The 230,686-nt window shown below is 45.4% G+C and carries 186 protein-coding genes, 3 tRNA genes, 2 other RNA genes and 1 other annotated feature (1 of these 192 cut by a window edge); of the genes, 120 read left to right on the plus strand and 71 right to left on the minus strand.

What is annotated here, in order from left to right; all coding sequences use genetic code 11:
• Window positions 1-173: 173 nt before the first annotated feature.
• The 4 genes from ACE1OE_RS06230 (at window position 174) to ACE1OE_RS06245 (ending at window position 3,866) form a co-directional block, all read left to right on the plus strand.
• Window positions 174-250, plus strand: a tRNA-Arg gene (locus ACE1OE_RS06230).
• Between the two features lie 399 nt (window positions 251-649).
• Window positions 650-907 (plus strand): oxaloacetate decarboxylase subunit gamma, encoded by a 258-nt coding sequence (locus ACE1OE_RS06235; RefSeq protein WP_102468227.1) that lies wholly within the window; start codon window positions 650-652, stop codon window positions 905-907.
• Window positions 908-932: 25 nt separating this feature from the next.
• Window positions 933-2,726: a sodium-extruding oxaloacetate decarboxylase subunit alpha gene (gene oadA / locus ACE1OE_RS06240; RefSeq protein ID WP_449210496.1), complete on the plus strand. Its 1,794-nt coding sequence runs from the start codon at window positions 933-935 to the stop codon at window positions 2,724-2,726.
• Between the two features lie 9 nt (window positions 2,727-2,735).
• A complete protein-coding gene (locus tag ACE1OE_RS06245) occupies window positions 2,736-3,866 on the plus strand; it encodes a sodium ion-translocating decarboxylase subunit beta (RefSeq protein ID WP_102468229.1) in 1,131 nt (376 codons plus the stop codon).
• A gap of 60 nt (window positions 3,867-3,926) precedes the next feature.
• On the opposite strand, the gene ACE1OE_RS06250 is transcribed toward ACE1OE_RS06245, so the two are convergent.
• On the minus strand, window positions 3,927-5,075 hold the full coding sequence (locus ACE1OE_RS06250) for an OmpP1/FadL family transporter (protein WP_449210497.1): 1,149 nt from the start codon (window positions 5,073-5,075) through the stop codon (window positions 3,927-3,929).
• Window positions 5,076-5,197: 122 nt separating this feature from the next.
• Here ACE1OE_RS06250 and ACE1OE_RS06255 point away from each other — a divergent pair, with 122 nt between their 5' ends.
• The 5 genes from ACE1OE_RS06255 to luxS all read left to right on the plus strand — a co-directional run bounded on the left by ACE1OE_RS06255 (window position 5,198) and on the right by luxS (window position 11,797).
• Window positions 5,198-6,148 (plus strand): NADP-dependent oxidoreductase, encoded by a 951-nt coding sequence (locus tag ACE1OE_RS06255; protein WP_449210498.1) that lies wholly within the window; start codon window positions 5,198-5,200, stop codon window positions 6,146-6,148.
• Window positions 6,142-6,597, plus strand: a complete 456-nt coding sequence (locus tag ACE1OE_RS06260) for a YqaA family protein (protein WP_449210499.1) — start codon at window positions 6,142-6,144, stop codon at window positions 6,595-6,597. Before ACE1OE_RS06255 ends, ACE1OE_RS06260 begins: the two co-directional genes overlap by 7 nt.
• 9 nt (window positions 6,598-6,606) lie before the next feature.
• Complete coding sequence (locus ACE1OE_RS06265) at window positions 6,607-9,456, plus strand: M16 family metallopeptidase (protein WP_449210500.1); 2,850 nt, start codon at window positions 6,607-6,609, stop codon at window positions 9,454-9,456.
• 88 nt (window positions 9,457-9,544) lie between these two features.
• Window positions 9,545-11,128 carry a glutamate--cysteine ligase gene (gene gshA / locus ACE1OE_RS06270; RefSeq protein WP_449210501.1) on the plus strand — a complete coding sequence of 528 codons (1,584 nt, stop codon included), beginning with the start codon at window positions 9,545-9,547 and terminating at the stop codon, window positions 11,126-11,128.
• Window positions 11,129-11,278: 150 nt separating this feature from the next.
• Window positions 11,279-11,797, plus strand: a complete 519-nt coding sequence (gene luxS, locus ACE1OE_RS06275) for an S-ribosylhomocysteine lyase (RefSeq protein ID WP_372059154.1) — start codon at window positions 11,279-11,281, stop codon at window positions 11,795-11,797.
• Between the two features lie 173 nt (window positions 11,798-11,970).
• Here luxS and ruvX read toward each other — a convergent pair whose 3' ends face one another.
• From ruvX to metK, 8 genes are all read right to left on the minus strand, one after another.
• Entirely contained in the window at window positions 11,971-12,396 is a 426-nt protein-coding gene (gene ruvX, locus ACE1OE_RS06280) for a Holliday junction resolvase RuvX (RefSeq protein ID WP_102468236.1), read from the minus strand.
• Window positions 12,397-12,398: 2 nt separating this feature from the next.
• Window positions 12,399-12,968 carry a YqgE/AlgH family protein gene (locus ACE1OE_RS06285; RefSeq protein WP_372059155.1) on the minus strand — a complete coding sequence of 190 codons (570 nt, stop codon included), beginning with the start codon at window positions 12,966-12,968 and terminating at the stop codon, window positions 12,399-12,401.
• Window positions 12,969-13,016: 48 nt separating this feature from the next.
• Window positions 13,017-13,964: a glutathione synthase gene (gene gshB / locus ACE1OE_RS06290; RefSeq protein ID WP_102468238.1), complete on the minus strand. Its 948-nt coding sequence runs from the start codon at window positions 13,962-13,964 to the stop codon at window positions 13,017-13,019.
• A gap of 13 nt (window positions 13,965-13,977) precedes the next feature.
• Window positions 13,978-14,709, minus strand: a complete 732-nt coding sequence (rsmE, locus tag ACE1OE_RS06295; protein WP_372059156.1) for a 16S rRNA (uracil(1498)-N(3))-methyltransferase — start codon at window positions 14,707-14,709, stop codon at window positions 13,978-13,980.
• A 98-nt stretch (window positions 14,710-14,807) separates the two neighbouring features.
• Window positions 14,808-15,518, minus strand: a complete 711-nt coding sequence (locus ACE1OE_RS06300) for an endonuclease (protein WP_372059157.1) — start codon at window positions 15,516-15,518, stop codon at window positions 14,808-14,810.
• Between the two features lie 130 nt (window positions 15,519-15,648).
• Window positions 15,649-16,155, minus strand: coding sequence for a SprT family zinc-dependent metalloprotease (locus ACE1OE_RS06305; RefSeq protein WP_372059158.1), 507 nt, complete (start codon window positions 16,153-16,155; stop codon window positions 15,649-15,651).
• Between the two features lie 67 nt (window positions 16,156-16,222).
• Window positions 16,223-17,017 (minus strand): DUF2189 domain-containing protein, encoded by a 795-nt coding sequence (locus ACE1OE_RS06310; RefSeq protein ID WP_449210502.1) that lies wholly within the window; start codon window positions 17,015-17,017, stop codon window positions 16,223-16,225.
• Between the two features lie 365 nt (window positions 17,018-17,382).
• On the minus strand, window positions 17,383-18,537 hold the full coding sequence (gene metK / locus ACE1OE_RS06315) for a methionine adenosyltransferase (RefSeq protein ID WP_449210503.1): 1,155 nt from the start codon (window positions 18,535-18,537) through the stop codon (window positions 17,383-17,385).
• A 327-nt stretch (window positions 18,538-18,864) separates the two neighbouring features.
• On the opposite strand from metK, the gene tkt reads away from it, so the two are divergent.
• The 5 genes from tkt to mscS all read left to right on the plus strand — a co-directional run bounded on the left by tkt (window position 18,865) and on the right by mscS (window position 25,714).
• Window positions 18,865-20,859: a transketolase gene (tkt, locus tag ACE1OE_RS06320; RefSeq protein ID WP_198593144.1), complete on the plus strand. Its 1,995-nt coding sequence runs from the start codon at window positions 18,865-18,867 to the stop codon at window positions 20,857-20,859.
• A gap of 168 nt (window positions 20,860-21,027) precedes the next feature.
• Complete coding sequence (gene epd, locus ACE1OE_RS06325) at window positions 21,028-22,053, plus strand: erythrose-4-phosphate dehydrogenase (RefSeq protein WP_449210504.1); 1,026 nt, start codon at window positions 21,028-21,030, stop codon at window positions 22,051-22,053.
• Window positions 22,054-22,209: 156 nt separating this feature from the next.
• Window positions 22,210-23,373 carry a phosphoglycerate kinase gene (locus ACE1OE_RS06330; RefSeq protein ID WP_449210505.1) on the plus strand — a complete coding sequence of 388 codons (1,164 nt, stop codon included), beginning with the start codon at window positions 22,210-22,212 and terminating at the stop codon, window positions 23,371-23,373.
• 135 nt (window positions 23,374-23,508) lie between these two features.
• Entirely contained in the window at window positions 23,509-24,585 is a 1,077-nt protein-coding gene (fbaA, locus tag ACE1OE_RS06335) for a class II fructose-bisphosphate aldolase (RefSeq protein WP_102468246.1), read from the plus strand.
• Window positions 24,586-24,850: 265 nt separating this feature from the next.
• Window positions 24,851-25,714 carry a small-conductance mechanosensitive channel MscS gene (gene mscS, locus ACE1OE_RS06340; RefSeq protein ID WP_102468468.1) on the plus strand — a complete coding sequence of 288 codons (864 nt, stop codon included), beginning with the start codon at window positions 24,851-24,853 and terminating at the stop codon, window positions 25,712-25,714.
• A 36-nt stretch (window positions 25,715-25,750) separates the two neighbouring features.
• On the opposite strand, the gene ACE1OE_RS06345 is transcribed toward mscS, so the two are convergent.
• A complete protein-coding gene (locus ACE1OE_RS06345; protein WP_449210506.1) occupies window positions 25,751-26,248 on the minus strand; it encodes a YbaK/EbsC family protein in 498 nt (165 codons plus the stop codon).
• A gap of 4 nt (window positions 26,249-26,252) precedes the next feature.
• Window positions 26,253-26,873: a LysE/ArgO family amino acid transporter gene (locus ACE1OE_RS06350; protein WP_449210507.1), complete on the minus strand. Its 621-nt coding sequence runs from the start codon at window positions 26,871-26,873 to the stop codon at window positions 26,253-26,255.
• Window positions 26,874-26,982: 109 nt separating this feature from the next.
• On the opposite strand from ACE1OE_RS06350, the gene ACE1OE_RS06355 reads away from it, so the two are divergent.
• The gene (locus ACE1OE_RS06355) at window positions 26,983-27,879 is read left to right on the plus strand and encodes a LysR family transcriptional regulator ArgP (protein ID WP_449210508.1); all 897 of its coding nucleotides are present in this window, start codon (window positions 26,983-26,985) and stop codon (window positions 27,877-27,879) included.
• 230 nt (window positions 27,880-28,109) lie between these two features.
• A complete protein-coding gene (locus ACE1OE_RS06360) occupies window positions 28,110-28,805 on the plus strand; it encodes an oxidative stress defense protein (protein ID WP_449210509.1) in 696 nt (231 codons plus the stop codon).
• Between the two features lie 56 nt (window positions 28,806-28,861).
• Here the strand turns inward: ACE1OE_RS06360 and serA are convergent, their stop codons facing one another.
• From serA to ACE1OE_RS06385, 5 genes are all read right to left on the minus strand, one after another.
• On the minus strand, window positions 28,862-30,091 hold the full coding sequence (gene serA / locus ACE1OE_RS06365) for a phosphoglycerate dehydrogenase (RefSeq protein ID WP_372059166.1): 1,230 nt from the start codon (window positions 30,089-30,091) through the stop codon (window positions 28,862-28,864).
• 240 nt (window positions 30,092-30,331) lie between these two features.
• Window positions 30,332-30,988, minus strand: a complete 657-nt coding sequence (gene rpiA / locus ACE1OE_RS06370) for a ribose-5-phosphate isomerase RpiA (protein ID WP_102468252.1) — start codon at window positions 30,986-30,988, stop codon at window positions 30,332-30,334.
• A 239-nt stretch (window positions 30,989-31,227) separates the two neighbouring features.
• Window positions 31,228-31,815, minus strand: a complete 588-nt coding sequence (locus ACE1OE_RS06375) for a 5-formyltetrahydrofolate cyclo-ligase (RefSeq protein ID WP_102468469.1) — start codon at window positions 31,813-31,815, stop codon at window positions 31,228-31,230.
• Between the two features lie 3 nt (window positions 31,816-31,818).
• A non-coding RNA gene (gene ssrS, locus ACE1OE_RS06380) (6S RNA) lies at window positions 31,819-32,002 on the minus strand.
• 5 nt (window positions 32,003-32,007) lie between these two features.
• Window positions 32,008-32,313 carry a cell division protein ZapA gene (locus ACE1OE_RS06385; protein WP_102468253.1) on the minus strand — a complete coding sequence of 102 codons (306 nt, stop codon included), beginning with the start codon at window positions 32,311-32,313 and terminating at the stop codon, window positions 32,008-32,010.
• Window positions 32,314-32,601: 288 nt separating this feature from the next.
• Here ACE1OE_RS06385 and ACE1OE_RS06390 point away from each other — a divergent pair, with 288 nt between their 5' ends.
• From ACE1OE_RS06390 to ACE1OE_RS06400, 3 genes are all read left to right on the plus strand, one after another.
• Window positions 32,602-33,183 (plus strand): YecA/YgfB family protein, encoded by a 582-nt coding sequence (locus ACE1OE_RS06390; RefSeq protein WP_372059167.1) that lies wholly within the window; start codon window positions 32,602-32,604, stop codon window positions 33,181-33,183.
• A gap of 69 nt (window positions 33,184-33,252) precedes the next feature.
• Window positions 33,253-34,407, plus strand: a complete 1,155-nt coding sequence (ubiH, locus tag ACE1OE_RS06395) for a 2-octaprenyl-6-methoxyphenyl hydroxylase (protein WP_449210685.1) — start codon at window positions 33,253-33,255, stop codon at window positions 34,405-34,407.
• Window positions 34,408-34,413: 6 nt separating this feature from the next.
• The gene (locus ACE1OE_RS06400) at window positions 34,414-35,640 is read left to right on the plus strand and encodes an FAD-dependent 2-octaprenylphenol hydroxylase (protein ID WP_102468256.1); all 1,227 of its coding nucleotides are present in this window, start codon (window positions 34,414-34,416) and stop codon (window positions 35,638-35,640) included.
• A gap of 204 nt (window positions 35,641-35,844) precedes the next feature.
• Here the strand turns inward: ACE1OE_RS06400 and ACE1OE_RS06405 are convergent, their stop codons facing one another.
• The 3 genes from ACE1OE_RS06405 to ygfZ form a co-directional block, all read right to left on the minus strand.
• A complete protein-coding gene (locus ACE1OE_RS06405; protein ID WP_102468257.1) occupies window positions 35,845-36,051 on the minus strand; it encodes a DUF1107 domain-containing protein in 207 nt (68 codons plus the stop codon).
• A gap of 703 nt (window positions 36,052-36,754) precedes the next feature.
• A complete protein-coding gene (locus ACE1OE_RS06410) occupies window positions 36,755-37,219 on the minus strand; it encodes an aminoacyl-tRNA deacylase (RefSeq protein ID WP_449210510.1) in 465 nt (154 codons plus the stop codon).
• A 2-nt stretch (window positions 37,220-37,221) separates the two neighbouring features.
• Window positions 37,222-38,193 carry a tRNA-modifying protein YgfZ gene (gene ygfZ, locus ACE1OE_RS06415; protein ID WP_449210511.1) on the minus strand — a complete coding sequence of 324 codons (972 nt, stop codon included), beginning with the start codon at window positions 38,191-38,193 and terminating at the stop codon, window positions 37,222-37,224.
• Between the two features lie 179 nt (window positions 38,194-38,372).
• On the opposite strand from ygfZ, the gene ACE1OE_RS06420 reads away from it, so the two are divergent.
• Window positions 38,373-38,633, plus strand: coding sequence for an FAD assembly factor SdhE (locus tag ACE1OE_RS06420; protein ID WP_102468260.1), 261 nt, complete (start codon window positions 38,373-38,375; stop codon window positions 38,631-38,633).
• Window positions 38,634-39,164: 531 nt separating this feature from the next.
• Here ACE1OE_RS06420 and nadB read toward each other — a convergent pair.
• A complete protein-coding gene (gene nadB, locus ACE1OE_RS06425) occupies window positions 39,165-40,772 on the minus strand; it encodes an L-aspartate oxidase (RefSeq protein WP_449210512.1) in 1,608 nt (535 codons plus the stop codon).
• A 372-nt stretch (window positions 40,773-41,144) separates the two neighbouring features.
• Here nadB and rpoE point away from each other — a divergent pair, with 372 nt between their 5' ends.
• The 11 genes from rpoE to acpS all read left to right on the plus strand — a co-directional run bounded on the left by rpoE (window position 41,145) and on the right by acpS (window position 50,449).
• On the plus strand, window positions 41,145-41,723 hold the full coding sequence (rpoE, locus tag ACE1OE_RS06430) for an RNA polymerase sigma factor RpoE (protein WP_102468262.1): 579 nt from the start codon (window positions 41,145-41,147) through the stop codon (window positions 41,721-41,723).
• 27 nt (window positions 41,724-41,750) lie between these two features.
• Window positions 41,751-42,380: an RseA family anti-sigma factor gene (locus tag ACE1OE_RS06435; protein ID WP_102468263.1), complete on the plus strand. Its 630-nt coding sequence runs from the start codon at window positions 41,751-41,753 to the stop codon at window positions 42,378-42,380.
• The gene (rseB, locus tag ACE1OE_RS06440) at window positions 42,377-43,369 is read left to right on the plus strand and encodes a sigma-E factor regulatory protein RseB (RefSeq protein WP_102468264.1); all 993 of its coding nucleotides are present in this window, start codon (window positions 42,377-42,379) and stop codon (window positions 43,367-43,369) included. The genes ACE1OE_RS06435 and rseB overlap by 4 nt, the downstream gene beginning before the upstream one ends.
• Window positions 43,366-43,836 (plus strand): SoxR reducing system RseC family protein, encoded by a 471-nt coding sequence (locus tag ACE1OE_RS06445; protein WP_449210513.1) that lies wholly within the window; start codon window positions 43,366-43,368, stop codon window positions 43,834-43,836. Before rseB ends, ACE1OE_RS06445 begins: the two co-directional genes overlap by 4 nt.
• 112 nt (window positions 43,837-43,948) lie before the next feature.
• Complete coding sequence (gene lepA / locus ACE1OE_RS06450; RefSeq protein WP_449210514.1) at window positions 43,949-45,742, plus strand: translation elongation factor 4; 1,794 nt, start codon at window positions 43,949-43,951, stop codon at window positions 45,740-45,742.
• A 95-nt stretch (window positions 45,743-45,837) separates the two neighbouring features.
• Window positions 45,838-46,734, plus strand: a complete 897-nt coding sequence (lepB, locus tag ACE1OE_RS06455; RefSeq protein ID WP_102468267.1) for a signal peptidase I — start codon at window positions 45,838-45,840, stop codon at window positions 46,732-46,734.
• Window positions 46,735-46,744: 10 nt separating this feature from the next.
• Complete coding sequence (rnc, locus tag ACE1OE_RS06460) at window positions 46,745-47,422, plus strand: ribonuclease III (protein WP_102468268.1); 678 nt, start codon at window positions 46,745-46,747, stop codon at window positions 47,420-47,422.
• On the plus strand, window positions 47,415-48,389 hold the full coding sequence (gene era, locus ACE1OE_RS06465; protein WP_102468269.1) for a GTPase Era: 975 nt from the start codon (window positions 47,415-47,417) through the stop codon (window positions 48,387-48,389). Before rnc ends, era begins: the two co-directional genes overlap by 8 nt.
• Before the next feature lie 38 nt (window positions 48,390-48,427).
• The gene (gene recO, locus ACE1OE_RS06470) at window positions 48,428-49,132 is read left to right on the plus strand and encodes a DNA repair protein RecO (RefSeq protein WP_372059173.1); all 705 of its coding nucleotides are present in this window, start codon (window positions 48,428-48,430) and stop codon (window positions 49,130-49,132) included.
• A 17-nt stretch (window positions 49,133-49,149) separates the two neighbouring features.
• Window positions 49,150-49,884, plus strand: a complete 735-nt coding sequence (gene pdxJ / locus ACE1OE_RS06475; RefSeq protein ID WP_102468271.1) for a pyridoxine 5'-phosphate synthase — start codon at window positions 49,150-49,152, stop codon at window positions 49,882-49,884.
• 184 nt (window positions 49,885-50,068) lie between these two features.
• Window positions 50,069-50,449, plus strand: a complete 381-nt coding sequence (acpS, locus tag ACE1OE_RS06480; RefSeq protein ID WP_102468272.1) for a holo-ACP synthase — start codon at window positions 50,069-50,071, stop codon at window positions 50,447-50,449.
• 201 nt (window positions 50,450-50,650) lie between these two features.
• Here acpS and barA read toward each other — a convergent pair whose 3' ends face one another.
• Window positions 50,651-53,467: a two-component sensor histidine kinase BarA gene (gene barA / locus ACE1OE_RS06485; protein ID WP_372059174.1), complete on the minus strand. Its 2,817-nt coding sequence runs from the start codon at window positions 53,465-53,467 to the stop codon at window positions 50,651-50,653.
• 203 nt (window positions 53,468-53,670) lie between these two features.
• Between barA and rlmD the strand changes: the two genes are divergently transcribed.
• From rlmD to ACE1OE_RS06515, 6 genes are all read left to right on the plus strand, one after another.
• The gene (gene rlmD, locus ACE1OE_RS06490; protein ID WP_449210515.1) at window positions 53,671-54,996 is read left to right on the plus strand and encodes a 23S rRNA (uracil(1939)-C(5))-methyltransferase RlmD; all 1,326 of its coding nucleotides are present in this window, start codon (window positions 53,671-53,673) and stop codon (window positions 54,994-54,996) included.
• 74 nt (window positions 54,997-55,070) lie between these two features.
• Window positions 55,071-57,293: a GTP diphosphokinase gene (relA, locus tag ACE1OE_RS06495; protein ID WP_449210516.1), complete on the plus strand. Its 2,223-nt coding sequence runs from the start codon at window positions 55,071-55,073 to the stop codon at window positions 57,291-57,293.
• Window positions 57,294-57,439: 146 nt separating this feature from the next.
• Complete coding sequence (gene mazG, locus ACE1OE_RS06500) at window positions 57,440-58,246, plus strand: nucleoside triphosphate pyrophosphohydrolase (RefSeq protein WP_449210517.1); 807 nt, start codon at window positions 57,440-57,442, stop codon at window positions 58,244-58,246.
• 161 nt (window positions 58,247-58,407) lie between these two features.
• Complete coding sequence (locus tag ACE1OE_RS06505; protein WP_102468277.1) at window positions 58,408-60,048, plus strand: CTP synthase; 1,641 nt, start codon at window positions 58,408-58,410, stop codon at window positions 60,046-60,048.
• Window positions 60,049-60,131: 83 nt separating this feature from the next.
• Window positions 60,132-61,433, plus strand: a complete 1,302-nt coding sequence (gene eno, locus ACE1OE_RS06510; protein WP_102468278.1) for a phosphopyruvate hydratase — start codon at window positions 60,132-60,134, stop codon at window positions 61,431-61,433.
• 200 nt (window positions 61,434-61,633) lie between these two features.
• Window positions 61,634-62,809, plus strand: coding sequence for an Ldh family oxidoreductase (locus tag ACE1OE_RS06515; RefSeq protein WP_372059178.1), 1,176 nt, complete (start codon window positions 61,634-61,636; stop codon window positions 62,807-62,809).
• 173 nt (window positions 62,810-62,982) lie between these two features.
• On the opposite strand, the gene ACE1OE_RS06520 is transcribed toward ACE1OE_RS06515, so the two are convergent.
• Window positions 62,983-64,011, minus strand: coding sequence for an AraC family transcriptional regulator (locus ACE1OE_RS06520; protein ID WP_102468280.1), 1,029 nt, complete (start codon window positions 64,009-64,011; stop codon window positions 62,983-62,985).
• A gap of 127 nt (window positions 64,012-64,138) precedes the next feature.
• Between ACE1OE_RS06520 and ACE1OE_RS06525 the strand changes: the two genes are divergently transcribed.
• A complete protein-coding gene (locus tag ACE1OE_RS06525) occupies window positions 64,139-65,278 on the plus strand; it encodes an arginase family protein (RefSeq protein ID WP_372059179.1) in 1,140 nt (379 codons plus the stop codon).
• Window positions 65,279-65,774: 496 nt separating this feature from the next.
• On the opposite strand, the gene ACE1OE_RS06530 is transcribed toward ACE1OE_RS06525, so the two are convergent.
• The 3 genes from ACE1OE_RS06530 to ACE1OE_RS06540 form a co-directional block, all read right to left on the minus strand.
• The gene (locus ACE1OE_RS06530; protein ID WP_372059181.1) at window positions 65,775-66,458 is read right to left on the minus strand and encodes a GntR family transcriptional regulator; all 684 of its coding nucleotides are present in this window, start codon (window positions 66,456-66,458) and stop codon (window positions 65,775-65,777) included.
• 155 nt (window positions 66,459-66,613) lie between these two features.
• Window positions 66,614-68,026: a pyruvate kinase PykF gene (gene pykF, locus ACE1OE_RS06535; protein ID WP_102468283.1), complete on the minus strand. Its 1,413-nt coding sequence runs from the start codon at window positions 68,024-68,026 to the stop codon at window positions 66,614-66,616.
• Window positions 68,027-68,491: 465 nt separating this feature from the next.
• On the minus strand, window positions 68,492-69,268 hold the full coding sequence (locus ACE1OE_RS06540; protein WP_449210518.1) for a metalloregulator ArsR/SmtB family transcription factor: 777 nt from the start codon (window positions 69,266-69,268) through the stop codon (window positions 68,492-68,494).
• A gap of 158 nt (window positions 69,269-69,426) precedes the next feature.
• On the opposite strand from ACE1OE_RS06540, the gene ACE1OE_RS06545 reads away from it, so the two are divergent.
• The 4 genes from ACE1OE_RS06545 to arsJ are packed head-to-tail and all read left to right on the plus strand — an operon-like array spanning window position 69,427 to window position 72,566.
• Window positions 69,427-69,774, plus strand: a complete 348-nt coding sequence (locus ACE1OE_RS06545) for a metalloregulator ArsR/SmtB family transcription factor (protein ID WP_102468285.1) — start codon at window positions 69,427-69,429, stop codon at window positions 69,772-69,774.
• Window positions 69,775-69,785: 11 nt separating this feature from the next.
• Window positions 69,786-70,793 carry an ArsJ-associated glyceraldehyde-3-phosphate dehydrogenase gene (locus ACE1OE_RS06550; protein WP_449210519.1) on the plus strand — a complete coding sequence of 336 codons (1,008 nt, stop codon included), beginning with the start codon at window positions 69,786-69,788 and terminating at the stop codon, window positions 70,791-70,793.
• Window positions 70,790-71,287, plus strand: coding sequence for a phosphatase domain-containing putative toxin (locus ACE1OE_RS06555; protein ID WP_449210520.1), 498 nt, complete (start codon window positions 70,790-70,792; stop codon window positions 71,285-71,287). Before ACE1OE_RS06550 ends, ACE1OE_RS06555 begins: the two co-directional genes overlap by 4 nt.
• Before the next feature lie 52 nt (window positions 71,288-71,339).
• On the plus strand, window positions 71,340-72,566 hold the full coding sequence (gene arsJ / locus ACE1OE_RS06560) for an organoarsenical effux MFS transporter ArsJ (RefSeq protein ID WP_102468287.1): 1,227 nt from the start codon (window positions 71,340-71,342) through the stop codon (window positions 72,564-72,566).
• A 94-nt stretch (window positions 72,567-72,660) separates the two neighbouring features.
• Here arsJ and ACE1OE_RS06565 read toward each other — a convergent pair whose 3' ends face one another.
• The 3 genes from ACE1OE_RS06565 to ACE1OE_RS06575 all read right to left on the minus strand — a co-directional run bounded on the left by ACE1OE_RS06565 (window position 72,661) and on the right by ACE1OE_RS06575 (window position 77,895).
• Entirely contained in the window at window positions 72,661-73,506 is an 846-nt protein-coding gene (locus tag ACE1OE_RS06565) for a GGDEF domain-containing protein (protein WP_372059187.1), read from the minus strand.
• Between the two features lie 255 nt (window positions 73,507-73,761).
• On the minus strand, window positions 73,762-75,534 hold the full coding sequence (locus tag ACE1OE_RS06570; protein ID WP_449210521.1) for a lysophospholipid acyltransferase family protein: 1,773 nt from the start codon (window positions 75,532-75,534) through the stop codon (window positions 73,762-73,764).
• 231 nt (window positions 75,535-75,765) lie between these two features.
• Window positions 75,766-77,895, minus strand: coding sequence for a TonB-dependent siderophore receptor (locus tag ACE1OE_RS06575; RefSeq protein WP_449210522.1), 2,130 nt, complete (start codon window positions 77,893-77,895; stop codon window positions 75,766-75,768).
• Window positions 77,896-78,124: 229 nt separating this feature from the next.
• Between ACE1OE_RS06575 and ACE1OE_RS06580 the strand changes: the two genes are divergently transcribed.
• From ACE1OE_RS06580 to rpoS, 9 genes are all read left to right on the plus strand, one after another.
• Complete coding sequence (locus tag ACE1OE_RS06580) at window positions 78,125-78,775, plus strand: PilZ domain-containing protein (protein WP_372059190.1); 651 nt, start codon at window positions 78,125-78,127, stop codon at window positions 78,773-78,775.
• A gap of 118 nt (window positions 78,776-78,893) precedes the next feature.
• On the plus strand, window positions 78,894-79,175 hold the full coding sequence (gene ftsB, locus ACE1OE_RS06585) for a cell division protein FtsB (RefSeq protein ID WP_102468292.1): 282 nt from the start codon (window positions 78,894-78,896) through the stop codon (window positions 79,173-79,175).
• Window positions 79,172-79,882: a 2-C-methyl-D-erythritol 4-phosphate cytidylyltransferase gene (ispD, locus tag ACE1OE_RS06590; protein ID WP_449210523.1), complete on the plus strand. Its 711-nt coding sequence runs from the start codon at window positions 79,172-79,174 to the stop codon at window positions 79,880-79,882. The genes ftsB and ispD overlap by 4 nt, the downstream gene beginning before the upstream one ends.
• A complete protein-coding gene (ispF, locus tag ACE1OE_RS06595; RefSeq protein WP_102468294.1) occupies window positions 79,879-80,358 on the plus strand; it encodes a 2-C-methyl-D-erythritol 2,4-cyclodiphosphate synthase in 480 nt (159 codons plus the stop codon). The genes ispD and ispF overlap by 4 nt, the downstream gene beginning before the upstream one ends.
• A gap of 12 nt (window positions 80,359-80,370) precedes the next feature.
• Window positions 80,371-81,402 (plus strand): tRNA pseudouridine(13) synthase TruD, encoded by a 1,032-nt coding sequence (gene truD, locus ACE1OE_RS06600; protein ID WP_449210524.1) that lies wholly within the window; start codon window positions 80,371-80,373, stop codon window positions 81,400-81,402.
• A gap of 5 nt (window positions 81,403-81,407) precedes the next feature.
• Entirely contained in the window at window positions 81,408-82,178 is a 771-nt protein-coding gene (surE, locus tag ACE1OE_RS06605) for a 5'/3'-nucleotidase SurE (RefSeq protein WP_372059194.1), read from the plus strand.
• Between the two features lie 3 nt (window positions 82,179-82,181).
• The gene (locus ACE1OE_RS06610) at window positions 82,182-82,805 is read left to right on the plus strand and encodes a protein-L-isoaspartate(D-aspartate) O-methyltransferase (protein ID WP_102468297.1); all 624 of its coding nucleotides are present in this window, start codon (window positions 82,182-82,184) and stop codon (window positions 82,803-82,805) included.
• Window positions 82,806-83,744, plus strand: coding sequence for a peptidoglycan DD-metalloendopeptidase family protein (locus ACE1OE_RS06615; RefSeq protein ID WP_102468298.1), 939 nt, complete (start codon window positions 82,806-82,808; stop codon window positions 83,742-83,744).
• Window positions 83,745-83,921: 177 nt separating this feature from the next.
• The gene (gene rpoS, locus ACE1OE_RS06620; RefSeq protein WP_102468299.1) at window positions 83,922-84,899 is read left to right on the plus strand and encodes an RNA polymerase sigma factor RpoS; all 978 of its coding nucleotides are present in this window, start codon (window positions 83,922-83,924) and stop codon (window positions 84,897-84,899) included.
• Window positions 84,900-84,981: 82 nt separating this feature from the next.
• On the opposite strand, the gene ACE1OE_RS06625 is transcribed toward rpoS, so the two are convergent.
• The 3 genes from ACE1OE_RS06625 to ACE1OE_RS06635 all read right to left on the minus strand — a co-directional run bounded on the left by ACE1OE_RS06625 (window position 84,982) and on the right by ACE1OE_RS06635 (window position 87,875).
• A complete protein-coding gene (locus ACE1OE_RS06625; protein ID WP_102468300.1) occupies window positions 84,982-85,593 on the minus strand; it encodes a TIGR04211 family SH3 domain-containing protein in 612 nt (203 codons plus the stop codon).
• Between the two features lie 219 nt (window positions 85,594-85,812).
• A complete protein-coding gene (locus ACE1OE_RS06630; RefSeq protein ID WP_449210525.1) occupies window positions 85,813-87,075 on the minus strand; it encodes an inorganic phosphate transporter in 1,263 nt (420 codons plus the stop codon).
• A 119-nt stretch (window positions 87,076-87,194) separates the two neighbouring features.
• Complete coding sequence (locus ACE1OE_RS06635; protein WP_102468302.1) at window positions 87,195-87,875, minus strand: TIGR00153 family protein; 681 nt, start codon at window positions 87,873-87,875, stop codon at window positions 87,195-87,197.
• Between the two features lie 205 nt (window positions 87,876-88,080).
• Here ACE1OE_RS06635 and ACE1OE_RS06640 point away from each other — a divergent pair, with 205 nt between their 5' ends.
• Window positions 88,081-89,598 carry a CYTH and CHAD domain-containing protein gene (locus ACE1OE_RS06640; protein WP_449210526.1) on the plus strand — a complete coding sequence of 506 codons (1,518 nt, stop codon included), beginning with the start codon at window positions 88,081-88,083 and terminating at the stop codon, window positions 89,596-89,598.
• Between the two features lie 31 nt (window positions 89,599-89,629).
• On the opposite strand, the gene ACE1OE_RS06645 is transcribed toward ACE1OE_RS06640, so the two are convergent.
• The gene (locus ACE1OE_RS06645; RefSeq protein ID WP_449210527.1) at window positions 89,630-90,391 is read right to left on the minus strand and encodes a potassium channel family protein; all 762 of its coding nucleotides are present in this window, start codon (window positions 90,389-90,391) and stop codon (window positions 89,630-89,632) included.
• A 133-nt stretch (window positions 90,392-90,524) separates the two neighbouring features.
• On the opposite strand from ACE1OE_RS06645, the gene ACE1OE_RS06650 reads away from it, so the two are divergent.
• Window positions 90,525-91,781: a methyl-accepting chemotaxis protein gene (locus ACE1OE_RS06650; RefSeq protein ID WP_372059198.1), complete on the plus strand. Its 1,257-nt coding sequence runs from the start codon at window positions 90,525-90,527 to the stop codon at window positions 91,779-91,781.
• A gap of 111 nt (window positions 91,782-91,892) precedes the next feature.
• Here ACE1OE_RS06650 and panC read toward each other — a convergent pair whose 3' ends face one another.
• The 7 genes from panC to sfsA form a co-directional block, all read right to left on the minus strand.
• Window positions 91,893-92,780 (minus strand): pantoate--beta-alanine ligase, encoded by an 888-nt coding sequence (panC, locus tag ACE1OE_RS06655; protein WP_449210528.1) that lies wholly within the window; start codon window positions 92,778-92,780, stop codon window positions 91,893-91,895.
• An 8-nt stretch (window positions 92,781-92,788) separates the two neighbouring features.
• Window positions 92,789-93,583, minus strand: coding sequence for a 3-methyl-2-oxobutanoate hydroxymethyltransferase (gene panB / locus ACE1OE_RS06660; RefSeq protein ID WP_372059200.1), 795 nt, complete (start codon window positions 93,581-93,583; stop codon window positions 92,789-92,791).
• Window positions 93,584-93,607: 24 nt separating this feature from the next.
• Window positions 93,608-94,093, minus strand: a complete 486-nt coding sequence (gene folK / locus ACE1OE_RS06665) for a 2-amino-4-hydroxy-6-hydroxymethyldihydropteridine diphosphokinase (RefSeq protein ID WP_372059201.1) — start codon at window positions 94,091-94,093, stop codon at window positions 93,608-93,610.
• On the minus strand, window positions 94,090-95,448 hold the full coding sequence (gene pcnB, locus ACE1OE_RS06670; RefSeq protein ID WP_102468309.1) for a polynucleotide adenylyltransferase PcnB: 1,359 nt from the start codon (window positions 95,446-95,448) through the stop codon (window positions 94,090-94,092). The genes folK and pcnB overlap by 4 nt, the downstream gene beginning before the upstream one ends.
• 87 nt (window positions 95,449-95,535) lie before the next feature.
• A complete protein-coding gene (gene gluQRS, locus ACE1OE_RS06675) occupies window positions 95,536-96,423 on the minus strand; it encodes a tRNA glutamyl-Q(34) synthetase GluQRS (protein WP_449210529.1) in 888 nt (295 codons plus the stop codon).
• Between the two features lie 188 nt (window positions 96,424-96,611).
• Complete coding sequence (gene dksA, locus ACE1OE_RS06680; protein WP_102468311.1) at window positions 96,612-97,058, minus strand: RNA polymerase-binding protein DksA; 447 nt, start codon at window positions 97,056-97,058, stop codon at window positions 96,612-96,614.
• 132 nt (window positions 97,059-97,190) lie between these two features.
• Window positions 97,191-97,901, minus strand: a complete 711-nt coding sequence (gene sfsA, locus ACE1OE_RS06685; protein WP_449210530.1) for a DNA/RNA nuclease SfsA — start codon at window positions 97,899-97,901, stop codon at window positions 97,191-97,193.
• A 56-nt stretch (window positions 97,902-97,957) separates the two neighbouring features.
• On the opposite strand from sfsA, the gene hrpB reads away from it, so the two are divergent.
• From hrpB to acnB, 4 genes are all read left to right on the plus strand, one after another.
• On the plus strand, window positions 97,958-100,423 hold the full coding sequence (gene hrpB / locus ACE1OE_RS06690; protein WP_449210531.1) for an ATP-dependent helicase HrpB: 2,466 nt from the start codon (window positions 97,958-97,960) through the stop codon (window positions 100,421-100,423).
• A complete protein-coding gene (mrcB, locus tag ACE1OE_RS06695) occupies window positions 100,420-102,807 on the plus strand; it encodes a penicillin-binding protein 1B (protein WP_449210532.1) in 2,388 nt (795 codons plus the stop codon). Before hrpB ends, mrcB begins: the two co-directional genes overlap by 4 nt.
• Window positions 102,808-102,978: 171 nt before the next feature.
• Window positions 102,979-105,375: a patatin-like phospholipase family protein gene (locus ACE1OE_RS06700; RefSeq protein WP_449210533.1), complete on the plus strand. Its 2,397-nt coding sequence runs from the start codon at window positions 102,979-102,981 to the stop codon at window positions 105,373-105,375.
• A gap of 304 nt (window positions 105,376-105,679) precedes the next feature.
• Window positions 105,680-108,277 carry a bifunctional aconitate hydratase 2/2-methylisocitrate dehydratase gene (gene acnB, locus ACE1OE_RS06705; RefSeq protein WP_449210534.1) on the plus strand — a complete coding sequence of 866 codons (2,598 nt, stop codon included), beginning with the start codon at window positions 105,680-105,682 and terminating at the stop codon, window positions 108,275-108,277.
• Between the two features lie 255 nt (window positions 108,278-108,532).
• Here the strand turns inward: acnB and ACE1OE_RS06710 are convergent, their stop codons facing one another.
• From ACE1OE_RS06710 to hemL, 4 genes are all read right to left on the minus strand, one after another.
• Window positions 108,533-111,919, minus strand: a complete 3,387-nt coding sequence (locus ACE1OE_RS06710) for a response regulator (protein WP_449210535.1) — start codon at window positions 111,917-111,919, stop codon at window positions 108,533-108,535.
• Window positions 111,920-112,228: 309 nt separating this feature from the next.
• Complete coding sequence (gene rsmC / locus ACE1OE_RS06715; RefSeq protein WP_449210536.1) at window positions 112,229-113,251, minus strand: 16S rRNA (guanine(1207)-N(2))-methyltransferase RsmC; 1,023 nt, start codon at window positions 113,249-113,251, stop codon at window positions 112,229-112,231.
• 70 nt (window positions 113,252-113,321) lie between these two features.
• The gene (locus ACE1OE_RS06720) at window positions 113,322-114,395 is read right to left on the minus strand and encodes an AI-2E family transporter (RefSeq protein ID WP_449210686.1); all 1,074 of its coding nucleotides are present in this window, start codon (window positions 114,393-114,395) and stop codon (window positions 113,322-113,324) included.
• 429 nt (window positions 114,396-114,824) lie between these two features.
• The gene (hemL, locus tag ACE1OE_RS06725) at window positions 114,825-116,117 is read right to left on the minus strand and encodes a glutamate-1-semialdehyde 2,1-aminomutase (RefSeq protein ID WP_102468318.1); all 1,293 of its coding nucleotides are present in this window, start codon (window positions 116,115-116,117) and stop codon (window positions 114,825-114,827) included.
• A 298-nt stretch (window positions 116,118-116,415) separates the two neighbouring features.
• Here hemL and erpA point away from each other — a divergent pair, with 298 nt between their 5' ends.
• From erpA to ACE1OE_RS06755, 6 genes are all read left to right on the plus strand, one after another.
• Window positions 116,416-116,757: an iron-sulfur cluster insertion protein ErpA gene (gene erpA / locus ACE1OE_RS06730; RefSeq protein WP_102468319.1), complete on the plus strand. Its 342-nt coding sequence runs from the start codon at window positions 116,416-116,418 to the stop codon at window positions 116,755-116,757.
• A 247-nt stretch (window positions 116,758-117,004) separates the two neighbouring features.
• Entirely contained in the window at window positions 117,005-118,117 is a 1,113-nt protein-coding gene (locus ACE1OE_RS06735) for an efflux RND transporter periplasmic adaptor subunit (RefSeq protein ID WP_449210537.1), read from the plus strand.
• A gap of 11 nt (window positions 118,118-118,128) precedes the next feature.
• Window positions 118,129-121,311, plus strand: a complete 3,183-nt coding sequence (locus ACE1OE_RS06740) for an efflux RND transporter permease subunit (protein WP_449210538.1) — start codon at window positions 118,129-118,131, stop codon at window positions 121,309-121,311.
• 427 nt (window positions 121,312-121,738) lie between these two features.
• On the plus strand, window positions 121,739-123,475 hold the full coding sequence (locus tag ACE1OE_RS06745; protein ID WP_102468322.1) for an acetolactate synthase 3 large subunit: 1,737 nt from the start codon (window positions 121,739-121,741) through the stop codon (window positions 123,473-123,475).
• Between the two features lies 1 nt (window position 123,476).
• Window positions 123,477-123,971, plus strand: a complete 495-nt coding sequence (ilvN, locus tag ACE1OE_RS06750; RefSeq protein WP_102468323.1) for an acetolactate synthase small subunit — start codon at window positions 123,477-123,479, stop codon at window positions 123,969-123,971.
• A 281-nt stretch (window positions 123,972-124,252) separates the two neighbouring features.
• Complete coding sequence (locus tag ACE1OE_RS06755) at window positions 124,253-125,686, plus strand: hypothetical protein (RefSeq protein ID WP_449210539.1); 1,434 nt, start codon at window positions 124,253-124,255, stop codon at window positions 125,684-125,686.
• 189 nt (window positions 125,687-125,875) lie between these two features.
• On the opposite strand, the gene ACE1OE_RS06760 is transcribed toward ACE1OE_RS06755, so the two are convergent.
• From ACE1OE_RS06760 to ACE1OE_RS06775, 4 genes are read right to left on the minus strand one after another with little or no spacing between them, the layout of a single operon-like run.
• Complete coding sequence (locus ACE1OE_RS06760) at window positions 125,876-126,580, minus strand: BON domain-containing protein (RefSeq protein WP_198593142.1); 705 nt, start codon at window positions 126,578-126,580, stop codon at window positions 125,876-125,878.
• Window positions 126,570-127,160 (minus strand): phosphoheptose isomerase, encoded by a 591-nt coding sequence (locus ACE1OE_RS06765; protein WP_102468326.1) that lies wholly within the window; start codon window positions 127,158-127,160, stop codon window positions 126,570-126,572. Before ACE1OE_RS06765 ends, ACE1OE_RS06760 begins: the two co-directional genes overlap by 11 nt.
• A 2-nt stretch (window positions 127,161-127,162) precedes the next feature.
• Window positions 127,163-127,573 carry a YraN family protein gene (locus ACE1OE_RS06770; protein ID WP_449210540.1) on the minus strand — a complete coding sequence of 137 codons (411 nt, stop codon included), beginning with the start codon at window positions 127,571-127,573 and terminating at the stop codon, window positions 127,163-127,165.
• Window positions 127,539-129,443, minus strand: coding sequence for a penicillin-binding protein activator (locus ACE1OE_RS06775; RefSeq protein WP_449210541.1), 1,905 nt, complete (start codon window positions 129,441-129,443; stop codon window positions 127,539-127,541). The genes ACE1OE_RS06770 and ACE1OE_RS06775 overlap by 35 nt, the downstream gene beginning before the upstream one ends.
• A 62-nt stretch (window positions 129,444-129,505) precedes the next feature.
• Between ACE1OE_RS06775 and rsmI the strand changes: the two genes are divergently transcribed.
• The 22 genes from rsmI to ACE1OE_RS06885 all read left to right on the plus strand — a co-directional run bounded on the left by rsmI (window position 129,506) and on the right by ACE1OE_RS06885 (window position 158,417).
• On the plus strand, window positions 129,506-130,369 hold the full coding sequence (gene rsmI / locus ACE1OE_RS06780; RefSeq protein ID WP_102468328.1) for a 16S rRNA (cytidine(1402)-2'-O)-methyltransferase: 864 nt from the start codon (window positions 129,506-129,508) through the stop codon (window positions 130,367-130,369).
• A gap of 30 nt (window positions 130,370-130,399) precedes the next feature.
• Window positions 130,400-130,806: RNase P RNA component class A (gene rnpB, locus ACE1OE_RS06785), an RNA gene on the plus strand.
• 152 nt (window positions 130,807-130,958) lie between these two features.
• Window positions 130,959-131,909, plus strand: a complete 951-nt coding sequence (gene rsmH, locus ACE1OE_RS06790; protein WP_449210542.1) for a 16S rRNA (cytosine(1402)-N(4))-methyltransferase RsmH — start codon at window positions 130,959-130,961, stop codon at window positions 131,907-131,909.
• Between the two features lie 12 nt (window positions 131,910-131,921).
• On the plus strand, window positions 131,922-132,242 hold the full coding sequence (ftsL, locus tag ACE1OE_RS06795; protein ID WP_102468330.1) for a cell division protein FtsL: 321 nt from the start codon (window positions 131,922-131,924) through the stop codon (window positions 132,240-132,242).
• On the plus strand, window positions 132,239-133,972 hold the full coding sequence (locus tag ACE1OE_RS06800) for a penicillin-binding transpeptidase domain-containing protein (protein WP_449210543.1): 1,734 nt from the start codon (window positions 132,239-132,241) through the stop codon (window positions 133,970-133,972). Before ftsL ends, ACE1OE_RS06800 begins: the two co-directional genes overlap by 4 nt.
• A gap of 13 nt (window positions 133,973-133,985) precedes the next feature.
• Window positions 133,986-135,485: a UDP-N-acetylmuramoyl-L-alanyl-D-glutamate--2,6-diaminopimelate ligase gene (gene murE, locus ACE1OE_RS06805; protein ID WP_449210544.1), complete on the plus strand. Its 1,500-nt coding sequence runs from the start codon at window positions 133,986-133,988 to the stop codon at window positions 135,483-135,485.
• A 12-nt stretch (window positions 135,486-135,497) separates the two neighbouring features.
• Window positions 135,498-136,907 carry a UDP-N-acetylmuramoyl-tripeptide--D-alanyl-D-alanine ligase gene (locus ACE1OE_RS06810; protein ID WP_449210545.1) on the plus strand — a complete coding sequence of 470 codons (1,410 nt, stop codon included), beginning with the start codon at window positions 135,498-135,500 and terminating at the stop codon, window positions 136,905-136,907.
• Complete coding sequence (gene mraY / locus ACE1OE_RS06815) at window positions 136,904-137,986, plus strand: phospho-N-acetylmuramoyl-pentapeptide-transferase (RefSeq protein WP_102468334.1); 1,083 nt, start codon at window positions 136,904-136,906, stop codon at window positions 137,984-137,986. The genes ACE1OE_RS06810 and mraY overlap by 4 nt, the downstream gene beginning before the upstream one ends.
• A gap of 21 nt (window positions 137,987-138,007) precedes the next feature.
• Window positions 138,008-139,342, plus strand: a complete 1,335-nt coding sequence (gene murD, locus ACE1OE_RS06820; protein WP_449210546.1) for a UDP-N-acetylmuramoyl-L-alanine--D-glutamate ligase — start codon at window positions 138,008-138,010, stop codon at window positions 139,340-139,342.
• Between the two features lie 15 nt (window positions 139,343-139,357).
• Window positions 139,358-140,578 carry a cell division protein FtsW gene (ftsW, locus tag ACE1OE_RS06825; protein ID WP_102468336.1) on the plus strand — a complete coding sequence of 407 codons (1,221 nt, stop codon included), beginning with the start codon at window positions 139,358-139,360 and terminating at the stop codon, window positions 140,576-140,578.
• A complete protein-coding gene (gene murG, locus ACE1OE_RS06830; protein WP_449210547.1) occupies window positions 140,565-141,632 on the plus strand; it encodes an undecaprenyldiphospho-muramoylpentapeptide beta-N-acetylglucosaminyltransferase in 1,068 nt (355 codons plus the stop codon). Before ftsW ends, murG begins: the two co-directional genes overlap by 14 nt.
• A 13-nt stretch (window positions 141,633-141,645) precedes the next feature.
• Window positions 141,646-143,112: a UDP-N-acetylmuramate--L-alanine ligase gene (gene murC / locus ACE1OE_RS06835; protein ID WP_372059223.1), complete on the plus strand. Its 1,467-nt coding sequence runs from the start codon at window positions 141,646-141,648 to the stop codon at window positions 143,110-143,112.
• 228 nt (window positions 143,113-143,340) lie between these two features.
• Window positions 143,341-144,144 (plus strand): cell division protein FtsQ/DivIB, encoded by an 804-nt coding sequence (locus ACE1OE_RS06840; RefSeq protein WP_372078125.1) that lies wholly within the window; start codon window positions 143,341-143,343, stop codon window positions 144,142-144,144.
• Between the two features lie 136 nt (window positions 144,145-144,280).
• Entirely contained in the window at window positions 144,281-145,543 is a 1,263-nt protein-coding gene (gene ftsA / locus ACE1OE_RS06845) for a cell division protein FtsA (RefSeq protein ID WP_372059225.1), read from the plus strand.
• 29 nt (window positions 145,544-145,572) lie between these two features.
• On the plus strand, window positions 145,573-146,799 hold the full coding sequence (gene ftsZ / locus ACE1OE_RS06850) for a cell division protein FtsZ (protein WP_372059226.1): 1,227 nt from the start codon (window positions 145,573-145,575) through the stop codon (window positions 146,797-146,799).
• Window positions 146,800-146,898: 99 nt separating this feature from the next.
• Entirely contained in the window at window positions 146,899-147,816 is a 918-nt protein-coding gene (lpxC, locus tag ACE1OE_RS06855; protein ID WP_102468341.1) for a UDP-3-O-acyl-N-acetylglucosamine deacetylase, read from the plus strand.
• 551 nt (window positions 147,817-148,367) lie between these two features.
• Window positions 148,368-151,100 carry a preprotein translocase subunit SecA gene (secA, locus tag ACE1OE_RS06860; protein ID WP_449210548.1) on the plus strand — a complete coding sequence of 911 codons (2,733 nt, stop codon included), beginning with the start codon at window positions 148,368-148,370 and terminating at the stop codon, window positions 151,098-151,100.
• A 55-nt stretch (window positions 151,101-151,155) separates the two neighbouring features.
• The gene (mutT, locus tag ACE1OE_RS06865; protein ID WP_449210549.1) at window positions 151,156-151,554 is read left to right on the plus strand and encodes an 8-oxo-dGTP diphosphatase MutT; all 399 of its coding nucleotides are present in this window, start codon (window positions 151,156-151,158) and stop codon (window positions 151,552-151,554) included.
• 73 nt (window positions 151,555-151,627) lie between these two features.
• Window positions 151,628-152,437: a 4-hydroxy-tetrahydrodipicolinate reductase gene (gene dapB / locus ACE1OE_RS06870; protein WP_102468344.1), complete on the plus strand. Its 810-nt coding sequence runs from the start codon at window positions 151,628-151,630 to the stop codon at window positions 152,435-152,437.
• A gap of 546 nt (window positions 152,438-152,983) precedes the next feature.
• Entirely contained in the window at window positions 152,984-154,123 is a 1,140-nt protein-coding gene (carA, locus tag ACE1OE_RS06875; protein WP_372059229.1) for a glutamine-hydrolyzing carbamoyl-phosphate synthase small subunit, read from the plus strand.
• Window positions 154,124-154,139: 16 nt separating this feature from the next.
• A complete protein-coding gene (carB, locus tag ACE1OE_RS06880; RefSeq protein ID WP_449210550.1) occupies window positions 154,140-157,370 on the plus strand; it encodes a carbamoyl-phosphate synthase large subunit in 3,231 nt (1,076 codons plus the stop codon).
• Between the two features lie 267 nt (window positions 157,371-157,637).
• On the plus strand, window positions 157,638-158,417 hold the full coding sequence (locus ACE1OE_RS06885; protein WP_449210551.1) for a TSUP family transporter: 780 nt from the start codon (window positions 157,638-157,640) through the stop codon (window positions 158,415-158,417).
• Here the strand turns inward: ACE1OE_RS06885 and ACE1OE_RS06890 are convergent.
• The 11 genes from ACE1OE_RS06890 to gltB (ACE1OE_RS06940) form a co-directional block, all read right to left on the minus strand.
• Window positions 158,347-159,213 carry a LysR family transcriptional regulator gene (locus ACE1OE_RS06890; protein WP_449210552.1) on the minus strand — a complete coding sequence of 289 codons (867 nt, stop codon included), beginning with the start codon at window positions 159,211-159,213 and terminating at the stop codon, window positions 158,347-158,349. The genes ACE1OE_RS06885 and ACE1OE_RS06890 overlap by 71 nt on opposite strands.
• A gap of 221 nt (window positions 159,214-159,434) precedes the next feature.
• A complete protein-coding gene (locus tag ACE1OE_RS06895) occupies window positions 159,435-160,904 on the minus strand; it encodes an ATP-binding cassette domain-containing protein (protein WP_449210553.1) in 1,470 nt (489 codons plus the stop codon).
• A gap of 145 nt (window positions 160,905-161,049) precedes the next feature.
• Window positions 161,050-161,667: a TRIC cation channel family protein gene (locus ACE1OE_RS06900; protein WP_102468350.1), complete on the minus strand. Its 618-nt coding sequence runs from the start codon at window positions 161,665-161,667 to the stop codon at window positions 161,050-161,052.
• Between the two features lie 145 nt (window positions 161,668-161,812).
• Complete coding sequence (gene btuF, locus ACE1OE_RS06905) at window positions 161,813-162,637, minus strand: vitamin B12 ABC transporter substrate-binding protein BtuF (RefSeq protein ID WP_449210554.1); 825 nt, start codon at window positions 162,635-162,637, stop codon at window positions 161,813-161,815.
• Window positions 162,638-162,640: 3 nt separating this feature from the next.
• Window positions 162,641-163,594 carry a cobalamin biosynthesis family protein gene (locus ACE1OE_RS06910; protein ID WP_449210555.1) on the minus strand — a complete coding sequence of 318 codons (954 nt, stop codon included), beginning with the start codon at window positions 163,592-163,594 and terminating at the stop codon, window positions 162,641-162,643.
• Between the two features lie 163 nt (window positions 163,595-163,757).
• The gene (gene mtnN / locus ACE1OE_RS06915; protein WP_372059234.1) at window positions 163,758-164,453 is read right to left on the minus strand and encodes a 5'-methylthioadenosine/S-adenosylhomocysteine nucleosidase; all 696 of its coding nucleotides are present in this window, start codon (window positions 164,451-164,453) and stop codon (window positions 163,758-163,760) included.
• Between the two features lie 71 nt (window positions 164,454-164,524).
• Window positions 164,525-164,971, minus strand: coding sequence for a DUF1499 domain-containing protein (locus ACE1OE_RS06920; protein WP_449210556.1), 447 nt, complete (start codon window positions 164,969-164,971; stop codon window positions 164,525-164,527).
• 51 nt (window positions 164,972-165,022) lie between these two features.
• Entirely contained in the window at window positions 165,023-166,435 is a 1,413-nt protein-coding gene (locus tag ACE1OE_RS06925; RefSeq protein ID WP_449210557.1) for an FAD-dependent oxidoreductase, read from the minus strand.
• 18 nt (window positions 166,436-166,453) lie between these two features.
• Window positions 166,454-170,917 (minus strand): glutamate synthase large subunit, encoded by a 4,464-nt coding sequence (gene gltB / locus ACE1OE_RS06930; RefSeq protein WP_449210558.1) that lies wholly within the window; start codon window positions 170,915-170,917, stop codon window positions 166,454-166,456.
• A 454-nt stretch (window positions 170,918-171,371) separates the two neighbouring features.
• Window positions 171,372-172,841, minus strand: coding sequence for a glutamate synthase subunit beta (locus ACE1OE_RS06935; RefSeq protein WP_372059238.1), 1,470 nt, complete (start codon window positions 172,839-172,841; stop codon window positions 171,372-171,374).
• The gene (gene gltB, locus ACE1OE_RS06940; protein ID WP_449210559.1) at window positions 172,841-177,388 is read right to left on the minus strand and encodes a glutamate synthase large subunit; all 4,548 of its coding nucleotides are present in this window, start codon (window positions 177,386-177,388) and stop codon (window positions 172,841-172,843) included. The genes ACE1OE_RS06935 and gltB (ACE1OE_RS06940) overlap by 1 nt, the downstream gene beginning before the upstream one ends.
• Window positions 177,389-177,915: 527 nt before the next feature.
• Here gltB (ACE1OE_RS06940) and ACE1OE_RS06945 point away from each other — a divergent pair.
• The 3 genes from ACE1OE_RS06945 to ACE1OE_RS06955 all read left to right on the plus strand — a co-directional run bounded on the left by ACE1OE_RS06945 (window position 177,916) and on the right by ACE1OE_RS06955 (window position 181,747).
• Window positions 177,916-178,854 (plus strand): TIGR01212 family radical SAM protein, encoded by a 939-nt coding sequence (locus ACE1OE_RS06945; RefSeq protein ID WP_102468359.1) that lies wholly within the window; start codon window positions 177,916-177,918, stop codon window positions 178,852-178,854.
• A gap of 68 nt (window positions 178,855-178,922) precedes the next feature.
• Entirely contained in the window at window positions 178,923-181,274 is a 2,352-nt protein-coding gene (gene arcB / locus ACE1OE_RS06950) for an aerobic respiration two-component sensor histidine kinase ArcB (protein WP_449210560.1), read from the plus strand.
• Window positions 181,275-181,276: 2 nt separating this feature from the next.
• A complete protein-coding gene (locus ACE1OE_RS06955; RefSeq protein ID WP_102468361.1) occupies window positions 181,277-181,747 on the plus strand; it encodes a hypothetical protein in 471 nt (156 codons plus the stop codon).
• Between the two features lie 94 nt (window positions 181,748-181,841).
• Here ACE1OE_RS06955 and arcA read toward each other — a convergent pair whose 3' ends face one another.
• Complete coding sequence (arcA, locus tag ACE1OE_RS06960) at window positions 181,842-182,558, minus strand: two-component system response regulator ArcA (RefSeq protein ID WP_102468362.1); 717 nt, start codon at window positions 182,556-182,558, stop codon at window positions 181,842-181,844.
• Between the two features lie 802 nt (window positions 182,559-183,360).
• On the opposite strand from arcA, the gene ACE1OE_RS06965 reads away from it, so the two are divergent.
• The gene (locus tag ACE1OE_RS06965; protein WP_102468363.1) at window positions 183,361-183,843 is read left to right on the plus strand and encodes a putative 4-hydroxy-4-methyl-2-oxoglutarate aldolase; all 483 of its coding nucleotides are present in this window, start codon (window positions 183,361-183,363) and stop codon (window positions 183,841-183,843) included.
• Here ACE1OE_RS06965 and ACE1OE_RS06970 read toward each other — a convergent pair.
• Entirely contained in the window at window positions 183,840-184,310 is a 471-nt protein-coding gene (locus ACE1OE_RS06970; RefSeq protein ID WP_102468364.1) for a ribonuclease regulator, read from the minus strand. The genes ACE1OE_RS06965 and ACE1OE_RS06970 overlap by 4 nt on opposite strands.
• Before the next feature lie 275 nt (window positions 184,311-184,585).
• Window positions 184,586-184,704 (plus strand) — a sequence feature (Thr leader region).
• Window positions 184,705-184,733: 29 nt separating this feature from the next.
• Between ACE1OE_RS06970 and thrA the strand changes: the two genes are divergently transcribed.
• From thrA to ACE1OE_RS06990, 4 genes are all read left to right on the plus strand, one after another.
• The gene (gene thrA / locus ACE1OE_RS06975; RefSeq protein ID WP_102468365.1) at window positions 184,734-187,193 is read left to right on the plus strand and encodes a bifunctional aspartate kinase/homoserine dehydrogenase I; all 2,460 of its coding nucleotides are present in this window, start codon (window positions 184,734-184,736) and stop codon (window positions 187,191-187,193) included.
• A gap of 1 nt (window position 187,194) precedes the next feature.
• The gene (gene thrB / locus ACE1OE_RS06980; RefSeq protein ID WP_102468366.1) at window positions 187,195-188,157 is read left to right on the plus strand and encodes a homoserine kinase; all 963 of its coding nucleotides are present in this window, start codon (window positions 187,195-187,197) and stop codon (window positions 188,155-188,157) included.
• Window positions 188,154-189,437, plus strand: coding sequence for a threonine synthase (gene thrC, locus ACE1OE_RS06985; RefSeq protein WP_102468367.1), 1,284 nt, complete (start codon window positions 188,154-188,156; stop codon window positions 189,435-189,437). The genes thrB and thrC overlap by 4 nt, the downstream gene beginning before the upstream one ends.
• Before the next feature lie 538 nt (window positions 189,438-189,975).
• Window positions 189,976-190,821 carry a magnesium transporter gene (locus tag ACE1OE_RS06990; protein WP_102468368.1) on the plus strand — a complete coding sequence of 282 codons (846 nt, stop codon included), beginning with the start codon at window positions 189,976-189,978 and terminating at the stop codon, window positions 190,819-190,821.
• A 31-nt stretch (window positions 190,822-190,852) separates the two neighbouring features.
• Here the strand turns inward: ACE1OE_RS06990 and dacB are convergent, their stop codons facing one another.
• Entirely contained in the window at window positions 190,853-192,292 is a 1,440-nt protein-coding gene (gene dacB, locus ACE1OE_RS06995; protein ID WP_449210561.1) for a serine-type D-Ala-D-Ala carboxypeptidase, read from the minus strand.
• A gap of 429 nt (window positions 192,293-192,721) precedes the next feature.
• On the opposite strand from dacB, the gene greA reads away from it, so the two are divergent.
• Complete coding sequence (greA, locus tag ACE1OE_RS07000; RefSeq protein ID WP_449210562.1) at window positions 192,722-193,195, plus strand: transcription elongation factor GreA; 474 nt, start codon at window positions 192,722-192,724, stop codon at window positions 193,193-193,195.
• A 148-nt stretch (window positions 193,196-193,343) separates the two neighbouring features.
• Here greA and yhbY read toward each other — a convergent pair whose 3' ends face one another.
• Window positions 193,344-193,640, minus strand: a complete 297-nt coding sequence (gene yhbY, locus ACE1OE_RS07005; protein ID WP_102468476.1) for a ribosome assembly RNA-binding protein YhbY — start codon at window positions 193,638-193,640, stop codon at window positions 193,344-193,346.
• A gap of 112 nt (window positions 193,641-193,752) precedes the next feature.
• Here yhbY and rlmE point away from each other — a divergent pair, with 112 nt between their 5' ends.
• The 4 genes from rlmE (at window position 193,753) to glmM (ending at window position 198,787) form a co-directional block, all read left to right on the plus strand.
• Window positions 193,753-194,382 (plus strand): 23S rRNA (uridine(2552)-2'-O)-methyltransferase RlmE, encoded by a 630-nt coding sequence (rlmE, locus tag ACE1OE_RS07010; RefSeq protein ID WP_102468370.1) that lies wholly within the window; start codon window positions 193,753-193,755, stop codon window positions 194,380-194,382.
• Between the two features lie 105 nt (window positions 194,383-194,487).
• A complete protein-coding gene (ftsH, locus tag ACE1OE_RS07015) occupies window positions 194,488-196,467 on the plus strand; it encodes an ATP-dependent zinc metalloprotease FtsH (protein WP_449210563.1) in 1,980 nt (659 codons plus the stop codon).
• 130 nt (window positions 196,468-196,597) lie between these two features.
• A complete protein-coding gene (gene folP / locus ACE1OE_RS07020; RefSeq protein WP_449210687.1) occupies window positions 196,598-197,428 on the plus strand; it encodes a dihydropteroate synthase in 831 nt (276 codons plus the stop codon).
• A gap of 21 nt (window positions 197,429-197,449) precedes the next feature.
• The gene (gene glmM, locus ACE1OE_RS07025) at window positions 197,450-198,787 is read left to right on the plus strand and encodes a phosphoglucosamine mutase (RefSeq protein ID WP_102468373.1); all 1,338 of its coding nucleotides are present in this window, start codon (window positions 197,450-197,452) and stop codon (window positions 198,785-198,787) included.
• Here the strand turns inward: glmM and ACE1OE_RS07030 are convergent.
• The gene (locus ACE1OE_RS07030) at window positions 198,784-198,969 is read right to left on the minus strand and encodes a hypothetical protein (protein WP_102468374.1); all 186 of its coding nucleotides are present in this window, start codon (window positions 198,967-198,969) and stop codon (window positions 198,784-198,786) included. The two genes, glmM and ACE1OE_RS07030, sit on opposite strands and share 4 nt — an antisense overlap.
• Before the next feature lie 106 nt (window positions 198,970-199,075).
• On the opposite strand from ACE1OE_RS07030, the gene secG reads away from it, so the two are divergent.
• From secG to ACE1OE_RS07095, 13 genes are all read left to right on the plus strand, one after another.
• The gene (gene secG / locus ACE1OE_RS07035; RefSeq protein ID WP_102468375.1) at window positions 199,076-199,414 is read left to right on the plus strand and encodes a preprotein translocase subunit SecG; all 339 of its coding nucleotides are present in this window, start codon (window positions 199,076-199,078) and stop codon (window positions 199,412-199,414) included.
• Between the two features lie 12 nt (window positions 199,415-199,426).
• Window positions 199,427-199,511: transfer RNA gene (locus ACE1OE_RS07040), tRNA-Leu, on the plus strand.
• 55 nt (window positions 199,512-199,566) lie between these two features.
• Window positions 199,567-199,643, plus strand: a tRNA-Met gene (locus ACE1OE_RS07045).
• Between the two features lie 243 nt (window positions 199,644-199,886).
• Complete coding sequence (rimP, locus tag ACE1OE_RS07050) at window positions 199,887-200,342, plus strand: ribosome maturation factor RimP (RefSeq protein WP_102468376.1); 456 nt, start codon at window positions 199,887-199,889, stop codon at window positions 200,340-200,342.
• Window positions 200,343-200,374: 32 nt separating this feature from the next.
• Entirely contained in the window at window positions 200,375-201,862 is a 1,488-nt protein-coding gene (gene nusA, locus ACE1OE_RS07055; protein ID WP_102468377.1) for a transcription termination factor NusA, read from the plus strand.
• A gap of 22 nt (window positions 201,863-201,884) precedes the next feature.
• A complete protein-coding gene (gene infB, locus ACE1OE_RS07060; protein WP_449210564.1) occupies window positions 201,885-204,602 on the plus strand; it encodes a translation initiation factor IF-2 in 2,718 nt (905 codons plus the stop codon).
• A 99-nt stretch (window positions 204,603-204,701) separates the two neighbouring features.
• Complete coding sequence (gene rbfA / locus ACE1OE_RS07065; protein WP_449210565.1) at window positions 204,702-205,136, plus strand: 30S ribosome-binding factor RbfA; 435 nt, start codon at window positions 204,702-204,704, stop codon at window positions 205,134-205,136.
• On the plus strand, window positions 205,136-206,083 hold the full coding sequence (truB, locus tag ACE1OE_RS07070; RefSeq protein ID WP_372059250.1) for a tRNA pseudouridine(55) synthase TruB: 948 nt from the start codon (window positions 205,136-205,138) through the stop codon (window positions 206,081-206,083). Before rbfA ends, truB begins: the two co-directional genes overlap by 1 nt.
• Before the next feature lie 228 nt (window positions 206,084-206,311).
• Window positions 206,312-206,581 carry a 30S ribosomal protein S15 gene (rpsO, locus tag ACE1OE_RS07075; RefSeq protein ID WP_102468381.1) on the plus strand — a complete coding sequence of 90 codons (270 nt, stop codon included), beginning with the start codon at window positions 206,312-206,314 and terminating at the stop codon, window positions 206,579-206,581.
• A 308-nt stretch (window positions 206,582-206,889) separates the two neighbouring features.
• Window positions 206,890-209,010, plus strand: coding sequence for a polyribonucleotide nucleotidyltransferase (gene pnp, locus ACE1OE_RS07080; protein ID WP_102468382.1), 2,121 nt, complete (start codon window positions 206,890-206,892; stop codon window positions 209,008-209,010).
• 155 nt (window positions 209,011-209,165) lie between these two features.
• On the plus strand, window positions 209,166-210,104 hold the full coding sequence (gene nlpI, locus ACE1OE_RS07085; RefSeq protein WP_449210566.1) for a lipoprotein NlpI: 939 nt from the start codon (window positions 209,166-209,168) through the stop codon (window positions 210,102-210,104).
• 111 nt (window positions 210,105-210,215) lie between these two features.
• On the plus strand, window positions 210,216-210,626 hold the full coding sequence (locus ACE1OE_RS07090; protein WP_102468384.1) for a MarR family winged helix-turn-helix transcriptional regulator: 411 nt from the start codon (window positions 210,216-210,218) through the stop codon (window positions 210,624-210,626).
• 45 nt (window positions 210,627-210,671) lie between these two features.
• Complete coding sequence (locus ACE1OE_RS07095) at window positions 210,672-212,012, plus strand: MATE family efflux transporter (RefSeq protein ID WP_102468385.1); 1,341 nt, start codon at window positions 210,672-210,674, stop codon at window positions 212,010-212,012.
• Window positions 212,013-212,083: 71 nt separating this feature from the next.
• On the opposite strand, the gene ACE1OE_RS07100 is transcribed toward ACE1OE_RS07095, so the two are convergent.
• The 3 genes from ACE1OE_RS07100 to ACE1OE_RS07110 all read right to left on the minus strand — a co-directional run bounded on the left by ACE1OE_RS07100 (window position 212,084) and on the right by ACE1OE_RS07110 (window position 216,342).
• On the minus strand, window positions 212,084-212,956 hold the full coding sequence (locus ACE1OE_RS07100) for a U32 family peptidase (RefSeq protein ID WP_449210567.1): 873 nt from the start codon (window positions 212,954-212,956) through the stop codon (window positions 212,084-212,086).
• Between the two features lie 14 nt (window positions 212,957-212,970).
• The gene (ubiU, locus tag ACE1OE_RS07105; protein WP_102468387.1) at window positions 212,971-213,984 is read right to left on the minus strand and encodes a ubiquinone anaerobic biosynthesis protein UbiU; all 1,014 of its coding nucleotides are present in this window, start codon (window positions 213,982-213,984) and stop codon (window positions 212,971-212,973) included.
• 318 nt (window positions 213,985-214,302) lie between these two features.
• On the minus strand, window positions 214,303-216,342 hold the full coding sequence (locus ACE1OE_RS07110) for an EAL domain-containing protein (RefSeq protein ID WP_449210568.1): 2,040 nt from the start codon (window positions 216,340-216,342) through the stop codon (window positions 214,303-214,305).
• 179 nt (window positions 216,343-216,521) lie between these two features.
• Between ACE1OE_RS07110 and ubiT the strand changes: the two genes are divergently transcribed.
• The 7 genes from ubiT (at window position 216,522) to ACE1OE_RS07145 (ending at window position 221,083) form a co-directional block, all read left to right on the plus strand.
• The gene (ubiT, locus tag ACE1OE_RS07115) at window positions 216,522-217,049 is read left to right on the plus strand and encodes a ubiquinone anaerobic biosynthesis accessory factor UbiT (RefSeq protein ID WP_449210569.1); all 528 of its coding nucleotides are present in this window, start codon (window positions 216,522-216,524) and stop codon (window positions 217,047-217,049) included.
• Window positions 217,033-217,548, plus strand: a complete 516-nt coding sequence (locus ACE1OE_RS07120) for a GNAT family N-acetyltransferase (protein WP_102468390.1) — start codon at window positions 217,033-217,035, stop codon at window positions 217,546-217,548. The genes ubiT and ACE1OE_RS07120 overlap by 17 nt, the downstream gene beginning before the upstream one ends.
• Window positions 217,549-217,765: 217 nt before the next feature.
• A complete protein-coding gene (locus ACE1OE_RS07125) occupies window positions 217,766-218,200 on the plus strand; it encodes a DNA polymerase III subunit psi (protein ID WP_449210570.1) in 435 nt (144 codons plus the stop codon).
• A complete protein-coding gene (gene rimI, locus ACE1OE_RS07130) occupies window positions 218,193-218,651 on the plus strand; it encodes a ribosomal protein S18-alanine N-acetyltransferase (RefSeq protein WP_449210571.1) in 459 nt (152 codons plus the stop codon). The genes ACE1OE_RS07125 and rimI overlap by 8 nt, the downstream gene beginning before the upstream one ends.
• Before the next feature lie 207 nt (window positions 218,652-218,858).
• Window positions 218,859-219,656 (plus strand): hypothetical protein, encoded by a 798-nt coding sequence (locus tag ACE1OE_RS07135; protein ID WP_449210572.1) that lies wholly within the window; start codon window positions 218,859-218,861, stop codon window positions 219,654-219,656.
• A 254-nt stretch (window positions 219,657-219,910) separates the two neighbouring features.
• Window positions 219,911-220,678 carry an SDR family NAD(P)-dependent oxidoreductase gene (locus ACE1OE_RS07140; protein ID WP_102468394.1) on the plus strand — a complete coding sequence of 256 codons (768 nt, stop codon included), beginning with the start codon at window positions 219,911-219,913 and terminating at the stop codon, window positions 220,676-220,678.
• A 15-nt stretch (window positions 220,679-220,693) separates the two neighbouring features.
• Window positions 220,694-221,083 carry a hypothetical protein gene (locus tag ACE1OE_RS07145; protein ID WP_102468395.1) on the plus strand — a complete coding sequence of 130 codons (390 nt, stop codon included), beginning with the start codon at window positions 220,694-220,696 and terminating at the stop codon, window positions 221,081-221,083.
• Between the two features lie 72 nt (window positions 221,084-221,155).
• On the opposite strand, the gene ACE1OE_RS07150 is transcribed toward ACE1OE_RS07145, so the two are convergent.
• Entirely contained in the window at window positions 221,156-222,769 is a 1,614-nt protein-coding gene (locus tag ACE1OE_RS07150; RefSeq protein ID WP_449210573.1) for a transmembrane adenylate cyclase, read from the minus strand.
• A gap of 459 nt (window positions 222,770-223,228) precedes the next feature.
• Between ACE1OE_RS07150 and ACE1OE_RS07155 the strand changes: the two genes are divergently transcribed.
• Both ACE1OE_RS07155 and prfC read left to right on the plus strand, forming a co-directional pair.
• The gene (locus ACE1OE_RS07155; RefSeq protein WP_449210574.1) at window positions 223,229-224,353 is read left to right on the plus strand and encodes a BamA/TamA family outer membrane protein; all 1,125 of its coding nucleotides are present in this window, start codon (window positions 223,229-223,231) and stop codon (window positions 224,351-224,353) included.
• A 234-nt stretch (window positions 224,354-224,587) separates the two neighbouring features.
• Window positions 224,588-226,174: a peptide chain release factor 3 gene (gene prfC / locus ACE1OE_RS07160; RefSeq protein WP_102468398.1), complete on the plus strand. Its 1,587-nt coding sequence runs from the start codon at window positions 224,588-224,590 to the stop codon at window positions 226,172-226,174.
• 162 nt (window positions 226,175-226,336) lie between these two features.
• On the opposite strand, the gene ACE1OE_RS07165 is transcribed toward prfC, so the two are convergent.
• The 4 genes from ACE1OE_RS07165 to ACE1OE_RS07180 form a co-directional block, all read right to left on the minus strand.
• On the minus strand, window positions 226,337-227,302 hold the full coding sequence (locus ACE1OE_RS07165; RefSeq protein WP_449210575.1) for an ABC transporter permease: 966 nt from the start codon (window positions 227,300-227,302) through the stop codon (window positions 226,337-226,339).
• 2 nt (window positions 227,303-227,304) lie between these two features.
• On the minus strand, window positions 227,305-228,429 hold the full coding sequence (locus tag ACE1OE_RS07170) for an ABC transporter permease (protein ID WP_102468400.1): 1,125 nt from the start codon (window positions 228,427-228,429) through the stop codon (window positions 227,305-227,307).
• A complete protein-coding gene (locus ACE1OE_RS07175) occupies window positions 228,426-230,003 on the minus strand; it encodes an ABC transporter ATP-binding protein (RefSeq protein WP_449210576.1) in 1,578 nt (525 codons plus the stop codon). The genes ACE1OE_RS07170 and ACE1OE_RS07175 overlap by 4 nt, the downstream gene beginning before the upstream one ends.
• Before the next feature lie 295 nt (window positions 230,004-230,298).
• Window positions 230,299-230,686, minus strand: partial view of a BMP family lipoprotein gene (locus ACE1OE_RS07180; RefSeq protein ID WP_241903234.1) — the final stretch only. It continues 608 nt past the right edge of the window; 388 of the gene's 996 nt are visible here — the last part of the coding sequence; its start codon lies off the right edge, out of view; the stop codon is at window positions 230,299-230,301.

A 230,686-nucleotide genomic window follows, 5' to 3' on the forward strand; every position in this document is an offset into this window, starting at 1 on the left:
GAGTACCTGGCTACGAACCAGGCGGTCGGAGGTTCGAATCCTCCAGGGCGCACCACTAATTAGAACGATGGGTTATAAACTGATTTGAGTTTTTAGCGGGTTGTTCGATAAAAGGGCATTGTCCTGATGTGTAGTGATACACACGAAAGTAAGACATACAAAAGCAACATTGTGCGCCCTTAGCTCAGCTGGATAGAGTACCTGGCTACGAACCAGGCGGTCGGAGGTTCGAATCCTCCAGGGCGCACCACTTTTCTTAAGCCCTGCTTTATAGTAGGGCTTTTTATTAACAAAAATTTAGCATTTAAATAACCTTTTAATTACAAATCTTTGTTTTTTAAAGATAATTTTTGGTAATTTTAAGCGTATCTCAGTTTTTAATCCTCACTTTGTTATGTTGTTAACTCAGTATGAAGTTCTGTGTAACTTGCATTACACGATAATTTGTCGGCTTCATCATGGTTTTTCGTTTGAATGACGTTTTAATGACAACTCTACATTAAACAAAATTGACAAACTTTCACCAATCGAGATAATCCTAGTCCTCTTGCAATGGAATCAATGCAAGAACGTATGCATATCTAACCTTAGGCGATGATGCCTATACTCGGTTGAATGACTTGTCAGGATGACAAAGAAAGGACGCAAAATGACTAATATTGGAAGCCTGCTAGGAGATGCGGCTACCCTGATGCTAACGGGCATGTCCGTTGTATTCGTATTTCTCACAATTCTTGTTTATCTCGTTCGGTTAATGTCGAAATTGGTACCAGAAGAAGTACCAGAGCCGATCGCTGCCCCAAAACAATTGAAACCACAACCATCCCCATCGAATGCTGTTAGCCCAAGTGTTGTTGCTGCTATTTCTGCAGCTGTACATCAGTACCGCACTTCGGCCGCGAAATAGATTGAGTTAAGATTAAAAGGAGTTAATGAGCATGTCTAAACCACTAGCTATCACGGATGTGGTACTTCGTGACGCCCATCAATCGCTATTTGCTACTCGTATGCGAATTGAAGATATGTTACCAATTGCTGCGGAGCTGGATAAAATCGGTTACTGGTCATTGGAAACGTGGGGAGGTGCGACGTTTGATTCTTGTATTCGATTCTTAGGAGAAGACCCTTGGGAACGGTTACGTGAGTTAAAGAGAGCGATGCCTAATACGCCAATGCAGATGCTTCTGCGCGGACAAAACCTACTGGGTTATCGTCATTACGCTGATGATGTGGTTGAGAAGTTTGTTGAACGTGCTCACGCCAATGGCATGGATGTCTTCCGTATCTTCGATGCGATGAATGATGTACGTAACTTTGAAAAGGCTGTGAAAGCCACCGTTGATGTTGGCGCACATGCACAAGGCACACTGTCATATACGACGAGCCCAGTGCACAACACCGACACATGGGTTGATCTCGCGAAACGTCTTGAAGATTTAGGTTGTCACTCTCTTTGCATCAAAGATATGGCAGGCTTATTAAAGCCTTATGAAGCCGAAGACCTTATTACTAGAATTAAAGCATCGTGTGATGTCCCATTGGCGTTGCATTGCCATGCCACAACAGGCCTTTCCGCCGCGACAGCGGTTAAAGCTGTCGAAGCCGGGGTTGATATCTTAGATACTGCCATTTCTTCTATGAGCCAGACATACGGACATACACCAACAGAAACGGTTGTCGCGATGTTGCAAGGCACAGAGCGTGATACCAACCTTAAATTGGAACAGATTGAACCTGTTGCAGCGTACTTTAGAGAGGTTCGTAAGAAGTATGCGAAATGGGAGGGGCAAATGAAAGGGGTTGATTCCCGAATTTTGATTGCTCAAGTTCCTGGTGGCATGTTAACGAATATGGAAGGGCAACTTAAAGAGCAAGGTGCAGCGGATCGCCTTGATGAAGTGCTTGAAGAGATCCCACGTGTACGTGAAGATCTTGGTCATATACCATTGGTCACACCAACATCGCAAATAGTGGGTACTCAAGCGGTCATTAACGTCCTGACAGGTGAGCGTTACAAGAGCATTACGAAAGAGACGGCTGGCGTTCTAAAAGGTGAATACGGTACGGCACCAGCTCCCGTAAATGCAGAACTTCAAGCGAAGGTGCTTGCTGGTGCTGAGCCTATTACTTGTCGTCCGGCAGATTTACTTGATGCAGAGATGCATACACTGACCGATGATCTACTGGCTAAAGCGAAATCAGAAGGTATTTCTTTGGCTGAAGATACGGTTGATGATGTACTGACTTATGCCTTGTTCCCTCAGGTAGGTCTTAAGTTTCTGAAGAATCGCCGCAACCCTGATGCGTTTGAACCTGCACCAACTCTTGAGTCAGCTCAACCAGCATCTCCAGTGATCGCATCGACGCCAAGTGCCACAGGCATTGAAGCTTATAGTGTGAAAGTCGATGGTCAAGTCTATGACGTTGAAGTGGGCCCAAAAGGAGAATTAACGTCCGTTACGCCTTCAAGTACCCAAGCCGCGACTCAAGCCGCACCAGTTGCCCCTACCAATATTGAAGCGGTAGGTGCCCCCTTAGCTGGAAATATTTTTAAAGTAAACGTGGCATCAGGTACTCAAGTTCAAGAAGGCGACGTACTGCTTATTTTAGAAGCCATGAAAATGGAAACAGAAGTGCGCGCGGCGCAAAGTGGTGTTGTGCACGATATACATGTCAAAGAGGGCGATGCGGTTACCGTTGGCGCTCCTCTCGTTAGTTTGGCATAAGGGAGTACCATGGACGGATTGATGACCTTATGGTCAGAAACAGGGATCGCTAACTTTGAGTTTGGTCAGATCTGTATGATGTTAGTGGGTGGTTTGTTACTTTTCTTAGCGATAAAGAAAGGTTTTGAACCACTGCTGTTGCTACCGATTGGTTTTGGTGCCGTACTGGCGAATATTCCCAATGCAGGGTTCACCGACCCCGGTGGCCTGCTGTATTACGTGTACTACATCGGGATTGAAACAGGGGTCTTCCCTCTTTTAATCTTTATGGGTGTAGGGGCCATGACCGATTTTGGTGCGCTGATCGCCAACCCTAAAACGTTGTGGTTAGGCGCCGCAGCGCAGTTTGGTATCTTTGCTACGTTGTTCGGTGCAATTTTGCTTAACTACATACCAGGTATGGAGTTCTCGATGCCAGATGCGGCATCGATTGCCATTATCGGTGGTGCTGATGGACCAACAGCTATCTTCTTAGCCAGCCGTTTGTCGCCAGACTTATTGGGTGCGATTGCGGTTGCTGCCTATAGCTATATGGCGCTGGTTCCAATCATTCAACCACCGATTATGAAAGCACTGACTAGCCCAGAAGAACGTAAGATCAAAATGGCTCAATTGCGTCATGTCAGCAAGGGAGAGAAAATTCTATTTCCACTTGCCGTATTGTTGATGACTATTTTGTTTTTGCCTTCAGCAACACCGCTTGTTGGCATGTTCTGTCTTGGTAACTTGATGCGTGAAGCTGGCGTTGTCGACCGTTTATCAAAAACGGCGCAAAATGAACTTATTAATATCGTGACTATTTTCTTGGGGCTCGGTGTGGGATCAAAGCTGCAAGCTGATCAATTCCTGAACTTCGAAACGCTGGGTATCTTGGCGTTAGGTGCGGTCGCATTCAGTATTGGTACTGCGGGGGGCGTGCTTATGGCTAAGCTTCTTAATAAGTACTCAAAAGAAGATATTAACCCGTTGATTGGCGCGGCAGGCGTTTCTGCTGTTCCGATGGCAGCACGAGTTGTGAATAAAGTTGGCCTTGAAGCCAACCCACAAAACTTCTTACTGATGCATGCTATGGGACCAAACGTTGCCGGTGTCCTTGGCTCTGCAGTTGCCGCTGGCATACTGTTAGCACTGGTCGGCTAACGTAAAAAGGGGGATACCAATGTATCCCCCCTTTTTATTTGGTTTGTTATCTAGTCAACATCAATTAAATTTGTAACTGATCCCGACGCTTACCCCAACACCGCTATTGCTGACATTCACCAGGGTTTGTTTTCCATCGCTAAATTGCTTTTCTGCATAGTCTTCTTTAAAGCCTGCTACATCGAAAGTGAGGTTTTGTGTAAATCGATAGGCAAGCCCTATGCGGTAACGTATATCATTTCCGCCGTAGCTATCGATGGCTTCATCGGCACTGACACCACCTCGTAAGGTCAATTTATTCCAATCGTAGCTCATAGAAGTGCCGACTCGTTTACTATGACGATGGCCTTGTAATAACCCGACAGGATCACTGTAATTATTATAGTGGATACCCTGACCATTCCATCGACTTAAGCTAAAGGTATTGTGCCATTGTAGCTGCTCGGTGATTTGAATCGTGCCATAAATACTGGTGATGGAGGGCAGTTGAAACTGAATCTCATCATCTCCAAATTGACTGTCGAATCGATGTGCAATGGCTAGAGTGAACTCTTGGTTTACCGCCCATGTTGCGCTTAACGCACCGCTCCAACCACTGGTGTTGCCTGAGGTTTCAGTTGTGCCGTTACATTGAAATAGGCCGCAACTTTTTTGCTCAAGTAAATAGTCACCGTACAAGTATTCGGCGGTGAGGGCGATACTCACATCGTTATATTGATACGCCAAACTTGGTGCTAAAGAAACAACGATAGGCCTGACCCGAGTCTCCTTTAAATCCGAAATAGGAAGAGGCGCTAAATCAGGCAGTGATATGTCGGCAGCGGTGCGGCTGTATGCGGCTAAGCCGAAATACCAGTTATCATTGATAGGGGTGACCATAAATCCTGCGGGTATAGGGGATGCCTGAGATTTTTGGCTTTCTGTGCCAAAGATGTTGTAGTCAGTCGTGACTTGATAGTAGGTCACGTTAGCGGTCACGGTAGTATTTTTTAATTGCGTCATGCTGGAGGGCGCAGTCGCTAAGATACTTGCATCAACGGCTTTTGCGCCATTTGCACTTGCAAGCGAACTATTGGAGGTAGAAGACTCCCAGAAGTTTAAACCCGTTGCAAAGGATAAGGGGCTGACAAGAGCTAAAGTCAGAGGTGAAAATCGAGAGTAAAGTGGCATGCGCATGATAATGAGTAATCGAGACGATGACAGTAACATGCCTATCTGATGAAATATCAATATTTCGTCAGAATCGTAAATATTTAAGGTTGATTTTTACTCTAGTAGTCTTGGTTTTAAATGGCTAAGATGATGAATACTGCACTAAAAAGGGTACTGTCATGTCATGCAAACAAATTGTTATCCCAGAGTTTGGTCAACCTGAGGTTTTGGATATTCGTGAAGTAGCGATCCCTGAACCTGCTGCTGGAGAGGTACTTGTGAAAGTTGCTTATTCAGGTATTAATCCTATCGATGTAAAAACTCGTGCGGGCCTTGGTTGGGCGGCAAACGAAAACAAAGATAATTTGCCATGGGTACCAGGGTATGACATATCGGGTCGTATTGTCGCGTGCGGCGATAACACCTCTCGCTTCTCTATTGATGATGAAGTCGTTGGTTTTATTGGTTTTCCTATTCTTGGTGGGGGCTATAGTCAATATGTGTGTGTACAGGAATCAGAGCTTAGTACAGTCCCTAACTCCGTAACACTGGAAGCCGCTGCAGCGCTGCCTCTGGCAGGACAAACGGCCGCTCAAGCGATTAACAAAGCGAACATTCAGGCAGGAGAACGTGTTCTGATTTTAGCTGGCGCGGGGGGCGTCGGGCACATTGCGGTCCAAATAGCGGTGGCCGCTAAAGCTGACGTGTATACCACCTGTAGTGAGCGAAACTTAGATTACTTGGCTACATTAGGGGCACATGCTATCAACTATGAATTTGCTCCCGCGTCTGAGCGTATTTCTGATGTTGATGTCCTGATTGATCTTGTTGGGGGCGACGTCGCACTTGATGCTTTGAAGTGTCTCAAAGACCACGCACGCGTCATTACGATTCCTACCTTGTCTGTACAGAGGGTGTGTGAAAAAGCAACCTTATTGGGTTTTTCTGCAAGTGGCATGCTTGTATCGCCGGATACAAAACAAATGGAAACGCTGTTGTACATGGTGAGTGTGGGTTTGTTGAAAACTGAAATACAACATATATACCCATTGCATGATGTAGTGGACGCTCACAAGCAAGTTGAAACAAGTCGAACTCGCGGTAAAGTGTTGCTGGATATGCAATGCTAGAGTCGTTTTCTCAATATCTTGCGCAATCTTGGTTTGCCGACTCTGCGCTGGCCGTTTTATTTATCTCTGGATTTTTAAGTGCCACGTTACTTCCCGGTGGCTCTGAAGCTGGGTTAGTCGCGACACTGAGTCTGGGGCAATACAGTACATTGATGGTCATTTTGGTCGCAACGGTTGGGAACACGTTGGGTGGCCTGACAAACTATTGGATAGGACTTTGGCTGCCAAATCGAACTCAAAATGAAAAGCATGGTCATAAAGCCATAGCTTGGTTACAAAAATATGGCTACTGGACACTTTTGTTGAGTTGGCTCCCAGTCATAGGCGATCCGTTATGTTTGGCCGCTGGGTGGCTGAGAATGAAGTTTCTTCCTTGTGTTGTGCTTATCGCAATTGGTAAAGCGCTTCGTTATGCTGCATTAGCAGCGATTTTCTTCGGTGTATTTTAAGGAATGACTATGAGAAAAATCTGGCTCGGCATGGTGTCGTTAGTCTTTATTTACGGTTGCAGTAGCGACATGACAACATCAACCGATTTACCTAACGGCGTGCGTCTTGTTGAAGAGGCCAAAGCAGATTCCAGTAAAACCATGATCCCATACTCTAAGTATCAATTAGACAATGGTTTAACCGTGATCCTTGCACCAGACAATTCAGATCCGCTGGTTCATGTCGATGTGACTTATCACGTAGGTTCCGCACGTGAAGAGGTCGGAAAATCAGGATTTGCGCATTTCTTTGAGCATATGATGTTCCAGGGCTCAGAGCATGTTGGTGATCAGCAGCATTTTAAGATCATTACTGAAGCTGGCGGATCATTAAATGGTACGACGACACGAGATCGTACTAACTACTTTGAAACAGTACCGGCGAATCAATTAGAAAAAATATTGTGGCTTGAAGCCGATCGAATGGGCTTTTTGTTGGGTGCGGTATCGCAGCATAAATTTGAAATCCAAAGAGACACCGTTAAAAATGAGCGCGCTCAGAACTATGACAATCGACCATACGGCTTAGTTTGGGAAAAAATGGGTGAAGCGATGTACCCTGAAGGGCACCCATACTCGTGGCAGCCAATTGGATATGTTGAAGACTTAGACCGTGTTGATGTGAATGATTTGAAAGCATTCTTTCTACGCTGGTATGGCCCTAACAATGCGGTATTGACCATTGGTGGTGATATCGACAAACAACAGACACTGGAATGGGTGAATAAATACTATGGCTCGATCCCTCGAGGTCCAGAGGTCGATAACGCGCCAAAACAACCCGCTATTGTCCCTAAAGATCGCTACGTCACACTTGAGGATCGGATTCGTCAGCCAATGGTGGTGATAGGATGGCCGACAAACAGTTATCGTGGTGCGGATAATCAAGCAACGCTTGAAGCAATGGCCGACGCCATTGGCGGTGGAGCAAATGGTTTGCTCTATCAAAAACTGATCAAAACCCAGAAAGCACTCGATGCCGGAGCATTTACTGAATGTAATGAGTTGTCGTGTAATTTTTATATTTATGCCATGGGAACCTCTACCGATAAAGATGGCCTCAAAGCCTTGTATCAAGAGCTCTTAAATACTTTAGACGAGTTTGATAAAGAAGGGATTAGTCAGGCTCGCTTGGATCAGATTACGGGGTTATCAGAATCAGGTTCCGTATTTGCATTACAGAGTGTCAAAGGAAAGGTCACTCAACTTGCTTCTAATGAGACCTTTTTTAATACACCAGACAGGCTTGAACAACAGCTTGCGCAAATTCGAGCCGTCACACCGCAAGGCGTTCAAGCCGCTTACAATGAGTTTGTTAAAGACAAAGCGAAAGTGACGTTAAGCGTAGTGCCGAAAGGTCAATCTGATATGGCGGTACAAAAGGCGAACTTTGAAACTCCGAAGCGAACCCTGCCTGCATATACGAAGGTCACGGAGGATCAGTTGACCTTCCGACGACCTGTCGATAATTTTGATCGTAGTGAGATGCCTAAGGTCGCACAAGCGGTTAAAGCGACCATGCCTGAGCTCTATGAAGTGCATTTCGATAACGGTAGTGAGTTATTAGGGACGACCAGCTCCGAAACTCCGACGGTGGAGATACATTTCCAGCTTCCTGCCGGTGACCGTTATGTCGCGAAAGGCAAAGAAGGTCTCGCAGAAATGACCGCTTCCATGATGGAAGAGGGGACAACGTCATTGAGTGTCGAAGCACTGCAAGCGAAGCTTGATCAGTTGGGCAGCCAGATTAGTATCAGTGCGGGCTCTTACTCGACAAGAGTGACGGTCTCTTCTCTTGAAAAAAATCTGCCTCAAACGCTAGCGTTGGTGGAAGACGTGCTCTTTAACCCAGCAATGAAGCAAACTGACTTTGATAGGCTCAAAGCTCAGATGTTAGAGGGGTTGGTTTATCAACACCAAAAGCCAAGCTGGATGGCATCACAGGCCACTCGTGATGTCTTGTTTGGTAAGACAGTCTTTGGCCGCTCATCAGATGGCTCGGAAGCCTCAATTTCTTCGATCAGCTTAGATGATGTGAAAGCATTCTACCGAGAGCACTACACACCGCAAAGTGCTCAGATCGTTGTGGTTGGTGATATCAGCCGTAAGCAAATAGAACGTGAGCTCGATTTTTGGAAAACATGGCAAGGCAATGCCGCGCCACTGTTTACACCAGAAGCGGTCACACCGTTGAAAGGACAACATATTTATCTAGTTGATAAGCCCGCCGCGCCGCAAAGTATTGTTCGTCTTGTGCGTCAAGGGATGCCATTTGATGCCACGGGTGAGCTATATCGAAGCCGTTTAGCGAATTTTAATTTAGCGGGCAACTTTAATAGCCGAATCAATCAAAACCTTCGTGAGGACAAAGGTTATACCTATGGTGCGAGTGGTTATTTCGCCAGTAACCGAGAAGTGGGTGCGATTGTATTTAACGCACAGGTTCGCGCGGACTCAACGATTCCATCGATTGAAGAGTTGTTGAAGGAATTGAAAAACTACAGCGAGAATGGCATGACCCAAGAGGAGTTGAGCTTTATGCGCTTGGCCGTGGGCCAGCAAGATGCGTTGACCTACGAAACACCCAGTCAAAAAGCTAGCTTACTTTCAAGTATATTGACCTATAGTTTAGACAGAGATTATCTGAAGCAGCGCAACGACATTGTTGAGACAGTCCAGAAGTCTGAGCTAGATGCCTTAGCGGCGAAATGGTTCGATCCAACTCAATATCAGATAATTGTCGTCGGAGATGCGAAGATGTTAAAACCACAATTAGAGAAACTGAATATTCCAATTGAAATGCTTGAAATCTCTCAATAGAGTGACCATATAGGGGGGATAGGAGTGGCACTGATGACGTTTCACCTAGCCCTCAATGAGAATAACAAACATATAAGCGAATCGCATTTTGACTAATTTTGCTACGCGACTGGAGCAGGTTGCTAAAGACCGGACTGTCTTTAAACAGTTTGGTCGTGGTGTAGAGAGAGAGACGTTACGATATACAGAAGATGGCCGTTTGGCTATGACGCCTCACCCAATGCAACTTGGCTCTGCTCTGACAAATGAATATATCACTACGGATTTTTCTGAGTCTTTGCTCGAGTTTATTACGCCGGTATCTCACGATGTAGATACATTGGTAAATCAACTGTCGGATATTCATCATTTTACCCAAGCGAAACTAGACAACGAAAAGCTATGGCCGCTTTCGATGCCTTGTTATGTTGGCAATGAAGATGACATCGCACTCGCGCAGTATGGTAGCTCGAATTCAGGAAAGATGAAGACGCTGTATCGCCAAGGTCTTAAGCATCGCTATGGCAGCTTAATGCAGGTTATTTCCGGTGTGCATTTTAATTTCTCTTTCCCTGAGACATTTTGGGATGCGCTCCACGGTGAACAAGAAGAAGCGGATCGTCAGGCCTCTAAGTCGGAAGGGTATTTTGGATTGATCCGAAATTACTATCGCTTTGGTTGGTTGATTCCATACTTCTTTGGTGCCTCACCAGCGCTATGCAGTTCGTTTGTTCAAGGAAAAGAGTCGGCATTACCCTTTGAAAAGGTAGGTGGGACGCTTTATTTACCAGAGGCTACGTCGTTACGGTTAAGTGATCTCGGTTATACAAATAATGCACAAAGCTCGCTTAAAATTGGCTTTAACAGCCTAGGGCAATATCTTGAGGGATTGAATCAAGCGATTCATACCCCATCGGATGATTTTGCTAAAATCGGCGTGAAAGTGGATGGTGAATATCGTCAATTAAACGACTACGTTCTTCAGATTGAAAATGAGCTATATGCGCCAATTCGTCCTAAACGTGTCGCTAAAAATGGTGAAAAACCGTCAGAAGCACTTTCTAGAGCGGGTGTTGAGTACATAGAAGTTCGCTCACTAGATGTGAACCCGTTCAGCCCAGTAGGAATTACCAAAGAACAAATACGTTTCCTCGACTTGTTTATTACCTGGTGTGCATTGAAAGACTCTGAGCCAATGGATGATTGCGAGCTCGAATGCTGGCGTCAAAACTGGAATAAAGTCATTCTTGAAGGTCGTAAAGAAGGGCTAGAGCTCAAAATTGGCTGTGATGGTGAGAAGCTGAGCAGCCAGCTTTGGGTGAAACGTGTCTTTAAGGACCTGCGTAGCATTGCAGTATTAATGGACGAAGCTCATGGCAGTGATGACTATGTAGCAGTCTGCGATTTACTTGAGCAATGGAACGAAGACCCAGAGAAAACCATCTCAGGACAGTTACTGTCTATGACAAAAGAGTTGGGCGGCCTAGGCAAGGTTGGCTGTGAGTTAGGGAAAAAATATCGTGATGCTAATACCGCAGAGCAGTACCGGGTTTATAGCGAAGCCATGATGGAAGATGAGGTGACACGCTCGTTTGCAGCGCAGAAAGCCATCGAAGCAGCGGATAAGCAAGGATTTGATGAATTTCTAGCGGATTATTTTTCCCACTTACAGTCGAGTAGTGAGTCTAAGTAGCAAGGTAAATTTAACATAGCCGCGATTTAGGCACGGCAAACAAGGTCTGTATTCCTACAATACAGACCTTGCGTCGTTTGTAGTGTCCTTTTACAATCACATTACATTGTCTGGCTTCATTTTGTTTGAGGCCTTAACGGAGAAATTACGATGCCTTTATTGGATAGCTTTACCGTCGATCACACAAAAATGCATGCGCCAGCAGTACGCGTTGCGAAAACGATGCAAACCCCAAAGGGTGACACGATTACCGTATTTGATCTGCGTTTCACTATTCCGAACAAAGATATCTTGTCAGAAACAGGAATTCACACACTTGAGCATTTGTATGCTGGATTCATGCGTGCTCACCTAAACGGTGCACAAGTTGAGATTATTGATATCTCTCCAATGGGGTGTCGTACGGGTTTTTATATGAGCTTGATTGGTACACCATCGGAGTCTGATGTGGCGAAAGCATGGCTAGATTCAATGCAAGATGTATTGAAAGTTGAAAGCCAAAATAAGATCCCTGAATTGAATGAATACCAATGTGGAACCGCTGCGATGCATTCTCTTGAAGAAGCTAAGTCGATTGCTGCGACGATCATTGAAGCAGGGATTCAGGTCAATAAAAATGACGAATTGGCATTACCTGATTCAATGTTGCAAGAACTCAAAGTTGACTAGTCTCAGTGTTGACTTGGAGTTAATGTTGATTCTGAGTTAGTGTGAAACTGCAAACTATTGATTAAGTTTGAGTTTTAAAAAGGATGGCTTTGCCATCCTTTTTAGTTTTTTTGTTTGTTAAACAAAGAGGGGTCACAAACAACACTGGTTAACGTGTTTACGACACGAGCCGGCTATCCCCACTGTGCCTCAAACCAACTTTCTAAGATAACGACGGCAGACTGGCAGTCGACATTCCCTTTTGATAGCGCTTTATACCCTCCCATACTGAAGAGATCGGCTCGAGCTTCGGTTGTGGAAAGTCGCTCATCTTGAAGCTCTACCGGTAAACCAAATCGACCGTGAAGTCGATTCGCAAACTTCTTTGCTTTTGGGGTGATGGTGTCGAGATCCTTGCCGTGCAGATCCGTCGGTAAACCGACAACAATCAGGTTGGGTTGCCATTCTTTGATTGTTTTTTCAATATCGTCCCAGTTTGGAATGCCTTCTTTGGCTTTAAACGCCTTCAGTGGGTTTGCTGTCCCTGTGACTTCTTGCCCAATGGCACTGCCAATGCTTTTTGTTCCAAAATCAAAGGCGAGTATGGTTCTTGCTGTCATGATTATGCGTGTCCAACTTGAGTGGAGAGTTGAGCTATATCAATACCAAGCATCTGAACAGCACTGTGCCAACGATCCTTGACGGGCGTGTCGAAGATAACACTCGTGTCAGCCTCGATCGTCAACCAAGAATTGTCTGCTAATTCCGTCTCTAATTGACCGGCATCCCACCCCGCGTAACCGAGCGCAACTAAATAGTCCTCTGGCTGAGCATCGGTGCCTAACACGGCGAGGATATCCTTGGACGTCGTGACGGAAAGTTTCTCGGTGATCTGAATGCTGGATTGATATTTGTCTTTTGGTTTATGCAGAATAAAGCCACGGTCTTCAGAGACAGGGCCACCGTTGATAACGGGCTCTTCTAAACTTTTACTGTGCTGAATTTGAGAGGCGATCGGTAGATCGTTTTGCACCTGTAAAAGCATGTTTGCTACCGTGACATCAATAGGGGTATTGATGATGATACCCATAGCACCGTCATTATTGTGTTCGCACACGTAAACAACTGTACGTTGAAAGTAGGGATCTTTCATACCTGGCATTGCCACGAGGAAGTGGTTTGCTAAGTTCATTTTCGCCTCCTAACACTGATGGTTTGATCTGAGAGGATTAGCTCTCGATTATTTACCTAATCGGCGTTCAATTGCATCCATGAGTTTACCCGTGATAGAAACATCAAATGCGGCTTCGATCTCACGGATACAAGTAGGGCTCGTCACATTGATTTCTGTGAGTTTGTCACCAATGACATCAAGGCCTACAAAGATTAACCCTTTTTCCTTTAAAGTAGGAGCGACAGCAAGCGCAATCTGCTTATCTGTCTCACTTAATGGACGAGCTTCACCTGTGCCACCTGCAGCAAGGTTACCACGCGTTTCTCCCTTAGCTGGGATGCGTGCTAAGCAGTACGGCATTGGCTCTCCATCAACCACAAGGATGCGTTTGTCTCCATTACTGATATCAGGAACAAACGTCTGCGCCATTGCGTAGTTTTGTCCGTGGTTGGTCAGGGTTTCAATGATGACAGAAACATTCGGGTCATCTTGTTTTACGCGGAAAATAGAGGCTCCGCCCATTCCATCGAGTGGTTTTAAGATCACATCACCATGCGTATCGCGAAACGCTTTAATTTTTTCGGCTTTACGGGTCACGATCGTCGTTGGCGTCAGCTCAGGGAACCAGGCGGTAAACAGCTTTTCATTACAATCACGTAAGCTTTGAGGCTTGTTGACAATAAGTGTGCCTTTTTCTTCCGCTCTTTCTAGGATGTAAGTCGCGTAGATAAACTCGGTATCAAAAGGGGGATCTTTACGCATTAACACCGCATCAAGCTCAGATAATTCGATCGTTTGTTCTGAGTCGAATTCATACCAACCATTAGGGTCTTCTATTAACGTCACCACTTTAGTGTCGGCAACGGCAACGCCTTGGTCAAGATGCAGATCTTGCATTTCCATATAGTGGATTTCATATCCGCGACGCTGTGCTTCGAGCATCATGGCAAAGCTAGAGTCTTTTTTGATGTTAATAGACGAGATTGGGTCCATTACAATGCCGAGTTTAATCATGTTCGTTCTCCAGTTAGCCTAAATCGCCGAAGCGTACTTGAAGAGCGGTGATCGCTGTTAATGCAGCGGTTTCCGTTCTGAGTACGCGAGGACCAAGCAGGGTTTCTTCAAATTGGTATTGTTCAGTCATTTCGATCTCTTGTGGTGAGAGTCCGCCTTCTGGGCCAATTAATAGTCTTACTTTTTTGATTGGCTCTGGAAGGGTATTAATCGAATACTTAGCACGAGGATGTAGATTGAGCTTCAGTGCATCTGAGGGCTCTGCACACCATTGTTCTAAGGGCATAATAGGTCGTATGGTGGGGATGGTATTCCGACCACACTGCTCACAGGCACTGATCGCGATCTTTTGCCATTGCTGCATTTTCTTTTCAAAACGTTTGGGGTCAAGTTTGACACCACAACGTTCAGAAATAAGAGGGGTGATAGTATTTACACCTAATTCAACCGATTTTTGAATGGTAAATTCCATCTTGTCACCACGAGAGATCACTTGACCAAGATGTAAATCGAGAGGGGATTCGATACTGTTCGCTATTTTTTTTGTGAGCATGACAGTGACGGATTTTTTTGTTACCTCATGAATTGTCGCAGGAAACTCATGGTCACTGCCGTCAAAGAGCAATACATCTTGGCCTTCTTTCATGCGTAATACGCGTCCGATATGATTTGAGGCTTCCTCGCTAAGAGCAAGTGTGCCCAAGCTTTCAATGGACTCTGGGTGATAAATACGAGGTATGCGCATAATGACTTCCGACGGACAAAAAGGTGTAGAGATATAACATGGATGCAAGCCCTAGAAATTACAAGGGCTTGCTAACGAAAATTATGCCTGAGCGAGTGTTATGATCCGTTCTGACAAGCCTCTGCGACGTAAGGGTTACGGTTGCCCTGGCGGGCTGCAATTCTCTTGTCGCGTTCACACTCCCAAGCATCCGCCGGATACGTTCGATTCCAAGCATTCATTAACTGGGTTTGCTGCTTTGATAGTGTAAAGCCATACTCTTGGCTCATATACAAATACGTGCGAGCGATCGACCCTCTTGCTCTGTCAGGAGGCATGACTTTGCGTTGCTTAAAGTTTACCTGCATTTCACACCGCCCATAGCTGACACCATCAATGCCATTCCACTGACTGAAATTGTAGTTTGAACGGTCGCCATTTACCTCTCCAATCGTCGGGGTCAAGTTATGAAGGTCGGCTTCCATTAGGCGAAATGTTTTGTCATTTTTAGTGCAGTTCTTTCGTCCCCCCTCTTGCCAGCATTGACGCTGGTGGCCAAATTGCCAAGCGGGTACAACGTGTTCCCATTCAATGCGACTCGCCCGCTTTTGCTGCTTTCGGACTTGGTAACCACAAGAGGCGAGATCGGGTGTCCCTTTTTTACCTTGCCATTGAATGTCACAGCCACAATAGAAGCTGACAGGATGATCGGCATAGATTTTTACCGCCTGCCTTTTTGCCGAACTAAAACTGCTCGGTGGTGCTGAAAAAGCCTGCTGAGGAATAAAAATTAACCCGATTAAGGAGAGTAAAATGAGATGAATTTTCATTAAATAGTCTGAGATAAGTACGAGATAACCTAGTGTAGATCGCGTTATTAATGATGACTACTAACTTAATGATTATTAACCGAGGAAGCGGGTAGATTCGCTTGAGTTGAATTTTTATGATGCACAGGGTTTAGCCTTGCTGGCCAGAATAGCGCAGTGCTTCGTGACATTTAGTACATCGATAACTCGCTTGCTGCCGTTGTACTTTATTATGTCTTCGAATCGTTAAAGGGTAGGTACTGCACTGGCAGTGATACTCAAAAACTTTGCCCTGAACAGAAGAGATATCCATTTGGTGGGTTGTCTTTGGAATGACTTTAAACACGTTATGCATGATAGCTTGCCAGTGTTTACCGTGAGGGGGAACACGACCATATAGCTTAAATGCCAGCAGGTGAGCGACTTCATGAGGAATGACTTCCTCAATGAATGCATCTTGATTCTCACTAAAGAGGATGGGATTCAATCGAATCTCCCAGGGTTGCAAATAGGCTTTTCCTGCCGTTTTTCCTTTGAGTTTAAAACTGAGTGATGGGATAGGGAATGTCTGTTGAAAATACTGCTCAGCAACCGATATGCAATGAGCCAGTCGTTTTGATGCTAAGTATTGTAAATCTGTAGATAACGACGGATGCACACCGAAAACCCAATAACGCCCAAAGAGGGCGTTATTGTATTGTAGTCCATGAGTAAATCAAGCAAGGCTAAGGATGGTGGCGCTTCTTTATCACCTCGTGGTACGCATGCCAGGTTCCATAACCAAGGATAGGCATGGTTATCATCATCCCTAAGCCAAAGGTAGCAAACCCGATAAGGATTCCACCACAGATTATAAATGCCCATACCACCATGGCTGGGATATTAGATTTGACGGCATTGAAACTGGTAAACACCGCTGTCATTACATCGACTCTACGCTCCATCATTAAAGGAATCGAGAAGGCTGACAAGCTGAATATAACACTGGCTATCACCAAACCAATCACAGAACCTGTGATAAGAAATGGTGCAAATTCAGTTAACGGAGCGCCTTGAACGGAAGGGTATAGGGCGTGCAGTAGCGCGGCTATTCGCATCCAAAATATCATGGCGACGGCAAGCAATACGGCAAAAGCCCATTGTGAGGTTGAGTTACGGCCAATGGCTTTCATTGAATGAAACAGGCTGGCTTTGTGACCTTTTTCTCTTTCCCAAGCCGCGTCATAAAGCCCAAGCGCAAGGAAAGGGCCAATGAGCATATAGACGACTAGGCTTGGCATGATAACAAGATGGGTACCTTGCCATTGTACAAGCTGAACTATCGCCACGGCGGCGGCGGTAAAACATAGCCCGTAAAATGCGCTAATAACGGGCATTTTTACTAAGTCATGAAGCCCAAGTGCCAGCCAATGAAAAGGCGCAGAAATACTCACTTGGTTACAAGGTATGGTTTTAGCGTAATCTTGATCTTTGACTTCGTCTTTCTTTTGGAAGTCTTCAGTCTGAGCGGTTCGAGGCATATGTCCTCCCTGATTTGACAATCTGGCCTTCGTCTCTGATGTCGGGAAATGAACGATTGTTGTGAGCTTTATCGCTCACGATTTGGCGCAACGTGTTCCCATAATGGAGTCGGGATGCGTGATGATGAGTTCGCGTTATTCTCATTCTGCATCGGTCCTCTTATGGTTAACTATTGACCGAGACGGAAGAAAACACAATTTTTTGCTGGATAGAAAAGACGTGTTACAAGTGTTAAGTTAACAAATTTGCAACAAAGCGGTTGAAATAGTTGAAGTTAATATATTTTACGCTGAAGTAAAAAAGCCCTTATCAAATGATAAGGGCTTTTTAGTCTTTGAGCTTAGTTATAGCGTGGAATTAATCGCTATTTGATGCCAGCGAAATCACGCAGCATTGCTGCTTTGTCAGTCGCTTCCCAAGGGAATTCTTCACGACCGAAGTGACCATAAGCTGCGGTTTGCTTGTAGATAGGTTGAAGCAGGTTCAGCATCTCTTGAAGACCATATGGACGTAGATCGAAGTTCTGACGAACTGCTTCAATGATGATGTCGTGAGCGACTTTCTCAGTACCAAACGTTTCCACCATGATTGACGTAGGATCAGCAACACCAATGGCGTAAGACAGTTGAATCTCACAACGATCTGCCATGCCAGCAGCAACAATGTTTTTCGCTACGTAACGTGCTGCGTATGCGGCACTGCGGTCAACTTTCGATGGATCTTTACCAGAGAATGCACCACCACCGTGACGAGCTGCGCCGCCGTACGTATCAACGATGATCTTACGACCCGTAAGACCACAGTCACCCATAGGGCCGCCGATAACAAAACGACCGGTTGGGTTGATGAAGAAGTTGGTGTCTTTGTTAATCCACTCTGCTGGAAGAACTGGCTTGATGATCTCTTCCATTACCGCTTCACGAAGATCAGGTGTTGTGACTGAATCGCAGTGCTGTGTTGAAAGTACAACCGCATCGATACCAACAATCTTACCTTGGTCGTATTGGAAGGTAACTTGAGATTTCGCATCTGGACGAAGGAAGTCAAGCTTACCGCTCTTACGAACTTCAGCTTGCTTTTTAACAAGTAAGTGAGAGTAAGTAATAGGAGCCGGCATTAGGATTGGCGTTTCGTTAGTTGCGTAACCAAACATGATGCCTTGGTCACCAGCGCCTTGTTCTTTTGGATCAGCTTTATCAACACCTTGGTTGATGTCTGGAGATTGTTTACCAATCGTGTTCAGTACGGCACAAGAATCCGCATCAAAGCCCATATCTGAGTGAACGTAGCCGATTTCGCGAACGGTTTCACGAGTAATCTCTTCGATGTCTACCCACGCTGAGGTCGTGACTTCACCACCAACCATTACCATGCCAGTCTTTACGTAAGTTTCACAAGCAACACGCGCTTTCGGGTCTTGCTCTAAAATTGCGTCAAGTACAGCATCAGAAATTTGGTCAGCAATTTTATCAGGATGTCCTTCTGATACGGATTCAGAAGTGAACAGGTGCTTAGCCATGAGAGCTCCAATTACAGTTAATAAAGCCAGCGATATTGTGCTGGCCTATAAAAAATTCAATGATATTTTGTAGGTGTATCTACATCTAGACGTCTATTTTAATCATCGATGTGTGAGAATCAAGCGATTTTTACTTTTAAGTTATAGCCAAACGTTTGCGTATTTTAAGGCAGATAGGGGTGTAACGTGCAAAAAAACACAGCAAAAGTACTCAAAATATCGGTAAAAAGTTTGCAGAGGTTAGGGGGCTTTGCGACAATGCTTGCCGCTGATTATTGTTCAGCAAGGAATCAACTTGAAATTCGCTTAATGCACTCAGGAGCAGACATGTCGTCTCGTAAAGAATTAGCTAATGCAATCCGCGCGCTTAGCATGGATGGTGTTCAACAAGCCAACTCTGGTCACCCAGGTGCCCCTATGGGTATGGCTGATATCGCCGAAGTACTTTGGCGCTCTCACCTAAATCACAATCCTCAAAACCCGGAATGGGCTGATCGCGACCGTTTTATTTTGTCAAACGGCCACGGCTCAATGCTGATTTATTCTCTGCTTCATCTAAGTGGTTATGAATTATCTATTGACGATCTTAAAAACTTCCGTCAATTGCACTCTAAAACACCAGGTCACCCAGAATACGGCTACGCTCCAGGCATTGAAACGACAACAGGCCCTTTAGGTCAAGGCATCACGAATGCAGTCGGCATGGCAATGGCAGAGAAATCACTGGCTGCGCAATTTAATAAAGAAGGTCATGACATCGTTGATCACTTTACTTACGCGTTCATGGGCGATGGCTGTCTGATGGAAGGCATCTCTCACGAAGCCTGCTCTTTGGCTGGTACTCTTGGTCTTGGTAAGCTGGTTGCTTTCTGGGATGACAACGGTATTTCTATCGATGGTGAGGTGGAAGGTTGGTTCTCTGACGACACGCCTAAGCGTTTTGAAGCCTACGGCTGGCATGTTATCCCTGCCGTTGATGGTCATGACTCTGATGCGATTAACGCGGCAATCATCGCGGCAAAAGCGGATCCTCGCCCAACACTTATTTGTACTAAAACTGTTATTGGTTTTGGTTCACCAAACAAAGCCGGCACGCACGACTGCCACGGTGCACCACTAGGCGCTGATGAAATCGCAGCAACTAAAGCAGCGCTGGGTTGGGAGCACGGTCCTTTTGAAATTCCAGCTGATATCTCGGCACAATGGAATGCAAAAGAAGCGGGCGCAGCAAAAGAAGCGGCGTGGAATGCTAAGTTTGACGCTTACGCAGCTGCTTACCCAGAACTTGCGGCTGAGTTTACTCGTCGTACAAATGGCGAACTGCCAGCTGAGTGGGAAGAAAAAGCATCGGCAATCATTGCTGATCTTCAAGCTAACCCTGCAAACATCGCATCACGTAAAGCGTCACAAAATGCGCTAGAAGCATTTGGTCAAATGCTACCAGAATTTATGGGTGGCTCTGCTGACCTTGCACCTTCTAACCTGACAATGTGGTCTGGTTCTAAGTCGCTAACAGCTGAAGACTTCTCTGGTAACTACATTCATTACGGTGTTCGTGAGTTTGGTATGACTGCGATCATGAACGGTATCGCTTTGCACGGTGGTTTCGTACCATACGGTGCAACATTCCTAATGTTCATGGAATACGCTCGTAACGCGATGCGTATGGCAGCTCTGATGAAAGTTCAGAACATCCAGGTTTACACGCACGACTCTATCGGTCTAGGCGAAGACGGCCCAACTCACCAACCGGTTGAGCAAATTGCTTCGCTACGCCTAACACCAAACATGAGCACATGGCGTCCATGTGACCAAGTGGAATCGGCAGTGGCTTGGAAACTGGCTATTGAACGTAAAGATGGTCCAACATCGCTTATCTTCTCTCGTCAGAACCTAGCACAGCAGGAGCGTAACGCAGAGCAAGTAGCAAACATCGCCAAGGGTGGTTACATCCTGAAAGATTGTGCAGGTAAGCCTGAATTAATTATCATCGCTACTGGCTCTGAAGTTGAACTAGCAGTTGAAGCTGCTGCGCAACTGACTGCTGAAGGCAAAGCGGTACGTGTGGTTTCTATGCCAGCAACGGATGCGTTTGATAAGCAAGATGCGCAGTACCGTGAATCAGTATTGCCATCTGACGTGACCGCTCGTATTGCTGTTGAAGCCGGTATTGCTGACTTCTGGTACAAATATGTTGGCTTTGGTGGCAAGATCATCGGTATGACGACATTTGGTGAGTCTGCACCAGCAGGTGAGCTATTCAAGATGTTTGGCTTTACAACAGAAAACGTTGTGAACACAGCAAAAGAATTACTCGCTTAAGCGATAGGCTGAGTTATTTCATTTTGTTGTAGTAACCGAGCCCTAGTGGCTCGGTTTTTTTATGCTTGGATATTATTCTTGTGTATGTGTGATTAAGTCGGGATGCGAAACTGATGTTGATCAGTTAATATGCTTGCCTTAATTATGTGAACAAAAAGGTGTTGTACGATGCTAAAGGTAGCGATTAATGGCTTTGGGCGTATAGGACGAAATGTACTTCGAGCGATTTATGAAAGCGGCAAAAACGATAAAATTAAAGTCGTCGCAGTCAATGAATTGGCGCAACCTGAAGCAATGGCGCACCTGCTTCAATATGATACGAGTCATGGTCGTTTTGGTAAAAAGATCACTCATGACCAAGAACACCTTTATGTGAACCACCAAGATGGTCAGTTTGATAGTATTCGTATCTTGCATTTAGCGGAAATCAACCTACTTCCTTGGCGAAATCTAGAGGTTGATATTGTACTTGATTGTACGGGTGTGTTCGGGAGTCGTGCAGACGGCCTAGAGCATATCGCGGCAGGTGCGAACAAGGTTTTGTTTTCACATCCTGGCGCGAATGACATAGATAATACGATTATCTATGGTGTCAATCATGATTCTCTTAAACAAGAGCACACGATTGTTTCCAGTGGTTCGTGCACTACGAACTGTATTGTCCCTATAATACAAGTACTTGATGATGCGTTTGGCATTGATTCAGGCACGATTACCACGATCCACTCTTCGATGAATGATCAACCTGTCATCGATGCCTATCATACTGATTTACGCCGAACTAGAGCAGCCAGCCAGTCGATCATTCCTGTTGATACAAAGCTTCATAAGGGTATTGAGAGAATATTTCCGAAATTTTCTAACAAATTTGAAGCGATTTCTGTCCGAGTACCAACAGTTAATGTTACCGCTATGGATCTAAGTGTAACTATAAATACGAATGTGAAAGTTAATGACGTAAATCAAGTCATTATTAACGCTTCTCGGTGTACATTAGACGGCATTGTTGACTATACTGAAGCTCCGCTAGTCTCAATCGACTTTAATCATGACCCACACAGTGCCATTGTTGATGGAACGCAAACGCGAGTCAGTGATGGGCGTCTGGTCAAAATGTTGGTCTGGTGTGATAACGAATGGGGCTTCGCCAATCGGATGCTTGATACGGCATTAGCCATGAAAGCGTCGCAATAGTTTAAGATGCTACTTGAGCTTGGGTAAAATATTAATTTTGAGGGTTGAAATTAATATTGATTAGCTCAATATAAGTAAGCAGTTGATGAATTCATAAACTTGGCAAGATGCCGAGTTTTCAAAAACATTATTTATTTTTAGTTGAGAGGACTAAACATGTCTGTAATCAAGATGACTGACCTGGATCTAGCAGGTAAACGCGTATTTATCCGTGCTGATCTGAACGTTCCTGTAAAAGACGGTAAAGTAACTTCAGATGCTCGTATTCTTGCATCGCTACCTACCATCAAGCTTTGCCTAGAAGCAGGTGCTAAAGTTATGGTGACTTCTCACCTAGGTCGTCCTACTGAAGGCGAGTACGCAGAAGAGTTCTCTCTACTACCTGTTGTAAACTACCTAAACGACGCACTTGACTGTGACGTTAAGCTAGCAAAAGACTACGTGAATGGCCTAGAGCTAAACGCAGGTGAGTTGGTGGTTCTTGAAAACGTTCGCTTTAATAAGGGCGAGAAGAAAAACGAAGAAGCACTTTCTAAGCAGTATGCAGCACTTTGTGACATCTTCGTTATGGATGCATTTGGTACGGCTCACCGTGCTCAAGCGTCAACTCACGGTGTAGGTACTTACGCGCCAATCGCTTGTGCTGGTCCTCTTCTTGCTGCTGAGCTTGAAGCACTAGGCAAAGCAATGGACAACCCTGCTCGTCCACTTGTTGCGATCGTTGGTGGTTCTAAAGTATCGACTAAGCTAACCGTTCTTGAGTCGCTTGCTAAGATTGCTGACCAATTGGTTGTGGGTGGCGGTATCGCTAACACATTCATCGCGGCTGAAGGTCACAACGTAGGTAAGTCTCTATATGAAGCTGACCTTGTTGAGACAGCGAAGAAACTTATGAAAGAATGTGCGATTCCAGTGGCGACTGACGTTGCATGTGCAAAAGCATTTGATGAAAATGCAGAAGCAGAAATCAAGCACGTTTCTGAAGTTCAAGACGACGATATGATCTTCGACCTTGGCCCAGATTCTACTGCGGCACTAGCTGAAATCATTGGCAACGCAAAAACGATTCTTTGGAATGGTCCTGTTGGCGTATTTGAGTTCAAAAACTTTGAAGCAGGTACGGCTGGTATCTCTAAAGCGATTGCTGAATCAGAAGGTTTCTCAGTTGCAGGTGGCGGTGACACGCTAGCGGCAATCGACAAGTTTGGCATTAAAGCTGACGTGTCTTATATTTCAACTGGCGGTGGTGCTTTCCTTGAGTTTGTTGAAGGCAAAGTGTTACCAGCAGTAGCGATGCTTGAAGAGCGCGCAAAAGCATAATTATTTTTAATAAAGCGGGCTTATGGCTCGCTTTTATCTATGCTGCATCGGGTATTTATTTTTGTTACAATGCGCCCGTTGTGAGCAAACGATTGCCATTTTTTATTTAAAACGACACAAAATAGGACTTACTCCATGTCTAAGATCTTCGACTTCGTAAAACCAGGTGTTATCTCTGGCGATGACGTACAGAAAGTTTTTGAAGTAGCAAAAGAAAACAAATTTGCTCTTCCTGCGGTAAACGTAGTAAACACTGATTCTATCAATGGTGTTCTAGAAGCGGCAGCTAAAGTTAAAGCGCCAGTTGTTGTTCAGTTCTCTAACGGCGGTGCGGGTTTCTTTGCTGGTAAAGGCGTGAAACTTGAAGGTCAAGGTGCACAAATCCTTGGTGCTGTAGCGGGTGCAAAATACGTACACGCGGTTGCGGCTACTTACGGCGTTCCTGTGATTCTTCACACTGACCACGCAGCGAAGAAATTGCTACCTTGGATCGACGGACTACTAGACGCTGGTGAAGAGTTCTTCGCAGAAACTGGTAAGCCTCTTTTCTCTTCTCACATGATTGACCTTTCTGAAGAGTCTCTAGAAGAGAACATCGAAATTTCTGGTAAGTACCTAGCTCGCATGGCGAAAATGGGTATGACTCTTGAAATCGAACTAGGTTGTACTGGTGGTGAAGAAGACGGCGTAGATAACTCTGATATGGATGCATCTGAGCTTTACACTTCTCCAGAAGACGTAGCATATGCATACGAGAAACTAACGGCTATCAGCCCACGTTTCACTATCGCAGCTTCTTTCGGTAACGTACATGGTGTTTACCAAGCGGGTAACGTTGTACTAACTCCAACAATCCTACGTGATTCTCAAGCATACTGTGCAGAGAAGTTTGGCATTGCTCCTAATGCACTTAACTTCGTATTCCACGGTGGTTCAGGTTCTTCTGAAGCTGAAATCCAAGAGTCTATCGGCTACGGTGTTATCAAAATGAACATCGATACTGATACTCAGTGGGCAACATGGGACGGTATCCGTACTTACGAAGCTGCAAACCACGATTTCCTACAAGGCCAAATCGGTAACCCAACTGGCGAAGCTGCGCCAAACAAGAAGTACTACGACCCACGCGTATGGCTACGTGCTGGTCAAGCTTCTATGGTTACTCGTCTTGAGAAAGCATTCTCAGACCTTAACGCTATCGACGTACTATAAGTCTAAAATCCTATAAGATTTGACTGATAGACAGCTGAAAAAGCCACTCATTTGAGTGGCTTTTTTTGTATATGATGAAAATAAAGTTAAAGCGTTGAAAAAAACTGGCACAAAGTCACGTGATTGCGTAACCTTTTGTTAAGTAATGTATCTTGAATATAAATATATTCAATGTTGTATGACCAAGGAATGGTTTGGCTAACAAAGCAGTGGTCGCTTGTCAGTCGAGCATAAGATTGAACAATTATTTGATGAGGTGAATAATATGGCTGATGAATCAATGGATTTGCAGACCCCGCTAGTGGATGGTCTTTCTAAAGCAGAGCAGTGGTTAACGAACAACTCAGATCTACTCGTACAATATGGTGTTAACATCATTTCTGCGCTTTTGATTTTGTTTATTGGTAACCTATTTGTAAAAGCGATTGCAAACAGCGTATCCAAGGTCCTGCAGAAGAAAAAGATGGACCGGGCTGTCGTTGAGTTCATGCATGGCATTGTTCGCTACACATTATTTGTTATTGTTCTGATTGCGGCGCTAAGTCGAGTTGGAGTGCAAACTGCATCCGTTGTTGCGGTGATTGGTGCGGCAGGTTTAGCGATTGGTTTAGCGCTGCAAGGCTCGCTGTCTAACTTCGCAGCTGGTGTGTTGATTGTTGCGTTCCGTCCATTCAAATCTGGTGATTATGTTGAGATTGGTGGTGTTGCGGGTTCTGTCGATGCAATCCAGATTTTTCAAACGATTTTGACAACACCAGACAACAAAATGGTTGTCGTTCCTAATGCCTCAGTGATTGGTTCACCCATCACCAACTATTCTCGTCACGCGACACGTCGTATTGACCACGTGATTGGTGTTTCGTATGGCGCAGACCTTAAAAAAACACAAGAGGTCATTCGCAAAACGCTTGAGTCTGATGAGCGCATACTTAAAGAGCCAGGCATTACGGTCGGTGTGGTTGCATTGGCTGATTCGTCAGTAAACTTTGTTGTTCGCCCTTGGGTTCGTACTGAACAATACTGGGATGTGTACTTTGATTCGCTACAAGCTATTAAAGAAGCATTGGACGCTGAGGGTATTGAGATTCCATTCCCTCAGATGGATGTACACCTGAATAAAGCTGACTAACACGCTTTGTGGGCGTGATTAGAATAAGGTGAAGCATTACGCTTCACCTTTTTTTATGAGTAGAATTTCGTTTGGCAATTGGCTTAGCAGTAACCTCAGGTTCTCGCCGGATAATCCGAATGTCCATTCTGGTAGCCCAGGGGTGTACAAGATTTCTATTGCACTGAACAGTGCACTATCAACGATAATAGTAATATCTTCAGGGAGACCGATGGGGCAAACAGCGCCGGGCACACACCCTATTTGTTGTGTCATTTCATCGCTACTGCAAATCGACGTTCTTTTACCAAGCACTTCTTTTAATGCTACTTTATCTAACCGGCTGTCTTTATCGGTGAGGTACAGCGCATAACCCCCACCTTTCTTTTTTAAGAAGAGGCTTTTACTGTGGGTGCCTGTCCACCCTAATTGCTTCGCGATCCGTTCATCGGTAGCAAAATCTAAGATAGGTTCATGTTGCCACTGTTGGTAAGGGATCGCTAACGTGCTCAGCATCGTGGTGTTGGTAAGGTAAATCTCTTGAGTCTTATTCATCTTGTTACTTCATGAGCCCATTGGTGAGTAGAATTGCGATGAAAAACATCATCGCCGCTACCGCTAAGTCGATGCTTTTTTTAACCGCAGGCTTAGACAGCGTCGGACCGAGTTTTGCCGCGCCGATCGATAACGAGTAAAACCATACAAATGAAGCCATCACCGTACCTAAGGCAAACCCGATTCGATCTTGACCTTCAAATTGTCCCCCAATGGAGCCAAGAATAACAACAGTATCAAGGTATAAATGTGGGTTGAGTACGGTAACAGCGAGTGCTCCGAGTACGACGGTACGTTTACCTTTTGATATTACTTCATTCTTCGATTCGTTATCTGGACGAGCTTTTAGAGCGCTTTTTAAAGAAAGTAGGCCATAGCCAGTAAGAAACAAGATGCCGCCTATCGTTACAGAGGTAAGTAACCACTCACTTTGTGAAAGGATCGCCCCTCCACCAAATATGCCAAGAGAAATAAATATGGCGTCTAAAAAGCTACAGACCGTTGCTGTCGTGAGATGATGATTACGCTTAATCCCTTGATTCAATACAAAGGCGTTTTGAGCGCCGATTGGGATAATCATTGTCGCACCTAAACCAAAACCTTGAAGAAGCACCCAAAAATTCACTTTATTTCCTACTTAACTCAATTAAAGAGAGCGAGAGAATAGTGTTTTTACTATCATTAGTTAAATTAATAATATTAATGCAATATTAGAATTGCTAATTAGGTGTGTAATGCGTGGTCTTGATTACAAATGGATAGAAGCGTTGGATGCGATTGTCGAACAACGAAGCTTTGAGAGGGCGGCTGAGCACCTGTACATATCCCAGTCCGCCGTCTCTCAACGAGTAAAACAACTCGAAAAGTGGTTAGCACAACCAGTACTAGTGAGAGAGCAACCACCACGACCGACAGCGGTAGGAAAGAAACTACTTGGTCTGTATCGGCGAGTTCGTTTACTAGAACAAGAGTTGGTGCCGGAGCTCACCGACGATGTGGGAGGTAAGCCTTTGTCTGTCTCTCTTGCAACCAACGCCGATAGTTTGGCGACGTGGTTATTGCCGAGTTTATTTCCATTGATCGAGTCGAAACGTATTGAGCTGGATCTTATTGTTGATGATGAAGGGCGGACGATTGAAAAGCTAAAAAACGGCGAGGTCGTTGGAGCGATCAGCTTAGAGTCTCAATCTATTCCAGGGTGCGTGGCGGATTACTTAGGTAGAGTGGATTATCTTTGCGTTGCAAGCCCGAGTTTTATTAAGCGTTACTTTAGCCACGGTGTGAATCGAGAAGCCTTAATCAAGGCACCAGCAGTGGCATTCGATCAGCACGATAAGATGCATCAGCATTTTGTTAATCAACATTTTAGCATTATGCCTGGCAGTATATTAAAGCACACGGTACGCAGCTCTGAAGCCTTTGTGAAGCTAGCCGTGGCTGGGGTGGCATATTGTCTGATTCCTAAGTTGCAGATCCAAGATGAATTGGAGAGTGGAGCCTTGATAGAGCTCACACCAAATGTCGAGTTATCACATCGTATTTATTGGCACCATTGGCAGCTAGAAAGTGGTGTGCTTGGCGAGCTCTCTCAGGCAATTACGAATTATGCCCACGAGTACCTGCCTCAATGAGGCCGTTCGTCGGTGCTATTTAGAAATACTGCATGGTTTAAAAGTACAGCGCTATTAAGAAAAAGAGTGTGATAGGGACGGTTGATTGATCAATAAAGGTAAGATCACAAGGCGAGCGCAAGTAGTGAGAAACGTCATAATACTGTCAGGTTCCTTTTTCCACGGAACCTATAGGCATTCCATGTGCCTAATATTGAATAATAAACCCTTGGTTAAATGAGGAACATATAATGAAATCAACGTTGACGGTTTGCGCCTTGGCAGCCAGCTTAGTTACATTGCCGAGTTTTGCGAGTCAAATGGCATTCCCCCACATTATGACAACAGGGTATGGCCAAGTGGAGGCAACGCCTGATATGGCGGAGTTTTCGGTAAAAGTTGTCCAGTCGCAATTAAATGCTGATCAGGCCAAGGAAGATGTGGATTCGGTAGTGGATACTTTTTTGGCGAAGTTGGCAGATGCTGGTGTGAGTAAAGATGATATTAAGAGTTCAAACTTGTATCTGACACCTCAATATCAATACCCGGATAAAAGCCAGCCAGAGCTCGTTGGTTATCGAGCGTCTAGGACAGTGACCGTTCAGGTTATGGAGATTGAAAAACTGAACGATTGTCTGGATACGGCATTAGCGTCGGGAATTAACCAAGTTGATAATATTCGCTTAAAAGTGAAAGATGAAAGCCAATATCAGGAAAAAGCTCGGCTCGCTGCGATTCAAGATGCACAGCAAAAAGCACAGTCATTAGCAAAAGGCTTTGCTCAGCAGTTAGGGCAAGTATGGCAGATTACTTATAAGCAACCGCAGAATCAGCCTGTCGTGATGCGAAGCATGATGATGGACAGTAAATCAGAATCAAATAGTTATCAGGACTCAGTGATCACGATTCGTGACCGGGTTGATGTGGTTTATAAAATGTCTAAATAAAAAAATGCCCTTGCTTAACAAGGGCATTTTTATTCAGCATCAAGGTGTTGTTGACGTTAGTGAAGAATTCGAGCGCGCAATGTGCCTTCAATCTGCTTCAACTGGGCTAGCGCTTCTTCTGAGCGAGCCGTTTCTACATCAATCACCACATAACCAATATCTGCAGCCGTTTGCAGGTACTGACCAGCAATATTAATACCTTCTTGAGCGAAGATGGTATTAATTTGCGTCAGGATGCCAGGTCGGTTTTGGTGGATGTGCAATAAGCGTGAACACTCGCGATGTTCCGGAAGTGACACTTCTGGGAAGTTTACACTAGACAGTGTTGAACCATTGTCTGAGTACTTAGCCAGTTTGCCAGCCACTTCAACGCCGATGTTCTCTTGCGCTTCTTGTGTTGAACCTCCAACGTGAGGAGTCAGAATCACATTATCGAACTTCATCAACGGTGATTCAAACGGGTCTGCATTCGTTTTTGGTTCTTCCGGGAAGACATCGATAGCGGCACCAGAAAGATGGCCAGCTTCGAGTGTTGCACAGAGCGCTGGAATATCCACAACTGTGCCGCGGGCAGCATTAATGAAAATAGCCCCTGGCTTCATGCGAGCAAACTCAGCTTCACCCATGATGTTTTTAGTTTCTGGTGTTTCTGGTACGTGTAATGAAATGACATCACACTTATTCAGAAGGTCCGTCATGTTGTGGACTTGAGTGGCATTTCCAAGGGAGAGCTTATTCTCGATATCGTAAAAATAAACACGCATACCAAGGTTTTCAGCAATAATACCTAGCTGAGTACCGATATGACCATAACCAATAATACCCAAGCGTTTACCACGGGCTTCATTTGAGCTATCAGCACTTTTTTTCCAAATGCCACGATGAGCAAGCGCATTTTTCTCTGGAATACCACGAAGTAGCAGAAGGGTTTGACCCAGCACCAATTCCGCAACGCTTCGAGTATTCGAAAATGGCGCGTTAAATACCGGCACACCGCGTTCAGCGGCAGCTTTTAGATCAACTTGGTTCGTACCAATACAAAAACAACCGATAGCAACCAGCTTCTCGGCGGCGTTAATGACTTCAGCTGACAGGTTGGTGCGAGAGCGAATACCAATAAAGTGTGCATCTTTTACGGCTTCTAATAGCTCATCTTCTGGAAGTGAACCTTTGTGATAGGTGATATTGGTATATCCAGCGGCTTGTAAAACTTCAACAGAAGAAGGGTGCAGGCCTTCAAGCAGGAGGATTTTTATTTTGTCTTTATTCAGTGAAACTCTGGCCATTTAACTCGTCCTTAAAATGGAAATGGGGCAATCGCGCGCACAGTTGACAGCGAGAACTTCAAGGAGGGAGCTTCTTACTGCTTAGGCAAACGTTTTCCTTGTGCGTCTTCTAACCAATAAAGTAACAAATAATTTTCTATTTGGGTAAGAAAATTACGGAATAAGGAATAATTTTCTTATAGATAAGGAGAAAAAACGGCACTGGATGTGCCGTTTGTAATCAAATGACGTAAAATCGAATTAGTCTTCGATTTTTGCACCTTCCGGTGTCCCGGTAATGACGACATCCGCGCCGCGGTGGGCGAAGAGCCCAACGGTAACCACACCAGCAAGGGCGTTTATCTTGTCTTCCATGTCTTTAGGATCGGTGATTTTCATCCCGTAGACATCAAGAATCATATTTCCGTTATCAGTAATTACACCCTCACGGTACGCTGGGTCACCGCCTAGTTTTACTAATTCACGAGCGACGTACGAACGAGCCATCGGAATCACTTCCACTGGAAGTGGGAATTCACCGAGTACATCTACCGCTTTGGTACCGTCGACAATACAAATGAATTTTTTAGAGATGGCAGCCACAATTTTTTCGCGAGTTAAGGCTGCGCCACCACCTTTGATCATGTCTCTTGCTGGATTGATTTCATCCGCACCATCTACATATACATCAAGCATCGAGACGTCATTGCACTCAAAAATCTCAATACCTAGTGCTTCTAGCTTCTCAGTTGAAGCAATAGAGCTAGACACAGCGCCTTTGATATCATCTTTGATCGAGCCCAAAGCATCGATAAAGTGATTCACGGTAGAACCTGTACCCACGCCGACAATACTGCCTTCTTCTACGTATTTAAGAGCGGCCCAGCCAGCTGCTTTTTTCATCTCGTCTTGAGTCATGCTTGAAATTCCAGTTAGAAAGTTAGGGTGAAAATGCGGGCAAATTATATATCAAAATGAGAGTGATTTGCGCTTAAAATCGAGCAAACTCAAAAAAAAGCAACGTTTAGCAATCGGTTGCTCTGTTGGTCTGAGATGTGATGTTTTCCGATACTTACAAGCAATACCGTCGATGGGAAGGTGAAACCTTGATGACGAGAAGCCAATAGGCTATCAATAGTAGGATTAACCGGTTGCGCTTACCAACGCCAGATCCGCTCTGGTGTCATGATGGTCCGTAACGGAATATCCCAAGATTCACTAGGAACCGCCGCAACTTTTTGGCAATTATGTGCCAAACCAATGGCTTGAGGCCCACGTCGATTATCTTGCCATGGCGCTAGTGTGCGATCGTAATAACCGCCGCCCATCCCTAATCGGTTTCCCTGCTCATCAAACGCAACCAAAGGGGTAAAAATGATATCGAGTTGTCGTACAGGGCAAATGCTACGTTGGTCGAGCTGAGGCTCTAGGATATTGTATTGGTTATGGATAAGCGGTGTCGTTGGGGTGTAACGAAGAAAAAGTAGTTGGCCTTTCGAAAATGGGTGAATGACAGGTAGGTAGACTTCGATGCCTTGTTGCCAAAGCCATTCAATAAGGGGTTGAGTACTTAGCTCACCATCAGCCGATAGGTATAGGGCGATACGTTTAGCATCAGTTAACTCGTTGAGGGATTGGTATTGCTGCAAAAGTTGCTGAGCAAACCTGACTTGTTTGCTGTGCGGAATAGCCCGACGAAGGCGTCGGATGTCCGTGCGTATATGTTGTCGAGTACTGACAGACATAAGGAATACCCCAAAGTGCCGTTGAAGATTGTGGCCCTTGAACCTGCTGGTTCAAGGCGGATCAGCAAAGTTAACCGTAGGCTTCTCGGTACGAGCCGAGCTTGCTCAATAGTCATCAAATACTAACCCTTAAGGATTGCTTATCGGCTCAGGGACTTAAATCCTCTGACAAACACCCCAGGGTAAATGAGTTTACTGTCCTTGTTTTACATTACTAATGGCATCATCAAGTGATGCCGCGAGCTGTTCCATTCGCTCGGTAAGATGAGAGGTATTTTGTTGCACCTCGTCACTTTTTGTATTCAGCTCGTAGGACATGTTAAGTGCTGCGATGGTGAGCAACTTTAGCTCATTCGTCACTTTAGTCCGTTGAGTCATTTCTTGCAATCGGATATCAAGGTCTTTTGCCGCTTGGATCAAGGTTTCTTCTTGACCTGCTGGGCAATTTACCCGCGTCAATTTGCCTAGTATTTCCACTTCGACTGCTTGATTTTCCATAATGACAAGAACTCTTTTGGTTATCACCAACAAAGGTAATCTGAGGAGGAAACTATAGGTAAACGCTCATTAAGATTCAAGCTTTTCTGATGACTCAATGCTAAATGCGTGTTTAATCACACAGGAAATCGACAATTCGAACAAAAGCTACCCAGAAACGAGGTGAATGCCATTTTCGCTCGCGGTGGGAAGTGATAGCATTACCCATCAAATTAAGATAGCTCCTACGTCAATCACGACGTCGATACGTTGTAAAGGAGCATCACCAAAGAATAGATGAGAGCCACTATGACCGATACCACATTGCCAAATTACATTACTGTCGCGACTGAATTGCAGCAGGCTGGACTCTCGGTTAGCCCTGCAGAGTTGCATGGATTATTGGTCGGGATGTTGAGCGGTGGGTTAGGCCTAAATGATGATAGTTGGCAGCCATTGATATTTGATTACACCAATGATGGGATGGGTTGGCCGGTTTCTGCTATTGCTCGTGCTAAAACCATATTAACGCACGCAATAGATGAGCTGACGGAAGAGAATAGCTTTGAATTGTCGCTTTTTATTCCAGATGAGGACGTTGATGCCACTTTGATTGAAAAGGCGGATGGACTGAGTGAGTGGGTGAATCATTTCATTTCTGGCCTTGGTTTAGTGAGTACTCAACTCAATAAAGCATCAGAACAAAGTAAAGAAGCACTGGGTGACCTAGAAGAGATTGCCAAGTTGGGTGTTGATGAAGACGATGATCTTGAAGAGCAGGCACAATTGTTCGAACAGGTGATCGAACATGTGAAAGCCTGTGTATTAATTCTACATGCTGAATTTGGTGTAAAGCCGACGAAACAAGCGGATGCTCCAACGATCCATTAATCTTTCGCTATTATTTGAAGAGATCACCTCGTGTCGAGACTGTATGATATTGTGATTGCTGGCGGCGCAATGGCAGGGGCAACCCTAGCGATGGCGTTAGACCATTGTAGCCACCATTCGTTGAACATCGCTATTGTAGAGCCATATCAAGCGGAACATAAAGCCCACCCTGGTTTTGATGCCCGCTCCATTGCGCTCTCTTATGGCACCGTTGCCATTCTTAAGCATTACCACCTTTGGCCTCTTATAAAGGATCATGCCACACCGATTACCCATATTCATGTCTCTGACCAAGGTCATGCTGGTATGACCGATTTCTATGCCGAAAAAGAAGGCCTAGAAGCGATGGGCTATGTGGTTGAACTGGCGGAAATTGGTCGTCGCTTCAATCAACATTTGACACAACGTCATCAGATTGATGTTTTTTGTCCGTATTCAGTCGAAGCTATCCAGCGAGAGCAAGACATTGCCAAGGTGATACTATCTTCAGCCGATGGAAAGCAAACGGTGCTGCAATCCAAGCTTGTGATCGCTGCAGATGGGGCGGAGTCAGTAAGTTGCCGCTCGGTTAGGCTGGAACAACAGAGCGTTGATTTTAATCAGACTGCCATCATTGCTAATGTTGTGACGAGCGAGTTGCATCAAGGGCGTGCCTTTGAGCGTTTTACCGCCAAGGGACCACTTGCCTTGTTGCCAATGACCCAAAGCCGCAGCTCATTGGTGTGGTGCATGCCGCCTGAAGACGCTCAGCAGGTGTTGACGCTGTCTCAGTCTGAGTTCTTGAAAAAACTACAACATGCCTTTGGGTGGCGTTTAGGGCAATTTACAAAAGTGGGCAGCATTGCGCACTATCCGTTGTCTTTGCGCTACCGAGAATCGATTGCCTCTCATCGATTCGCTGCTGTAGGTAATGCCGCGCAGACGCTTCATCCTATTGCGGGACAAGGGTTTAATTTAGGTATTCGCGACATTGCGACTTTGGTTGATTCATTGCTCGAGAACACCAAAGATGTGGGGGATTACGCTAATCTTATTAGATACCAAAGACAGCGAGAGCAAGATAGAAAGATGACGATAGGGATGACATCAAATCTTGTCCAAGTTTTTTCAAATGATTTATTAGCGTTTCGGCTGGGACGTAATATTGGGTTAGGTATCTTAGATACGTTTCCTCTTATCAAGTCACCGCTTTTCAATCGAGCGCTTGGCGTCGTGAATAGGTAGCACAAAATTATGCAAAGTTATGATTTAGCCATTGTGGGTGGTGGCATGGTCGGATTGGCGCTGGCGCGCTCCCTCAAGGATACTGACCTTCGAGTTGCGATTATTGAAGGAACTGCGCCCTCAACGTCGTTGCCAGATGAGCCGGATATTCGTGTTTCAGCACTCAGTCGTGCCAGTGAAACCATATTAAAGAATTTAGGGGCATGGGATGCGATTACAAAGCATCGCTGTGCCGCTTATCATGCGATGGAAGTGTGGGAACAAGATAGTTTTGCTCGAATCGAGTTCTCTGCGCGTCAATTCTCACAACCTAACCTGGGGCATATTGTTGAAAATACATTAATTCAACAAGCGCTGCTTGCTCAAGTTGAAAAACAAAGCAATGTGACGTTCTTCATGCCTAACCGCTGCCAATCAATGGCAGTAGGGGAGAGTGAGGTTTGGATGACCCTAGACAATGGTATGGCATTAACCAGTAAACTTGTGGTTGGCGCCGATGGAGCAAACTCTTGGGTAAGAGATCAACAAGGCATTCCATTGACTCACTGGGATTATGGACACAGCGCTTTGGTTGCGAACATAAAGGTCGATGTCAGTCATGACGGGGTTGCAAGACAAGTATTCACCCCTCAAGGACCGTTGGCCTTTCTCCCTCTCGATAATAAAAACCTTTGTTCGATCGTTTGGTCAACCGACCCAACTCGAGCGGAGAAGCTGGCTAAAATGTCTGCGCTTGAATTTAACAAAGCAGTGACTGCTGAGTTTGATGGACGATTAGGGTTGTGTGAACTTACGTCTGAGCGCCGCGTTTTTCCTTTGAAAATGCGCTATGCCAGAGATTTTGTCACTGACAGGGTCGCCTTGATTGGCGATGCGGCTCATACCATCCACCCGTTAGCTGGGCAGGGGGTTAATCTTGGCCTTTTGGATGCAGCAAGCTTGTCACAAGAGTTAATTAAATTGTGGAAAGCCGGCAAGGATATTGGACGTAAGCGTCATTTAAGAGAGTTTGAACGTTGGCGAAAAACGGAAGCGGCCAAAATGATAGCGGCTATGCAAGGGTTTAAAGACCTATTTGATGGCGACAATCCAGCGAAAAAAATGGTGCGCAGTTTGGGGATGCGCTTAGTTGGCCAGTTACCCGGTGCGAAACAAGAAATTATGAGTCGTGCTCTGGGGATGAAAGGTCGATTGCCTGAATTGGCGAAGTCACGAGCCAAACAAAGCGGATAATTACCGAAAGGACAGGGTGATGAGGTTCCATTTCGGGCGCACAATCCTAGAATCAAGGTAGCAAACGATTGAAACTAAAAAAGGGCATGAGTGCCCTTTTTCTTTATGTCTATGCTGTGCGATATTGTGATGATGCACTTTAGATTGATAATGTGTTTTTGCCGAAATATCTCGCGATATAATTGGATAACTTGAGCTTGTTGGTTAAGCGTAGGCACACCTTAATTTCTTAATTTCTTGATTCACTTCTTTTACTGCTGTGAAATGACGTTTTTCAGCTTGAGCAGGTATGATGAGCTTGCCATTATCAAACTCGAATCCTCCCAATCCATGGATATAAATTCGTCCTTTAAATAGTCGACTTATATGTTTAGCAATCATACTTGGTGTATAGCGCTTAAACAGTCTCATTTACTTTTCCTTATCGTTTACCGAGCACGAAGGATTATAGATAAAACCCTTCTTATATTGTGTGATTGACCAGTGTTTACGAGGATTTGACCTCATTAATTCACGGTTTTGTGCTGCGTTTATCAATTTCATTGCTCGAGATAAACGATCCCGTGATATGCCGCTCAAAAACGGTTTTAGATCGCAGGTGGCTTCAAAAACGAGCCTGATTTAAACGTCTCTCCATGACAAGGTTATGAATCTAAATGCACTCAATTTGGAATTTTATATCCTTTATTTGTGCAGTAAATGCGACCCTTCTTATCTATAGACCAGAAGTCCGATGAAAAGTTTTCACTCGGACACACAGTTTTACATTCTTATGTGATTAATGATGAGAACAGTAAAGATATTCACGTTAGGGATTGGGATAAAGAGAGAGTTGAAGAGTAAAAAAAAAGCCCGCGCAGCGGGCCAAATGTCACAGATGCATTACACAAAAGGGAGTTACTGCCTAAGCAGAGCGTCACTCTAGTGTGACATCAACGTAGCGGAGTTGCTCATTGATGCCTGAGCCTACTTTAAACGAAAAAGTGATAAATGACTATTTATGCTTTTATTCTGACTAAAATTTCAGTTGCGAAAGGCTGTAAATTTGAGCTAACTCGCACTACTAGATTTCGATGTGACAGGGATTTGCATATAAAAGTTATGAAGATCGCTTTTATCGGATGATGTTTCCCCAGGCTGGACGGCAGCATTGTTCTAGATCTTGCAATAACAACATAAGCCCAGCCCTTTTGTCGCCACTGCTGATGGTGACCATTGAGTTTGTTTGTAAACTTGTATCGAAGATAATAGGCATCGTTTCACGCAGTAAGAGTGGAGTAACGGTACCAATCACTGAGCCGGTGACCATTTCAGTTTCATCACGAGAAGCACAGGTCATGCGACGAGTCGAGAGTATGCTTCGTACTTTTTTAGGGTCGATGGATTCATTGCCAGGGCAGCATGCTAAAGCATACTGCCCCCCCATATCGCGTAACACAATGCTTTTGACCATGATCTCAGGGTTGATACCTCGCAACACCGCCGCTTCTTGAACTGAAGCGGTGGCTTGGTTTTGCATGAGTATCCGATAAGGGATCTTACGCTGCTGAAGGTAGCGAGTGACAGGAGTGGAGAGCATGGTTACTCAGCATCAAGTGAATAAGGGAGTGTCACTGGTACCAAGCGATCGTTCGGTGATGACACTAAACGAAATTGCGTCTCGGCATCTAGGTTATTGGGTAGAATTGCAGAGACGATCAGCGTACCGTCAGCAAATTGATAGTGGGCTAAAACGTCGCCCGCTTTTCTCCAATTCTCTCCCACAGAGCGCTCAAGTTCTATCGTATCAGCGTTAGAAACCGTGCTACCCATTGAACCAGATAGCGTGCTCAACATGCGCTTGTTAATACCGCGATACTTGGCTCGAGCTACGGTTTCTTGGCCTGTGTAACACCCCTTAGTAAAGCTGATACCCTCTAAAGCATGTAAATTAAAAGCCTGTGGTATGTGTTGATTTTGCAGTTCAGGGCTTAATGTTGGTAAGCCTTGTTCAATATCACGCCTTGTCCAAAGCGATTCATCTGCCCATGTTAACGTGTCGCCGCTGAGTTTCTGCTGCAGCCAATCTTTTGAGGCGAGTACCATCCAACGGTCATTGCTGACTTTAATCGCCGTTTGGCCTCCCGAGGTGCGAACGTCTCCTTGACTAGGAAAGAGCGAAGTAATGAAAGTATCGCTTTGGTTGCCTAATACGCCAATAAGTTGTTTGTCGCTGGTGGAAATATCCACCTTTGAAAAAACCGCGTATTTACTGAGTTCAGTGCGTTCTTTTTCTAGGACAGAGCGTGGCTGAATCATCGAGTAGCCACCTTGAGTGTGGCACAAGCGGAAGATGCTCCAGACCTTGCCTTTTGCATCGCAGTGCGCACCCAGTGTTGAGCGATCTTGCTCCAGAGTGACGACATCACAGGTCACTTGACCTTGCAGGTAAGCTTTTTTGTCATCACCAGACATGTCGATGGCACCCCAAGATGGGAGTAACGTCAGAACCAAATCAGGAAGTTCTGCAGAAGGAATATCGTCGAACGACTGAGTGTTAGGTTGCCAGTCCATAATTAGGGGTCTCGTTTGATTGCGTTATGAATATGGTAATGCGCGGAGCGAGATTTGTCAGCTGAATGTTGTTGCACGAATTGTTGTGATAGAAGTACAGATTGTGTGATGTAACCAGTGGTGACAGCGAAAGTTGCTTGTTACACTCAGCTCAAACTTAGTGGTAAATGGAGAAGGCGATGTACTCTAAGGAACAAAAAGCACGGATAAAATGGGCATGTCGTAGAGGTATGTTGGAGCTTGATGTAGTGGTGATGCCGTTCTTTGAAGAGTGCTTTGACCAACTTACTGGGCAAGAGCAAAATGATTTTGTGTCCTTACTGGAGTGTCAGGATCCCGATTTATTTACATGGATCATGGGGCATGGACGTAGTGAAAATCTGGGGCATGCATCGATGGTTGATAAAATTGTTGCCCATAATCTGAGTAAGGTCCGATAACCCAGTAGGCGATTCAAGAGATTAAGACCGTAAAATCTTATGATTTAGGTAAGTGCCGTTTTCAACACACTTACCTACATGCTTGTTTCTCTTTCACCGCTTTTGCGATGAATGTCTTTTGCTTTATTTTACTTATTGTCACCGTTGTCTTTACGCCTATCCCCTTAGTGCTGAGTATCTTTTTGCTTAGCTATTTAACCCGTTCTAACGATTTAGTCAGCGCTAATTATTTCAGACCCAATTGTTTATACCCTCCGATTCAGGGGACGCTGATGATGAAAAGCGGTCAGTGGTATTACAATGACTCCCCCTTTATTCAGCCTGTATTTACGTTGTACTTGAGCGAGTGGTGTATTGGGATTAGAGATCAAAACGGTGCCCGTTTTATTTTATGGCGATCGAGTTGTGATGAGTCGGCCTACCGCCATTTTGTCGTGACAATAAAAAAGCAGTCACGTGAATGACTGCTTTTTGAAGTGTGGCCCTTACTCAATCTTCATCTTACCCATATAGCTCTGCGCAGGCAGGCCATTATTTTTCGGGAGTAAGAATTGTCGGCGTGCTTGTTTCTAGCATTTCAGGGTAGTCCAGCGTGTAGTGAAGCCCGCGACTTTCTTTGCGTTGCATGGCACACCGCACCATAAGTTCAGCAACCTGCAGTAGGTTACGCAACTCAAGAAGGTTATTTGACACCCTGAAGTTACTGTAATAATCATGGGTTTCTTGTTGCAGCAATTGAATTCGTCGTAGTGCTCTTTCTAGGCGTTTATCCGTTCGAACAATGCCCATGTAATCCCACATAAAGAGTCGTAGCTCATGCCAGTTATGTTGAATAATAACTTCTTCGTCAGAGTTGCTTACCTGGCTTTCGTCCCATGCTGGGAGTTCACCTGGCAGGGTCACGTCATCGAGCTTGGCGAGGATGTCATTTGCCGCTGACCATGCGTAAACCACGCATTCTAACAATGAATTAGAAGCCATTCTGTTTGCGCCATGTAAACCAGTGTAACTTACCTCACCGATGGCATAAAGTTGGTCAATATCAGTACGACCTGCTTGATTGACCATCACGCCGCCACAAGTGTAATGAGCCGCAGGTACGATTGGAATCGGCTCCTTGGTCATATCAATGCCTAGATCTTGCAAGCGCATATGAATGGTTGGGAAGTGCTTGGTGATGAATGCTTCAGGCTTGTGGCTGATGTCTAGATACATGCAATCAGCGCCAAGTCGTTTCATTTCAAAGTCTATCGCACGCGCGACCACATCGCGCGGTGCTAACTCGCCACGTTCGTCAAAATCGGGCATGAAACGAGAGCCATCAGGTCGCTTCAAGTATGCCCCTTCACCGCGAAGGGCTTCAGTCAATAAGAAATTACGAGCTTCTGGGTGGAATAAACACGTTGGGTGAAACTGATTAAACTCTAAATTGGCCACTCGGCAGCCAGCGCGCCACGCCATCGCGATACCGTCGCCAGAGGATACGTCTGGATTAGAGGTGTATTGGTACACTTTTGATGCACCACCGGTAGCCAGTATGACAAACTTGGCTCGAACCGTTTCCACATGTTCTCTGTTGCGGTTCCAAATATAGGCACCAACGACGTTGTTTGCCTTGTCATCAGCCGTTTCGTCCACGATCAGATCAAGGGCGTTATAGCGCTCAAGGATCTCAATGTTTGGGTGGCTATTGACGTTATCTTGCAAGGTGGTCTGCATCGCCATACCAGTCGCATCCGCAGCATGCAGGATACGACGATGGCTATGACCGCCTTCACGTGTTAAGTGATAACGAGGCTGTTCGCCTTTATCCGTTTCGACCTGATCAAAAGGTACGCCTCCATCGATAAGCCATTGGACGCATTCTTTAGCGTTCTCCGCAATAAACTGAACGGTCTCTTCCTCACATAGACCTGCGCCCGCAATATTGGTGTCATTAACGTGTGATTCAATGCTGTCTGATTCATCAAAAACAGCAGCAATGCCACCTTGAGCGTAATAGGTTGCCCCTTCACTTCGAGGACCTTTGCTTAACACGATGACCTTAGCGCGTTCTGCGACTCTCAATGCGAGTGATAGACCAGCAGCGCCACTTCCTATGACTAAAACATCACAAAGATGCTCTCGGTTTGTGTTCATAATTCAATTAAAATCCTAACCTACAGTAGAGCAACGAGGCCCTACCTAGATAAAAAGTGCGCGATAAAGAGCTGATTAATACAGCTGGCGAAGGGCACTTTCAACAAGGACTACAGAGGCGATAACACGTTGAAAAATCGATTGTGTTAATGGGCTAAGTAATCCATTCTTGTAAATTGACAACATTGTAGTCGACGCCAAAATACATTGTGAATGATTCATCGCAAAAAAACGCAGAAAGTTTTGAACTTTCTGTTTTGCCTAGAGTCACAATAGTGCTCATGTTAGCGGTGGTGTCAAGACTACAATATGCATTATTAATACTCATATCTGAGAAGGTAAGGGTAAGAACGAATAGGAGTGAACGCTCGAATGAACGAGCAGCCAACCGATCAGGTGCTGATTGAGCGCGTTCAAAGTGGAGATAAACAAGCATTTAATCTGTTAGTTTTGCGCTATCAAAACAAGGTTTGCAATCTCATATCACGATACGTGAGCAACTCTGGTGATGTCGCAGATATCGCCCAAGAAGCATTTATTAAGGCGTATAGAGCGATCCCAACGTTTCGAGGTGAAAGTGCCTTTTATACGTGGTTGTATCGCATCGCAGTCAATACGGCTAAAAACCATATCGTCGCCCAGAGCAGAAGGCCGCCTGCGACGGATGTGGATGCAGAAGATGCAGAATTTTATGAATCTGATAACGCATTGAAAGAAATTTCGAACCCTGAGAACTTAACGTTGTCGAATGAATTGAAGCAAACGGTGTTTGCTGCAATTGAAGCGTTACCAGAAGACCTTAAGACGGCGATGACTCTACGAGAACTCGATGGGTTAAGTTATGAGGACATCGCTGAAGTAATGGATTGCCCAGTAGGAACGGTACGTTCGCGTATCTTCCGTGCTCGTGAAGCGGTAGAGAAGAAGATTAAGCCTCTTCTTCAACGCTAAAACCAGTAACAACTTATGGTGAATATAATGGCTGACAAACAAAAGCTTTCAGCATTCATGGATGGAGACTTGGTCGATGAGGCGTTTATTGAAGCGCTAGAAAATGATCAGGAAAACAAAGAGGCATGGCAAAATTACCATTTAATTGGTGATGTCATGCGTGGCGATGAGCCAAAAAGTTTGGATTGGAATATCGCTGAAAGTGTCGCTCTAGCATTGGAGACTGAACCCGTTCATAGTGGCGTTCCGTCATCATTAGAAGATAACATTGGCGTGGCAACACCGATTGAGTCTCAACCGACTCCTCGTCAAGCCAAACGTCAGCTTCCAGCTTGGTTAAGCCAGCTGGGTCAAGTGGCTATCGCAGCGAGTGTATCGCTGGTCGTCATCTTGGGTGTGCAGCAATACTCTGGACAAGACGGTACGCAGCCGGAAGCCGAACAGCTACCTGTACTGCAAACTATTCCGTTTGCTGGTAGCGCAGAGCCAGTAAGCTTGACGCGTGATTCTGTGGCAAAAACAAGCCATGAACCCGCGAATGTTCAAGAGCAACGACGCCGTGTTAATGCACTATTGCAAGATTATGAGCTGCAGCTGAGATTGAACAGCGATCATCAAAGCACAGTGAATGTTGACCCAGAATCGGTAATTGAATGAAGAAATTTCTGACCAGTTCTTTACTGCTGTTCAGTTTGTTTGGTGCTAAAGCCTTTGCAGAAGAAACTTCTGCGGAGGCTTTGTTGCATCAAATGAGCGATGCAAGCCAGCAGTCGAATTATGAACTGTCTTATATCCTGATTAAAAAGAATAGCATCGAACCCCTCCTTTATCGCCACGCGAGCAGTGACTCACAACAACTTGCACACTTGGTGTACTTGAGTGGGCCAGTAAGGGAAGTCATTCGGCGAGGCAGTGAGATCAGCTATATTGAACCAGGCGTGGATCCTTTTACGATCGAGTCAGGGAAAATGGTGGCACCGTTAATGCCATTGCTTGATGGAGACATTACTCATCTTAGTGAGTTTTATGACTATGTTAGAGTAGGCCGAGCTCGAGAAGCGGGCGCTGCGACGCAAGTTTTTAGGATCGTACCTAAAGATGGCCTTCGTTACTCGTATGTCTTGTGGATTGATGAAACGAGCAAGCTACCATTACGTGCTGATTTGTTAGATCGCGATGGCGAGATACTCGAGCAATATCGAGTCATCTCATACTCGGTTAACGACAAAGTAGCCGAGATGTTGAGCGCGTTGGATAAAGTACAGCTACCCGCTGTCCTATCGTTGCCAAAAGGCAATATTGAAGAGACATACTGGCAAGTTGGTTGGGTCCCAAATGGCTTCGAGCCAAAGGATTTGAATCGCTATCGTATGTTTTCTACTGACAATATAGTCGAAAGCCAGATGTTCACGGATGGCTTGTTTAGCTTCTCGGTGTATGTCTCCGAGCGTGACAATAACTCCTTGAAAGGTGAGTTAATTCGCCAAGGCCGACGCACTGTTCACAGCGTAGTCAGTGGCGATAGACAAATTTCTGTGGTGGGTGATATTCCGCCAGCGACGGCACAAAGAATTGCACAATCTGTCACGCTTGATAGCGTTAAAAAAGCCACGATGACTGATCCAGAGACCAATACAACACCATGATGACGGCATTGGCGACAGTGACCTCGGTAGAAAAACAAGGTCAGCAGCTTCATGTTCAGTTGAGTTGTGAGCAAAAAACCAGCTGCGGTTCATGCGCATCCAAAAAGAGTTGCGGTACGGGTATCGTGAGCAACGCAATAGGCAGTAAAGCGCTTATCTGGAGCTTAAATACCAATGAATCAGTTCATTCTGGTGATGTCGTTGAAATTGGGTTTCCGGAAAAGAGTTTACTGCAATCAGCAGCGCTGGTTTACTTATTGCCGCTGTTTTTCTTGTTTATTGGTGCAGGGTTAGGACAACTTTGGCTTGCACCTTTACTGGAAGCCGGCGAAGGCGTCGTGATTCTTTCCGCCGCGCTATTCTCATTTTTAGGTTTTCTCATTGCTAGAAAGTCAGTTCGCCCACTAGAGCAAGCATCGAGCCAAGAGGTCGTATTGATTCGAGTACTTGGGCAGTCGATTGTCTAAATAAGGTGCGAACCGTACGGAAATTGGGTAGAATCTGCCAACTAAATTGAAACGCTGTGACCAAACAGGCGTTTTATACTTCCCATTTTAAGAGTTAAGCCACATCAAATCTATGAAGCACATTCGTAACTTTTCGATAATCGCCCACATTGACCACGGTAAGTCCACGCTGTCTGACCGTCTGATTCAAGTTTGTGGCGGCTTAAGCGACCGTGAAATGGCGGCTCAGGTTCTTGATTCAATGGACCTAGAGCGCGAGCGCGGTATTACCATCAAAGCTCAGAGTGTTACTCTTGACTACACGGCTAACGATGGGGAAACCTATCAGCTGAACTTCATCGATACCCCTGGACACGTAGACTTCTCCTATGAAGTATCACGCTCTCTTGCGGCATGTGAAGGTGCATTGCTTGTTGTCGATGCAGGTCAAGGCGTTGAAGCTCAAACATTGGCAAACTGTTATACGGCCATCGAAATGGATCTTGAGGTAGTACCTATTCTCAATAAGATCGATTTGCCTGCGGCAGAACCGGAACGCGTAGCGGAAGAAATCGAAGAGATCGTTGGTATCGATGCGATGGAAGCGGTTCGCTGTTCAGCGAAAACAGGGCTTGGTGTTGATGCCGTTCTAGAAGAAATCGTGGCTTCAATCCCTGCGCCAGAAGGCGATCCTGAAGCGCCACTGCAGGCGTTGATCATTGACTCATGGTTTGATAATTACCTTGGCGTGGTTTCTTTAGTCCGTATTAAAAACGGTAAGCTTAAGAAAAACGACAAGATTAAAGTGATGAGTACCGATCAAATTTGGGGTGTTGACCGCCTGGGTATTTTCACACCAAAACAGATTGATACAACTGAGCTCAATACTGGCGAAGTAGGCTGGGTTGTGTGTGGTATTAAAGACATCCTTGGCGCTCCGGTTGGTGATACGCTGACCTCGGCTAAAGGTGGTTGTGATACCGCGCTTCCAGGCTTTAAAAAAGTGAAACCTCAGGTTTATGCGGGTTTATTCCCTGTATCATCGGATGATTATGAAAACTTCCGTGATGCGCTGGGTAAATTGAGCCTTAATGATGCGTCATTGTTCTATGAGCCAGAAAGTTCGGCTGCGCTAGGCTTTGGTTTCCGTTGTGGTTTCTTGGGTATGCTCCACATGGAGATCATCCAAGAGCGTTTAGAACGGGAATATGATCTAGACCTGATCACGACAGCACCAACCGTAGTCTACGAAGTAGAAAAAACGGACCGCAGTGTTCTTTATGTCGATAGCCCAGCTAAATTGCCAGCAACCAATGATATTGAAGAGATTCGTGAGCCAATCGCGCGTTGTAATATCCTCGTGCCTGCCGATTATCTTGGTAACGTTATTACATTATGTGTTGAGAAGCGTGGTATGCAGGTCGACATGGTTTACCATGGTAACCAAGTCGCTGTGACCTATGACATCCCAATGGCAGAAGTGGTACTCGACTTCTTTGACCGCCTGAAATCAACGTCTCGTGGTTACGCATCTTTAGATTACAATTTCCAGCGTTTTCAAGCATCGAGCATGGTTCGTGTTGATGTCTTAATCAATGGTGATACTGTTGACGCATTGGCGATCATCACTCATAAAGATCAATCGCAAAGCCGTGGTCGTTTGTTGGTTGAAAAGATGAAGGAATTCATTCCTCGTCAGATGTTCGATATTGCGATTCAAGCCGCAATTGGTAACCACATTATTGCACGTTCAACAGTGAAACAATTACGTAAAAACGTTATTGCCAAATGTTATGGTGGCGATATCAGCCGTAAGAAAAAACTGTTGAAGAAACAGAAAGAAGGTAAGAAACGTATGAAGCAGATCGGTAACGTTGAACTGCCTCAAGAAGCGTTCCTTGCGATACTTCATGTAGGCAAAGATTAAGTTCATTGCGAGTGTCAAAAAACAAGTGAAAGTGGAAGCTCTGTAGAGGGCTTTCACTTTCGTTATTTTTAAAGAGACGAAATTAAGGGAATTGAATGGCTAATACGTTCTCATTAATCCTGGTCATTATTACGTTAGTGACAGGTGTAGTTTGGGTTTTGGATAAACTTGTACTGAGAAAGAAACGACAGCAAAAATTGGCAGATATCCAATCACAAGCGACTCATATTGATGAAGAGGTTGCAAAAAAAGCAACCGCACCATCATGGTTGGTTGAGAATAGTGTCTCTATTTTTCCAGTTATCGCGTTCGTATTAGTATTACGTTCTTTTATTTATGAACCGTTTCAAATTCCATCTGGTTCGATGATGCCGACGCTATTGGTTGGTGATTTTATCTTGGTGGAAAAGTATGCATACGGGCTAAAAGATCCCGTGTGGCGCACTCAATTAGTTGAGGTAGGCAAACCTGAACGCGGTGATTCAATCGTATTCAAGTACCCACCACAGCCTAATATTGACTATATTAAACGCGTCGTTGGTTTACCTGGCGACATGGTGCGTTATAGCGCCAGTAAAGACATTTGTATTCAAACCAAAGGCACGTCAGAGTGCAAGCCAGTTAAACTATCCCATGTGGTAGATAGCCCGTTTGTGCAAAATGGCGTTCCATTGATTCAAATGGATGAGAAACTGGGTGATGTTGAACACCAAGTATTAGTCAATCCATTACGTCGCGACCGTGTTGATCAATATCAACCCCGTAATGGCATAAATGAATGGGTCGTACCGGAAGGGCACTACTTTGTGATGGGCGATAACCGTGACAATAGTGCAGACAGCCGTTATTGGGGCTTTGTCCCAGAAGCTAACTTAGTTGGTAAAGCGGTTGCTATATGGATTAGTTTTGAATTTGAACGTAGTGCAGACAGCTTTTTGCCTGCATGGATCCCAACGGGTGTGAGATTCAATCGCATCGGTGGAATTAACTGAACGAGAGAGCATGAATTCTCCTATTGAACGATTAGAAAAAAAGCTCGACTATCAATTTAATGATAGCGAGCGTCTGGAATTGGCACTGACACACCGCAGTGCCAATGGAACTCATAATGAACGACTCGAGTTTTTGGGCGATTCAATTTTAAGTTTTGTCGTTGCAGACGATCTTTACCATCGCTTCCCTAAAATTAATGAAGGGGACATGAGCCGCATGCGTGCCACCTTAGTAAGAGGTCATACTCTTGCCGAGCTTGGACGTGAATTCGGTTTAGGAGATTACTTAAAATTAGGTCCAGGCGAGCTAAAGAGTGGCGGTTTTAGACGCGATTCAATCCTTGCTGATGCCGTTGAGGCGATTATCGGCGCTATTTATCTGGACAGTGATGTCGAGAAAGTACGTGAGGTTGTTCTTGGTTGGTATAAAAGTCGCCTTGATGCTATCGAGCCCGGTATTTCTCAGAAAGACCCAAAAACGCGTCTACAAGAGTTTTTACAAGGGCGCAGAAAACCTCTGCCCGTCTATACTGTGACTAATATTAAAGGTGAAGCCCATAACCAAGAGTTTACGGTTTCATGTGAAGTGATGGGCTTGGATAAGCCTGTTGTTGGTCTGGGCACTAGCCGCCGCAAGGCAGAACAAGCGGCTGCCGAGATGGCATTAGAGAAAGTGACCAATGTCTGATAAAGAATTTGATATCGATGCGTACTTCTCCTCTCCAGCAGAAGAAGCGACGACACCCGAGAACCAACATTGTGGATTTATTGCCATTGTTGGCCGACCAAACGTAGGTAAATCAACATTACTGAACCATATTCTGGGTCAGAAAATTTCGATTACCTCTCGTAAGCCTCAGACCACTCGTCACCGCATTATGGGTGTAGAGACGGAAGGGGATTACCAAGCTATCTACGTTGATACTCCAGGGCTTCATATTGAAGAGAAGCGTGCAATTAACCGCTTGATGAACCGCGCGGCGAACAGTTCTCTGAGTGATGTGAACCTAGTTTTGTTCTTGGTTGACGGTACGCAGTGGACTGCTGACGATGAAATGGTACTGAATAAGCTGAAGAAGTCAGACTTCCCAGTTGTGCTATGCATCAATAAGGTCGACAACGTTAAAGATCGCAATGATGTGATGATGCACATGCAAGCCCTGTCTGAAAAGATGGAGTTTGTTGATGTCGTGCCTATTTCGGCCAAGCAAGGTAAGAACACCGATGTGATTCGTAAACACGTTCGCGCTTACCTACCTAAAGCGGTGCACCACTTCCCTGAAGAGTATGTAACCGATCGCTCTCAGCGCTTTATGGCGTCTGAAATCGTACGTGAAAAGTTAATGCGTTTCACTGGTGAAGAGCTTCCATACTCTGTGACCGTTGAAGTAGAACGATTTGACTACAACCCAGAAACGGATGGTTTCCATATCAATGCTTTGATTCTTGTTGAGCGTACTGGTCAGAAGAAAATGGTGATTGGTAAGGGTGGCGATAAGATCAAAACGATCGGTCGTGAAGCTCGCCTTGATATGGAAGAGTTGTTTGGCCGTAAAGTGTACTTAGAAACTTGGGTCAAAGTGAAGTCCGGTTGGGCTGATGATGAGCGTGCATTGCGTTCACTCGGTTACATCGACGATTTAGAAAATAAATAAACGCGCCACTTTCGGCCGCTTTGACAAGATGTGATGGTATGGAAGGGTTACAACGCTGTTTCGTTTTACATCGCAGACCATACAGTGAATCAAGTCTGATTCTTGATGTCTTCAGTGAAGAATATGGTCGCGTGTCATTGCTGTCGAAAGGTGCTCGTAGCAAGCGCTCCAATCTCAAAGGAGCGCTTCAGCCATTTACCCCACTACTGCTTAAATGGTCTGGCTCAGGATCACTTAAAACCCTACGACAAGCTGAACCAATCAGCTTAGGCCTGCCGCTGACGGGAATTAGCCTCTACTCTGCGATGTACGTTAACGAGTTAATTGCTCGAGTGCTGGCCAATGAAATCCCTATTCCTGCTTTATTTCATGATTATCTTCAAGCTTTAACAGAGCTGGCTCAATATGAAAACCCAGAGCCTGCATTGCGACGTTTTGAGCTCGCATTGCTATCAGCAATGGGCTACGGTGTTGATTTTTTACACTGCGCAGGAACCGGCGAAGCTATTGATCCAACAATGACTTACCGTTACCGAGAGCAAAAAGGATTCATCGCAAGTGTCCGTAGAGATAATCTAACATTTATGGGCGAAGAGTTGATTGCGATAAGCGAACGACGTTTTGGGAATAAATCCCAATTACAAGCGGCAAAACGCTTTACACGTATAGCACTAAAGCCGTATCTTGGCTCAAAACCATTAAAAAGCAGAGAGTTGTTTCGTATTAAGGTGAAACACTCCTGAGCATGGAGTATTAACACATGAGTTCTATCCTTCTAGGCATCAACATCGATCACATCGCGACCCTTCGCAATGCCCGTGGCACCAAATATCCAGACCCAGTACACGCCGCTGAAATTGCCGAACGTGCCGGCGCCGATGGTATTACTGTTCATTTGCGAGAAGACCGTCGTCACATACTTGACCGTGATGTCCGTATTCTTAGTGAGACCTTGCAAACACGTATGAACCTTGAAATGGCCGTCACCGATGAAATGGTAGATATTGCCCTAAAAACCAAACCTGAGTTTGTTTGTCTTGTCCCTGAAAAGCGTGAAGAGCTAACAACAGAAGGCGGCTTGGATGTAAAAGGTCAGTTGGATAAAATTAAAGCAGCAACGGAAAAACTCACCGCAGCTGGCATTAAAGTCTCGCTGTTCATTGATGCCGATCGTGAACAAATTGATGCTTCAAAAGCCGCTGGTGCGCCGTTTATTGAACTTCATACCGGTCATTATGCCGATGCAGAAACCGAAGAAGATCAATTAGATGAGTTAAAGAAAATAGCGGCGGGTGCGAGTTATGCGGCTGACTTAGGTATTACCGTCAACGCTGGACATGGCTTGACGTACCACAATGTCGCCCCTATTGCGGCCCTGCCTGAGATCTACGAGCTGAACATTGGACACTCAATCATTGGTCGTGCTGTTTTTGACGGTCTTCATAAAGCTGTCGCTGATATGAAAGCCATCATGGAAGCGGCTCGACGCGGATAAGCGTCACTATGAATAAGGCTGTGTCGCTAACGGTATGTCAGTGTCATGGCCGTTTAGTATTTAGCTGTATAGTGTCTACAGCCGTATAGTATCTACATCTGTATAGTATCTAGCGGTCTAGTATGACTGCGGTTAGCGGATACAACGGTGACTGGGAATAGTACGAAAAGGGTCGAGATTAATCATGGCAATTTTGGGTCTTGGGACAGATATCGCAGAGATTGAACGAATAGAAAAAGCGCTCAATCGCTCAGGTGATGCCTTTGCAAAGCGCATTCTGACGACAAGTGAATGGGAGACTTTTCATTCGCTTAAACAGAAGGGACGCTTTCTTGCCAAACGTTTTGCGGCCAAAGAAGCTGCATCAAAAGCACTTGGAACGGGTATTGCCCATGGCGTCAGCTTTCAAGATTTTACGATCGCCAATGATGAACACGGTAAACCGACGCTGACCTTGACAAAAAAAGCGGCAGAGATTGCGGCCTCGTTAGGGGCCACTTCGGTTCACCTTACTATTTCAGATGAACGGCACTATGCCGTAGCCACTGTGATTATTGAGCGCTAACCCTTTAGGTTGTTATGAAGCTTTATTGACTTTAGTGGACCTTGCAATATTGCTTATAGAATGACAAAACGATAGCGAGCAAGGCACAACGATATCGCGAAAAAAAGACCGAGGCGTATTGAATATACACCTCGGTCTTTTTTTATTTTTGCCTTCTTCAACAAGAAAGGCAGCGATCACCTTTGTTCAGCAACATTGCGATTAAGTACGATTAAGATACAACTCAGAGGCCTTAATGACTTTTTCCGTCTCATCTTGTAATTCAAACAGCTCAGGCTCAACCGACGCTAAGCTCTCGCCAGAGCGCAACGCTTTTTCAATTGTCGCACAGATTGATTTCAGTCTAGGGACACCGCTATAAGAACAACTGCCATGCAGTTTATGGATTAAATGAATGGTTTCTTCTCTGTCTGAGAATCCTTCATCAAGAATGTTTTCAGCGAGGACTTGGACTTCAGGGATGAAATCAATCAGCATCTGAAGCATATCAACGGCTAAGTCTTCTTTGTTAGCGGCTTGCTTTAGCGCCTCTGGCCAATCGATAACCGCTTTGGAGGATAAGGCTGCTTGCATTGAAGGCGAGCGTTTTGCGGAGAGATCAGCCAAAGAATTATCGGTTGGTTCTGGGCTGACAAAGTCGAGAGTGGCGTCATGCTCTATCGTATGGGGAGGAATCCATTTATTGAGTATTTGCTGTAGCGCCATCTCGTCTATCGGTTTAGTGAGATAATCATCCATACCTTCAGATATGAGCCTATCTCGTTCTCCTGACATGGCATGAGCGGTGACAGCAACGACCGGAGTGCCACTGTTTAGACTGGTCTCTTTTATCAGCTTACACGCTGTTACCCCATCCATATGAGGCATTTGTATATCCATTAAGACGATATCAAAGTGTTGAGATTGAGCTTTCTCTACCGATAGCTGACCGTTAGAACAGGCGACGACGGTCTCTACGCGCTCAGACAATAAAGCGGTGATCAGCTTTAAGTTGGCAGGGTTGTCATCGACAGCCATGACATTAAGTGCCCGTTTTTCTGTTGATTCGTAAGGGGCCATTAATACCTGATTGGCGGGTTGCTTATCGACGAGCGCTTGCATCAGACGTTTACGGGCAAGTGGCTTAGTTAAACATTGAACCTCATGGGTTTGCATCAGATAGTCAGAGAGCGCAAGCTGCGTGCTCGCAGTACCGATGATGATGTTAGATGTCGAGGTTTGACAATGTGAAATCCAGCTTTCAATCGTCGTCAGCGGGATCTCTTCATTGGTCGGTAAACATAAAATAATGTAGTCAAAGGCTTCCAAACGCTCAGGTAATGTAGAGCGGTAGGTGACCATCACGCCATGGTTAGTTAAGGTTTGTTGCAATACTGACGCGGCTTGCATATTGGGTTCCACCAACAACAGTTGTTTATTGTGGAGGACCATTGGATCGACCGGGTCGAGCATTGGTATTTCAGTGGAATGCAATCGGATCGTAAACCAGAACGTTGAACCTTGATGGAGGCGGCTGGTAAGGCTGATCTCGCCCCCCATTTGACCCACAAGCTTCTGGGTAATGACGAGCCCCAATCCCGTACCGCCATAGCGTCTAGAGATGCTCGCATCTGCCTGACTAAAGGCTTGGAACAATTGGGCTTGTTGTCTTTCTGAGATGCCGATACCGGTATCCCTAACCATGAATTGCAATTCAACACGGTCTTCTTTTTGAGATTTTAGCTCTACGCTGATGTCGATATTTCCGCGCTCCGTGAACTTAATTGAGTTACCAACTAAGTTCGTGAGGATTTGCTGGATGCGCATCGGGTCACCCACGAGGCCATTGGGCACTTTAGCATCGACTTTAAGCGTCAGCTCTAAGCCTTTCTCGTGTGCGCTGGTGGCTTGGAGTGCGACGACTTCTTCTAAGCTATCTTGGAATTCAAACGGAATGTTTTCTAGGGCTAACTTACCCGCTTCAAGTTTAGAGAAATCCAGTATGTCGTTAATGATGTTTAATAGGTTATTAGCCGATTTCTCAATGGTTTGTAGGTAATCCGTCTGGCTGTTTGATAATTGAGTTTTGAGCATTTGCCTAGTGAAACCGATGACGCCATTGAGTGGAGTTCTTAACTCATGGGACATATTGGCTAGGAACTCAGACTTCACTCGTGCCGCTTCTTGGGCGCGTTTTTTCGCGATGTCGAGTTCAACGTTTTGAATTTCCAATTGCTCTAACGTTTCACGTAAATCAGAGGTGGCTTGGTCAATGCTGTGTTGCATTTCTACATGGTATTCCGATAACGAAACCGCCATCGCATTGATACCATTTTTTAGTGAGTCGAGTTCGCCATGCATCTTGCCTTCAATCCGGACATCGAGGTGTCCACGGCGAATACGGTCGACCATGTTCTTCATGTGTGAGATGGGTCGAGTGACGTCGTGCATCAATCGATAAGCAAAAATCCCCGATAATACCAGCCCAAGCAGCAAGACTAAGATGGCAGAAAATACCTCTTGATATTGCTGCAGTCGTAGCGAAGACAGATCGAGTTCTATGGCGATATAACCCAAGGTCTGACTGGTTGATGTCAGTTCTCTAGAATCTGAGAGTAACTGGCTTTCCGAGAGAATCGGCGCGCGTAAAATGAGTGTATTCTCATGAAATTCAGAGGAGCTTAAATAGGGGATTGGCTTGTCTTTGGGGAACATCAATGAATTAAAATTAGGGTGAAAGTTGGATGTCACAAACAGTTCGTGCTTCGCATCAAAGACGGCAATACTGCGCACAAATTTAGAGTTTTTCCTATGGGCATAACTGATGAGTCGACGAACAGACTCTCGGTTTTGCCCGATAACACCCTGTTCACTGGCAATGGCTAAAGGCTCAATAATACTCGCCCCAGCATTGAGTACTTGAGACTCAAGATCGTGGTAGCGGTTATATGAGAAAAAAGCACTCAAAAGCAGCCCAATAATGAGCGTTGGTGCTAGGGTTAGCGTAATAACGCGAGCGCGAAGGCCGTATCTTGTCATTTTAATTCGAAGTCATAATTTGCCGGGAGTGATTACATCTACTGAGTGGATATGGGACAATAGCCAGTAATGCATCCCTTAGGATGTCGTAAGCTTAATCAAAGCGGCGCTGTTCGACAATCATTCAACCTAAGAATAGTGAAACTCTAACAATTTTTTGTAGTGCAGGGCATTTCTGCACGGGTAAACACTGGAAAATAGCCATGGCACGTATTTTTAAACCGACAAAGCAAACCTCCTTCTCGAAAAAGCACCAAGAAATGGTGGTTGCACGTTTAGATCATCATGGCGCAGGTATCGCTTACCAAAATAAGAAACCTGTATTTATCGATGGGGCGCTTCCTGATGAAACGGTTTTGGTTCAATTGACTGAAACCAAAAGTAAGTTCTCGAAAGCAAAGCTGATTAAAGTTATCACGCCAAGTGAGAAGCGTATTGAGCCATTGTGTCGCCACTATCATGAATGTGGTGGGTGCTCTCAGCAGCACCTTGAGCTGGCTGAACAGCGCCATCACAAAGAGCAAGCGCTGTCGCAACTGATGTCTAAATTGGCAGGCCAACAAGTATCATTGTCCGATTCGCTTGTTGGTGCGGGGGGGGAGTATCGTCGACGAGCACGCTTAAGCCTTTATGTCGATAAGGCAACGCGCAAACTGCAAATGGGTTTTCGTCGTAAACAAAGTAAGTTGCTGGTGGATATTGAAAACTGCCCCGTGCTGGACGATAAGCTCAATGCACTGCTTCCTGAATTTAGACAGCTGTTAACAACATTTCAGCACCCACATACACTTGGGCACCTCGAGTTAGTGAGCGCAGATAACACCGCGGTTGTAGTCTTACGACACATGAAACCGTTGGCTGAGCAAGACCAAAGTCGCTTGGTCACGTTAGCGCAAGAACATGCGTTAACCTTGTATCTGATGCCAGAAAGTGGGGTGTTGCAGCATATTTGTGGCGATGTGGCTCAGTATTGTGAAACAGGGGTAACCTTGCCGTTTTTGCCGGTGCACTTTATTCAAGTGAACCAAGAAGTGAATGCCAAAATGGTGCATCAAGCTTTGGACTGGTTAGCGCCTAGCGCACACGAGCGTGTGTTGGACTTATTTTGTGGTCTTGGCAACTTTACACTGCCATTGGCCCAAAAAGCGAAGCATGTGGTTGGGGTCGAAGGTATCCAAGATATGGTGGATTGGGCGACCAATAACGCGCAATTAAATGCCTTAAATAACGTCGATTTTTATCAAGCGAATCTAGAAGAAAGTCTTTCTGGCACAGAATGGGCGGCTCAAAAATTCGACGCAATTTTATTAGACCCAGCACGAGCTGGGGCGGCTGGCGTGATAGATCAAGTTTCTGAACTTGGAGCGACGCGAGTTCTTTATGTTTCTTGCAATCCTGCTACCCTTGCCAGAGATAGTCAGAGCCTTATTGCACAAGGTTATACGCTGACCAAGCTTGGTATGATGGACATGTTTCCACAAACCAGCCATTTAGAGTCAATGGCGTTGTTTGAGAAAGAACAAAGATAGAATGCTCTCTTAACAGAGATCATGGGCTAACCGGGATAGGTTAGTGGATTAATAATACTAGGAAGAACAAAGTAATGGTTGCGGTAAGAAGCGCGCATTTGAACCCTGATGAACAGTTTACGTTAGACAGTTGGATTGCTTCATTGAAGCAAGACAAGCGTGTCTCCACGCGACTGAAAGAGGTTTATACCCAGTGCGAAACACTCGTAGAGGGCAATGAACAAGGGTCCTTGTTGTTGTGGCGTGGTAGAGAGATGATTGAAATTCTCATTACTCTCTCTATGGATAAAGCCACACTCGTTACAGCTTTGCTGTACCCAATAGTCTCCAATAACCTATTTGATCGAGAGCTGCTAGAAGAAACCTACGGTAAAGAAATCATTAAAATGATTGATGGCGTAGAGGAAATGGCGGCGATTGGTCAATTAAATGTCACGTTGGAAGGATCTGAGGCATCCGGGCAGGTAGATAACGTCCGGCGAATGCTGTTAGCGATGGTCGATGATTTTCGATGTGTTGTGATCAAGCTCGCTGAGCGGATCTGTAACCTGCGTGAAGTTAAAGATGAATCTGATGAGGTCAGGATCGCTGCCGCAAAAGAGTGTGCCAATATATACGCGCCCTTGGCTAACCGACTCGGTATCGGTCAGCTTAAATGGGAGATCGAAGATTATGCGTTTCGATATCAGCACTCCGTTACTTACAAAAAAATTGCCAAACAACTCGCAGAACGTCGCATTGTTCGTGAGCAATACATCAAAGACTTTGTCGATGACTTAACCGATGAGATGCAGCGTTCTCAGATACGTGCAGAGGTGAGTGGTCGACCGAAGCACATCTACAGCATTTGGCGAAAAATGCAAAAGAAGAGCTTGGACTTTGATGAGCTTTTTGATGTACGGGCCGTTCGAATTATCGCAGAACGTTTGCAAGATTGTTATGCGGCACTTGGTGTGGTTCACACCAAGTACAAGCACCTTCCTAGTGAGTTTGATGACTACGTTGCCAATCCTAAGCCTAACGGTTACCAATCCATCCATACCGTTGTACTTGGGCCCGAAGGCAAAACCATTGAGATTCAGATTCGAACCAAGGAGATGCACGAGGATTCCGAGCTAGGCGTTGCGGCACACTGGAAATACAAAGAAGGCAGCACAACGGCTCGAAGTGGGTACGATGAAAAAATCACCTGGCTGCGTAAGCTTCTTGACTGGCAGGAAGAGATGTCAGATTCAGGAGAAATGCTTGACGAGGTTCGAAGCCAAGTCTTTGATGATCGTGTTTATGCGTTTACCCCACGTGGTGATGTGGTTGATTTACCAATGGGCGCGACACCACTTGATTTTGCTTATCATATCCACTCGATGGTTGGGCATAGGTGTATCGGCGCGAAAGTCGCAGGCAGAATCGTGCCGTTTACCCATAAGTTGTCAATGGGTGATCAGGTTGAAATCATTACACAGAAAGAACCGAATCCGTCACGAGATTGGCTCAATCCATCACTCGGTTTTGTGCACTCAGGTCGCGCGCGCGCCAAAATTAATGCTTGGTTCCGCAAAGAGAGTCGCGAGAAAAACCTAGAGGCGGGTCGCGATATCTTAGAAGTCGAACTGGCGAAAGTGGGGGCAACATTAAAAGACGCAGAGCAGTACGCATTGCGACGTTTTAATGTCAACACGCCTGATGAGCTTTATGCGGGCGTAGGCAGTGGTGATTTGCGGATTAATCAGGTGATTAATCATATTAATGCCCAGGTTAATAAGCCCACCGCTGAAGAAGAAGACCAAAAAGCGCTCGCCAAGCTGAAAGAATCAGAGAACAAAGCCAACCAGCAGAGTCGTCCTCATAAGGATGCAGTGGTGGTGGAGGGGGTTGATAACCTCATGACGCATTTGGCTCGATGCTGCCAGCCTATACCGGGCGACATCATTAAAGGCTATATTACGCAAGGCCGAGGTATCTCAGTACATCGAGGCGACTGTGAACAGCTCGAAGAACTGCGCCATCACGCACCAGAACGTATTATTGATACCGTTTGGGGCAGTGGATTCGTAGGGTCATACATTGTAACGATTCGCGTGGAAGCACTAGAGCGCAGTGGGTTACTAAAAGATGTGTCGACACTGCTAACCAATGAGAAAGTAAAAGTGATCAGTATGAAAAGTCGTAATGATTACAAGCTTCAACTGAGCATCATGGATTTTGACCTTGAGCTGAATAATATTGAAATACTCTCTCGTGTCACCATGCGAATTGAACAAATCAAAGACGTCATGAAAGTGAAGCGCTTAGGGTAGTGTGGATAAAAGCCAACAAGGTCAATACCATACTGCTGGCCTTGCTACGATAATTTCTGAAGGGTTGGGGTTCCAACCCTTTTTTTAAGCTTAACATTGAGTAAGCATTGAACGATTTACACCACGCACTGTTTAGGAGTCGAAAAGTGACACAACCAATTGATCAACTACTGGCTATCATGGCTTTGCTTCGTGACGATGAAAAAGGTTGTCCGTGGGATAAAAAACAGACGTTTGAAACTATCGTACCCCATACGATCGAAGAAACCTTTGAGGTTGTCGATGCGATTCACAATCAAGATTGGTCGAATTTTAAAGAAGAATTGGGTGATTTACTTTTTCAGGTAATCTTTTACAGCCAGATGGCGAAAGAGCAAAACTTGTTCGATTTCAATGAGGTGGTTGAGGGATTGAATGAGAAGCTGACTCGTCGCCACCCACACGTATTTAGTGACGTCGAATTTGCTGATGAAGCGGCTATTAATGCCAATTGGGACGCGGAAAAACAGAAGGAAAAAGCAGAAGTAGGCAAAATTGAGCAAAGTATTCTAGACTCAATACCACAGTCACTTCCTGCCCTATCTAAAGCGAATAAAATACAGAAAAAAGTGGCGAAATACGGCTTTGATTGGGGAGCGCTTGCGCCAGTCGTTGATAAGGTGCAAGAAGAAATTGAAGAAGTGGTTCATGAGGCTATCCAACTTGAGGTAGACAAAGACAAGCTTGAGGAAGAAGTCGGTGATTTATTGTTTTCGGTCGTCAATCTTTCTCGACATCTCAAGTCAGACCCCGAGGTGGCACTAAGAAAAGCGAATAATAAATTTACAAGACGTTTTAAAGGGGTTGAAAGCCGGGTTTCTGAGCATGGTAAATTGCTTACAGACTATACGCTGCAAGAGCTTGATAACTTTTGGAATGATGTAAAAAAACAAGAAAAAAACGCCGAACTGTGAAGGCTTTCTCATTCGAGTAAGTTTCTACAATTGATTTGAAGCAAAAAATAAAAATTTTGAATGTGATAAGTTTCACGTTGTGGCGATAAAGGGCTTCTGGTATATTTTCATCCCGTCCAGAAGTAATCCATTTCCCTCATTCAACCAATTTCAGGTTAAACATGACGACAAATTACATTTTTGTTACTGGCGGGGTTGTATCCTCTCTCGGTAAAGGTATTGCAGCAGCATCTCTTGCGGCTATTTTAGAAGCTCGTGGTCTTAAAGTGACCATGATGAAGCTTGACCCTTACATCAATGTTGATCCAGGGACAATGAGCCCTACTCAGCATGGCGAAGTGTTTGTCACGGAAGATGGCGCTGAAACAGACCTTGACCTTGGTCACTATGAGCGTTTTATTCGCACCAAAATGACCAAGCGTAACAACTTTACAGCAGGTCGTGTTTACTCTGATGTTCTTGCTAAAGAGCGTCGTGGTGATTACCTTGGAGCAACGATTCAGGTTATTCCGCATATCACTAACGCGATCAAAGACCGTGTAATTGCTGGTTCTGAAGGCCATGAAATAGCCTTGGTTGAAGTAGGCGGCACCGTTGGTGATATCGAATCCTTGCCATTTATGGAAGCGATTCGTCAGCTAGCGGCAGAAGTTGGTCGTGAGCGTGCGATGTTCATGCACCTGACCTTGGTGCCGTACCTTGCCGCAGCCGGTGAAGTTAAGACTAAGCCAACTCAACACTCGGTGAAAGAGCTGCTGTCTATCGGTATTCAACCTGATATCCTTGTTTGTCGTAGCGATCGTATGATCCCTGCAAACGAGCGTAAAAAGATTGCTCTATTCTGTAACGTGCCAGAAAAGGCCGTTATCTCAATGAAAGATGTGGATTCGATTTACAAGATTCCACAGCTCATCAAGGCCCAGGGCCTAGATGATTTAGTTTGTGCTCGTTTTGGTATTGAAGCACCAGAAGCGAACCTGACTGAATGGGAACAGGTGATCTACGAAGAAGCTAACCCAACGGCAGAAGTCGTGATTGGTATGGTTGGTAAGTACATTGAATTACCAGACGCTTATAAATCAGTGAACGAGGCATTAAAACATGCTGGCCTGAAAAATCGTCTGAGCGTTAAAATTAAGTACGTTGATTCTCAAGATGTCGAGTCAAAAGGCGAAGAAGTCTTGGCTGGCCTTGATGCCATTCTCGTACCTGGTGGCTTCGGCGATCGTGGTGTGGAAGGCAAGATTCGTGCAGCACAATTTGCACGTGAGAACAAAGTACCATACTTGGGTATCTGTTTGGGTATGCAAGTCGCACTGATTGAATACGCGCGTAATGTCGCGGGTATGGAAGGTGCACATTCAACAGAATTTAACAAAGATACGCAGTATCCTGTGGTAGGTTTAATCACGGAATGGGTCGATGGCGAAGGTAAAGTTGAAGAACGTACTGAAACCTCTGACCTAGGCGGCACGATGCGTCTTGGTTCTCAGCTTTGTCACCTTGCTAAAGGAACGAAAGCGTATGAACTGTATGGTAATGAGAAAATCCATGAGCGTCATCGTCACCGTTATGAAGTGAACAACACACTTCGTCCACAGATTGAAAAAGCGGGACTTAAAGTCTCTGGTCTGTCAGCAGACAAGAAACTGGTTGAAGTGATTGAGAACCCAGCTCACCCATGGTTTGTAGCTGCGCAGTTCCACCCAGAATTCACATCAACACCACGCGATGGTCACCCACTGTTTAGCGGCTTTGTAAAAGCTGCAGGTGAGTACCAACGCGGAACGGAAGACAAATAGTAAAAGGATACGGGTGGCTGCGAAGGTTATGCGGCTGCCTTTAATTTGATAGTAAAATTTTTATTTATTGAGAGGAAACATCAATGTCTAAGATCGTTAAAGTTCTAGCTCGTGAAATCATCGACTCACGTGGTAACCCAACTGTAGAAGCTGAAGTTCACCTAGAAGGCGGTTTCGTTGGTATGGCAGCAGCTCCGTCTGGTGCTTCTACTGGTTCTCGCGAAGCTCTTGAGCTACGTGACGGTGACAAATCACGTTTCCTAGGTAAAGGTGTTCTTAAAGCAATTGCAGCTGTTAACGGCCCAATCGCTGAAGCACTAGTTGGCCAAGATGCAAAAGCACAAGCTGACGTTGACCAAGTAATGATCGACCTAGATGGTACTGAAAACAAATCTAAGTTCGGTGCTAACGCTATCCTTGCAGTATCTCTAGCAAACGCTAAAGCTGCAGCAGCTGCTAAAGGCATGCCTTTGTTCGAGCACATCGCTGAGCTAAACGGTACTGCTGGTCAGTTCTCTATGCCTCTACCAATGATGAACATCATCAACGGTGGCGAGCACGCTGATAACAACGTTGATATCCAAGAGTTCATGATCCAACCTGTTGGCGCAAAAACTCTTAAAGAAGCACTACGTATCGGTGCTGAAGTATTCCACAACCTAGCTAAAGTACTTAAAGCTAAAGGCCTAAGCACTGCAGTTGGTGATGAAGGTGGTTTCGCTCCTAACCTTGAGTCTAACGCTGCTGCTCTAGCTGCTATCCAAGAAGCTGTTGAAGCTGCTGGTTACGTACTAGGTAAAGACGTTACTCTTGCTATGGACTGTGCGGCTTCTGAGTTCTTCGACAAAGAAACTGGCAAGTACAACATGAAAGGCGAAGGCAAAATCTTCACTTCTGAAGAGTTTAACTTCTACCTACAAGACCTTGCTAACCAATACCCAATCGTATCTATCGAAGACGGTCTTGACGAATCAGATTGGGCTGGTTTCAAGCACCAAACTGAACTTCTAGGTGACAAGCTTCAACTAGTTGGTGACGATCTATTCGTTACAAACACTAAGATTCTAGCTCGTGGTATCGAAGAAGGCATCACTAACTCTATCCTAATCAAGTTCAACCAAATCGGTTCACTTACAGAGACTCTAGCTGCAATCAAGATGGCTAAAGACGCTGGCTTCACAGCAGTTATCTCTCACCGTTCTGGCGAAACTGAAGATGCAACTATCGCTGATCTAGCGGTAGGTACAGCTGCAGGTCAAATCAAAACTGGTTCTATGAGCCGTTCTGACCGTGTTGCTAAGTACAACCAACTTCTTCGCATCGAAGAAGCTCTAGGTGAGCGTGCACCTTTCAACGGTCTAAAAGAAGTTAAAGGTCAAGCTTAATTGTTTGATTGCTAACAAGCTTTAATAGAGCCGCTCCTTTAGGGAGCGGCTTTTTTTTGTCTATAATTTATCTATAAGGTGATTTAAACGGGTAACAATACGAGTAACAGCATCCAGTATGTTACTTCTTAGGGACGAAAAATCCGCTAAAGTAGCGGCAGTCTTAATAGAACATATCCCTACTGATAGAGGACTTTACCATGGCTAATGTACCAAGCCCGACTACCACTTTTGACAACGAGTACTTCTCGTTCATCGTTTCTGAATCATGGAAACATATTGGTTCAACTCAGGAGCACGCTGATATTCTGGCGCACAACCTGCTTGTTGGTGGCCTACAAGGTAAGCTGCACCAAGGTCTCGGTGTTATTGAAGCGGTAACCATTCCATATGAAGCGGGTATTTTAGATCCGTCAACAACGCCAGTTATCGAGTCTGAAGGCGATACGTGGGCGGTTTATGATGGTAAGAAGTCCTCTGGTCACTATGCGTGTACACTAATGGCACAAACCGCTATTGAGAAAGCACGTAAGCACGGTATCTCTATTGTATTTGGTTATGATCACTGTGACGGCGGCAACTTCTCAAACTACACACAGATGGCGATGAAAGAAGGCATGTTCGCTATGTCTTCAAACAACTCGGTTCCTCTAAACGCGCCGTTTGGTGGTATGGATCCAACCATGTCTTGCCCTCCGTTCGATGCGGCTTGTGTCGGTGGTGATGAGCTGCCTCTAGTGACGTCTATCATGATCGGTGAAGGTTACGACTCTCACATCTGTGATGCTATCGTCAACGACCGTGATCTACACGTTGCAGCGCTTGTTGACCAAGATACAGGTGAACTGACTGCTGATGCTCGTAAATGGGGCTCTCTAATTGAAGGTTACGGCCGTGTTGCTGACTGTAAAGCACCTTGGACGTTCCTAACGCCTCGTCTTTACTCTATCAATATCTGGAACGAAGTCATGACCGCGATCATCAACCCGAAAGGCACGATCGCACCTGAGCTTCCTGCAATCCCAAGTGATTTCTTCACAATGGAAAATGCACCGTGTCCAGTAGGCGGTTCTTACATCCTAGTGATTGACCCAAGCCACTTTGGTCCTATCGAAGAAGTGAAGCGTAAGAGTGATGCGTTTGTGAAAGCACAAAAAGCAAACCGCCCACGTAAAGGCTTCAACGAAGTTTACATCCCAGATGAGTGGGGTCTAAAAGCAATGGCTGAGTCTACTGATACTCACCAAGTTATGGATTCACACTGGGTTGGTTTTAAGTCATTCCTAGAGCGTTCAGGTACAGATATTGCAACATTGAACGCGAAATGGGCAGAAAAAGTTGGCGCTGAACGCGCGGCTGAAACTATCCGTAATTAATTGGATTTGGTTCGCTACTGTCACTAATTGAAAATCATACGCACGTGATTTTAACCCAGTCCTCGGACTGGGTTTTTTTATGCCTGCTCCAATTAAATACTACTTAACGTAAAGCTAATACTATTTAACCCAAAGCTGATACTTATCTCCTAACACTAAACTTAAACCGTACGCTAGCGAGGCGACTCAATACGGTATTGATGCGGACTTACACCGTAATAACGTTGAAATGCTCTAAAGAAGGGGGGGGCAGAATGATAGCTGAGGAGGTCGGCAATCTCAGTGGTATTCAAACGAGTATTGAGCAGATAGTCTCTTGCAACCTGCATTCGAGTGTCGAGAACGAGGTGCTTATAAGTCGTGCCTTCTTCTAGAAGTTTGCGTCTGAGCGTTCGGCTGGTGGTGTTCATTTCGCTCGCCATGGATTCCATCGTAGGTAAGCCATACTTCAACTGAGTCAGTAACTTAACCCTAATCTGGTAGCTAATAGGGTGTACAGTTGAGTCATCAATGAGGGTTTGGCTTTGTAGCGTTGCGACGTGTGCAATTAACGCCGGATTCATCGAAATGGCCGAGCTTATCCACTCGACGGGAAAACGAAGCTGGTTTTTTGGTGCATTAAAATTCAGATTGTCAGTGAAAATGTTGCGGTATAACGATGCGTAATGAGGGGCGGGGTAGGCAAAATCAACCTGGATGTGTTTACGATTAAAGTCTTGTTCTAAAAAACGCTCGATGCCGAGGTAGTAATGGCAGATCGCGTCTTCAATCGTGTAATGCTGAGTGGATTTTCCATAAGAGCGGTCCTCAGCCGTTATGTAGGCGTACTCGCTGTCATAGCCAATATGTATGTCGACATAGTCTTTTGTAATATAAGAGAATTGTAAACCTGTATCGAGTAGCTGCTTCAGGTTTTGACAGCTGACCATCGCATAGCCCCATGCCCCCATATCTTGCAGTTTCAAACGCTTTGCAATACGCAACCCCAAGCCATCAATGTGCAGCTGGTCTACCGTGAGTGCCATTAGCGTATGAATCTGGGTAGCCTGTATGGTTTGATATTGTCCTTGTGTAATGCGGATAATCCCCGCTTTACGTAAAAAACCAGCAAGGTCAACCGGCGCTGCCGATTCCTGACGGACAATGCTCTCCCAGTAACCCAAGATCGCGTTAAAGAAATGCTGTTGATTTAATGAGGTCATGCGACTTGTCCGAAAATGTAAGCTTCATGTCCTGAAGTGTAATAAGCATTTATGAGAGTAGCAATTATAATTTTCGCATAGCTTGAGGTGAGGTTATTCACCTAATTAATCAATAGAGGGCTCGTCCATGTTTAAGCCGAAACGTGTAGAAATTTCTCAAGAAAACCTAGACCTTTACAAAGATATCTATTGGAATAAATCTGACGCTGATTTTTACATCAACGACGATATTGCTCCTATGCAGCAGCGCATGGCCGCGCAGGGTGTTGAGGCGTTCAGCTTGCTCGGTAAAGAGCACGTCGGTGCGTTTGGTGCTCCGTATGTGAACAACTTCGAAAATGCAGACATAGTGATGTACGGCTTAACAATGGATAAATGCTCACCGAATGCTGGTGGTCATAAATTTGGTCCAGGTGCGATTCGTGATGCGTCTAAAACGGGCATGGGTCTTATCCACCAAGATGGCACAATGCCGTTTGAGCTGTGTAATATCATTGATCACGGTAACTGGGATGGCTTAGGTCATTTTAACCTTGATGAAGAGATGCGTAGTGCGCAAAAAGTGGTTGATGACATGGTGATTAACCATGGCTGTACGCCATTTTTCTTCGGTGGTGATCATACGGTTGCTTACCCTGGTCCTGCCGCACTAGCAAAAGTTCATGGCCCAATCTCGCTTCTTCATATCGATGGTCACTTTGATCTGTTGACTCGTGCGGATTTTGATTATGAATCGTATTCAGGCAACTGGTATTGCCGTTTAGCGTCTGAAGGTGCTATTGATCCACAAACAAGCGTCAGCATGGGAATGCGTGGCCGCTGGTGTGCTTCCCAACAAGGTAAAGCAAAAGCGATCGGTGGTAACTTCTTCTTAGCGGATGAGATTTATGACCTAGGCATTGATTATATTGTAGAGCAAATCTTAGAAAAACAAGGTGATGGTCGTCCAGTCTACCTAACGTTCGATTTAGATGGTCTTGATCTTCTTGATCACAGTGCAAACTCAAGCCCTGATCCATTTGGTGTGTCAGCGCGCATGTACTACGATATCTTCCGTAAGTTACGAGCTACAAAGCGTATTAACCTTGTCGGTGCTGATATCGCTGAATTTGCGCCGCAGAAAAACAGTGATGAAAAAGATGCATTGTTGACGGCTGCATTTGGTTGGGAAATGTTAGTTTGGCTTGCCGAATGTCGTTATATTCGTGAAGGTAAGAAAAATCCAACAGAGTGGCCGATGAACTTTGGCCGTAATATCGAGTTTTAATCACGGCGCTATATGGGCGAGCCCCTATTAAAATGTGTCAGTGATGAATAGGTAAGCCAGTTGCATTTGCGACTGGCTTTCTTGTATCTGAGAATCAGTAAACAAACGAGAACTATAAACGGCACCATTTATTTTAATGGTGGAAAATTCGTGCTACTGCATTAGACTTTAGTCTAATGCAGGTTAAAACTTGACCTGTAACAGAATGTAAGTAAACTATCGTTTCTTTGAGATTTGTCACACTTTAAAATTTGTAGTTGCCCGCTGATATTGATAGGAAGTTAATCGTTTCACAAGGATTTTTTTAGATTAATCATATGCTTGGGCTCGGAGATAGAATATGAGTACCCACTTTCTTGTTAGGTTAACGATAGGCACGCTGGTGATCCTAGGAATTCAACTCAGCGCATTATACTTTTTGCCTATGGTTTTACTGCTAAATACGCACCATAAAGAATTCTTTGGGTGGTAAAAAATCGGGGCGAGCCCCGATTTTTTATGCCATCTCTATGGCATCAACTTGAGGCTCTATCTCTTTAATCATCGCGGTGATGAAGTCGGATAATTGAAGCTTTGCGGCGTCTAGGTCTTTGTCGAGTGTCAGCTTCATTATTTTTTCATGCTCATCCAATCGAAAAGTTTCATCAAACCCTCTCGGTGAATAATTTAAGGATATTTGACGATATCGTTTTATCTGACGAATTATATCGTGTAAAAATTCCTGCATATTTTTTGAAAAACAACCACTAAACAGTGCAAGATAAAAGGCTTCTTGGCGTGCTTCCCATTCTTGCCAATCAAAGCTTTCTGCTTGAAATTTAAAGCGAGACAGCTTGTGAAACTCGGTGAGAATACTGAGTTCCCAATTTTCACTCCCTTCCTTAATCGACTTTTCCAGTAACACTGAGGCGACAACATTTAGGCTTTCGTGTAGGTCATAAAGTTCAGCCTTGGAGATAGGGGCAACCCAACAGCCTTTTTGAGGTTCTAACTTAACGTATTTAATCCACGAAAGTTGTATTAATGCTTCTCTGATAGGAGACGCACCGACGTTATATTTTTGTTTGAGTTCTGATACCACCAACTTTTGGTTTGGCTTCAATTCTCCCGAGAGAATATCCTGACAAATGTCTTTTGCGACTTTGTCCGTCAACGTTGGGCTCGACACAACACACCTCATTACCTAGTGAAAGACTCGTTTAAAACAATAGGCGGTATGCCATATTGTAAATCGGCATGGATAGTACAGTGAGTTGAAATGTTGGGCAAGAAAAATTATAAAAAAAAGAGGGCCTAGGCCCTCTTTTTATAGATGTTGCTTATGTAACGTCGTAATTATAGTACGTGTACAGAAGCTGTGTTAGTCGTGCCTGAAGCAACAAGTGCACCAGAAACCATAACAACGATGTCGCCTTTCTTACCAAAACCAGAGTTTAGAGCGTACTCTTTACCGTTTTTGTAGAATGCGTCAGTGCTATCAATTGAATCAACAAGAACAGGACGAACGCCTTTTGTTAATACAAGTTGAGCCGCTGTTTTTGGATTCGTAGTAAGTGCTACGATGCTTGCTGTAGGAAAATACTTACGTACAGAACGTGCAGATTTACCGCCGTCTGTTGCAACGATGATCAGTGGAGCAGCCAGTTTCTCAGCTGTGTCTACTGCACCTTTACATACTGCTTCAGTGATACGTAGGCGTGGGCTATCTAGACGAGAACCTAGTTCTGCTTTCAGTGCACCGTCAGTACGGTTAGCGATTTGAGCCATGATAGTCACAGCTTCAACTGGGTATTTACCCTTCGCAGTTTCACCAGAAAGCATAACTGCATCTGTACCATCCATGATTGCGTTCGCAACGTCACCCGCTTCTGCGCGAGTTGGACGTGGGTTTTGAATCATAGAATCAAGCATTTGAGTTGCAGTGATAACAACTTTACGTGCACGGTTACATTTCTCGATCATCATTTTCTGAGCGAAGATTACTTCTTCAGCTGGGATTTCAACACCTAGATCGCCACGAGCAACCATGATGCCGTCAGAAGCTTCAAGAATTGCATCGAAGTTATCAACACCTTCTTGGTTCTCAATTTTTGAGATGATGTGGATGTTTTCGCCGCCGTTTGCGTTTAGCAATTCACGGATTTCTTTTACGTCTTCTTCTTTACGTATGAAAGAAGCAGCAACGAAATCAACGCCTTGCTCACAACCAAATTTAAGGTCAGCTTTGTCTTTTTCAGACAGTGCAGGTAGCTTCACAGAAACGCCAGGAAGGTTAACACCTTTGTTTTCGCCTAGTGCGCCGTTGTTTAGTACTTTACATTTTACTTCAGTCTCAGAAGTAGAAATAACTTCCATTTCGATAAGACCGTCATCAACTAGGATAGTGTTACCCGCAGTTAGGTCTTTAGCAAAACCAAGGTAAGTCACTGCAACGATGTCTTTATTACCAACAACTGCAGCATCAGTAGTGAAAGTGAATTCTTGACCAGCGACTAGATCAACGTCATTGCCGCCTTCTAGTTTGATAGTACGGATTTCAGGACCCTTAGTATCAAGCAAGATAGCAAGTTGCTTGCCTACGTTCGCCATCACTTCACGGAAGTTAACGATACGCGCTGAGTGCTCTTCAAAGTTACCGTGAGAGAAGTTTAAACGCATTACGTTCATACCAGCGTTCACTAGTTCAGTCAGTTTCTCTACAGACTCAGTTTTAGGGCCAATCGTACATACGATTTTGGTCTTTTTCATGGAAGATACTCTCCGGTAAGTAATATTTACAATTTCAAAGTTAGTGTAGTCCATCAAGAAGGCTAGCGATGCCCACAATAATTCACGTGAGCTATCAAATATTTATCCAGCTTTTCGTCTTCTTGATGTGAAAGCCTTTCAATACATTTAGTCATTTTATGACCAGTTGAGGCGCTTTCTAGCCTGGAATTCTGTGATGCAAACCACTATATCATGGTGATATTGCACAAAAATAAACAATTATTTCGTAATTTATTTTCTTTTCGGGGCGGATTCTACCACCTAATTGATCAAAATTCACGATACATAACTTGTTTTAGAGCAAGGTTTCGACGCTTAATATTTAATTTTTAGATCAAAATAAATAAATTGGATGAATCTTCAATATCTTGTAACTTTTTTTCAGAATTAATTGTTGGGTTACAACATTCTTCTTTTGGCTAGTTGAAACGAAATGGCTAAAATTTAACCGTTTGTCACTCTAGGTTTTGTGTGTTCATGGCGATGCGGTCTAGTTGTGACTCGGTTCAGTAACTGATTGGCTGCGATCAATTGAGGCGCCATGCTGGAGACTGAGGCGTTAAAAATCGCGATAGCCCAATCTGGAAGTGAGGGTGAAATGGAATAGAACGCCCATTGACCTTTACGTCTGTCAACGACAATGCCACATTGCCTAAGAACGGCCAGAGCCCTGGATATTTTGGGTTGCGATTCTTGCAATGCTTCACATATCTCACCCACGCTCAACTCTACTTCCGTAAATATCATTAATGCAATCATGAGTCGTGTTTGATCGGATAAACACTTATGCAATACGAGCGGATTAAAGTCGTGACCCATTGTCTCGCGATGAACCAAGACAAACCATTCAATCCTTTGTTGCAGGTCTACTAAAGATGCCCCAAACAATGGCTCTTGGTATGAAGTTGGCGTTGGTAAGTCCCAAAAAATGCTTTCATTGGTATTTGGAAAAATGCCGCACTCGGCGTGAGCGGAAGAACAGAGTGTAATGACGTAATCAAAGCGTTGGTCGTTGAATTCGGTCATTGACTTTGAATGCAGCGTCCCTGTTTGATAACCAGCTTTCTCGAGTGTTTCAAGTGTTCGGTTGTCCACTGCGTTTGGGTGACTGCCCGCGCTGAACGCTTGATAGTACTCGGAATAGCTTTGATTAACGATAGCTTCTGCTAACTGTGACCGTGCTGAATTTCCACGGCAAACAAATAGGATGGTTTTCTTCATATTATCCTCAGCGTAAGAGGCTAGAGTCGGTAAGACAGTCGGTGATTGGCATAACAATGCGGGCATATTATGAAAGTTTTATTAATGGATGAAAAGATCCTTGACTATTTTAATATGAAAATTAATATATACGCATATCCATATATAAGTGATTAGGTATGCTTCCACATGAATTCTTTAAGTTAATGTCTGATGAAACTCGGATCCGCACCTTGTTATGGATCTCTGCCAAAGGTGAGGTGTGCGTCAATGACTTAGTGGACGTTTTACAAGAGAGCCAACCGAAGGTGTCGAGACACTTGGCCATGCTGCGGCAGGTCGGTGTTGTGACGGACTGCCGTGTCGGGCAGCGCGTTTTCTACCGATTGTCGAGCGGGCTTCCTAGTTGGTTATACAAAACAATTCAAGGGCTGGAGCAGTCAAACTGTCTGCAAAGTGCTTATCAACTAAACTTTAATGAAGTGGTGTTATCTTCGGGTAACGAGTCAAACTTCACATTGAAATAAGAGAACACTCTATGGCTATCAAAGTAGGTATTAATGGTTTTGGTCGAATTGGTCGCTTAGCACTGCGTGCGGCGTTTGATTGGCAAGAACTTGAGTTTGTAAAAATTAATGACGTGGCAGGCGATGCGAAAACACTCGGTCACCTTTTAGAGTTTGATTCTATTCAAGGACGCTGGCACCACGAAGTTAACGTCGAAGGCTCGACGCTTATTATTGATGGACAGCACGTTGCGACAACACAAGAGCGTGACATTAATGCGGTAGATTGGTCTGACTGTGATGTTGTCATTGAAGCGACGGGCGTGCATCGTAAGACCTCGTTCTTGAATCAATACCTAGAGCAAGGTGTTAAGCGAGTTGTGGTTTCGGCACCAGTCAAAGAAGATGGTGTGGCAAATATCGTGGTTGGTGTTAATGATCATATTTTTGATCCTGCATTACACCGCATTGTGACGGCAGCATCGTGCACCACAAACTGCATTGCGCCCGTCGTTAAAGTTATTCACGAGAAGTTAGGTATCGAACAATCGGCCTTTACTACCATTCATGACCTGACCAATACCCAAACCATTTTGGATGCGCCACACAAAGACCTTCGTCGAGCGCGAGCATGTGGTATGAGTTTGATTCCAACGACGACGGGCAGTGCCACTGCTATTGTTGAAATTTTCCCTGAGCTAAAAGATAAGATTAATGGACATGCCGTTCGAGTGCCATTGGCTAACGCCTCACTGACGGACATTATCTTTGATGTGAAACGAGATACAACCGCAGAAGAAGTCAACGCTTTACTTAAAGAAGCATCGGAAGGTGAATTGAAAGGTATTCTTGGCTTTGAAGAGCGTCCTCTTGTGTCAATTGACTACAAAGGTGATCAACGTTCAACCATCGTTGATGCACTGTCAACGATGGTCGTAGGCACTCGTATGGTAAAGATTTACGCATGGTATGACAATGAAATGGGCTATGCCACGCGCACGGCTGAATTGGCACGTACAGTTGGTCTAGCGGGGGAATGATAATGCATCCAACATGGGAACTTAACGTAGATAACGCGGCATTGGTATTAATGCCGTGTCCTGGCACAAAAGAAGCCTCGTTAGAAGAGTCGTTAGCACAACTAAAAGAGCAAGGCGTCACTATCATTGTAACGGCTTTAGATAATGAAGAAATGGCGGATAAAGGTGTATCGGAGCTTGGCAAACAAGCACGTGCGCTTGGTATGAAGTGGTTTCAAACGCCGATTGAAGATGACCGAGCACCTGGCATTGAGTTTACGGCTCAGTGGAATGCTATTTTGCCTGAGCTTCGTCAAGCAATAGAAGTGGGTGAGAACATTGCGATGCATTGTATGGGCGGATCGGGTCGTACCGGTCTTCTTGCTGCAAATTTATTGCTCGATCTCGATTGGGATTTAGAAACCATTCGTCGTGAAGTGCAAGCATTGCGACCGGGGGCATTTACTAAGCCTATCCAAATTGAATACGTCGAGCAGCTCGCTGCGAAGTTCTAGTAGATAAAGAGGCACTCATCGAGTGCCTCAACTTTTTGAGTGAACAGAAAATATGCTGTCTAACCTAAGTAAAAGTGTACGCCAATACATGCTGGTGACGTTCAATTATTGGAACTTTACCATTACAGATGGTGCACTTCGCATGCTGGTTGTGTTGTATTTCCACGATTTGGGTTACAGCGCGCTTGCCATCGCATCATTGTTTCTTTTTTATGAATTCTTCGGTGTGGTGACGAATCTTGTTGGTGGCTGGCTCGGGGCGAGGCTCGGGCTTAACCGAACCATGAACATTGGTTTAGGGATGCAGATTGTTGCTTTGGTTATGCTAGCTGTGCCAAGTGCGTGGCTGACGATACCATGGGTGATGGCCGCCCAAGCCATGTCTGGTATCGCGAAGGATCTCAATAAAATGAGTGCCAAAAGCGCGATTAAAACCTTAGTGCCAGATGAGCAACAAGGGGCATTGTATAAATGGGTAGCGATATTAACCGGATCTAAAAATGCGCTAAAAGGAGCAGGATTTTTTATTGGTGGTGTTCTGCTTTCATTATTGGGCTTCCAGTACGCGGTGTTGGCGATGGCAGCGGTGCTGACGCTGGTATTTATTGGCAGCGTCCTGAGTCTAGAAGGCGATATGGGGAAAGCGAAATCGAAGCCTAAGTTCAAGCAGATGTTTTCTAAATCCGAAAGTATTAATATTCTTTCTGCCGCTCGAATGTTCTTGTTTGGTGCGCGCGATGTTTGGTTTGTTGTTGCCTTACCTATTTATCTAGGGTCTGTATTTGGTTGGAACCATAGTTGGGTGGGGGGCTTTCTTGCGCTTTGGGTCATTGCTTACGGCTTTGTACAAGGCATCGCACCTAAAATTACTGGTAAGGCTCAAGGTGAAGTACCGGATGGAGCGGCGGCGTTTTGGTGGGCGATGGCATTAGCTGGTGTTACTGGCGTCGTGGCTTTAGGCGTGCAGATGGCATGGCATCCACAGCTTGTCATTGTTGTAGGATTATTGATTTTTGGTGCGGTGTTTGCTGTCAATTCATCCTTACACAGTTATTTGATTGTTAGCTATGCCAAGGGAGACGGTGTCTCTATGGACGTAGGCTTCTACTACATGGCTAATGCCATGGGCAGATTGATTGGCACGATTCTGTCGGGGTGGATTTATCAAGTGGCTGGCTTAGCCGCGTGTTTGTGGGTCTCGTTTGCTTTTTTAGTCATCACGACCGTTATCTCGATTCGGTTACCTAGCGTTAAAAAACCGGTGCAGAGCGAATACTAATCCACCGATTCATTAGGCACTTTTTTACTCGATGCGTAACAGTCGGTGGAAGGTGCCTGCCTGTTCTCTTGTCATATGTCGTCAAACTCAACAATCACAATGCTAGGTTTCGTTTTGCTTTGCGTTTGCGTTTGTTCTGATACATGTTCCTATCAGCCTGTTTGAGTGTTGTGCGTAGGTTTTGGTGATAAGCTGAAATTCCCACACTATAGGACAGGGTCTTGTATTGGCTAAATCGCTGGCTAAACAACAACTCAAGCTTGGACAGCGAACACTGTAATTGTGCAGTGTCAGTTGAGCTTGTGAGGATAATAAATTCGTCCCCGCCATAACGTACAATCGTGTCGGATTTATCAAAGACCCGGCGTAAGCTGCGGGCAAATTTTGAGAGAACTCGGTCGCCTTCACTGTGTCCCATTTCATCATTTACTTGCTTGAAATTATCTAGGTCAACGGCAATGCACAAGCCTTCTTGCCATTGAATTGAGCTTAAATAAGCAAGGTTATGCAGCCTAGTCAATGGATCTGTGTAGGCTTGTTTTTCGAAAAATTTAGCCTCTTGATGCAATTCGGTCACATCAAAACTCGTGGTGTAAATATACAGCTCTTGATCAATGATGATTTTGAATTTGAGTACGTTGTAATAGAACGTACAGCTTGGCGTTTGGAATTGAATGATTTTGGCGGTACATTCGCCATGCTCAAGAAATGCTAAGCTGGCATCATGACATTGCTGAAGCATTTGTGCGACATTCTCAGGGACCTGCAGTGACAATTCATAAGCATCCATCCCTAATGGGTTAATCGCCGAATATTGGCTTAGCCAGTCGGTAAATGTGTCGTTGAGATAAATATATTTATGGTCAGCGTCGCGTATAGAAAGAAAGCCTGGGAAGTGTTGGAACAGCCCGTAAGCTTGATGGTACGTTAATTCTGTCACAGCAAATATCCCACTCAGATAAACCGAATTTTCTTATTATTGAAAAACGGGTTGGTATTGTTATCGTTTTGTAGGCGTTTCTAACATGACGGATTGATAAGAACTGTGATGCCTATCGTTTAAACTTGTACGATTTGATGAGAATACACGTAATCTCACCTTTGAGACATGCTATACACTAAATGTAAGTATGGTTTTGAATAGTGTATAGCATTGTTTTTAAAGAAATCTTGTTTTTGTTGTTACTGGCGAGGCCTAGCGAGCTTTGTTAGTGACGGCATGCATGGTTAGGTAGTGTTGTGCTTTATCTTTACCCATATAGCGAGCGAGAGATTTATCTGGCACAGCTCTTAGGTCAACCACGATGAGTCCATCCAACGCATTATTGAAATCAGGGTCGATATTAAAGCTCACCAGTTTTCCATTGAGGGCTAAGTACTGCTTGAGTAGAACCGGCACCCCTTTCCCGTTATCGAGTTTTGATATGACTCGTGATAATAGCTGCACGTCAGCTAACGCGCTGAGGAGTTGGGTGTTCCAATGAGAGTGACTCGTGTGCGTAGGTGGGTTGGAGGCCGTCACAAAACTTGCCCCAATTTCATCATAGTGGTGCATCGTCATGGTCTCAGCCAACAGCTGGCGAGCGCTATCGCTGTAGTCGTTGCTAATACTCACTGGGCCAAATAGGTGTGTGTAACTTGGATTACGATAGACGAATTCTGAAATGCCCTTCCACAGTAGCAACAATGCACTCATGCTTTTTTGATACTCTTGTGAGATAACCGAACGTCCCATTTCAATCGCATTTCCCATTGTTGCTAAAAACGGTTTGTCGTATTGAAATAGTGTTCGAGAATATAGGCTTGAAATATCTGACTGCGCAAGGAGTTGATCGACCATTCCTAAACGGTAAGCTCCCACTAGCTTCTTTCTCTCACGATCCCAAACAAAAAGGTGGTGATAACTCTTATCAAAATGGTCAATGTCGAGTGACATGCCGGTGCCTTCCCCTACTTGTCTAAAGTTTATCTCCCTGACTCGACCTATCTCGTGTAGAAGGGAGGGGATATGCTCAGCGGTAGTGCAGAATACGTCAAATTCACCACTTGATAGTAGGTAATGTTCTGCGGGAAGTTGCTCGATGTCGCTCAGTAAATCCTTAAGATCCAATGCGGGCGCTATCGGTACCTCAATGCTTGGGTTCAGTGCTGTCGGTGGCTTATTGACATGTTCACGGCCAAGTAAGTAGGTATTGAGGCGCAGGTAATTGACCAGCTGACGGCTCTTGAGGTTTTTTACTTCTTTGTATTTAATGGTGTCGCCAATCGCAATGTTAATGGGTTTGTTTTTTTTATTAAGCAGTTCTCGACCAAGCATCACCGTGCGTAACATGGGGTGCACTTTGCCCGCAAAGTAAAAGTGTTTGGAATTGAGTCCACCAATATGGATAGGGACGGCTGTGGCTTTGTTCTTTTTTATTAAAGTGCTGACCGAGCGGCTCCACTCTTTGTCTTCAAGGCGCAGGTTTTTTCTATCAACAAGCTGGGATACTTCGCCAGCAGGGAAGACCAACAAGATGCCGCATTGCTCCAAATGTTGGCTAGCTTGCCTTAAGGCTCGGGTGTTGGATTGATGAGCGCTGTCGCCGTCAAAGACATCGACGCCAATAAACAATGACGCTAATTCGGGCACCAGTTTTAAAAATTCATTGGCGAGGATTTTAACGTCTTTACGGACGCTTAATAATAACTCAGCCAAAATTACGCCCTCTACACAGCCAAGAGGATGGTTTGCGACGATCACGGTTGCTCCAGTTTTCGGAATCATAGCGCTATGCCCAGTGACAATGTTGTACTCAATCCCGAGTGTTTCCAAAGCGTAACGTAAAAAACATTCGGTACTGCAATTTACAGGTCGTTGTGCATAAAGCTGATCCAAGACTGAAAGTCCAGTTGCCCATTCAGCAACATTTTCTGCAATTCCGAACGGTGTTTTTCGCGGCAGGCGAAAAGGGCTGGTGGTGTTCATAGCAACCTCTGAGTCAATTCCATTTAGATGTCTTTGAAAGGTTATGATGCTGATGTGTCAAACTGGCGTAGGAACGATGGAGGATGGGTGACGTATTGATGTCAGAAGAGTGACAGTGGAGATGGATGGGTACACATTTGCTTGGAATGAAGGTTGTCAGCGTGCGTTATTTTGGAATGAAAAAAAGAAGAAAGAGTGCAGATGCACTCTTTCTTTAACTAGGGTGTAGAATTAAAACGTTGCGTTTACTGATAGTTTAAAGCGACGTTCATCACCGTAATGGACATCGTTAATTACGCCAGTTGAAGAGTATTCACCACCACCGCCAGTGCCGGCAATGTATTCTTTGTCGAATAGATTCTCAATGTTAAATCGGAAGTCCCATACCACGTAATCACTCTTAATCTTGTGGGATGCACCGGCATCGAAACGTGCATAACCGTCTAGTTTTAACGTATTCGCATTATCAGCCCAGCGCTCTCCTTGGTAGAACAAGCCAAGGTTTAATGCTGTTGCCTCTGTCATCGCGTAGCGAGTCCATGCGGAACCACTCCATTCAGGTACGTTTGCAGGACGCTTATCTTGATACTGGTCGTGCTTATCAAAATTCGCGTCCAAATACATACCGGATGCCATGACGAACCATTTATCTGAGATTTGACCTTGCGCGCCCGCTTCAGCACCTTGGTGATGTTGAATACCGTTTTGTGTCGTGATGCCATTCTCTGTGATACTGATGTTTTTTTTCTCAATATCAAAAACAGCACCCGTTAGCAGTAAGCGGTTATCCATCAACTCCCATTTAGTCCCTAGTTCATATTGACGACTGTTTTCCGGTGTTCGTTCGGTAATTGAGTTATCGTCATTGACGACATTTGAGACGGGATTAAAGCTCTCAGAATAGTTAGCATAGATACTACCATTGTAGCTAGGGTGGAAGATTAGCCCAGCTTTTGGTGAAAATGACTGGCTATCATTTGCCCCGCTCACTGTTGCGCCCGATGGATTTTGACCATCCGCATAATACCAGTCATATCGACCACCGATGAGTGCTTGCCATTGGTCGTTAAGCGTAATTAAATCTTGGGCATAAATACCGTAGAAATTATTTTTGCTCTCATACGTTGAGGTGGCATTATTGTAATCCAGCCCAGGGTTGTCCGGATTTTCTCCTGGCTGAACGACAATACTACTGCCTCTTACGCGTTGCTGTGAATAATCATAGAACTGACCGTTGGTGCCGAGTAAGAGTTTGTGATCGACGCTCAGAGCGGTAAAGTTACCATGTAAATCAGCGTGGAATGCTTGGGTCTTCCAGTTATCGTAGCGATCAAATGGGCTCATGGTATAGCTTCCATCTGACAGGGTGTCGTCACTCGGGTTGGGTATTGAATCGTAGCGGTGACGTTTCATATCTTGAGCGTTGTAGCTTAGTTTGGCTTCCCACTGACTACTTAAATAAAGCGTTAGGTCTACACCATAGTTTTCAACATCATTATTGATGAATGACCAGTGCGCGTCACGAATCGTGTCTTTATCACCAATCCTGTTGCCGTTAAGATCAAGCCAAGAGCCTGAATCGATAGGTGCGTTATCCTGAGTCTTCTCGTAATTTAATGACAATAAGCCCCAGTCGGACAAATCAGCCTCTATAATGCCGTAACCAAGAAAGCGATCACGTTCACGGTTGTCACCGGTGGCATATTTTCTACTTTCCACACTATCTTGCTTTACTAGAACCGTACGGCCACGCAGTGTGCCGGACTCATTGAGCTTGCCAGATGCGTCGATATGGTAGCGAGTACTACCTAGGTCATCGAAATCAGCGCCAACATTCACTCGTGGCGTGGCGGTTGGCTTTTTGGACACCATATTAACCATGCCACCTGGCGCTGAGTTTCCGTACAAAAGACTGGATGGCCCTTTGATTATTTCGATGCGGTCAAGCGTTTCAATGGGGAGCATATAATGGGTAAATAAAGAATGACCGTTTCTCATATAGCCGTTCGTGGATGACAGCTCAAACCCTCTTATTGAAAAGGTTTCTCTATTCCATTTTTTTGATCCAGCCGTCACACTTGCGTCGTTTTGAAGCGCTTCACCTAAGGTGGTTGCAAGTTGTTCGTCTAGGACAATTTCAGGGATGACACTGACCGATTGAGGAGTCTCTAACATCGTGGTATCTGTTCGCATCGCGCCTGTCGAACTGTCTACCTTATAGTCATCAAAACTCTGAGCATGGACGACCATAGTTTCATCTGTATTTGACTCTGATGATGGTAATTTTTCTGATGCATAAAGAGGGGAGGTGCTGAGTGCGAGTACCACTGCACTACAAAGCGTAGTTGGAGCAAATTTCATTTTAGGCTTTCCTTGCTTACTATAAGCTAAAGCAAATTTTTATTGTTAGTTATGGATGGTGATATGCCATTTATTTAACTGGCGGACTGAATAATAATGATATTTATTATCATTTTCAATCATTAATTTTTACATTCCTTTATATTTGTTGCTTGTGAGCTAAGTGATTGCAAATACTAATTAACTACGATGTAATTCCCCGATTGCTTTTGTCAATGGAGGACAGTTAATGGGGCAGGTTATAACGACATCTCAAGATTACTACCGATACCTGAAGACAGGGATGAAACTGAGCTTGTCCATTGATGGTTGTAGCGAGGTTAAAGGATTATCCGTCGCTTTGATCGGATACAAAATCGACCAGTTTTTAGTCGTTGATATGTTAGGTGTTGACGACGAACTAATTGAAAGCCTACATGGACAAGCACTTGTGGTGAGAGGGTTAACCGACAGTAGCTATGGTCATGTTATTGCTTTTAAATGCAAGTGGTTGGCGCTATCGGAGGTGCTTTGTAAGCAGTTGTACCTATCGATACCAGATAAAATCATTGCCAAGCCAATTAGAGAGCACTCTCGTTACAAGTTAGAACTTGTGTGCAATGTCTCCTTTGGTAAATCGAGTATTGATGGAGCGATCGTTGACTTTTCTGTTTCGGGGTGCGGTGTGTATACCGAACAACCCCATGATTACTGTAAGGGCTTAAAGGTGAAAATTGAGTCCGAGCTAAATCGCTTTTTACCCAGCACAATTATGTTTGAAGTCGTGAGCGTAAAGAAACACGCACGGGGTTCGTTGATTGGTATTCAGTTTGATCAACAGGTATTGATGTCGAATGCGCTGAAGAATGCGCTGGCTGAAATGTCACTACAAGCGACCTAGTTGTGTCAGTATTTGCTCTTTTTAGCCGTGAGGTGAACACAAGCTTCGTCTTCGCTTATTTCAAAGTGTAAACTGTGGTATATAAAGGGTTAATTTTTTCGGTGGAATGTTCCAGTTTATGCGTATCTTTACTCTCGTATTACTCGTAGCTTTTTCATGGCTGCAATTTACATTGTGGTTTGGAAAAAATGGGGTTGTTGATTTCAACCAAGTTGAGAGTGATATAAAGGTTCAGCAACAAGTGAACAGTAATTTGCAAGTTCGCAATGATGAGATGTTTGCTGAAATAGACGATCTTCGTCAGGGACTTGATGCTATCGAAGAGCGAGCAAGACATGAACTGGGATTGATTCAAGATGGTGAAACCTTCTATCGAATCATAGGTGAGGAAAACCAGTGAGCGAAACGTATCCCCCAATCGTCGCTATTGTCCCTGCTGCCGGTGTCGGTAGTCGGATGTTAGCGGACAAGCCCAAGCAATACCTGCCAATATTTGGAAAAACAATTTTAGAACACACCATTACTAAACTATTGGCGCACCCTAGCATTAATAAGGTGGTTGTCGCGCTTGGTGAACATGACCCGTATTACCCTGAGCTTGAGATAGCGAGTCACCCTTCAGTTATCCGTGTTTCGGGTGGCAAAGAAAGAGCTGACTCAGTACTGTCTGCGGTGAATTACACAAGGGAACAAACGCCGAATGCTTGGTGCTTAGTCCATGATGCTGCCAGACCTTGCGTCTCCTTAGGTGATATTACTAAACTTATCGAACAGGTGATGCCAGACACCGTCGGCGGCATTCTAGCATCACCGGTTAAAGATACGATGAAAAGAGCCAGCAACAATAACTGCATCGACCACACCGTCGATCGCTCTGGATTATGGCATGCACTCACTCCTCAGCTGTTTGAGGTGAATCGCCTACATGCCGCGCTGACCGATGGTCTAGTCAGTGGTGCGACGCTAACCGACGAGGCGTCGGCTATTGAACGCCTAGGACAATCACCAGTACTGGTAGAAGGGCGCGGTGATAACATCAAGGTAACGCACCCGGAAGACTTGGCGCTGGCAGAGTTTTACTTATTGAAAGAGGAACAACACAAATGAGAATTGGTCACGGCTTTGACGTACATAAATTTGGTGGTGATGGACCGGTTATCATTGGTGGTGTTTCTGTCCCTTATGAGCAAGGATTGCTGGCGCATTCTGATGGTGACGTTGCCCTGCATGCGCTTTGCGATGCATTATTAGGAGCTATTGCTGCCGGTGATATCGGCCGTCACTTTCCTGACACGGATGATGAGTGGAAAGGGGCAGATAGTCGTGCATTGTTGCGCGATGTGTACGCAAAAGTTCGTGCAAAGGGCTATGAATTGGTCAACGCAGACGTAACCATTATGGCCCAAGCACCCAAAATGGCACCGCACATCGAACAGATGTGTCAAGTGATTGCAGAAGACCTTGATACCGATATTGAGAACGTAAACGTCAAAGCAACCACCACGGAACGACTAGGCTTTACAGGACGTAAAGAAGGCATTGCCACAGAAGCTGTGGTTCTAATCACTAAAACCTTGTCCTAATAGGCACCAGTAATGACAATAAATATAGACGGTTTGGCGTTTCAACACGGTAAACCAACCAGCCATGCGAAATTCAAAGCTTGCAACGAAGATTTTGTAGTGAAAGAAGTGCTGGGCTACGCGCTTGCCGGAGAAGGCGAGCACTTAATGCTACGTATTCGAAAAAATGGTGAAAATACCAGTTTTGTTGCCAACGAGCTGGCTCGGGTGTGCGGCGTTAAATCGAAGGATATCGGTTGGGCGGGCCTTAAGGATCGCCATGCAGTGACGGAGCAATGGCTGAGCATTCACCTGCCGAAGAAAAACGTGCCGGACTTTACTGAGTTTCTGTCTACTTATCCAAGTATTGAAATTGTCGATACAACTTGGCATAACAAAAAACTGCGTCCTGGCGATCTTGCAGGCAATGACTTTGAAATTAGATTGACCGATGTTTCTGATATAGAAGCCACGCAAGCCAGAGTCGCAGCGATTATTAATAATGGTGTGCCTAACTATTTTGGCCCGCAGCGCTTTGGACATGAGGGTAATAATGTGGCGGAAGCTCGACGCTGGGGTCGAGAAAACGTACGCACCCGCAACCAAAGCAAACGAAGCATGTATTTGTCTGCTGCTCGCTCTTGGATTTTTAACCATATCGTGTCTGACCGCATTGAACAGCAGTGCTATGATCAGGTGTTGGTTGGCGATGTCGTGAGGGTTGATGGACAACCCGTGTTGGTGACTGACGTTAACCACGATGATGCCATTGTGATGCGCTCAGCTATTACGGCGGCATTAGCAGGCGATAATGCTCTTCCTACGCAAGGTGATGCGTTGGCATTAGAGCAGCGTCATCTCGATAATGAAGCCGATTTGATGTTGCTCATTCGTGGCAATAGGATGCGACATGATCGTCGTAACATCACCTTGATGCCTGAACATTTAAAAATGGACGTAGAAGAAAACGCATTGCGACTGAGTTTCTTCTTAGATTCGGGCAGTTTTGCGACCTCAATCTTACGAGAAATTGCAGTACTAGAAGAAGTAGAAAGACAATTCTAATTAATATGACGAAGACAATAGTAACCAAACCCAAAATACTGATAAGCAATGATGATGGTGTCCATGCTGAAGGCATTCGCACGCTCGCCCGCGTCTTGCAAGACATGGCTGATATTGTCATTGTTGCGCCAGACCGAAATCGCTCTGGTGCATCGAATTCGTTGACCTTGGAGCAACCGTTGCGGGTGAACGAGATAGAGCCTAATGTTTTTTCGGTACAAGGGACACCTACCGATTGTGTTCACTTTGCGCTTAATGAGCTAATGCGTGATGAGATGCCAGATCTTGTACTATCAGGGATCAATCATGGTGCCAACCTTGGTGATGATGTGCTGTATTCGGGTACAGTTGCAGCCGCGATGGAAGGGCACTTTCTTGGTGTTCAGGCGATAGCTTTCAGCTTGGTTGGGCGTAATAACTTTGAGGCTGCCGCTTTAATCGCTAAGCAGTTTGTAGAGCGTCATTTCAACCAGGCCGTTCCGACCAATCGATTATTGAACATTAACATCCCAGATCGCGAGTTGGCTGAACTTGTCGATATCCGAGTGACTCGCCTTGGGGCTCGGCATCATGCTGAAAACATGATTAAGCAAAAGGATCCAAGAGGGCATGATATATATTGGCTTGGACCTCCGGGTAAAGAGCAAGATGCCGGCGATGGAACAGACTTTCATGCTGTAGAACATGGCGCGATATCCGTGACGCCTTTACAGGTTGATCTGACTGCCCACGAAGCCTTGGGTGCAATGAAAAAGTGGATAGTAGGGAGACATTAATCAATGAATCCGCAAGCAGCGAGATTAGTTGAATTCTTAAAGGGACATGGTATTTGTGATGAGAACGTGCTGCTGGCTATTCTTCAGATACCAAGAGAGCAATTTGTTTCCCAAGCAATGATTCATCAAGCGTACGACAATAATGCACTGCCCATTGGTAGCGGACAAACCATTTCTCAGCCTTATATTGTGGCTAAGATGACCGAATTACTGAACCTAACACGAGCAACAAAAGTGCTAGAGATTGGTACGGGCTCGGGCTATCAAACGGCGGTCTTAGCGCAGCTGGTGGAGCACGTGTGTTCGGTTGAGAGAATTAAAGCGTTGCAATGGGAAGCCAAGAGACGACTCAAGCGACTCGATATTTATAACGTATCAACTAAACATGGTGATGGATGGCAAGGGTGGCAAGCCAAGGGCCCGTTTGACGCCATTATTGTGACTGCAGCGGCAGCGTCAGTCCCGGATGCACTCCTTTTACAGCTTACCGAAGGGGGACGACTCGTGATCCCAGTCGGAGAGAATGAACAACAGTTATTAAAAATTACCCGTAAAGGTGATAGTTTTATAACAGAAGTAGTTGAATTAGTAAGGTTTGTTCCTTTGATTGCAGGTGAACTCGCGTAAATGCAAAGTGTTTTGAGACGAGGTATTTGGATTTTATCCTTATCTGGTGTGCTAATTGGGTGCACCGGACACTCGCGTGCACCTGTCTCAGATCTGGGAGGAAAGTACGAAAGTGTCTCTAGAGGGAGTTATAGAGGCAGTTTTTACGAGGTGCAAAAAGGCGACACGCTATATTTCATTTCTTACGTCACCAACAAAGATGTTAAGGAATTGATTCGATTAAATAACTTAAAATCTCCCTATACGATTCACCCTGGTGACCGCCTCAATTTATGGCGCAGTGTATACGCACCACCGTCTTACGCCGGTTCAGGTTCTGGCGAGGCCGCTGCTGCAACAACAGTAGCGGCAGCGTCTGCATCCCCTAAGCCTGAGCCTGCGAAAGCAACAACGAAAAAGCCTGCGAGTTCAACGAATAACAGTGCGCAAAAAACAGCCAACAAGAAGGTTGAACAATCTAAGCCAAAAGAGTATGGTGAATCTAAAGGTAAACAAAATGTTAATAACACAAAACCCAATACGGCAAAACAAACCACAGTAGCGAGTCAACCTAAAAAACCGCCAGCGGCTAAAGTATCAAGCTGGGTTTGGCCAACCAAGGGTCGAGTGATAAAGAACTTCTCTGTAGGGGACCAAGGAAATAAAGGTATCGACATTGCGGGTCAGAGAGGACAAGCAATTGTTGCCACTGCAGGAGGAACCGTGGTGTATTCGGGTAACGCACTTAGAGGATACGGTAATCTCGTTATCGTCAAACATAATGATAACTACCTCAGTGCTTACGCTCATAACGATCGGTTGTTGGTATCAGAAGGACAAAGTGTTAAGTCTGGGCAAAAAATCGCTACCATGGGTAGCTCAGGTTCTAACAGTGTAAGGCTGCATTTTGAAATTCGTTATCAAGGTAAATCCGTGAATCCAAAGCGCTATTTGCCTTAGCGGTAGAGTAATGGTTTTGGGAGCATGGCTTTTGAAGTCAAAGTTTTTAGGAAAAAGTGTTTTCGTACAACGTTATTCTCGTACAAAAAGCTATTTGCACATTAATTGATTTGATCAGGATAGGTTAGCGACATAGTTGAGTAGTCATGTTTTGCTAGCTCGCCAGGGGGAGGCACTATGGGAATCAGCAATGCAGTAACTAAAAATGAAAAATTCAACACTGAGAATGAAATGGCAGTGGTTGGAAATACACGGACTAAAAAAACGAAAGTTGAAAAGGAAGATAAAGAACAATTTGACGCCTCTTCCAAAAGTCTCGATGCAACACAGTTGTATTTAGGCGAGATCGGCTTCTCTCCACTCCTAACCGCAGAAGAAGAAGTGCTCTACGCACGACGCGCACTCAAAGGTGACGAGGCAGCACGTAAACGTATGATTGAGAGTAACCTTCGATTGGTGGTTAAAATTTCTCGTCGTTACAGTAATCGTGGCTTGGCACTACTTGACCTTATTGAAGAAGGTAACCTTGGCTTAATTCGAGCGGTTGAAAAGTTTGATCCTGAGCGCGGATTTAGATTCTCAACCTATGCCACGTGGTGGATTCGTCAAACGATTGAACGAGCCTTGATGAATCAAACTCGCACCATTCGTTTACCTATCCATGTCGTCAAAGAACTGAACATTTACTTGCGTACTGCTCGAGAGTTGTCTCAAAAGCTCGATCATGAGCCTACCGCTGAAGAGATCGCTCATCAGTTAGATAAGCCCGTCAGTGACGTATCCAAGATGCTGCGCCTTAATGAACGCATTAGTTCCGTTGATACACCAATCGGTGGCGATGGTGAAAAAGCGTTACTGGATATTATCCCTGACTCAATGCACTCTGATCCTGAGTTTTCGACTCAAGACGACGATATAAAAGCGTCTTTGATTCACTGGCTTGATGAACTAAACCCTAAACAAAAAGAAGTACTGGCAAGACGTTTTGGGCTGCTTGGCTATGAGCCATCGACCTTAGAAGAAGTGGGAAGAGAGATCAGTCTTACTCGAGAACGTGTTCGTCAAATTCAGGTAGAAGGGCTACGTCGATTGAGAGACATCTTAATCAAGCAAGGTCTTAACATGGAATCATTGTTTAATTTTAACGATGACTAGTCCTCTGACTAGAGAAAACTAGGACAGCTCATAGAGCTGAAATAAAAAAACCGCCGTAAGGCGGTTTTTTTATTTGAAGAGGTTACTTCCAGCCATTAGGGCTTTTACGACGACGTGGCATGATATGTGGAAGGATTAAGCCCAATAGTAGACCAATACCTGCAACGCCACCACCATACATAAAGTATTTAAGCAGCAGGTCTTCTTTTTGTGTGTCTAGCTTTGCTCTCAATTCACGAATCTCAGTTTGAGAAACATTCAGCTGATTACTGATATCTGAGTGGTTTTGCTCAAGCTCGGCAATTTGTGTGTTTCTAGCAGCAAGTGAGCTTGCTAGCCCTTCTTGCTCGCTATCGGCTGTTTCACGAGCACTGGCGAGTTGGCTTTTAACCTGAGCGAGCTCTTTCTCAAGACGCGGTAGGCGTACCGCCATGCTTTCTTGATTGGTGACAAACTTCGTTTCTACCCAGCCTTTACGGCCACGTGCATCTAGGACTTGAGAAAAGCCGGAAGCACGGTTGGTCGACAACAGTTGAACCTTGTCACCTGCATTGATACTGCCCACGATACGATATTCATTACTCGGTCCTGAGTGAATATAAGTAAATAATTTGTCGGCAATATAACGTTCTTGAGCCAAAGCGGCTGGTACTACAAACATTGATACTAAGATCATGCAGATCAGTTTTTTCACGATAAGTCCCTTAAGTCTTTCAATGGGGATTAATGATAGTGTGCGACGACTATAGTCTTACGCTGACACACTCAAATTGTAAACTTTTAAGAATGGGCAAATAGTATGAATTTTCTGTACATGGTGCAACTAAGAAGGGAGGCTAAGCCTCCCTTTATTTGCATTTGAGTCAATTATGACGTGAGGTTCACATCTCCCTGACTTAATGATTTACAAGGCTTAGCCTGCAAATGACGCTTGGATACCGTAGAAGAATACAACAGCTAGTAATGCACCCGCTGGAAGTGTCACAATCCACGATGCCACGATGTTACGGACAACACCAAGGTTAAGTGCGCCGATACCACGTGCGAAACCTACCCCTAATACCGCACCAACAAGCGTTTGCGTGGTTGAGATAGGTAGACCTGTACCAGAAGCTAATACAACAGTACATGCCGTTGCAAGCTGTGCTGCGAAGCCTCGGCTTGGTGTCAGCTCGGTAATACCGGTACCAACGGTAGCCATAACCTTGTGACCCATCGTCGCAAGACCAACAACAATACCGAACCCGCCTAGAGGAAGAATCCACCATGCGATAGTGCTTTTCGTTGTGATTTCACCCATGTGCTCAACAGTGGAAACGACCGCTGAAAGAGGACCAATAGCGTTAGCAACATCATTAGAGCCGTGAGCAAATGCCATCGCACATGCTGTGATTACCATTAACACACTGAAGATGCCTTCAACACCACTGAAACCGTGGTCTTCTTCGCGCCCAGCGAATTTACGTTGAATGTAAAGATAACCAGAGACCATGACTAATGTTGAGACGGCTGCCGCCCAAAACCATGCTTCACCATTTGAAAGGTGCAAGCCAACGTGTTTAAGACCCTTCTTAATCGTAACGAGCGCGATAACCATCGTCGTAATGAACATGTACACAGGAACAAAACGTTTGGCATTGAATAATGGCTTTTCAGTATCGAATATCAGTCGCTGCGCACTGACGAAGATGACATAGGCAAAGAAACCCGAGATGACGGGGGTCACCACCCAGCTGCCTACAATACCTTTTACTGATGCCCAATCTACGGCTTCTGTTCCTACAGAGACACAAGCAAAACCAATGATGGCACCAATAATGGAGTGGGTAGTGGATACCGGCCAACCCATGTATGACGCTAGCAATAGCCACGTACCAGCAGCAAGAAGTGCTGACATCATACCGTAAACCAGAACATCAGGTTGGTGGGCAAAAAGTGATGTGTCGATAACCCCTTTACGGATCGTATCGGTTACTTCACCGCCAGCGAGATACGCACCGGCAAATTCGAAGATCATCGCAATGATGATAGCTTGCTTAACTGTTAAAGCTTTAGAGCCAACAGAAGTACCCATTGCATTGGCAACATCATTTGCACCAATACCGATAGCCATTAGGAAACCGAATAATGCCGCAACAATAATTAGGATAGTGCCGTGGTTCGCAAGAATATCCATTGTAATACCTAGTTTTGTTTCATAACAAGCGGAGCAGTTTTAAGGCACGCGCAATACTTAAGCATTGCATTTAGCGCCTAATATCAATTTAGCTCTTTGTTACTTAGTTAACGTATGATTTAAGATCGAGAAAGCATAAGTTCAAGACGAGCACCTACGCGCTGAGCTTGATCTGCAATGCCACCGATCCATTCAAGAATCTTATAAAGGAACATGATATCAATTGGGTTGTTCTCATGTTCAATCGCCATCAGTTGCTGACGAAGCTGAATCTGCATCGCATCAGTATCATCTTCAATGATATCGAGTTGATGAATCATTTCGGCTACAAGCGTCACTTCACGGCCTTTAAAGCCTGTTTCAAGCAGTTCGTCGAGCTCAGTAATTACTTTTTGAGCTTGATTGGCGGCATCGAGACAGCGTTTTACATAAGCAATAAAGTTGTCTTGCATTGGTGTTGGGATGACAAGTTGTCGACCGTAAACACGACCTGCAATGTCTTTAGAAAGGTTCGCGAGTTTGTCTTGCTGTGTAAGCAGTTCTAGCATATCGCTACGATCTACTGGCAAAAACAATCCGCGAGGAAGCTTTAAGCGAATCTCACGCTTCAATACGTCCGCTTCCTTCTCTAGATGAGAAATCTGCGCACGGATCTCGGCTGCTTTCTCCCAATCGCCTTGAAAACTAGTCTCAAAGAAATTGACAAGATGTGAGCAACACTCTGTTACGCACACAACGTGGCGCTGCAAAGGTTTAATAGGGGACTTTGCAAATAACCCCATAATTGTATTCACTGGCATGGTTGTTTAACCTAAAAAATATAACCTGAAATAAACATACACCATATCATGGTGAAATGTTGAGCGATGGCTATAAAGGCGCGCATGGTAACCCATTAAAACTCTGATTTAAACTGTTTTAGATCATGATTTCGGTGATATTTGTCACTTGCCGATTTTGGGAATTGACCATATCCTGTTGAGAGTGTCCTCTAAAGGTATAACTATGGAAACCGAGATAGAACTGAAGTTTTTTGTTTCTCCTGATTTTTCAGAAACTTTGCGAAATAAAATCTCAGAAACAAAAGTACTTCAGCACAGTTGTCGCGAGTTAGGAAACATTTACTTCGACACGCCTGATAACTGGTTGCGCCAACATGATATCGGCTTACGAATTCGCCGTTTTGATGACGTCTTTGTACAGACGGTGAAAACGGCAGGTCGAGTGGTAGCGGGGCTGCATCAACGTCCAGAATTTAATGCGGAGCACACCTCAAATCAACCAGAACTCACATTGCACCCTCTTGATATCTACCCGCAAGGTAAGAGTGTCGATATGCTGCAATCTGAGCTCACTGCCATTTTCTCTACGGACTTTACTCGTGAGCAATGGCTTATTGGTATGCCAGATGGCAGTCAGGTCGAGGTGGCGTTTGATCAAGGCTCGGTGTCTTCTGGCGAACATAGTTATCCTATTTGCGAGGTTGAGCTAGAGTTGAAATCGGGTCAAACCGATGCATTGTTCACGTTAGCGCGCGAATTTTGCGAGTCGGGTGGCATTCGACTTGGAAACCTAAGTAAAGCCGCGCGTGGTTACCGCTTAGCACAAGGCTATGAGGGCGATGCCGTTAAGCCATTGGCCCTTGTGGATACCGTAGAGTCTGATAGCGTTGAAAGTTGCTTTATTAACTCATTAGAGCACGCCTTAGAGCATTGGCATTATCATGAGCAAATCTATACCGAGCAAGAGTCGATAGAAGCCCTGCATGAAATCAGCCACTCGATTAGTTTTATTCGCCAGATTCTAACGGTTTATGGCGGTATCGTTCCTCGTCGAGCAAGTGCTATTGTCCGTCAAGAGCTGAAATGGCTTGAAGAAGAACTGACATGGTTAAAACATCATGAGCATCTAGAAGATTTACTCGACGATAAAGGCCATGTGCTTAGAAAACTCGATGCACGTAAGTTCTTGGTCTCTGAGCTGAAAGCACAGCAGCAAGAACTACCTGACAGAGAAGAAATCTTAACACTCATCCACTCTGCTCGTTATGCTGGACTCTTGCTTGATTTAAGCCGCTGGATTCTGTCGCGTGGTTGGCAGCCATTTTTGGATGACAAAGCACGAAATAAAATGCAACAACCGATTAAGGAATTTGCCACTAATCAGCTGTCACGAACTTGGGCTGAGCTAATAGAGGCATTCCCTGTTGAAAAAGTGCTGACGCGTCAAGATTACCTTGAACAACAATATCGCTTAATGAGAAATCTGTATTCAGGTCTTGGGTTTGCCATTTTGTTTGATGTAGAAGAGCGAAATAGCTTCAGGCTACCTTGGGCTGATTTGCTACAAGGAATAGATGATTTGCTGATGCTCGAGTTGCTAGAGAGTCAAATAGAAAGACTCGAAGGTGACGAGAAAGAACAGCTTAAACGCTGGCTTAGGCGTCAAGAAAGTTCAATCTTGCATGCCATGGAGCAAACAAGGCAAATTAGTATGGAAGTAGAACCGTACTGGCAGTCATAATGATTTGAAAAGAGAGGCTTAAGCCTCTCTTTTACTTTGAATGCTTATCTAAACCTTCTTCAATTTTTGCAATTCGATGTAGTATTAACTCTTGCTGGTTCAATAGTTTTTGCAGCTGTATTTCGGCATGTTTAGAGCGACGTTCGTCTAAGGAACTTGGAGACGATAGCAAAGACGTGATGAGACCGGAAGTCATACCAAACAACCCCACGCCACAAATAATAATGCCCGCAGCGAGAACCTTGCCTAATGCAGTCACAGGATAGTGATCACCATACCCCACAGTTGATACCGTTACGAACGCCCACCAAACAGCATCGCCGATATGATTAATGTTGGCGTGTGGATCAGAGCTTTCGGCCCAGAGCATCAGTGTCGCCCCTGCGCTGATGAGGAGTGTCAGGATTAATAAAATGGAGACTAAAGTCGTTTCATGTCGGTTGCGCGCTAATTGCTTAAGTATCGTCTCACCTGAACGAATCACCAAGATCACTCTAAATATATGAAATACCCGCGCAAACCGAAGTGGTTCAATCAGTGGAATACTGGCAATAAAGTCGATCCAATGCGTTTTCATAAATTGCACTCGATCTGTGGAGCGGATCAGATCTACGCTAAGTTGCAGCATAAACAAACTACAGATTATAAAGTCTAGGCCGATAAGGATAGAGCGAGTAGCTGAGCTGATGGGGGCAAAAAGCAAGAGTGATATCACAATTAACGCCATGAATGATAAAAAAAGTGATAATAGACTCAATGGCTTAGTTTCAGTTTTGTTATCATTTGCTTTCATACGAGGCTCGAATTAAATAGTCTTATCTCTTGTGCTTCGTTCCAGATGAAAGCAAAACATAAGATTAAGTTAAGTTGGCGGTAATGCTTAGAGGTAACCCTCTAACTATATAATAAATAATGGAGAACGGATAATGACAACACTGGCATTTAAGCCTTGGGAACGACTCATCACCGATGTTCGACTTGTTCCGAAGATGTTGATGTTAATGATCTTTAGCACAATACTTTTGGTCGGAAAACAGCTTTGGGATGCGAGTACTTTTTATGACTCTCTTCTTGCCGCAACCCAAAATGCCAACGTTGCTCAGCAGCATTACGAAGCTTATCTCGTTCAAGTGGTATGGCAAACCGCTATTATGATTGTTTTGTTTGTCGCGATTCTTCTGTTTGCTGCGAAAACGATGCTGAAACAAACGAGTTATCTTAATCAAGCTATCAAGTGTATGGCGGATAAAGATCTTACCGTTCCTATCGTGATGGATTGTAAGGATGAATACGGTGATGTTGCTCGTGAACTGGAACGCACTCGCGTCCAGCTTCAAGATGTCATCAAAACGCAAGTAACGACCTCTCAGGAGCTGTCATCACTAACGGAAGTCATGACGTTGAGCATGTCGGAAACAAAAGAGTCATCACAAGAAGAGTTTCAAGAAATTGATCAGCTTGCGACGGCGATGAGTGAGATGACTTCAACCGTGCAGACGGTTGCAGATCATGCGCAAAATGCCTCTCAGTTAACCGAGCAAGCATCGGGTCAAGCGGAAACCGGTCAGCGATTTGTGCAAGGCACCGTGACAAAGATGAGTGAGCTGTCACAGGATATCTCAGCGTCTGCCGCTGCTGTGAATCAAGTAGAAGAGCGTGTCGAGTCCATAGGCAGTGTGGTTGGTACTATCCAAGGCATTTCAGAGCAAACTAACCTTCTTGCGCTTAACGCGGCTATAGAGGCTGCACGAGCAGGTGAGGCAGGGCGAGGGTTTGCTGTGGTTGCTGATGAAGTCCGTAACCTTGCACAACGTACTCAACAAGCAACTGTTGAGATACAAGAGATGATTTCTCACCTCCAATCGAGCGCAAACTCAGCGGTTGAATTGATGGAAAAAAGTGTTGTAGAGGCCGCCGATGGCGTTGAGCTTGTGACCAATGCGGGCAGCGAGTTGGATGGTATTGTCAGCCAAGTGAATCAAATTAACGACATGAACTTTCAAATTGCAACGGCTGCAGGACAACAAAGCAGCGTAGCCGAAGAGATGAACCAGAATCTAACCAATGTCAGAGAGTTAGTTGAAGCCTCTGTTGTGGTGGTTACTGAGCTCTTAGAAACGTCAGAAATGATGGAAAGTAATGCATCAGAACTGGATTCGAAAATTAGATTGTTCAAGGTATAAACGTTGCACCACTGCTAAAAAGTAAGTACTTAGCTTTTACTTTGTCTGGTGCTTATAAACTAAAAAAACGCTCACAGTGGTGAGCGTTTTTTTATAGGCATGAGCGACAACTTAAGACGCGGGTTGTGTTTCAGCTTCTTGAGATGGCAATGCGAGGTCTAGAACGTGATTATCAATCAAGCGTGCTTGACCTAGGTAAGCTGACATCAAAATGACCGCTTGAGTTGATTCTTCATTAATGGCCTGTAAGGTCACTGCATCGCGAATAAACAGTTCATCAGGTTGAAGATCGGCGGCACGCAATTGGTCGTTAGCATCCTCAATGATAGAGGCGTAATCATGCCTTCCACCACGTATAACACTGCTTATCCAGCGCATCGTCTTCGCTAACACAGGGGCGCGCTGACGTTCATCCATCGTCAAATGGCCGTTACGAGAACTCATGGCTAATCCATCCAGTTCACGAACCGTTGGGACGCCAATAATCTCGATGTCCATCGCTAGATCGCTCACCATCTGACGAATCAGAGCCAATTGCTGATAATCTTTTTCACCGAAGCATGCAACGTTGGGCTGAACGATGTTAAACAACTTAGCGACGATCGTTGATACACCGCGGAAGTGACCCGGACGAGATGCGCCTTCCAACATGCTTGAAATACCCGGTACATCCACGAAGGTTTGCTTATCTAAACCTTGTGGGTACATGATTTCTGGTGTTGGCGTAAAGACTAAATCAACCCCTTCAGCGGTCAATTTACTCAAATCATCCTCAAGAGTTCGAGGATAATTATTGAGATCATCGGCACGCTCAAACTGCATAGGATTAACGAAAATACTGGCTACCACGATATCGGCGTGTTCACGAGCCTTACGGACGAGAGTCAGATGACCTTCATGAAGGTTCCCCATCGTTGGAACAAACGCAATACGGCGCTGTTCACGTTTAAATAGATGGATTTGTTCTCTTAACTCTGCGATATCAGCAAAAGTCTGCATGATTCCCCCTAGGCAATCGTATGAGCTTCATCAGGGAAAGCGCCGCTTTCCACATCAGCAATGTACTTAGCAACAGCTTGGCGAATATCACCGGTTTCCGCTAAGAAGTCTTTAGAGAACTTAGGCATATAATTCGCGGAAATACCGAACATATCGTGCATCACTAGAATTTGACCATCGGTACTATTACCTGCACCGATACCTATAACAGGCACTTCTAAGGCTTCAGTAATGCGTGCCGCAAGAGCCTTGGGGACACATTCCAATAAAACAATTTGTGCGCCGGCGTCTTGGAGTGCTATTGCGTCGCGCACCATTTGGTCCGCTTTTTGAGTGTCACGGCCCTGGACTTTATAACCACCAAAGATATTCACACTCTGAGGTGTCAGGCCTAGATGCGCACAAACCGGAACGGCACGCTCGGTGAGGGTGCGGACGGTGTCAACTAACCAATCGCCCCCTTCAAGCTTAACCATGTTAGCGCCAGCGCGCATAAGGTGTGCTGCATTTTCACACGCTTGTTCTGGTGTGGCATAACTCATGAAGGGCATATCAGCCATCAATAGACTGTTTGGGCTGCCAGCACGAACACTGCGAGTGTGGTAAGCGATGTCTTCAACGGTGACTGGTAATGTGTCGGTTTGGCCTTGAAGCACCATTCCTAAAGAGTCGCCAACCAATAAGACCGGCATATTTTGGCTTTCTAATAATCCAGAAAAACTGGCATCGTACGCTGTCGATGAAGCAAATTTACGACCTTCTTGTTTCCACTTAATCAGGTCATTAATGGTGATTTTTTTCATTTTTTATCCTTATTTGGGCGTTGACTATTGTTGCCAAACGCTCAGCCCATTACGGTCTACTATGGTGAGTAACCTTGCGAGCTCAGTCCCATCAGGGAGTTGTAAATTAGGTTCGATTTCTGCGAGCGGATAGAGAACAAATTCTCTTTCTTTCATTCCGTAATGCGGGACGATTAAACGCTCGGAATCAATAACCTCATTGCCATAAAGAAGCAGATCAAGGTCAAGCGTTCTTGGCCCCCATCGTTCATCTTTACGGACACGCCCTTGCTCTAACTCTATGCGTTGGGTGCAATCAAGTAGTTCAAGAGGCGTTAATTGGGTGTGTATTTTTGCCACCGCATTAATGTAATCCGGTTGATTGGCAGGCCCCATAGGGGTGCTACTATAAAGTGACGAGCAGCTGATCAATTGACTGTTAGGAAGCGCTTTAAGCGCTTCGATAGCATCATTGGCTTGCGTGACCGGATCGGACAGGTTACTGCCGATCGCAATATAACAAGTGATCATTGACTGCTCGAGCTCTTTTTATTTTTTGGTGTACGGCGACGGCGGTTGCCAGACTTCGCTGACGAGCCACCAAGATCATTCACCATGGCTTGACGCATGTTGCGTCCAGCTGATTGGAAAGTCTGCCACCATTTGGCTAACTCGGCGACTTCACCGCCCTCGATTTCGCCACGCATTTCTAAAAAGTCATAACCGGCACGGAACTTATTAAGCTCAGTTAAACGGTAAGCCCGCTTGCCAGTGCGACGAGGTAGACGAAGTTGCAGTTGCCATATCTCTCGGACGGTAGCGGTATGACGCCTTGGAATGGCGGTGGCTTTTACTTGTTCGTCGAGGATGATGTTGCTGGCTTCCATGACGGCATCATAATCGGAAAGATTTTGATTCGCCATAAGCTGAACAGCGTGCTCCATCATTGGGTACCAAAGCATGGCGGCAAACATGAAGGCTGGGTTTACTCGTTTACCTTCTTCGATGCGTTGATCGGTTGCATCTAATACTAGGTCGAGCATCTGTTCAGTTTTTGAGCCGTAGTCTTCAGTTAAATGTGGTGCAATGATCGGAAACAGTTGTTGGAATAGATTGTATTCTCGCATCAAGTGATACGTTTCCAGTCCGCAACCGGCTTGCAGCAGCTTGAGTGATTCTTCATACAATCTGGCTGAAGGAATATCTCTTAGCAGCGGGGCAAGATCTTCGATTGGCGCAGCGGTGTCTTCTTCAATGTCAAAGTCGAGTTTAGCGGCAAAGCGTGCAGCGCGTAACATGCGAACGGGATCTTCACGGTAGCGGACTTCTGGCTCACCAATAAGACGAATGAGTCGGTCTTCTAGGTCTTCTATGCCACCAGCGTAATCGTGAATTGAGTAATCGCCAATGTTGTAATACATCGCATTGATAGAAAAGTCGCGACGCTCTGCATCTTCATCAACGCTACCGTAGACGTTGTCGCGAAGTAGCATGCCGTCTTTACTTTGTTGAGAAACGTTTTTCTCTTCTTCTTGGTGGTGACCACGGAATGTTGCAACTTCGATGATATCTCTGCCAAACATAATGTGGGCGAGTCTGAAGCGACGGCCGATTAAACGGCAGTTCCTAAATAAGGTTTTGATTTGTTCTGGCGTCGCATTAGTGGCGATATCAAAGTCTTTTGGTTGTTCGCCTAACAAGATATCACGTACACCACCCCCCACAAGGTAGGCTTCATAGCCAGCGTTGTGCAGTCGATAAAGAACTTTCAGTGCATTGTCACTGATTTTTTTACGCGAGATACTGTGTTCTTCGCGAGAATAGACATGCAGTGCAATGTCACCGTAAACCTCGTGAACATTTTTGGAATTTTCTGTTTTATTCATAATCTTAACGCAGTTTAGGTGAGAGAAAATGACGGTAAATTCGTCACGTTTCGGTCTTGTCTCTTGAATTTTGCCGCTTATGATAGCCTAGAGTGCATCATTTGAGAATGGCGGTTTGATCTTGAGCGCGTCGGGCAGCTGTCCAAGGTGCCAATTTTTGACCCCCCAATTTAGGAGTTCTTGTGGCGTAGCGCTTGTCATATGGTCATCGAGGACAAAACCCAGAAACCGCATGGCCTGGATTAATGTCGGGGTTGGATTGGCCAAATTTATGCCCGCAGCATGGTTTTGTTTGGATAGTTTATTGCCGCACTCATCAATAGCAAGGGGTAAGTGTAGATAGTCGATGCTGCTTGCCCCTAGTGTTTTATACAAGCTAATCTGTCGGCCGGTTGGCTCAATCAAGTCTGCGCCTCTGACCACCTCAGTGACACCTTGGTAGATATCATCCAAGACGACGGCCAAATTATAAGCAAACAGTCCATCACGACGTTTAATGATAAAATCTTCATGTATCAAGCCTGTTGGAATGGTGAGCGCACCATAACGTTGGTCGTCAAATGATGCCACTGGGTGTTGAAGCGTAAGTCTTACGGCTTGGTTTTCTGAAGGTAACAGGTTTTTGTGACGACACGTGCCTTGGTAAAAACCACCGCTGTCTTTTATTTGTCTTCGAGTACACTCGCAAAGGTAGGCGTCACCGGACAACAACCAATCGTTGATTTGTTGTTGGTAAGCCTCAAGTCGCGAGCTTTGGTATAGCACATCGTCATCCCAGTGCAGATGGTAAGCATCGAGTGTTTTTAGGATAAGCGCTGCTGCACCGTCCACTTCACGTGGAGGATCAATATCTTCAATTCGAACGAGCCATTTTCCAGATTTAGCTTTTGCTTGAAAATAACTACCAAGAGCGGCTACAAGAGAACCAAAGTGCAGGGGCCCCGATGGAGAGGGAGCAAATCGACCTATATACATAGCGTTGACTCATTTCGTGTTGACTAATAGTGGGGATGATAAAGCTATTGGCTCTCGACAAAAAGAGAGTGTATTGGAAGCAAAGAGTTTGCTTAATAGCAATAAAGAGCGAGTGATATGAGCACCGACTGAATAGTGGGGTGCGAGCGATCAAAAAAGGGAGCGACTGCTCCCCTTTTATCGCTATGTTAGCCTTGCATTTGTCGTTCTTTGATCTCAGCAAGTGTCTTACAGTCGATACATAAATCGGCAGTAGGACGGGCTTCTAAGCGACGAATACCGATTTCAACACCACAGGATTCACAGAAGCCAAAGTCATCTTCTTCAATCTTGTTCAGTGTTTTTTCGATCTTCTTGATCAAGCGGCGTTCACGGTCGCGGTTACGCAACTCTAAACTGAACTCTTCCTCTTGAGAGGCACGGTCAACCGGATCAGGGAAATTGGCTGCTTCGTCTTGCATATGGTGCACAGTACGATCAACTTCTTCCCTAAGTTGGTTGCGCCAAGCGCCTAATATTTTACTAAAATGATCCATTTGAGCGGGTGACATGTACTCTTCACCGGCTTTTTCCTGATAAGGATCAACCCCTGCAATGGCTAGGATGCCTAGCGCTTTTTTCTTTGATTCTGGCATACAGCATCTCCTACTTAAACCTAGTCAACTGAGTAAACAGCTAATTTTAAGGCGGGTATCTATAGCAAAAAGAAATGCCTGTGGCAAACGATGTTTGTTAAAGTTCTTATCATTGTGAACGTGTCATCACTTTTAAACGTAATTGACTCGCGATAAGAGCGTGATTTCATTGTTTGAAAATGACGCCTTATAACAAAGTACTTCAACCCCAGCTTTCCTTGCTTGCTCAAGTAATTGTGAATATTTCGCATCTATATGGAGTGCGGCAGAGACTTTTTCAATACCTGAATGCAAAATAGCGAATAATAATACGGCTCTGCTTCCAGATTGTACCATTTCGGTCAATTCTCTTAGGTGCTTTTGACCCCTAGTGGTTTGGGCATCAGGAAAGAACCCTTGCCCAGAGCTTTGCTCGTCAAGCAGTGTGACACTCTTTACTTCAATGTAGCAATCGACTTGCTCACTGTCTTGCAACAAAATGTCGATTCTGCTGTTTTCTTGCCCATATTTCACTTCGGTTCGCAATGTTTCGTAACCTTTTAACTCTTCAATGACATCATTTTTGATGGCCTCGACCGCCAAGGTGTTCGCTCTTGCCGTATTTACGCAGATCATATGGCCCATGCTAGTTTGTGTCAGCTCCCAGCTATTTGGGTATTTTCTCTTGAGGTTATCTGACGTCGAGTACCACACCTTAGAACCGGGAACTGCACAGCCAGTCATTGCGCCTGTATTCGCACAATGGATAGTGATCTCATTGCCTTCTGAATTAACGATGTCGGCGAGGAAGCGTTTATAGCGTTTTATGAGCTTTCCCGACTCTAATGGAGGATCAAAGTGCATTTCGTGGCCATTTTTTATTAGAATGAGGCCTCATATTACAGCACAAGGCTTTTCCGTTGTCACAGCTACCGATTGAAGATGTGTTACCCGAACTATTTGAAGCGATTCAATGCTCGAATCAAGTGATTTTGAAGGCTGCAACAGGTGCCGGTAAGTCGACGCACTTTCCGTTGCAGTTGTTAAAGCAGCAATCTATCACTGGTAAAGTGATTATGTTGGAACCACGACGCATCGCGGCGAGAAATATAGCCATGTACTTAGCTCAACAAATGGGGGAGGCTGTCGGAGAGTCGGTGGGGTATCGAGTGAGAGGGGAAAGCAAGGTGAGCCCTCACACTCGGTTAGAAATTGTCACGGAAGGCGTGCTCACTCGGATGTTACAAGATGACCCTGAACTCAGTGGTATCGGTGCCATTATTTTTGATGAATTTCATGAAAGAAACCTGCATGCCGATACCGCCCTTGCGTTTACTTTAGACGTTCAAGAGGCGTTACGTGACGACTTAACATTGATTGTGATGTCGGCGACACTAGATGCAAATGACTTGCAGCGTGTTTTACCACATGCCCGATATATTGAGTCCCAGGGGCGCTCTTATCCAGTTGATGTCACCTATCATCCGCTTGGAGCGAACGATAATTTACCGCAAGTTATGAGTCGAATAATACTGTCTGCGATGTCACAGCATAGTGGCTCGCTGTTGGCATTCCTTCCAGGCGTGGGGGCGATCAAACGCACCGAAGAACTTTTGACACAATCGCGAAACGGCTATGACATTTGTCCACTTTATGGTCAGTTAGACTTTAAGGCGCAGCAACATGCGATTCAACCTGCGACGAATGGCAATAGAAAAGTCGTATTGGCCACTAATATCGCGGAAACCTCATTGACGATCGAAGGCATCCGAATCGTGGTTGATTCTGGTTTGGAGAATCAGGCCTCTTTTGACCTTAAAACTGGCGTGTCAAAATTGGAGCAAGGTCGTATCGCACAATCTTCGGCCATTCAAAGAACTGGGCGTGCAGGACGAATCGAACCTGGTGTCTGTATTCGGATCTACAGCGAAAGCCAGTTCAATCAGCAACCAGCGCAGAGTGTGCCAGAAATATTGCGGAGCGATTTGAGTCAGCTGATGCTGGAACTCCTTAAATGGGGATGCCATGACGCCGATGCGTTGCACTGGCTTGATTCGCCGAAACCCGCGCATATTGAACAAGCCAAAATGCTGTTGAAAAACCTACGGCTAGTTGATGAACAGTCGCAACTGATACCATTAGGGCAACAGGCCTATCTGTTGGGAGTAGAGCCTCGCCTTGCGAGTATGTTGTTGCAAGCCCAGCAGTTGGGGCGCGAAGCACTGACAACGGCCATTGCGTTGTGCTGCTTATTTGAAGAACCTGAGCGAGGGCATATCGACCTTCGTTATGCATTACACCGTTGGCAAACAGGAAAGCACTCTCGGGCTTCTGCTTTAACCCTGAGAGCTAAGTCGATAGCTCAGCGCCTAAAGTATCGATTTACCTTGAATGAGAGCAATGAATCACTATTTGGGGTGATTGCAGCGCTTGGCTATCCCGATAGAGTTGCCGTGAAGCGAGCGGACAATGCTGGGCAGTTTTTATTAGCGAACGGCCACGGTGCGCAGATTGATGATAGCGATAAGTTGGCTGCAGAGGATTACCTCGTGGTATTGGATGTCTTGAATACTGGCCGGGGAAGCAGTCAGATCTTTAAAGCGGTGAGTGTCGATAAGCCGATTATTGAACGTTTTGCGCCACAGTTGATTGAAGAAAAACATGTGGTTGAATGGGATGATAAGCGAGGGCGGTTAGTGGCCAGTGAGGTTCAACGAATTGGTGCGATAGTGTTGACACAAAAATCTGTGCCTATCCCCAGTGACGCTGATATCAGTGGTGCGTTGTTGCATCATGTTCGCCGCAAAGGTTTATCCGTGTTGAACTGGAATAAGCAGGTGACGGAATATGTGACTCGCGTAGAATGCGCTCGTGACTGGCTTGATGTACCAACATGGCCTGCAATGTCACAAGAGATATTATTGCAGAACCTTGAAGCATGGTTGTTACCGTTTATGCCTGGCATCACAACGATGAAAGGACTCAAAGCGCTTAACTTACTGCCGGTGTTGGAGGCCTATCTCGGTTGGAATGCGCTTCAAGTCTTAAATCATGAGTTGCCTACTCACCTGACGGTTCCGAGCGGTGCTCAGAAAAAAATACGTTATCAAGTTGGTCAGGCTCCTATGTTGTCGGTCAAGCTTCAAGAAATGTTTGGTGAAAGTACTTCACCAATGATCGCAAATGGTCGCCAAGCAATCGTACTTGAGCTGCTTTCGCCTGCACAACGGCCATTGCAGATCACTCAAGACCTTGCCGCCTTTTGGCAAGGCTCATACAAAGATGTCCAAAAAGAAATGAAAGGACGTTATCCCAAACACCCATGGCCTGATGACCCAATTAATCATCAAGCTACGCACAAAACTAAAAGACAGTTGAATTCATGATGGAAGTTAAAAAGTTGGCGGCGACAGGAAAGAAACCGACAACAAGAAAAACCACTAAACCGGCCGCCAAACCAAAGGCGAAGACTGCCCCGAAGAAGCGTCGACCGACGAAAAAGAAAGGCGGTGCGTCGCTAGGAAAACGTTTGTTTTCTATTGGCTGGAAACTGGCGCTAGTTGGCAGTGTCGCGGTTGCTGCGGTAGGGTTTTATCTCGATCAAGTCGTGAAAGAGCGTTTTGAAGGGCAGCTATTTGATTTGCCTACCGTGGTTTATGCTCGAGTTCTCAATTTATCCTCAGGCGACACCATCACGATTCAGCAGTTGCGTAATGAACTGGATGTGCTGGGGTATCGGAAGGTTAATCAGCCGCGCCATCCCGGAGAGTATTCGTCATCTTCAACAAAACTGGAGCTAATTCGACGTCCGTTTGAGTTTGCTGATGGACCCGAGCCTGATCGCCATGTGATGCTGTATTTTGAGGGTAATCAACTGGTTCGGATTCAATCTCTAGAGAAGAAAGGCAATCTAGGCTTTTTGCGGATAGAACCGAAAATGCTGGGTATGCTCGAAAAAAATGCCGATGAGCAGCGACTTTTTCTACGACGCGATCAGTTTCCTGAAATCATGATCGATGCCTTGTTGGCGACAGAAGACCGCGATTTTTATCAACATGATGGTATCTCTCCAACAGCCATTGCCCGTGCCTTTTTCGCCAATATTCGTGCCGGACGCACCGTTCAGGGCGGGAGTACACTCACGCAGCAATTGGCTAAAAATTTATTTTTGACCAGTGAGCGAACCTTGTGGCGGAAACTCAGAGAAGTCTACATCGCACTGATCTTAGATTATCGATACAGCAAGGATCAGATCTTAGAGGCCTATCTCAATGAGGTTTATCTAGGGCAGAGCCGAGGGGAAGCGATACATGGTTTCGGTCTAGCCGCTCGATTGTATTTTGGTCAACCACTACAAGAGCTACGTATCGATCAATTAGCGTTGCTGGTGGGCATGGTCAAAGGCCCTTCTTATTACAACCCTATTCGTCACCCTGAGCGTGCCAAGCAACGACGTGATCTTGTATTGAGGTTGATGATGGATCAAAACCTGCTGACAGGGCGGGAATTTGAAATGGCCGCAAATCGCGAGCTGGATTTGCAAAAAAATCCACAGATTGCCAGCCGTCAGCCGGCCTACTTTCAGCAGCTCAAGCGTGAAATGAGCCAGAAACTGGGCAGTGGAATTAAAGGGGATGCAGGGGTTCGTATATACACCTCTCTTGATCCGGTATCGCAAGATAAGCTTGAAAAAGCCATTGCCACACGGTTGCCTCAACTCGAGAAAACATCAGGCAAGGGTTTAGAGGCCGCAGCGATTGCTGTGGATCGAAATACGGGTGAAATACGCGCTATGGTGGGAGGCAAGCGAACAGGATACAGCGGATTTAACCGTGCCTTAAATGCCAGTCGTCCTATCGGTTCTTTGGTTAAGCCTGCTGTCTATTTAACGGCGCTAGAACGTCCAGAAACCTTTGACCTAGCAACCACATTGGACGATGCTCCGCTCACCTTAAAAGGGAGCAAAGGCAACCTTTGGCAACCAAGAAACTACGACAGAAAGTTCCGTGGTGATGTGCCTTTGTACGAAGCATTAGCGAAGTCATTGAACGTTCCTACCGTTCGTTTAGGTATGTCATTGGGCATCAAAAATGTTTCCGATACCTTGGTTCGTTTAGGGGTAGACGCGAGTGAGATTAGGCCCGTGCCTTCTATGTTTCTTGGGGCACTATCTCTAACACCTTATCAGGTCGCACAGATGTACCAAACGCTGTCAAACTCAGGTCGTCAGGCGAACTTATCCGCTTTACGCTCAGTGGTCACTGTTGATGGTGAGGTGTTGTATCGCTCACTGCCGAAAGCGACACAAAAAGTGCCTCAACAGGCTGCTTGGTTGACGACGTATGCGATGAAAAAAGGGGTCGAAGAAGGCACTGGACGATACCTAAATAGCAAGTTTTCATCGTCAGCATTAGCGGGCAAAACAGGGACCAGTAACGATACTCGTGATAGCTGGTTTGTAGGAGTAGATGGGCGAGAAGTGACAACAATTTGGGTTGGGCGAGATGACAATAAATCGACCAAATTAACCGGTTCAAGTGGTGCACTTCGTGTCTATTCAGACTACTTATCAGCCCGAGTGCCTGAAAAGTTGATTCTGCCGTGGCCAAAAAATATCAGTATGATTGGTTTCAATAAGACGACAGGTGGCGCTCTGCAGCTAGATTGTGGTAGTGATTTCCAGCTACCAATGTGGGATGAGTCAGGAAAACTCAAGGCATCATGTGACAATCAACCTAAACAGTGGATAAAGAACCTTTTTGATTGGTAATGTTGACTAGGTTTAATTAACAACAAGGTAGAGGTCAAGTTGCTTTTGGAGTGGCAAGTCATCATTCGATTAGCAGCTTGGCTATAGCTATGATGCAAAATGCTGATATATTAGAGTAATCAAAATAAGAGCGCTTTAAGGATGAATGTGAAACGCCTAACGAGATGGTTAATGGCAGCGGTTATAGCGTCGAGCAGTAGCGCGTTGTACGCACAAAATAACGATGCCCAAGCGAATACAAAATCGCAAGATACAGCAAAAAAAGCAGCGTTGAGTCATCGCTCAATCGATATCAATTCTACCCATAACAATGCAGCGAAAAATGACGTAGTAAAGAGTACCCAAGCCCAACGAACGCGACCTAAAATTGGTCTTGTACTTGCAGGTGGCGGCGCGAAAGGTGCGGCACATATTGGTGTGTTGAAAGCGCTCGAAGAAATGAATATCCCCGTTGATATTGTGACTGGGACGAGCATGGGGGCTTACGTTGGTGGGTTATATGCCACAGGTATGAGCGCTGACGAAATCGAAAGCTTTATCCATACTGTTGATTGGTACAATGGTTACGTTGATCGAGTTAACCGTAGCCAGCGTCGAATTCGGGATAAGGAAGCGGAGGACCGCTATCAAATTCGTACCGATATAGGATTGCACTTTGGGTCTGTCGAAGCACCTAAAGGGGTCGTTCAAGGTCAGAATATGTTGCGTATTTTACGCAAAACTACGGGCAACCTGCCTGAGTTTGACTCTTTTGATGAATTGGCTATCCCCTATCGCTCTGTTGCCACCGATATTCTTAAACTAGAACCCGTTATTATCGATAAAGGCTATCTAGTTGATGCCATGATGGCAAGTATGTCAGTACCCGGTGCACTGCCTCCGTATGAGCTTGGTGATTATTTGCTGGTGGATGGCGGTGTGACGAATAATATGCCCGTTGACCTTGCAAAAGAGATGGGGGCGGACATTATTATTGCGGTGGATATCAGCAGTGATTACAAAACCCGCGAGGATTTCAGTAGTTTCTTCAGTGTCGGTGAACAGCTTTCAAACTATTTGGTTCGCCGTAGTACAGAAGAACAAATGCAGTCGCTGCAAGAAGGCGATGTTTACATGCATCCTGATGTCGGGCAAATCGGTACCACGGATTTTTCGAGTATGCCGCAGGCGTATCAAGCGGGTTATGATGCCGCTTATCAGGCTGTTGAGCAGCTCAAGTCTTTATCGGTGACTTCCGCACAGTTCCAAACCTATATAGACGAGAAACAAGATGTTCGTCGTGAACTTCGCTATGGTGATGAAACGGTCGTAGACAAGGTTGTTATCAATAACAACACGCATTACAGCGATAAACTATTAAAGAACAACCTTGACCTCAAATCGGGAGAAATGCTGCAAACGGATGATATTGAGCAAAAAATTGAGAATCTTTATGCACTAGACCGCTTTGAGCTTATTACCTACGAATATCAAGATACCGATGAAGAAACCGATCTTGTTGTGGATGTTAAAGAAAAATCATGGGGTCCAAACTATATGGATTTCCGTTTTTATCTTGAAGAAGACTTCAGTGCCAACAGCTTTTATTCCATTGGGGTGACCACTAACTTTACCGACTTGAATGATCGAGGGGCTGAGCTGCGCGTCAATGCTGACTTTGGTACCGATAAGCGTGTGGAGGCGGAGTTATATTCTCCGTTTATTACCAATCAAGACTTTTTCTTATTGGCGGGTATCTACTACGCCAATGAAAAGCGTAATGTCCTTTGTACCCCTAACAGCACGGGAACGGGCTGTGTTGACCCTGCTTTAGAGGGAGGGGCCGACTACGTGCCAGTGACCTATCAAGAATGGGAAGGTGAATTAGCGATAGGGTATGCCCCGACGTTGTGGCAAGAGTTTAGAATTGGCGGGCGATTTACGACTGGCGAATCTTATGTGTCACCAGCACCTTCTGCGGGAAGATTTGATTTCGATCGTAAAGGCATGTTTGTCAGCTATAAGCTAGACAGTTTAGATGACTATAGTCTGCCGACCAAAGGGTGGTACATCAATCTAGAGTACCTATTATCTCATGATAATGGTAATCAAAATATCAATGAAGATCCGCTTGATTTCTCAGATACCTCGTATGAAATTAACGCTGAAACGAAATATGCCCATACATTTGGCCGCAATACTTTTGTTGGGTCATTAGATTATGCGGTGATAGAAACTGAAAACGCCACTTTGCCTGTGAACCCCAGAGAGTTAGGTGGTTTCTTAAATTTCTCTGGTATTCCGCGAAACAGCTTAATTGGAGACAATAAGATATACGGTAGTATGGTATATCGCTATCGATGGTTCGATAATGACTTTGGTATGTTTAAATCCCCAGTCTACCTAGGAGCATCTGCCGAATATGGTGGTGTTTGGAACGGGGATATCAATGTTTCGGATGCGCCGTTGTTCATGGCGGGCTCAATTTTTGCGGGTATAGATTCTCCACTAGGGCCGATCATGCTCTCGTATGGACGAGTTGAAACGGGGTTGAGTTCGTTTTATTTAATCATCGGTGCTGCATATTAATGCAATGTATTTATTCATAAGTTAATTGACTGATGAATATGATTGGTGAATGAAATAGACAGATTTTTCGACCTAACTTCGAGTGAAAAACATCGATTTTCGCTCGAAGTTGCTATGTTGGTCAAAATGATAAGATTTTAATTTATCGTTAAATTTGCTATTCTTCGCCCCACAGTTTGGCCTCTCTAATGCTGATCATTAAAGGAATTGATGACGAAAAATGGCGAGGGAGAGTCAAGTTTCCAAGGATGTCCACTCCTAATTCTAATTATTAAGGAGGGACCGCAATGAGAGGAAAAAAGTCGTGCTTGAAGCCTACCGTAAACACGTCGCAGAGCGTGCTGCCGAAGGAGTTGTTCCTAGACCCCTAAACGCTGAACAAGTTGCTGGACTTGTTGAGTTATTAAAGAATCCCCCTCAAGGTGAAGAAGCTACCATCCTTGACCTTCTTGAGAATCGAATTCCACCTGGCGTTGATGAAGCGGCTTATGTCAAAGCTGGTTTCTTAACGGCCATCACGAAAGGTGACGTCGAATCACCACTTGTTAGTCCAGAAAAAGCAGCGCAGCTGCTGGGTACGATGCAAGGTGGTTACAACATCGAATCACTAGTATCGCTACTCGATGACGAGGCGTTAGCGCCTATCGCTGTCAAGGCACTTTCTCATACATTGCTCATGTTTGATGCATTTTACGATGTAGAAGAAAAAGCAAAAGCGGGCAACGCGTATGCCAAACAAGTCATGACGTCTTGGGCTGAAGCTGAATGGTTTGTATCTAAACCTAAACTGCAAGAAAAGATCACACTAACGGTCTTTAAAGTGACTGGTGAAACCAATACCGATGACTTGTCACCTGCGCCTGACGCATGGTCTCGTCCGGACATTCCTGTTCACGCACTAGCGATGCTAAAAAATACTCGTGAAGGCATTGAACCGGTTCAACAAGGCTCTATTGGTCCAATTAAACAAATTGAAGCGCTACAGCAAAAAGGCCATCAATTGGTTTACGTTGGCGACGTTGTCGGTACCGGTTCTTCACGTAAATCAGCAACAAACTCAGTACTTTGGTTCATGGGTGATGATATCCCTAATGTTCCGAATAAACGTGCTGGTGGTTACGTTCTCGGCGGTAAAATAGCGCCAATCTTCTTCAATACTATGGAAGATGCAGGTGCGCTACCGATTGAAGTGGACGTGACTAAACTGAACATGGGTGATGTGATCGATATTTACCCATTTGAAGGCAAGGTTTGTGACCACGAAAGCGGTGAAACGCTAGCGGAATTCTCGTTGAAGACCGATGTACTGATTGATGAAGTACAAGCGGGTGGCCGAATTCCTCTAATCATTGGTCGTGGCTTAACGGACCGTGCTCGTGAAGCTCTAGGTATGGCGCCTTCTGAAGTCTTCCGTCGCCCTGTTGAAGTTGCAGATACCGGTACTGGATTTACACTCGCGCAAAAAATGGTGGGTAAAGCCTGTGGCGTAGAAGGTATTCGTCCAGGCACTTACTGTGAGCCTAAGATGACAACGGTTGGGTCACAAGATACCACGGGACCAATGACGCGTGATGAGCTAAAAGATCTCGCTTGTCTTGGTTTTTCGGCTGACTTAGTGATGCAGTCTTTCTGTCACACTTCGGCTTACCCGAAACCGGTTGATGTGAATACACACCATACTTTGCCTGATTTCATTATGAATCGCGCAGGTGTGTCATTGCGTCCAGGTGATGGTGTTATTCACTCTTGGTTAAACCGTATGTTACTGCCTGATACTGTGGGTACTGGTGGTGATTCCCATACGCGTTTCCCTCTTGGTATTTCTTTCCCTGCGGGTTCTGGCCTTGTAGCGTTTGCTGCAGCAACGGGCGTGATGCCGCTGGATATGCCAGAGTCTATCTTGGTTCGCTTTAAAGGCGATATGCAGCCAGGTATCACACTGCGTGATCTTGTCCATGCTATCCCTTACTACGGCATTCAACAGGGTCTGTTGACCGTAGAGAAAGCCGGTAAGATCAATGAATTCTCAGGTCGAATTCTAGAAATCGAAGGTGTTGAACATCTATCGGTTGAGCAGGCGTTTGAGCTATCTGATGCCTCAGCAGAGCGAAGCGCTGCGGGTTGTACTGTGAAACTTTCTCAAGAGTCGATCGAGGAATACCTAAGCTCAAACATCACCATGTTGAAGTGGATGATCTCTGAAGGGTATGGCGATCGCCGGACTATCGAGCGTCGTATTGTTGCGATGAAAGAGTGGCTAGCGAAGCCTGACCTGATGCAAGCTGATAGCGATGCGGAATATGCTTATGTTATCGAGATTGATCTAGCGGATATCCATCAACCAATTCTATGTGCACCGAATGACCCAGATGATGCTCGTCTGCTTTCTGAGGTAAACGGGACTAAGATTGATGAAGTGTTTATTGGTTCATGTATGACGAACATTGGTCATTTCCGTGCCGCTGGTAAGCTTCTAGATAAGTACAATGGTCAATTGGATACTCGTTTGTGGGTCGCACCGCCAACGAAGATGGACAAAGATCAACTTACTGAAGAAGGTTACTACGGTATCTTTGGTCGTGCCGGTGTTCGTATCGAAACACCGGGTTGTTCATTGTGTATGGGTAACCAAGCACGAGTGGCTGATGAGTCGACGGTGATGTCAACATCCACGCGAAACTTCCCGAACCGTTTAGGAACCGGTGCAAATGTATATCTCGCGTCTGCTGAACTGTCTGCAGTTGGGGCTATTCTAGGTCGTATTCCGACCAAAGAAGAGTACCTAGAGTACATGAAGCAAATTGATGCGACGGCAGCGGATACTTATCGTTACCTGAACTTCCATCTTATGGGTCAATATACCGAGAAAGCCGACACGGTTATCTTCCAAGAGCCTGCATAAGGCCATTATAGTTGGGGGACAACGTTCTCCCAATTATGGATTGGGTAGCTTGGAGGGTGATTGTCCTTCCGAGCAAATACTAGAGCAAAAAGCCAGTCATCTCTGACTGGCTTTTTTACATTCTATTGCTGGAGTATCAAGAACGGTTTCGTGCCCAAGCTTAGATAAAAAAGCCGCCTAATTTTTACTTATTGGCCTGAAAGAAGGCATGATTGACGGTACGCTTAATGATGGCGTAAGACATCAATCAACGAGCTAGCTTGTGAGCAGCTTTTGCAGTCGATCCCTACACGCAATGATGTGGTCACGCTCCAAGCCCTGTTTGTGACAATGCTCTAAGATGTATTCGATGGAGCTCAGTACCGTGCGCCAACGTGGCGTCTTAGGCAGTGTCTCAACGCGTAAGTATTTATCTAATGTGCGGGTTTGAAGGGTGCTTCTATCAAGGTATACGCGCCATAACCCACTTTGTTCAGCAAAGACAAACTTAGATTGGCCTGTGACGTCCTCCCAATAAATTAACGAGTGCGTCATGGCATCAACGAGGACCTCTCGCATCAACTCTGGTCGGGATTGTTGTTCGTCACTGGCTTTATCAGCGAGGCGAGTAAACTCACCTCCGAGCTCTTTCAGCTCCTGCAGTTTGGCCTTGTCGCCTTCAATGGCATAACTGGAAAGGGCATCAATGGCTGTTTCTAGGTTTTTGACCCGTGATACGTTCATATTCTTCCCTTGCTCAAAAATATAAATACTTCTTAAGCCAGTGCCTTCTGGCAGAGTCAGAATATCAGCGTTAATGTGTTGCCTCACATCTTCGACAAAGATATCAATATCACCACAATAATGTTCTTGAGTGAGTTGGATAAACTTAGGGGCAATGAGGTCATCTAAGCTGGAGCGTTTAAGCTGCTCGACACTTCGTTTAAATAACAAGGCGGCACTTTGGTTAGCAAATTGAACCTTGCGGCTGTCATTAACACATAAAATGGCTTCTGGTGCGGTATCAAGTTGTTCAATCAAGCGCCCTTGCGTCTCAAGCAAGCTTGCCTCTACGAGTGCTCGTTGCTTGAGTTCATATTTGAGGCTTTGGTTTTCTGCACGTCGCAATTCGGCTTTGCTGGCTTGTAAGTGCGCCGCGATACGGGCGGCAAGCTCTTGCTTACTGAAGGGTTTCGATAGGTAGTCATTTGCGCCGACCTCAAAGCCTCTCACTCTGTCTTCTGGTTGGTTTAGAGCCGTCAACATAATAATTGGCAGGGCGGCATGATCAAAGTCTTCTCGAATGGTTTCGCACACCTCAAAGCCACTCATACCCGGCATCATAATATCGAGAAGAAGTAAGTCTGGTTTGTCTCGTTCTACCTGGGTAATCGCCTCAAGACCATCCTTGGCGAGCGCAACTTGGTAGCCCTCTAAACGCAAGAAGCTTTCTAATATGCGAAGGTTGACGGGTTCATCGTCAGCAATGAGGACTCTTGGACCATTTGGGTTATCCGGGAGGGTCTCCTCCTCGTCCAGTGCCAGTTCACTTTGCTCTGCGACTTGAAAGTGGTTCGCTTGAGGCTCATGAGTGAGCGCCTCAATCTCATTTTGGGTAGCAAGAGGAAGTGTAAAGCTAAACGTTGTCCCTACGTGTGGTTGGCTACTGACGTAGAGCGATCCCCCCATGAGTTCGATTAGCTGTCGGCTGATCGACAATCCTAACCCAGCCCCTTGGCGGTAGTGACCCGAATCGTGACCTGCTTGAACTAACGGCTCAAATATATGTTCAAGTTGTTGAGCCGGAATGCCGTGACCCGTATCGACTACCTGCACACGAATATGGTCATCCATTGCAGTGGCAGAGAGAACAATCTTCCCTTCATTGGTGTATTTGATGGCATTACCGACCAAATTATAAAGGACTTGCTCTAAACGTTGTGGATCGGCAGAGACATAAGGGATCGGTTCTAATACCTGGTTGATGATGCGAATTTTTTTATCGCCTAACAGGTGCTGTGACAAATTAAGAACCAATTGCGTTGCGCCAGTTAGGCTCACCGCCGAGCGTTCAATCGCGAGGCTGCCATAACGCATTTTGTGATAGTCGAGTAAGTCATCGACTAGGCTGGCCAAGCGTTGCCCGCTATTGATGATGATATTGAGCTGGTATCGATGATTGGCACCAATGGGGCCATTAGCACCGGATATCATTGCCTCGGCAATGCCAATCATACCGTGTAGTGGCGTTCTTAATTCATGTGATGTAGTAGCAAGAAACTCATCTTTTAGCTTGTTAGCCAGTTGCAGTTCTTCGTTTTGTTTTTTGATGACAATGAGATGTTGCTCGAGTTCTTGGTTCTGACTTTTTATGAGCTCAATTTTATCTTTTATTGAGCGTCGCATACGCTCAAAACTTAACGCCAGTCGACCTATTTCATCTTTTCGGTCTGCGCTGATGATCGATGGTTCAAGGTCACCACCTGACGCGCGCTCTGCAGCCCAAGTGAGCTTAAGAAGCGGAGAGGTAATAAAGTTAGATAAGTAGTGAGAGGCCACTACGACAAGAATTATTGCGCTCAGCATGGCGATAACAAACAGTTTTTCAAGCTGACGTATACTGGAAAAGGCAACTGATTCTGGCGTTTCAGCCACCAAGGCCCACGTTGTATCGGCAAACTGGACTGGCGCAAACGCTGCGAGGTATTGCTCTTCTATGCTATTGCTGTAGCTGAGAACTTGTGTCGCGCCAGAGAGAGCTTTTTGGATGACCTGTGCGCTTTGTTCTATATTATTTTCTGGCAATCCCATCATTTTGGCTTTGCCATCGTTACCCACCAACATTAAGCGAATATCAGGAGTGCTGCCGCTATTAATGAGTTTGGTGATGCCTTTAATCGGTAGTCGAAAGAGTGCGTAGCTGTGTAAGTACCCCTGCTGAACAATGGGGGCACCAAGCCAAGCAAATTGCTGATCACCCTCAGCGGCAAAGTCAGAGATAATAACGGGTGTGTACGCTTCGTTATCTTTGCGTCTCTTGGTGACTTCTTGGTCCAAATGAGTAAACGTCGACCCTAATATTGAAGTGGAAAAACGGCCAGTATTGAGATTGGTGCCATAATAGCCATGCTTGTAAACCGAGTAGGTAACATTGCCGTTGAGGTCCACTAAGACAATGTCATCAAAGTCAGAGCGTTTAAGGTGTTCGACAAACGCACGGTGATAACGTTTGTGTAGTAGTCGGTAACGTTCACTGCCAATATAGCTGCTGGAGTTCGGCATGATTGCCGTTTTTACTTGGTCACCAGAGCCCGGAATATAGCGCTCTTGCGCATGCTGCTGGGCTTGTTCAATGTCATCTCCTAAGCGTTGGAACGCATTCACAATACCGTAGAATCGACCACCGCTGGCATAGGCAAGCTCAGAACGAACAAACCCCATGACTTCTGATTTTTGCGCGTCAAAGTAATCCAATACCTGTTGTTTTTTTGTGTCGCGCACGGAAACAAGGTGCGTGGTGCTTTGATCCCGAAGATCTTGGCTGTGCGCATTGAGAAAAAACAGGGCAATGATGGTCAATGGGATGAGGCTGAGCACCAAAAAGGCCATCATCAATGTACTTTGTAGTCGTTTGAATTTTTGTTTTCTATGCAGCTTGAACATAAGCGATTCTTAGGCTTTAAGAGAGTGTTAGATGAGATACCAGTGTGTATCTCATTTTAAGGTTGTCTTAACCTAACCAATCTAAATACTTTTTTTACTTTGGCAAGTAAGTTCAAACTAAAGCGTGTTGGGTCGCTCAAAATTTTATGAGAAGAGATGTGAGGATATTGAATATCAATACCAAAAAATTAAAAGTCTCGCATAAACAGGGCGTTATAATTTGTCGTGTGATTTTCAGTATTGAGAGGCGTATTAGGCAATAAACGCAATATGACGTGTATTGCCTAATGTTTCAGCTATTGTGATTACTTATTTTGTTGCGTGGTATATCGTGAACTGACGATTTTTTTCTAGCGTTTCACAGTGGCCAAATTGGCGTTCAATAATGGGTGGATACTTTAAGAAGCTGTTCGCTACAATGACCATCTGCCCAGAACGCTGTAAATGCTTAGGTGCATCTGATAGCAACTGCTCGGTCGCCGAGTAGCTGGTGTCTAAGCCTGCATGGAACGGAGGATTACTGATAATAAACTGAAAATCTTGTGGAAGATCTGAATAAACATCAGAGGCTAACACGTTCCCTTCGAGGCCGTTTGCTAATAAGGTTTGCTTGCTTGATTCAATCGCAAAGGCATTAATGTCACACATATGTAGCGTGATTGACGGGTAACGCAATGCCATAAACGCACCTAATACTCCCGCGCCACAACCGAAGTCGAGTACCTTGCCATGCAGTGAAGGCAGGTTTTTAAGAAGTAGTTGGCTGCCAATATCAAACTCACCATGACTAAAGACGCCGGGTAGGCTCTTTACGACTAAGCGCTGCCCATCGAGTTCCACAGGGTAAGACTTGAACCACGATTGAAGATCAAATGAAGTGGGTGCCGAATGGCACTGCCCCCAATAGAAAGAGCAGCGGCGTGCTGAGTCATATTTTTTTATGACGCCATAATCAGCAAACAGTTTTTCAACACTCTTTACTCCAGAGCGATTCTCACCAACCACCACGATCTCAGTGTTTTCCCCCAACGCAGCCAGCGACATTTCAAGCAGCATTTGAGCCTCAGCTTTGGCTTTTGGCCAGTACATTAGGATCATATCGGCGTCGATTGTCTTTGGTAATTCAGCGCCAAAGTGACACGTCAGATTCGGCGATGGATTAAGTTGGCGATAGGTGCAGTAGTTGCTAGTGAAAACGGTGACCTTGTCGCAATGCTGACGTAAATCAATAGGGAATTGATCTTCAATTTCACCAATGACCAGAACACGCTTTCCAGCGAAGTATTCAAGCTGTCTTTCTGCAATCTGGCTGGGAGCGATATAATGCGACATGTTTGGCGTCTCTTAGGAGCATAAAAAAGGACGGGGATTCTCTCATAAACCCCATCCGTAAAAAAGCATTCTAACTGTTATCTTGGCTATCTAAGAAGTCTTTAAACTCTTCTTCATACATATTGAAAAGTACGATGGTGATAGCAAAAATGATGGGGCCGTAAATCAGACCAATCAATCCAAAAAGATGAATACCGCCTAATAGGGAGAAAAATATCATTAGCGTATTCATGCCTGCACTGCCTTGCATCAGTAATGGCCTAAGGATGTTATCAATAGATCCGACAACGGCAATGCTCCAAATTGCTAGGAATAGCCCCCACTGGGTCTCACCGGTAAGCAGCAAGTATGCGGTTGCTGGAATCCAAATTAGTGCGGTTCCGACAACAGGGATAAAGGAAGCAAACCCCATCATGGTACCCCAGAATAAACCAGGGAAACCCGCCAGCCACATGCCAAACCCGCCGGCAAAACCTTGGGCAATAGCCGTCAAAAACGAACCCATTACCGCCGATTTTGAGACCTGTTCAATCTCACTGAGTAACCGGTCTTCTTGGGTGCGAGAAAACGGTAGGATATGACGAATGGCGGCAATGATTTTGTCGTTGTCACGAAGCAAAAAGAACAAGACAAATAGCATTAAAAAGAAATTCATCAAAAAGCTCGTCGCGTCACCCAGTATTTTGGCACTGATGGCAACAAGATTAGAGCCCAGTGAGGTGGCAAACTCAGCCGCTTTCTTGGCGATGTCTTGTGGATCGATCTTATCAAACGGTAGGTAGTCATTGATCAAGGCAAGCCCTTTAATGACCCAAGGATGACTAAATACCTCTTGAATGCCACCACCCGTTACCCATTGGTACAGGTTTTGTGAGAAAACCGACCCTTGTTGCACGATGGCGCTAAATACCAACATTAATGGAATGACAATAATAAAAGTCAGGATGGTACAAGACAGCAGGGCGACAATGTTACTGTGATTGGGTAGTTTACGATCTAGCCAGTCGTGGATTGGGAACATCAGTAACGATAAAATAAACGCCATTACGATTGAATTGATATAGGGTTCAACAAGCAAATAACAGGCAAAACCCGTAAAAAGCAATGCAATAATTAGGACCCAGTGGCTTGCAGTAACATTCATTTTCGTTTTCACGATCGATCCTTTTCGAGTGAATCTGCACTAAGACCACGTACGCTTCTAGCGAGAGGCACGATGGAATAGAGTAGGGTGTTGAGTTAGGTTGAGCGTAACATCTTATTTTGAGCGTAGTATCTAGTTTATAGTCGGTTGGTAAAGTTTGCTATTAGAGATGTAGCAACCGATTGAATCTTATAATGGACGTAATATATTGAGTGATCAATTTTAATTGCTATTCATGGTTTTGATGACAGGAGAGGGTATGGGGTGTTGCAATAACAAAGGTGATTGTCAATCTACGGTCAAAGCGAGGCGATCAATCCCTTGGTTTTCGCTAATGATTGCAGCGATTATCGTACTGGTTGCTTTTTACTGGCAGGCATAAAAAAGGGCTGAAAGTCAGCCCTTTTGGAATACTTAGTGTTAGAGGATTTATGCTTCGTTAGCTAACATCGCAAAACAGCGATCAGCGGCTTCAAGCGTAGCCTCAATTTCTTTAGATCCATGAGCGAGTGACAGGAAGCTCGCTTCGAATGCTGACGGTGCTAGGTACACACCATGATCGAGCATCATGTGGAAAAAACGCTTAAAGCGTTCGACATCACACTTGGTGACGTCTTCGTAACACGTTACGCTTTCTTGATCGGTAAAGAAAAAGCCAAACATGCCACCCACTTGATTGACCACCAGTGGAATACCACGCTCGTCAGCCAATGCTTTAAATCCATCAGCAAGTTGTTTGGTTTTATTGGCTAGGCGTTGTTCGTTACCTTCTTCAGAAAGTACGGTTAGGCAAGCGTAGCCTGCTGCCATCGCAATAGGGTTACCTGAGAGTGTACCTGCTTGATAAACAGGGCCAGTCGGCGCAACGTATTGCATGACTTCTTTGCGACCGCCAAATGCGCCAACAGGCATACCACCACCGATAACTTTACCCAATGTTGTTAGGTCCGGTTTGATGTTGTAATACGCTTGAGCGCCACCTTGAGCAACACGGAATCCCGTCATGACTTCATCAAAGATAAGCAGGGCGCCTTCTTCGTCACAAATCTGACGAAGGCCTTCATGAAACCCTTCGACTGGAGGGATACAGTTCATGTTGCCAGCGACAGGCTCAACAATGATACAGGCAATCTCACCTTTGTTTGCAGCAAACAAAGCTTTAACCGACTCAAGGTCATTAAACGTAGCGGTAAGCGTATACTTAGCAAAATCAGCAGGCACGCCTGGAGAACTAGGTTGACCAAGAGTTAATGCACCTGAGCCTGCTTTTACCAGAAGACTATCGGCGTGGCCATGATAACAGCCTTCAAATTTCATGATTTTGTCGCGACCAGTGTAGCCTCGAGCTAGGCGAATCGCGCTCATTGTTGCTTCAGTACCTGAGCTCACCATGCGAAGTTGTTCCATGGATGGAACGAGCTTTCGTACCAACTCCGCCATGTTGATTTCCATCTCAGTCGGAGCACCAAAGCTTAGGCCTCGCTGCGCGGCGTCGATGACTGCCTTACGAATGGCGGCATGGTTGTGGCCAAGGATCATTGGTCCCCAAGAGCCGACGTAGTCGATGTATGCTCTACCATCAGCATCAAAAATCAAAGGACCATCGGCACGTTCCACAAATATTGGTGAACCACCAACACCGTTGAAGGCACGAACGGGCGAGTTAACACCTCCAGGGATAGTCTCTTGCGCTTTTTGATACAGCTCTGCTGATTTGGTCATGGAGAATTCCTCTTTGCTTATTCGGACCAAGTGAGCAGCATTGTACATACCCACACAGAATCTAGTAGTGTTTTGAGCACATTTTCGTAAATTGCATCGAGTAATCTAAGTAATATGAATTTGGATCTGTCTAATACTTGAACGAAGCACTCAGGTATTAGATAATCCCTCCAATACAATTAATATTATTTGTTTACTCATCATTTTGGTGAGTCGTTTTTTATCTTCGTAGGGGATGCGAGACCACTGAGTATCGGTGGTGCGCTTGAATTGCGAATGAGTAGCAAGAGAGGTTCCTATGAGTGATGCAGCTATTCCTTTAAATTTTTCTGATGCCGCGGCAACGCGAGTCAACACACTGATTTCAGAAGAAGAAAACCCAGAATTGAAACTACGCGTCTACATTACGGGTGGTGGCTGTAGTGGTTTTCAGTATGGCTTTACCTTTGATGAAAGTGTTAATGATGGCGATACGACGATTGAAAAGTGTGGTGTGACATTGGTGGTTGACCCGATGAGCCTACAATATCTTATCGGTGGCACCGTCGATTACACGGAAGGATTAGAAGGGGCTCGGTTCTTTATCGACAACCCGAATGCGACCACGACATGTGGTTGTGGCGCTTCTTTCAGCGTGTAAATAAAATAAAAAAGAGGCGAATGCGAAGTTCGCCTCTTTTTTTTGTCACGAATTCGCAACAAAATAAGACAAAACAAGGTAGTGTTAACGCTCTACTTCTTGTCTCGATGAGCGCATCGCGTGCATCGGCACATTGAGCTGTAGGATATTGCTCAATGTTGAATACTCTTTTGGAGTGTTTACCGCTTAGTTGACTGAAGGCATAAAAGCCCAGTTGGCAGAGGCGCACTATTATAAGGATATATCTATGCCATCGACTCAATCTGGCAACTACTTTTCAAGACGTCCTTGGCTCATCTCTATATTGCTTGTTTTAATCCTTTCCGTTTGGTTGGGTCTAGGCGCAATAAAGGCAGAGGAGGGACCATCCACTGCTACTCCCGAAGCAGCACCACTTGCTCGTGTGGTTTTCCAATCCTTTATCGCTGAAAATATTGAAAAGAAGATTGACTTATATGGCCGAACCGCCGCGGATCGAACGGCTAACCTTGGCGCTGAAATTGCCGGTAAGATTATTGGTCTAAGTGTTAAGAAAGGCGATAGCGTTAAGGTTGGCCAACCCATAGCCCAAATTGACAAAGGTGACCTTCCGATTCAGCTTGAACGCGCTCAAGCCATGCTTAACGTTCGTCAGCAAGAATTTAATGCTTCTAAGTCTTTGAAGAGTAGAGGCTTACAAGGTGAGGTCGCGTACTCAACCGCCGCCGCTAACCTGACTGAAGCAAAGGCAATGGTGGGGGCCGCAAAGCTGGCCTTAAGGAACACGCTGGTTAAGGCGCCGTTTACCGGTATTGTTGACAGCATTGATATCGAACTCGGCGATTTTGTCTCAGTCGGCGATCCCGTCGCGATGATGATTGATTTAAGTGTGCTCGTGATTGAGGCTGATGTGAGCGAGCGTCATATTCAAAGTTTGTCGGTTGATCAAACCTCGACCATTCGTTTTATCGATGGGCAAAAAGTAACGGGTACGCTGCGCTATATCTCAAGGGTCTCCTCACTTTCTACTAATACCTTTCCTATCGAGATAGAGGTCCCTAACCCTAATCAACGTATTCCTGCCGGTGTGAGTGCAGAAGTTGAACTGGCGCTAGAAGATAATTTGGCGATAAAAATTACTCCAGCTATGTTGGCGTTAGACGAGAGCGGCAATCTTGGTGTTAAGACTCTCCAGCAAGAGAAAGTCGTTTTTGTGCCTATACAGCTGGTCAAGGCTGAGCAGGATGGGGTCTGGTTAACAGGGTTAGGTGAAAGCGTCGATATTATCGTGCTAGGACAAGGCTTTGTTCGTGACGGAGACTTTGTTGAGGCGATCAGCGTTGACCAAGCAAATAGAATTGCTCAACAAGCTGATAATTAGGGGGAAGACGCATGAATGCTTTGATTGATGCGGCACTGTCTCGTTCTCGAACGATGATCAGTTTGCTTGTTCTGATCCTAATTGCGGGCGTGGTGACATACAATACGATTCCCAAGGAATCGAGCCCTGATATTACTATCCCTATCATTTATGTCTCTGTTGGGCATCAGGGTATCTCCCCAGGTGACAGTGAGCGCCTATTGGTTCGTCCGCTAGAAAAAGAGCTGCGCTCCATTGAGGGTGTGAAGGAAATGACGGCAACGGCCTCTGAGGGACATGCCTCCGTTACGCTTGAATTTAATGTGGGTGTCGACCTTACCCAGGCGATGGCTGACGTTCGTGATGCGGTAGACTTAGCTAAACCGAAGCTGCCTGATGACAGTGACGAGCCAACGGTCAATGAAGTGACGTTTGCCTCTCAGCAACCCGTATTATCTGTCGTGCTCTATGGATCGGTACCTGAGCGCACTATTGTGCAAATCGCCCGCCAGCTGCGTGATAAGCTTGAAAGTTACCGACAGGTATTAGAGGTGGATATCGCAGGTGATCGTGATGATATCGTTGAGATTGTCGTCGACCCACTATTGATGGAAAGCTATGGGTTGGATCAAGGTGATATCTATAACCTGATTGCGTTGAATAACCGTGTAGTCGCGGCCGGATTCGTTGATACTGGCTATGGTCGATTCTCGGTTAAAGTTCCGTCCGTGTTCGAAACGCTCAAAGATGTTCTCGAGCTGCCTGTAAAAGTTGATGGCAAGCAGGTGATTACTTTTGGTGACGTCGCAACGGTGCGTCGAGCATTTAGAGATCCAGATAGCTTTGCGCGACTCGATGGGGAATCGGCCGTTGTTTTGGATATCAAAAAGCGCGCGGGTGAGAATATCATTGAGACGGTCGCCTTGGTCAAAGAAGTGATGCATCAGGCGTCTCTGTTACCCGAGTGGCCAAATAATCTTCAGGTCAGATACACCAAAGATGAATCAAAAGATGTGAAGATCATGCTTAATGATCTGCAAAACAATGTGCTATCAGCGATTATTTTAGTCGTCATTGTTATCATCGCGATCCTTGGTATGCGTACCGCGATGTTAGTGGGCGTATCCATTCCTGGCTCATTTCTTACCGGTTTACTTGTGCTGTCTGTCTTCGGTTTGACGGTCAACATTATTGTCTTATTTTCACTGATTATGGCTGTTGGAATGCTGGTGGATGGCGCTATTGTTGTGACGGAATTCGCCGACCGACGAATGCAAGAAGGCACGCCAAGAAAAGAAGCCTATGCGGATGCAGCCAAGCGCATGGCTTGGCCTATTACCGCTTCCACGGCGACAACGTTGGCAGCATTTGCACCTTTATTATTCTGGCCGGATACCACGGGCGAGTTTATGAAATTCCTCCCGTTAACCTTGATCGCGACCTTGACCGCATCATTAGTAATGGCGTTGTTATTTGTTCCGGTTCTTGGAGGCCTGTTTGGTAAGCCTCAATATGTTTCCAGCGCGCAGCAAGCCAAGATGGTGGCGTTACATGACGGAGAATTTGATAAAGCAACCGGCATTACCAAGCTCTATTATCAGACCCTTGCGGTGGCCATTGAGCATCCACTTAAAATATTGATGTTGGCGATTTTTATCGCGATAGGGGTTGGTGTCACGTACAACAAAGCGGGCTTAGGGGCTGAATTTTTCCCTGAGGTTGACCCCCCTTATTTTAATGTCAAGGTGCGCTCTCACGGTGACTTGTCGATCAATGAAAAAGATCAAGTCATGAGTGTGGTGGAAAAAGTCATGCTCAATCATGATGAGTTTGAGAGTGTTTACACAAAAACGGGTGGTGAGAGCGAGATTGGCAACATCCAGATCACCCCTGTTGATTGGCAAGACAGGCGTCGTGTTAACGTTATTATTGAAGAGCTCAAGCAAACAACCGACCAATTTGCTGGCGTGGAAATTGAGTATAAATTTCCAGACGCAGGGCCGCCTGTCGAGCATGATTTAGTGGTTGAGCTTTCGGCGCGTTTCCCTGAGCGATTGGATGAAGCCGCGAAAATAGTTAGGCGCTGGGCAGACAGTAGCCATAAGTTAACCAACATCAGCGACTCGTCTAGCAAACCAGGCATCGATTGGCAGATTGATATCCGTCGAGACGATGCTGCTCGATTTGGTGCCGATGCGAGTCTTGTTGGAAACACCGTACAATTTGTTACCAACGGCCTGAAAATTGGCGATTACTTACCGGATGATTCGACGGAAGAAGTGGACATTTTGGTGCGTTTTCCTAATGACAAACGGGACATTGGTCGTTTTGATGAACTACGTGTCAAAACCCCTGTCGGTTTAGTGCCTATTACTAACTTTGCCGAGATTACACCACAACCTAAACAAGATACGATCGAGCGGCTTGATGGTATTCGAATCATTAATGTTAAAGCAGATATGGCTGAGGGCTTTAACCTGGCGATTGAGCTACCGGCATTTCAGCAATCACTTGATGCGCTTGAGCTTCCTGCGGGCATTGATGTTAGGATTCGTGGCCAAAATGAAGAGCAGAAGAACTCGTCTGAATTTCTGCAAAGTGCTTTCTTGGTCGCATTGGCGGTCATGGCGCTTATCTTGATCACGCAATTTAACAGTTTCTACCAGGCGTTGCTGATTTTGAGTGCGGTGATTTTTTCTACGGTTGGTGTTTTCGCTGGCTTGCTGATTTTCCAACGCCCGTTCGGGATCATTATGTCAGGTATCGGTGTGATCGCGTTAGCAGGGATCGTGGTTAACAACAATATCGTACTTATCGACACTTACAATCAATTGCTCAAGCGAGGCTTGGATAAACGAGAAGCAATTTTGAGAACAGGGGTACAACGTTTAAGGCCGGTATTATTAACCACAGTGACAACGATCTTGGGGTTGATGCCAATGGTGCTAGAAATGAACATTGATCTCATTAACCAAAAGATAGAGTTTGGGGCCCCAAGCACACAATGGTGGTCTCAACTTGCAACGGCGATTGCTGGAGGCTTGGCGTTTGCGACGGTGTTAACCTTGGTGCTTACGCCTTGTTTATTAATGCTTGGCAAAAATGTACACAGTACAACCACCTCAGAGCCCAAGCGCTGGAAGTTTTGGCGTAAGAAGCCCCAAAATACGCCAACAGCCGTGACTCCACCAACGATAGATCCAACCTCTGAGTAAGCGGCGTTAAATGATGATGTCATAAACTAGGCCCCGTAAGGGGTCTTTTTTATACTATTGATGATGAATGTTGCTGATTACAGATGTTATAACAATGGTTTTGTCTGCTAATTCGCACTAGGCGATAGTATTTTATACTTAATTTTGCGGGTGTTTGAGATTATATGTTGGATTTAATCTCATCGTAGTGACAAATTATTGCATTTGCGAGGGAATGAAGAATAGTGTTTTTTTTGAGACCTAAACATTGTTAGACCTTGTGATAAGAAAGCGTTACAGTTGTTGCGTAAACGGTGTGCTTGTTATGACTGGCACAACGACATAGCCGAAAAATGAGTGATTTCGATTAGGCTACGAATAAGCCCTAACTATGTAAAACCAGCTCTTCAAGCCATCTGTTTGTCGAGATAACTGGTAAGGAGCAAATATGGAAAACCCTACCCCAGACATGTTATCTGGCGCTGAGATGATCGTTCAATCTTTGATTGATGAAGGCGTACAGCAAATCTTTGGCTACCCTGGTGGCTCAGTCCTCGATATTTATGATGCACTCCATCAAAAACAAGAAGATATCCAACACGTTTTAGTTCGACATGAGCAAGCAGCCACTCACATGGCGGATGGATATGCTCGTGCGACAGGTAAACCGGGTGTGGTACTTGTTTGTTCAGGCCCAGGCGCTACCAATACGATTACCGGTATTGCAACGGCGTACATGGACTCCATTCCAATGATCGTGTTGTCCGGTAACGTTCCGAATAACCTGATTGGTAACGATGCATTCCAAGAGTGTGACATGGTTGGTGTCTCTCGCCCGGTAGTGAAACATAGTTTCCTATTAAAACGCGCGGAAGATATTGCAGATACCATTAAAAAAGCCTTCTACATTGCCTCGACTGGACGCCCTGGTCCGGTTGTTGTTGATATCCCCAAAGATGTCATGAACCCGCAAATAAAATTTCCTTACGAGTATCCTGAGTCGGTCGCATTACGCTCATACAACCCAACGACATCAGGACACAAAGGACAGATTAAAAAAGCACTGAAAACCATTCTAGAAGCGAAGAAACCGGTACTGTATATCGGTGGTGGCGCTGTGATGGCGGAAGCAGATCAGCAGATAGCTAAGCTTTCTGAGACATTAAATCTCCCAGTCGTTAGTACCTTGATGGGGTTAGGCGCATTCCCAGGCACTCATAAGAATGCCTTAGGTATGCTGGGTATGCACGGTACGTACGAAGCCAATATGGCGATGCATGAAGCGGATTTGATTTTTGGCGTTGGGGTTCGCTTTGATGACAGAACCACAAATAATCTCGACAAATACTGCCCAAATGCAAAAGTTGTGCACATTGATATTGATCCATCGTCGATCTCAAAAAATGTGCGAGCGGATGTGCCGATTGTCGGCTCTGCTGATGTGATTTTAGATGCCATGCTGAAACTTCTCGTTGAGCAGGGTGGCAGCAATGATGAACAAGCGCTTGATGCATGGTGGACAGAAATTGAAAGTTGGCGTGAACGTCAGTGCCTAAGCTATGAAAAGTCCGCGGACCGTATCAAGCCGCAACAAGCCATTGAGGTACTTCATAAACTGACAGAAGGGAACGCATACGTCGCGTCTGATGTCGGTCAGCATCAAATGTTTGCTGCACTGTATTACCCATTTAATAAGCCACGTCGTTGGATCAACTCTGGTGGTCTTGGAACTATGGGCTTTGGTTTCCCTGCAGCGATGGGGGTAAAGTTTGCGTATCCGGATGAAGAAGTGGTTTGCGTAACCGGTGATGGTAGTATCCAGATGAATATTCAGGAACTGTCCACGGCAATGCAATATGGCATTCCAGTAAAAATCATCAATCTAAACAACCGATTCTTAGGTATGGTTAAGCAATGGCAAGATATCATTTATCAAGGCCGTCACTCTAATTCTTACATGAGTTCAGTTCCTGACTTTGCCGCTATCGCAGAGGCGTACGGTCACGTTGGCATTCGTATTTCTCATCCTGATGAGCTAGAAGAAGGGCTAAAGAAAGCCTTATCAATGAAAGATCGTTTGGTTTTTGTTGATATCAATGTTGATGAAACTGAGCATGTTTACCCGATGCAAATCAAAGGGGAAGGCATGGATAAGATGTGGTTGAGCAAGACGGAGAGAACATAATATGAAGCACATTATTTCACTACTTATGGAAAACCAACCTGGGTCGTTATCACGTGTGGTTGGCTTATTTTCTCAACGTGGCTATAACATTGAATCATTGAACGTGTCACCCACTGACGATGAAACGTTATCTCGTTTGAACATCACAACCGCCTCTAGTGAAATGCAGTTGGAGCAGATTCAAAAACAACTGCATAAACTCATCGATGTCTTAAAGGTGCAAGAGGTTACGGCGGTTGAGCACATTGAACGTGAATTGATGATGGTGAAAGTAAAGGCAAGTGGTTTTGCTCGAGCAGAAGTCAAACGCACGGCGGATATCTTTCGAGGTCAGATTGTCGACGTCACCGCATCCCAATACACCGTTCAACTGGCTGGTACCAGCGAAAAGCTCGATGCATTTATTACGGCATTGTCTGAAGTGACAGAGGTTGTTGAAGTCGCTCGTAGTGGTATTGTCGGTATTGCTCGTGGTGAGCGTGCACTTAAAGCATAGATTGAAAACGCCTGCCTAAGCAAGCTATCAGATGTGAACTAAAAGCCAGCACTTTTATTTGAGGTGCTGGCTTTTTAATGCAGTAATTTTATTGTCCCCTTTGATTGGTAGCTCCCCTCTAAATCAACATTTTATTTTGCCAGCATCGTTCTTTTTTCTTACCCGTAATTTTTATCACATAATACGAACCATTTAACATAAGTTGTGATTTATGCAGTGTATATTTGTATTACAAATAAGGCATTCAGGATAGGAACGAGAAGAATAACAAGGAGATAACGATGCATCACATTTTTAAAACCATGCTTACATGCACAGCTCTGTTGGCATTACCTGCTAGTTACGCCGCGGATGTTAAAGCAAAGCCTGTACGTGATATTAGTAAGATTGAGGTACATGAAAAGGTATTAGAGGAAGCTATCGCATCTAGGACGCTCACCTGGTTAACGGGAAGCGCGGCCAACAATGATTACATGTCAGTGGGTCGAATGGCGAATTATTTTGGTTTTGTCGGTTTTCGTGTCGCTAGCGGTCATAGTTTGTCACGCAGTGCAGTAGCTAAGCAAACGCTCGCCGTACTTACTGCTTCGCAACAACAATTATTGGTGAGATTACTCGAAGAACAAACGCTTCCTTTTGAACGAGCCCAGCAAGCGAGGTTTTCAATAAATCGAGCTCTTGAAGAACTTCTGGTGGGGGAATCAGTATCAGAAGCGAATTTTTTAGCGCTAGGGCGTGAATATGGAGCGAGTGAGGCGGCGCTCGGACGAGTGATAGGACAACGTTTTGGCGAGATAGCACAAACCTTAACGGCGGCACAACGAGATGAACTTTCTGATATCCGAGCTGCTCATATATCTGGTCGGGGGGCGGATATTCCGTCAAAAGGCAGCAAAATTAAGTTGGGAAAAGAAGAAAAAAAGGAACTCGTTAATTTGGCTGCGCGTTTTTTGACATGGACAACGGGCACTCAAGAATTTAATGACTTTGAGGTAGTCGGTAAACCCAGTCAGCATTTTGGTTTTGTTAGCCTTAGGATGGCGTCGAATCATGGCGTCAAGCGTGGTAGCGTAGCTCAAGAAGTCCTTGCGATGCTTACGCCACAGCAGCGTTCGATAATACAAGTTGCCGCACGACAGAATGTGGACGATTTTAAGCATTTTCTTGATGCTAGAAGTGCGCTTATGCGAGTCCTTGAAATGGTTTTACTTGGTCAAACTATCGATGAGGCCTTAGTACAAAAGTATGGTCATGAGGTAGGGGGTGTTGAAGCAAGAATGACGTGGATCCAAGCCAATGCAATGCTGGCTGTTCGAAATCAGTTTTCTGATCAGCAAGCCTCAGAGTTATTGACTATCAGGAATAAGTATACCGTCGCGATACAAGACAATGCGGAATATGCCCCTTTAGAGCGAGGCCGCCAGCTATATTCCCAGTGCGTACTTTGTCATGACGTCTCATCTAAACAATCAATTGGGCCAGATCTTACCGACATTGTGGGGAGAAGGGTGGCCAGCGATACTCAGTTTCCCCGCTACTCGATTGCACTGAAGTCTTTTGCTAAGCGAGAGCCGGTATGGAGTGTCGAAATACTTGATGCGTTTATAGCATCGCCGAAAGATCTTGTCGCTGGTACTTACATGGGGTTTAGTGGTCTTGAGAACAAAAAAGAGCGCAGTGCCCTTATTCAATATTTAGCTCAGCGTAGCCAGTAAAGGCAAGTTCTACGGTTGTTGAACGTTGAGATCGATTGCTAGTGAAATTGCAAACGAAGGAATAGAAAGCATTCGGGGTGAGGAGGTATAGAGTTTGCTGGGTTAATCACTGTACGATAAGGTCGCGCCATAACGTACAGTGGTTAGAGCTTATGGGTAATCGCTTATATGAGGTCCAGCCGACTCATACTACCCTTCAATTTCAACAAACGGTGCTGGTTCTTCAATGATGGGTCTCATTGGTTCTTCCTCAGGTACTTGAGGTGCAGGTGCCGCTTCAGGTTTGACTTCTGTATTGAGTTTTTCTTCGGTCTCGGCAAACTGGAATGCGCGGATAACTTGTTTTACTCCGGAGACATTTCGCGCGATGTCGGTTGCTACATCGGCGTGTTCCTTAGAGACATAGCCCAGTAAGAAGACTTCTTTGTTTTCAGTGATAACTTTAATTTTTACACCGTTAAGACGCTCATCAGTGAGGAGTGCCGATTTAACCTTTGTCGTCAGCCAGCTATCATTACTCATCTCAGTAAATCCGAGTGGCGAATTGATGCGTATTTGGTTGTACACGCGTTTTACGCCATCCAGCGCTGACACTCTTGCGTCGAGTTGGCTTTTTAGCTCTTCGGTTTTGGCTTGTCCCATTAAGACAACAGTACCTCGTTGAGAGCTTGCAACGACTCTAACTTGACCGACGAATGGCGCTTTGTTGGTCATGCCTGCGACCTCAGATTCAAGGGCGCTGTCGTTCCATATTTCTTTGGTTGAGCGAGTGTCGGTAACCAGGTTAACGGTGGTTGCGGCACCAGCCACAAACAATCCCGCACAACCAGACAAAAAGACGCTCATTACCAGTAAGGTGATGGTTTTATATATTTTCATTGCGTTACTCTTCATGCGCAGGGAAAAGGACCTGATCGATGAGATCACATAAGCAGTGTAATGTCACCATATGGACCTCATGGATTCGAGATGTGCGGTGAGACGGGATACGAATCTCCACATCATTTTCGCCCAGTAAACCGGCCATTTCACCACCGTCTTTACCGGTGAAAGCGATGATGGTCATATCTCGAGTCACTGCGGCTTCCATCGCTTTAAGAACATTTTTACTGTTACCGCTAGTCGAAATCGCTAATAAGATATCGTCAGTCTGGCCAAAGGCTCGAACTTGTTTCGCGTAAATGTCTTCAAAGTTATAGTCGTTTGCAACGGCTGTCATTGTTGTGCTGTCTGTTGTCAGCGCCATTGCTGGCAGGCTTGGTCGCTCAGTTTCAAAGCGATTGAGTAAACTGGAAACAAACTGTTGAGCATTAGCAGCTGAGCCGCCATTTCCGCAACAAAGAATTTTATGACCGTTGAGAAGTGTTGCCACCATAGCTTGAGCTGCATGGGTAATGGCGTCTGGCAGCGCTTCAGCTGCTGCAATTTGAATCTGAATGCTCTCAGTAAAGCTTTCTTTAATGCTATCGCGCATGGTTATCCTTGAGTAATCGCGTTTTTTATCCATTCGATATCATCGCCATTATTATGAATAGCGACGACATCAAACCGAAATTCAGTATCGTAAGGAGATAAGCCGTTGCTCATAAGCCAAACCATCGCTGCTTTTTGCAGCTTTTTGGCTTTAGATGGGGTCACCATCTCTTGAGCACTGCCATATTGACGACTTTGACGATATTTTACCTCAACAAAGACAAGGCATGTAGCTTCTTTCATGATGAGATCGAGTTCACCGCATTTTACGGTGTAGTTTTTCGTTAACGTATTTAGGCCTTGCTGGCCTAAATACGTTTGAGCTAGGTCTTCGTAGTGCTGACCAATTTTACGTTTGTCCACGGGTGTTGCAGGTGGTTTATTCGCTGGCGCTTTCTGCCACGGTAGTCGCATTTGTCGATTCCAGTTCGTTGCCTTCTTCCGTGTTGTCATCAGCGCTAATCGTCTGTGATTTTGCTTGACCGTGCACACCCCATGCAATCTGTCGTTGCACCACACAATTTGAGTCAATTGTGAGTGTACCGGTTTGCCCATCAACGGAATAACCTTCTACCGCTTTAAGTTGAGGAAGTTCTTTAGTGAGAGCGTAGGCATCCATACCAAGGGCTTGCAAACGTTTCTCTGCGTTTGAGCTCTTAGGCCAAAACTTTGTGATTTGTGCTTCAAGCTGTTCATCTTCTTCGATTAGCATTGGAATATCACTGTAAACCACACCAGTAAGGTCTTCATATTGACGCTTGCTAGAGTTGCTGTGCGAGTCTGCAAACAACTTAGGTTGGCTGGCATCAGGGTTGATAGCGACCTCAATGAATGGCTTAATCAGTGTTAAGTCAGCCCCGTTAGCGACAATGTACACGGAATCAATATCTCGACGGCTTCTCGGCTGATTCTCTAGTTTCATGCCCGTGAGGGCCTCCATTTGAGCGATGCGTTGCTGGCTTTCTTGCAATCCAAACACGTTGTTAATGGTCTTTTGCAGTTGTGCGCGACTGCTGTACTGAGCCACCGCAATGTTGTTCGGGCTTAGTTTTGCCCACTCTTCTTCAAAGGCCTTGACGACGCGATTACCTAATGAGCTTTTCGGGGCAAGGATTAATGGGTAAGCATAATTTTCTTGTGATAAGTGTTTGGCAGCCTGTGTGACTTCTTGTTCAGGCGAAAGCGTTAGATAGCACATGGCTTGCGTTGGTTCGATAGTGGTTGGAATGTTCAACGCTAGAGCTGGAATTGGCTTTTCTGCTGACAGCTGTGCTTGTTGTAGCTTTTCAACATTTTCCTTGATCAATGGACCCACAATAAAGTCGACATTATTGGCGATAAGTCGTGCTTTAATATCACTGGCGGTGGTTTCGTGGGTGTCGATCACGGTGAAGATAGCTTCAGGATCGCGCTGCGTGTCATCCATTGTTGCCATCATGAAACCATCACGAACCAATTGAGCTTGTTTGGCGTATTTTCCAGTCAATGGGAGGAGCAATGCTGTGCTGTGCGGCGTGGATATCTCAAGGTTAAGTATATCGTAGATGCTCTGTGGGGTATAAACCGCGGCTGGGTGATTATTATTTTCCGCTAACCAGTTTTTTAACGTGTTTTGCAATTGAGGCAGGCTCGTGCTGAGTGCTTTCATGTAGCTTGCAAGCTGAACCCATCCATCAAGGATCTCTTCTTCTGGCTTAATCTCTAACTGCGAGAGTTGCTCCCCAGAGTATTGGTTGAGGTTATGCCAAATTTTTGCATTGATTGCTTCTTGCTGCTCGCGTGGTGCAAAGCTGGCCATCGCCACATACTCGCGGCTGGATTCAAAATAGTTACCCATCTGCTCTAAGCTTTGGCCTCGTAGCTGATGATAGTGCATCCATTGTTGCTGCAGTAGTGGCCACTCAGCAGGCAGATTGAGCTGCAAATAAGCATCTTGTGCGTTGCCCTGTGCGAGGTTTAACTCAGCACGAGCTAACTGCCACTCAGCTTGTTGAATCGTCGTTAGGTTTTGCTTGGCTAAGCGATTAGAAAGGCGCTGCGCTTGATCGTAGTTACCTTCTTGAATAGAGGCTTTGAAGGCAAGAATGAGCCATTCATTAGCAAACCCACCCTGATCGCTGTCGGCACGCATCAAATACACTTCAGAAGATGAGGTGGGTGCCATCGTAATATCAACGCTGCTTGGCGCGCTTGGTTGAGTTGAACAAGCGGCAATGGACAGGGCCAATGCAATGGGCGTTAGCAGACGCGTTACACTATTTCTTTTACGGTTCATCATTGCCATGAGCTCTTTAATCACTATTCGTGTAAAATCATTATATTAATCGTTGAAGTGATGGTAAACAAATGACAAGCAACAAAACCATTCATATTGAGCAACCAACGCTCTTTATTGTGCCAACTCCCATTGGGAACCTTGGTGATATCACGCATAGGGCACTAGAGGTGTTGCATAGTGTGGATATTATTGCCGCTGAAGATACCAGACATACTGGCAAACTTCTTTCTCACTTCAATATACAAACTAGAACATTTGCGCTTCATGATCACAATGAGCAACAAAAAGCACAAGTTTTAGTTGAAAAATTGTTATCTGGCGAGTCCATTGCCTTGGTATCGGATGCTGGGACTCCACTCATTAGCGATCCAGGGTATCATCTTGTATCACAATGTCGTCAAGCTGGCGTTAATGTTGTGCCATTACCTGGTGCATGTGCGGTGATCACGGCGTTAAGCGCCTCAGGTCTTCCTTCTGACCGATTCAGCTTCGAAGGCTTTTTGCCTGCCAAGAGCAAAGGACGCAAAGATAAATTTCTAGAGATTGCTAAAGCTGAGCGTACCTGTATTTTCTATGAATCACCACACCGTATTACGGAATCTATGGCTGATATGTTGGAAGTGTTAGGCCCAGACCGCGAAGTTGTGTTGGCACGAGAGTTAACCAAAACGTTTGAAACAATCCAAGGCTTACCTTTGGGAGAGCTCATTGAATGGATAGCAGAAGACGCTAACCGTAAGCGCGGCGAGATGGTGTTGTTGATTCACGGGCACCGCGAGGCGGCGATCGAAGGTTTACCGGATGAAGCCACGAGAACACTCGGTATTTTAGTTAAAGAGCTGCCATTAAAGAAAGCGGCAGGCATGACGGCTGAAATTTATAACCTTAAAAAGAACGCTCTTTACAAATGGGGGCTAGAAAACCTTGAGTAATTGCGCGCGCTCCTATACAATCCGCGGCCTGAAGTTGACCAGATAGTCGCTGCTTCATTGACGTCCCCTTGAGCTTGTCTTGGGGGAGACTGATGGAGGGGAGGAAAGTCCGGGCTCCACAGAGCAGGGTGCCAGGTAACGCCTGGGGGGCGTGAGCCCACGACAAGTGCAGCAGAGAGAAGACCGCCGATGGCTCTATTTCTTCGGAAAGAGCACAGGTAAGGCTGAAAGGGTGCGGTAAGAGCGCACCGGACGACTGGTAACAGTTCGTTGCAAGGTAAACTCCACCCGGAGCAAGACCAAATAGGCTTTCACATTGCGCGGCTCGCGTAAGGGAGCGGGTAGGTTGCTTGAGCCAGTGAGCGATTGCTGGCCTAGACGAATGGCTATCACCGCTTAGGCGGATACAAAACCCGGCTTATAGGTCAACTTCACCTTTTAAGAAAAACCCATTACAAATTGATTTTGTGATGGGTTTTTTGCTTTTTTATCACCTATCTTTACGTTAGGCTGAACTTAACCAGATGACGTTACTTCGTGAAATCAGTACACTTGTCATCTTTGACCTACGCAACTCTTGAGATCACCAATGAGCGAATCTTTTCAACACGTTTCAGTTTTACTGCATGAATCCATCGATGGCTTAGCGATTAAGCCCGACGGTATCTATATTGATGGCACATTTGGTCGTGGTGGTCACAGTCGTCAAATTCTTTCGCAATTGGACGAAAACGGTCGCCTGTATAGCATAGACCGTGATCCTCAAGCCATTGAAGAAGCAAAGAAAATTCAAGACCCTAACTTTACTATTATCCATGGTCCATTTTCAGGTATCGCGGAATACGCGCAGCGTTATGATCTCGTCGGCAAGGTCGATGGGGTGTTACTTGATCTTGGCGTATCGTCACCGCAGCTTGATGACGCGGAGCGTGGCTTTAGTTTTATGAACGATGGCCCGTTAGACATGCGTATGGATCCAACATCTGGAATGCCAGTGTCGCAATGGCTAGCGCACGCAGATTTGGACGATATCACTTGGGTGATCCGTGAATTTGGTGAAGATAAACACGCGCGCCGTATTGCTAAAGCCATTGTTGCGCACCGTGAAGATGAAGAAAAAGAGCCGTTAACACGTACTGGTCAACTTGCAAAATTGATCTCAGATGCGGCTCCAAAAAGCTTTAAAGAAAAGAAACACCCTGCGACGCGTAGCTTTCAAGCCTTCCGTATCTATATCAATAGTGAGCTTGATGAGATTGAAACGGCATTGAAGGGCGCGGCCAGTATTCTTGCTCCTGAAGGGCGCTTATCCGTGATTAGTTTTCACTCGCTCGAAGACCGTATGGTGAAGCACTTTATTCGTAAGGAAAGCCGTGGACCTCAGGTTCCACATGGTATCCCTATGACGGAGGCGCAAATTAAAGCCCTAGGTAGCCCGAATCTTAAAGCGGTTGGAAAAGCGAGAAAGCCAACCGAGCAAGAAGTGGAAGTGAATACACGCTCAAGAAGTTCAGTACTTCGTATCGCAGAAAAACTATAGCGGACGAGCCGGATGTCTAACGAAACTAAGCATAATCTCGCCAAAGTGATACTGTTTGACCTCTTAACCGTCGGTCGAGTGCCACTTATTATTCTTATGCTTATTTTTGCCACGGCAATGGGGGTGGTATTCGCCACCCACCATACTCGACAAGCGGTGAATGAAAAAGACATGGCATTGCAAGAGCGTGATCGACTTGATAATGAATGGCGAAATTTGTTGTTGGAAGAGAATGCGCTCTCAGAACATAGTCGTGTTCAGGCTATGGCGAAGCAAGAGCTTGATATGCATCGTCCTGATGCGAGCAAGGAAGTAGTGGTTTCTCTCAAATGACAAGCAAAAAAGCGACGAACCCTCCCAAGAAAAAAACACCACCGCAATCTCCACCACCAACGATCATTCCTTGGCGCTTTCGCACGGTACTAGGAGCTATCATTGTCATTTTCTTTGCGCTGCTTGCTCGTATTGGTTATATCCAGGTGATTGAGCCAGATAACCTGATCAAACAAGGGGACTTGCGTACGGTTCGAGTGAAGGCGTTGCCATCGGCTCGCGGAATTATTTCCGACCGAAATGGTGAACCATTAGCGGTCAGTGTCCCAGTACAAGCTGTCTGGGCCGATCCCGCTACGATATTTAAGAATGGCGGCTTTGAGGAAATTGATCGTTGGCATGCCCTTGCCGATGTTCTTGGCCTTGACCGCAAAGGCTTAATCACCAAGATTAACAAGAATAAATCGCGCCGCTTTATATACCTGCAGCGCCAAGTAAGCCCGGCGATGGCTAAATACATTAAGGAGCTCAAGCTATCCGGAATCGGGTTAAAGGCGGAATCTCGTCGTTATTATCCCGCCGGAGAAGTGAGCTCTCATCTTGTTGGTGTCACGGGTATCGATGGTCACGGCTTAGAAGGGGTTGAGCGTAGTTATGATAAATGGCTCACTGGCGAAGCCGGTAAGCGAATTATTCGCAAAGATCGCTATGGTCGTGTTGTCGAAAATATTTCTCTTGAAGAACGAGAAGAAGGCAAGCCACTTGAATTAACTATTGATCAGCGCTTACAAGCCATTGCCTATCGGGCGGTTAAACAGGCTGTTGCAGATTATCGCGCCACCTCTGGTAGTGCGGTGATGATTGATGTAGAGAGTGGCGCGGTATTGGCAATGGTCAACGCGCCGTCATACAACCCCAATAATCGAAGCTCTCGCCAATCATTTACGATGCGAAATCGAGTGATCACCGATTCACTGGAGCCTGGTTCAACCGTGAAACCGTTTGTGGTGCTTGCGGCATTAGAGGCGGGCACTGCCAACGATAAAACCGTGATCGATACGGGTAATGGCATCATGCAAATTGGAGGTAGCCGGGTACGTGACACCTCCAAGGTTGGCAAGGCTGACCTGGCAAAAATCTTACAAAAATCGAGTAATATCGGTGTTGCTAAGTTGGCACTTGATATGCCACTGGAAGCCTTATTAGGCATGTACAGCTCTATCGGGTTTGGGCAGGTATCTGGCCTTAACCTTGTAGGAGAAGCGTCGGGTATTTTCCCTAACCGTCGTCGCTGGTCAAAGTTTGAAATTGCGACACTCGCGTTTGGCTATGGTATCTCCATTACGCCGTTACAGTTGGCGCACGCTTATGCCACGTTAGGCAATGCGGGTCTGTATCAACCAGTACACATCATAGAAAATAATCAGCAAGACCTCTCGAAACAAGTCATGGACCATGACAATGCCCAGCAAGTCCTACATTACCTTGAGGGGGTGACTCAACCCGGTGGTACGGCGACACGAGCGGCGGTACCAGGTTATCGAGTCGCGGCTAAAACGGGTACCTCGCGTAAAGCCAGTGCCGGAGGCTACAGCGATGAGTATGTGGCATTAACGGCCGGTATTGCACCCGTGAGTCGCCCTAAGGTTGCTTTGGTTGTGGTGATTAATGAACCGCAAGGTGATCAATATTATGGCGGTTCGGTGGCAGGACCTGTGTTCTCAGAAATTATGAAAGGGGCGTTACAGATTCTTAATGTGGCGCCTGACGAAAATCAGTTTCAAAAATAAGTGAGTGATTCTTATGTTGACGCCTTTGACATTAACCGCGTTACTTGAGCCTTGGCTTAATGTCGATAACGACGTAGTTCCCAATGATGCACTCAAAAACATCATGGTTTCAAACCTTGAGCTGGATAGTCGAGCGATAGAAGCGGGGGACACGTTTGTCGCCATTATTGGTCATGAGGTCGATGGTCGTCGATTTATTGACAATGCACTGGCCGCTGGTGCGACGAGTGTGATTGCGCAAACCACCGATGAAAGCCAGCATGGTCAAGTAGATACGTCGGGGGCTTCTCCCGTTATCTATCTCTACGATCTTGGTCGCTTTCTTTCGGAGCTTGCTGCGCGTTTATACCGTTACCAACAATCGGTGATAGGTATTACTGGCACGAATGGAAAAACCACAATCGCGCAATTAATCGCGCAATGGCTTGAATTACTTGGTCACCCTGCTGCCGTCATGGGCACGACAGGTAATGGTTTTTTGCAGCAGCTAGAAGTGGCAAAAAATACCACGGGTAACGCCATTGAAGTCCAGAAAACATTATCAAAACTTGATGCTCAAGGGGCGGCCTACACGGCAATGGAGGTATCTTCTCATGGCTTGGTTCAAGGGCGCATTGCTGCTGTACCCTTTACGCTAGGTATCTTTACCAACCTAAGTCGTGACCACTTGGATTACCATGGCACGATGGGCGAGTACGAAGCCGCGAAGAAATTGTTATTTACCGCTCATCAATGCAAACATGCGGTGTTTAATATCGATGACGATGTCGGCATGCGTTGGCTAGAAGCGCGTCCAGATGCGATAGCGGTGTCGGTTAATGGCCTTCAAAAAGGCGAGCAATCACTGTGGGCGAGTAATGTTCAGTACAGTGAAAGTGGCATTACCGTGAGTTTTGAGGGCTGTTTTGGTTCCGGCGAGCTTCAAGCGCCACTCATTGGTCAGTTTAATGCCTGCAATGTGATGTTGGCGTTTGCCGCTTTATTACGCCTGGGCTTTGATAAAATGCAGCTGATTGAATGTGCTAAAAATCTTCAGCCTGTGTTAGGACGCATGGAGCTATTCCAAGTCGCTAACAAGCCTAAAATAGTTGTCGATTACGCCCATACGCCTGATGCTTTGGAAAAAGCATTGCAAGCGTTGCGCGTTCATTGCGAGGGTAAGCTTTGGGTCATTGTTGGTTGTGGTGGCGATCGCGACAAAGGCAAGCGTCCAATGATGGCATCGATAGCTGAGCAGTTGGCTGATTATGTTGTTCTCAGTGATGATAATCCACGTGGCGAAATGCCATCGGCGATCGTGGATGACATGTTAGCAGGGATGAATAACCCAGCAGCGGCTATGATTGAGCACAGTCGTTTTGAGGCAGCTAAAATAGCCTTAGCCCAAGCGGGTACGTCGGATATCATTTTACTCGCCGGCAAGGGCCATGAAGACTATCAAATCATCGGTCAAAAATCGGTCCACTATTCCGATCGTGAGTCGGCTGCTACCCTACTAGAAATCGAATTGTGATAGGAGTCGAATATGATTACGCTGACGTTATCTGACATTACCCATGCGGTAGGTGGCACCTTGATGGTCGGTGAGCATACCAAGTGTGCAGGCCCTGAAATGTTGATCGAGGCCGTGACAACCGATACCCGAGCGATTGAGCAAGGTGCATTATTTATCGCCTTGGTCGGTGAGCAATTCGATGCACATGATTTTGTCGCTCACGCTAAGGATAGCGGCGCTGTCGCTGTTATTGTCGAGAGAAAACTTGATGTTGATGTGACACAGATTGTGGTTGGCGACTCATTAAAGGCGCTCGGTCACCTTGGTGAATACGTTCATCAGCAAGCGAAATCTAAAAATAGACAGTCTAAAACCGCTAAAACGATTGGCATTACAGGCAGCTGCGGGAAGACAACGGTTAAAGAAATGGTGGCAAGTATCCTTAACCAACAAGGGCAAGTTCTCTATACGGCTGGGAACTTTAATAATGATATTGGTGTTCCGCTGACGTTATTAAGAAGCACGGAAAATGATGACTTCTCTGTCATTGAGATGGGCGCAAATCATGTGGGTGAAATTGCCTACACGACACAGTTGACTCATCCTGATATTGCCATTGTAAATAATGTGGCTGAGGCCCATCTAGAAGGGTTTGGTTCTCTACAAGGCGTAAAGCAAGCTAAGGGTGAGATATACCAAGGCTTAGAGCCATCTGGAACCGCCTTGGTGAACCTCGACAGCCAGGGTGGCGAGTTATGGAATGATGTCTTAAGCGATAAAAAAGTGGTGACTTTTGCCCAGCAAAACCCTGACGCAGACTACTTCGCTTCTGACATAGTAATGTCATCGCAAGGGAGTTCGTCCTTTACACTGCACACGCCTATTGGGCAAGTTGCGATAGAGCTTGGTTTGATCGGTCTTCATAATGTCAGTAACGCCATTGCCTCTGCAGCGTTAGCGGTGCAATGCGATAGCTCGTTATTACAGATTCAGCTAGGGTTGAAAACCTTGAATAAGGTCAAAGGACGTGTCGAGGTAGAAAAACTCACCGAGACCATTACCTTGATTGATGACAGTTACAATGCCAGCGTACCGGCCATGAAAGCCGCGGTAGACCTACTCTCGCAGTTCAATGGAGAGCGCTGGTTGATTTTGGGCAACATGGCAGAATTGGGGCATGAAAGCCTTGCACTTCACAAAGAAGTCGGACAACATGCTGCACCTTTCGCATTCGACCATGTTTTAACCTATGGTGAAGATGCGAAAGTAATCAGTGACCTTTGCAGTGGTATGCATTTCCAAAGTCACGACGTTATGCTCGATTACATTGAGCAACATCTACTATTATTAAATCAGACCTCTCACACCTTGTTGGTGAAAGGGGCGAACAGTGCTGGTATGTTCAAGATCGCGACGGCACTGAAGGAGAATTTTTCATGATCATTTGGCTTGCTGAGCTACTCCAGCCATACTTTTCTTTCTTTCGTCTTTTCGAATACCTGTCATTTAGAGCGATTGTCAGTGTGTTAACCGCGCTTGGGCTGTCTTTATGGATGGGGCCTAAAATGATTGCCAAATTGCAAATGCTGCAAATTGGCCAAGTGGTGCGAAACGAAGGTCCAGAATCTCACTTTAGTAAGCGTGGCACACCAACAATGGGTGGTGTGATGATCTTATTTACGATTACGTTTACGGTCTTGCTTTGGTCAGATTTGACCAATCCTTACGTATGGGCTGTCTTGGTGGTATTGCTGGGTTTTGGCGCCGTTGGTTTTGTCGATGATTATCGTAAAGTCGTACGTAAGAACACGGACGGCTTGATAGCTCGTTGGAAGTATTTTTGGCAGTCTGTGATTGCGTTGGTGGTTGCATTTGCACTGTACGCACATGGCCAAGATACGGCGGCTACGCAGCTTGTTGTACCATTTTTCAAAGATATTATGCCTCAAATGGGGCTGTTCTATATCGTCTTTACTTATTTCGTTATTGTTGGAACCAGTAATGCCGTCAACCTGACCGATGGTCTTGATGGCTTAGCTATTATGCCAACGGTATTGGTGGCAGCAGGTTTTGCTGTGATTGCCTGGGCAACGGGTAACGTGAATTTTGCCAATTACCTGCATATCCCCCATATCCCATATACGTCTGAGCTAGTGGTGGTTTGTACTGCCATCGTTGGGGCTGGCCTTGGTTTCCTTTGGTTTAATACTTACCCTGCCCAAGTGTTCATGGGCGATGTGGGTTCGCTGGCCTTGGGTGGTGCACTCGGCGTTATTGCGGTATTGGTCCGTCAAGAGTTTGTGTTAGTGATCATGGGAGGAGTATTTGTTATGGAGACCCTGTCGGTGATATTGCAGGTAGGTTCATACAAATTGCGTGGTCAACGTATCTTCCGCATGGCACCAATACACCATCACTATGAATTGAAAGGCTGGCCAGAGCCTCGCGTTATCGTGCGATTTTGGATCATCTCGATTGTTTTGGTGCTCATTGGCTTGGCGACACTGAAAGTACGTTAATTCGTGGTAGGAACAGTAAGCATGGAACGTTGGCAAGACATTCGTAACGTGGTGGTCGTTGGGCTCGGTATTACCGGGCTCTCTGTCGTTAATCACTTACAACAAATCCCGCACTCACTTCGAATACGTGTTATGGATTCTCGGGCGCAGCCACCAGGCGCCGACACACTGCCTCAAGGCATTGACTTGCATTGTGGCAGCTTTGAGCAGCAATGGCTCAATGAAGCAGATTTGATTGTGTGTAATCCTGGTATTGCGCTGGCAACCCCTGAGATAGCGACAGCCATGGCGCTGGATATCCCCGTTGTTGGTGATATTGAACTATTTGCTTGGGCGAACACTAAGCCAGTCATCGCTATTACTGGATCTAACGGTAAAAGCACCGTCACAGACCTGACGGGTGAGCTAGCAAAGGCCGCAGGCTTGAAGGTTGGTGTCGGGGGCAATATTGGTGTCCCAGCTTTAGATTTATTGCAACTGGATGCGGATCTTTATGTCCTTGAACTTTCGAGCTTCCAGCTAGAAACAACCTCGAGTCTAAAAACGATAGCATCTGCCTTCTTGAATCTTTCTGAAGACCACATGGATCGCTATCAAGGGATGGATGATTATGCGCTCGCCAAACAGCGTATATTCTTGCATGCTGAGAATGCGTTAGTGAATAGGTTAGAACCTGAAACCTACCCTGATCCTAAACGTTATACTGGGCACCTGCACACCTTTGGTTTTGATAACCAAGCGTTTGGTATGCAGCAGCAAAATGGTACGACTTGGTTAATGGATAACGGTGAGCCGATTGTTGACGCCAGTATGTTGAACATTGTTGGAAAACACAATTGGTCTAATGCCTTAGTCGCATGTGCTTTGTTAAAACTCGCAGGGGTGGATTATCGTCGCTCAAGTGAGGCGCTGATCCAATATTCAGGACTTAGCCATCGTTGTCAGGTTGTCGCCAAAGAAAATGGTGTGACATGGGTGAATGACTCTAAGGCGACGAATGTGGCGAGCACATTGGCGGCATTATCTGGCTTAGTCTTAGAAGGGCACCTTTACTTGTTGCTTGGTGGTGAAGGGAAAGGCGCAGACTTTAGCGCACTTTCTGATCCTCTTTCACAACTCAATGTATCGCTTTGTTGCTTTGGGCGTGACGGTGAATTGTTTACGTCGTTACATTCGAGTGCTCAGCGATTCGATACATTGGACGAGGTTTTGGCCCATATTACACCCACGCTCAAGCAGGGCGATATGGTGATGCTTTCGCCGGCTTGCGCGAGCTTCGATCAGTTTGCAAATTTCATGGCTCGTGGTGACCATTTTTCAGCATTGGCTAAACAATATTCGCGACAAGTGAGTTAACACGGACGTGCCGATATGTTTCATCAAGTAAAACAACGTACATCAGATTGGCTTGGTACAGCAGCGCCGAAGACGCTCTACGACAGACAGCTTGTCTGGTTAGCGTTAGGCTTGATGATGACTGGCCTAGTCATGGTGACGTCTGCCTCTTTCCCAATTAGCTCTCGCCTTACCGATCAACCGTTTCACTTTATGTTCAGGCATGCCATTTTTTTATGTTTGGCGATTGCGGTTTCATCGGTCGTATTACAAGTACCGGTAAAGAAATGGTTCCAATATAGCTCTTACCTTCTCGCTATCTCTATCGTGCTACTGGTGGTTGTATTGGTGGTGGGTAAGTCAGTGAATGGCGCTTCCCGCTGGATCCCATTAGGGCTATTTAACCTTCAGCCGGCTGAGGTCGCCAAGCTTGCTCTGTTTATATTCATGTCCGGCTACTTAGTTAGAAAACAAGATGAAGTTAGGCGGTCTTTTTTTGGTGGGTTTATCAAACCTATCATGGTATTTACCACACTTGCGGTATTGCTACTTGGCCAACCGGACTTAGGCTCAGTGGTCGTAATGCTCGTGACGCTGTTTGGCATGTTGTTCATTGCTGGTGCAAAGCTATCTCAATTTATTGCGCTATTTGTCGCAGGTGTGAGTGCTGTTATCGGACTGATTTTGGTTGAGCCATACCGAGTTCGACGAGTGACCTCATTCTTAGACCCTTGGGAAGATCCGTTTGGAAGCGGTTATCAGCTGACTCAGTCATTAATGGCGTTCGGACGCGGTAACTGGATGGGGCAAGGATTGGGTAATTCCATTCAAAAGTTGGAATATTTACCGGAAGCACATACCGATTTTGTGTTTGCTGTTTTAGCAGAAGAGCTGGGCTACATAGGTGTGGTCCTAGTGTTAATGTTGGTGTTTGGCTTAGTGATTAAAGCGCTCTTTATTGGTAAAAGAGCATTTGAAAAACAACAACTCTTTGGTGGTTACCTTTCTTTTGCTATCGGTATATGGTTTGCTTTTCAAACGCTGGTTAATGTAGGCGCAGCGGCGGGCATGGTGCCGACTAAAGGACTGACATTGCCCCTAATCAGTTACGGCGGGTCAAGTCTTATTATTATGTCAGTTGCGGTCTCGATTTTGCTAAGGGTTGACTATGAGTGTCGCTTGTTACCTGAGACCTCAACCCCAGAAAAACCTGAATTAAAGCCACAAGAAAAAGACGTTAAAAATGAAGAAAAATAAACGATTGATGGTGATGGCTGGTGGTACCGGTGGTCATGTATTTCCTGGTCTTGCTGTGGCAAAAAGGCTACAAGAACAAGGTTGGGATATTCGCTGGTTGGGTACTGCAGACCGAATGGAAGCTGATCTGGTTCCAAAGCATGGTATCGAGATCGACTTTATCAAGGTGAAAGGTTTGCGTGGGCAAGGACTGGTCAAGTTGCTGAAAGCACCGTTCCAGATTTGTAGTGCGATCTTGCAAGCAAGATCGCATCTCAAGCATTGGCAACCTGATGCCGTGCTTGGTATGGGAGGGTATGTCAGTGGTCCAGGTGGTATTGCGGCTTGGAGTTTGGGCATCCCTGTCGTGCTGCATGAGCAAAATGGTGTGGCGGGCTTAACGAATAATTGGTTATCTAAGATTGCCAAAAAAGTGTTCCAGGCGTTTCCTGGTGCGTTTCCAAATGCGGAAGTTGTCGGCAACCCAGTTCGTCAAGACTTGCTTAATATCGAGCGACCAGAATCTCGCCTGAGAAATCGTGAAGGAGACATCCGCATTCTCGTGATGGGTGGCAGTCAAGGTGCTCAGATCCTCAATAAAACGCTACCGCCGGTGCTTAAAAAACTGGGAGCAGGCTATGAGGTTCGTCACCAAGCAGGTAAAGGCAACCAGGCATTAGTTAGCCAGGACTACCAAGCGTGCGGTGTAGCAAAGGCCAGTGTCAGTGATTTTATTGATGATGTGTCGGCGGCGTACCAGTGGGCAGATTTAGTCGTTTGCCGCTCTGGTGCCTTGACGGTATCGGAACTAGCGGCAGTAGGCGTTGGGGCCATTTTCGTTCCTTTCATGCATAAAGACCGACAACAAGCACTAAATGGTGATCACTTAGTCCATAGCGGTGCCGCATATATGATTGAGCAGCCGGATTTAACCGTGGACGCTCTAGCATCGCAAATCTCAAATTTAGACCGAGCGCAACTAGTCACTTTAGCGATTAATGCTCGAAAAGCCGCTAAACTTGATGCAGATACACGCGTTGCCAACGAAATTATTGAATTAACAAAATTAGATTAATGAGACGTTTTTAATGACACAGCAGCACAAACAAGATTTAGCACAGATTCGCGCTTTAGTACCGGAGATGAGACGCGTGAAGACGATTCATTTCGTGGGTATTGGCGGTGCCGGTATGAGCGGTATTGCCGAGGTTTTACTCAACGAAGGGTATCAGATCACAGGCTCAGACCTAGGCAGTAATGCGGTGACGGAACGTCTGCAAGATAAAGGGGCGACGATTTATCGTGGTCACCAAGCCAGCAATATTGATCAAGCCAGTGTCGTGGTGGTCTCTACGGCGATTAGCGCTGAAAACCCTGAGCTATTGGCAGCAAAAGAGCTGCGTATTCCCGTGGTACAACGTGCAGAAATGTTAGCGGAGCTAATGCGATTTCGTCATGGGATTGCGGTTGCTGGGACACATGGTAAAACGACCACGACAGCGCTAGTGACTCAGATTTATTCAGAAGCGGGTATGGATCCAACGTTTGTGAATGGTGGGTTAGTGAAGAGTGCGGGTACGAATGCACGTCTGGGATCAAGTCGTATCTTGATTGCAGAGGCGGATGAAAGCGATGCATCGTTCCTGCATCTTCAGCCAATGGTTAGTATTGTTACCAATATTGAAGCCGACCACATGGATACCTATGGCGGTGACTTTGATACGCTGAAACAAACGTTTATTGATTTCCTACACAACTTACCTTTTTACGGTCAAGCCGTCGTATGTGTCGATGATCCTGTCGTTCGAGAACTCATTCCACGAATCAGCCGTCAGGTTATTACGTATGGATTTTCCGAAGATGCAGATGTTCGTATTGAGAATTATCGACAGCAAGGTCAACAGGGCAAATTTACGGTTGTCAGAAAAGACCGAGAAAACCTCGATATTACATTAAATATCCCGGGTGAACATAATGCGCTCAATGCGTCAGCGGCTATTGCTGTTGCCACTGAAGATAACATTTCAGATGAAGCCATTGTGAAAGCAATGTTAGGGACGGAAGGAACTGGACGCAGGTTTGAACACCTTGGTGAATTTGATACCGGTAATGGTGACGTCATGCTGGTGGACGATTATGGTCATCATCCTACGGAAGTCGATGTCACTATCAAAGCGGCGCGTAATGGGTGGAGTGATAAACGACTGGTCATGATATTCCAACCGCATCGCTATAGCCGAACCCGCGACTTGTATGAAGACTTTGCGAATGTGCTAGAGCAGGTGGATGTTTTAGTCATGCTTGATGTCTATTCAGCGGGTGAGACACCTATTGTTGGTGCTGACGGGCGAGCGTTATGCCGAACAATACGAACTCGCGGCAAGTTAGATCCTGTTTTTGTGCCAGAAATGAACAACTTACCATCAGTTTTATCCAATCTTTTGCAAGACGGAGACTTAGTCCTGACGCAAGGCGCTGGTGACATAGGTAAAGTAGCCAAGCAATTACAAACGATGGAATTGAATATTAAAACGATGCAAAACAATGCTCGTTAGTTATTGTGTATTTTATTAAATAAAAGTACGCTGTACGGCTTGGTTTTAACTTATTGAGTTACCCAAGCCTATTTTTTAGCGAATTTCATACTCAAATCTTCAGTTTTATGCTCTTGAGTATTTGATAGTTTTATATTCGTTAGTATAATCCTAAGGTTATAGACAGTAGGTTAGACTCTGACTCCACAATGTTAGAAAGCGAAGAGCAGTTAATTAGGGACTGATGAGTTGACAAGAACTTCGGCAAGCAGCGCTATAAACGATAAATCGTCCACCCTGTTGAATCAACATGGATTAGGATTAGTGTTTTTATTTATCGTGATCACTGCTATTGGTTCTGGACTTTATGCCACGATTAGCTGGATGTGGGATGATCAGCGCCTACCTTTGTCTAAGATTGTATTGCAGGGAGACCTGACGCACGTGTCGGCGAAAGATGTGCAAGATGCATTTGCCCACCTTGACCATATCGGTACATTTATGTCGCAAGATATCAATGTATTACAATCGAGTGTGGAGAATATTGAATGGGTATCTCAAGCGTCGGTAAGAAAGCAATGGCCTGATACGGTAAAAGTCTTCTTAACGGAATATCAAGCCAGTGCTATTTGGAATGGTATCGAGATGTTGGACGCGTCGGGGGTTGTTTTCAATGGCGACGTCTCTCGTATAGAAGAAGAAAAAGTGAAGCTCTATGGACCGACAGGGACAGAATTAAAAGTCCTTAACGCCTACAGAGAAAGTAATAAAAAACTGGCGACATTAGGCCTGACTATTTCATCTTTGGTATTAAATGAGCGCCGTGCTTGGCAGGTCATTTTAAGCAATGGTATCAGGGTTGAACTAGGTAAAGATGCGCTAAACGATCGTCTGCAGCGTTTTATTTTTCTTTATCAACGTCTGGGCGACAAGGTATCTGAGGTCAGCTATATTGATTTACGATACGATACTGGTGCCGCTGTTGGTTGGTTTCCCGTCGATGAATCAACAGAAAATGGCGGTAAAGAAGCAAAACAGAATGTCGCAAGTTAGCGACTGGCGTTATGTATCAGCAATTCAGAGTGCTGATACATAAATTCAGTCTTGCAATTAAGCCGCTATTACCTTTAATTATAATTAAAGCGAGTGGTTTAAATGGTAAATGAAACTTTAGAATAAGAGAGTACAGATGACTAAGACCATGGATGACAATTTGATTGTCGGTCTTGATATAGGCACTGCTACCGTGTCGGCTTTGGTGGGAGAAATTCTACCAGATGGTCAGGTTAACATTATTGGTGCCGGCTCCAGCCCATCTCGTGGGATGGACAAAGGCGGTGTTAATGATCTTGAATCTGTCGTTAAGTCAGTACAACGTGCCATAGATCAAGCTGAGCTTATGGCTGAATGTAAGATCACAAACGTCTTTATCTCTTTATCTGGTCGTCATATTGCTAGCCGTATCGAAAAAGGTATGGGAACCATTTCTGAAGAAGAAGTGTCACAAGATGATATGGATCGGGCGATACATACCGCTAAATCTATAAAAATTGGTGATGAACAACGTATTCTGCATGTAATTCCGCAAGAATTTACCATAGACTATCAAGAAGGGATAAAAAACCCTCTTGGTTTATCTGGTGTTCGTATGGAAGTCAGCGTTCATTTGATTTCTTGCCATAACGATATGGCTAGAAATATCATCAAAGCGGTAGAGCGTTGTGGGTTAAAAGTCGAACAGCTCGTATTCTCAGGTCTAGCATCAAGTAATGCTGTGATTACGGAAGACGAACGAGAGTTAGGCGTTTGTGTCGTGGATATTGGTGCTGGAACAATGGATGTTTCCATTTGGACTGGTGGCGCTCTACGACATACCGAGGTTTTTTCATATGCTGGAAATGCAGTGACCAGTGATATTGCATTTGCGTTTGGAACACCGTTGAGTGATGCTGAAGAAATCAAGGTAAAACACGGTTGTGCATTGAGTGAATTGGTCAGTAAAGACGATACAGTGAATGTGCCTAGTGTGGGAGGCCGACCTTCTCGCAGTTTGCAGCGTCAAACGCTGGCAGAAGTGATTGAACCACGCTATACAGAGTTAATGGGGCTAGTCAATCAAACCATTGATAATGTACAAATTAAATTGAGGGAGAGTGGTGTTAAACATCACCTCGCTGCAGGTGTTGTCTTAACAGGCGGTGCCGCGCAAATTGAAGGGGTTGTTGAATGCGCCGAGCGCGTTTTTCGCAACCAAGTTCGTGTTGGCAAACCTCTCGAGGTTAGTGGTCTCACGGACTATGTTAAGGAGCCGTATCATTCGACGGCCGTAGGATTACTTCATTACGCAAGAGATAGTCAGATTAATGACGACAATGATTATAACGAACCAAAACGTCAATCGGTGTCGACACTATTCGGTAAATTGCGGAATTGGATACAAAAAGAGTTTTAACCTGAGTTGCAGGGAAACGGAGATAACAAATGTTTGAACCGATGATGGAAATGTCTGACGAAGCGGTAATCAAGGTAGTTGGAGTTGGCGGTGGCGGTGGTAACGCTGTTGAACACATGGTGCGCGAATCGATCGAAGGGGTCGATTTCATCAGTGTAAATACAGATGCACAAGCACTCCGCAAAACGAGTATTAACCACGTCATTCAAATTGGTGGTGATATCACAAAAGGCTTGGGAGCAGGTGCAAACCCTCAAGTTGGACGTGATGCAGCTCTAGAAGACAAAGAAAGAATTAAAGAAAGCATTACAGGCGCCGATATGGTGTTTATTGCAGCAGGAATGGGTGGTGGTACCGGTACAGGTGCTGCTCCAGTGATTGCAGAAGTGGCGAAAGAACTTGGTATCCTAACGGTTGCCGTTGTGACTAAGCCATTTAGCTTTGAAGGTAAAAAACGTTTAGCATTCGCAGAACAAGGCATTGAAGAGCTTTCTAAGCACGTCGATTCTTTGATTACGATTCCAAACGAAAAACTTCTTAAAGTATTGGGTCGCGGTGTCACGCTACTCGAAGCATTCGCTAGTGCGAATGACGTCCTTAAGAATGCGGTTCAAGGTATTGCAGAACTGATTACTCGCCCAGGTATGATCAACGTCGATTTCGCCGATGTTCGTACTGTGATGTCCGAAATGGGACATGCAATGATGGGTAGTGGCGTAGCGAAAGGTGAAGACCGAGCTGAAGAAGCGGCAGAGATGGCAATCTCTAGCCCACTTTTAGAAGACATCGATCTTGCTGGTGCTCGTGGTGTTCTTGTGAATATCACTGCTGGTCTAGATATGCGCCTAGATGAGTTTGAAACGGTTGGTAATACGGTTAAAGCGTTTGCTTCTGATAATGCAACGGTTGTTATTGGTACCTCTCTTGACCCAGATATGAGTGATGAGATCCGAGTAACGGTTGTTGCTACTGGTATCGGCAATGAGCGTAAACCAGATATCACTTTGGTTGCCGGTGGTAAAGCGCCAGTAACTACAGCTCAACCACAAGCTGCGGTTCAAGCTCAAGCGGCAAAAGTGGAAGAGAAAGTGGCACCAAATGTGCATGTTAATGCTCATGAGAAGCCAGAGGTTAAACCGCAGACAACACCAACGGTGAACACGTCTACGGGATCAGCAAATAATGCTGTACCTAAGCCTGAGAAAGAAAATGGCTACTTAGATATCCCAGCATTTTTACGTCGTCAAGCGGACTAGCTAATCCGCTCGAATTTGACATAGCTCAAAATTCTGGTAGGATTCGCGGTTGCTTACATAATCAACTGTGATATGTAACGTAGATAAAGAGGTTTGCAGATGATCAAACAACGTACGCTGAAAGAAATAGTGACTACAGTGGGGGTGGGACTCCACTCTGGCCGTAAAGTAACACTAACTCTACGCCCAGCTGCGGCTAACACTGGCATAATTTATCGTCGTACAGACATAAATCCGCCGGTCGATTTCCCTGCAGACCCATTATCAGTGCGTGATACAGTGCTATGTACCGCTCTGGTTAACGATGAAGGTATTCGTATCTCTACCGTGGAGCACCTCAGTGCTGCTCTAGCGGGTATGGGTGTTGATAATATCATCGTAGAAGTTGACGCACCTGAAATCCCAATTATGGATGGCAGTGCGAGTCCGTTTGTTTACCTACTTCAGCAAGCGGGTATTGAAGTGCAAAACGCTCCGAAGCGTTTTATACGTATCAAGAAACCTGTGCGCTTTGAAGATGACGACAAATGGGCAGAGCTTCGTCCTTATAACGGTTTCCGTATGGACTTTGAGATCGAGTTTAACCACCCGGCAATAGACTCTGATGAGCAACGCCTGAAGTTCGATTTTTCTTCTCAAGGCTTTGTGAAAGAAATCTCGCGAGCTCGTACTTTTGGTTTTATGCGTGATATTGAATATCTTCAATCTCAGAACCTATGTTTAGGTGGAAGCTTTAATTGTGCGATCGTTCTTGATGAATACCGAATTCTTAATGAAGAAGGTCTTCGTTTTGAAAACGAATTTGTGACACATAAAGTTCTAGACGCCATCGGTGATTTGTATATGGCAGGACATGCTATTGTTGGTGAGTTCTCAGCATACAAATCAGGCCACGGTCTCAATAACCAACTTCTGAGAGCAGTTTTAGCCGATCAGGAAGCGTGGGAATGGGCGACGTTTGAAGAAGAAGCTGGCTCTCCAGTTGCTTTTGCTGACCCAGCGATGGTTCTTGCGTAGAACCAATAGAGAATTAAATAAAAAGTCAGGCTTATGCCTGACTTTTTTGCGTTTGGGTCCATGAGAAGTGTCCGACAGCAATGACCTTAAGCCTTATTGTTTTCGCAAATATTGACACTGAGGCGGCGGCATATTGCCAGGTCCATGTGATCCCTTTGCCGTGCCGCGCGATAAGATATTCAAACAGTATAGTGATCAGTTACTCATGCATTAAGACTCATGGTGCATGATAAGATTGCGTTTTTAACAACATTTCATCTATATCGTCTTGGCGTTATTTCAGCGACAATTTACTTTTTTAAACACGTTATATGCAAAAACTTCCAAATACATCAAAAAAATTGGTTAAGTTTGCCTAGTTACTTGGTTGTTAGGTCAAAAATTCCTTACACTATGTCCATTAATTGGTAAGTCTGCCTTGAAATTTAGAAGTTTGAACGCAATATCAGCTTATATAGATTTTATCTCTCTTGGGTCAATAGACCTCAGTCGAGACGGAAGGCAATTTTAATAGGTCGGAATGATCTAATAGTAGAGAGAAAAAATACACAATGATTACTAAGCTACTGACTAAGGTCATTGGTAGTCGCAACGACAGAACTTTGCGTCGACTAAGAAAAATTGTTAAAGAAATTAATAGCTACGAGCCTCAATTTGAGTCACTCAATGATGATGACCTAAAAGCTAAGACTATTGAGTTTCGTGAGAGACTGGATAAAGGCGAATCTCTCGATAACATTTTGCCAGAAGCTTTTGCGACCGTTCGTGAGGCATCTAAACGCGTATTCGGTATGCGCCACTTTGACGTTCAATTGATCGGTGGCATGGTGTTGAATTCAGGCCAGATCGCAGAAATGCGAACGGGTGAAGGTAAAACACTGACGGCAACACTTCCTGCTTATCTCAATGCCTTGCCTGGTAAAGGCGTACACATCGTTACGGTCAACGATTATCTTGCGAAACGTGATGCCGAAACAAACCGAGCTTTGTTTGAATTTTTGGGTATGACCGTTGGTGTTAACGTCCCAAACATGCACCCGCAAGAGAAAAAAGAAGCATATCAAGCTGATATCCTTTACGGGACCAATAATGAATTTGGTTTCGATTATTTACGTGACAACATGGCTTTCCGCGTTGAAGACCGTGTACAGCGCGCTCGATTCTTTGCTGTTGTCGATGAAGTGGATTCCATCCTTATCGATGAGGCTCGTACACCTTTGATTATCTCTGGCCCTGCTGAAGATAGCTCAGAGCTTTACACCAAAATTAATACGCTAATCCCACACCTTCAAGTTCAAGATCAAGAAGACTCTGAAGAGTATCGTGGTGACGGGCACTATACGGTCGATGAAAAATCGAAACAGGTACACCTGACCGAAACTGGCCAGGAGTTCGTTGAAGAACTACTGATCAAAAATGAAATGATGGTAGAAGGCGATACGTTGTATTCTCCAACTAACATCAGTTTACTTCACCATGTGAACGCGGCTTTACGCGCACATGTGTTGTTTGAAGTGAACGTAGACTACATTGTGACGGAAGAAGGTGAGGTCGTTATTGTCGACGAGCACACTGGACGTACAATGCCTGGCCGTCGCTGGTCAGAAGGTCTTCATCAAGCTGTAGAGGCAAAAGAAGGCGTTAAAATTCAAAATGAAAACCAAACGCTAGCCTCGATCACGTTCCAGAACTTTTTCCGTTTGTATGAAAAATTGTCTGGTATGACAGGTACGGCCGATACTGAAGCATTTGAGTTTCAATCTATCTACGGCTTAGAAACCGTTGTTATTCCAACCAATAAGCCAATGGTTCGTAATGACATGCCAGATGTCGTCTATCGTACAGAAACTGAAAAGTTCAATGCGATCATTGAGGATATAAAAGAGCGTGCGGCCAATGGCCAGCCTATTCTTGTTGGTACAGTTTCGATTGAGAAATCCGAGTTATTATCTAACGCATTGAAAGAGGCGAAAGTAAAACATAACGTCCTTAATGCTAAGTTCCATGAAAGAGAAGCTGAAATTGTCGCTGAAGCGGGTACGCCTGGTGCGGTTACGATTGCAACAAACATGGCAGGCCGTGGTACGGATATCGTGCTTGGTGGTAGCTGGCAGGTACAGGCAGAAGCGTTAAGTAATCCAACGCAAGAGCAAATTGATGCAATAAAAGCCGAGTGGCGAGTGGTGCATGATAAAGTTCTCGAGTCAGGTGGTCTGCATATCATCGGTACTGAGCGTCATGAATCTCGCCGTATCGATAACCAGCTGCGTGGTCGTTCGGGTCGTCAAGGGGATGCGGGTTCTTCGCGTTTTTATCTTTCTATGGAAGATCAGTTACTCCGTATCTTTACGTCAGACCGTATGGCTGGTTTGATTCAAAGTGGCATGGACGAAGGTGAAGCGATTGAGAGTAAGATGTTGTCTCGCTCAATTGAAAAAGCCCAGCGTAAAGTAGAAGGCCGTAACTTCGATATTCGTAAGCAGCTACTTGAATTTGATGACGTTGCGAATGACCAACGTAAAGTGGTTTACGAACTTCGTGATGAGTTGATGACAGCTGAAGACATTCGCGAAATGCTTGAGCATAATCGCCAAGATGTCTTTACCGCGGTTATCGATGAATATATTGCACCTCAGTCTTTAGAAGATATGTGGGATGTTGAAGGTCTTCAAGAGCGCCTGAAAAATGACTTTGATTTAGATCTACCAATTAAAACTTGGTTAGAAGAAGACGATAAGCTTTACGAAGAAGCACTTCGAGAGAAGATTCTGGAGACAGCGGTATCGGTTTACAACCAGAAAGAAGAAACGGTTGGTGCTTCAGTACTGCGTAACTTCGAAAAATCTGTCATGTTGCAAACGCTTGATACGCTTTGGAAAGAGCATTTGGCTGCAATGGATCACCTACGTCAAGGTATCCATTTACGTGGTTATGCTCAGAAAAACCCGAAACAAGAGTATAAGCGCGAGTCATTTGAGTTGTTCGAAGAGCTGCTTGAATCTCTAAAACTCGATGTCGTGACTATCTTGTCTAAAGTACGAGTTCAGCAGCAAGAAGAAGTTGAGCAAATGGAAGCGCAGCGTCAAGCTCAGGCGGAAGAGGTCGCTCGTCGTGCTCAACCGCAACATGCGACGGCTGAAAACCAACTCGCTGATCCTAATGAAGAGAGCAGTGATGATGGTCAGCAACCTGTTGTTCGTGATGAACGAAAGGTAGGCCGCAACGAGCCTTGTCCTTGTGGTTCTGGCAAGAAATATAAACAATGCCATGGTCAGATTAACTAAATCATGATGTATTAAAAAGAGCCGCTTTAGCGGCTCTTTTTGCAAAGGAAGCTTAATGAAACGACTACACATTGTTGCGGGTATTATTTTTAATACTGATAAGTCTGAGGTCTATATTACTAAACGGCCAGATAAAGCTCATCAGGGTGGGTTTTGGGAATTTCCGGGTGGTAAAGTTGAATCGAGTGAAAGTGCAGAAGCCGCAATAAAGCGTGAATTGTTCGAAGAGATTGATATCCAAGTTACCGAGATTGCGCTGTTTGAACACTTGTTGCATGACTATGCTGACAAGTCACTTGCGTTTGATTTCTTTGAGATCAACGCTTTTAATCGTGAGCCATTTGGGAAGGAAGGGCAGCAGGGGCGATGGGTTGAGATAGCAACACTTAACGATTACGCTTTTCCCGACGCGAATATCCCGATACTCAATAAAGTGATCGAAAAATACTCGTAACGAACTCAAGCCCCTAGCGAGCGGAAATGCTTTACGTTACATTGGTAGCAAATAATCAACGGAGAATAACGCAATGGTAAGAATTGCGATTGCAGGAGCAGCGGGCCGAATGGGCCGTAACTTAGTAAAAGCAACGTTTCATAATGAATATGCCACAGTCGGTGCTGGCTCAGAAAGGCCTGAGTCGTCCCTTGTGGGTGTTGATGTTGGTGAATTATGTGGTGAAGGGCGATTTAACGTTGCCTTGGTTGATGATTTAGCAAAGTCGATCGATAGCTTTGATGTCATTATCGATTTTACTGCACCAAAAAGTACCCTTGCAAACCTCGCACTATGCCAACAGCATGGTAAGAAGATGATTATCGGTACGACAGGCTTTTCTGAAGAAGAGAAAGCCCAGATCGATGAAGCTTCAAAATTGGTTCCTTTAGTGATGGCCCCTAACTACAGTGTGGGTGTGAACCTTGTCTTTAAGTTGCTTGAGAAAGCGGCGAAGGTGATGGGAGACTATTGTGATGTTGAAATTGTTGAGGCACATCACCGTCATAAAGTCGATGCACCATCAGGCACTGCGATAGGTATGGGTGAAGCGATTGCTGGCGCTATGGGGAACGAGTTAAACGATGTAGCCGTCTATGCCCGCGAAGGTATTACAGGTGAGCGTACCCGTGACGAGATTGGCTTTGCCACTATTCGAGCTGGCGATATTATTGGTGAACATACCGCTATGTTTGCTGATATTGGTGAGCGTGTTGAGATTACACACAAGGCCACGGATCGAATGACGTTTGCAAATGGGGCCGTGAAGGCGGCCGTTTGGCTTGGTGACAAACCTGCCGGTTTCTATACCATGACGGAAGTTCTCGGCTTAGACCAAATTTAACGAGAAAGCACTCATTGTGAGTGCTTTTTTTTTGTTTTTATTTTGATTGCCGTCTAAGAGTGAAACTACATAGTTATGCTTCTTTGGTTCGACGGTGTTATTGAAAACTATTATTATCACAATGTGATGAGAATGAGCAATAAATCAACACTTCTGCAGTTTTAGGTGGTTATAATGGGGTCTTGGGTTAAGTAATTGGCATTAATGCTCGTTTTTATACGTTTACTGTGCATGCTTAACGTTTGCGTTTCAATATGTGAAATATTGATATCTTTCCTGTGTGAATGTGAGACTCAAAACAATTGATTCTGGATAACTGGTTGAATTTCGTTCTTAAAATGTGTTTTTTTGAGGGTTTAAGGCGTAAACGAGTTCAGATGCAATAAAACTTAGTTTTATTTTTATCTTATTGTTGACACTCATCACAGTGATAATTAGAATACCGCCAATTTGTCTGTACACCCTAATGGTCCTTTTAGCCATTGAAGAGGGAGTCAGCATTGAAATTTAATTTATAATTTTTGCATCTTTATTCTGGAGGTTATCTTGAGTAAACCAGCACTGTTAGTCCTAGAAGATGGGACGATGTTCCACGGTACGTCCATTGGAGCAGACGGGTTATCCGTCGGTGAAGTTGTTTTTAATACCTCGATGACGGGGTACCAAGAAATCCTCACTGATCCATCCTATTCTCAACAGATCGTTACTCTTACCTATCCTCACATTGGCAACACTGGAACTAACTCAGAAGATGAAGAATCTTCAGCTATCCACGCACAAGGCCTTGTGATTCGCGACCTCCCTCTCGTTGCTTCTAACTTCCGTAATGAACAGTCTCTTTCTGATTATCTTAAGTCGCAAAATATCGTTGGTATTGCGGACATTGATACTCGTAAATTGACGCGCATTCTACGTGAAAAAGGTGCTCAGAATGGCTGTGTTGTTGCGGGTAACAACATCGACGAGGCTCTAGCGCTTGCTAAAGCAAAAGAATTCCCTGGCCTTAAAGGTATGGATCTTGCGAAGGAAGTGACAACAAAAGAAGCGTATCAATGGAAACAAGGTTCGTGGACGCTTACAGGTGGACTTCCTGAGGCGAAAGCAGACAGTGAATTGCCATTCCACGTTGTTGCTTATGACTTCGGTGCAAAACGAAACATCTTACGAATGCTGGTTGACCGCGGCTGCCGCCTAACGGTTGTTCCAGCTGAAACTTCTGCTGAAGAAGTACTCGCTCTGAACCCAGACGGTGTTTTCCTTTCCAATGGCCCTGGTGACCCAGAACCATGTACTTACGCAATTGAAGCGACAAAAGTGTTCCTAGAAAAAGGCTTACCAATCTTCGGTATCTGTCTAGGTCACCAGATTCTTGCTCTTGCGTCAGGCGCTAAGACAGTGAAGATGAAGTTTGGTCACCACGGTGCAAACCACCCGGTTAAAGATTTAGATCGTGATGTTGTGATGATTACTTCGCAAAACCACGGCTTTGCTGCTGACGAAGAAACCCTTCCAGAGACACTACGTGCAACGCACAAATCACTATTTGATGGTTCTCTACAAGGTATTCACCGTACAGACAAACCAGCATTCAGCTTCCAAGGTCACCCTGAAGCAAGCCCAGGTCCGGAAGACGCAGCGCCGTTATTCGACCACTTTATTGAACTAATCAAACAGCACACAGCGTAATTCGGAGTAGTAGACAATGCCAAAACGTACTGACATTAAAAGTATTCTTATTCTAGGTGCTGGCCCGATCGTTATCGGTCAAGCATGTGAGTTTGATTACTCTGGTGCTCAAGCTTGTAAAGCGCTTCGCGAAGAAGGTTACCGAGTTATTCTTGTAAACTCGAACCCAGCGACAATCATGACTGACCCAGATATGGCCGATGCAACTTACATCGAACCTATCCAATGGGAAGTGGTGCGTAACATCATCGCTAAAGAGAAGCCTGATGCAGTTCTACCTACTATGGGTGGCCAAACTGCATTGAACTGTGCTCTAGACCTAGAAAAGCACGGCGTTCTTGAAGAGTTCGGTGTTGAAATGATTGGTGCAACGGCTGACGCTATCGATAAAGCAGAAGACCGTTCACGCTTCGATAAAGCAATGAAAGCAATTGGCCTTGAGTGTCCAACTGCTGATACAGCGAAAACGATGGAAGAAGCTTACAAAGTTTTAGACATGGTTGGCTTCCCTTGTATCATTCGTCCATCGTTCACGATGGGTGGTACTGGTGGCGGTATTGCTTACAACAAAGAAGAATTTGAAGAAATCTGTCGTCGTGGTTTGGACTTATCTCCAACTAACGAACTTCTTATCGATGAATCACTTATCGGTTGGAAAGAGTACGAGATGGAAGTGGTTCGTGACAAAAACGACAACTGCATCATCGTATGTGCGATTGAAAACTTCGACCCAATGGGTATTCACACAGGTGACTCAATCACTGTGGCTCCAGCTCAAACGCTGACAGACAAAGAATACCAACTAATGCGTAACGCATCTCTAGCAGTACTGCGTGAGATTGGTGTTGAGACAGGTGGTTCAAACGTACAGTTTGGTATCAACCCGAAAGATGGCCGTATGGTTATCATCGAGATGAACCCACGTGTATCTCGCTCTTCTGCACTAGCATCTAAAGCAACAGGTTTCCCAATCGCTAAGATTGCAGCGAAACTGGCTGTTGGCTTCACGCTAGACGAGCTAATGAATGACATCACTGGCGGCGCAACGCCAGCATCATTCGAACCAACAATCGACTACGTAGTCACTAAGATTCCTCGTTTTAACTTCGAGAAATTTGCAGGTGCTAACGACCGTCTAACGACTCAAATGAAGTCTGTTGGTGAAGTTATGGCTATCGGCCGTAACCAACAAGAATCTCTACAAAAAGCACTTCGTGGCCTAGAAGTTGGCGCGACTGGTTTTGACGAAATGGTAGACCTAGACGCACCTGATGCTCTAACGACTATCCGTCACGAACTGAAAGAAGCTGGCGCAGAGCGTATTTGGTACATCGCTGACGCATTCCGTGCTGGTATGTCGGTAGATGGTGTATTCAACCTAACGCAAATCGACCGTTGGTTCCTCGTTCAAATCGAAGATATCGTTAAGCTAGAGCAAGAACTTAAAGCGAAAGGCTTTGCTGGTCTGAACAAAGACGAACTAAACAAGCTTAAGCGCAAAGGTTTTGCAGATGCGCGCCTATCTAAGATTCTAGGTGTAGCAGAAAGCGAAATCCGTCGTCTGCGTGACCAATACGATATCCACCCAGTTTACAAGCGTGTAGATACGTGTGCGGCTGAGTTCTCCTCTGATACGGCTTACATGTACTCATCTTACGATGACGAGTGTGAAGCGAACCCAACAGACAAAGACAAGATCATGATTCTAGGCGGCGGTCCAAACCGTATCGGCCAAGGTATTGAATTTGACTACTGTTGTGTACACGCATCACTAGCACTACGTGAAGATGGCTACGAAACAATCATGGTTAACTGTAACCCTGAGACTGTTTCTACAGATTACGATACATCTGACCGTCTGTACTTCGAACCAGTAACTCTGGAAGACGTACTAGCAATCGCTCGCGTTGAGAAGCCAAAAGGCGTTATCGTTCAGTACGGTGGTCAAACACCACTGAAACTGGCTCGTGCTCTTGAAGCTGCTGGCGTACCAATCATCGGTACTAGCCCTGACGCAATCGACCGTGCAGAAGACCGTGAGCGTTTCCAAGTTGCTGTAGACCGTCTAGGCTTACTTCAGCCAGAAAACGCAACAGTAACAACAATGGAGCAAGCAGTAGAGAAATCTCGCGAAATCGGCTTCCCATTGGTTGTACGTCCTTCTTACGTACTTGGTGGTCGTGCGATGGAAATCGTATACGATGAGCAAGACTTACGCCGCTACTTCAACGAAGCAGTAAGCGTATCAAACGAATCTCCAGTACTACTTGATAGCTTCTTAGATGACGCGATTGAAGTGGACGTTGATGCGATTTGTGATGGTGAGCGTGTTGTTATCGGCGGTATCATGGAGCACATTGAGCAAGCGGGTGTTCACTCAGGTGACTCAGCATGTTCTCTTCCTGCATACACGCTAAGCCAAGAAATCCAAGACGTCATGCGCGAGCAAGTTGAAAAGCTAGCATTTGAGTTAGGTGTTCGTGGCCTGATGAATACGCAGTTTGCTGTTAAGAACAACGAAGTGTACCTCATCGAGGTAAACCCTCGTGCAGCGCGTACGGTTCCGTTTGTATCGAAAGCAACAGGCGCACCAATCGCTAAGATTGCGGCACGTGTCATGGCGGGTCAATCTCTAGAGTCTCAAGGCTTCACTAAAGAGATCATTCCGCCATACTACTCAGTGAAAGAAGTTGTACTTCCATTCAACAAGTTCCCTGGTGTTGACCCACTGTTAGGCCCAGAAATGCGCTCTACTGGTGAAGTTATGGGTGTTGGGGCAACATTTGCTGAAGCTTACTCAAAAGCTGAATTGGGTTGTGGTCACATCTACCCTGAAGGTGGTCGTGCACTGCTTTCTGTTCGTGAAGGCGATAAAGAACGCGTGGTTGACCTTGCTTCTAAGCTAACGAAACTAGGTTACCAGTTGGATGCCACTCACGGTACGGCAGTGATTCTAGGCGAAGCGGGTATCAACCCACGTCTAGTAAACAAAGTACACGAAGGTCGTCCTCACATTCTTGACCGTATCAAGAATAATGAGTACACCTACATTGTGAACACGGCGGCTGGTCGTCAAGCGATTGAAGATTCAAAAGTCCTTCGTCGCGGCGCTTTGGCTGAGAAAGTGAACTACACCACAACGCTAAATGCAGCGTTTGCAACGTGTATGGCTCACACGGCTGATGCGAAAACATCAGTGACCTCAGTTCAAGAGCTGCATGCTCAAGTGAACGCAGCGAAAGCTTAAGGTCACCAAGCACCAGTTAATAGCTAAGTTCTAATGAATAACTAGGTTCTAATGAATAGCCAAGCTTTAGTTATCGCTGAGCTCTAGTTTAAAAAATCCCGCTCTCGAGCGGGATTTTTTTTGTTTGTTAAATCAGTAAGAGACAACACAGGTAAGGTGATCGCTAACTGTTTCCTATGTGGAATAGGTTATCATCCATCGTTTCGCTTTTATTCGTGGTTTGATGACGTACAATTTTGTTCAATTTAATGCTAATGAGTGGAGTTCATGGACGTTACTTTCGACATATTGATGATGTTGTTCTTTGTTGCCGGCCTAGCGGGTTTTATTGATGCAATGGCGGGAGGCGGCGGACTCTTAACATTACCGGCCTTATTATCAGTTGGGGTGCCCCCGACTCAAGCACTGGCTACCAATAAACTGCAAAGCTCATTCGGTAGCTTTTCAGCCACGTGGTACTTCGTTCGAAACGGCATTGTTGATATCAAAGAAATGCGCCTGGCGATCGCATGTACTTTTATTGGGTCTGCGGTTGGTGCGGAGCTGGTTCAGCATATTGATGCGGGTATATTGACGAGCCTTATTCCTGTGTTGCTACTTGGTATCTCGCTGTACTTTCTGCTTGCTCCTCAGGCTGGAGAGGGCGGTGGAAAACCAAAATTGTCTGAGACTATGTTTGCTTTTTCTGTCGGGACCGGTGTCGGGTTTTATGATGGTTTCTTTGGCCCTGGAACGGGCTCTATTTTTACGATTTGCTTTGTCGCGATCGCTCAGCTTTCGATTGTGCATGCGACAGCGCGAACCAAGGTTCTTAACTTTACCTCAAACATTGCCGCATTGTTGTTCTTTATTTTTGCTGGCCTTCCGGTGTGGGAAATCGGTCTAGTGATGGCTGTAGGAGGCTTCATTGGTGCTCGAATGGGCGCGAAAATGGTGGTCACGAAGGGCAAGAAGTTTATTCGCCCGTTGGTGGTTATCATGTCAATGGTGATGGCGATAAAGCTACTCTTGGAACAGCATCCTCAATGGTTTCAATCACTGTTTTAGCGCGATGAATTTTTAGTGTCGACGAACGGTAGATGACGTGAATCGGGCGAGTTAATGCGGATAAAAAATCAAAGTCAAAGCACAGCGCTTCATCAATATGAAGCGTTTTTATTATCGACATAGGCACCAGCGCCGCCCCCGCCCCTTTGATGGCCAGTTGTGCGGCAGCGGTGTACGAGTCCATCTGCATGGCGGGCTCAATCTTTGATTGCTGAAGCAACGCTGCTTGATAAGTGTTGGCAGGGTTGTTGAGATCATTGGTGATCAAGGTGCGTGGTGCATGGATGAGTGGAGTTTGACTGACAATTTTGAACGGCTCATCGAAGAGGTGTGTGGCTTGTAAGCTGAGCTTTGCACTTAGGTGGCCTGCGCAAAGTCCAATCATCGCGTCACCTGAGCTAACGTGTTCTATGATTCGAGGCGTATGATTGGTCGTGATCGTGAGATAAGGGTCTTGGTTTAATAGCGGCACAATAAACTCACTGAGGTAACCAGCCACTAGTGTCTCAGAGCAATCGAGACGAATTAAGGTCTGGTCACTGAGTGTTTGTTCTTCTGATATCAGGCCCTTTAATTCATTCACGCTTGATCCTATGCGCTCAATTAACGCGAGTGCATCAGGCGTGAGCTTTATCTGCCTGCCGTCGGGCTCAATTAACTTTTTTCCCAGCCGCTTCTCAAGATTCGCAATCCGTTTGCTTACCGCTGACTGCCCAATATACAGGCGACTACCCGTTCGGCTCATGGTCTTTTCTTGTGATAAAACGAGTAGTGTATCAATGCCTTCAAGCAACATAATAATCGATGAAAAGTAGGAATAGATACAACTATGCTAGCATGAATTTGTGGCCTTAGAACCAAAAGATAGCCTGCAAATTACCGACCAAAGCCATACATCGTTGGTCGGTCACTCTCATTGACGGTATTTGAACCCAATAACGTCTTTGGTCATATTATTGTCTATTTTTCCCGCTAGCTTCTGGCAAAAAAATTTGAGAAAAATAGACAATGACAATATTAGCCTTCATTTAGTTTTCTCGGCTGAGTGATTTTTATCTGATATCCATCGTCATCAGCATTTGGAACAAAATCAACAAAGTGTTGAATGCTATCGAGTTCATCTTCTACATAATGTGAGACATACAAGAGTTGGCTCAGGTTTTCTTTAGCGATCATATTGAGCGCATTCATGACTAACTTTCGCCCCAGATAATCAAGTCCTTGGTAGGGTTCATCAAGAATCAGAATGGTGGGTTGTTTTATGATCGCCCTAGCGATCAATAACAGGCGTTGTTGACTGTATTCAAGCGACTTAAATGAGCAACGAGCCAGTTCATTCATGTGCAGTAGCGTTAGCCATTCTTTGGCAGTATCGATCTGTTTTTTGGTGGGTTTGTCGTACAACCCAATGGAATCAAAAAAGCCAGAAAGAAGGACGTCAAGTGCGTTGCAACTGACACGGTATTGAAGGTGCAGCGCGGATGAGACCATTCCCGTGTGTTGCTTGATGTCCCAGACGGTTTCTCCGCTGCCTCGTTTCATATCATAAATATGAATATCGTTGCTATAGCATTGTGGATGATCCCCAAATATCAGCCCGAGTAAGGTGCTTTTTCCACAGCCGTTTGGGCCGCGAACCTGCCAATGTTCGCCATGGCATATTTGCCAGTTCACATCGGAAAATATTTTTTGGTCGACATACTCCACGCAGCCATCGGTAATTCGAACGAGTGGGTCACTAAATTTAGGGGCGTGTTGATGCTTACGTATTAAGGTCAGCCATTGCTCGCTTTGTTGTGCCGACTGTGACAATAACTGCGCGATAACTGGATGGCTAATCCATTGCTGATAGGTGAGCTGTTCTTTTAAGGTGCCTTTTTCAAATAATGCAACATGATTGACCCAAGCTGGGATCTCGTCCTCTCGAGAAGTCACGATGATGAGCTGTATATAAGTAGCAAGGTCGTGAAGGTACCCAGTGAGCATTTTACGATGCAATTGGTCGAGACCAACAAAGGGTTCATCGAGAATCAATACTTGGGGGGAGGTGGATAGGGCTCGAGCCAGCATGACGCGGCGAGTTTCGCCTGTCGAAAGCTGTTTGAATCCTCGCTCTTTTAGGTGGAGTAAGTCTAACTCTTGCATCAACTGCTGAACAATCGCTGGGTTATCACATTGCTCCGAAACCAATTGCTCGACGGTGCGACCGTAATCGATTCGATCCATAAAGTCGGTATCATCATTCGCATGCTCAAGCTCAAGCAAGCGCTGTTGTTCGGTCAGGGAGACTTGTGCAATTTTATCGGTATAGGTATCGAGACAACCTGAATCCAACTGAATTTCATTGCACAATAGATCGCCAATCAAGGCGCCGACGTTACCTTCGGTCTCAAAAACGCCCCAATGCTGGCCTTCTAAAAGCTGCCAAGATGGGATATTCAGTGTTTGTGTATGATGAAAATGGACCTGATCGAATGTGATAGCCATGAGACCTCCTTACCTCGAATGAATCTACCTGACCGTAATGACATAATCACAATACGGTGAGTATTCAACATACTAAAGCTGCAGGAGAATTTGAAGTGGGAATGTCAGAGAATCGATATCTCTGACATCCTGAGTAGCCGGAGGGTTATTTGTCCAGTGCGAACGTGGGCAGTGAAAGCTGCCAGCGAATCGCGCCTAGTCGAATGATAAGTGTCGTGATAACGCAACTTAAAAAGGCACTTTCTGGCGTCGCACCTAACATCAATGTTGTGGTGTAAAATACGCCACCAATAATACAGGCTGTCGCATAGACTTCTCTACGCAGCACCATTGGGATCTCTCGGGCCAGTACATCACGGATGATACCGCCGCCGCAGCCAGTAATGACACCCATTATAATCGCAACAAGCGCCGAATCTTGATAGCTTAATGCTTTTTCGACACCAATACCGACAAAGACAGCCAATCCAATGGCATCAGAAACGGGCAATACCCACCATGGCAAGCGACGTGGATGTCTGACAAGCATCATCGTCAATAAACAGGTGATAATAATCACCCATAGGTAGGTCGTATCTGTGATCCAAAATACAGGGGTTGCGCCTAATGCCATATCACGAATAGTACCGCCACCAATCGCGGTCACACTGCCTAATACCATTACGCCAAAAGGATCCATCCTTAGCCTTCCTGCGAGGATCACTCCGGATATCGCAAATACCATTGTGCCGAATAAATCGACGAAATAGAGCATGGAGTCCACGGTTATATACCCATTGAAGAATTGAACGGAAAAAGTGCGGCAATTTTACGGCAATTATTACCAATTCGCACCTTATCTTCTTTAAAACCTCTATAAATTCGCGCTATATCTTTTGTTAAGGTATTTATCGGCAGATACTCGTCATTTATCCGCGATTTTTTCGAATGGTATCGAAATGATGGCAGACCTGCTCAATCGCGAGCAATGTGCGTGGTGTAGGGCGGTTGAGCCAATCAGAGGTTAGCGTCCACATGTGTTGTTGCTTTACTGCGGGTAACTCAGATGACCATTGCTGCCACATTCCGCCATCTTTTATGGCATGCTCTGAGCTAAAAATAGCGTCGGGCTGTCTTACAATAACTTGTTCTGGACTGACTTGAGGATAAGGGGCTTTGCTGTGAGAGAAAATATTCTCTCCACCACAAAAACTGAAAACCTCACTGGGCCAACTGCCTTGCGCTAGGGTAATGATTGGCTTTTCACTTAGTTGATAAAAGTAGCTGACAGGCTCATTGGTGTTGCTGTTGGACTTTAGCTGCTTCAATTTTTTGCGAAAGTCATCAGCGGCTTGCTGGCCAATGCTTGGGTCACGAGCATAGACACTAAGCGCTTCAATATTATCAGCGATATTTTCTAGTGTCTTTGTCTTTGAGTACACGAGGTTAAAACCAAGCTGTTTGAGTTTATCAAGTTCACGCGCTGGGTTACCGGCAGGCCATGCGAGAATGAGGTCCGGTTCTAGGGCGACAATACGCTCCAATTTTATGCCTTGGTAATTGGCAACACGTTCTAGATCTTTCGCTTCTTTGGGGTAATCACTGTACTCGCTAACCGCAATGAGTTGGTCACCTAATCCTGCCGCGTAAGCCAGTTCAGTGGCGTGGGGAGCAAGGCTAATGACTCGCTGAGCGACAGCCCAGGCTGGTGATGTGATGCTGAAAATGACCAATGACAACAACAGTCGTTTCATTAACTAAAATCCTTGATAAATGATGAACATGATACTGCTTTGAATCATTATCCAAGCGCAGATACGCCAAGCGATATCTTTTTGTAGTTGGGCTAGGTGATAAGCAGCAGGGGCGACTTTGCCACCAATACGGGCGCGTTGATACTTTGTTGTACCGTACATAGCAGGCCCTCCTAGTGCTAAGCCAAACTTATTCGCATACCCACAGAGTAACCAGTTGGTTACGGTGTTGTGCCAGGTTCTACTTTGTTCGATAGTCGCCGCAATCAGTTGTCTTGAGGTGCCGACCATAATTAAAAGAGAAAATAATTTTTGCGGCAATATATCGAGCACCAAAAATACCGTAACCGCGGGTTTTCCGAATACTTGGTAATGGGGTTTACTTGGACTCCAGGTGCGAGCCAATTCCATCATTAAGCGGTAAAGCAGTGCGCCAACGCCTCCTAGTATTCCGTACCAAAAAAGAACCCCGATAACACGTCTTGAATACCCTAAAATCAGGGTTTCTGCTGATGCCTTCCCTAAACCGAGTAAGGACAACGATGAGGTATCTCTATTGACATTGTCTTGTAATATGAGACGCGCACGGACTTTATCTTCGTGTGACAAGGTTTGGATAAGTTGCTGTGCCAAGGTCTCATTGGTTCGCCAGTCGAGTGCGAGTAATAGCAGCGCTAGTTGATAAAACTGGGCCTGCCACGCCAGTGACTGCATGGCGATTAATACCGCAATTGCGGGAACAATAAACAATGCCAGAGCGAGTACGCCGGACAACATTTGTTGAGATGGGGCGACGTTGGGAGGGTTCACTTTGTTGGCTATCAGGTGCGCTAGGCGTTGCCAATAATAAACGGGATGTGCACTTTTAGGTATGGGTAACAACAGATGAAAACCAAGCGCGCCCCACATGACGAGGAGCGCCCCATTAGCATAGAAACTCTCAAAAAAAGAGCTCATGAACAAATCCTTGTTAAAGACTATCCTAACGTCGTTTTGGGGCCATATTATGGCTTTCCAAAACGATGTTGATCTAAGAGGTGGTTTACCTAGGCATGCTTTACTCAAGTGATGATTTACTTAAGTGGTTGTTACCTAGGTTAGCGCTTAATTGAGTTATCGCTTATTTAAGCAGGCTCACCATGTTGATGACCATTTCAGAGGAGCTTTTTGCTGCAAGTGGCAGGAACTCTTCAAAACTCATTGGTGATTCTTTGTCTGCGATATCTGAGATGGCACGAACCACGACAAATGGGGTATCAAACTGGTGGCAAGTCTGTGCGATAGCCGATGCTTCCATCTCAACGGCGATAACACCAGGGAAGTTATTGCGAATCACGGCTTGACGCTCTGGGCGACAAACAAATTCATCACCAGTACAGATAAGACCACGCACGGCGTGTTGTCCTTCCATTTGCTTTAGCGCTTGTTCAGCGACGTTCATGAGCTTCTCATCAGCGGTGAATGCCGCTGGTTGACCTGCCATTTGACCAATCTCATAGCCGAATGCAGTCACGTCAGCATCATGGTGACGAACTTCTGTTGAGATAACGACGTCACCATGGTTAAGAGAGGACTCAAAGCCACCGGCTGAACCGGTATTAATCACAACATCAACTTGGTAATCGCTAAGAAGAATAGTCGTACCGACGGCCGCAGCCACTTTACCAATACCTGATTGAAGCAGCACAATATCCGCACCGTCTAGTTGGCCAGTGTAGAACGTACAGCCGCCTTTAATCTGTTGCTCAAGGTTAGTCAAAGCTGATTTTAAAATGGACACTTCTTGTTCCATTGCGCCAATAATGCCAATTTTCATGGTGACTCTCTAAGTTGGATAGATAATTGGCATGCAGTATAGCAACTTCGATAGGTTTGCCCAACGCTTGGTCAAGGATTTGTAAGAACTAACCCGGTCTCAATTAACTTACTACGAAACTGTTCGACACGTTCTCGGTTTACCTTGAAATCGTAATACCCAATGCGTGCTTCAGAGCGAACGAGTAACTCGCCATTCTGAATTTTCACTTCCATATCATCGGTATAACCGAACACTTTGGATTGGTATTCTACTCGTAAATAGTCGGATTTTTTATCCGCCACAGTGGCGCGTGGAAAACTCAAAGCAACCGATTCAATTTGATTGATGCTCACATCATCAGCAAGTGGGAATGGTGCGAGCTTAAATTCTTCGCGAGAATCTTGCGTAGAGACGCAGCGAGGACTGTCACCGCAAGGCTGCGCTGTTCTATCTACCATGTTTGTTGTTGACGAACTGCATGCGGTCAACGAGAGAATTATTGTGGTGAGTACAGATGCTTTGACGGTTTTATTCATGATGACTACCCCATAAAAAAGCCTGATATTACCAAGCTTGAAACGTACGTATTATATGTCTAAGAAGTCTAGTATGCCTTCAGCCGCTTTTCGCCCCTCATCAATCGCGGTAACGACTAAATCGGAACCTCTCACCGCGTCTCCTCCGGCGAAAATCTTAGGGTTTGACGTTTGGAATTGATAGATCTGTTTCGACGCCGCGCAAATTCGACCCCATTTATCCAGTTCAACGCCATGGGGGGCTAGCCAGCTCATTTTATGAGGTTGGAAACCAAATGCCATGATGACGGCGTCCGCTTTTAAAGTATGTTCGCTACCAGCCACTGGTTCTGGACGTCGTCTGCCGGCTTCATCGGGCTCGCCCAAGGCGGTTTTCACCATTTTAATTCCCGCTACGTGACCATTGCCATCAAGCTCAATACCAAGTGGTTGCAGGTTGAACTTAAATCTAACGCCTTCCTCTTTAGCATTTTTTACCTCACGTCTTGAACCAGGCATATTGGCCTCATCCCGTCGGTAGGCACAAATGACACTATCGGCATCTTGTCGTATTGATGTTCGTACACAATCCATCGCCGTATCACCACCGCCTAATACAATGACTTTTTTACCTTTCATGTCGAGAAATGGTGTTGTCGTAGGGAGTCCCATAACACGGTAGGTATTGGATACTAAGAATGGCAGTGCATCATAAACCCCAGGAGCCTCTTCGTTTTCTAGACCCGCTCTCATATTTTTGTAAGTACCGACTCCCAAGAACACGGCGTCGTAATCGCTAACGAGCTCTGACATCTCAACGTCTTTGCCAATATCGGTGTTGAGCCTAAACTCTACGCCCATATCAGTGAAAATACGGCGACGATTGAGCATCACGTCTTTTTCTAATTTGAAGGAGGGGATACCAAAGGTGAGGAGACCACCAATCTCGGGGTAACGGTCAAAGACAACAGGTTTGACACCATTACGAACAAGCACATCGGCAGCGGCAAGGCCTGCAGGGCCGGCACCAATAATAGCGACTTTTTTATCGCTCCATTCGACATGAGAAACGTCTGGTTTCCAACCCATTTCGAAGGCTTTGTCTGTGATGAACTTTTCGACATTACCGATGGTGACCGCACCAAAATCGTCATTTAAGGTGCAAGCCCCCTCACATAAGCGATCTTGAGGACATACTCGGCCACATACCTCGGGTAGGCTGTTGGTTTGATGAGAGAGCTCGACGGCTTCAATTATGCGCCCCTCATTGGCAAGCTTGAGCCACTGAGGGATGTAGTTATGTACGGGGCATTTCCATTCACAATAAGGATTACCGCAGTCAAGGCAGCGATCGGCCTGAGCCGTGGCTTGTTGCTTGGTAAACGGTTCGTATATCTCTACGAACTCAATCTTGCGGATTTTCAGCGGTTTTTTTGCCGGGTCGATACGACTCACATCGATGAATTGATAGACGTTCTGGCTCATAATTCTAGCTCCTTGCCATTATTGGGCTTGAACGCGCAGCTCGGCGGCGCTTCGGCTTTGGTGACCCAACAGCGTACGCAAATCGGCCGCTTTCGGTTTAATCAGGTAGAACTTCGGAATCCATTCATCAAAGTTCGCCAATATATTTTCTGCATGCACTGATCCGGTTTCCTCAAGGTGCTCTGCTATCAATCCACGCAAGTGCTCTTGATGGATATACAAGTCGGCCAGCGCTAAAGCCTCGACAGATTCTGTGTTTACTCGACCATTAAAGTCCTCATTGGTATCGAGCACATAGGCAAACCCGCCAGTCATGCCTGCGCCAAAGTTAACGCCTGTCGCACCTAAAATCGCGACGATACCCCCAGTCATGTATTCGCAGGCATTGTCACCAGCGCCTTCAACGACGGCAATGGTGCCAGAATTTCGAACGCCAAAGCGCTCACCTGCGGTCCCTGCTGCAAACAGTTTCCCACCGGTTGCTCCGTAGAGGCAGGTGTTGCCGATGATGGTGGCTTCATTACAGACAAATGTGGTACCCACGTGAGGCTTTATCGTAATTTTCCCTCCTGCCATGCCTTTCCCTACATAATCATTGGCATCGCCAGTGAGATAAATGTCGACCCCACCGGCGTTCCAAACGCCAAGCGATTGGCCTGCGGTTCCGTCAAGATGAAGTTCAATGGGGGAGCTGGCCATGCCCTGATTGCCATAACGCTTAGCGATCTCGCCCGAAAGTCTAGCGCCCAGCGAGCGGTCAGTATTGCGGACGTTGTAGTAGAAACTCGATGACTGCCTTGATTCAACCGCATCAAGGGCATCTTCGACAATTTGACGATTCAGTTCAGCCTTGTCGAACGGGTGGTTGGGCTGAGTCCAATACAACGGCAGTTGTTGCGAAGAAACAGGCGAGTCTAGAATACCAGACAGATCAAGCTTACTTTGTTTGGCCGTTAGCCCCTCTGTGACGTCTAATAAGTCCGTTCGACCAATCAGGTCAGTGAGTTTTTCTACGCCAAGCTGTGCAAGCAGTGCTCTCACTTCTTCGGCTAACCCTGTGAAATAGTGGACAACCATTTCTGGCAGTCCCTTAAAATACTCATTACGCAGGGTTTCATCTTGAGTCGCCACCCCTGTCGCGCAGTTATTGAGGTGGCAAATCCGGAGAAATTTACACCCCATCGCGACCATAGGTGCGGTACCAAAACCAAAGCTTTCTGCGCCCAAGATTGCCGCTTTGACGACGTCAAGGCCGGTTTTTAAGCCCCCATCTACTTGTAGGCGGATTTTGTGCCGCAAGCCATTAACGACTAGGGCTTGTTGGGTTTCAGCAAGCCCTAGCTCCCAAGGGCTGCCTGCGTACTTAACTGAAGTTAGTGGGCTCGCAGCCGTTCCCCCGTCATAACCGGAAATAGTGATGAGGTCGGCATAAGCCTTAGCCACGCCGGTGGCAATCGTGCCCACCCCAGGTTCTGAGACCAGTTTGACGGAAACGAGCGCTTGCGGATTGACCTGCTTGAGATCGAAGATCAATTGCGCAAGATCTTCAATGGAATAGATGTCATGGTGAGGAGGCGGAGAAATCAAGGTAACGCCTTGCACGGAATAGCGTAATTTTGCTATTTCAGCGGTGACTTTATGGCCGGGTAGTTGACCGCCTTCGCCGGGCTTAGCACCTTGTGCGACTTTGATTTGCAGCACATCGGCATTGGTGAGGTAGTGGGGGGTGACACCAAACCGACCAGAGGCAATTTGTTTGATTCGAGAATTACGAGTCGTGCCAAATCGACGAGGATCTTCCCCGCCTTCTCCCGAGTTGGAGTAGCCTCCAAGTTGGTTCATCGCCATCGCAAGTGCTTCGTGAGCCTCGGGACTTAACGCGCCGATCGACATTGCAGCAGAGTCAAAACGCTTGAATAGGTCGCTGGTGGGCTCAACGGCAGTCAAAGCGAGTGGGGTGGCGATGGATTTTAACGTCATTAAATCTCGCAGCATCGCGATGGGGCGAGCATTCACTTGTTTGGCAAATGATTGATAGTCTTGATTATCACCAGTTTTTACCGCGTGCTGCAGCGTGCTCACAACGTCAGGGTTATAGGCGTGATATTCACCACCATGGACATATTTAAGTAAACCACCTTGTTCAATGGGTTTGCGCTTTGTCCATGCTTTACGAGATAAGTTGAAGATATCTTGTTGGAAATCGTCAAAATTTGCGCCTTGAATACGAGCAGTTACTCCCTTGAAACAAAGGTCAACGATGTCGTTATGGAGCCCAACGGCTTCGAAAAGCTGCGAACAACGATATGACGCCACCGTTGAAATACCCATCTTCGACATAATCTTATATAGGCCTTTGTTGATGCCATTCTGGTAGTTTTGCATCACGACGCGATAGGGTTTATCGAGTGCGCCATCATCGATCATCTTGCCAAGTGCTTCATACGCGAGATACGGATAAATGGCCGTTGCGCCAAAACCAAGTAGTACCGCGAATTGGTGTGGGTCACGTGCGGTGGCGGTTTCAACTAAAATATTGGCATCACAGCGAACGTTGGCATCAATGAGGCGGGTTTGTACAGCGCCAACGGCCATAGCCGCCGGTATTGGAAGGTGGCCTTTGATTAGGGCTCGGTCGGAAAGCACTAATAACACCGTGCCTTCTTTGACGGCTTTTTCTGCCTGATCACATAAATTGAGTAATGCCTGTTTAAGGTCGTAGTGCTGCGGATCAAAGTTGATGTTGAGTACGGAATGTTGATAATGCTGGTCACTGAGTTGGAGCAGTTGCTGCATATCAGAGTGAAGCAAGACGGGAGAACCAAAAGCAACACGATAAGCGTGCCCGTCCGTTTCGCAAAATACGTTCATCTCTTGTCCGACGCTGGTGGCCAGTGACATGACGTGTTTCTCTCGAAGCGGATCGATTGGCGGATTGGTCACCTGAGCAAATTTCTGCCGGAAGTAGTCAGTGATCAGCCTTTCTTTGGATGATAATACCGCCATTGGGGTGTCATCGCCCATTGAACCTACCGCTTCTTGACCCATATCACCGAGTACCCGAAGGACTTGATCGGTTTCTTCATTGCTCATGGCGAATTGTTTTTGGTAAGTACTCAACAAGTTTGCATCAAAGTCTCTCTGACCAATATCTTCATCAGGTAGCTCAGAAAACGGTGTTAATTTATGAACGTTGTTGTCCATCCATTCGCGATATGGGTGGCGACTTTTTAGGTCGTTATCGATCTCTTCTGAATGCCAAAGCTTACCATCTTGTGTATCGACGACGAGCAATTCGCCTGGCCCGACCCGACCTTTTTCTACCACTTCATCTGGGGCGTAATCCCAAATTCCCACCTCTGAAGCTAGGGTGATGAGGTTATCTTTTGTGATGACATAGCGAGCAGGACGCAAGCCATTGCGGTCGAGATTACAGGCCGCGTAGCGACCGTCTGATAATACGATACCTGCCGGTCCGTCCCATGGCTCCATGTGTTTGGAATTGAAATCATAGAAGGCGCGAAGGTCTGGGTCCATATCTGGGTGGTTTTGCCATGCTGGTGGTACTAGCATTCGCATGGCTCTAAATATGTCCATACCGCCAGATAAAAATAGGTCAAGCATATTGTCGAGACTTGATGAGTCCGACCCCGTTTCGTTGACAAAAGGCGCGGCGGTTTGTAAGTCAGGTAATAGGGGAGATGCAAATTTATAAGCTCTCGCTTTTGCCCATTGACGGTTGCCTTCAATAGTATTGATCTCACCATTGTGCGCCAGATATCGGAAAGGTTGTGCCAGCGGCCAGCGGGGCTGAGTATTGGTGGAAAATCGCTGGTGAAACAAACAGATCGCCGATTCCATGCGAAGATCGGCGAGATCGAGGTAGAAGCGAGGAAGATCCGCAGGCATGCACAGCCCTTTGTAGACGATCACTTGGGTGGACAGGCTACAGATGTAGAATTCACTGTCATCACTGGTACGTTTTTCAATACGCCTGCGAGCAATATATAAACGACGTTCAACATCTTGTTCACGCCATCCTGCTGGTGCTGATATAAAGACCTGCATGATGTTGGGTAGGGAATCGTTCGCAATGGGGCCTAAGACCGCTGGATTTATTGGTACGGCTCGCCATCCTGAGATCGTCAGTGTTTCTTGAGCTAACTCCTGAGCAATCACGTCTTTGGTTGCTTGTGCTTTAATCGGGTCATTGGAGAGAAACAGCATACCGACAGCGTACTGCTTCCCTAGATTCCAATGATTTTCTTGGCCAAGTAGTCGAAAATAGCTGTCGGGTTTCTGTAGCAATAAGCCGCAGCCATCCCCAGTTTTTCCATCCGCCGCGATGCCACCTCGGTGTGTCATTCGGTCAAGTGCTGAGATAGCCGTTCGTACTAATTTGTGGCTGGGTTGACCTTGCATGTGAGCAATAAGGCCAAATCCGCAGTTGTCCTTTTCAAGACTTGGGTCATAAAGAGCCATGGTCTTTCTCCCTTTGAACGTGCTGTCGTCCTGACAGTAAATTGATGCTTTTTAATGGTTTTTTTTATTATAAGAATCAAAATTCCATGAATAATACATTTAACATATAGTGCGATTTTATTTATCAACAACGTCACAAGCTAATGCTTATGGCGATAAACGTCAAGTTTTCAGAAATTAGTCTCGTATAAATAAAAAAAACCATGCATTTATCTGCTATGGCTATGGCTATGGCTATGGCTATGGCGTTATGACTTGTTGATATTGTGTAGAAACGTAGTTAGTGATAACGAATTAAATAGCAAAGAGTAGGCAGAGTACGCAGTAAGAGGGCCATCGCTGCAGTTTTTTTGGTTACGACTTGTGGCTAGGTAAACAAAAAAGGCCAGCATAAGCTGGCCAAATTAGGAAGGAAATCTGCTGGCTGCTTATTCGCGCAGCCATGCATGTACCTTTAAGCGGAAAGCATTAAAGAATTTGCTTTTGCTTCAAGGTTGGTATTGCCCATTAGGAATTCATCAACAGAGCGTGCACACTCACGACCCTCATTGATGCAGCGAACAACCAAAGATTGGCCAGTACGCATATCACCCGCGGCAAATACGCCTTGTTGGTTAGTTTGGAAATCTTGTGTCGCGACATTGCCACGATCGTCAAGTTTTATATCAAGTTGCGCTAAAACACCGGTTGGTTCAGGGTGTAAAAAGCCCATTGCAAGGAATGCCAAATCACATGGAATGACACGCTCGCTGCCTGCTACTTCGTCAAAGCCTGGGCGTTCGCCTGGTTTTGCATCCTGCCATACGATATCGGCAATGCGTAGCCCAGTGACTTCACCTTTGTCATTACCAATAAACTCTTTGGTTAAGATGTTCCAATGACGTTCGCAGCCTTCCTCATGAGAGGTGGTTGTTTTCATGATCATTGGGTACTGTGGCCATGGCATGTTTGCAGGGCGTTTCTCTGGTGGGATCGGCATGATTTCCACTTGAGTAATGCTGCTAGCTTTATGACGATTTGAGGTGCCCACACAGTCGGAGCCCGTATCACCACCACCAATTACCACGACGTGTTTGTCTTTGGCGTGAATCTCTTCGGTTTTCAGGTCCATATCGTTAGCACGACGGTTGTTTTGACCTAAGAAATCCATCGCAAAGTGGACGCCTTGTAGCTCTCGACCCGGGATCGGTAAATCACGAGGTACCGTTGAACCACCAGTCAGCAGAACAACATCAAAGTCTTGACGCAACTGTTGGGCGTTGATCTTGACGCCGATATGAGCGTTGACTTCAAATTTCACACCCGCATCCGCCATCAAATTGATCTTACGATCGATAACGTCCATGCCAAGTTTAAAATCAGGAATTCCAAATCGCAGTAGGCCACCCACTTTCTCATCACGTTCAAAAACGGTCACAGAGTGTCCAGCGCTGTTAAGTTGTTCTGCAGCGGCAAGACCAGCTGGGCCCGATCCAACAATCGCGACCGTTTTGCCGGTACGGATACGCGGCTTCTTCGGTTTGGCATAGCCTTCACGATAGGCTGTCTCTACGATGGTTTTCTCGATATTACAGATTGTAATAGGATCTTGGTTGATTCCTAATACACAGGCACTTTCACAAGGTGCAGGGCAAACACGACCAGTGAACTCCGGGAAGTTATTGGTTGAGCTTAGGATGTTCCAAGCTTCTTCCCAGCTGTCGCGGAAAACCGCGTCATTGAATTCTGGAATAATGTTGCCAATAGGGCAGCCGTTATGACAAAACGGCACACCACAATCCATACAACGAGATGCTTGAGTATTGATTTTGTCACCAAACTCTTCGTTAAGCACAAACTCTTTGTTGTCTTCAATACGAACCGATGGATCGAGTTTGCTAGGCAACTCGCGACCATGTTCTAAAAATCCAGTAGGCTTACCCATTATACTGCCTCCACTTCTTCCGATTGTGCCTGTTGTGCTTCAGCTTTACGCTTTTGAAGTACCGCTTTGTAATCACGCGGCATGACCTTAACTAAAGAGGTTAGGTTTGCTTCAAAGTTTGCAAGGAAAGACTGAGCAACTTCACTTCCTGTGAATTCAACGTGCTTAGTTAGCATATCAAGTAGAAGATCTTTATCTTCTTGCTCGATTGGATCTAGGTCAACGAGCTCAGGGTTAAGCTTGGTTTCAAAGTCACCAGCTTTATCCCAAACATAAGCCACACCACCACTCATACCGGCAGCAAAGTTACGACCCGTTGAACCAAGGATAATTGCCGCGCCACCTGTCATGTATTCACAACCGTGGTCACCAACACCCTCAACAACAACCTTCGCACCAGAGTTACGAACACAGAAACGTTCACCAGCCATACCGCGAATGAAAGATTCACCTGAGGTCGCACCGTAGAAACATACGTTACCCACTACGATGTTGTCTTCAGCAACGATAGAAGATTTCGCATCTGGGTACAGTACCAAAGTACCGCCAGACAGACCCTTACCCCAGTAATCGTTCGCGTCGCCTTCTACTTCGAACTTAACGCCTTTCGCAAGGAACGCACCGAAAGATTGGCCAGCACTACCGTGGAACTTAACGTTCATTGGTTGTGGTAAACCTTGGTCTTTATAAACCTTCGAGATTTCGTTAGACAGCATGGTACCCGCAGAGCGGTCCGTGTTGATGATAGGGAAGGTTGCATTTACAGCTTCACCTTTCTCAAGCGCTGGAATTGCGGCTTGAATCAACTTACGGTCTAGAACATCTTCTAGGTTGTGGTTTTGTTTTGTCTGGTTGTAGATACCATCTTCTTCACGAGCCTGCTCAATGTGCAGTACCGGTGTTAGGTCTAGGTTCTTGTACTTCCAGTGGCCGATGTCGTCACGAACTTTAAGTTTGTGCGATTGACCAACCATCTCATCAATAGAGCGGAAGCCAAGTTCAGCCATGACTTCACGTAGGCCTTCAGCCATGTATTGGAAGAACGTCACTACGTCTTCTACGCGGCCGTCGAAACGCTCACGCAGAGTCTTGTTCTGTGTTGCGATACCAACAGGACAGGTATTCTTGTGACACTTACGCATCATGATACAACCTTCAACAACCAATGCTGCGGTTGCTACGCCCCATTCTTCAGCGCCAAGTAACGTGGCGACTGCAAGGTCACGTGGTGTTTTCATCTGACCATCAGACTGAACAACGATACGATTACGTAGGCCGTTTTTCAGTAGTGTTTGGTGAGTTTCCGCTAGACCCAGTTCCCAAGGCAGACCGGTGTGACGGATAGAAGACATCGGAGATGCACCCGTACCACCATCAAACCCTGCGATAAGTACCACGTCAGCTTTCGCTTTCGCTACACCTGATGCAATCGTACCTACGCCAGCTTCCGATACTAGCTTCACGTTGACGCGGCCGTTACGGTTGGCGTTTTTCAGATCGTAGATCAGCTGAGCCAAATCTTCGATAGAGTAGATATCGTGGTGTGGCGGTGGAGAAATAAGACCGACGCCCGGAGTTGAGTGACGCGTTGCACCAATCCAATCATCAACCTTGTCACCAGGTAGTTGACCACCTTCACCAGGTTTCGCCCCCTGAGCCATCTTGATTTGCAGCTCATCAGCGTTAGATAGGTAGTAAGATGTCACACCAAAGCGACCTGAAGCCACTTGTTTGATAGCTGAACGTTCCCAATCGCCGTTTTCTTTGCGTTCGAAACGAGCAGGGTCTTCACCACCTTCACCAGAGTTCGATTTTGCGCCAATACGGTTCATCGCGACTGCTAGAGTAGAGTGAGCCTCATGTGAGATTGAACCAAAGCTCATCGCACCCGTTGCGAAACGCTTGAGAATTTTCTCAATAGGCTCGACTTCCGCTAGGGGAATAGAGCCTGCCGGGTTCTTGATGAAATCAAGTTGGCTACGTAGGGTTGCTGCGTTGTCGCCTTGAGCATCAACAGCGTTCGCGTACTTTTTAAATTGACCGTAATCTTTGTTACGCGTCGATTCTTGAAGTAGAGAAATCGTTTCTGGGTTGAATAAGTGTTTCTCGCCACGTTGTTTCCACTGGTAAACCCCACCAACATCAAGTATTTGAGCTGGGATTTCACGAGTAGGGTAGCCGACACGGTGACGAACTAATACTTCGCGAGCGATATCATCGATCGTTAGACCTTGGATACGTGAAACCGTACCAGTGAAGTACTTTTCAACCACTGATTTGCTAATACCAAGAGCTTCAAAGATTTGAGCGCCGTGGTAAGACTGCAGTGTTGAGATGCCCATCTTCGAGAAGATCTTCAGTAGGCCGCCGTTCACACCTTTACGGTAGTTATCGAACAACTCACGTGGGTGAAGGCTTGGGTCTAGCTTCTTAGTACGTTGTAGCTCAACAATTGTCTCGATGACTAGGTATGGGTTAACAGCGTTCGCACCATAACCAATAAGCGTTGCAAAGTGGTGTGTTTCACGAGCATCGCCCGTCTCAACCACGATGTCACACTTGGCACGTAAACCTTTACGGATGAGGTGATGGTGAACCGCGCCCACAGCCAGCATTGCTGGAATTGCAGCGTGGTTAGAATTAACGGCACGGTCTGTAAGCAAGATGATTGAGTAACCATCGTTCACCGCATCTTCTGCATATTGGCAGATACGTTTTAGTGCGCGTTCTAACTTGCCAGGCTCTTCGTTTGCTTGGAATACGATATCTAGCGTCTTCGCTTGAAGGTGCTCGTTATCGATAGCACGAAGTTTTTCTAGCTCAGAGTTAGAAAGAACAGGCGACTCAAGTTCTACTTTTTGACAATGTTCAGGGGTTTCTGCAAGGAGGTTCTGATCTTTACCTAGGTAAGTATTCAGAGACATCACCATACGCTCACGAATCGGGTCGATTGGTGGGTTGGTTACTTGTGCAAACAACTGCTTGAAGTAGTTTGAAAGGTGCTGAGATTGGTGAGAAAGAATCGCTAGCGGCCAGTCGGCACCCATTGCAGAAAGTGGCTCGTAGCCGGTTTTTGCAAGAGGGAGAATGATTTCATTCACTTCTTCCGAGCTAACACCAAATGATTGCTGTTTATGCAACAGTTTCTCTGGTGATGGCTGACTGAATTCGTTGCTCGCATCCGGCAGTTTTTTCAGGCTAAGTAGGTTTTCTGATACCCATTTCTCATATGGCTGCGCTTTAGCGATATCGTCTTTCACTTCTTCATCAGAAATGATGCGACCTTGCTCAAGGTCAGCAACGAAGATACGACCTGGCTGCAAGCGACCACGATATTCAACGTTTTCTGGTGCGATTTCTACCACACCCGACTCAGAGGCCATTACCAGGAAGTCATCTTTTGTCACTGTGTAGCGAGACGGACGCAGACCGTTTCGGTCAAGCGTTGCACCAACTTGTACACCATCGGTAAAGCAGACTGAAGCAGGGCCATCCCATGGTTCCATGACGTTAGCGTGGTATTGATAGAACGCACGACGTGTTGGATCCATATTTTTGTTTTCTTGCCATGCTTCCGGAATCATCATCATCAAGGCATGTGGCAGGCTGCGACCAGAAAGAACTAGGAGCTCAAGTGCCATATCAAAGTTAGATGAATCTGAACTGCCTTCTTGGCAGATCGGAAGCAGCATGTCGATTTCAGCTTGTGAGAACAGATCCGATTCAAGGATTGCTTCACGGGCTTTCATCCAGTTGAGATTGCCTCGGACCGTATTGATTTCGCCATTATGTGCGATGTAACGGAATGGCTGTGCAAGACGCCAGCGAGGGAATGTGTTGGTAGAAAAGCGAGAATGCACGAGTGCAAGCGCAGTCACCATAGTTGGGTTTTGCAAATCGAGGAAGTACTGAGGCACCTGCTCTGTAGTGAGCTGACCTTTATATACCAGTGTCTTATAAGACATTGAGTTAATATAAAAATCATCACCAATATTTGAAATGCTCTCTAGGCATACACGAACGGTATAATTACGTAATACATAAAGCTTACGCTCAAGTTCTTCAGGCGTAATGCCCGGACCACCTGAAATAAAGACATGCTCAAACTGAGGTTCAGTACTTAGAGGATCGGTACCAATCATAGAGTTGTCGGTTGGTAGAACACGGTAGCCAATAACTTCAAGGTCAAGGCGCTGTGCATTGCGTTCTAGAATATCGCGACATTGTGCGCGTTTGTGCTCATCCTTAGGGAAAAGAACAACACCAACACCGTATTTTTCAAAAGAAGGTAGCTTGATGCCAAGCTTAACGGCTTCTTCTAAAAGAAATTCATGGGGTTTTTGCAGTAGGATACCAGCGCCATCACCACTACATGGATCACAGCCTTGTCCGCCTCGGTGTTCCATGCGAGCCAGCATGTCTAAGGCTTGGGTTACTACATCATGCGATTTACGGTTTTTAAGGTGAGCAACAAAACCGATACCACAAGCGTCATGCTCCAGTTCTGGAGTATACAGACCCTGTGTATTCTGCTCTCTATCTACCATAGATACTTCCTTCCAGTTAAATCCAGGCACAACAAAAGTGTGTGATTGTGCCTTGTCCTTTGTAATTCTGATTCTTGACTGCCAGAGGGGGCAGTGTCGATTCCATTCTGCATCTCGCAGGAAAAGTGTTGCGAGAAAAACAATCCGTGGTGATATCCCTCATCGTATACTCACTTTTTAGTGAATTATTTTGGCGGGAATGGGATATCGCCTTTCATTCTACTGATTCAAGCTGTAATCCTAACAGCAGATCGAGCAAAATTGTGTAAGTATCCTACAATTTTGTTCTCGGTAATTCCAACGAAAGTTTCTCTTGTAACCCATTTTTTTTATTTAAAATTGAATACAATCGATAACAAAAAGCTAACAATTGCCGATTTATTGTTGTTTTTGTGCATATTTATTGATTTTGATTAAGTCGATGTCATGGCCACGTTGCTACTGTGCCTGGTTTTATTTTGCAGGGATGTAATTAAATTTCAAAAATTAGAGTGATAGTCATTCTTATTTAATTGAGTTGGTTTGATATGCAATTACATGAGTTAGTTAATACGATCGGTCAAGATCTCCAGCGTCGCTATGGCGAAAAAGTACATAAATTGACCTTGCACGGCGGGTTCAGTTGCCCTAACCGGGATGGGACCATAGGGCGAGGAGGGTGTACATTTTGTAATGTGGCATCGTTTGCTAATGAAAACACCAGAATTCAGTCTATCCATGAGCAGCTTAATGACCGAGCGGGCGAGGTGAAGCGGGCCAAGAAATATTTGGCTTACTTTCAGGCATACACCAGTACCTATGCCGAGGTTCAAGTTCTCAAAAGCATGTATGAAGAAGCGCTTAAATATGCGGATATCGTCGGGTTGTGTGTGGGTACACGGCCAGATTGTGTCCCTGATGCGGTCTTGGAGTTACTTGCTGATTATGTAGAGCAAGGTTTTGAAATTTGGTTAGAGCTTGGACTGCAAACGGCACACAATCAAACGTTGAAGCGGATAAACCGCGGTCATGATTTTGAGGTGTATGATGCCATCACTAAGCGTGCTCGTGCGCTCGGCATCAAAGTGTGTACTCACCTTATTGTCGGCCTCCCTAAAGAAAGTAAACAAGATAACCTCGAGACCCTCGCTAAAGTGCTGGCAACGGGAACGGATGGTATTAAGTTGCATGGCTTGCATATTGTCGAGGGGAGCACCATGGCAAAAGCTTGGCATGCAGGGCGCTTAGAAGCCCCTGAGCTGGACTTCTATCTTGATGTAGCCAGTGAGATGATTCGGCGAACCCCTGCCGATATCGTTTTTCATCGTGTTGCCTCCTCAGCTCGAAGACCGACGTTGCTTGCGCCGCTGTGGTGTGAAAACCGTTGGTTGGCGATGACCGAGCTTGGCAAGCGGCTGTCTTTGTCAGGTTCACAAGGCTCTTTGATTGATAATGCCTTTGTTTATCACAAACCTACTCTCAAATAATTCGCCATTCGTGTGATGCAATGGGGTAAGTGATACACTTAGCCGAGTTGTTACGCACGGAGTGCTGAATGAAGCCCATCAAAAATCTTGCCCAATACTATGTCGACCTTTTGGTAAAGCTCGGCATTGTTCGTTTTTCTATCTTACTGGCACTTGCTTTAGTGGCCCTCGCCGTTGTGGTACAGGTTGCGATTACCCTTGTCCTGAATGGCAGAGTGGATGATATTGATATTGTTCGCTCGGTCTTTTTCGGCTTATTGATCACCCCGTGGGCGGTCTACTTTTTGTCGGTTGTCGTTGATCAGCTTGAAGAGTCGCGCCAGCGATTGGCAAAGATGGTCTCTAAATTAAAAGACATGCGATCTCGAGACCAAGACCTCAATATTAAGCTTCAACAGAACATCAGTAAGTTAAATCTCGAGATTGAAGAAAGGCAAAAGGCCGAAGATGCGCGAAAAGAAGCGATAAAAGATCTCGAAAATGAGGTGTACCAGCGAGAGCGGACACAGCTCGAGCTTGCAGAGCGGACAGCCTTACTGCGTTCATTTATTGATGCCTCTCCGGATTTGATTTATTACCGAAATGCAGAAGGGGTCTTTTCAGGTTGCAACAAGGCCATGGAAGAGCTTACCGGTAAAAAGGAAAAAGAACTCGTTGGGTTGACGCCTTGGGACGTGTATTCCGAAGAAATCGCTGAACAAGTTGTAGAGACCGATCATAAAGTCATGAGCAATAATCAAGCCCTGACTTATGAGCAATGGCTAGAATATCCCGATAGCAAGAAATGCTATTACGAACTGCGAAAAGTGCCATTTTACAGCAAAGATGGTCGCCACCTTGGCCTGGTTGGTTTTGGTCGCGATATTACAGAGAGAAAGCGTCATCAAGAGTCTCTAGAAAAAGCGAGTCGAGATAAAACAACATTCATATCAACGATTAGCCATGAATTACGTACCCCTCTTAACGGTATCGTCGGGCTAAGCCGAATGCTGCTTGATAGTTCTTTAGATCAAGAGCAACGCAATCATATGCAAACCATTAACGTCAGTGCGATTACTCTGGGCCATATTTTCAACGATATTATCGATATGGATAAGTTTGATCGCCGTAAGCTAGAGCTGTATCCAGAGGCGCTTAATTTTGACGATTTTATCATCGAGATAGAGAGCATCTCGGCCTTGATGGCTGAGCAAAAAGGATTACGTTTTGACTTAGAGCGGCTCACTGATCTGCCAGTCGGCATTAGTGTTGATGCGACACGATTGCGACAGGTGATCTGGAACCTTGTCAGTAATGCGATGAAATTCACCAAACAAGGTGGTGTGGTCATGACGGTCAGCGCGGATGTTGTTGATGGGATGGCGCATATCATGATCGAGGTTGAGGACACAGGGGTCGGGATTCCTCAAGCTGAAGTCGATAAGATTTTTGCTATGTATTATCAAGTTAAGTCTAAGAAAGACAACTTGCATGCGGTTGGAACAGGGATCGGTCTTGCGGTCTCTCAACAGTTAATTCATATGATGGACGGTGATATTACGGTCGATAGTGAGGAAGGGTTTGGCAGTACATTTACGATATCGATTAGCGTTCCGTGTGTCGACACCCTTCAATCAGAAGAGCGCATAGTAGAGTCTCAAAAGGGGTTGAATATTTTCATGCTTGAGGATATTGAGCTCAACATCACTGTTGCGCGTAGCCTATTGGAAAGTCTTGGTCACACGGTGACAGTGGCGATGTCCGGTCAAGAGGCCATCGATCTATTCCGGCCGGAAGATTACGATCTTGCCTTGCTTGATATTCAGTTGCCCGACATGAGTGGTTTTGATGTCGCTCAGCATTTCCGTGAAGCCTATGACTCTCTCCCCCCTTTGGTTGCTCTGACGGCGAATGTTATCAAGAACAAAAAGGATTACCTTGAACAAGGAATGGATGACGCAATTAGTAAGCCTTTAAGTGTTAAGGCGCTTACGGATGTCATTACTAACTTTGCTACTCCGACTGAATATAAATCGATAGAAGTCACAACGCAAAAGGATGAAGAATTGATGAGTAATAATAGTGAATTATACGAACGATTGCTTGATATCGGAATGCTTGATTCATACGTTGATATTGTCGGAACAAAGCCCGTTTTTGCTAGCATCGAGATGTTTGAAGAAATGATGCCCGGTTATATGGAGATTTTGCAATCAAACATGACGGCAAAGGACCAGCCCGGTATTACCTCTGAAGCTCATAAAATAAAAGGGGCGGCAGGGTCGATTGGCTTGAAAAGAATCCAGTCTGTAGCGCAGAAAGCTCAGTCGCCAGATTTGCCAGCATGGTGGGAGAACATTGAAGATTGGATTGAAGAAATAGAAAATGAATATCGCAATGACATTCAGGTATTAAAATCTTGGCTAGAAAGTAAGGGTTAATAATGAAAAAAACGATCACAACAATTGCATTGGCAATTGTGCTTGGTGGGTGTTCGTCATCGTCAGTGATGGATAACGACATGTGGATTGCAAAAGATACCGCAATGGTTGAACAACAAGCTATTTCATTGTCAGCTAACCTGTGGATTGACATGATGCCGAAGATTGGTGAAACACAGCCGTTGATGAAAGAGCAAATGCTTCATGGTGCACTTAATTTGAGTACCGAAAGTCAGTTACCAGCAGATATGGACGCAGTAAAAGTCGTGCTAAGACAAGATGGCGAGACATGGACATTGGATTCTGAGGATTTTGAGCTGCGTAACCATAGCGAAGAACAGTGGGAAATTGCATTTAAATGGCAGCTAGCCTTTAATAATTCCAAACCAATGGATGTGGCAGTGCTTCTGGTCAATAGTGACAAAGAGATTTGGTTGACGAATCAACAGGTGATGGTCGACACCGTCTATTGAGTCGGGTTTGACTGAGCAATGTCATGTTATTTGAGCTCAAATCGCCAAAAATAAAAAGGGACGTATGCGCGTCCCTTTTTTAAACTTTCAAATTTTACTCTTCAAGGTCGCCACAAAAACGGTAGCCTTCACCGTGAATAGTAGCAATGATTTCTGGTGTTCCAGATACTGACTCGAAGTGCTTACGAATACGACGAATCGTCACGTCTACAGTACGATCGTGAGGTTTTAGTTCACGGCCAGTCATCTTTTTCAGCAGGTCAGCACGAGTTTGGATTTTGCCTGGGTTTTCACAGAAGTGAAGTAAGGCACGAAACTCTGAGCGTGGCAGCTTGTAGCCATCACCGCTAGGGCTAACGAGTGAGCGGCTGTTAATATCAAGTATCCAGCCATTGAATTCGTATTTTTCTACGCTACGCTTCTCTTCTTGAGACACGTTAGTGCTCATAGAACGATTCAGAAGGTTGCGTGCACGAATAGTCAATTCACGTGGGTTAAATGGTTTAGTGATGTAATCATCTGCACCAATTTCCAAACCAAGAATTTTATCGACTTCATTGTCACGTCCCGTTAGGAACATAAGTGCGACGTTAGCTTGTTCTCTAAGCTCACGAGCGAGAAGTAGACCATTTTTACCTGGCAGGTTGATATCCATGATAACTAGGTTAACTGAATTATCGGTTAAGACCTGATGCATTTCTTGACCGTCACTGGCCTCGAATACAGCATATCCTTCTGCTTCAAAAATGCTCTTAAGAGTGTTACGTGTTACTTGCTCATCTTCAACAATAAGAATTTGCGGGCTTTGCATTGGCGGTACCTAAATTAAACTTGTGATAAATCTGTCTGTAGTAGAATAAATTCTAGGCAATAAGTTAACATAAAGGTAATGTTTCTTGGATGTTCTGCTTACAATCAGAGAAACAGTTACGATATGAGTCGCCATCCATGAAGCTGCCAATTAACGAGAAATCCCTTTAATCTCTTATTATTCCGCTAGGTCATTGAGGCGAATTCTAATATGTTAACAGCATGCTAACAATGGTCAAATGTTAATTACTTGCAGTTTGTTGATTTAAATCAATCGCTGACTTGTAACAAATATTAATAGTAGTAGGTAAATTGACCACTGCTATTAATATGTGTGTTAATGCCTAATTGAATGTTTGTTGTGCAACATGATGCGTTGGCTAGTGTCTCCGTCAATGACGAGATATTTTGAGGCGATTGACGTTTTAAACCTAAAATAAAAAATAATTTAATGTTAATTTTATAATTAAAAACAATGGCTTGCCTTTGTTTTTTTATGGGTTGCTCCTTGCCGATACTCAATGCTAGCCTACGTGGTTATATCGATAATGGCATTTACATGATCAAAGATTTGCACGATTAATAGTTCTGTTTTATGCGGAAATTCTAACTAAATGTAATGAAGCTCACGGATAATGCAGGAAAAGCATAGCGCTCTTGTTGTGCAGGAGAATCGTTTAAAAAATTTAGATTTATTGGGTAACAAAGTGACCGTTGAGTGGTCAAACACCCAATAAGTGACAAGGATTTTTAGTTTAGCACTCTCTAAAGGCGCGCCTATTGAGTGACATCACGGAGGAAAAATGAGAGATATCACACCGGATATTTGTGACCAACACGAAGACAAAGTGACATTGTTGGATTTGCCATTGCAAAACTTTGGGCAACGGGCGGCCTTTTGGGGCGAGATAGTGACGATCCGTTGTTATCATGATAATTCCAAGGTACGCGAAGTACTTTCCCAAGATGGAACGGGAAAAGTGCTGGTTGTGGATGGCAATGGTTCTTGTCAAAAAGCCTTACTAGGTGATCAATTGGCCATCATGGCTATTGAAAATAACTGGGAAGGCGTGATCGTAAATGGGGCGATTCGAGATGTTGCTATGATGTCCGAAATGGACCTTGGCGTTAAAGCGTTGGGAGCGAATCCTTTTAAAACAGAAAAACGGGGTGCTGGCGATGTCAATGTTACGCTGACCATGAGTAATCAGATTGTTCAGCCAGGGTATTATATTTACTCGGACTGGAACGGTATTTTAATCTCTAAAGAAGCGTTAACGTTCTAGAATCGAAAGCCTAGGCCGACCTCAACGCCTTGTTGGACTTTTTCAAAGTCAAAGGTAGCGTGGACGTCTAGGTTTTCTGTCAGCCTCATTCTGCTTGATATTTCTGCAGCCATCCCGGCTTGTGTGATGTCATCTTCTTCATATTGGTACCCTCTTAGGGTACTTTTGACCGAGATTCGTTCTGATACTTGATAACTCATGCCACTAAGTAGTCCTTTGTCACTTGATTCATCAGAGTTATTAAGTCGCGCCCCGATATAAATATCGACAGACTCAAATAGCGAATAGGAATAGCCACTGTCTACGTTCCATTGATCGATGCCGTCGCTCGAGGATTTGCTATCGGAAGAGAGAAAGAAATTATGTGGGGATGCGTTATGCTTGCCAGGCAGCGCTGGCAGTTCGACGGCTTGGACCATACTGGATGATAATAATACGAACAAAGCAGACACAATCATTGCTTTCATAGCACCACTCCTTGTTCGTCATTATTATTTTATATTTGTCCATTAATTAAAGCACAAGATCTAATCAAAAAGTTGTAAATGTATATAGCAATTGGCGATTTACTCATAACGTTACAGTATATAGATTTCATAAGTGTAGGTTTTCAAGCACTGGCTATGATTTCATTGTTTATTTGATAAAAGTACAGATTTTGATTGACTACTCTACAGAAAGTGCGGTAAACGTATGGGTAAGCACATTAGAAAGTTTGTAGATAACCCTATGTATAGAAACCAGCTCGTAGTAATGACCACCACCATTATTATTACCGACATAACCATTGTTGGGGCAGGCTGGTAGACGGAAGAAATTCAAGAACAAGGCCTGTATCAACAAGATACGGGCCTTTTTTTTACCTGTTTTGAGTATTTCGGGAGGAAAGGATGCGAGTACTAAAATTTGGAGGCTCATCGTTAGCCGATGCTGATCGCTTTTTACGAGCGGCAGACATTATTGCCAACAATGCCCAACAAGAAGATTTAGCGGTGGTGCTATCTGCGCCAGGGAAAACAACCAATAAGTTAGTCGCGATTATTGAAACCGCGTTAAAAAATAGCGAAGTCGAGCTTCAGATCTCTGAACTGGAAACGGCGTTTAACGAATTATTTTCTAATATTGAATCTGTACTTCCTAACATACAGCGTGCTGATTTTGACAATCAGGTAAAAACCTCTTTATTCCAACTGCATCAATTCGTTCATGGTATCCGTTTACTTGGTACTTGTCCGGCTCATGTTAATGCCCGCATCATTTCCAAAGGCGAGCGCATTTCAATCCAGTTGATGAGAGCAGTCCTAGAAGCGAAAGGTCAAGCGGCGGCATTGATTGATCCGGTTAAGTATCTTTATGCCAATGATGACTATCTAGAAGCAATGGTAGATGTTGGTATTTCAACACAAAACTTCAGATCAAACCCATTGACCGAGGGTGTCGTGCACATCATGCCTGGTTTTACGGCAGGTAACGCGAAGGGCGAGTTAGTCACACTTGGGCGCAATGGCTCGGATTATTCAGCTGCAGTACTGGCAGCCTGCTTACGAGCGGACTGTTGTGAAATTTGGACTGATGTCGACGGGGTATACAATTGTGACCCTCGATTAGTGGATGATGCACGCTTGCTGAAATCACTGAGCTACCAAGAAGCGATGGAGTTGTCTTACTTCGGTGCATCGGTACTTCACCCGAAAACCATTGCTCCAATTGCTCAGTTCCATATCCCATGTTTGATTAAAAACTCGTTTAACCCTCAAGGCGCAGGCACGCTGATCGGTCAAGACACCGGTGAAGATAACCTGCCAATTAAAGGTATCACCACCTTATCTAACCTGATTATGGTTAACGTCTCTGGGCCGGGTATGAAAGGTATGGTCGGGATGGCTAGCCGTGTCTTTGGAGCCATGTCATCAGCAGGTGTCTCTATTGTTCTGATTACACAGTCTTCATCTGAATACAGCATCAGCTTTTGTATCGAAGAAGAAGACAAGCTAAAAGCGTCTCAAATCCTTGAAGAAACATTTGATCTAGAACTCAAAAATGCACTGCTTGAGCCTGTCGAGTTTATGGAAGACGTCGCAATTGTCACCTTAGTTGGTGATGGTATGAGAACCTCTCGCGGGGTGGCATCACAGTTCTTTTCGTCATTAGCTGAAGTGAATGTCAATATTGTTGCCATTGCACAAGGCTCTTCTGAGCGCGCCATTTCTGCTGTTATACCAGAAGATAAGATCTCAGAAGCGATCAAAGCGTGTCATGAGAATTTGTTCAATTCTAAACACTTCTTAGATGTGTTCGTTGTTGGGGTTGGCGGCGTCGGTGGTGAGTTGGTTGATCAAATCCAACGTCAGCAAACAAAACTGGCAGAAAAAGGTATTGTTATTCGAGTATGTGGCCTTGCCAATAGCAAAGGCGTACTTCTCGACGGTAAAGGCTTACCGCTTGATCAATGGCGAGATCGCATGGGCGATGTGACGGAGCGATTCAGCGTCGCTGGATTAGCCGCGCTCGTTCAGCGTAATCATATTATTAACCCAGTATTGGTGGATTGTACCTCGAGTGAAGATATTGCCAATCAATATGCCGAGTTTTTGGCCGCTGGTTTCCACGTAGTGACACCTAATAAAAAGGCCAATACATCAAGTATGGCTTATTACCACCAACTTCGAGACGTTGCACGCAGCTCACGTCGTAAATTGATGTATGAGACAACAGTAGGGGCGGGTTTACCTGTCATTGAAAACCTGCAAAACCTGATATCAGCAGGGGATGAGCTGGAAAAATTCAATGGTATTTTGTCGGGCTCATTATCGTTTATCTTCGGTAAGCTGGATGAAGGGCTAACACTAAGCCAGGCCACCAATGTTGCTAAGGATAAAGGGTTCACTGAGCCTGATCCGCGTGATGACTTATCCGGTATGGATGTTGCTCGTAAACTGCTAATTCTCGCTCGAGAGTCGGGAATGGCGCTTGAACTTGAAGATGTGGAAGTGGATCAAGCGCTGCCGCCGGGTTTCGATGATTCAGGTTCGGTTGATGATTTTATGGCTCGCTTACCTGAAGCCGATAAGTACTTCTCTCAGTTAGTCGCGGATGCGGCGAAAGAAGGCAAGGTACTTCGATATGTGGGTGAGATTGCCGATGGCAAGTGCCGTGTTCGTATGGCCGCTGTCGATGAGAACGACCCAATGTACAAGATTAAAGATGGTGAGAATGCCTTGGCATTTTATAGCCGTTATTATCAACCGATTCCATTGGTGTTGCGTGGCTACGGCGCCGGTACAGAAGTAACTGCGGCCGGTGTCTTTGCCGATGTTATGCGTACACTTGGTTGGAAGTTGGGGGTATAAAATGAGTCAACGTGTTGTTGTTTATGCTCCAGCGTCGATCGGCAATGTCAGTGTTGGGTTTGATGTGTTGGGTGCTGCGGTCTCACCAATCGATGGAACCTTGCTAGGGGACTGTGTTGAAATTCAAGCATCAGAATCGCCTTTCGAGCTTTCAACTAAAGGACGATTTGTCGATAAGTTGCCCGTTGATCCACAAGAAAACATTGTCTATGACTGTTGGAAAGTGTTTGCGAGAGAGCTAGATAAGAAAGGTGTGGCGCTTCAATCCATCCATATGACGCTAGAAAAGAACATGCCGATTGGCTCTGGACTAGGCTCAAGTGCTTGTTCTATCGTTGCGGCCTTGGATGCGCTTAACCAGTTTCATGGCAATCCACTTGACGAAACGGAACTGCTTGCCTTAATGGGTGAAATGGAAGGGCAAATTTCTGGTGGTATCCATTATGACAATGTGGCACCGTGTTACCTAGGTGGTGTACAGCTTATGCTGGAAGAGCTTGGTGTTATTAGCCAAGAGGTACCTTGCTTTGATGACTGGTATTGGGTCATGGCGTACCCAGGGATCAAGGTATCGACCGCTGAAGCGAGAGAAATTTTGCCGTCGCAGTACCGCCGTCAGGATGTCATCGCTCACGGACGCCACCTTGCAGGCTTTATCCATGCTTGCCATTCCGGTCAGCCTGAGTTGGCTGCAAAGATGATCAAAGACGTCATAGCGGAACCGTACCGAGCTAAATTGCTTCCCGGTTTTAGCAAGGCGCGAGAGTATGCTGCTAGTGCGGGAGCGCTAGCGACAGGTATTTCAGGCAGTGGGCCGACCTTATTTAGTATCTGTAAAGAGAAAGATGTGGCTGAGCGTGTTGCTCGCTGGTTAGAAGAAAATTACGTACAGAATAACGAAGGATTCGTGCATGTTTGTCACTTAGATAAGCAAGGTTCGAAAGTAACAGGAAGTCAGCTATGAAGCTTTACAATATCAAAGAAAACGATGAACAAGTCTCTTTTGGCCAAGCCGTCCGTCAAGGACTAGGGCGCAATCAAGGGCTGTTTTTCCCTTCTGAATTACCGACATTCGACGATATCGATGCGCTGTTAGCTGAAGATTTTGTTTCGCGCAGTGCGAAGATTCTGTCGGCGCTGATTGGAGACGAGCTGTCCAAAGAGAAAGTAACAGAATTAGTTGATGCGGCATTTCAGTTCCCAGCGCCAATCAAGCAAGTCGAAGATGGCGTATACGCCCTCGAGCTTTTCCATGGACCAACGTTAGCCTTTAAAGATTTTGGTGGTCGCTTCATGGCGAATTCACTGGCTGCGGTTTCTGATGGCGGTAAAATCACCATCTTGACGGCAACCTCTGGCGATACTGGCGCTGCCGTTGCCCATGCGTTTTATGGCATGGAAGACATCAATGTTGTTATCTTGTACCCAAATGGCAAGATAAGCCCACTGCAAGAAAAGTTATTTTGCACACTAGGTAAAAATATCCATACCGTAGCGATTGATGGTGACTTTGATGCATGTCAAGGGTTAGTCAAGCAGGCATTTGACGATGCTGAATTGCGCAAAGAAATTGGGCTAAATTCGGCGAACTCAATCAATATCAGTCGATTAATGGCGCAGATTTGTTACTACTTCGAAGCCGCTTCTCAGCTCAGTAAAGCACAGCGTGATAATCTAGTTATCTCCGTACCAAGCGGTAACTTTGGTAACCTTACTGCTGGCTTGTTAGCGAAAGCACTCGGGCTTCCAATTAAGCGTTTCATTGCGGCGACGAATGAGAATGATACGGTTCCACGTTACCTTGAAACAGGCCAATGGGCTCCTAAGCCTACAGTGGCGACAACATCGAATGCGATGGATGTGAGTCAACCTAATAACTGGCCACGTATTGAAGAGCTTTGCCAGCTAAAAGGTTGGGGCCTAGATACACTGGGTAAAGGCGCAGTAACGGATGAGCAAAGTGCAGAGTCGGTGCGCGTTCTGAATGATAAAGGCTACCTATGTGAACCCCATGGTGCGATCGCTTACCGTGTGCTTGGTGAGCAGTTGCAAGCCGATGAAACTGGCTTGTTTTTGTGTACGGCGCACCCGGCAAAATTCAAAGAGGTCGTGGATGATATCCTAGGCACTGATATTGAGTTACCGGCACCACTGGCTAAACATGCCGCGATGGAACTGTTGTCAGAAGAACTTGATAATGACTTTGAAGCACTAAAGGTCATTCTTCGACGCGTACAACAATAAAATAGATAAAAACGGCGTTCTGCGTTGTTTGAATTCGTAAATCGAACGCCTGTTTGTTAAATGATATCGATTAGAGATATCGTTTAACAAACAGGCGTTTTTTTCTGAAGGTAATCGTAATGACGCTGAATCTAGAGAGTAAATCGAGAGTTAGTTAAATAAATAGCAAGCACATTCATGAACATTTGCGAGATCGTAAACGCTTAAAGGCATTAAAAGCGTAAAAAATAGTTTCAGGAAGTGAAATAGGCTTTACTCAATGAGCGTTTTTGGTATCCTAGCGCCGCTATCAAGTTGATAGTTTCCTCGGAGATACCTATGAACAATACCGACCATCCTCCTAGTATCAAGGGAGAAAAGTAACACTCTGTCGGTATTTTACGATCTTCGTTCCTGCCTTCAAGGTGGGAAGTTTTATCTACAACTCTTTTCTTATTTTTCTCCTTTCTACTATTTACGAATGAATGCCATCTCAATGTGGTAGGCACGTATTCGTGACAATTGATGGTCGTTACCAACGCTAATCGGGAGATTCGCCATGACGGTAATGAACAACACTTATATTGAAAATGCACCTCGCTTCTCAGAAGAAGAGATCAGTGCAGCAACAAAAGCATTTTTGCAATACGACGATGAGCAACAGCTTAATTTGTTAACGCTGATGCCGATTGATGAAGCGGTCGGTGTATTACAGCATTGTGCATTTGGTCAGGTACAACACCTGATACAACAACTTGATTTGCAAGGTCACGACAAAAGAGCGCGACACTTTGCACACCAATTGGGCTTTATTCACTCAGAGGCTGAAACGACACAAGGCTATTTATCGACGGGCGTTTTAGAGCACGTTAAACAGCGTATTGGTTGGATCATCACCTTGGCTTTGATGGGCATCGTGTCTGGTCTTATTATCGCTCAGTATGAAGATATACTAAGCCAGTTAGTGTTATTAGCTGTGTATATGCCAGTGATCGCAGCCGCAGGTGGTAATACGGGTACGCAAGCCGCGACCCTCGTCATCAGGGCGTTAGCAACAGGCGAATTACGAAAAAGGCAGTGGCTTGATGTACTTTGGAAAGAAAGCCGAGTTGCTGTCTGCCTTGCATCGGCAGTCGCCTTGGTGATGGTTGCCCGCATACTGCTCTTCAGTGACGCGAATGCGGGGAATGGGTTTGATTTGAATATTATTGCCTTATCGATAGCGGTGGCATTGTTTATCCAAGTGACGATCTCAACGACATTAGGAGGGGTTCTTCCTATTATTGCTCGAGTCTTTCGTTTAGACCCTGCCGTGTTGGTGAGCCCAGTACTCGCCTCTATCGTCGATATCTCAGGAATGTGGATCTACTTTACGGTAGTCAACTATTTCTTAGGGCTATCGTAATCTGGACAAATGACAGCACAACAAAGCACAGCTAAGGCTGTGCTTTGTTGTTTGAGCGCTCAAGCGAAAGACTATAATCGATAACTTGTTGGTAGAGGGCTTGTTCAAATTGGGTCAGTGGTGAAACCACTGGCTTTTTGGTTTCCGAAGGAACTACGTGATAATCGGTAATCATTTGAACAAAAATAGATTGAGGCTTTCCTGCTGAATCTAACCCATACCCCATCATATTGTAGGTGCCAAATAATGAGCCGCTCTTGGCGGTAAGCGCGCCTTTTATCGGCGACTTCCTCATACTTTGGCGGTACTTTAATGTCCCGTTCGTCCCTGCTACAGGGAGCAGCTTGATAAGATTGAGAGTGGCGTCATTGTCATAAATGTAGTGGAGCACTTGTGCCATTTGACTGGTGGTAACCCTATTGTTTCTTGAGAGGCCTGAGCCATCCTCGAGAACGGCACGGCTGAAGTCGATATTTGCTTGTAGCCTCAGTATAGCCTTAAGTGCTTCGGTACCGTTGTTAAACGAGCCAGGTTGATTGTAATACGTCGCGCCAATCGTCTTTAATAGGGCGTCAGCATAAAGGTTGTTTGAGTCACGCAACATGGTGGCCAATAACTCAGGTAGAGGCTGGGATCGTTGCACAAATAATGGCGTAGATGGGGTGTTTTTGGGACGTCCGGTTTTTATGTCTCCAGATATCGTGATCCCTAAACGTTTCGCTTCCGCACTGATGACATCACGAGTGAACTTTTCTGGAGAAGCAACCGCAAACTTTAACGGTAGCGGCGATGTTCGCGAAACAACGCATCCAGCAAGGGAATATTGATTACCTTGTGACACATTGAGTTCAAGGTCACAGTGGCGCTCTTTTTGTTGTGTTTTCGTTACGGCACGAGCGGTTGTAGTTGCCGCTATTGGTTGATGTGCGGGGATATTGATTCGTGTCGTGCCATTGTCATTAGTGTACAGCGCACCTTGCACGCAATTACCATCAAGCGTAATGGCAGAGGCCGGAGCACTATAGCAGACACCTAGTATATCCCATGGCCAGCCAACCGCTCGGTCATAGCCGGAAAAAACGCTATCGTCGAGCCAAACGGTGCCGAAAGAGGGGCCAATGGATGACTTGGCCTCTTTTAGCATCATTCGTAGCGTACCACGCGAGAACGATGGGTCACCAGAGTATTGGATGACGACATCATTTCCTACACGATACAGAGGCGTTTCAAAACGAAAGTCATCCCCTAAAGACAATTTGGCTGCAAGTGCAGTAACAACTTTAAGCGTGCTGGCTGGTGGAAAGTACGCGTGGGTGTTTTCGCTCACTAATACAGAAGAAGAGGGACTCAACCCATCGATGTAAATGCTGTTTCTACTGCCTTCAGGTAACTCTGCTTCAATTGATGACGCCATGATTGAGGAGGAGGCAATGGTTAATAATAGGGCGGTTATGGCGCAATTTATTGTCATAGTAGTCAGGTAAGCCATCGATGGTGTATTGGGGTAGGCTAGCAACCAACCTCTAAGAGATAAAGTGCTAATTATGAATCCTTGGATTATATTGACTGAAACCACGGAGTCACAGTGAACAGAAGATTAGGAGTGTGCATGGGCACACGTTTTATCCGTTAACTGATACTTGCAGTTAGCGAGATTTTTGCGTTATATTTATCGGCTACAATGCGCCTAGTAAAGCTCAGTGAGGCTCGCTTGCCGCGACAGTAAAGCAATGAGTCGAAATTCAATACCAACAACTTTGCTTCTAATTATGAATTTCAATGATTTGTATCCACAGATTGATTACACTAGGCTTAATCCAGTAATTTTTAAATTGTACTCAAGCTTTGTTTGAGTAGGGTTTTTTTGTCCAAAGTAAACTTTGGAAAAGAGGTTGTTAAAATGGAAAAAGTTCCAATGACCGCTCGTGGCGAGCTTCAATTACGTGAAGAGCTAGAGCGACTACTAAAGCTTCGCCCACTTATTTCACAAGCGATTGCTGAAGCTCGTGAATTGGGTGATTTAAAAGAGAATGCGGAATACCACGCCGCTCGTGAAGAGCAAGGTATTTGCGAAGCACAAATTCGTGACATTGAATATAAGCTATCAGTAGCTCAGGTCATCGACGTAACGAAAATGGATAATACCGGTAAGATCATTTTTGGCTCGACGGTAACGCTAATCGATGTTGATACGGATGCTGAGCAAACGTATCAGATTGTTGGTGAAGATGAAGCCAACATCAAAGCTGGTCGTATTTCTGTTAGCTCTCCTATTGCCCGTGGACTTATCGGCAAAATGGAAGGTGATGAAGTGACGATAACCACTCCGGGTGGTCAAAAAGATTTTGATATTGATAAAGTCGCGTATGTCTAAGTCGAATTAGCATGAAAAAAGTCGCATTGCGCGGCTTTTTTTATATTGATAGGTCTGTTTGATAAACGTGCGATCAAAAAAGGCCGCATTGAGCGACCTTTTTAATGTGAAACGAACTGTTTCAGCAGAGTGACGAATTAAGGCCTCGTTATTTACGAGGTAATTCGATTTTCTTTTGCTCAGATTGGCGATAAAGAACAAGTGTTTTACCGATAACTTGTACTTTCTCAGCCTTTGTCTCACGGACAATTGCATCAACAATCAATAGCTTAGTTTCACGGTCTTCCGAAGCCACTTTAACTTTAATCAGTTCGTGGTGGTCAAGAGCGATTTCGATTTCCGCTAGAACAGCCTCTGTTAGTCCATTTGCGCCTAGAAGCACAACGGGTTTCAGTGCGTGTGCTAGGCCTTTTAGGTGCTGTTTTTGTTTCGTGCTTAAGTTCATAACGCGGCCAAATTTATTTAGTATTAGGGTTGAAAAGTCGTATTTTAACGCCATCTAATGACGAAGACTATACTTTATTCTAAGGGTTTGCCCTTGTGACGTTGGATATTGAATGAGTAAGCAAAAACATTCGGCTAGTTCTGGCCGCTGGTTGAAGGAGCATTTTGATGATAAATATGCAAATGAAGCCAGAAGAAAAGGGTATCGATCTCGTGCTATCTTTAAAATTGAAGAAATTCAAAATAAAGATAAGCTGTTGAAATCTGGGATGACAGTTGTCGATTTGGGCGCTGCACCTGGAGGCTGGTCACAGTACGCCGCTAAGGTTGTTGGGGATGAAGGACAAGTGATTGCTTGTGATTTGTTACCGATGGACTCTATCGCCGGAGTGAGTTTTTTACAGGGTGATTTTAGAGAAGAAGCTGTACTCGATGCCCTGCTAGAAAAAATACAGCCTGATATGGTCGATGTTGTGATGTCTGATATGGCACCTAACATGGCAGGAAATTTATCTGTCGATCAGCCTAGAGCAATGTATCTTGTTGAACTAGCATTAGATATGTGTAGACAAGCCTTAGCACCTGGAGGCAGCTTTGTTGTTAAAGTGTTTCAGGGAGAAGGGTTTGAGCAATACGTAAAAGAAGTGCGTGAAATGTTCAAAGTGGTGAAGATTCGTAAACCGGATTCATCAAGAGCGCGTTCCCGTGAGGTATTTATCGTAGCTAATGGATACAAAGGCTGAACATTAGTTTACAAAGAGAAAATTAACATTGTAGCTACAGCTGAAAAACTGTAGTACCCTACCTTTAATTACAATTAGTTATCGAGGACTGACACCTTGAGTGACATGGCAAAGAATTTAATTTTGTGGTTAGTCATCGCCGTTGTGTTGATGTCGGTATTCCAAAGCTTTGGACCTGGCGAGAGCAATGGTCGAGCGGTAGATTACACCACGTTCGTACAGGAAGTTGGCAGTGGCCAGATTCAAGAAGCGCAGTTTAAAGACAGCGAGATAACGTTTACTCGTCGTGGCGGTAGTCGCTTTGTGACTTACATGCCGGTTTATGATCAAAAACTTCTTGATGACCTGATTAACCAAAACGTAAAAGTTTCAGGAACACCACCAGAAGAACAAAGCCTACTTGGTACGATCTTTATCTCGTGGTTCCCGATGATTCTTCTTATCGGTGTTTGGATTTTCTTCATGCGTCAAATGCAAGGCGGCGGTGGCAAAGGAGCCATGTCGTTTGGTAAGAGCAAAGCTCGAATGATGAGTGAAGAGCAGATCAAAACCATGTTTTCTGACGTTGCAGGTTGTGACGAAGCAAAAGAAGACGTTAAGGAGCTGGTCGATTACCTACGTGACCCTAGTCGCTTCCAGAAGCTTGGCGGTAAGATCCCAACCGGTATCCTATTAGTCGGTCCTCCTGGTACGGGTAAAACATTACTTGCGAAAGCCATTGCTGGTGAAGCAAAAGTACCGTTCTTTACGATTTCTGGTTCTGACTTCGTTGAAATGTTTGTTGGTGTGGGTGCATCTCGTGTGCGTGACATGTTCGAACAAGCGAAGAAAGCTGCACCGTGTATCATCTTTATCGATGAAATCGATGCCGTAGGTCGTCAACGTGGCGCGGGTGTTGGTGGTGGTCACGATGAGCGTGAGCAAACACTGAACCAAATGTTGGTTGAGATGGATGGCTTTGAGGGTAACGAAGGTATTATCGTTATCGCTGCAACGAACCGTCCTGACGTACTTGATCCAGCACTACTTCGTCCAGGTCGTTTTGACAGACAAGTTGTTGTTGGCTTGCCAGATGTACGTGGTCGTGAGCAGATCCTTAAAGTTCACATGCGTAAAGTACCTTTATCATCAGACGTCGAGCCTTCACTGATCGCACGTGGTACTCCTGGTTTCTCTGGTGCTGATTTGGCCAACTTAGTAAACGAAGCTGCACTCTTCGCAGCGCGTGGTAACAAGCGCAACGTTTCGATGGTTGAGTTTGAATTGGCGAAAGATAAGATCATGATGGGTGCTGAGCGCCGTTCCATGGTTCTATCTGAAGATACTAAAGAGTCCACTGCGTACCACGAAGCGGGTCATGCTATTGTGGGTCGCTTGGTGCCAGAGCACGATCCAGTGTACAAAGTCTCGATTATTCCACGTGGCCGAGCACTTGGTGTCACGATGTATTTACCAGAACAAGATCGTGTCAGCATGTCGCGCCAGCATCTAGAATCAATGATTTCTAGCTTGTACGGCGGTCGATTAGCGGAAGAACTTATCTACGGTAAAGACAAAGTGTCGACGGGTGCATCAAACGATATCGAACGTGCCACTGATATTGCACGTAAGATGGTCACACAATGGGGTTTCTCTGAGAAACTTGGACCACTTCTTTATGCTGAAGAAGAGGGAGAGGTTTTCTTGGGTCGCGGTATGAGTCAAGCTAAACATGTCTCTGATGAGACGACTCGACTTATCGATGAAGAAATTCGTATCCTAATTGATCGCAACTACGACCGAGCGAAACAGATTCTTGAAGATAACATGGATCTGATGCACTCAATGAAAGATGCGCTAATGACATACGAAACCATTGATGCAGGCCAAATCGACGATTTGATGGAACGCAAAGAAACGATCCGTGAGCCAGCAGGTTGGGGCGATGAAGTCACTGCTCGAGAAGAGCCGACTAAAGCCAAAGAAGAGCCTGTTAAGCCTCAGGAAGCGCCAGCAAAAGCGGAATCAAATCCAGAGACAGAAGCTAAACCAGAAGGTGTTGACGAGGAAAGCTCAACAACATCGTCAAAAAAAGATTCTGAATAGTCTTTAATAATTAAGCCCCGAGATCTTCTCGGGGCTTTTCTTGTTTCTACTCGTTACGATTTTATCAATCATGTCCTCAACTTCGATGCCTACATCCACTATGTCCAAAACTTCTAAGCTTACGGCTACTATGTCGCTGTCTTCCAACGGCAAAACGTTACACCTCGACCGCCCTCAGGTCATGGGTATCCTTAATGTCACGCCTGACTCTTTTTCTGATGGTGGGAAGTTCAACTCCATTGAAAATGCACTTGTTCAAGCAGCTTCTATGATTCAATCTGGTGTCAGTATTATTGATGTTGGCGGTGAATCTACTCGACCAGGGGCGCCAGAGGTCACTCTGGAAGAAGAACTGGCTCGAGTTATTCCAGTCATTAAAGCCATTCGTGAGCAATCTGATGTATGGATCTCTATTGATACCAGTAAAGCTGAAGTGATGAGAGCCGCGGTAGACGCGGGTGCAGATATCATCAATGACGTACGAGCACTGCAAGAGCCTGGTGCACTTGAAGTCGCGGCGGCGGCCAATGTACCCATTTGTTTGATGCACATGCAAGGACAACCTAAGACGATGCAAGCAAACCCGAGCTATGATGACTTGCTCGGTGATGTTCAGGTGTTCTTAGAAGAAAGGGTTGCCGCGTGTGAGGCTGTCGGTATAAAGCGAGAGAAATTGATTCTTGATCCTGGTTTTGGGTTTGGAAAAACACTCGATCACAATTACCATTTATTGGCTCACCTCGATAAGTTTCAACAGTTTGGGCTACCTGTCTTAGCGGGAATGTCACGAAAATCGATGATCTTTAAATTACTTGATAAAATGCCTCATGACACGATGGTTGGTAGCGTGACGTGCGCGGCTCTTGCCGCCATCAAAGGAGCGCAGATTATTAGGGTCCACGATACGCAAGAAACGATAGAGGCAATGGCTATTGTCTCTATGATGCATAAAAATAAATAAGAATATTAAAAGGAAATTTACATGTCACAACGACGTTATTTTGGTACTGATGGTATACGAGGAAAAGTAGGTCAATATCCTATTACTCCCGATTTTGTACTAAAGCTAGGCTGGGCGGCTGGACGAGTGCTTGCGAAACAAGGCACTAAAAAAGTGATCATTGGTAAAGATACTCGCATTTCTGGTTATATGCTGGAATCGGCATTAGAGGCTGGCTTATCTGCTGCAGGCTTGAAGGCTATCTTTACCGGCCCATTGCCAACACCAGCGGTTGCTTATCTTACGCAAACATTCCGCGCGGAAGCGGGCATTGTTATCTCGGCGTCACACAACCCATATTATGATAATGGCATTAAGTTCTTTTCTTCAGAAGGAACCAAGCTGCCTGACTCAATTGAACTTGCTATCGAAGCTGAGTTAGACAAAGACATTGAGTGTGTGGAATCCTCAGAGTTAGGTAAAGCGAGTCGCCTTGAAGACGCGGCGGGACGATACATTGAGTTTTGCAAAAGTACGTTTCCTAACGAGATGGATTTGTCAGGCATTAAGATTGTGATCGACTGTGCCCATGGTGCAACCTACAAGATTGCACCGTCAGTATTTACCGAACTAGGCGCCGACTTGATCGTCATGGGTGCAGAGCCTAGTGGCACGAATATTAATGATAAAGTCGGGGCGACAGATGTCGCGGCGCTGCAGGCTCGTGTTGTGGCTGAAAAAGCGATGCTTGGTCTTGCGTTTGATGGTGACGGTGACCGTATCATCATGGTTGACCATCTGGGTAACAAGGTTGATGGCGACCAAATTGCTTATATTATCGCTCGTGACGCGTTGCGCCGTGGTGAGCTAAAAGGCGGCGTGGTCGGTACTTTGATGACCAACCTAGGTATGGAAAATGGCTTGAAGCAACTGGGTATTCCGTTTGAACGTGCTGCGGTCGGTGATCGTTACGTCATGGAGATGCTGCTTGCAAATGATTGGCGCATAGGCGCTGAAAATTCAGGTCATGTGATCTTGCTGGATAAAGTGACGACGGGGGATGCGATTGTAGCGGGCCTTCAGGTACTGGCCTCGGTCGTGGACTCTAAAATGTCATTAAATGAATTAGCAAGCGGCATGACGTTATACCCGCAAGTATTGATCAATGTACGCTTCAGCGGCGATGCGAATCCACTTACTGCGGATGCGGTTACGCAAGCGGTCGCGAAAGTGGAGAGTGAACTAGGCGAAAAAGGGCGTGTATTGCTTCGTAAGTCTGGCACAGAGCCACTACTTAGAGTGATGGTAGAGGGCGAAGATGATGCACTCGTTAATCAATCTGCTCAGTATATTGCTGATGCGGTAAAGGCGAGCTGCTAATTCAGCATTCTCATAAAATAAACAAAGCCACTAAGATTTTGACTTTGTTTATTTTTAACTTTTCCCGCAGGAATTGCTTGAAAAGGGGGGGATTGCCCCTTTTTTGAGCGCTTAAGCTTTAAAACTTCGGTTTTTCTTATTTTTATCTTGTCAGTCAGTGCCGCATTCGATAGTATTGCCACCGCCTTCTCTTAGGAGGTCATAGCCAGGTTTTCGATGGCGAGGCAAATTCTTTGTCTTAGTCAAGAAAGCAGCGCTGGCTCAACAATTAGGAACATAGGTGGACATATGATTCAAGTTCTACTTGTGATTTACCTGTTGGCTGCGCTTGGTGTTATTGGCCTAGTGTTGATTCAACAAGGTAAAGGCGCAGACATGGGAGCCTCATTCGGTGCTGGCGCGTCAAACACAGTGTTTGGTGCTAGCGGCTCAGGAAACTTTCTAACCCGAATGACTGCAGTTTTTGCAATTGTTTTCTTTGTTATTAGCTTGGTCTTGGGTAACATGTATACCCATAAAGGCGAGTCTCAGTGGGTTGACCCTTCACAAGGTCAAGTTATTGAACAACAAGCTGATAATACTGTGAGTGAAATTCCCGCTAAATCTAGCGACGAGATTCCTCAGTAAGCGAATAGCTTAGCCGAGATGGTGAAATTGGTAGACACGCTAGCATGAGGTGCTAGTGCCTTATGGTGTGAGGGTTCGAGTCCCTCTCTCGGCACCATTACTTATAAACTTGTAATACAGTTTGTTGAGCGTATAATGCTCAGCAAGTCGGACGCGGGGTGGAGCAGTTTGGTAGCTCGTCGGGCTCATAACCCGAAGGTCGTCGGTTCAAATCCGGCCCCCGCAACCAATGCTTCTTGAGTGTTGATGGATTGCAAGTTTAGCAGTGTGAAAAAATCACTGCACATTAAGGAAATAAACGAATTACTTTTTAAGTTTTTCATTTATTGCTTATCCTTAATGCATCAGGGTCCAGCAACAAAAAACCCCGACTTTCGGGGTTTTTTGTTATCTGAGCTTTTTAAAGTTCAGGTATGTGTGCTTGGGATTTAAATTGGGCTTTAAGCCCTTTTTTTGTTTCTGGAGTGGTTAAATGACTGGTTTAGAAAGACAACTTACAGAATTACTTGAGGCTCCGGTTGAAGCTTTAGGTTACGAACTTGTTGGTTTAGAGTTCATCCGTGCTGGTGAGCATTCAACGCTTCGTATGTATATCGATCATGAAAATGGTATTACTGTTGACGACTGCGCAGAAGTAAGTCGCCAGACAAGTGCAGTGATGGATGTCGAAGACCCAATTACGGTGGCTTATAACCTAGAGGTGTCTTCACCAGGTCTAGAACGCCCGCTGTTCAAAGCAGCGCACTATGTACAGTTTATTGGTCACGAGGTCAGCATCGTACTCAAAATGGCTGTGGGTAACCGTCGTAAATGGAAAGGAACAATCCAATCTATTGATGGCGAAAACATCACAATCCTTGTTGACGGTAACGAAGAAGAGATGGTGCTTAGCAACATTTCTAAAGCTAACCTGATTCCTAAATTTTAGGTCCCTAATAAGAAAGCTTAGAGGCTAGATAAATGAGTAAAGAAATTTTAGCGGTAGTTGAGGCGGTTTCTAACGAGAAAGCGGTACCTCGTGAGCGTATTTTTGAAGCGTTAGAAACAGCACTTGCAACATCAACAAAAAAGAAGCATGAACTTGAAATTGAAGTTCGCGTTGAGATTGACCGTAAAACGGGTGAGTTTGTTACTTACCGTCGTTGGATGGCCGTTGCTGAAGTTGAAACACCAACAATGGAAATCTCAATTGAAGCGGCGCAATATGACGACGAATCAATTCAACTCGGCGATTACGTTGAAGATGAAATTGAGTCAGTGACGTTTGACCGCATTACGACTCAAACAGCGAAGCAGGTTATCGTACAAAAAGTTCGTGAAGCTGAGCGTGCTCAAATTGTTGAACAGTTTATTGATAACGAAGGTGACTTAGTTACTGGTGTTGTTAAAAAAGTGACTCGTGAAACGATCATTCTTGACCTTGGTAACAACGCAGAGTCGGTTATTTTACGTGATGACCAATTGCCACGTGAAAACTTCCGTCCAGGCGACCGAGTTCGTGGTTTGCTGTACGCGGTTCGCCCTGAAGCGCGTGGTTTCCAACTATTCATTACTCGCTCTAAGCCTGAAATGCTAGCAGAGCTTTTCCGTGTTGAAGTGCCAGAAATCGCGGAAGAGTTGATTGAATTAAAAGCCGCAGCCCGTGATCCAGGTTCTCGTGCTAAAATCGCAGTGAAAACTAACGATCGCCGTATTGACCCTGTTGGTGCGTGTGTGGGTATGCGTGGCGCACGTGTTCAAGCCGTTTCTGGCGAGCTTGGCGGTGAGCGTATCGATATCGTACTTTGGGATGATAACCCAGCACAATTCGTTATCAATGCAATGGCACCAGCAGACGTAGCTTCAATCATCGTTGATGAAGATGCGCATGCAATGGATATCGCGGTTGAAGCTGATAACCTAGCACAAGCTATCGGCCGTAACGGTCAAAACGTACGTCTTGCGTCTCAGCTTACTGGCTGGGAACTGAATGTAATGACAGTTGCGGATCTACAGAAGAAGCACCAAGAAGAAGCATCAGCTTCGATTGAAAACTTCATGAAGTATCTTGATATCGAAGAAGACTTCGCTCAGATGCTTGTAGAAGAAGGTTTCTCAACACTAGAAGAAGTGGCGTACGTGCCAGTTAACGAACTTCTAGATATTGACGGCTTAAACGAAGAGATTATTGAAGAACTTCGTGGCCGTGCTAAAGACGCATTAACGACAATGGCTCTTGCACAAGAAGAGACATTTGACGGCGTTGAGCCAGCTGAAGACTTGCTTGCACTAGAAGGTCTTGAGCGTGAAATGGCATTTAAGTTGGCTGCCAAAGGCGTAGCGACTCTTGAAGATCTTGCTGACCAAGGTGTTGACGAGCTAGAGGGTATCGAAGGACTAACGGAAGAACGTGCTGGTGAGCTTATTATGGCTGCACGTAACATATGTTGGTTCGGCGACGAAGAATAATAATCAGCAAGGAGGTAGTTGCATGACAAAACTTACGGTTAAAGCACTTAGCGAAGAGATTGGTACGCCAGTCGATCGCCTAATTGAACAACTTGCTGATGCTGGTCTTAAAAAATCAGAGAGTGATCAGGTTAACGATGATGAGAAGCAAGCGCTTCTTACGCACCTGAAGAAAGAACATGGTGATACATCTGGTGAAACTGAACCAACGCGCCTAACGCTACAACGTAAAACACGTAGTACGTTATCTGTCGCCGCTGGTGGTGGTAAGAGCAAAGATGTACAAATCGAAGTACGTAAAAAGCGTACTTATGTAAAGCGCAGCGCGGTTGACGAGCAAGATAAACGTGAAGCTGAGGAAGCAGCGACACGCGAAGCGGAAGAACGTGCACAACGTGAAGCCGAAGAGCAAGCCAAACGTGACGCTGCAGAGAAAGCACAGCGCGAAACTGAAGAGAAAGCAAAGCGAGAAGCTGAAGAAAAACGAGTAGCAGAGGAAACTGCTAAACGTGAAGCTGATGAAAAACGCGATACAAGCTCAACAGTTCAACAGCGCGACGAAGCGGAAAAGGCCAAGAAACAAATGAACGCAAAAAATGCCGAAGCGAAAAAAGAAGCTGACGAGCTGAAGCGCCGTCAAGATGAAGAGGCTCAACGTAAGGCTGAAGCTGAAGCCGCTCGTCTAGCTGAAGAAGCGAAGAAGCTGGCTGAAGAAAATTCAGAACGTTGGTCAGAAGAAGAGAAGAAGTCAAAAGAAAACGAGAAAGGCGACTATCACGTTACGACTTCAACTTACGCTCGTGAAGCGGAAGACGCTCAAGACCGTAGCGAAGAGAAAACGCCTCGTCGTCGCAAGAAGAAATCAACGCAAGACCGTGATGATTCTCGTGGCGGACGCGGTGGACGTAACCAACGTGGCCGTAAAGGTAAGTTGGCAAAACCTAACTCAATGCAGCACGGTTTTGACAAGTCTGCTCAAGTAGCTAAGCAAGATGTTGTTATTGGCGAAACTATCGTAGTTTCTGAGCTGGCACAAAAAATGTCAGTAAAAGGCACTGAAGTCATCAAAGTAATGATGAAGATGGGCGCAATGGCGACAATCAACCAAGTCATCGACCAAGAAACAGCATCACTTGTTGCTGAAGAAATGGGTCACAAGGTTGTACTTCGTAAAGAAAACGAATTGGAAGAAGCGGTACTATCGGATCGTGACTCAACTGCAGATGCAGTATCTCGTGCGCCAGTTGTTACTATCATGGGTCACGTTGACCACGGTAAGACGTCGACACTTGATTACATTCGTCGTACTCACGTTGCTTCTGGCGAAGCGGGTGGTATTACTCAACATATCGGTGCATACCACGTTGAAACTGAAAACGGTATGATCACTTTCCTTGATACTCCTGGACACGCGGCGTTTACCGCTATGCGTGCTCGTGGTGCTCAAGCGACAGATATCGTTGTTCTAGTTGTAGCAGCAGATGATGGCGTAATGCCACAAACTATCGAAGCAATCCAGCACGCGAAAGCGGCTGAGGTTCCATTGATTATCGCTGTTAACAAGATCGATAAAGAAGGTGCAAACCCAGATAACGTTAAGAATGAGCTTGCTCAATATGACGTTATTCCTGAAGAGTGGGGCGGCGAAAACATCTTCGTTCATATCTCTGCTAAGCAAGGTACAAATATCGATGGCCTTCTAGAAGCGATTCTACTTCAATCTGAAGTATTAGAGCTGACAGCGGTTGCTGATGGCATGGCTTCTGGTGTGGTTGTAGAATCATTCCTAGATAAAGGTCGTGGTCCTGTTGCAACGGTACTGGTTCAATCTGGTACATTGCGTAAAGGCGATATCGTACTTTGTGGTCAAGAATACGGCCGTGTACGTGCGATGCGTGATGAAGTCGGTAAAGAAGTCTTTGAAGCGGGTCCATCGATTCCAGTTGAGATTCTTGGTCTATCTGGCGTGCCTTCATCTGGTGATGAAGCAACAGTGGTACGTGATGAGCGTAAAGCTCGTGAAGTAGCAAACTACCGTCAAGGCAAATTCCGTGATGTGAAACTTGCTCGTCAACAAAAAGCGAAACTAGAGAACATGTTCTCTAACATGACTGCTGGTGATGTTGCTGAGTTGAACGTAGTTCTGAAAGCAGATGTACAAGGTTCTGTTGAAGCGATTGCTGATTCACTACTGAAACTGTCTACTGAAGAAGTAAAAGTGAAGATTGTAGGCTCAGGTGTTGGTGGTATCACCGAAACTGACGCTTCACTAGCGGCTGCTTCAAACGCGATTATCCTAGGCTTTAACGTACGTGCTGACGCTTCTGCGCGCCGTGCGATTGAAAACGAAAACCTAGATCTTCGTTACTACTCAATCATCTACCAATTGATTGACGAAGTTAAGCAAGCGATGGGCGGTATGCTAGCTCCTGAGTTCAGACAAGAAATCATCGGTCTGGCAGAAGTACGTGACGTATTTAAGTCACCAAAACTGGGCGCAATTGCCGGTTGTATGGTTACTGAAGGTACTATCAAGCGTAACAACCCTATCCGCGTACTACGTGAGAACGTTGTAATCTACGAAGGCGAACTAGAATCTCTACGTCGCTTTAAAGATGACGTTCAAGAAGTTAAGAATGGTTACGAGTGTGGTATCGGCGTTAAGAACTACAACGATGTTCGCGTTGGCGACCAAATCGAAGTATTCGAGATCATCGAGATCAAACGTACTCTAGACTAGTTGACAAAATCTCTACTGACTTTTTTAATTAGTAGTGATGGTAGTTGAATACACCATGGGGGGCGCAAGCCCCCCATTCTTTCTATAGTGAGAAAAGAAATGTCAAAAGAATTTAGTCGCGCTCAGCGCGTGTCGCAACAACTGCAAAAAGAATTAGCGTTGATTTTACAGCGCGAAGTTCGTGATTCTCGCATTGGCATGGTGACGATTTCTGATGTTGAAGTATCGCGTGACCTAGCTTATGCCAAGGTTTTTGTTACTTTCCTTTGTGTTGGTGAGCAAACACCAGAGTCATCTCTTGCTGCTCTTAAAGAGCACGAAGTGCCTGTTCGTATGGCTCTTGGCAAGCGTATTCGTCACCGCCTAACACCTGAGGTTCGCTTTACTTACGACAATACATTGGTTGAAGGTATGCGCATGTCTAACCTTGTGAGCGAAGTGTTGAGTGAAGACAAGCGTCGTCAAGAAGCCGTTGGCCGCACTGATGAGCAAGAAGTTTCTGAACAAAAAAAATCAGAGGGAGATGCTGAGTAATGGCACGTCGTCGCAAGGGACGTCCCGTTAATGGCGTTATTCTTCTAGATAAACCGACTGGAATCTCATCAAATGATGCGCTGCAAAAAGTAAAGCGACTCTATTTTGCTGAGAAAGCAGGACATACTGGTGCATTGGATCCATTAGCAACGGGTATGTTGCCCATTTGTTTGGGTGAAGCGACCAAGTTCTCACAGTTTCTACTTGATTCTGATAAACGTTACCGAGTGATCGCGAAACTTGGCGAGCGTACGAATACTTCTGATTCCGATGGAGAAGTGGTCGAGACTCGTGATGTGAATGTTGAGCAGGCTTTTCTTGAAGAGTGTGTGAATAAATTCCAAGGCGAAACTGACCAGATTCCTTCCATGTTTTCTGCGTTAAAGTACCAAGGGAAGCCTTTGTACGAATACGCACGTGAAGGCATTGAAGTGCCGCGTGAATCAAGAAAAATCACCGTTTACGAAATCATACTGCATCGCTTTGAAGGTGATGAAGTTGAAATGGAAGTGCATTGTTCTAAAGGCACATACATTCGTACGATTGTTGATGACTTAGGCGAGATGCTTGGCTGTGGTGCTCATGTCACCATGCTTCGTCGTACTGCGGTTGCAAAATATCCCTATGAGAATATGGTGACGTTAGAGCAACTTAATGAACTTTTAGAGCAAGCTAAACGAGAAGAGATTCAACCAAAAGAGCTGTTGGATCCGTTGTTGATGCCGATGGACTCCGCCGTTGAAGACCTGCCTGAAGTGAACGTTGATGCGGTATTGACGGATTTGATTCAACATGGTCAACCGGTTCAAGTGCTTGGCGCACCAGACAACGGCCCAGTTCGTCTTACCTCTGGTGAAGAGAAACTCTTCATTGGCGTTGGTGCGATGAATGATGACGGCAAGATTGCACCGAAACGTTTAGTGGTGTTTCGCGAAGAAGAAGCATAGCGACGATAGCGGTAAGCAAAGTGATAGGCGTACATTAACCATTAGCGCCTGTCATGATGCTAGCAGCCTCGATGCGATTAATTGAGGCTCTCTCTATTATGGCGTTATTTATCCCGAGATTGCCTATTGCACCTAGCGATATTATTCCCTATAATTCGCGCTCGCGTAGCGGCTGAATCAGAGATTGGCTGCTACAACTTTTAAACTTACTCTTATTAGGAGAGCATTATGTCTCTGAATGCAGAAACTAAAGCAGCAATCGTTGCAGAATACGCACAAGCTGAAGGCGATACTGGTTCACCAGAAGTTCAAGTAGCACTACTTACTGCTTCTATCAACCACCTTCAAGGTCACTTTAAAGCACACAAAGGCGATCACCACAGCCGTCGCGGTCTTCTACGTATGGTTTCTAGCCGTCGTAAGCTTCTAGACTACCTTAAAGGTAAAAACCTAGCTCGCTACCAAGATCTAATCAAACGTCTAGGTCTACGTCGCTAATTAGCGCTCGTATCTGACAGTTTGTATAAAAGGGGCTATATGCCCCTTTTTTGATGCCTAAATTTCGCTGTTATTAGCATAATCTGCATTAAGTAGTTTATACTACGTCCCGTTGGAACCCACTGAGAGGTTCTGATTCTTCACTCATTGCATTGCAGTCCAATTAGTCGACCATTAGGTCGCGACTATTACAAGTGCTTTATTGTTTAGGTTCACCTGCCAGCGATAACATTTGTACTAGTCGCGATATGCGATGCCTTGAGCCAATTAATTCTCAATCTAGAACTTTCTAGATAAAAGGAAATGCAATGTTCGAAAAACCAGTTGTTAAGTCGTTTCAATACGGCAACCACACAGTAACGCTTGAAACTGGCGTTATGGCTCGTCAAGCGACTGCTGCTGTAATGGCAACAATGGATGATACGGCAGTATTCGTATCAGTCGTCGCGAAAAAAGAAGCGGTAGCGGGTCAAGATTTCTTCCCTCTAACGGTGAACTACCAAGAGCGTACTTACGCGGCAGGTAAAATCCCAGGTGGTTTCTTCAAGCGTGAAGGTCGTCCTTCAGAAGCGGAAACACTAACGGCTCGTCTTATTGACCGTCCGATCCGTCCACTTTTCCCAAGTGCATTCAAAAACGAAGTACAGGTTATCGCAACGGTTGTTTCTATCAACCCTGACGTAAACCCAGACATGATTACCATGATTGGTACTTCTGCAGCACTTGCTATTGCTGGCGTTCCTTTTAATGGTCCTATCGGTGCGGCACGTGTTGGCCACATTGACGGTGAGCTTGTACTTAACCCTTCAAACACTGAGCTTGAAAATTCTAAACTAGACCTTGTTGTGTCTGGTACAGAAGGCGCAGTACTGATGGTTGAATCTGAAGCAGATAACCTATCTGAAGAAGAAATGCTTTCTGCTGTTGTTTACGGTCACGATCAACAACAAGTTGTTATCCAAGCTATCAACGAGTTCGCTGCTGAAGTTGCGACTCCATCTTGGAACTGGACTGCTCCAGAAGTAAACGTAGAACTTAAAGCAAAAGTAGCAGAGCTGGCTGAAACTCGCCTATCTGATGCTTACCAGATCACTGAAAAAATGTCTCGCTACGAGCAAGTCGGTACAATTAAGAACGAAGCGGTTGCTACTCTTCTTGCTCAAGATGAAAATCTAGACGAGCGCGAGATTCGCGGCATGCTTGGTTCTCTAGAGAAAAATGTAGTTCGTGGTCGCATCATCGCGGGTAACCCGCGTATCGATGGTCGTGAAAAAGACATGGTTCGTGCACTAGATGTACGTACTGGTGTACTTCCACGTACTCACGGTTCTTCATTGTTTACTCGTGGTGAAACTCAAGCGCTTGTTACTGCAACGCTGGGTACACAACGTGATGCTCAAATCATCGATAGCCTAATGGGTGAGAAGAAAGACAACTTCCTTCTACACTACAACTTCCCTCCATACTGTGTAGGCGAAACTGGCTTTGTAGGCTCTCCTAAGCGTCGTGAAATTGGTCACGGTAAACTGGCTAAACGTGGTATCGCTGCGGTAATGCCTTCAGTAGAAGAGTTCCCATACACGGTACGTGTTGTATCGGAAATCACTGAATCTAACGGTTCTTCTTCTATGGCTTCTGTATGTGGTACTTCTCTTGCGCTAATGGATGCAGGTGTACCAATCAAGGCTTCTGTTGCGGGTATCGCAATGGGTCTTGTTAAAGAAGGCGACGACTTCGTTGTTCTTTCTGACATCCTTGGCGACGAAGATCACCTAGGTGACATGGACTTTAAAGTAGCAGGTACTAACGACGGTATCACTGCACTTCAAATGGACATCAAGATCGAAGGTATCACTAAAGAAATCATGCAAATTGCGCTTAACCAAGCACAAGGCGCACGTAAGCACATCCTTTCTGTAATGGATGAAGCAATTTCTGGTGCTCGTGAAGATATCTCTGAGTTCGCTCCTCGTATCCACACGATGAAAATCAGCTCTGAGAAAATCAAAGACGTTATCGGTAAAGGCGGCGCTGTTATCCGTGCACTAACGGAAGAAACAGGCACAACTATCGAAATCGACGACGACGGTACCATCAAGATTGCTGCGACTGAAGGTGCTGCGGCACAAGAAGCGATTCGTCGTATCGAAGAGATCACTGCTGAGGTTGAAGTTGGCCGTATCTACGCTGGTAAAGTGGCACGTCTTGCTGACTTTGGCGCGTTCGTCAACATTCTTCCTGGCAAAGATGGTCTAGTACACATCTCTCAAATCGCTAACGAGCGTGTTGAGAAAGTGACTGACTACCTAAAAGAAGGCCAAGAAGTTCAAGTTAAAGTACTTGAAATTGACCGTCAAGGCCGTGTACGCCTAAGCATGAAGGAAGCGCTAGAAACTCCAGCGGCTCCAGCAGGCGATAGCGCAGAATAATTCGCGTAATTATCACATTATGTGAGAAACCGTGTTATAAAAGGAGGGGTCAATGACCCCTCTTTTTTATGCGCCAAGGAAAATACCTGCTAAAACTTAATGATCAGGAATTGAATTGTTAGTCTTACGACATCAGGTACAAGGAGATATTTATAGTGAAATGGTTTCGAATCTTAGGACTAGGCTTAGTCGTTGCGGTATCTGGTTGTGCCTCAAATTCTTCAAATGATGAATTGCAATGGCTTAACCCGCCTATGGCCGTTCCTTTGCAAGCCAATGTTCAGTATGAAGTACAGGTAGCAAGGCTCACTCAGCTGCTACAGCGTGGCGATCTTGAAAACGATGTACGAGCAAAAATGCATTTTGAACGTGGCTCGTATTACAACAGCTTAGGGCTGCGAGATTTAGCTCAACTCGACTTTAATCAATCGCTGCAACTAAACCCAGCACAGTCTGTTGTGTTTAACCAAGTAGGGCAATATTTCACTCAAATTGGTGATTTTGATTCTGCATATGAAGCCTTTGACTCTAGCTTAGAATTAGATGCAGCAAACTCATATGCCTTAAGAAATCGCTCTATTGCGCTTTACTATGGCGATCGATTTCCACTCGCGATTGAAGGCATGATGACGTATTACCAAGAGGCACCGTCTGATCCTTACCGCGCACTTTGGCTTTACATTATTTCTCGTGAAGTAGGCCCAGTCGATGCGGGTATTGCACTCGAAAAACGCTATCAATCTCGTAACAATGATTGGGGCTGGATTTTAGTGGCGTTGATGTTAGATAAAGTAACCGAAGAACAAGCCTTTAAAGCGGTATTAGCAAGCAGTAGAGACAACACTGTGCTCGCGGAGCGACTGACTGAGGTGTACTTCTATTTGGCTAAACGCCATCAAATTGAAGGTAACTATCCAGCAGCGGTATCGCTATATAAGCTAGCCATTGCTCAAAATGTTTATGATTATGCTGAGCATAAATATGCGTTCTTAGAGCTGACTAAAATATTTGAAATTGCAAGAGCTGAGCAAGCGGCTCAAGAGAAAGCAAAGCAAGCGGAGCAGGCAAAGCTTCAATCTGAAGCGACAGAGTAGCGCTTTAGTCTACTTTACAAAACCAGCCCCAGTGGCTGGTTTTTTTGTGCCTTGAACTTATCATTAGGTTGGATTAAGATAGTTAGCCTGGCTAATTAATGAGTAGTGTGAATGTCTATTGAATCGAGTATCGAGGACCTAGAGAGGTTAACGGCAAGAGTGTGGCGAGCAAATAGCCAAGAAGATCCTCTTAGCCATCTTAGTTTCAATGAGTATGACTACCTTAAGGCGATTCAAACATCGGAGGAGCCAATTCGTCTTACCGATTTGGCCAACGAGCTTGATGTATCTAAGCCATCAGCGACCAATATGGTTAAGCGGTTAGAGAGAAAGGGATTGGTTGAGCGAATTGCTTGCCTTGACGATGCCCGTTCTAAGCGCGTCAGGCTGACAGAAAAAGCGAGGGTACCACTGAGTTCCGAAGTGTATATATATGGCATTGTGGCTAATAAACTCAAAGCTAAACTCAATACGGCAGAGTCCGAGTTGTTGGATCAGCTGTTAGCGAAAGCGTTATCTTAAAATTTAACTATTTAGTTAGCCTGAATAACTAAAGTGAGAAGAAACATGCAACAATCAATCTATCGCCAATTTTGGCGCTACGCAATCCCAACCATTGCCGCGATGTTGGTCAATGGCCTCTATCAAGTTGTTGATGGTATTTTTATTGGCCAATATATGGGCAGTGAAGGTCTGGCTGGTATCAATGTCGTCTGGCCGGTGATCAGCGTAATTTTAGGGATTGGCATGATGATTGGTGTCGGTACGGGCGCACTATCATCCATCAAGCAAGGTGAGGGTAACTTAGAGGCAGCGAAGAAAACGCTGGCAACGGGTTTAATGTTGCTATTGGCTCTGGGACCTATTGTGGCATTGGCGCTATGGGGCTTCTCGGATAATGCGCTACAGCTTCAAGGGGCGCAGGGGCGAATGTTGGAGCTAGCCACACAGTATCTTGATGTCCTGATTGTGGGCAGCGTGTTTGCGTTAGGCTCAATCGCAGTCCCTTTCTTATTGCGAAATGATGATAGTCCGAACGCCGCGACCTTGTTGATGGTGATTGGCGCTGTGATCAACATTGTTTTAGATTATGTCTTTATTGTGTTATTTGCATGGGAGCTTGCCGGTGCGGCGTTAGCTACGGCCATCGCACAAGCAGTAGTCACAATCCTTGGTGTGGCATATTTCTTCTCAAAACAAGCGAAAATGCGCTTAACATTCAGCGATTTTAGGTTCCAATTTGACGTCGTGCCACCGATATTGTCTATCGGCTTGGCCAGCTTTTTTATGTTCGCGTATGGTTCGTTCATGATCGCGTTGCATAACAAATTATTTGCGGATTATGGCTCCGTCGTGTTGGTTGGTGCATATGCGATTCTGGGTTATATCGTGTCATTTTACTACTTAGTTGTGGAAGGCATTGCCAATGCAATGCAGCCATTGCTGAGCTATAACTTTGGCGCTGGTAGAAAAGACAACATGCGAAAGTTATTTAAAGTCGCAATGATCAGTGCCGTTGCTGGCGGCGCAGTATTTGTTGGGCTACTTAATGTGTATCCAGTTGATGTCGTGTCGATCTTCAATTCGACCGACACTATGTTGATCGACAATACGGTGACGGGTATTCGCCTGCACTTGTTTTCTATGTTTCTTGATGGCTTTCTCGTGGTTGCCGCTGCGTATTATCAATCCATCAATATGAGTAAGAAAGCGTTGTTTGTGACCTTAGGGAACATGCTGGTTCAATTACCGTTTCTTTACGTGTTACCGAAGATATGGGGGGTGACGGGAATATGGATTGCTTATCCTATCTCGAACATCGCATTGACCATTGTTGTGGTTTATATGATGTGGAAAGATGTGCGCCTACTTAAAGAAGATTCGGGTGTGCCTGCTGTCGCTGTATAAAACATAGAGATATAAAACATAGCGGCATGAAAAGAAAAAAGCACTTCACCAGTCGTGTGAAGTGCTTTTTTTTATTGGATATTCAATCCTGCGATCTGGTGCCAATAACCGTTGCATTGACGATCAAGGTCGCGTACAGGGTTCGCCCCATTCTCATTAGCTCTGAAGCGATCCACCTCGGAGAAGGTGTCTAATCCTATTGGACTTAAACGGACAACGTCAACCAAGCCTTGCATCGATTGTAGGTCATTCACCAAGTTATACTCATAACCAGATTGGGTTTGAATACCATTAAGGTTGAAGATAGATTGACCTTCTTGGCTTTCAACTTGCAGGCCTGTCGGATATTTAATACAGCATGTCTCACAATCGTCCTTGGCCTTGTTTTCCGCGCGAGCAGTAAAGCAGCGAGCGGAATAGGCAAGAGGAATGTAACCGTGACTAAAGACTTCGACGTCAAATTGCTGGCGAATACCAAGTTGTTCCGCTTGTTCTAGTGTATTCACAAGCCATTCACGAGAAAGCTCAACGGGCATGCACCAACGAATCATACCTTGCTTAGCAAAGAGCTGGAGCGTTCGCGCATTGTAGGTATTGACGGCTGGACCTACGATGAAAGGTACCTTATTTTCGTGAGCAAGCTGAATGGCAGATACGTCATTGGCCTCAATCGCAAAATCACCATTGTTGATGTATTTCTTCATGATGCTAATTTCGCTGGGTGCTTCGAGCAGTGCCATCGTGGAAATCACGACTTGCTTACCGGATTGCGAAAGTTCTTTTGCGATATCAAGCCAGTGTGTGGCCTTCATTTCTCTGCGTTTCGAACACACGGTCTCACCGAGATAAATGATATCGGCAGAACTGGATTTTGCTTGCTCGTAGAAGCTTTCTACGTCTTGTTTAGGCCAAAAATACAACAAAGGGCCGAGTGCATACTTCATCAATTAACCTCTGATTACTGCCATTTACGGTGGTACGCACCGAGTGTAGTTTGTGTCCCTTCAGAAACGTTCGCGAGCGCCTGATCCCATGTTTGTTTCACACGGTATTGCTGTGGTTCTTTCTGATATAAGTCTATCGCCTCACGCCATGTTCGTGTTACTTGCTCTACGTAAGCCGGGCTGCGTTGACGCCCTTCTATTTTCACGGAGGTCACATTCGCAGCAAAAAGCTCTGGCAGCATCGACAGGGTATTCAGGCTGGTGGGCTCTTCTAAAGCATGGTAGCGCTTTCGCTCACCGTCAATCTCAGCTTCAAAGCGGCCCTTGCACAGGGTAGGGTATCCGGCATTTTCACCTGCTGAATAGCGGTCTATGAGTATATCGTTTAAGCGAGATTCCAGGCCGTTTTCGGTCTCTTGCCAGCGAACGTATTTCGCTGGTGAGCAAGCACCTACCGTATTAGGGGATTCACCCGTCAGGTAAGAGGACAAGTAACAACGTCCTTCCGCCATGATGCATAAGCTACCAAAAGCAAAGACCTCGAGTTCAACGTCAGAGGTGATATTTCGTGACAGCTGTTTCACTTGATGGATCGATAATACGCGTGGTAATACGACACGTTTGACATTGAAATTCTGGTGATAGAAATCGATGGCCGCGGTGTTAGTCGCAGATGCTTGAACGGAGAGATGCAGTTCCAAATCAGGATATTTGTTTGCCGCATAATCGAGAACGGCAATATCAGCTACAATCAGAGCATCTACGCCTAAGTCGGCCGCTTGATCGACGGCGTTCGTCCAGCGCTCAAACCCATTAGGGTGAGCAAACGTGTTTAATGCGATGTGGAGTTTTTTATTGCGATCATGGACATATTGCACCGCACGTTCTAGTTTTTTGCCAGTAAAATTAAGTCCTGCAAAGTGACGTGCGTTTGTGTCATCTTTGAATCCAATGTACACCGCATCTGCGCCGCAATCTATTGCCGTTTTTAACGCAGGGAGATTACCTGCCGGGCATAAGAGTTCCATAAGCTCAATACCAATTATTCCTACATAGGCCCGCATTTTATGAAGAAAGATGAATGGCCAATTTGATGTGAGGCAGGTTTACATTAATAAACATGGAATTAACACCAAAGAGGTAAACACTTTGATGTGAAATTGAAGGCGGATGAGTCTGACAGCGAAGTCGGTATGGAACACATCAACACTTAATTGGGAGCATCTAAGTGTTGATGTTATTGGCAGAGCATGACGGTTCGCGGTGATGTTTTAATCGTCATGGCGATTACACTAGGTCATTACGATTGTTAATTCGTCTCAACGGTGTCTCAAATACGTCACGACTCAATTACGATGGCGTCGGTTTTGCGCAAACAGTACCTCGACTTCGTGTTTGGGCTGTGGACGATGAAAATGGAACCCCTGGATTGAATGGCAATTTAAGTTCGACAATAAGGTTGCTTGATGGCGAGTTTCTACCCCTTCTGCCACCACCGACAGGTTGAGTGAACGACCTAGGTTGATGATATTTTCAATCACGGTCAATTGCTTGGGCAGGGTATCGATATCCATAATGAAGGCCCGGTCGATTTTTAGCTCGTCGATTGGGAAGTGCGCCAAATAGGATAAGGATGAATAGCCGGTACCAAAATCATCAATGGACAGCGCAAAGCCAAGTTTCTTGATGGCGTCGAGCATTTGCAACGTGTGCTCACTGTTACTCATCACGGCGCTCTCGGTAAGCTCAAAAGTAATACAGCTAGGGTCTAGGCCTGTACTGCGGAGTAAGCGTTCCATATAATCAATGAGCTTTGGATTGCCAAACTGCTCTGGGGATAGGTTAATCGCGACACGGCCAGGCAAAATGCCTTGTTGTTTCCATCGTTTCACTGTGTTGAATACATCACGCATGACGACTCGACCTAAGCTTTCGATGAGCCCTGCTTGTTCGGCAACAGGAATAAAAGAGGCTGGGCTAATGTACCCTTCTACAGGGTGCTTCCAGCGCACCAATGCTTCTGCACCATTGATACTGAAATCACGAGCATTAACCTTAGGTTGATACCAAACCTCAAGGCCATTTTGCGCCAATGCTTTTTGTAGTTCGATCTCAAGCCAGAGTCGCATACGAGCTTCTTTGTTCATCTGGTCATTGAACTTGACCAGTCGATTGCGTCCACGAGCTTTGGCTTCATACATCGCGGTGTCAGCGTTTTGTAGCAAGATTCGAGGATCGTGACCGTCATTGGGATAAGTGACACTGCCAATAGAACAGGCAAGTCGTTTGCTAAAGTGATGTAAATCGAACGGTTGGTTGATTAGGCTGATGATCTTTTCTGCCAACATATCAACGGCGCTACTGCCTTCTGGTTCTGGCAGAATAATGCCAAATTCATCACCACCTAGGTGTGCTAAGACGGTGTGCTGTGGTAAGTGGCGTTTGAGCCGGGTAGAGACTTCTTGTATGACTCGATCACCGATGTGATGACCAAGCGAATCATTGATGTTTTTAAAGTTATCGAGGTCGAGATACAACATGACTAATGGCGTTTTGTTCTCGATGAAATGATCAAGACAGCGAGTAAAACCAAGCCGGTTATAGAGTTTGGTTAATGCATCAATATTGACATCTTCATGACTGTCTTTTGCAACAGGCTTGGGTTTCTCATCCATATCTTGAATAAGGATGAGGTGCGCGCTATTACCAAAGAGATTTGCGTCGTCTATATTCAATGCGAGGTGACGCTTTGAACCGCAGGCGTCACTGGTCATAAAATTCAGCGCTTTACTATCTACGGTTGATTTGAAGTTTAATGGGCTTGGTGTGCGATTACTATCATCAACCAACAACCGGCTAAGTGACTCACTTAATAAATCACTTGCTGAAGAATAGCCAAATAAACGTGCTGCGGCCGGATTGGCAGACAAGATACAATCATCCTCGACGATCAGCAGACCTTCCGGGATGAGCCGCGACAGTTTAAGGAATTTGCTTTCTGATTCTTCGAGAGAGCGGGAGAGGATTTGTTTTTCAGAGGTATCGATGGCGTGAAATACCACGTTTTCAATGGTGCCATCTAACGCTACCGGAGAGAGACTAAAATGCAAACTCGATTCCACATTGGATTCATCTAATGTGACCTCGGCTTCAATGGATTCTCCGTTCAAAGCGCGTTCATAATAGGGTTTGAGTTTGTGGTAAAAGCGCTCACCTAGGATTTGTTGATCGTTCATGCCGACCAGATCACTATGGGTCAGTCCAGCAACATCACAATACCGATCATTGACCATGCAGTATTGGTGTTCGGCATCCAAAATAGCAAAAAAGAACGGGCTATTGGATGTGAGTTTGGCGAAGTATTCCTTTAACGATTTGGATGACATCAATGTACTACCAGTTCTCTGAAGAGCTTATATATCAGTAACCCCCACACTATAACCGCGATTAATCAGTTAGAAAAGGGCGGAGTCCAAAGCTAGAAATATTTGACACATAACAGGATTTTTTTTGTGCAAATATCGTATTATGAGCCATCTGAAGTATAAATTAACGGAAAAACCGCGTGTTAGACAAGATTCGAAGTCAACTAGTTAAAAACGCAGCACAAATTTTGCGATCTCCAGTCCATTTTCTGCCAACCAAAATTCAGAACATGGCATTGTCTGAAGCACTAAAAATCGTTTTTAAAGAATCACTTGAAGATGGTGACTTTGAATTTCTTGAAGATAAGTGGTTAAAAGTCCATATTCGTGATCTAAACCTCAGTTGGTATATTTCTTATGTGGACGAAAAGCTGTTGGTTGCAGAGCAACCTCAATCTGATGACGTGAGTTTCAGTGGTAATTTGAACGATTTAGTACTCATTGCTGGTCGTAAAGAAGATCCGGATACTCTCTTTTTTCAACGTCGTTTGAGTATCGAAGGTGACACGGAGCTGGGACTTGAAGTTAAAAACTTGATGGACAGCGTTGATCTCGATGCATTACCTAACACCATGCTAAGTGCATTGAATCACCTTGCCGATTTTGTTTATAAAGGCACGCAATCATCAACGGCTGAAAACGAGGTTACCCATGCTTATTCGAACTGAAGCCCCGTCTGATATCTTAGTCATTGATCGATTACTTAAGTCGGTATTTGACTCAGATGCTGAAGCAAATCTTGTGATGTCCTTAAGAGAAAATAGCAAGCTGACCTTGTCTCTGATTGCCTGTACTGATGAAGGTGAAGTGATTGGTCACGTTCTTTTTACACCTGTGTGTGTGGATGGTGAAGATTATGCTTGGCAAGGGCTTGCGCCACTTGCTGTGAATGCTGACCACCAAGGGAATGGGGTAGCGACGGCGCTATTGAAAGAGGCATTTGAGACCCTACCAGAACTGGGCTACCCAGCGTGTGTCGTGTTAGGGGATCCTAAGTTTTATGGTCGATTTGGATTTCAATCGGCATCCGACTTCGGACTCTCTTGTCAGTGGGAGGTGCCTGAAGGAGCATTTCAAGCCCGTTCGCTGACCGAGCAACCATTGTCAGCCTTATTTACAGCAGGCACAGGGTTGGTTGATTACAGCTCTGAATTTAACGAATTATAGTAAAATACCCGTAGCATAGATTTCTTTGAACGAGGAAATCTATGTCTTATTCTCGGCACCGTTGCTGTTATGAAAACGGGGCGAGGTATCACGTAATCTTGTGCTAAAACTCGGTTGGATCCTGACGGCTTGATGCCGGCTAGGCGAGGGATGGTTGGTGATTCACATAAGCTTTGTTAAACTTCGCGTCGATAGATGACAGACCAATGAGTGAACCATGCCACGAGATAACGTAAAGCTGCAATTGATGGGCATCCAAACTTGGGAGTTAACGCATCCCGAACGGCTGTCAGTGCAACCAAAGCAGACCTTAACCTTGCCTCAAGAGTGCGAGCTGCTTTTTGTTTCTCCAGTGAAGCCAGAAAACGAAACAGCGTTGTTTTATCAAAAGATTCTCAAAGCGATGAAGCTTGATATTGCATGCTCTCAGCACATTACGCCTGAACAATTATTGCATCTAGACGGTGCTCATATACCTAAGTGGCTATGGTTTGCAGGCGATGACCGTGCTGATGAGCGTTATCAACAATTGCTGTCGTTACGTACTTTTATTACTCAACCTAACCAACTCATTTCTCCGCTATTAACCAATATTGATGGTAATGATGCAGAAAGACGAGCCCTTTGGAATCAAATCCGTTCTTATGCCTAATATAGAATTTCTCGCGCTTAGCCCAGATCACGTTACCGCCATCCTTGAAATAGAACGCCAAGCCCATTCGCATCCATGGAAGGCGTCTATGATTGAGGAGACGAATGGTCGGGGAGCACAAAATGCAGTCATGCTGGTTGATGGTCACCTTGTTGGCTACTTTTATGCTCAGAATATCGTTGGTGAGGTATCATTATTGAACGTAGCGATTGCCCCAAAATGGCAAGGTCAAGGCTATGGTAGAGCGCTAATCGAACACTTTCTTGAGCAGTGTCAGAAAACGGGTGCGGAAAGTGCCTGGCTAGAAGTGCGTGAAAGTAATCAATCCGCGATACGACTTTACTTGGCCGAAGGTTTTAATGAGGTGGATCGCCGCAAGGATTATTACCCAACGGATAACGGTCGTGAAGATGGCATTATCATGAGTTATTATTTTATGTTTGGTATGTAGTACTTTTATCGTTTCCAGTCCGCGCCCTTCCACCGATCACCTTTTATTCGAAATCCTGCAATTTCTTGCCTCAACTGACGGTTGTGGCGAGTTTTGTTGGCTCAAACTATCTAACTGTCATATAGGTTACATTACCCTTAGTTACTTTTAATTGAGGTATGCGTCGGCATAATTCCCGTTAATTATTGATACCAATGGGAACTGACCATGAACCGATTATCAGCACTATCACTTTTTGTATTGAGTGGTGCAGCGATTAATGCTTATGCAACTGAAGAGCAAGTGAATGATCCTGCTGACGTTACTCGTCCACAAACTTACTTGAAAGTTGACTCCGGCGCGAAAGGTAAAGACGGCCTAACGCGACTGCAATTAAACATGGCCGGCTCTTACACTGAAAGCATTGGGTATCTTGCTCAGTTGGAGGGCGATTTCCAAACCAATGTTGATGCAGATACCAAAAATGGTAAATCGCCAGATTTTGGTATGTCTCGTGTTCGTGCTCGTTACTTCCAGGTTCATTCAACCGGTTTTGAACTACTACCTGAAATTGGTTTCTCGCTCGACTATATCGATTATGCCAATAATTGGGTGGTAAAAGACACAGGGGCGAATAATACCGTTGCCGTTGGAGCAGTGGCCAAGGTCATCACACCATTTGAGTCTTGGGTTTCTTATCCCAACGTGGCTATCATGCGAAATGCTTACGATAACGGTAAATCTGGTGATGGCTGGCAGGCAAACTGGTTTAACTCTTTTTACCTAACAGAGAAAGGCTCATACATTACGGTTAACCCGCAATATGCGAATTACAAGAATGCCTTTGGGCAGAATGAGCAGTCGCTTGAAATGATGATGGAAGGTGGAGTGCCATTATCATCAGATGGCAGTGTTTGGGGGAACGTCACGTATTCTGAACATTTCTTTAAAGCAGCTGGAGAATCACGAATGAAGCATCTGGATGGTAATCGAGAGGTACGTATCGGCGCTACCTGGTTCTTCTAAATCTCATTTATTCTATTTATCTGTAATGATGTGGATGCGCGATGCTAAGGCAAGGATGCCTTATTACTCTCTGTGATTACTTTCTGTTATTACATTCGGTTATTTACCTCTGTTATCACTCTCCCTTTTATCCATGAATCAATAGGTTTTTACTGCCTGTGTTACTGGATCGATCCCAGTTTGTAACTGCGATTTAACGACGGAGTCCGCTACCATCTTTTCTCACCGATTATCACCACTATGAGGAAACACATATGGCAGTGCCATTTCACTTAACAGATAAGGTTATTGTCGTCATCGGTGGAACCTCCGGTATTGGTGAAGCGACAGCGTTGCGGCTGCATAACGCCGGCGGTCGTCTAGTCATTGCTGGTCTCGATGCTGTGGCTTCGAAAAATAGGTCGTTAGATGCCCTGTATATAGATGTTGATGTGACCGATGAAATTGCTATTAGCGAGCTCATGGCCATTACCTTCGAACACTTTGGGCGCATCGATGTATTGGTGAATTGCGCCGGTTCTACCAATGGCTACAGTACGATAATGGAATCTAAAAAAGCCGAATACGATGCCAATTATGCTGTGAATGCGTTAGGAACCGCATTGGCAATTAAACACGCGGTGCCTTATATGCCATTCAAATCAAGCATTATTAATGTGGCCTCTTCGGCGGGGACGTCGGGTGTTCCTTACCTTGGCGCTCTTGCGAGCTCGAAGTGGGCTGTACTTGGTATTACTAAAACGGCGGCGTTAGAGCTTGGAAATAAACAGATCAGAGTGAATGCGGTTTGTCCCACGTCCGTTGATACCCCCCGTGCCCACGCTGAAGGTGGTGAACCTCAGTTACGAATGGAACAAAGAGCGGTGCCTTTGGGGAGAATTGGCCAACCAGAAGAAGTTGCCGCAGTAATACATTTTCTCGCCTCGCAAGACAGTAGCTTCGTTAATGGACAGGCTATTGGTGTCGATGGCGGTTTTAGTGCTGGAATGAGTATTGATGCTTATAACCAGCTTGCTCAATAGTAGGAAGAGTATGTGATGAAATTAAAAATGATCTTAACGTTAGTGTTATCCCTGCTGAGCTTTCAAAGCCTAGCGTATTATTGCGACCAGACAGCAGAGGGCGCTGTAGTCGGTGCGGTTGATGGCGCAATCACTGGCGCGGTTGTTGGTGGAATTGTCGATGGTTCACATGGTGCTAAAGCAGGCGCGATCATTGGTGGTGGTGCGGGTGCTGTCGGAGGAGCCGTTGATGGTGCTTACTATGAAGGTGCTTGTGAGGTTGCGACCGATGTTATCGTTGAGGATGAAATTATTGCCGAAGAATACATTGCTGAAGAGTACATCGAAGAAGAGTACATCGCGGAAGAAATCATAGAAGAAGAGTATATTGAAGAGGAATACTATGATGACGTACTTTATGATTAATTATTGGTGATAGGGATTGTCAACGAATAACGGCGAGCAGGGGCTTGCCGTTATTCGTTTAGTACAAAAAGATTATAATCGGTCAAGTGCCAGCAACAGTTTGTTTTTAATCTCAGGGCTCGCAATAAACGCCCCTAAATAACGGGCTTCATTACCTTCAAAGTCAGGACGAAGTTGCAGCATTTCTTTATAGCTCGCTTGTGCTTGTTTGAATTCACCTTTTTGTACTTGAATAATAGCCTTTAACATAGGCACCCAAAATAGACGTCTAAGTGACAGCTTACTGACGGATTTTTCCGCGCCATCATAATCATCGAGCATGATTTGATGCACAATTGTTGCGATAGAGAACCAAGGGGGTCTAAACGGGTTGAGCGCTTTTGAATTAGTAATTAGTGCTAATCCCCGCTCAAACTCACCCGCCATACATAAAGCCCAACCACATAAACCAATCTGATAGGCCGCATTGGGATTAATGTCGATAACCTTGTTGACGGTTTCGATAATGCCAGAGATATCTTCTTTTATCTGGTGCGCCATGAGCATGGCGATTTGTGACTCTTGGTTGTTGGGCTCCAGCTCTACGGCACGCTTAGCGTAGCTGAGTCCAGTTTCAACCGCATTGTCACTGTTTCCCATTCCCAGCATCTCTGCATCGAAATACAAGACCGCAAGCATGGCATGTAACAATGCTACGTAAGGCTCACGCTCGACGGCGCTTAGCAAGGCTTGAGTCGCGAGCTGGTGGGTTTCCTCTGAAAGCGTCATTAAATAATGTCGGTAACGCAATGTCGCTTCATATGTGGATAGGTGTTCAATCTTTTTCTGATTACAGCTTTGGTAAATTTCACGATGAATGATGCCGAAACTTGAAGCCAGCTCAGCAACAACTTCCGCAATAATCTCATCTTGAACCGAAAATAAGTCATCGGTCGTTAGATCGCAGGTGTATTTTTCCGCCCAGACTTGCTCGCCACTATCCGTTCGATAAAGTTTCGCATAGATTCGAATCTTGTTGCCTAAAGCTTGCATGGTGCCAGAGGTAATGAAGGAAACATCGAGTTCTTTGCCAAGGCCTTTGATATCAGAAGAGGTCCTAGGGTCGAGGCTATTTTCGCCTAACGCATGCATAGACACGACTTTTAGCATATCAAAGCGAGCGAGTTCAGTTGCAAGTTCTTCACCGAAGCCCTCAGCAAAAAATCGTTTTTCAGGATCATCAGACAAAGATAGAAAAGGCAGAACGGTAATCGTTGGGCTTAGATCTTGTTGGTTGTCTCGAGCTATCTGTGCCAAGGTTGCTGTTTGTCGGACGGCTTGCGGCGTTTGTGGGGTAAAAACAGGGCTATAGCGACCTTTTGGTATCGCTAAGAAAAGTGGATCGTTCACCCCTTCCGTTAGGTAATAAGTCTCAAGCGTTCGTCGGACTCTTCCTGCTTGGATCCTTACAATAGGGTCGGCTTGATGATCGAATTCTGCATCACGGTCAAAGACCTCTGTTGCAATCGTAAACTGTTTCAAACGATCGCCTTTACCCGCCAAGGTCTGCTCCACGACAAAAGTCAGTAGCTCTTTCATTTTTGGGCTTTGATCAAACGCCTTACTGGAAAGAATGCGATTTAACTGATCTTTCACTCGGGTTTGATTTTCTTCAATTCGAATATCTAATGGAGCTTGTTCTGACACAGTATCGACTCTCTTCTCTATTGATCCGCCTATTTTGCCATTATAAGACATCCAAAAATAGCCATGAGTTCACTGTTTTGATGCGTAAACAGAGGCCGAATGTAACTAATAAATCGATAGGTGCCTAAAAAATGACTAGGTGCTTCGATTAATCGCTCACATTGGGAAAACGTGGAGACCTTAATAATAGCATTTGTAAAAAGGATGGGTCATGTACGTTTATTTGCAACATGCATGTTAAGGAAGATTGTCGATGGTCTACGATAATAGCTAATGAGTGGGCTTTGCTGTTCTTTATGTTGAATAGTAGGTATGCGTGCGATGTCATATCTCTCTAATGATTGTCAAAGATGGTGGTTTGGATAACAATAAGTCGTTGAGAAAATAGAGCAAAATGACGAGTGCGGATACTATTTAGAGTCAATTGTCTCAACATTGAATGCACACAAGGAGGTGTTTTTGAGAATATCATCAGCGAGCTTTATCTGCGCAGGATTGATTTGCGCTCCCTCAATGGCTTTTGACCAGTTTATCGATCCGACAGATGGTATGTTTGATGCTAGTTCGTGGGTGTTAGACAATGCTGTCGGCTTTATGCCTGTTCCTATTATCATCACCGATCCTGCTGTCGGTGCAGGTGGCGGGGCGGCACTGATGTTCTTTCATGAATCGGAAGCGCGAGAGCGACAGCGCAAAGAACATCCAGATGAGATCGCTGGTCTGCCACCTAGCGTGACCGCGGTGGCCGCCGCTGCGACGGAAAACGGTACTTGGCTCACCGGTGCGTTCCATTTCGGTTCATGGAAAGAAGATACCTGGCGCTATCAAGGTGGGCTGTTTTATGGTTCGTTTAATCTTAAATATTATGTTCGAGATTATCCACTCGATTTTAATATTGATGGTCTGTATTTCATGCAGGATATCGATTATCGAATTGCAGGTTCAGATTGGTTTATTGGTGCTAAGTACGCAATACTTTCTTCAAAAACGACCTTTGATCTTGGTAACGATATCGTCAACCTTCCCCCTATCGATTTTGATATGAATGATGCAAATGTTGAACTCAAAGTAACCTACGATAGCCGCGATAGCATCTTTACACCGAATGATGGCTTGAAAGCTAAGTTGGGTACTGAGTTTCACAATCAATCTTTTGGCGGTGATTTGGATTATCGTAAGACACGACTTCAACTGAATTATTTTACGCCCGTTATCCCTGATGTCGTGGTTGGCCTTCGTGGTGATTATCAGACCGTCACCGATGATGCGCCATACTACGCAAGACCTTTTATTAACATGCGCGGTATCCCTGCTATGCGTTACCAAGGTGATGACATGGCATTGGTTGAGCTAGAAGCTCGCTATGATATTACGCCACGTTGGTCATTGATCGGTTTTACTGGCACGGGTAAAGCGTTTGACGAAGGCCAAAATTTTTCCGATGCGACGTATCGAACCATGGTCGGTGGTGGATTTCGATATTTAGTGGCTCGTCAGCTCAACATGCGAGCTGGAGTTGATGTCGCCAAGGGGCCGGAGGAGTGGGCGTACTACATCACTGTCGGCCATGCTTGGTCGCTATAGAAGAGGTGAGTAATTGTAAGTGATGGCAGGTAAGTAATAACTCCGAATCACGATATTTGACTGAGCGTTGAGCCGATAACACCAGGGATTGTTGACTTTAAAAAAGTATTCATTGAGAAAACCAACAGGATCGGTGAAAATAGCGCCCATTATTTTATCGACGCCTTCGAATAGCCTCGCACAGTTTACCGTGCCTGCAATTAGCTGTTCTACAACTCAAGAAGATCGAGATACATGTCAAATCAATTTCAGCAAGAAGTGTCTAAACGTAGAACGTTTGCAATCATTTCTCACCCGGATGCGGGTAAAACCACGATTACCGAAAAAGTACTTTTGTTCGGAAATGCAATCCAAAAAGCGGGTACCGTAAAGGGCCGTGGCTCTAACCAGCATGCAAAATCTGACTGGATGGAGATGGAGAAAGAACGTGGTATCTCGGTCACGACATCGGTGATGCAATTTCCATATAACGATTGTCTTGTTAACCTTTTAGATACTCCTGGACACGAAGATTTCTCGGAAGATACTTACCGTACACTGACTGCTGTTGACTCATGTCTGATGGTTATCGATGCGGCAAAAGGTGTCGAAGATCGTACTCGTAAATTGATGGAAGTGACGCGCCTACGTGACACCCCTATCGTGACGTTTATGAACAAACTTGACCGTGATGTTCGTGACCCAATGGAAGTGCTAGATGAAGTAGAAAGCGAGCTTGGTATGGCTTGTGCGCCAATCTCATGGCCAATTGGTTGCGGTAAAGAATTTAAAGGCGTTTACCACATCCACCGTGATGAAACGATCTTATACGAATCTGGTCATGGTCATGAAATCCAAGACGTTCGAATCATTAAAGGTTTAGACAACCCTGAACTTGATGTAGCAGTCGGCGAAGACTTAGCGGAAAGCGTGCGTGAAGAGCTTGAACTAGTTATTGGCGCGTGTCCTGAGTTTGATCTCGATTTATTCCTTGCTGGTGAATTAACACCTGTTTATTTTGGTACGGCATTGGGCAACTTCGGTGTTGACCACATGCTAGATGGCCTGACGAAGTGGGCGCCAGGCCCTCAAACGCGTCAAGCGATCGAGCGTGATGTTGAAGCGACAGAAGAAAAGTTCTCAGGATTTGTGTTTAAAATCCAAGCCAACATGGATCCAAAACACCGTGACCGTATTGCCTTTATGCGTATTGTATCGGGTACTTACAACCAAGGTATGAAGATGAACCATGTTCGTACTGGTAAAAATGTCAGTATTTCGGATGCGGTGACGTTTATGGCTGGTGATCGTTCTCGAGCTGAAAAAGCATTTGCTGGCGATATTATTGGTCTGCATAACCACGGTACGATTCAGATTGGTGATACTTTTACTCAAGGTGAAAGCCTGAAGTTCTCTGGTATTCCAAACTTTGCACCGGAGTTATTCCGACGCATCCGCTTACGTGATCCTCTTAAGCAAAAGCAGTTGCTTAAAGGTTTAGTACAGCTTTCTGAAGAGGGGGCTGTACAGGTGTTCCGTCCACTCCAAAACAATGACCTTATCGTTGGCGCGGTAGGTGTGCTTCAGTTTGATGTGGTTGTGGCGCGCTTAAAAGCGGAGTACAACGTTGAGGCGATCTATGAGAGTGTTAACGTAGCAACGGCACGTTGGGTTGAGTGTGATGATGTTAAGATACTTGAAGAGTTCAAGCGTAAGAGCCAACAAAACTTGGCGCTTGATGGCGGTGATAACTTGAGCTACGTTGCCCCAACGATGGTGAATCTAAACCTAGCACAAGAGCGCTTCCCTGAAGTGAAATTCCGAGCTACACGTGAACACTAATTAGGATAGCTTTTTAGTTACCACGGCTTGTATAGAGAAAAAGCGCTCACCAGAGCGCTTTTTTATGCGTAAATTTTAATCGTGCAATAACCCGTTAGATTGGTTCATTGAGCGAAAATGATTAACTCATTTTTCACGCAATGAACACAACGACTTATATTGCTACTCGCGCTCTTTTGAGTACGGGACACCAATTGCCTTGGGGGCGATGGCTTTGCCAATAAAGCCGGCGAGTAGGAAGACGGTCAGGATATACGGAACGGCTTCAATCGCTTGAACTGGAATAGGGAAATCACCAATTTTGACGCCCTGCATGCGAATTGCCAATGCATCAAGGAAACCAAATAATAGACAAGCACCCATAGCCGTAAACGGTCGCCACTTACCAAAAATCAGCGCAGCGAGAGCCATGTAGCCCTTACCAGCACTCATGTTAGGAATAAATTGAGCCGTTTGAGCAACAGATAAGTAGACACCACCAATCCCCACTAATACCCCGCAAATAGCCACTGCCGCATAACGCATACGCACCACGGAAATACCAGCGGTGTCCACTGCAGAAGGGGATTCACCGACTGCGCGAAGTCTAAGACCAAATCGGGTCCTAAATAGCAAATACCAGGCAGCCGGTACCGTTATGATAGTCAAATAGACTAATACAGAGTGACCGCTGATTAGCTCTGAGTAAACCAAACCAATAACCGGTACGTCCGCGAGTGCGTCTGCGCCGGGAAGTGTGATTGGCGCAAAACGCGCGTCGCCTGATAATGATGGCGTTTGACCACCTTGACTAAACCAGTGACGCCCAAGCGTAACCGTTAAACCTGCGGCAAGAATGTTGATCGCCATACCACTGACCACCTGATCACCACGGTGTGTGATGGAGGCAAAGCCATGCAGTAACGCGAGCAATACTGAGATGCCAACACCAGCAAATAAGCCAAGCCATGCAGAGCCCGTGACATGTGCCGTTGCTGCGCCTGCAAAGGCTGACGCCAATAACTTACCTTCTAGTGCAATATTGACGATGCCAGCTCGTTCACAAAACATGCCAGCGAGCGACGCCAATATTAAGGGGGTTGCTACCCTTAAGGTTGCATCGAGCATGAGAATAATCGTTTCAAACATAATTACGCGACTCCCTTCTCTGCGTCGACATTGGGCTTAGTAAATAGCCTTAAGTAGGTTTTCTCTAGTGATGGTCGGAACATATGTTCTAATGCGCCAGAGAACAAGATGACCAACCCTTGTAATACCACAACGATATTTCTGTCCACGCCATACTCGAAGCTTAGTTCTGCACCGCCTTGATAGAGAAAGCCAAACAGTAAGCTGGCAAGCAAAACACCGACAGGGTGATTTCGTCCCATTAGTGCGACTGCAATACCCGTAAAACCAAAGCCTTCTACAAAATTAAGTTTTATTTGATGTAACTCGCCCTGCAATACATTCAAGCCAAAGAAACCGGCAAGCATACCTGAGATCAACATCGTGATAATGATGGTCTTGCTGTAGTTGATGCCGGCGTAACCTGCTGCTGATGGGTTAGCTCCGACAGCGCGAATCTCATAGCCCCAACGAGAGTGCCACATGAACAGCCATACAAATACGCAGCAAAGGAGTGCAAACACAAAGCTTAGATTCATTGGGCTCGGCGCGATATGGATACCAAATACCGCGAAGACCTCATGCATTTTTGGCAGCCAGCTACTGACAGCAAACACACGACTTTCAGTCGCCATGGTGTTGTCGGGTTTGAGGACCTCAACTAATAGGTACGCCATGAATGACGCAGCAATGAAGTTGAACATAATAGTGGTGATGACAATGTGCGAGCCGCGCTTGGCTTGCAGGTAAGCAGGAATAAAAGCCCAAGCCGCCCCAAACAGCCCACCCGCTAAAATCGCGACGGGGAAGGTAATGTACCAAGGCGCATATTCGCCAAGAGTGAGGCAGACAAGGCCAACACCTAATCCACCAATGTACGCTTGCCCTTCGCCACCGATGTTAAATAGACCGGCATGAAAGGCGATAGAAACCGCAAGACCGGTAAAGATAAATCCCGTTGCGTAATACATGGTATAACCGAACCCTTCGGCATAACCAAATGCACCAGTCCACATGACTTTTGCTGCGTCAACTGGACTAATATCGATATACATAAACAGCAGTGCTGATACCAAGAATGCGACCAGCACATTAATGGCGGGCAGTAGTGCCATGGTTACCCAAGCGGGTACTTTTGCTTGGCTCATGCCACTTCTCCCTGTGTTGATTGCTCTTTTTTAGTCTTTAGATGGTCCGGCATAATGTTGGCCATCATCAAACCGAGCGTTTTCTCATCGGCCTCATCAACCGAGATTTCACCTACAATTGCGCCATCAAATACAACCAGGATCCGATCGGAAAGCGTCAGGATCTCATCCAGTTCAACGGAAACGAGCAATACCGCTTTGTCTTCATCTCGAGCAGCGATGATCTGTTGATGGATATATTCTATTGCGCCGATATCGACGCCACGAGTGGGCTGACCAACGAGTAAGATGTCGGGATTTTGTTCCATCTCGCGAGCAATGACTAATTTTTGCTGGTTACCACCAGAAAAGTTGGCGGTTTTTAACGTGGTGTCGTTAGGACGCACATCCCATTTGTCCATGCTGGCTTGGCAGCTTTGTTTGATGGCTTTCTTATCTTGCAGCAATCCGTTGTTGTATTGCGGAAGATGATGGTAACCGAGGATGTAGGCCTCTTGTGCATCAAACTTGTTAATGAGCCCTTGTTTGTGACGATCTTCGGGAATATGACCGACGCCAATGGCACGCACTTGCTGTGGATTGAGCGGATTGAGTTTATCGAGGGTACGGTTATTGATGTGCATTGAACCAGAGTGTGGTTGTAAGATCCCTGCCAACAATCCGAGTATTTCTGATTGACCATTACCAGAGACACCCGCGATACCAACTACTTCGCCTTGCTTTACACCGAAGCTGACGCTTTTGACACGTTCGACACCAGCGTCGTCAAAGTACTGTAGGTTTTTGACCGTGATCAGTTGTTTTTTCGGTGAGGAAGCCGCTTTATCGATTGAGAGTCTGACCTTTCGGCCTACCATGAACTCAGCCAATTGTTCTTTGTTTGTTTCAGACGTCACGACGTGCTCTACCATAGTGCCTTGACGCATGACAGAGATATTATCGGTAATAGCAAGAACCTCACGCAGTTTATGGGTGATGATCATTATGGTCGTGCCTTGCGCTCTTAATTTATCGAGAATGCGAAACAAATGATCCGCTTCTTGTGGGGTGAGTACCCCTGTCGGTTCATCGAGTATCAAGATCTTGGCGCCACGATAGAGTGCCTTTAGGATCTCTACTCGCTGCTGAAGGCCCACCGGTAGGCTTCCTACGGTGGCATCAAGCGGAACCTCTAGGCCATAGTCTTTGGCGAGCGCTTTTAGCTTTTTGCGTGCCTTGCCTAAGCTCTCTTCTAGTTTCCAGCCGTCTTCTGCACCGAGTACAATGTTTTCTAGTACCGAAAAGGTTTCTACCAACATAAAGTGTTGGTGCACCATGCCAATACCCGATTGGATAGCTTCTTGGGAGTTGCTTGGTTTATATGCCTTACCATTTACCCACATTGCACCCTCGTCGGCATGGTAGAAGCCGTAGATGATGCTCATTAACGTGGACTTGCCAGCGCCATTTTCACCAATGATGCCGTGAATAGTGCCCTTGGGAACACGAAGATCGATATCACGATTGGCATGTACTGCGCCAAAGCGTTTATTGATGTCCTTGAGTTCGATGGCAATCGATTGTCCTTGTGTCACGAGATACTGCCTTATATTTTCTAGCGCGGCGGATGGTTGTGCCGACTATTGACTCACTGTGAAATACCTAAAGATTATTAATTTATTTTTAATAGGTCGTGTCTTTTTTAAGATGATGGTTTATTGGGTGAGTGATGGATTGATACGCCGCTGTTTTTAGGCAGCGGCGTATCAATCATTGGCGAGACACTTGGTCTAGCGGCTCATTCTGATATTGGTTAAACCTGAATTGTTATTATTACTCAGTGCCTAGGGCTACTGAGTTCTGATAATTATCAGATTAATAGCTATCAGATTAATAGTTACACGTGTTGTCGGACATGTAGTCATGCACTTGGATGTTACCAGCGATGATTTCTGCTTGAAGCTCATCAAGGTAGGTTTTCATCTCTGGTGTGATGAGGTCTTTGTTGTAGTCATCATAAGCCCACTCCACAGCGCCTTCTTTAAGGCCTAGGACCTTAACACCGGCTTCCCATGAACCTTGCTCTGCTTGTTCCCAAGAGTTGTACGCCGCTACACCGACCTTCTTAACCATGGACGTTAACATGGTGCCTGGCTGAAGATGGTTTTGGTTTGAGTCAACACCAATCGCGAACTTACCGCCATCTTTGGCAGCTTGATAGACGCCCATACCTGTGCCGCCAGCTGCCGCATAGATAACATCTACACCTTTAGAGAAC

It is taken from the genome of Vibrio sp. E150_011 (genome assembly GCF_053544015.1).

Coding starts and splice junctions, on each gene's coding strand:
- ACE1OE_RS06235 (WP_102468227.1), top strand. CDS start 650: ATGACTAATATTGGAAGCCTGCTAGGAGATGCGGCTACCCTGATGCTA.
- oadA (WP_449210496.1), top strand. CDS start 933: ATGAGCATGTCTAAACCACTAGCTATCACGGATGTGGTACTTCGTGAC.
- ACE1OE_RS06245 (WP_102468229.1), top strand. CDS start 2,736: ATGGACGGATTGATGACCTTATGGTCAGAAACAGGGATCGCTAACTTT.
- ACE1OE_RS06250 (WP_449210497.1), bottom strand. CDS start 5,075: ATGTTACTGTCATCGTCTCGATTACTCATTATCATGCGCATGCCACTT.
- ACE1OE_RS06255 (WP_449210498.1), top strand. CDS start 5,198: ATGTCATGCAAACAAATTGTTATCCCAGAGTTTGGTCAACCTGAGGTT.
- ACE1OE_RS06260 (WP_449210499.1), top strand. CDS start 6,142: ATGCTAGAGTCGTTTTCTCAATATCTTGCGCAATCTTGGTTTGCCGAC.
- ACE1OE_RS06265 (WP_449210500.1), top strand. CDS start 6,607: ATGAGAAAAATCTGGCTCGGCATGGTGTCGTTAGTCTTTATTTACGGT.
- luxS (WP_372059154.1), top strand. CDS start 11,279: ATGCCTTTATTGGATAGCTTTACCGTCGATCACACAAAAATGCATGCG.
- ruvX (WP_102468236.1), bottom strand. CDS start 12,396: ATGACAGCAAGAACCATACTCGCCTTTGATTTTGGAACAAAAAGCATT.
- ACE1OE_RS06285 (WP_372059155.1), bottom strand. CDS start 12,968: ATGAACTTAGCAAACCACTTCCTCGTGGCAATGCCAGGTATGAAAGAT.
- gshB (WP_102468238.1), bottom strand. CDS start 13,964: ATGATTAAACTCGGCATTGTAATGGACCCAATCTCGTCTATTAACATC.
- rsmE (WP_372059156.1), bottom strand. CDS start 14,709: ATGCGCATACCTCGTATTTATCACCCAGAGTCCATTGAAAGCTTGGGC.
- ACE1OE_RS06300 (WP_372059157.1), bottom strand. CDS start 15,518: ATGAAAATTCATCTCATTTTACTCTCCTTAATCGGGTTAATTTTTATT.
- ACE1OE_RS06310 (WP_449210502.1), bottom strand. CDS start 17,017: ATGCCTCGAACCGCTCAGACTGAAGACTTCCAAAAGAAAGACGAAGTC.
- metK (WP_449210503.1), bottom strand. CDS start 18,537: ATGGCTAAGCACCTGTTCACTTCTGAATCCGTATCAGAAGGACATCCT.
- tkt (WP_198593144.1), top strand. CDS start 18,865: ATGTCGTCTCGTAAAGAATTAGCTAATGCAATCCGCGCGCTTAGCATG.
- epd (WP_449210504.1), top strand. CDS start 21,028: ATGCTAAAGGTAGCGATTAATGGCTTTGGGCGTATAGGACGAAATGTA.
- ACE1OE_RS06330 (WP_449210505.1), top strand. CDS start 22,210: ATGTCTGTAATCAAGATGACTGACCTGGATCTAGCAGGTAAACGCGTA.
- fbaA (WP_102468246.1), top strand. CDS start 23,509: ATGTCTAAGATCTTCGACTTCGTAAAACCAGGTGTTATCTCTGGCGAT.
- mscS (WP_102468468.1), top strand. CDS start 24,851: ATGGCTGATGAATCAATGGATTTGCAGACCCCGCTAGTGGATGGTCTT.
- ACE1OE_RS06345 (WP_449210506.1), bottom strand. CDS start 26,248: ATGAATAAGACTCAAGAGATTTACCTTACCAACACCACGATGCTGAGC.
- ACE1OE_RS06355 (WP_449210508.1), top strand. CDS start 26,983: ATGCGTGGTCTTGATTACAAATGGATAGAAGCGTTGGATGCGATTGTC.
- ACE1OE_RS06360 (WP_449210509.1), top strand. CDS start 28,110: ATGAAATCAACGTTGACGGTTTGCGCCTTGGCAGCCAGCTTAGTTACA.
- serA (WP_372059166.1), bottom strand. CDS start 30,091: ATGGCCAGAGTTTCACTGAATAAAGACAAAATAAAAATCCTCCTGCTT.
- rpiA (WP_102468252.1), bottom strand. CDS start 30,988: ATGACTCAAGACGAGATGAAAAAAGCAGCTGGCTGGGCCGCTCTTAAA.
- ACE1OE_RS06375 (WP_102468469.1), bottom strand. CDS start 31,815: ATGTCTGTCAGTACTCGACAACATATACGCACGGACATCCGACGCCTT.
- ACE1OE_RS06385 (WP_102468253.1), bottom strand. CDS start 32,313: ATGGAAAATCAAGCAGTCGAAGTGGAAATACTAGGCAAATTGACGCGG.
- ACE1OE_RS06390 (WP_372059167.1), top strand. CDS start 32,602: ATGACCGATACCACATTGCCAAATTACATTACTGTCGCGACTGAATTG.
- ubiH (WP_449210685.1), top strand. CDS start 33,253: ATGGCAGGGGCAACCCTAGCGATGGCGTTAGACCATTGTAGCCACCAT.
- ACE1OE_RS06405 (WP_102468257.1), bottom strand. CDS start 36,051: ATGAGACTGTTTAAGCGCTATACACCAAGTATGATTGCTAAACATATA.
- ACE1OE_RS06410 (WP_449210510.1), bottom strand. CDS start 37,219: ATGCTCTCCACTCCTGTCACTCGCTACCTTCAGCAGCGTAAGATCCCT.
- ygfZ (WP_449210511.1), bottom strand. CDS start 38,193: ATGGACTGGCAACCTAACACTCAGTCGTTCGACGATATTCCTTCTGCA.
- ACE1OE_RS06420 (WP_102468260.1), top strand. CDS start 38,373: ATGTACTCTAAGGAACAAAAAGCACGGATAAAATGGGCATGTCGTAGA.
- nadB (WP_449210512.1), bottom strand. CDS start 40,772: ATGAACACAAACCGAGAGCATCTTTGTGATGTTTTAGTCATAGGAAGT.
- rpoE (WP_102468262.1), top strand. CDS start 41,145: ATGAACGAGCAGCCAACCGATCAGGTGCTGATTGAGCGCGTTCAAAGT.
- ACE1OE_RS06435 (WP_102468263.1), top strand. CDS start 41,751: ATGGCTGACAAACAAAAGCTTTCAGCATTCATGGATGGAGACTTGGTC.
- rseB (WP_102468264.1), top strand. CDS start 42,377: ATGAAGAAATTTCTGACCAGTTCTTTACTGCTGTTCAGTTTGTTTGGT.
- ACE1OE_RS06445 (WP_449210513.1), top strand. CDS start 43,366: ATGATGACGGCATTGGCGACAGTGACCTCGGTAGAAAAACAAGGTCAG.
- lepA (WP_449210514.1), top strand. CDS start 43,949: ATGAAGCACATTCGTAACTTTTCGATAATCGCCCACATTGACCACGGT.
- lepB (WP_102468267.1), top strand. CDS start 45,838: ATGGCTAATACGTTCTCATTAATCCTGGTCATTATTACGTTAGTGACA.
- rnc (WP_102468268.1), top strand. CDS start 46,745: ATGAATTCTCCTATTGAACGATTAGAAAAAAAGCTCGACTATCAATTT.
- era (WP_102468269.1), top strand. CDS start 47,415: ATGTCTGATAAAGAATTTGATATCGATGCGTACTTCTCCTCTCCAGCA.
- recO (WP_372059173.1), top strand. CDS start 48,428: ATGGAAGGGTTACAACGCTGTTTCGTTTTACATCGCAGACCATACAGT.
- pdxJ (WP_102468271.1), top strand. CDS start 49,150: ATGAGTTCTATCCTTCTAGGCATCAACATCGATCACATCGCGACCCTT.
- acpS (WP_102468272.1), top strand. CDS start 50,069: ATGGCAATTTTGGGTCTTGGGACAGATATCGCAGAGATTGAACGAATA.
- barA (WP_372059174.1), bottom strand. CDS start 53,467: ATGACAAGATACGGCCTTCGCGCTCGCGTTATTACGCTAACCCTAGCA.
- rlmD (WP_449210515.1), top strand. CDS start 53,671: ATGGCACGTATTTTTAAACCGACAAAGCAAACCTCCTTCTCGAAAAAG.
- relA (WP_449210516.1), top strand. CDS start 55,071: ATGGTTGCGGTAAGAAGCGCGCATTTGAACCCTGATGAACAGTTTACG.
- ACE1OE_RS06505 (WP_102468277.1), top strand. CDS start 58,408: ATGACGACAAATTACATTTTTGTTACTGGCGGGGTTGTATCCTCTCTC.
- eno (WP_102468278.1), top strand. CDS start 60,132: ATGTCTAAGATCGTTAAAGTTCTAGCTCGTGAAATCATCGACTCACGT.
- ACE1OE_RS06515 (WP_372059178.1), top strand. CDS start 61,634: ATGGCTAATGTACCAAGCCCGACTACCACTTTTGACAACGAGTACTTC.
- ACE1OE_RS06520 (WP_102468280.1), bottom strand. CDS start 64,011: ATGACCTCATTAAATCAACAGCATTTCTTTAACGCGATCTTGGGTTAC.
- ACE1OE_RS06525 (WP_372059179.1), top strand. CDS start 64,139: ATGTTTAAGCCGAAACGTGTAGAAATTTCTCAAGAAAACCTAGACCTT.
- ACE1OE_RS06530 (WP_372059181.1), bottom strand. CDS start 66,458: ATGAGGTGTGTTGTGTCGAGCCCAACGTTGACGGACAAAGTCGCAAAA.
- pykF (WP_102468283.1), bottom strand. CDS start 68,026: ATGAAAAAGACCAAAATCGTATGTACGATTGGCCCTAAAACTGAGTCT.
- ACE1OE_RS06540 (WP_449210518.1), bottom strand. CDS start 69,268: ATGAAGAAAACCATCCTATTTGTTTGCCGTGGAAATTCAGCACGGTCA.
- ACE1OE_RS06545 (WP_102468285.1), top strand. CDS start 69,427: ATGCTTCCACATGAATTCTTTAAGTTAATGTCTGATGAAACTCGGATC.
- ACE1OE_RS06550 (WP_449210519.1), top strand. CDS start 69,786: ATGGCTATCAAAGTAGGTATTAATGGTTTTGGTCGAATTGGTCGCTTA.
- ACE1OE_RS06555 (WP_449210520.1), top strand. CDS start 70,790: ATGATAATGCATCCAACATGGGAACTTAACGTAGATAACGCGGCATTG.
- arsJ (WP_102468287.1), top strand. CDS start 71,340: ATGCTGTCTAACCTAAGTAAAAGTGTACGCCAATACATGCTGGTGACG.
- ACE1OE_RS06570 (WP_449210521.1), bottom strand. CDS start 75,534: ATGAACACCACCAGCCCTTTTCGCCTGCCGCGAAAAACACCGTTCGGA.
- ACE1OE_RS06575 (WP_449210522.1), bottom strand. CDS start 77,895: ATGAAATTTGCTCCAACTACGCTTTGTAGTGCAGTGGTACTCGCACTC.
- ACE1OE_RS06580 (WP_372059190.1), top strand. CDS start 78,125: ATGGGGCAGGTTATAACGACATCTCAAGATTACTACCGATACCTGAAG.
- ftsB (WP_102468292.1), top strand. CDS start 78,894: ATGCGTATCTTTACTCTCGTATTACTCGTAGCTTTTTCATGGCTGCAA.
- ispF (WP_102468294.1), top strand. CDS start 79,879: ATGAGAATTGGTCACGGCTTTGACGTACATAAATTTGGTGGTGATGGA.
- truD (WP_449210524.1), top strand. CDS start 80,371: ATGACAATAAATATAGACGGTTTGGCGTTTCAACACGGTAAACCAACC.
- surE (WP_372059194.1), top strand. CDS start 81,408: ATGACGAAGACAATAGTAACCAAACCCAAAATACTGATAAGCAATGAT.
- ACE1OE_RS06610 (WP_102468297.1), top strand. CDS start 82,182: ATGAATCCGCAAGCAGCGAGATTAGTTGAATTCTTAAAGGGACATGGT.
- ACE1OE_RS06615 (WP_102468298.1), top strand. CDS start 82,806: ATGCAAAGTGTTTTGAGACGAGGTATTTGGATTTTATCCTTATCTGGT.
- rpoS (WP_102468299.1), top strand. CDS start 83,922: ATGGGAATCAGCAATGCAGTAACTAAAAATGAAAAATTCAACACTGAG.
- ACE1OE_RS06630 (WP_449210525.1), bottom strand. CDS start 87,075: ATGGATATTCTTGCGAACCACGGCACTATCCTAATTATTGTTGCGGCA.
- ACE1OE_RS06635 (WP_102468302.1), bottom strand. CDS start 87,875: ATGCCAGTGAATACAATTATGGGGTTATTTGCAAAGTCCCCTATTAAA.
- ACE1OE_RS06640 (WP_449210526.1), top strand. CDS start 88,081: ATGGAAACCGAGATAGAACTGAAGTTTTTTGTTTCTCCTGATTTTTCA.
- ACE1OE_RS06645 (WP_449210527.1), bottom strand. CDS start 90,391: ATGAAAGCAAATGATAACAAAACTGAAACTAAGCCATTGAGTCTATTA.
- ACE1OE_RS06650 (WP_372059198.1), top strand. CDS start 90,525: ATGACAACACTGGCATTTAAGCCTTGGGAACGACTCATCACCGATGTT.
- panC (WP_449210528.1), bottom strand. CDS start 92,780: ATGCAGACTTTTGCTGATATCGCAGAGTTAAGAGAACAAATCCATCTA.
- panB (WP_372059200.1), bottom strand. CDS start 93,583: ATGAAAAAAATCACCATTAATGACCTGATTAAGTGGAAACAAGAAGGT.
- folK (WP_372059201.1), bottom strand. CDS start 94,093: ATGATCACTTGTTATATTGCGATCGGCAGTAACCTGTCCGATCCGGTC.
- pcnB (WP_102468309.1), bottom strand. CDS start 95,448: ATGAATAAAACAGAAAATTCCAAAAATGTTCACGAGGTTTACGGTGAC.
- gluQRS (WP_449210529.1), bottom strand. CDS start 96,423: ATGTATATAGGTCGATTTGCTCCCTCTCCATCGGGGCCCCTGCACTTT.
- dksA (WP_102468311.1), bottom strand. CDS start 97,058: ATGCCAGAATCAAAGAAAAAAGCGCTAGGCATCCTAGCCATTGCAGGG.
- sfsA (WP_449210530.1), bottom strand. CDS start 97,901: ATGCACTTTGATCCTCCATTAGAGTCGGGAAAGCTCATAAAACGCTAT.
- mrcB (WP_449210532.1), top strand. CDS start 100,420: ATGATGGAAGTTAAAAAGTTGGCGGCGACAGGAAAGAAACCGACAACA.
- ACE1OE_RS06700 (WP_449210533.1), top strand. CDS start 102,979: ATGGCAGCGGTTATAGCGTCGAGCAGTAGCGCGTTGTACGCACAAAAT.
- ACE1OE_RS06710 (WP_449210535.1), bottom strand. CDS start 111,919: ATGTTCAAGCTGCATAGAAAACAAAAATTCAAACGACTACAAAGTACA.
- rsmC (WP_449210536.1), bottom strand. CDS start 113,251: ATGTCGCATTATATCGCTCCCAGCCAGATTGCAGAAAGACAGCTTGAA.
- ACE1OE_RS06720 (WP_449210686.1), bottom strand. CDS start 114,395: ATGAATGTTACTGCAAGCCACTGGGTCCTAATTATTGCATTGCTTTTT.
- hemL (WP_102468318.1), bottom strand. CDS start 116,117: ATGACCAAATCAGCAGAGCTGTATCAAAAAGCGCAAGAGACTATCCCT.
- erpA (WP_102468319.1), top strand. CDS start 116,416: ATGAGTGATGCAGCTATTCCTTTAAATTTTTCTGATGCCGCGGCAACG.
- ACE1OE_RS06735 (WP_449210537.1), top strand. CDS start 117,005: ATGCCATCGACTCAATCTGGCAACTACTTTTCAAGACGTCCTTGGCTC.
- ACE1OE_RS06740 (WP_449210538.1), top strand. CDS start 118,129: ATGAATGCTTTGATTGATGCGGCACTGTCTCGTTCTCGAACGATGATC.
- ACE1OE_RS06745 (WP_102468322.1), top strand. CDS start 121,739: ATGGAAAACCCTACCCCAGACATGTTATCTGGCGCTGAGATGATCGTT.
- ilvN (WP_102468323.1), top strand. CDS start 123,477: ATGAAGCACATTATTTCACTACTTATGGAAAACCAACCTGGGTCGTTA.
- ACE1OE_RS06755 (WP_449210539.1), top strand. CDS start 124,253: ATGCATCACATTTTTAAAACCATGCTTACATGCACAGCTCTGTTGGCA.
- ACE1OE_RS06760 (WP_198593142.1), bottom strand. CDS start 126,580: ATGAAGAGTAACGCAATGAAAATATATAAAACCATCACCTTACTGGTA.
- ACE1OE_RS06765 (WP_102468326.1), bottom strand. CDS start 127,160: ATGCGCGATAGCATTAAAGAAAGCTTTACTGAGAGCATTCAGATTCAA.
- ACE1OE_RS06770 (WP_449210540.1), bottom strand. CDS start 127,573: ATGCGACTACCGTGGCAGAAAGCGCCAGCGAATAAACCACCTGCAACA.
- ACE1OE_RS06775 (WP_449210541.1), bottom strand. CDS start 129,443: ATGGCAATGATGAACCGTAAAAGAAATAGTGTAACGCGTCTGCTAACG.
- rsmI (WP_102468328.1), top strand. CDS start 129,506: ATGACAAGCAACAAAACCATTCATATTGAGCAACCAACGCTCTTTATT.
- rsmH (WP_449210542.1), top strand. CDS start 130,959: ATGAGCGAATCTTTTCAACACGTTTCAGTTTTACTGCATGAATCCATC.
- ftsL (WP_102468330.1), top strand. CDS start 131,922: ATGTCTAACGAAACTAAGCATAATCTCGCCAAAGTGATACTGTTTGAC.
- ACE1OE_RS06800 (WP_449210543.1), top strand. CDS start 132,239: ATGACAAGCAAAAAAGCGACGAACCCTCCCAAGAAAAAAACACCACCG.
- murE (WP_449210544.1), top strand. CDS start 133,986: ATGTTGACGCCTTTGACATTAACCGCGTTACTTGAGCCTTGGCTTAAT.
- ACE1OE_RS06810 (WP_449210545.1), top strand. CDS start 135,498: ATGATTACGCTGACGTTATCTGACATTACCCATGCGGTAGGTGGCACC.
- mraY (WP_102468334.1), top strand. CDS start 136,904: ATGATCATTTGGCTTGCTGAGCTACTCCAGCCATACTTTTCTTTCTTT.
- murD (WP_449210546.1), top strand. CDS start 138,008: ATGGAACGTTGGCAAGACATTCGTAACGTGGTGGTCGTTGGGCTCGGT.
- ftsW (WP_102468336.1), top strand. CDS start 139,358: ATGTTTCATCAAGTAAAACAACGTACATCAGATTGGCTTGGTACAGCA.
- murG (WP_449210547.1), top strand. CDS start 140,565: ATGAAGAAAAATAAACGATTGATGGTGATGGCTGGTGGTACCGGTGGT.
- murC (WP_372059223.1), top strand. CDS start 141,646: ATGACACAGCAGCACAAACAAGATTTAGCACAGATTCGCGCTTTAGTA.
- ftsA (WP_372059225.1), top strand. CDS start 144,281: ATGACTAAGACCATGGATGACAATTTGATTGTCGGTCTTGATATAGGC.
- ftsZ (WP_372059226.1), top strand. CDS start 145,573: ATGTTTGAACCGATGATGGAAATGTCTGACGAAGCGGTAATCAAGGTA.
- lpxC (WP_102468341.1), top strand. CDS start 146,899: ATGATCAAACAACGTACGCTGAAAGAAATAGTGACTACAGTGGGGGTG.
- secA (WP_449210548.1), top strand. CDS start 148,368: ATGATTACTAAGCTACTGACTAAGGTCATTGGTAGTCGCAACGACAGA.
- mutT (WP_449210549.1), top strand. CDS start 151,156: ATGAAACGACTACACATTGTTGCGGGTATTATTTTTAATACTGATAAG.
- dapB (WP_102468344.1), top strand. CDS start 151,628: ATGGTAAGAATTGCGATTGCAGGAGCAGCGGGCCGAATGGGCCGTAAC.
- carB (WP_449210550.1), top strand. CDS start 154,140: ATGCCAAAACGTACTGACATTAAAAGTATTCTTATTCTAGGTGCTGGC.
- ACE1OE_RS06885 (WP_449210551.1), top strand. CDS start 157,638: ATGGACGTTACTTTCGACATATTGATGATGTTGTTCTTTGTTGCCGGC.
- ACE1OE_RS06890 (WP_449210552.1), bottom strand. CDS start 159,213: ATGTTGCTTGAAGGCATTGATACACTACTCGTTTTATCACAAGAAAAG.
- ACE1OE_RS06895 (WP_449210553.1), bottom strand. CDS start 160,904: ATGGCTATCACATTCGATCAGGTCCATTTTCATCATACACAAACACTG.
- btuF (WP_449210554.1), bottom strand. CDS start 162,637: ATGAAACGACTGTTGTTGTCATTGGTCATTTTCAGCATCACATCACCA.
- ACE1OE_RS06910 (WP_449210555.1), bottom strand. CDS start 163,594: ATGAGCTCTTTTTTTGAGAGTTTCTATGCTAATGGGGCGCTCCTCGTC.
- mtnN (WP_372059234.1), bottom strand. CDS start 164,453: ATGAAAATTGGCATTATTGGCGCAATGGAACAAGAAGTGTCCATTTTA.
- ACE1OE_RS06920 (WP_449210556.1), bottom strand. CDS start 164,971: ATGAATAAAACCGTCAAAGCATCTGTACTCACCACAATAATTCTCTCG.
- ACE1OE_RS06925 (WP_449210557.1), bottom strand. CDS start 166,435: ATGAGCCAGAACGTCTATCAATTCATCGATGTGAGTCGTATCGACCCG.
- gltB (WP_449210558.1), bottom strand. CDS start 170,917: ATGGCTCTTTATGACCCAAGTCTTGAAAAGGACAACTGCGGATTTGGC.
- ACE1OE_RS06935 (WP_372059238.1), bottom strand. CDS start 172,841: ATGGGTAAGCCTACTGGATTTTTAGAACATGGTCGCGAGTTGCCTAGC.
- gltB (WP_449210559.1), bottom strand. CDS start 177,388: ATGGTAGATAGAGAGCAGAATACACAGGGTCTGTATACTCCAGAACTG.
- ACE1OE_RS06945 (WP_102468359.1), top strand. CDS start 177,916: ATGCAATTACATGAGTTAGTTAATACGATCGGTCAAGATCTCCAGCGT.
- arcB (WP_449210560.1), top strand. CDS start 178,923: ATGAAGCCCATCAAAAATCTTGCCCAATACTATGTCGACCTTTTGGTA.
- ACE1OE_RS06955 (WP_102468361.1), top strand. CDS start 181,277: ATGAAAAAAACGATCACAACAATTGCATTGGCAATTGTGCTTGGTGGG.
- arcA (WP_102468362.1), bottom strand. CDS start 182,558: ATGCAAAGCCCGCAAATTCTTATTGTTGAAGATGAGCAAGTAACACGT.
- ACE1OE_RS06965 (WP_102468363.1), top strand. CDS start 183,361: ATGAGAGATATCACACCGGATATTTGTGACCAACACGAAGACAAAGTG.
- ACE1OE_RS06970 (WP_102468364.1), bottom strand. CDS start 184,310: ATGAAAGCAATGATTGTGTCTGCTTTGTTCGTATTATTATCATCCAGT.
- thrA (WP_102468365.1), top strand. CDS start 184,734: ATGCGAGTACTAAAATTTGGAGGCTCATCGTTAGCCGATGCTGATCGC.
- thrB (WP_102468366.1), top strand. CDS start 187,195: ATGAGTCAACGTGTTGTTGTTTATGCTCCAGCGTCGATCGGCAATGTC.
- thrC (WP_102468367.1), top strand. CDS start 188,154: ATGAAGCTTTACAATATCAAAGAAAACGATGAACAAGTCTCTTTTGGC.
- ACE1OE_RS06990 (WP_102468368.1), top strand. CDS start 189,976: ATGACGGTAATGAACAACACTTATATTGAAAATGCACCTCGCTTCTCA.
- dacB (WP_449210561.1), bottom strand. CDS start 192,292: ATGACAATAAATTGCGCCATAACCGCCCTATTATTAACCATTGCCTCC.
- greA (WP_449210562.1), top strand. CDS start 192,722: ATGGAAAAAGTTCCAATGACCGCTCGTGGCGAGCTTCAATTACGTGAA.
- yhbY (WP_102468476.1), bottom strand. CDS start 193,640: ATGAACTTAAGCACGAAACAAAAACAGCACCTAAAAGGCCTAGCACAC.
- rlmE (WP_102468370.1), top strand. CDS start 193,753: ATGAGTAAGCAAAAACATTCGGCTAGTTCTGGCCGCTGGTTGAAGGAG.
- ftsH (WP_449210563.1), top strand. CDS start 194,488: ATGGCAAAGAATTTAATTTTGTGGTTAGTCATCGCCGTTGTGTTGATG.
- folP (WP_449210687.1), top strand. CDS start 196,598: ATGTCGCTGTCTTCCAACGGCAAAACGTTACACCTCGACCGCCCTCAG.
- glmM (WP_102468373.1), top strand. CDS start 197,450: ATGTCACAACGACGTTATTTTGGTACTGATGGTATACGAGGAAAAGTA.
- secG (WP_102468375.1), top strand. CDS start 199,076: ATGATTCAAGTTCTACTTGTGATTTACCTGTTGGCTGCGCTTGGTGTT.
- rimP (WP_102468376.1), top strand. CDS start 199,887: ATGACTGGTTTAGAAAGACAACTTACAGAATTACTTGAGGCTCCGGTT.
- nusA (WP_102468377.1), top strand. CDS start 200,375: ATGAGTAAAGAAATTTTAGCGGTAGTTGAGGCGGTTTCTAACGAGAAA.
- infB (WP_449210564.1), top strand. CDS start 201,885: ATGACAAAACTTACGGTTAAAGCACTTAGCGAAGAGATTGGTACGCCA.
- rbfA (WP_449210565.1), top strand. CDS start 204,702: ATGTCAAAAGAATTTAGTCGCGCTCAGCGCGTGTCGCAACAACTGCAA.
- truB (WP_372059250.1), top strand. CDS start 205,136: ATGGCACGTCGTCGCAAGGGACGTCCCGTTAATGGCGTTATTCTTCTA.
- rpsO (WP_102468381.1), top strand. CDS start 206,312: ATGTCTCTGAATGCAGAAACTAAAGCAGCAATCGTTGCAGAATACGCA.
- pnp (WP_102468382.1), top strand. CDS start 206,890: ATGTTCGAAAAACCAGTTGTTAAGTCGTTTCAATACGGCAACCACACA.
- ACE1OE_RS07090 (WP_102468384.1), top strand. CDS start 210,216: ATGTCTATTGAATCGAGTATCGAGGACCTAGAGAGGTTAACGGCAAGA.
- ACE1OE_RS07095 (WP_102468385.1), top strand. CDS start 210,672: ATGCAACAATCAATCTATCGCCAATTTTGGCGCTACGCAATCCCAACC.
- ACE1OE_RS07100 (WP_449210567.1), bottom strand. CDS start 212,956: ATGAAGTATGCACTCGGCCCTTTGTTGTATTTTTGGCCTAAACAAGAC.
- ubiU (WP_102468387.1), bottom strand. CDS start 213,984: ATGGAACTCTTATGCCCGGCAGGTAATCTCCCTGCGTTAAAAACGGCA.
- ACE1OE_RS07110 (WP_449210568.1), bottom strand. CDS start 216,342: ATGTCATCCAAATCGTTAAAGGAATACTTCGCCAAACTCACATCCAAT.
- ACE1OE_RS07120 (WP_102468390.1), top strand. CDS start 217,033: ATGCTTATTCGAACTGAAGCCCCGTCTGATATCTTAGTCATTGATCGA.
- ACE1OE_RS07125 (WP_449210570.1), top strand. CDS start 217,766: ATGCCACGAGATAACGTAAAGCTGCAATTGATGGGCATCCAAACTTGG.
- rimI (WP_449210571.1), top strand. CDS start 218,193: ATGCCTAATATAGAATTTCTCGCGCTTAGCCCAGATCACGTTACCGCC.
- ACE1OE_RS07135 (WP_449210572.1), top strand. CDS start 218,859: ATGAACCGATTATCAGCACTATCACTTTTTGTATTGAGTGGTGCAGCG.
- ACE1OE_RS07140 (WP_102468394.1), top strand. CDS start 219,911: ATGGCAGTGCCATTTCACTTAACAGATAAGGTTATTGTCGTCATCGGT.
- ACE1OE_RS07145 (WP_102468395.1), top strand. CDS start 220,694: ATGAAATTAAAAATGATCTTAACGTTAGTGTTATCCCTGCTGAGCTTT.
- prfC (WP_102468398.1), top strand. CDS start 224,588: ATGTCAAATCAATTTCAGCAAGAAGTGTCTAAACGTAGAACGTTTGCA.
- ACE1OE_RS07165 (WP_449210575.1), bottom strand. CDS start 227,302: ATGTTTGAAACGATTATTCTCATGCTCGATGCAACCTTAAGGGTAGCA.
- ACE1OE_RS07170 (WP_102468400.1), bottom strand. CDS start 228,429: ATGAGCCAAGCAAAAGTACCCGCTTGGGTAACCATGGCACTACTGCCC.